The sequence below is a fragment of the Paenibacillus spongiae genome, from assembly GCF_024734895.1.
GTDB lineage: Bacteria > Bacillota > Bacilli > Paenibacillales > Paenibacillaceae > Paenibacillus_Z > Paenibacillus_Z spongiae.
In genome coordinates this window covers 4767739-4998424 of sequence record NZ_CP091430.1, presented here as the reverse complement: position 1 = coordinate 4998424, position 230686 = coordinate 4767739, and the positions used below count along the sequence as shown (strand labels likewise).

General features: G+C 51.1%; 237 protein-coding genes, 2 tRNA genes, 1 pseudogene and 1 other annotated feature (2 of these 241 running past the window's edge). Of the genes and pseudogenes, 204 read left to right on the top strand and 36 right to left on the bottom strand.

Annotated elements, in window-relative coordinates; all coding sequences use genetic code 11:
• On the top strand, positions 1-1906 hold the 3' portion of the coding sequence (locus L1F29_RS22770) for an alpha-L-rhamnosidase C-terminal domain-containing protein (RefSeq protein WP_258384329.1). 248 nt of this gene lie to the left of the window's left edge; only the last 1906 of its 2154 coding nucleotides appear in the window; its start codon lies off the left edge, out of view; the stop codon is at positions 1904-1906.
• Between the two features lie 29 nt (positions 1907-1935).
• On the opposite strand, the gene L1F29_RS22765 is transcribed toward L1F29_RS22770, so the two are convergent.
• A complete protein-coding gene (locus L1F29_RS22765) occupies positions 1936-2976 on the bottom strand; it encodes a LacI family DNA-binding transcriptional regulator (RefSeq protein WP_258384328.1) in 1041 nt (346 codons plus the stop codon).
• A 249-nt stretch (positions 2977-3225) separates the two neighbouring features.
• On the opposite strand from L1F29_RS22765, the gene L1F29_RS22760 reads away from it, so the two are divergent.
• The 5 genes from L1F29_RS22760 to L1F29_RS22740 all read left to right on the top strand — a co-directional run bounded on the left by L1F29_RS22760 (position 3226) and on the right by L1F29_RS22740 (position 10816).
• Positions 3226-4140 carry an NHL repeat-containing protein gene (locus L1F29_RS22760; protein WP_258384327.1) on the top strand — a complete coding sequence of 305 codons (915 nt, stop codon included), beginning with the start codon at positions 3226-3228 and terminating at the stop codon, positions 4138-4140.
• 263 nt (positions 4141-4403) lie between these two features.
• Positions 4404-4847, top strand: coding sequence for a MarR family winged helix-turn-helix transcriptional regulator (locus tag L1F29_RS22755; RefSeq protein WP_373876427.1), 444 nt, complete (start codon positions 4404-4406; stop codon positions 4845-4847).
• Positions 4848-4871: 24 nt separating this feature from the next.
• Positions 4872-6632, top strand: coding sequence for an ABC transporter ATP-binding protein (locus L1F29_RS22750; protein WP_258384326.1), 1761 nt, complete (start codon positions 4872-4874; stop codon positions 6630-6632).
• A gap of 40 nt (positions 6633-6672) precedes the next feature.
• A complete protein-coding gene (locus tag L1F29_RS22745; protein ID WP_258389777.1) occupies positions 6673-8478 on the top strand; it encodes an ABC transporter ATP-binding protein in 1806 nt (601 codons plus the stop codon).
• An 82-nt stretch (positions 8479-8560) separates the two neighbouring features.
• The gene (locus tag L1F29_RS22740; RefSeq protein WP_258384325.1) at positions 8561-10816 is read left to right on the top strand and encodes a poly(ethylene terephthalate) hydrolase family protein; all 2256 of its coding nucleotides are present in this window, start codon (positions 8561-8563) and stop codon (positions 10814-10816) included.
• 185 nt (positions 10817-11001) lie between these two features.
• Here L1F29_RS22740 and L1F29_RS22735 read toward each other — a convergent pair whose 3' ends face one another.
• Positions 11002-12027 (bottom strand): LacI family DNA-binding transcriptional regulator, encoded by a 1026-nt coding sequence (locus tag L1F29_RS22735; RefSeq protein ID WP_258384324.1) that lies wholly within the window; start codon positions 12025-12027, stop codon positions 11002-11004.
• 129 nt (positions 12028-12156) lie between these two features.
• Between L1F29_RS22735 and L1F29_RS22730 the strand changes: the two genes are divergently transcribed.
• From L1F29_RS22730 to L1F29_RS22700, 7 genes are all read left to right on the top strand, one after another.
• A complete protein-coding gene (locus L1F29_RS22730) occupies positions 12157-12486 on the top strand; it encodes a UxaA family hydrolase (protein ID WP_258384323.1) in 330 nt (109 codons plus the stop codon).
• On the top strand, positions 12486-13652 hold the full coding sequence (locus L1F29_RS22725) for a UxaA family hydrolase (protein ID WP_258384322.1): 1167 nt from the start codon (positions 12486-12488) through the stop codon (positions 13650-13652). Before L1F29_RS22730 ends, L1F29_RS22725 begins: the two co-directional genes overlap by 1 nt.
• 29 nt (positions 13653-13681) lie before the next feature.
• Complete coding sequence (locus tag L1F29_RS22720) at positions 13682-14476, top strand: SDR family NAD(P)-dependent oxidoreductase (RefSeq protein WP_258384321.1); 795 nt, start codon at positions 13682-13684, stop codon at positions 14474-14476.
• Positions 14477-14642: 166 nt separating this feature from the next.
• On the top strand, positions 14643-14882 hold the full coding sequence (locus L1F29_RS22715) for a hypothetical protein (protein WP_258384320.1): 240 nt from the start codon (positions 14643-14645) through the stop codon (positions 14880-14882).
• Between the two features lie 152 nt (positions 14883-15034).
• Positions 15035-15427 (top strand): phage holin family protein, encoded by a 393-nt coding sequence (locus L1F29_RS22710; protein WP_258389776.1) that lies wholly within the window; start codon positions 15035-15037, stop codon positions 15425-15427.
• A gap of 72 nt (positions 15428-15499) precedes the next feature.
• The gene (locus tag L1F29_RS22705; protein ID WP_258384319.1) at positions 15500-15874 is read left to right on the top strand and encodes a YhjD family protein; all 375 of its coding nucleotides are present in this window, start codon (positions 15500-15502) and stop codon (positions 15872-15874) included.
• Positions 15875-16002: 128 nt separating this feature from the next.
• Entirely contained in the window at positions 16003-16386 is a 384-nt protein-coding gene (locus L1F29_RS22700) for a cytochrome C oxidase subunit II (RefSeq protein ID WP_258384318.1), read from the top strand.
• Between the two features lie 88 nt (positions 16387-16474).
• Here L1F29_RS22700 and L1F29_RS22695 read toward each other — a convergent pair whose 3' ends face one another.
• The gene (locus L1F29_RS22695; RefSeq protein ID WP_258384317.1) at positions 16475-16729 is read right to left on the bottom strand and encodes a hypothetical protein; all 255 of its coding nucleotides are present in this window, start codon (positions 16727-16729) and stop codon (positions 16475-16477) included.
• Between the two features lie 149 nt (positions 16730-16878).
• Between L1F29_RS22695 and L1F29_RS22690 the strand changes: the two genes are divergently transcribed.
• The 5 genes from L1F29_RS22690 to L1F29_RS22670 all read left to right on the top strand — a co-directional run bounded on the left by L1F29_RS22690 (position 16879) and on the right by L1F29_RS22670 (position 19705).
• Entirely contained in the window at positions 16879-17166 is a 288-nt protein-coding gene (locus L1F29_RS22690) for a Dabb family protein (protein WP_258384316.1), read from the top strand.
• Positions 17167-17310: 144 nt separating this feature from the next.
• Positions 17311-17748 (top strand): DUF86 domain-containing protein, encoded by a 438-nt coding sequence (locus L1F29_RS22685; protein ID WP_258384315.1) that lies wholly within the window; start codon positions 17311-17313, stop codon positions 17746-17748.
• Between the two features lie 109 nt (positions 17749-17857).
• Positions 17858-18520 (top strand): helix-turn-helix transcriptional regulator, encoded by a 663-nt coding sequence (locus L1F29_RS22680; protein ID WP_258384314.1) that lies wholly within the window; start codon positions 17858-17860, stop codon positions 18518-18520.
• A gap of 188 nt (positions 18521-18708) precedes the next feature.
• Positions 18709-19191, top strand: coding sequence for a DUF948 domain-containing protein (locus L1F29_RS22675; protein ID WP_258384313.1), 483 nt, complete (start codon positions 18709-18711; stop codon positions 19189-19191).
• A gap of 109 nt (positions 19192-19300) precedes the next feature.
• Positions 19301-19705, top strand: coding sequence for a YtxH domain-containing protein (locus L1F29_RS22670; RefSeq protein ID WP_258384312.1), 405 nt, complete (start codon positions 19301-19303; stop codon positions 19703-19705).
• A gap of 94 nt (positions 19706-19799) precedes the next feature.
• Here the strand turns inward: L1F29_RS22670 and L1F29_RS22665 are convergent, their stop codons facing one another.
• Both L1F29_RS22665 and L1F29_RS22660 read right to left on the bottom strand, forming a co-directional pair.
• Positions 19800-20270 carry a MarR family winged helix-turn-helix transcriptional regulator gene (locus L1F29_RS22665; protein WP_258384311.1) on the bottom strand — a complete coding sequence of 157 codons (471 nt, stop codon included), beginning with the start codon at positions 20268-20270 and terminating at the stop codon, positions 19800-19802.
• Positions 20271-20285: 15 nt separating this feature from the next.
• Positions 20286-21170, bottom strand: a complete 885-nt coding sequence (locus L1F29_RS22660; protein ID WP_258384310.1) for an AraC family transcriptional regulator — start codon at positions 21168-21170, stop codon at positions 20286-20288.
• Between the two features lie 191 nt (positions 21171-21361).
• Between L1F29_RS22660 and L1F29_RS22655 the strand changes: the two genes are divergently transcribed.
• The 6 genes from L1F29_RS22655 (at position 21362) to L1F29_RS22630 (ending at position 26956) form a co-directional block, all read left to right on the top strand.
• Positions 21362-22663, top strand: a complete 1302-nt coding sequence (locus L1F29_RS22655; RefSeq protein ID WP_258384309.1) for an alpha-glucosidase/alpha-galactosidase — start codon at positions 21362-21364, stop codon at positions 22661-22663.
• A gap of 204 nt (positions 22664-22867) precedes the next feature.
• Positions 22868-23905: a copper amine oxidase N-terminal domain-containing protein gene (locus L1F29_RS22650; RefSeq protein WP_258384308.1), complete on the top strand. Its 1038-nt coding sequence runs from the start codon at positions 22868-22870 to the stop codon at positions 23903-23905.
• Positions 23906-24099: 194 nt separating this feature from the next.
• Entirely contained in the window at positions 24100-24909 is an 810-nt protein-coding gene (gene racE / locus L1F29_RS22645; RefSeq protein WP_309252330.1) for a glutamate racemase, read from the top strand.
• 123 nt (positions 24910-25032) lie between these two features.
• On the top strand, positions 25033-26244 hold the full coding sequence (locus L1F29_RS22640; protein ID WP_258384306.1) for a M14 family metallopeptidase: 1212 nt from the start codon (positions 25033-25035) through the stop codon (positions 26242-26244).
• 72 nt (positions 26245-26316) lie between these two features.
• Positions 26317-26556 carry a hypothetical protein gene (locus tag L1F29_RS22635; protein WP_258384305.1) on the top strand — a complete coding sequence of 80 codons (240 nt, stop codon included), beginning with the start codon at positions 26317-26319 and terminating at the stop codon, positions 26554-26556.
• Positions 26557-26653: 97 nt separating this feature from the next.
• The gene (locus tag L1F29_RS22630; protein ID WP_258384304.1) at positions 26654-26956 is read left to right on the top strand and encodes an iron-sulfur cluster assembly accessory protein; all 303 of its coding nucleotides are present in this window, start codon (positions 26654-26656) and stop codon (positions 26954-26956) included.
• 146 nt (positions 26957-27102) lie between these two features.
• Here L1F29_RS22630 and L1F29_RS22625 read toward each other — a convergent pair whose 3' ends face one another.
• Together L1F29_RS22625 and L1F29_RS22620 are read right to left on the bottom strand one after the other, a co-directional pair.
• Positions 27103-29073, bottom strand: a complete 1971-nt coding sequence (locus L1F29_RS22625; protein WP_258384303.1) for an LTA synthase family protein — start codon at positions 29071-29073, stop codon at positions 27103-27105.
• A 95-nt stretch (positions 29074-29168) separates the two neighbouring features.
• A complete protein-coding gene (locus L1F29_RS22620; protein WP_258384302.1) occupies positions 29169-30311 on the bottom strand; it encodes a THUMP domain-containing class I SAM-dependent RNA methyltransferase in 1143 nt (380 codons plus the stop codon).
• A gap of 115 nt (positions 30312-30426) precedes the next feature.
• On the opposite strand from L1F29_RS22620, the gene L1F29_RS22615 reads away from it, so the two are divergent.
• Positions 30427-31056, top strand: a complete 630-nt coding sequence (locus tag L1F29_RS22615) for an O-methyltransferase (protein ID WP_258384301.1) — start codon at positions 30427-30429, stop codon at positions 31054-31056.
• Between the two features lie 30 nt (positions 31057-31086).
• Here the strand turns inward: L1F29_RS22615 and L1F29_RS22610 are convergent, their stop codons facing one another.
• The 4 genes from L1F29_RS22610 to L1F29_RS22595 all read right to left on the bottom strand — a co-directional run bounded on the left by L1F29_RS22610 (position 31087) and on the right by L1F29_RS22595 (position 35106).
• Positions 31087-32298, bottom strand: a complete 1212-nt coding sequence (locus L1F29_RS22610) for an MFS transporter (protein ID WP_258384300.1) — start codon at positions 32296-32298, stop codon at positions 31087-31089.
• A 164-nt stretch (positions 32299-32462) separates the two neighbouring features.
• On the bottom strand, positions 32463-33188 hold the full coding sequence (gene tatC / locus L1F29_RS22605; RefSeq protein ID WP_258384299.1) for a twin-arginine translocase subunit TatC: 726 nt from the start codon (positions 33186-33188) through the stop codon (positions 32463-32465).
• A gap of 1 nt (position 33189) precedes the next feature.
• Positions 33190-33405 (bottom strand): twin-arginine translocase TatA/TatE family subunit, encoded by a 216-nt coding sequence (tatA, locus tag L1F29_RS22600; RefSeq protein WP_258384298.1) that lies wholly within the window; start codon positions 33403-33405, stop codon positions 33190-33192.
• A 27-nt stretch (positions 33406-33432) separates the two neighbouring features.
• Positions 33433-35106 carry a PhoX family protein gene (locus L1F29_RS22595; protein WP_258389775.1) on the bottom strand — a complete coding sequence of 558 codons (1674 nt, stop codon included), beginning with the start codon at positions 35104-35106 and terminating at the stop codon, positions 33433-33435.
• A gap of 247 nt (positions 35107-35353) precedes the next feature.
• Here L1F29_RS22595 and hemE point away from each other — a divergent pair, with 247 nt between their 5' ends.
• The 3 genes from hemE (at position 35354) to hemG (ending at position 38921) form a co-directional block, all read left to right on the top strand.
• Positions 35354-36424: a uroporphyrinogen decarboxylase gene (hemE, locus tag L1F29_RS22590; protein WP_258384297.1), complete on the top strand. Its 1071-nt coding sequence runs from the start codon at positions 35354-35356 to the stop codon at positions 36422-36424.
• On the top strand, positions 36417-37340 hold the full coding sequence (hemH, locus tag L1F29_RS22585; protein WP_258384296.1) for a ferrochelatase: 924 nt from the start codon (positions 36417-36419) through the stop codon (positions 37338-37340). Before hemE ends, hemH begins: the two co-directional genes overlap by 8 nt.
• An 87-nt stretch (positions 37341-37427) precedes the next feature.
• A complete protein-coding gene (gene hemG, locus L1F29_RS22580; protein ID WP_258384295.1) occupies positions 37428-38921 on the top strand; it encodes a protoporphyrinogen oxidase in 1494 nt (497 codons plus the stop codon).
• A gap of 335 nt (positions 38922-39256) precedes the next feature.
• On the opposite strand, the gene L1F29_RS22575 is transcribed toward hemG, so the two are convergent.
• Complete coding sequence (locus L1F29_RS22575; RefSeq protein ID WP_258384294.1) at positions 39257-39796, bottom strand: phosphatidylglycerophosphatase A family protein; 540 nt, start codon at positions 39794-39796, stop codon at positions 39257-39259.
• Between the two features lie 128 nt (positions 39797-39924).
• Between L1F29_RS22575 and L1F29_RS22570 the strand changes: the two genes are divergently transcribed.
• The 3 genes from L1F29_RS22570 (at position 39925) to rdgB (ending at position 42626) form a co-directional block, all read left to right on the top strand.
• Positions 39925-40989, top strand: a complete 1065-nt coding sequence (locus L1F29_RS22570; RefSeq protein ID WP_258384293.1) for a GerMN domain-containing protein — start codon at positions 39925-39927, stop codon at positions 40987-40989.
• Positions 40990-41244: 255 nt separating this feature from the next.
• Positions 41245-41991 carry a ribonuclease PH gene (gene rph, locus L1F29_RS22565; protein ID WP_258384292.1) on the top strand — a complete coding sequence of 249 codons (747 nt, stop codon included), beginning with the start codon at positions 41245-41247 and terminating at the stop codon, positions 41989-41991.
• Entirely contained in the window at positions 41988-42626 is a 639-nt protein-coding gene (gene rdgB, locus L1F29_RS22560; protein WP_258384291.1) for an RdgB/HAM1 family non-canonical purine NTP pyrophosphatase, read from the top strand. The genes rph and rdgB overlap by 4 nt, the downstream gene beginning before the upstream one ends.
• Before the next feature lie 572 nt (positions 42627-43198).
• On the opposite strand, the gene asnB is transcribed toward rdgB, so the two are convergent.
• Positions 43199-45043 carry an asparagine synthase (glutamine-hydrolyzing) gene (asnB, locus tag L1F29_RS22555; protein ID WP_258384290.1) on the bottom strand — a complete coding sequence of 615 codons (1845 nt, stop codon included), beginning with the start codon at positions 45041-45043 and terminating at the stop codon, positions 43199-43201.
• 155 nt (positions 45044-45198) lie between these two features.
• Between asnB and L1F29_RS22550 the strand changes: the two genes are divergently transcribed.
• Together L1F29_RS22550 and L1F29_RS22545 are read left to right on the top strand one after the other, a co-directional pair.
• Positions 45199-45582 carry a hypothetical protein gene (locus tag L1F29_RS22550; protein WP_258384289.1) on the top strand — a complete coding sequence of 128 codons (384 nt, stop codon included), beginning with the start codon at positions 45199-45201 and terminating at the stop codon, positions 45580-45582.
• A gap of 22 nt (positions 45583-45604) precedes the next feature.
• The gene (locus tag L1F29_RS22545; protein WP_258384288.1) at positions 45605-45730 is read left to right on the top strand and encodes a hypothetical protein; all 126 of its coding nucleotides are present in this window, start codon (positions 45605-45607) and stop codon (positions 45728-45730) included.
• Positions 45731-45944: 214 nt separating this feature from the next.
• Here L1F29_RS22545 and L1F29_RS22540 read toward each other — a convergent pair whose 3' ends face one another.
• Positions 45945-46823 carry an SDR family oxidoreductase gene (locus L1F29_RS22540; protein ID WP_258389774.1) on the bottom strand — a complete coding sequence of 293 codons (879 nt, stop codon included), beginning with the start codon at positions 46821-46823 and terminating at the stop codon, positions 45945-45947.
• Between the two features lie 563 nt (positions 46824-47386).
• On the opposite strand from L1F29_RS22540, the gene L1F29_RS22535 reads away from it, so the two are divergent.
• The gene (locus L1F29_RS22535; RefSeq protein WP_258384287.1) at positions 47387-48790 is read left to right on the top strand and encodes an extracellular solute-binding protein; all 1404 of its coding nucleotides are present in this window, start codon (positions 47387-47389) and stop codon (positions 48788-48790) included.
• A gap of 175 nt (positions 48791-48965) precedes the next feature.
• On the opposite strand, the gene L1F29_RS22530 is transcribed toward L1F29_RS22535, so the two are convergent.
• The 3 genes from L1F29_RS22530 to L1F29_RS22520 form a co-directional block, all read right to left on the bottom strand.
• Positions 48966-49781, bottom strand: a complete 816-nt coding sequence (locus L1F29_RS22530; protein ID WP_258384286.1) for a phytanoyl-CoA dioxygenase family protein — start codon at positions 49779-49781, stop codon at positions 48966-48968.
• A 253-nt stretch (positions 49782-50034) separates the two neighbouring features.
• Entirely contained in the window at positions 50035-50403 is a 369-nt protein-coding gene (locus tag L1F29_RS22525) for a hypothetical protein (protein WP_258384285.1), read from the bottom strand.
• Positions 50404-50920: 517 nt separating this feature from the next.
• A tRNA-Arg gene (locus tag L1F29_RS22520) sits at positions 50921-50997 on the bottom strand.
• 170 nt (positions 50998-51167) lie between these two features.
• Between L1F29_RS22520 and L1F29_RS22515 the strand changes: the two genes are divergently transcribed.
• The 3 genes from L1F29_RS22515 to L1F29_RS22505 all read left to right on the top strand — a co-directional run bounded on the left by L1F29_RS22515 (position 51168) and on the right by L1F29_RS22505 (position 55594).
• Positions 51168-54332: an efflux RND transporter permease subunit gene (locus tag L1F29_RS22515; protein ID WP_258384284.1), complete on the top strand. Its 3165-nt coding sequence runs from the start codon at positions 51168-51170 to the stop codon at positions 54330-54332.
• Between the two features lie 20 nt (positions 54333-54352).
• Positions 54353-55240, top strand: coding sequence for a TetR/AcrR family transcriptional regulator (locus L1F29_RS22510; RefSeq protein ID WP_258384283.1), 888 nt, complete (start codon positions 54353-54355; stop codon positions 55238-55240).
• A gap of 204 nt (positions 55241-55444) precedes the next feature.
• Positions 55445-55594 (top strand): hypothetical protein, encoded by a 150-nt coding sequence (locus tag L1F29_RS22505; RefSeq protein ID WP_258384282.1) that lies wholly within the window; start codon positions 55445-55447, stop codon positions 55592-55594.
• A gap of 21 nt (positions 55595-55615) precedes the next feature.
• On the opposite strand, the gene L1F29_RS22500 is transcribed toward L1F29_RS22505, so the two are convergent.
• The 3 genes from L1F29_RS22500 to L1F29_RS22490 form a co-directional block, all read right to left on the bottom strand.
• Positions 55616-56899 (bottom strand): tyrosine-type recombinase/integrase, encoded by a 1284-nt coding sequence (locus L1F29_RS22500; RefSeq protein ID WP_258384281.1) that lies wholly within the window; start codon positions 56897-56899, stop codon positions 55616-55618.
• Complete coding sequence (locus L1F29_RS22495) at positions 56899-57909, bottom strand: ImmA/IrrE family metallo-endopeptidase (RefSeq protein ID WP_258384280.1); 1011 nt, start codon at positions 57907-57909, stop codon at positions 56899-56901. The genes L1F29_RS22500 and L1F29_RS22495 overlap by 1 nt, the downstream gene beginning before the upstream one ends.
• Before the next feature lie 73 nt (positions 57910-57982).
• Positions 57983-58366 (bottom strand): helix-turn-helix domain-containing protein, encoded by a 384-nt coding sequence (locus L1F29_RS22490; protein WP_258384279.1) that lies wholly within the window; start codon positions 58364-58366, stop codon positions 57983-57985.
• A 169-nt stretch (positions 58367-58535) separates the two neighbouring features.
• Here L1F29_RS22490 and L1F29_RS22485 point away from each other — a divergent pair, with 169 nt between their 5' ends.
• The 9 genes from L1F29_RS22485 to L1F29_RS22445 all read left to right on the top strand — a co-directional run bounded on the left by L1F29_RS22485 (position 58536) and on the right by L1F29_RS22445 (position 63528).
• The gene (locus L1F29_RS22485) at positions 58536-58793 is read left to right on the top strand and encodes a helix-turn-helix domain-containing protein (protein ID WP_258384278.1); all 258 of its coding nucleotides are present in this window, start codon (positions 58536-58538) and stop codon (positions 58791-58793) included.
• A 22-nt stretch (positions 58794-58815) separates the two neighbouring features.
• Positions 58816-59148: a helix-turn-helix domain-containing protein gene (locus L1F29_RS22480; RefSeq protein WP_258384277.1), complete on the top strand. Its 333-nt coding sequence runs from the start codon at positions 58816-58818 to the stop codon at positions 59146-59148.
• 361 nt (positions 59149-59509) lie between these two features.
• Positions 59510-59761, top strand: a complete 252-nt coding sequence (locus tag L1F29_RS22475; protein ID WP_258384276.1) for a helix-turn-helix domain-containing protein — start codon at positions 59510-59512, stop codon at positions 59759-59761.
• A gap of 20 nt (positions 59762-59781) precedes the next feature.
• Positions 59782-60045, top strand: coding sequence for a hypothetical protein (locus tag L1F29_RS22470; protein ID WP_258384275.1), 264 nt, complete (start codon positions 59782-59784; stop codon positions 60043-60045).
• Positions 60046-60191: 146 nt separating this feature from the next.
• Positions 60192-60932, top strand: coding sequence for a DnaD domain protein (locus tag L1F29_RS22465; RefSeq protein ID WP_258384274.1), 741 nt, complete (start codon positions 60192-60194; stop codon positions 60930-60932).
• Positions 60919-61278 (top strand): replicative helicase loader/inhibitor, encoded by a 360-nt coding sequence (locus tag L1F29_RS22460; RefSeq protein WP_258384273.1) that lies wholly within the window; start codon positions 60919-60921, stop codon positions 61276-61278. Before L1F29_RS22465 ends, L1F29_RS22460 begins: the two co-directional genes overlap by 14 nt.
• Before the next feature lie 7 nt (positions 61279-61285).
• Positions 61286-62602 carry a replicative DNA helicase gene (dnaB, locus tag L1F29_RS22455; RefSeq protein ID WP_258389773.1) on the top strand — a complete coding sequence of 439 codons (1317 nt, stop codon included), beginning with the start codon at positions 61286-61288 and terminating at the stop codon, positions 62600-62602.
• A gap of 19 nt (positions 62603-62621) precedes the next feature.
• Positions 62622-62897, top strand: coding sequence for a hypothetical protein (locus L1F29_RS22450; RefSeq protein WP_258384272.1), 276 nt, complete (start codon positions 62622-62624; stop codon positions 62895-62897).
• Between the two features lie 250 nt (positions 62898-63147).
• On the top strand, positions 63148-63528 hold the full coding sequence (locus L1F29_RS22445; RefSeq protein ID WP_258384271.1) for a hypothetical protein: 381 nt from the start codon (positions 63148-63150) through the stop codon (positions 63526-63528).
• A gap of 236 nt (positions 63529-63764) precedes the next feature.
• Here L1F29_RS22445 and L1F29_RS22440 read toward each other — a convergent pair whose 3' ends face one another.
• Positions 63765-65807, bottom strand: a complete 2043-nt coding sequence (locus tag L1F29_RS22440) for a S9 family peptidase (protein WP_258384270.1) — start codon at positions 65805-65807, stop codon at positions 63765-63767.
• A 265-nt stretch (positions 65808-66072) separates the two neighbouring features.
• A complete protein-coding gene (locus tag L1F29_RS22435; protein ID WP_258384269.1) occupies positions 66073-66555 on the bottom strand; it encodes a YozF family protein in 483 nt (160 codons plus the stop codon).
• Between the two features lie 615 nt (positions 66556-67170).
• Here L1F29_RS22435 and L1F29_RS22430 point away from each other — a divergent pair.
• The 33 genes and pseudogenes from L1F29_RS22430 (at position 67171) to L1F29_RS22285 (ending at position 89667) form a co-directional block, all read left to right on the top strand.
• A complete protein-coding gene (locus L1F29_RS22430) occupies positions 67171-67719 on the top strand; it encodes a site-specific integrase (protein WP_258384268.1) in 549 nt (182 codons plus the stop codon).
• Between the two features lie 129 nt (positions 67720-67848).
• Positions 67849-67935: pseudogene (locus L1F29_RS34675) on the top strand (hypothetical protein); the annotation flags it as partial.
• Positions 67936-67942: 7 nt separating this feature from the next.
• On the top strand, positions 67943-68080 hold the full coding sequence (locus tag L1F29_RS34240) for a hypothetical protein (protein ID WP_309252329.1): 138 nt from the start codon (positions 67943-67945) through the stop codon (positions 68078-68080).
• Entirely contained in the window at positions 68077-68241 is a 165-nt protein-coding gene (locus L1F29_RS34235; protein WP_309252328.1) for an HNH endonuclease signature motif containing protein, read from the top strand. The genes L1F29_RS34240 and L1F29_RS34235 overlap by 4 nt, the downstream gene beginning before the upstream one ends.
• The gene (locus L1F29_RS22420) at positions 68231-69523 is read left to right on the top strand and encodes a DNA modification methylase (protein ID WP_258384267.1); all 1293 of its coding nucleotides are present in this window, start codon (positions 68231-68233) and stop codon (positions 69521-69523) included. The genes L1F29_RS34235 and L1F29_RS22420 overlap by 11 nt, the downstream gene beginning before the upstream one ends.
• Before the next feature lie 130 nt (positions 69524-69653).
• Positions 69654-69890 carry a hypothetical protein gene (locus L1F29_RS22415; RefSeq protein ID WP_258384266.1) on the top strand — a complete coding sequence of 79 codons (237 nt, stop codon included), beginning with the start codon at positions 69654-69656 and terminating at the stop codon, positions 69888-69890.
• Positions 69891-70007: 117 nt separating this feature from the next.
• Positions 70008-70493 (top strand): phage terminase small subunit P27 family, encoded by a 486-nt coding sequence (locus L1F29_RS22410; protein WP_258384265.1) that lies wholly within the window; start codon positions 70008-70010, stop codon positions 70491-70493.
• Positions 70474-72264 carry a terminase large subunit gene (locus L1F29_RS22405; RefSeq protein ID WP_258384264.1) on the top strand — a complete coding sequence of 597 codons (1791 nt, stop codon included), beginning with the start codon at positions 70474-70476 and terminating at the stop codon, positions 72262-72264. The genes L1F29_RS22410 and L1F29_RS22405 overlap by 20 nt, the downstream gene beginning before the upstream one ends.
• A 20-nt stretch (positions 72265-72284) precedes the next feature.
• A complete protein-coding gene (locus tag L1F29_RS22400) occupies positions 72285-73568 on the top strand; it encodes a phage portal protein (protein WP_258384263.1) in 1284 nt (427 codons plus the stop codon).
• Entirely contained in the window at positions 73561-74169 is a 609-nt protein-coding gene (locus tag L1F29_RS22395) for an HK97 family phage prohead protease (protein WP_258384262.1), read from the top strand. Before L1F29_RS22400 ends, L1F29_RS22395 begins: the two co-directional genes overlap by 8 nt.
• A gap of 44 nt (positions 74170-74213) precedes the next feature.
• Positions 74214-75377, top strand: a complete 1164-nt coding sequence (locus tag L1F29_RS22390; RefSeq protein WP_258384261.1) for a phage major capsid protein — start codon at positions 74214-74216, stop codon at positions 75375-75377.
• A 24-nt stretch (positions 75378-75401) separates the two neighbouring features.
• The gene (locus tag L1F29_RS22385; protein ID WP_258384260.1) at positions 75402-75950 is read left to right on the top strand and encodes a head-tail connector protein; all 549 of its coding nucleotides are present in this window, start codon (positions 75402-75404) and stop codon (positions 75948-75950) included.
• A 1-nt stretch (position 75951) separates the two neighbouring features.
• Complete coding sequence (locus tag L1F29_RS22380) at positions 75952-76425, top strand: hypothetical protein (RefSeq protein ID WP_258384259.1); 474 nt, start codon at positions 75952-75954, stop codon at positions 76423-76425.
• 5 nt (positions 76426-76430) lie between these two features.
• The gene (locus L1F29_RS22375; RefSeq protein WP_258384258.1) at positions 76431-76778 is read left to right on the top strand and encodes a hypothetical protein; all 348 of its coding nucleotides are present in this window, start codon (positions 76431-76433) and stop codon (positions 76776-76778) included.
• Positions 76765-77256 (top strand): phage neck terminator protein, encoded by a 492-nt coding sequence (locus tag L1F29_RS22370; RefSeq protein ID WP_258384257.1) that lies wholly within the window; start codon positions 76765-76767, stop codon positions 77254-77256. The genes L1F29_RS22375 and L1F29_RS22370 overlap by 14 nt, the downstream gene beginning before the upstream one ends.
• Positions 77249-78244, top strand: a complete 996-nt coding sequence (locus tag L1F29_RS22365; RefSeq protein ID WP_258384256.1) for a DUF3383 domain-containing protein — start codon at positions 77249-77251, stop codon at positions 78242-78244. The genes L1F29_RS22370 and L1F29_RS22365 overlap by 8 nt, the downstream gene beginning before the upstream one ends.
• Before the next feature lie 12 nt (positions 78245-78256).
• The gene (locus L1F29_RS22360) at positions 78257-78655 is read left to right on the top strand and encodes a phage structural protein (RefSeq protein ID WP_258384255.1); all 399 of its coding nucleotides are present in this window, start codon (positions 78257-78259) and stop codon (positions 78653-78655) included.
• 24 nt (positions 78656-78679) lie between these two features.
• Positions 78680-78994, top strand: a complete 315-nt coding sequence (locus L1F29_RS22355) for a hypothetical protein (protein ID WP_258384254.1) — start codon at positions 78680-78682, stop codon at positions 78992-78994.
• Positions 78969-79157, top strand: a complete 189-nt coding sequence (locus tag L1F29_RS22350; protein WP_258384253.1) for a hypothetical protein — start codon at positions 78969-78971, stop codon at positions 79155-79157. The genes L1F29_RS22355 and L1F29_RS22350 overlap by 26 nt, the downstream gene beginning before the upstream one ends.
• Before the next feature lie 44 nt (positions 79158-79201).
• Entirely contained in the window at positions 79202-81532 is a 2331-nt protein-coding gene (locus tag L1F29_RS22345; protein WP_258384252.1) for a phage tail tape measure protein, read from the top strand.
• Positions 81532-82056: a phage baseplate protein gene (locus L1F29_RS22340; RefSeq protein ID WP_258384251.1), complete on the top strand. Its 525-nt coding sequence runs from the start codon at positions 81532-81534 to the stop codon at positions 82054-82056. Before L1F29_RS22345 ends, L1F29_RS22340 begins: the two co-directional genes overlap by 1 nt.
• Positions 82053-82379 (top strand): phage baseplate plug family protein, encoded by a 327-nt coding sequence (locus L1F29_RS22335; protein WP_258384250.1) that lies wholly within the window; start codon positions 82053-82055, stop codon positions 82377-82379. Before L1F29_RS22340 ends, L1F29_RS22335 begins: the two co-directional genes overlap by 4 nt.
• On the top strand, positions 82369-83166 hold the full coding sequence (locus L1F29_RS22330) for a phage protein (protein WP_258384249.1): 798 nt from the start codon (positions 82369-82371) through the stop codon (positions 83164-83166). The genes L1F29_RS22335 and L1F29_RS22330 overlap by 11 nt, the downstream gene beginning before the upstream one ends.
• On the top strand, positions 83163-83552 hold the full coding sequence (locus tag L1F29_RS22325) for a Gp138 family membrane-puncturing spike protein (RefSeq protein ID WP_258384248.1): 390 nt from the start codon (positions 83163-83165) through the stop codon (positions 83550-83552). The genes L1F29_RS22330 and L1F29_RS22325 overlap by 4 nt, the downstream gene beginning before the upstream one ends.
• A 15-nt stretch (positions 83553-83567) precedes the next feature.
• On the top strand, positions 83568-83930 hold the full coding sequence (locus tag L1F29_RS22320) for a contractile injection system sheath initiator (protein WP_258384247.1): 363 nt from the start codon (positions 83568-83570) through the stop codon (positions 83928-83930).
• Positions 83917-85095 (top strand): baseplate J/gp47 family protein, encoded by a 1179-nt coding sequence (locus L1F29_RS22315; RefSeq protein WP_258384246.1) that lies wholly within the window; start codon positions 83917-83919, stop codon positions 85093-85095. The genes L1F29_RS22320 and L1F29_RS22315 overlap by 14 nt, the downstream gene beginning before the upstream one ends.
• The gene (locus L1F29_RS22310) at positions 85092-85736 is read left to right on the top strand and encodes a hypothetical protein (RefSeq protein ID WP_258384245.1); all 645 of its coding nucleotides are present in this window, start codon (positions 85092-85094) and stop codon (positions 85734-85736) included. Before L1F29_RS22315 ends, L1F29_RS22310 begins: the two co-directional genes overlap by 4 nt.
• A 14-nt stretch (positions 85737-85750) precedes the next feature.
• Positions 85751-87952 carry a hypothetical protein gene (locus L1F29_RS22305; protein WP_258384244.1) on the top strand — a complete coding sequence of 734 codons (2202 nt, stop codon included), beginning with the start codon at positions 85751-85753 and terminating at the stop codon, positions 87950-87952.
• Between the two features lie 12 nt (positions 87953-87964).
• Positions 87965-88282, top strand: a complete 318-nt coding sequence (locus L1F29_RS22300) for a hypothetical protein (protein ID WP_258384243.1) — start codon at positions 87965-87967, stop codon at positions 88280-88282.
• Entirely contained in the window at positions 88254-88397 is a 144-nt protein-coding gene (locus L1F29_RS34500) for an XkdX family protein (RefSeq protein ID WP_373876425.1), read from the top strand. The genes L1F29_RS22300 and L1F29_RS34500 overlap by 29 nt, the downstream gene beginning before the upstream one ends.
• Positions 88398-88427: 30 nt before the next feature.
• A complete protein-coding gene (locus L1F29_RS22295) occupies positions 88428-88724 on the top strand; it encodes a hypothetical protein (protein ID WP_258384242.1) in 297 nt (98 codons plus the stop codon).
• 6 nt (positions 88725-88730) lie between these two features.
• The gene (locus tag L1F29_RS22290; RefSeq protein WP_258384241.1) at positions 88731-89012 is read left to right on the top strand and encodes a phage holin family protein; all 282 of its coding nucleotides are present in this window, start codon (positions 88731-88733) and stop codon (positions 89010-89012) included.
• On the top strand, positions 88996-89667 hold the full coding sequence (locus L1F29_RS22285; RefSeq protein ID WP_258384240.1) for a peptidoglycan recognition protein family protein: 672 nt from the start codon (positions 88996-88998) through the stop codon (positions 89665-89667). The genes L1F29_RS22290 and L1F29_RS22285 overlap by 17 nt, the downstream gene beginning before the upstream one ends.
• Before the next feature lie 39 nt (positions 89668-89706).
• Here the strand turns inward: L1F29_RS22285 and L1F29_RS22280 are convergent, their stop codons facing one another.
• Entirely contained in the window at positions 89707-90045 is a 339-nt protein-coding gene (locus L1F29_RS22280; RefSeq protein ID WP_507765393.1) for a YhjD family protein, read from the bottom strand.
• 215 nt (positions 90046-90260) lie between these two features.
• Here L1F29_RS22280 and L1F29_RS22275 point away from each other — a divergent pair, with 215 nt between their 5' ends.
• From L1F29_RS22275 to L1F29_RS22250, 6 genes are all read left to right on the top strand, one after another.
• Positions 90261-90446, top strand: coding sequence for a hypothetical protein (locus L1F29_RS22275; protein ID WP_258384238.1), 186 nt, complete (start codon positions 90261-90263; stop codon positions 90444-90446).
• 68 nt (positions 90447-90514) lie between these two features.
• Entirely contained in the window at positions 90515-90988 is a 474-nt protein-coding gene (locus L1F29_RS22270) for a hypothetical protein (RefSeq protein WP_258384237.1), read from the top strand.
• Between the two features lie 173 nt (positions 90989-91161).
• Entirely contained in the window at positions 91162-91590 is a 429-nt protein-coding gene (locus tag L1F29_RS22265; protein WP_258384236.1) for a hypothetical protein, read from the top strand.
• Between the two features lie 175 nt (positions 91591-91765).
• Positions 91766-93010, top strand: a complete 1245-nt coding sequence (locus L1F29_RS22260) for a hypothetical protein (protein WP_258384235.1) — start codon at positions 91766-91768, stop codon at positions 93008-93010.
• The gene (locus L1F29_RS22255) at positions 93003-93548 is read left to right on the top strand and encodes a hypothetical protein (protein ID WP_258384234.1); all 546 of its coding nucleotides are present in this window, start codon (positions 93003-93005) and stop codon (positions 93546-93548) included. Before L1F29_RS22260 ends, L1F29_RS22255 begins: the two co-directional genes overlap by 8 nt.
• Entirely contained in the window at positions 93536-95449 is a 1914-nt protein-coding gene (locus L1F29_RS22250) for a hypothetical protein (RefSeq protein ID WP_258384233.1), read from the top strand. Before L1F29_RS22255 ends, L1F29_RS22250 begins: the two co-directional genes overlap by 13 nt.
• Before the next feature lie 459 nt (positions 95450-95908).
• Here L1F29_RS22250 and L1F29_RS22245 read toward each other — a convergent pair.
• Positions 95909-95982, bottom strand: a tRNA-Gly gene (locus L1F29_RS22245).
• Between the two features lie 193 nt (positions 95983-96175).
• Between L1F29_RS22245 and L1F29_RS22240 the strand changes: the two genes are divergently transcribed.
• From L1F29_RS22240 to yajC, 55 genes are all read left to right on the top strand, one after another.
• Entirely contained in the window at positions 96176-97078 is a 903-nt protein-coding gene (locus tag L1F29_RS22240; protein WP_258384232.1) for a hypothetical protein, read from the top strand.
• Positions 97079-97172: 94 nt separating this feature from the next.
• Positions 97173-98474, top strand: a complete 1302-nt coding sequence (gene tig / locus L1F29_RS22235) for a trigger factor (RefSeq protein WP_258384231.1) — start codon at positions 97173-97175, stop codon at positions 98472-98474.
• Between the two features lie 397 nt (positions 98475-98871).
• Complete coding sequence (clpP, locus tag L1F29_RS22230; protein WP_258384230.1) at positions 98872-99459, top strand: ATP-dependent Clp endopeptidase proteolytic subunit ClpP; 588 nt, start codon at positions 98872-98874, stop codon at positions 99457-99459.
• Positions 99460-99483: 24 nt separating this feature from the next.
• On the top strand, positions 99484-100740 hold the full coding sequence (gene clpX / locus L1F29_RS22225) for an ATP-dependent protease ATP-binding subunit ClpX (RefSeq protein ID WP_258384229.1): 1257 nt from the start codon (positions 99484-99486) through the stop codon (positions 100738-100740).
• 96 nt (positions 100741-100836) lie between these two features.
• The gene (ispG, locus tag L1F29_RS22220; protein WP_258384228.1) at positions 100837-101952 is read left to right on the top strand and encodes a flavodoxin-dependent (E)-4-hydroxy-3-methylbut-2-enyl-diphosphate synthase; all 1116 of its coding nucleotides are present in this window, start codon (positions 100837-100839) and stop codon (positions 101950-101952) included.
• Between the two features lie 119 nt (positions 101953-102071).
• On the top strand, positions 102072-103778 hold the full coding sequence (lonB, locus tag L1F29_RS22215; RefSeq protein ID WP_258384227.1) for an ATP-dependent protease LonB: 1707 nt from the start codon (positions 102072-102074) through the stop codon (positions 103776-103778).
• An 82-nt stretch (positions 103779-103860) separates the two neighbouring features.
• Positions 103861-106203, top strand: a complete 2343-nt coding sequence (lon, locus tag L1F29_RS22210) for an endopeptidase La (protein WP_258384226.1) — start codon at positions 103861-103863, stop codon at positions 106201-106203.
• A gap of 69 nt (positions 106204-106272) precedes the next feature.
• Entirely contained in the window at positions 106273-106875 is a 603-nt protein-coding gene (gene yihA / locus L1F29_RS22205) for a ribosome biogenesis GTP-binding protein YihA/YsxC (protein ID WP_258384225.1), read from the top strand.
• A gap of 209 nt (positions 106876-107084) precedes the next feature.
• A complete protein-coding gene (locus L1F29_RS22200; RefSeq protein WP_258384224.1) occupies positions 107085-107675 on the top strand; it encodes a non-ribosomal peptide synthetase module in 591 nt (196 codons plus the stop codon).
• Positions 107676-108010: 335 nt separating this feature from the next.
• Positions 108011-108409 carry an adenosylmethionine decarboxylase gene (speD, locus tag L1F29_RS22195; protein ID WP_258384223.1) on the top strand — a complete coding sequence of 133 codons (399 nt, stop codon included), beginning with the start codon at positions 108011-108013 and terminating at the stop codon, positions 108407-108409.
• Positions 108410-108586: 177 nt separating this feature from the next.
• A complete protein-coding gene (gene hemA / locus L1F29_RS22190; protein ID WP_258384222.1) occupies positions 108587-109993 on the top strand; it encodes a glutamyl-tRNA reductase in 1407 nt (468 codons plus the stop codon).
• Positions 109994-110064: 71 nt separating this feature from the next.
• Positions 110065-110883, top strand: coding sequence for a cytochrome C assembly family protein (locus L1F29_RS22185; RefSeq protein WP_258384221.1), 819 nt, complete (start codon positions 110065-110067; stop codon positions 110881-110883).
• 57 nt (positions 110884-110940) lie between these two features.
• Entirely contained in the window at positions 110941-111606 is a 666-nt protein-coding gene (locus L1F29_RS22180) for a precorrin-2 dehydrogenase/sirohydrochlorin ferrochelatase family protein (RefSeq protein ID WP_258384220.1), read from the top strand.
• Position 111607: 1 nt separating this feature from the next.
• Positions 111608-112570, top strand: a complete 963-nt coding sequence (gene hemC, locus L1F29_RS22175; RefSeq protein ID WP_258384219.1) for a hydroxymethylbilane synthase — start codon at positions 111608-111610, stop codon at positions 112568-112570.
• A gap of 9 nt (positions 112571-112579) precedes the next feature.
• Positions 112580-114121, top strand: coding sequence for a uroporphyrinogen-III C-methyltransferase (gene cobA, locus L1F29_RS22170; protein WP_258389771.1), 1542 nt, complete (start codon positions 112580-112582; stop codon positions 114119-114121).
• A 147-nt stretch (positions 114122-114268) separates the two neighbouring features.
• Positions 114269-115264: a porphobilinogen synthase gene (gene hemB, locus L1F29_RS22165; RefSeq protein ID WP_258384218.1), complete on the top strand. Its 996-nt coding sequence runs from the start codon at positions 114269-114271 to the stop codon at positions 115262-115264.
• A gap of 44 nt (positions 115265-115308) precedes the next feature.
• Positions 115309-116610, top strand: coding sequence for a glutamate-1-semialdehyde 2,1-aminomutase (gene hemL, locus L1F29_RS22160; RefSeq protein WP_258384217.1), 1302 nt, complete (start codon positions 115309-115311; stop codon positions 116608-116610).
• 15 nt (positions 116611-116625) lie between these two features.
• A complete protein-coding gene (locus tag L1F29_RS22155) occupies positions 116626-117606 on the top strand; it encodes an RluA family pseudouridine synthase (protein WP_258384216.1) in 981 nt (326 codons plus the stop codon).
• Positions 117607-117701: 95 nt separating this feature from the next.
• Positions 117702-119093 carry a LysM peptidoglycan-binding domain-containing protein gene (locus L1F29_RS22150; RefSeq protein ID WP_258384215.1) on the top strand — a complete coding sequence of 464 codons (1392 nt, stop codon included), beginning with the start codon at positions 117702-117704 and terminating at the stop codon, positions 119091-119093.
• Positions 119094-119246: 153 nt separating this feature from the next.
• Positions 119247-119494, top strand: a binding site (T-box leader).
• 114 nt (positions 119495-119608) lie between these two features.
• Positions 119609-122272, top strand: coding sequence for a valine--tRNA ligase (locus L1F29_RS22145; protein WP_258384214.1), 2664 nt, complete (start codon positions 119609-119611; stop codon positions 122270-122272).
• Positions 122273-122321: 49 nt separating this feature from the next.
• Complete coding sequence (locus tag L1F29_RS22140) at positions 122322-123698, top strand: bifunctional folylpolyglutamate synthase/dihydrofolate synthase (protein WP_258389770.1); 1377 nt, start codon at positions 122322-122324, stop codon at positions 123696-123698.
• A gap of 7 nt (positions 123699-123705) precedes the next feature.
• Entirely contained in the window at positions 123706-125106 is a 1401-nt protein-coding gene (murC, locus tag L1F29_RS22135; RefSeq protein WP_258384213.1) for a UDP-N-acetylmuramate--L-alanine ligase, read from the top strand.
• 272 nt (positions 125107-125378) lie between these two features.
• Entirely contained in the window at positions 125379-126827 is a 1449-nt protein-coding gene (locus tag L1F29_RS22130; RefSeq protein ID WP_258384212.1) for an SPOR domain-containing protein, read from the top strand.
• Between the two features lie 57 nt (positions 126828-126884).
• Entirely contained in the window at positions 126885-127130 is a 246-nt protein-coding gene (locus L1F29_RS22125) for a DUF4321 domain-containing protein (RefSeq protein WP_373876424.1), read from the top strand.
• 94 nt (positions 127131-127224) lie between these two features.
• A complete protein-coding gene (locus L1F29_RS22120; protein WP_258384211.1) occupies positions 127225-127854 on the top strand; it encodes a Maf family protein in 630 nt (209 codons plus the stop codon).
• 36 nt (positions 127855-127890) lie between these two features.
• The gene (gene radC, locus L1F29_RS22115; RefSeq protein WP_258384210.1) at positions 127891-128580 is read left to right on the top strand and encodes a RadC family protein; all 690 of its coding nucleotides are present in this window, start codon (positions 127891-127893) and stop codon (positions 128578-128580) included.
• A 44-nt stretch (positions 128581-128624) separates the two neighbouring features.
• On the top strand, positions 128625-129656 hold the full coding sequence (locus L1F29_RS22110; RefSeq protein WP_258384209.1) for a rod shape-determining protein: 1032 nt from the start codon (positions 128625-128627) through the stop codon (positions 129654-129656).
• 90 nt (positions 129657-129746) lie between these two features.
• The gene (gene mreC, locus L1F29_RS22105; protein WP_258384208.1) at positions 129747-130583 is read left to right on the top strand and encodes a rod shape-determining protein MreC; all 837 of its coding nucleotides are present in this window, start codon (positions 129747-129749) and stop codon (positions 130581-130583) included.
• Positions 130580-131104: a rod shape-determining protein MreD gene (mreD, locus tag L1F29_RS22100; protein WP_258384207.1), complete on the top strand. Its 525-nt coding sequence runs from the start codon at positions 130580-130582 to the stop codon at positions 131102-131104. Before mreC ends, mreD begins: the two co-directional genes overlap by 4 nt.
• A 63-nt stretch (positions 131105-131167) precedes the next feature.
• Positions 131168-131836: a septum site-determining protein MinC gene (locus L1F29_RS22095; RefSeq protein WP_258384206.1), complete on the top strand. Its 669-nt coding sequence runs from the start codon at positions 131168-131170 to the stop codon at positions 131834-131836.
• 47 nt (positions 131837-131883) lie between these two features.
• A complete protein-coding gene (gene minD, locus L1F29_RS22090; RefSeq protein ID WP_258384205.1) occupies positions 131884-132675 on the top strand; it encodes a septum site-determining protein MinD in 792 nt (263 codons plus the stop codon).
• Between the two features lie 7 nt (positions 132676-132682).
• Positions 132683-133855: an FtsW/RodA/SpoVE family cell cycle protein gene (locus L1F29_RS22085; protein ID WP_258384204.1), complete on the top strand. Its 1173-nt coding sequence runs from the start codon at positions 132683-132685 to the stop codon at positions 133853-133855.
• Between the two features lie 184 nt (positions 133856-134039).
• Positions 134040-134999: a M23 family metallopeptidase gene (locus L1F29_RS22080; protein ID WP_258384203.1), complete on the top strand. Its 960-nt coding sequence runs from the start codon at positions 134040-134042 to the stop codon at positions 134997-134999.
• A complete protein-coding gene (locus L1F29_RS22075; RefSeq protein WP_258384202.1) occupies positions 134992-135876 on the top strand; it encodes a site-2 protease family protein in 885 nt (294 codons plus the stop codon). The genes L1F29_RS22080 and L1F29_RS22075 overlap by 8 nt, the downstream gene beginning before the upstream one ends.
• Before the next feature lie 48 nt (positions 135877-135924).
• Entirely contained in the window at positions 135925-137169 is a 1245-nt protein-coding gene (locus L1F29_RS22070) for an Rne/Rng family ribonuclease (protein ID WP_258384201.1), read from the top strand.
• Positions 137170-137648: 479 nt separating this feature from the next.
• The gene (gene rplU, locus L1F29_RS22065; protein WP_258384200.1) at positions 137649-137960 is read left to right on the top strand and encodes a 50S ribosomal protein L21; all 312 of its coding nucleotides are present in this window, start codon (positions 137649-137651) and stop codon (positions 137958-137960) included.
• A gap of 9 nt (positions 137961-137969) precedes the next feature.
• Positions 137970-138308 (top strand): ribosomal-processing cysteine protease Prp, encoded by a 339-nt coding sequence (locus L1F29_RS22060; RefSeq protein ID WP_258384199.1) that lies wholly within the window; start codon positions 137970-137972, stop codon positions 138306-138308.
• A gap of 14 nt (positions 138309-138322) precedes the next feature.
• Complete coding sequence (gene rpmA, locus L1F29_RS22055; RefSeq protein WP_258384198.1) at positions 138323-138634, top strand: 50S ribosomal protein L27; 312 nt, start codon at positions 138323-138325, stop codon at positions 138632-138634.
• A gap of 172 nt (positions 138635-138806) precedes the next feature.
• A complete protein-coding gene (locus L1F29_RS22050; protein ID WP_258384197.1) occupies positions 138807-139544 on the top strand; it encodes a Spo0B domain-containing protein in 738 nt (245 codons plus the stop codon).
• A gap of 13 nt (positions 139545-139557) precedes the next feature.
• Complete coding sequence (obgE, locus tag L1F29_RS22045) at positions 139558-140880, top strand: GTPase ObgE (protein WP_258384196.1); 1323 nt, start codon at positions 139558-139560, stop codon at positions 140878-140880.
• Positions 140881-141046: 166 nt separating this feature from the next.
• Positions 141047-141484, top strand: coding sequence for an ACT domain-containing protein (locus L1F29_RS22040; protein WP_258384195.1), 438 nt, complete (start codon positions 141047-141049; stop codon positions 141482-141484).
• Between the two features lie 24 nt (positions 141485-141508).
• On the top strand, positions 141509-142795 hold the full coding sequence (locus L1F29_RS22035; protein WP_258384194.1) for a homoserine dehydrogenase: 1287 nt from the start codon (positions 141509-141511) through the stop codon (positions 142793-142795).
• Positions 142796-142838: 43 nt separating this feature from the next.
• Positions 142839-143906, top strand: a complete 1068-nt coding sequence (thrC, locus tag L1F29_RS22030; RefSeq protein WP_258384193.1) for a threonine synthase — start codon at positions 142839-142841, stop codon at positions 143904-143906.
• Entirely contained in the window at positions 143906-144886 is a 981-nt protein-coding gene (gene thrB, locus L1F29_RS22025; RefSeq protein WP_258384192.1) for a homoserine kinase, read from the top strand. The genes thrC and thrB overlap by 1 nt, the downstream gene beginning before the upstream one ends.
• Entirely contained in the window at positions 144883-145749 is an 867-nt protein-coding gene (pheA, locus tag L1F29_RS22020; RefSeq protein ID WP_258384191.1) for a prephenate dehydratase, read from the top strand. Before thrB ends, pheA begins: the two co-directional genes overlap by 4 nt.
• 183 nt (positions 145750-145932) lie before the next feature.
• Positions 145933-147762, top strand: a complete 1830-nt coding sequence (locus L1F29_RS22015; RefSeq protein ID WP_258384190.1) for a LysM peptidoglycan-binding domain-containing protein — start codon at positions 145933-145935, stop codon at positions 147760-147762.
• 181 nt (positions 147763-147943) lie between these two features.
• Positions 147944-148636 (top strand): BofC C-terminal domain-containing protein, encoded by a 693-nt coding sequence (locus tag L1F29_RS22010; protein WP_258384189.1) that lies wholly within the window; start codon positions 147944-147946, stop codon positions 148634-148636.
• Positions 148637-148797: 161 nt separating this feature from the next.
• A complete protein-coding gene (ruvC, locus tag L1F29_RS22005) occupies positions 148798-149301 on the top strand; it encodes a crossover junction endodeoxyribonuclease RuvC (protein ID WP_258384188.1) in 504 nt (167 codons plus the stop codon).
• On the top strand, positions 149298-149936 hold the full coding sequence (ruvA, locus tag L1F29_RS22000; RefSeq protein ID WP_258384187.1) for a Holliday junction branch migration protein RuvA: 639 nt from the start codon (positions 149298-149300) through the stop codon (positions 149934-149936). Before ruvC ends, ruvA begins: the two co-directional genes overlap by 4 nt.
• 20 nt (positions 149937-149956) lie before the next feature.
• Positions 149957-150994, top strand: a complete 1038-nt coding sequence (ruvB, locus tag L1F29_RS21995) for a Holliday junction branch migration DNA helicase RuvB (RefSeq protein WP_258384186.1) — start codon at positions 149957-149959, stop codon at positions 150992-150994.
• The gene (locus L1F29_RS21990) at positions 150994-151431 is read left to right on the top strand and encodes a thiol-disulfide oxidoreductase DCC family protein (protein WP_258384185.1); all 438 of its coding nucleotides are present in this window, start codon (positions 150994-150996) and stop codon (positions 151429-151431) included. The genes ruvB and L1F29_RS21990 overlap by 1 nt, the downstream gene beginning before the upstream one ends.
• Positions 151431-153557, top strand: coding sequence for a SpoIID/LytB domain-containing protein (locus L1F29_RS21985; protein ID WP_258384184.1), 2127 nt, complete (start codon positions 151431-151433; stop codon positions 153555-153557). The genes L1F29_RS21990 and L1F29_RS21985 overlap by 1 nt, the downstream gene beginning before the upstream one ends.
• Before the next feature lie 9 nt (positions 153558-153566).
• Entirely contained in the window at positions 153567-154613 is a 1047-nt protein-coding gene (gene queA / locus L1F29_RS21980; protein ID WP_258384183.1) for a tRNA preQ1(34) S-adenosylmethionine ribosyltransferase-isomerase QueA, read from the top strand.
• An 18-nt stretch (positions 154614-154631) separates the two neighbouring features.
• Positions 154632-155765, top strand: a complete 1134-nt coding sequence (gene tgt / locus L1F29_RS21975; protein ID WP_258384182.1) for a tRNA guanosine(34) transglycosylase Tgt — start codon at positions 154632-154634, stop codon at positions 155763-155765.
• Between the two features lie 15 nt (positions 155766-155780).
• Positions 155781-156134 carry a preprotein translocase subunit YajC gene (yajC, locus tag L1F29_RS21970; protein ID WP_258384181.1) on the top strand — a complete coding sequence of 118 codons (354 nt, stop codon included), beginning with the start codon at positions 155781-155783 and terminating at the stop codon, positions 156132-156134.
• 177 nt (positions 156135-156311) lie between these two features.
• On the opposite strand, the gene L1F29_RS21965 is transcribed toward yajC, so the two are convergent.
• From L1F29_RS21965 to L1F29_RS21955, 3 genes are all read right to left on the bottom strand, one after another.
• Positions 156312-157280, bottom strand: coding sequence for a helix-turn-helix transcriptional regulator (locus L1F29_RS21965; protein ID WP_258384180.1), 969 nt, complete (start codon positions 157278-157280; stop codon positions 156312-156314).
• A 134-nt stretch (positions 157281-157414) separates the two neighbouring features.
• Positions 157415-158275, bottom strand: coding sequence for a phosphatase PAP2 family protein (locus L1F29_RS21960; RefSeq protein WP_258384179.1), 861 nt, complete (start codon positions 158273-158275; stop codon positions 157415-157417).
• A gap of 118 nt (positions 158276-158393) precedes the next feature.
• The gene (locus L1F29_RS21955; protein WP_258384178.1) at positions 158394-158792 is read right to left on the bottom strand and encodes a TIGR04086 family membrane protein; all 399 of its coding nucleotides are present in this window, start codon (positions 158790-158792) and stop codon (positions 158394-158396) included.
• 548 nt (positions 158793-159340) lie between these two features.
• Between L1F29_RS21955 and L1F29_RS21950 the strand changes: the two genes are divergently transcribed.
• Entirely contained in the window at positions 159341-160093 is a 753-nt protein-coding gene (locus L1F29_RS21950; protein ID WP_258384177.1) for a YetF domain-containing protein, read from the top strand.
• Between the two features lie 42 nt (positions 160094-160135).
• Here L1F29_RS21950 and spoVB read toward each other — a convergent pair whose 3' ends face one another.
• Complete coding sequence (spoVB, locus tag L1F29_RS21945; protein ID WP_258384176.1) at positions 160136-161740, bottom strand: stage V sporulation protein B; 1605 nt, start codon at positions 161738-161740, stop codon at positions 160136-160138.
• Between the two features lie 206 nt (positions 161741-161946).
• On the opposite strand from spoVB, the gene L1F29_RS21940 reads away from it, so the two are divergent.
• From L1F29_RS21940 to L1F29_RS21885, 12 genes are all read left to right on the top strand, one after another.
• The gene (locus tag L1F29_RS21940; RefSeq protein ID WP_373876423.1) at positions 161947-162186 is read left to right on the top strand and encodes a post-transcriptional regulator; all 240 of its coding nucleotides are present in this window, start codon (positions 161947-161949) and stop codon (positions 162184-162186) included.
• 87 nt (positions 162187-162273) lie between these two features.
• Positions 162274-163506: a protein translocase subunit SecD gene (gene secD / locus L1F29_RS21935; protein WP_258384174.1), complete on the top strand. Its 1233-nt coding sequence runs from the start codon at positions 162274-162276 to the stop codon at positions 163504-163506.
• Positions 163496-164413, top strand: coding sequence for a protein translocase subunit SecF (gene secF / locus L1F29_RS21930; protein WP_258384173.1), 918 nt, complete (start codon positions 163496-163498; stop codon positions 164411-164413). Before secD ends, secF begins: the two co-directional genes overlap by 11 nt.
• A gap of 86 nt (positions 164414-164499) precedes the next feature.
• Positions 164500-165408 (top strand): cation diffusion facilitator family transporter, encoded by a 909-nt coding sequence (locus tag L1F29_RS21925; protein ID WP_258384172.1) that lies wholly within the window; start codon positions 164500-164502, stop codon positions 165406-165408.
• 140 nt (positions 165409-165548) lie between these two features.
• Positions 165549-168023 carry a single-stranded-DNA-specific exonuclease RecJ gene (gene recJ, locus L1F29_RS21920; protein WP_258384171.1) on the top strand — a complete coding sequence of 825 codons (2475 nt, stop codon included), beginning with the start codon at positions 165549-165551 and terminating at the stop codon, positions 168021-168023.
• A complete protein-coding gene (locus L1F29_RS21915; RefSeq protein ID WP_258384170.1) occupies positions 168020-168532 on the top strand; it encodes an adenine phosphoribosyltransferase in 513 nt (170 codons plus the stop codon). The genes recJ and L1F29_RS21915 overlap by 4 nt, the downstream gene beginning before the upstream one ends.
• A gap of 197 nt (positions 168533-168729) precedes the next feature.
• On the top strand, positions 168730-170913 hold the full coding sequence (locus tag L1F29_RS21910; RefSeq protein ID WP_258384169.1) for a RelA/SpoT family protein: 2184 nt from the start codon (positions 168730-168732) through the stop codon (positions 170911-170913).
• Between the two features lie 29 nt (positions 170914-170942).
• On the top strand, positions 170943-171386 hold the full coding sequence (gene dtd / locus L1F29_RS21905) for a D-aminoacyl-tRNA deacylase (protein WP_258384168.1): 444 nt from the start codon (positions 170943-170945) through the stop codon (positions 171384-171386).
• Positions 171387-171523: 137 nt separating this feature from the next.
• Positions 171524-171694: a hypothetical protein gene (locus L1F29_RS21900; RefSeq protein ID WP_258384167.1), complete on the top strand. Its 171-nt coding sequence runs from the start codon at positions 171524-171526 to the stop codon at positions 171692-171694.
• 666 nt (positions 171695-172360) lie between these two features.
• Positions 172361-173608 carry a histidine--tRNA ligase gene (gene hisS / locus L1F29_RS21895; protein WP_258384166.1) on the top strand — a complete coding sequence of 416 codons (1248 nt, stop codon included), beginning with the start codon at positions 172361-172363 and terminating at the stop codon, positions 173606-173608.
• 38 nt (positions 173609-173646) lie between these two features.
• Positions 173647-175458, top strand: coding sequence for an aspartate--tRNA ligase (gene aspS, locus L1F29_RS21890; RefSeq protein WP_258384165.1), 1812 nt, complete (start codon positions 173647-173649; stop codon positions 175456-175458).
• Between the two features lie 168 nt (positions 175459-175626).
• Positions 175627-176379, top strand: coding sequence for a tRNA threonylcarbamoyladenosine dehydratase (locus L1F29_RS21885; RefSeq protein ID WP_258384164.1), 753 nt, complete (start codon positions 175627-175629; stop codon positions 176377-176379).
• Between the two features lie 131 nt (positions 176380-176510).
• On the opposite strand, the gene L1F29_RS21880 is transcribed toward L1F29_RS21885, so the two are convergent.
• Positions 176511-177296 carry an HAD-IIB family hydrolase gene (locus L1F29_RS21880; RefSeq protein WP_258384163.1) on the bottom strand — a complete coding sequence of 262 codons (786 nt, stop codon included), beginning with the start codon at positions 177294-177296 and terminating at the stop codon, positions 176511-176513.
• Between the two features lie 79 nt (positions 177297-177375).
• Between L1F29_RS21880 and L1F29_RS21875 the strand changes: the two genes are divergently transcribed.
• The 3 genes from L1F29_RS21875 (at position 177376) to L1F29_RS21865 (ending at position 181145) form a co-directional block, all read left to right on the top strand.
• Complete coding sequence (locus L1F29_RS21875; RefSeq protein WP_258384162.1) at positions 177376-178065, top strand: Crp/Fnr family transcriptional regulator; 690 nt, start codon at positions 177376-177378, stop codon at positions 178063-178065.
• A gap of 172 nt (positions 178066-178237) precedes the next feature.
• The gene (locus L1F29_RS21870; RefSeq protein WP_258384161.1) at positions 178238-179548 is read left to right on the top strand and encodes a replication-associated recombination protein A; all 1311 of its coding nucleotides are present in this window, start codon (positions 178238-178240) and stop codon (positions 179546-179548) included.
• 244 nt (positions 179549-179792) lie between these two features.
• Complete coding sequence (locus L1F29_RS21865) at positions 179793-181145, top strand: hemolysin family protein (protein WP_258384160.1); 1353 nt, start codon at positions 179793-179795, stop codon at positions 181143-181145.
• Positions 181146-181273: 128 nt separating this feature from the next.
• Here the strand turns inward: L1F29_RS21865 and mnmA are convergent, their stop codons facing one another.
• Positions 181274-182380 (bottom strand): tRNA 2-thiouridine(34) synthase MnmA, encoded by a 1107-nt coding sequence (gene mnmA / locus L1F29_RS21860; RefSeq protein ID WP_258384159.1) that lies wholly within the window; start codon positions 182378-182380, stop codon positions 181274-181276.
• Between the two features lie 275 nt (positions 182381-182655).
• On the opposite strand from mnmA, the gene cymR reads away from it, so the two are divergent.
• The 12 genes from cymR (at position 182656) to L1F29_RS21800 (ending at position 194525) form a co-directional block, all read left to right on the top strand.
• A complete protein-coding gene (gene cymR / locus L1F29_RS21855) occupies positions 182656-183075 on the top strand; it encodes a cysteine metabolism transcriptional regulator CymR (protein WP_258384158.1) in 420 nt (139 codons plus the stop codon).
• 14 nt (positions 183076-183089) lie between these two features.
• Positions 183090-184238, top strand: coding sequence for a cysteine desulfurase family protein (locus L1F29_RS21850; RefSeq protein WP_258384157.1), 1149 nt, complete (start codon positions 183090-183092; stop codon positions 184236-184238).
• Between the two features lie 24 nt (positions 184239-184262).
• The gene (locus L1F29_RS21845) at positions 184263-184814 is read left to right on the top strand and encodes a PRC-barrel domain-containing protein (RefSeq protein WP_258384156.1); all 552 of its coding nucleotides are present in this window, start codon (positions 184263-184265) and stop codon (positions 184812-184814) included.
• A complete protein-coding gene (locus L1F29_RS21840) occupies positions 184811-185005 on the top strand; it encodes a YrzR-like zinc ribbon domain (protein ID WP_204818876.1) in 195 nt (64 codons plus the stop codon). The genes L1F29_RS21845 and L1F29_RS21840 overlap by 4 nt, the downstream gene beginning before the upstream one ends.
• Before the next feature lie 205 nt (positions 185006-185210).
• The gene (locus L1F29_RS21835) at positions 185211-186281 is read left to right on the top strand and encodes an AI-2E family transporter (RefSeq protein ID WP_258384155.1); all 1071 of its coding nucleotides are present in this window, start codon (positions 185211-185213) and stop codon (positions 186279-186281) included.
• A gap of 405 nt (positions 186282-186686) precedes the next feature.
• Positions 186687-189323: an alanine--tRNA ligase gene (gene alaS, locus L1F29_RS21830; RefSeq protein ID WP_258384154.1), complete on the top strand. Its 2637-nt coding sequence runs from the start codon at positions 186687-186689 to the stop codon at positions 189321-189323.
• Positions 189324-189372: 49 nt separating this feature from the next.
• Entirely contained in the window at positions 189373-189636 is a 264-nt protein-coding gene (locus L1F29_RS21825) for an IreB family regulatory phosphoprotein (RefSeq protein WP_258384153.1), read from the top strand.
• A 34-nt stretch (positions 189637-189670) separates the two neighbouring features.
• On the top strand, positions 189671-190087 hold the full coding sequence (gene ruvX / locus L1F29_RS21820; protein ID WP_258389768.1) for a Holliday junction resolvase RuvX: 417 nt from the start codon (positions 189671-189673) through the stop codon (positions 190085-190087).
• Positions 190088-190095: 8 nt separating this feature from the next.
• On the top strand, positions 190096-190398 hold the full coding sequence (locus L1F29_RS21815; protein WP_258384152.1) for a DUF1292 domain-containing protein: 303 nt from the start codon (positions 190096-190098) through the stop codon (positions 190396-190398).
• A 29-nt stretch (positions 190399-190427) separates the two neighbouring features.
• Positions 190428-190727, top strand: coding sequence for a DUF1292 domain-containing protein (locus L1F29_RS21810; RefSeq protein WP_258384151.1), 300 nt, complete (start codon positions 190428-190430; stop codon positions 190725-190727).
• Between the two features lie 140 nt (positions 190728-190867).
• Complete coding sequence (gene mltG / locus L1F29_RS21805; protein ID WP_258384150.1) at positions 190868-191995, top strand: endolytic transglycosylase MltG; 1128 nt, start codon at positions 190868-190870, stop codon at positions 191993-191995.
• A 409-nt stretch (positions 191996-192404) separates the two neighbouring features.
• Positions 192405-194525 carry a methyl-accepting chemotaxis protein gene (locus tag L1F29_RS21800; RefSeq protein ID WP_258384149.1) on the top strand — a complete coding sequence of 707 codons (2121 nt, stop codon included), beginning with the start codon at positions 192405-192407 and terminating at the stop codon, positions 194523-194525.
• A gap of 133 nt (positions 194526-194658) precedes the next feature.
• Here the strand turns inward: L1F29_RS21800 and L1F29_RS21795 are convergent, their stop codons facing one another.
• Both L1F29_RS21795 and L1F29_RS21790 read right to left on the bottom strand, forming a co-directional pair.
• Positions 194659-195339 carry a zinc metallopeptidase gene (locus tag L1F29_RS21795; protein WP_258384148.1) on the bottom strand — a complete coding sequence of 227 codons (681 nt, stop codon included), beginning with the start codon at positions 195337-195339 and terminating at the stop codon, positions 194659-194661.
• Positions 195340-195378: 39 nt separating this feature from the next.
• Positions 195379-195819: a MerR family transcriptional regulator gene (locus L1F29_RS21790; RefSeq protein ID WP_258384147.1), complete on the bottom strand. Its 441-nt coding sequence runs from the start codon at positions 195817-195819 to the stop codon at positions 195379-195381.
• A 388-nt stretch (positions 195820-196207) separates the two neighbouring features.
• On the opposite strand from L1F29_RS21790, the gene L1F29_RS21785 reads away from it, so the two are divergent.
• From L1F29_RS21785 to L1F29_RS21775, 3 genes are read left to right on the top strand one after another with little or no spacing between them, the layout of a single operon-like run.
• Positions 196208-197572: an ammonium transporter gene (locus L1F29_RS21785; RefSeq protein WP_258384146.1), complete on the top strand. Its 1365-nt coding sequence runs from the start codon at positions 196208-196210 to the stop codon at positions 197570-197572.
• Between the two features lie 51 nt (positions 197573-197623).
• The gene (locus L1F29_RS21780) at positions 197624-198676 is read left to right on the top strand and encodes a DUF294 nucleotidyltransferase-like domain-containing protein (RefSeq protein WP_258384145.1); all 1053 of its coding nucleotides are present in this window, start codon (positions 197624-197626) and stop codon (positions 198674-198676) included.
• A gap of 38 nt (positions 198677-198714) precedes the next feature.
• Positions 198715-199452 (top strand): exonuclease domain-containing protein, encoded by a 738-nt coding sequence (locus L1F29_RS21775; protein ID WP_258384144.1) that lies wholly within the window; start codon positions 198715-198717, stop codon positions 199450-199452.
• Here L1F29_RS21775 and L1F29_RS21770 read toward each other — a convergent pair.
• Positions 199426-199905, bottom strand: coding sequence for a M67 family metallopeptidase (locus L1F29_RS21770; protein ID WP_258384143.1), 480 nt, complete (start codon positions 199903-199905; stop codon positions 199426-199428). The genes L1F29_RS21775 and L1F29_RS21770 overlap by 27 nt on opposite strands.
• 77 nt (positions 199906-199982) lie before the next feature.
• Positions 199983-201278: an MFS transporter gene (locus L1F29_RS21765; RefSeq protein ID WP_258384142.1), complete on the bottom strand. Its 1296-nt coding sequence runs from the start codon at positions 201276-201278 to the stop codon at positions 199983-199985.
• A 148-nt stretch (positions 201279-201426) separates the two neighbouring features.
• Here L1F29_RS21765 and L1F29_RS21760 point away from each other — a divergent pair, with 148 nt between their 5' ends.
• A complete protein-coding gene (locus L1F29_RS21760) occupies positions 201427-201969 on the top strand; it encodes a TlpA family protein disulfide reductase (protein WP_258384141.1) in 543 nt (180 codons plus the stop codon).
• Between the two features lie 86 nt (positions 201970-202055).
• Here L1F29_RS21760 and cimA read toward each other — a convergent pair whose 3' ends face one another.
• A complete protein-coding gene (gene cimA, locus L1F29_RS21755; protein ID WP_258384140.1) occupies positions 202056-203666 on the bottom strand; it encodes a citramalate synthase in 1611 nt (536 codons plus the stop codon).
• Positions 203667-203844: 178 nt separating this feature from the next.
• Here cimA and L1F29_RS21750 point away from each other — a divergent pair, with 178 nt between their 5' ends.
• The 3 genes from L1F29_RS21750 (at position 203845) to L1F29_RS21745 (ending at position 206883) form a co-directional block, all read left to right on the top strand.
• On the top strand, positions 203845-205128 hold the full coding sequence (locus L1F29_RS21750; protein ID WP_258384139.1) for a DNA polymerase IV: 1284 nt from the start codon (positions 203845-203847) through the stop codon (positions 205126-205128).
• Complete coding sequence (locus tag L1F29_RS34495) at positions 205097-205333, top strand: stalk domain-containing protein (RefSeq protein ID WP_373876422.1); 237 nt, start codon at positions 205097-205099, stop codon at positions 205331-205333. Before L1F29_RS21750 ends, L1F29_RS34495 begins: the two co-directional genes overlap by 32 nt.
• A 161-nt stretch (positions 205334-205494) precedes the next feature.
• Positions 205495-206883: a L,D-transpeptidase gene (locus tag L1F29_RS21745; protein WP_258384138.1), complete on the top strand. Its 1389-nt coding sequence runs from the start codon at positions 205495-205497 to the stop codon at positions 206881-206883.
• 9 nt (positions 206884-206892) lie between these two features.
• Here L1F29_RS21745 and L1F29_RS21740 read toward each other — a convergent pair whose 3' ends face one another.
• Positions 206893-207033, bottom strand: coding sequence for a hypothetical protein (locus L1F29_RS21740; RefSeq protein ID WP_258384137.1), 141 nt, complete (start codon positions 207031-207033; stop codon positions 206893-206895).
• A 197-nt stretch (positions 207034-207230) separates the two neighbouring features.
• On the opposite strand from L1F29_RS21740, the gene L1F29_RS21735 reads away from it, so the two are divergent.
• The 29 genes from L1F29_RS21735 to L1F29_RS21610 all read left to right on the top strand — a co-directional run.
• Positions 207231-208328, top strand: coding sequence for a quinone-dependent dihydroorotate dehydrogenase (locus L1F29_RS21735; RefSeq protein ID WP_258384136.1), 1098 nt, complete (start codon positions 207231-207233; stop codon positions 208326-208328).
• Between the two features lie 18 nt (positions 208329-208346).
• Complete coding sequence (gene yjbM, locus L1F29_RS21730; protein WP_258384135.1) at positions 208347-209150, top strand: GTP diphosphokinase; 804 nt, start codon at positions 208347-208349, stop codon at positions 209148-209150.
• A complete protein-coding gene (locus L1F29_RS21725) occupies positions 209150-209647 on the top strand; it encodes a DUF309 domain-containing protein (RefSeq protein WP_258384134.1) in 498 nt (165 codons plus the stop codon). The genes yjbM and L1F29_RS21725 overlap by 1 nt, the downstream gene beginning before the upstream one ends.
• A gap of 223 nt (positions 209648-209870) precedes the next feature.
• Complete coding sequence (locus L1F29_RS34230; RefSeq protein WP_309252422.1) at positions 209871-209993, top strand: hypothetical protein; 123 nt, start codon at positions 209871-209873, stop codon at positions 209991-209993.
• On the top strand, positions 209990-210343 hold the full coding sequence (locus L1F29_RS34225; protein ID WP_309252327.1) for an RsmB/NOP family class I SAM-dependent RNA methyltransferase: 354 nt from the start codon (positions 209990-209992) through the stop codon (positions 210341-210343). The genes L1F29_RS34230 and L1F29_RS34225 overlap by 4 nt, the downstream gene beginning before the upstream one ends.
• Positions 210313-210714 carry an RsmF rRNA methyltransferase first C-terminal domain-containing protein gene (locus tag L1F29_RS34220; protein ID WP_309252326.1) on the top strand — a complete coding sequence of 134 codons (402 nt, stop codon included), beginning with the start codon at positions 210313-210315 and terminating at the stop codon, positions 210712-210714. Before L1F29_RS34225 ends, L1F29_RS34220 begins: the two co-directional genes overlap by 31 nt.
• A 2-nt stretch (positions 210715-210716) precedes the next feature.
• Entirely contained in the window at positions 210717-211496 is a 780-nt protein-coding gene (locus tag L1F29_RS21715) for a pseudouridine synthase (protein ID WP_258384133.1), read from the top strand.
• 91 nt (positions 211497-211587) lie between these two features.
• Positions 211588-212385, top strand: coding sequence for a Cof-type HAD-IIB family hydrolase (locus L1F29_RS21710; protein ID WP_309252325.1), 798 nt, complete (start codon positions 211588-211590; stop codon positions 212383-212385).
• A gap of 618 nt (positions 212386-213003) precedes the next feature.
• Complete coding sequence (locus L1F29_RS21705) at positions 213004-213570, top strand: HAD-IA family hydrolase (protein WP_258384132.1); 567 nt, start codon at positions 213004-213006, stop codon at positions 213568-213570.
• A 173-nt stretch (positions 213571-213743) separates the two neighbouring features.
• Positions 213744-214103: an NUDIX hydrolase gene (locus L1F29_RS21700; protein WP_258384131.1), complete on the top strand. Its 360-nt coding sequence runs from the start codon at positions 213744-213746 to the stop codon at positions 214101-214103.
• A 197-nt stretch (positions 214104-214300) separates the two neighbouring features.
• Entirely contained in the window at positions 214301-214915 is a 615-nt protein-coding gene (locus L1F29_RS21695; protein WP_258384130.1) for a hypothetical protein, read from the top strand.
• Between the two features lie 128 nt (positions 214916-215043).
• On the top strand, positions 215044-215793 hold the full coding sequence (locus tag L1F29_RS21690) for a metallophosphoesterase family protein (protein ID WP_258384129.1): 750 nt from the start codon (positions 215044-215046) through the stop codon (positions 215791-215793).
• A 147-nt stretch (positions 215794-215940) separates the two neighbouring features.
• Positions 215941-216384 carry an arginase family protein gene (locus L1F29_RS21685; RefSeq protein WP_258384128.1) on the top strand — a complete coding sequence of 148 codons (444 nt, stop codon included), beginning with the start codon at positions 215941-215943 and terminating at the stop codon, positions 216382-216384.
• A 17-nt stretch (positions 216385-216401) separates the two neighbouring features.
• Entirely contained in the window at positions 216402-216848 is a 447-nt protein-coding gene (locus tag L1F29_RS21680) for a GNAT family N-acetyltransferase (protein ID WP_258384127.1), read from the top strand.
• Between the two features lie 153 nt (positions 216849-217001).
• Complete coding sequence (locus L1F29_RS34490) at positions 217002-217085, top strand: putative holin-like toxin (RefSeq protein ID WP_373876558.1); 84 nt, start codon at positions 217002-217004, stop codon at positions 217083-217085.
• 410 nt (positions 217086-217495) lie between these two features.
• Positions 217496-218020 (top strand): hypothetical protein, encoded by a 525-nt coding sequence (locus L1F29_RS21675; protein WP_258384126.1) that lies wholly within the window; start codon positions 217496-217498, stop codon positions 218018-218020.
• A complete protein-coding gene (locus tag L1F29_RS21670; protein WP_258384125.1) occupies positions 218017-218673 on the top strand; it encodes a phosphate starvation-inducible protein PhoH in 657 nt (218 codons plus the stop codon). The genes L1F29_RS21675 and L1F29_RS21670 overlap by 4 nt, the downstream gene beginning before the upstream one ends.
• Complete coding sequence (locus L1F29_RS21665; RefSeq protein WP_258384124.1) at positions 218670-219275, top strand: hypothetical protein; 606 nt, start codon at positions 218670-218672, stop codon at positions 219273-219275. The genes L1F29_RS21670 and L1F29_RS21665 overlap by 4 nt, the downstream gene beginning before the upstream one ends.
• A gap of 41 nt (positions 219276-219316) precedes the next feature.
• Complete coding sequence (locus L1F29_RS21660; protein WP_258384123.1) at positions 219317-220960, top strand: ABC transporter substrate-binding protein; 1644 nt, start codon at positions 219317-219319, stop codon at positions 220958-220960.
• Positions 220947-221945: an ABC transporter permease gene (locus L1F29_RS21655; RefSeq protein ID WP_258384122.1), complete on the top strand. Its 999-nt coding sequence runs from the start codon at positions 220947-220949 to the stop codon at positions 221943-221945. Before L1F29_RS21660 ends, L1F29_RS21655 begins: the two co-directional genes overlap by 14 nt.
• Positions 221942-223597 (top strand): ATP-binding cassette domain-containing protein, encoded by a 1656-nt coding sequence (locus L1F29_RS21650; RefSeq protein ID WP_258384121.1) that lies wholly within the window; start codon positions 221942-221944, stop codon positions 223595-223597. The genes L1F29_RS21655 and L1F29_RS21650 overlap by 4 nt, the downstream gene beginning before the upstream one ends.
• Before the next feature lie 26 nt (positions 223598-223623).
• Positions 223624-224379 (top strand): ABC transporter ATP-binding protein, encoded by a 756-nt coding sequence (locus L1F29_RS21645; RefSeq protein WP_258384120.1) that lies wholly within the window; start codon positions 223624-223626, stop codon positions 224377-224379.
• A gap of 320 nt (positions 224380-224699) precedes the next feature.
• A complete protein-coding gene (locus L1F29_RS21640) occupies positions 224700-226193 on the top strand; it encodes an exo-alpha-sialidase (protein ID WP_258384119.1) in 1494 nt (497 codons plus the stop codon).
• A gap of 25 nt (positions 226194-226218) precedes the next feature.
• Positions 226219-226863 (top strand): adenylate kinase, encoded by a 645-nt coding sequence (locus tag L1F29_RS21635; RefSeq protein WP_258384118.1) that lies wholly within the window; start codon positions 226219-226221, stop codon positions 226861-226863.
• A gap of 15 nt (positions 226864-226878) precedes the next feature.
• Positions 226879-227406, top strand: a complete 528-nt coding sequence (locus L1F29_RS21630) for a GNAT family N-acetyltransferase (RefSeq protein ID WP_258384117.1) — start codon at positions 226879-226881, stop codon at positions 227404-227406.
• A 22-nt stretch (positions 227407-227428) separates the two neighbouring features.
• Positions 227429-227950: a GNAT family N-acetyltransferase gene (locus tag L1F29_RS21625; RefSeq protein WP_258384116.1), complete on the top strand. Its 522-nt coding sequence runs from the start codon at positions 227429-227431 to the stop codon at positions 227948-227950.
• 1046 nt (positions 227951-228996) lie between these two features.
• Complete coding sequence (locus L1F29_RS21620) at positions 228997-229494, top strand: GyrI-like domain-containing protein (protein ID WP_258384115.1); 498 nt, start codon at positions 228997-228999, stop codon at positions 229492-229494.
• Between the two features lie 380 nt (positions 229495-229874).
• The gene (locus L1F29_RS21615) at positions 229875-230585 is read left to right on the top strand and encodes a class I SAM-dependent methyltransferase (protein WP_258384114.1); all 711 of its coding nucleotides are present in this window, start codon (positions 229875-229877) and stop codon (positions 230583-230585) included.
• A 42-nt stretch (positions 230586-230627) separates the two neighbouring features.
• On the top strand, positions 230628-230686 hold the 5' portion of the coding sequence (locus tag L1F29_RS21610; RefSeq protein ID WP_258384113.1) for an NUDIX hydrolase. The gene runs 424 nt beyond the window's last position; the window shows 59 of its 483 coding nt (coding positions 1-59); the start codon lies at positions 230628-230630; its stop codon lies beyond the right edge, outside the window.

Sequence of the window (230686 nt, the reverse complement as noted above, 5' to 3'; positions counted from 1 at the left end):
GGCTGGAACGCATACCCTGACTTTCGATATTGTTACTACGCGTCAGGTTCCCATCGTTGCAGTAAACGCCTATTTAGCCGGAAGAACCGTAGGTTTCGCCGCTTATATCGAAGGCGAAGATTTCTGGCTGTCGAGCGACGAATCGTGGGTCTGCGGAGACGGTACTGCTGCGGTCGTTGTCAGCCGTCTTGGAGAAGAGCCCTTCGGCGACCTGGAGAACGGCCCGGAATGGTTTGTTGCCGGCGGTTTTGGCGACATTGTTGCGAAGCCGATCGGAAACGTGCGGATCGATCAAAGCACCAATGCGGAAGCGACGGTAGTGAATCCCGGTGTCGTCAGGCTGACCGGGAAGGCGGCGGAATTGGAGCCGCTCGTGCAGCCACGGCGCAACGATCTGAACCTGTTCTACCATTTGCGCAAGCAATATGAATGGAAAGAAGTGCGCACCCAGCAGAAGGCGCGGGAATGGTCGGCCGCTTCCGTCGTACGACTTGCATTGCCGCGTGAAGAGAATGCGCGGATGAAGGTGGTCAATAACGGGGATGCCGCGATTCACTTGCTCTGGAACGGTGCGGAGTCGGTTTATGAAATGGATGCCTACGACGGCTGCATTTCGGAATGGTTTACGCTTGAAGCCGGCGCTTCGTTCATTACGCTTCCGCAAGGCTATCGTTTTATTCAATTGACGGTATTTGCCGAGCAAGCCGCAAACTTCGATCTGCTCATCAGCTTTGATGCGGTGGGCGTTGATTTGAACCGGGTCGGTAACGTTGACAGCGACCTTCCGCTTATGGACCAGATTTACGATGTATCCGCGCATACGAGTCTAATCTGTCATCAGATCGGCTTGTGGGACGGTGTCAAGCGCGATCGTTTGAACTGGACCTTCGATTATTATCTTGCGGCCAAATCCGGTTATTTCATATGGGATGACTATGCCGTGCTGAAACGTGCGGTCAGCGAGGTCGGCGAAGGCACCCAGCGCGGTTATTGGATGAATGGTATACCGGAGTACACCATGTGGTGGATCTGTACGCTGTGGGATTATTACTACCATACAGGAGACCGCGGATTCATTTTGGAAATGAAAGAGCCGCTTAAGCGGCACGTGGCGTGGATCAAGGAGAACATCGATCCCGATACGGGATCGATGCGCGATCTGGAAGGCGCGCTCATCGAATGGGTTCCGATTTCCAAGGAGGATGCCGAGTTAGGTGTTCACGCCGTATTGCGCCAAACGGCCAACAGGCTGCAGATGCTTGCGGGTGAGATTCCGGAGCTTGAGCTTGATGTAAGAGAGCTGTGGACCGCTCCGGAAATCGCAGCGGAACGATTCCTGGAATCGGGCGTCCTGGCGCTGGCGCTGCACGGCATTGAAAGCGGCTATGTCGGTGAAGAGGATGCGCGCCAGTTTCTTCTCCGTTATGAGCTGAAGGATCCCTTCACGCCATTGTCGGCCTTCCAGCTGGCTGAAGCGTACTCGGCATTCGAGATGAAGGACAAGGCTTGGGATGTCATCGCCGCGGTCTGGGGCAAGATGCTCGATTGCGACTCAACGACGTTCTGGGAAGGGGTCAAGCTGGAGCTTCCGGACGACTTCCACGATGCTCTGACGACGTACAAAGCCTATGATTCTTACCGGATGAGCTTGTGCCATGCATGGTCCAGCACGCCGATCAAGTGGATCAGTGAAAATATTCTCGGCGTAAGAATTGCAGAACCGGGCTGCCGCTCCATCGTGTTCGAGCCATACGCGCCGCAGGGTGCGAGCCGATGCAGCGGATCGGTGAACACGCCATATGGCCCTATACAGGTAGAATGGAAGAAGCGGGAGGACGGTTCGCTTGAAGCGTCGATTGAAGCTCCGGAACAAATCAAAGTGGTTCGCATGGAGATGGCGCGGTAGCTATAAAGCTGACCTGCGGGCACTTCTAGCTATTCCTCCTGATCATTCCAGGCGCCGCATGTTTTCCGAATATGAAGCTCGAACGGGATGACGACGTTCTGCGGCTGCGACTCTCTGCTGCGCGATATGTTTTTGAGAAGCAAACGGGTACCTTCCTTGCCGATCTTGTAGACATCGGTCGACAGGGAAGTAATCCCGTGCTTCACGGCCAGCTCCGAATTCTCGAAGCTTACGATCGCTACATCATCCGGAACCATTAATTGGTTCTCGGCACAATAAGCAAGTATACCGACTGCCTGAACGTCTCGGCCCGAGATAATCGCAGTCGGTTTTTCTTTTAGACCGCAGAAGCTTGCGGCGGCCTGATAGCCGCTGTTCTCGTTATCGTCGCCGATGTATACATACGCCTCATCGAATTTAATATTTGCCGCTTCAAGCGCTTCTTTGTAACCGTCGAAGCGGTCGGAGCAAACCAAATATTTGAGCGGTCCCGGACTTATGAACGCAATCCGCTTATGCCCGAGCTTGATCAGATGCGTTGTATTATGGAAAGCGGCTTCGAAGTTGTCCACGTCTACCCGGTGTACCGGCTGCTCCATATTCCCTTTGCCTAACAGGACGAAAGGGAAATGAAGTTTGTTCAAGTTCTTGACGAGCTGTTCGTCATTCTCGGGATTATACAGCAGGATGCCGTCCGTCATTTTTCTTTTTGCCATTTGAAGTGCTTTCATTTCTTCATCGGCCGCTTTCTCATGCTCCCAGGCCAGAAGAAGGTTATAATTGCGCTCATGCAGAACTTCGCCGATTCCTTGCAGCAGATCGGAGAACAGGCTGTTGCCGGCGAAATGAAACATATCCTTCCCGGGCTGCGGTACGAATAAGGCGATGTTGTTCGTTTTTCGCGTAACAAGGCTGCGGGCGGATGCGCTCGGCTGATATTGAAGCCGCTCGACGATCTCCAGGATGCGGCGCTTCGTTTCGGGTGCAACCGGAGCTGTTCCGTTTAAGGCAAACGAAACGGTCGATACCGATACGTTGGCTTCTCGCGCGATATCTTTAATGGTGACCATGAAGACACGTCCTAACTGGGAAATTAATGTTCTTAATCATCGCTTATTATATCAAACGGCCTGATGGAGATAAAGCGGTGTGTCTTCAGCACAAATGAGGATCGCGCTATGCGAAAAGCGGCGCCGGGAAGCAGCTGGCAGTTCAGGATTTTTTTCTGGCTGGAGAGAAGGACAAGGGCGATATATCGCGAAATAGAATAGGAATGCCGTTATGCCAAATATAAGCGGCAAATATGGGAGGGAAATGACTTGCTGACAGGTACAAGCGCTTATTCATTCGAAGTCATTGAGAATTGGGCACAATGGCCCGATTCCGTTAAAGTCGGGTACACACATGGTATTGAGACGGATGCAGCTGGGCGTGTGTATGTCTTTCATACAGGTACGCCGTCGGTTGTCATCTTCGACAATCAAGGACATTATATCAATTCATGGGGCGAACAGTTCGAAGGCGGCGCTCACGGGTTTTATTTGCACCGCGTCGGGGACCAGGAGCATCTGTACGTCACAGATACGAGAGGCGTTGTAGCTAAATATACGCTGGACGGTCAAGAACTGCTGAAGATCGGTACGCCGGATCTTCCGAATATTTACGATGATTCCCGCCGTTTCGTACCGACGGATGTGGCGGTAGGGCCGAATGGCGACATTTACATTGCCGATGGCTATGGCCAGTCCTACATACACCGTTATACGCCGGAAGGCGCATATGTGGGGTCATGGGGCGGAGATGGCGTAGAGCCCGGCAAGATGCGCTGCCCGCACGGGATATCGGTGAACCTGCGCGGCGCGGAGCCGGAGCTGTATGTGGCGGACCGCGGCAATAACCGGATCCAAGTGTTCACGCTGGACGGGGAGCACAAACGTTTTATTACCCATGATATGGATATGCCGTGCAGCTTCTATTTCGATGGAAGCGACATGTACTTCCCGGATCTGCACAGCCGGATTACGATCTTCGACGGTCAAGACCGCTTAATCGCGCATCTGGGCGAGGACCAGCAGGCGTATAAGCAGCAAGGCTGGCCGAACCTGCCGAAAGCGTACTACCGCCCGGATCGGTTCAGCTCGCCTCACGGCGTATGTGCCGATGGAAAAGGTAATGTGTTTGTAGCCGAATGGATCGAGGATGGCCGCGTAACGAAGCTAGTTCGATCGAAATAATACGGAATTGGAGCTCTGAAACGGTCATGGATCGTTTCAGAGCTTTTTATTTTGAACGGTGAAAGACCTTTCAGAACAATCGTGAAGCTATAAACCGACGAATAATGCATAGCCCGCTCCGCAGGCAGAATTTATCAGCTGTTCAGTTATTGTCTGGCGATGCTGCTGCTGACACGCCATCTTTTATATTGACAAAGATTTACTCTTCCACTAATGTAAAATCCATAGATTTAGTTAGCCGACTAATTAAAGGTGGTGTCCTTGTGGAAGGTAAGTATAGGGATGGCTTGATTCATATGATGGGTCATATCATGAAGCTTCACCGCCATAATGTCCATATCGTGATTCAAGACGATGTTTATCCCGGCCAGCCGCCTCTGCTGACAAGGCTTCTGGAGCATGACGGGTTAAGTCAGAAGGAGCTCGCCATGAAGATGAATGTCAAGCCGGCCACGCTGACCGTCATGATTAACCGGATGGCCAAGAATGGCTTGGTTGAGCGGCGTTCCGATCCTGCGGACCAGCGCGTATCCAGGGTATATTTGACCGAAAGCGGAAGGAAAGCGGCTGTCGATGTGAAGGAAGCCGTAGAGCGGCTGGAGGAGCGGAGCTTCTCCCGATTCTCCGAGGAAGAGAAGGCAGTTTTCCGGCATATGCTGCAGCGGATCCATGAGGAGCAAGAAGCGTTCCGGCGAGAAAACAGTTGATTCGAAAGTGGAGTGATCATATCCGTGTGGAAATTGCGTTCGTATCTTAAACCTTACCGATGGGCAGCGATATTGGCGCCGCTATTGATGGTCATGGAGGTTTGTATGGACCTTCTCCAGCCTAAGCTGATGGCAGGCATTGTGAACGAAGGCATCATGAATAACAACCTAGGCTACATCTGGGACTCGGGGCTCACGATGATTCTGGTCGCCTTGATCGGGCTCATCGGAGGGGTCGGCTGCACCTATTTCTCCAGTATCGCCTCGCAGCGCTTCGGCGCAGACCTGCGTAACGGCTTATATCAGAAAGTGCAGACGTTCTCATTCGATAATTTGGACAAATTGACGACGGGCTCACTCGTCACGCGGCTGACCGGCGATGTCGTGCAGATGCAGAACCTGGTTCAGATGCTGCTTCGTATGATGGTCCGCGATCCTTCGTTGGCGATCGGAAGCATTGTGATGGCCATCATCATCAGTCCCCGCCTGGCGCTTGTTCTGATTGCGGTTATTCCGATTCTCATTCTGATTATCGTACTCGTCAGCCGGATGGTCATCCCGTTATTCAACCGGATGCAGGGCAAGCTGGACGGGCTGAATACGGTTATGCGGGAGAACTTGTCCGGTATCCGTGTTGTGAAGGCGTTCGTAAGAGCGGCCTTCGAACGGGAGCGATTCGGCAGAGCGAACCGCGATTACTTGGACATCGCGTTGAAAGCGTCCCGTACAGTGGCAATCAGCATGCCGCTAATGATGCTCGTTCTGAATGCCAGCATTGTCGTCGTGCTCTGGTACGGTGGTGCGCAGACCTGGGAATCCGCTCTTCCGATCGGCAATCTGATTGCGTTCCTCAGTTATTTAACCCAACTGCTCTTCTCCCTCCTATCGGTGGGGATGATGCTGATCCAGTTTTCGCGGGCCAAGGCATCGGCAGACCGGATCAATGAGGTGCTCGAAACGGTACCGGGCATGTCGCAGCCAAGCGAAGGGGGAACTGCCGCCATCACAAGCGGGAAGATCGAATTCGATCGGGTATCGTTCGGCTACGGTCTGGAATCCTGCGGCACTTCCTTGGACAACGAGCACGTGCCGGTGCTTAAAGAGATCAGCTTCACGATTCATCCGGGTCAGACCGTAGGTATTCTAGGGGCGACGGGTTCCGGCAAGAGCTCAATGGTCGGTCTTATCCCGCGATTGTATGATCCGACCGAGGGCCGGGTTTCGATCGACGGCACCGATGTCAAAGAGATAGACGCCGTTCATTTGCGCCGTGAGGTCGGAATGGTACTCCAGCAGGCGATCTTGTTCAGCGGGACGATCCGGGACAATATCCGTTTCGGCCAGCCGGATGCTGCGGAAGCCGAGGTTGTGTCTGCGGCCAAAGCGGCAGCCGCGCATGATTTCATCGTCAAGCTTCCGGACGGGTACGATACCGAACTGGGACAGCGGGGCGTCAATCTCTCCGGCGGGCAGAAGCAGCGCATATCGATCGCGCGGGCACTTCTCCTTCGCCCGCGTATCCTTATCCTCGACGACAGTACCAGCGCGGTTGATCCTGCAACGGAAGCGCGCATCCAGCAGTCGCTGAAGGAGCTCATGGCGGAAAGCACCTGTGTCATCATCGCGCAGCGCATCTCTTCCGTAACGGATGCCGACAACATCATCGTTCTCGAGGATGGGGTCATAGCGGCTGCAGGAACACATGAGGAGCTTATTCGTACGAGTCCGGTATATCAGGACATTCACCGCTCTCAGCAGCGCAAGGAGGTGGCGAAACATGGCTGAGCATAAACCTAACGTACCGCATGATGGAGAAGGGAAGAAGATGGAACCGGCGCCGGTTCCGCCGTTGTTCGGCCCGGGACGGGGGAGAGGGACGGCGCCTAAAGTCAGAGCGAAGAACACGGCTGCTGCATTGAAGCGGATCTGGGGCTACTTGAGTCTTCAGAAGAAAGGCCTCGTTGCCGTATTCCTCCTAGTTGCGCTGGGAGCGGGCCTGACATTGACCGGACCTTATCTGATCGGCAAGGCGGTAGACGACTTTATTCTGAAGAAGGATGCCGGCGGTCTGGCCGGCCTATGCGTACTACTATTGGCGGTATATGTAACAGGAAGCGTCGTATCGTATTTGCAGACTTATGTCATGTCAGGGGTTGCTCAGCGTACGGTATGGGAAATGCGGCGGGATCTGTTTGCACATCTGCAAGAGCTGCCGCTCCGGTTCTTCGATCGAACGACGCACGGCGAATTGATGAGCCGGACGACGAACGATATCGATAACGTCTCGGTCACGCTCAATCAGAGCCTGATGCAGCTTATTAACAGCACCTTCATGCTTGTCGGCTCGCTTACATTAATGCTGCTGCTCAACATGTGGCTGACGCTAGTCGCGCTGGTGACGATTCCGCTGGTCATGCTCCTGGCGAAGCAAATCGCCAAACGGACCAAAACCTACTTTAGAGAGCAGCAGCAGTATCTGGGGGAATTGAACGGCTATATTGAGGAGACGATTTCCGGTCAGAAGGTTGTCAAGATGTATAACCGGGAAGCGAAGTCCGCGGAGCGCTTTCAAGCCGTCAATAACAAGCTTGCGCAAGCGGGAACGAAGGCGCAGGTCTTATCGGGCACGATGGGTCCCCTCATGAACATGATGAACCACTTCAGCTTTATTGTGTTGGCTGTAGCGGGCGGATGGCTGGCTTACCGCGGTTATACGACGGTGGGCGTCATCGTCAGCTTTCTTAATTATTCACGCCAGTTCAGCGGACCGGTCAACGAGCTTGCCAACCAGTACAACTTGATTCAGTCCGGCATTGCCGGTGCGGAGCGGGTATTCGAAACGATCGACACGGAGACGGAATTCGCGGGCAATGGAAGGAAGCGGCTGACGGAGACGGCCGCAGGAGAGGTCGTTTTTCAAAATGTTACATTCGGTTACGGCGATGCTCCGATTCTGTCCGACATCTCCTTCACGGCTAAGACGGGCGATATGATTGCTCTTGTCGGACCGACAGGCGCTGGGAAAACAACGATTATCAATCTGCTTACCCGCTTCTATGAAATCGGGGACGGGAGCATTACGATAGACGGGCAGGACATCCGCTCGCTGGATAAACAAAGTCTGCGGAGACAGCTCGGGATCGTGCTGCAGGATGCCTATCTATTCACCGATACGATTCGTGAAAATATCCGTTACGGCAAGCTTGATGCCACCGACGAGCAGATTCGCGCAGCCGCCAAGCTGGCGAATGCGGATGGATTTATAAGCAAGCTGCCGGGCGGCTACGATACGCTCATGTCTTCGGAAGGGGGCAATCTCAGTCATGGCCAGCGGCAGCTCGTTACGATCGCCAGAGCGATTCTTGCCGACCCGGCGATCTTGATCCTGGATGAAGCGACGAGCAGCGTGGATACCCGAACCGAGATGCACATTCAAGAAGCAATGAAGACGCTCATGAAAGGGCGCACCAGCTTCGTGATTGCCCATCGTCTGAGCACGATCCGCGATGCCGATCAAATCCTGGTCATCAATGAAGGCCGCATCATGGAAAGAGGCACTCACGATCAGCTCATGGAGGCGCATGGATTTTACCGCAATCTCGTTGCCAAACAATTTCAGAGTGCCGGCTAGCTCATATCGTCGTATAATCAAGAGAAGCTGTTACGACAGATTTTAATGCCGTTATTCTTGGAGAAAGTTTGGAGAGACATTCATGAATATAAATGTGAGGGTTAATGTTCGCAGCGGCTTACACCGCTTCTGGGACTGGCTGATCGGCCGGACGCTGACGACGCTGGACGGAGATACGCCCTTCTGGCGCAATTCGGTGATCGGCATCTGGGCCGTGTACGCCGCATCGCTTGTCGTTACTGCGCTTGGCATGCCGACCGGGCTGGGCATCATGTTCGATACCTTTACGGCTGGGCTGCTCGGCACAATCGCCATGCTGATCGGAGGAGGAGCCGCCGCTTTTATTTTATCGCTGATGTACGTACCGGTTCCGCGTTTCTTTGCAGGCAGTTTCATCTATTCCGGACTTATTCTATATACGATTCTATATTATGCCGACATGGGATTGTACGTATCTGTGATTCTTGCCGTGATTCTGACGCTCTCGGGTGCATTGCTCGGTCTGATCCTGGCCGCATTTCTACATCCGCGCTGGAGTGCGACGACCAAGCTATCCGCGCTGACGACGGCGGCCGTTCTGCTCCTGGCGTTCGTTATCTTTACGGACAAGGGCAAGGACGATACGGCGATTCCGGCTCTTGCGACGTCCGATACCGCATCTGCTCCGGTCGTTCCGCTGGCGCTGGATAACCCGGCTGCTCCCGGGGCATACGACGTACAGGACTTTACCTATGGGAGCGGGAATGATCGCCACCGCGATGAGTTTGCGCGGGACGCGGATTTGATTTCGGACAGTGTCGACGCTTCCGCCTACATCACCAGGTGGTCTTGGATCCGCTCGTTATTCTGGGGCTTCGACGAGAAAGAGCTTCCGGTTAACGGGCGCGTATGGATGCCGGAGGGCGATGGTCCGTTCCCGCTCGTGCTCATCGTACACGGCAATCACCTTATGGAGCAATTCTCCGATACCGGATATGCCTATCTCGGGGAACTGCTTGCCAGCCGGGGGTTCATCACCGTTTCCGTAGACGAGAATTTTCTCAATTATTCGGTATGGGGCGGAATTCCGAATCAGGACATGAAGGTCCGCGCATGGATGATGCTGAAGCATGTGCAGCAGCTGGCGGATTACAACGAGCAAGAAGAAACGCCGCTATATAACCGCATCGATCTGGACCGGGTGGCCATGATCGGCCATTCCCGCGGAGGACAGGCAGCCGCCATGGCCGCCGACAGCAACAGATGGTTCGCATCGGACGAAACGCTGGAAGGATTGGACGATGTCGGCATACAAGCAGTAGTCGCCATCGCTCCAACGGATAAGCAGGTCGACAAAACATCGGCGGTACTCAAGGACACGTATTATTTGACCATTCAAGGTGCGATGGACGGAGATGTCAACAATTTCTATGGCGACCGTCAATATATGCGGACCTCGTTTCGTTCCGACTCGGACCGGTTCAAAGCGTCCTTGTACATTGGCGAGGCGAATCATAGCCTGTTCAATACGAGCTGGGGCTCGATGGACGACAGTCTGCCGGGCGGGCTGCTGCTCAACCGGGAGATGATGGACCCTGAGGATCAGCGGGAGGCGGCCAAGGTTTACGTTTCCGCTTTTCTGGAGGCGGCATTGAACGGTAATAAGGCCTATGTGGAGTTGTTTCAGGACTACCGAAAGGGCAGTGACTGGCTGCCGGAAGCGACTTACGTGAACCGGTTCGAGAGCGGCCGCTTCACGGATCTGGCCCGTTTCGATGAGGATCGGGATAAAACCGCCGTATCGGGCAAAAGCAAGGTTGAGGCCAAGGGTGTCCAATGGACGGAATCGGATGCGCTTGACCGGGAACGCCAGAGTAAGGGGACGCGTGGCGTCACGCTGGAGTGGGACGAGGGGCAGAGCGGTTCTTACACCATCGCCTTGTCGGATATCTTTCGGAACCGGCTTGCAAGGCACGAGCGGACCGTGTTCAGTTTCTCGCTGGCAAACCTGGAGCGGGATATATGGCAAGAGGGGGCTGAGTTCGTTCCGCATCCGGACGTGGAGGTCGAGCTCGAGACGCTCGATGGATCGCGCGTAACGCTTCCGCTGACGGAGTTTATGCCGGTCGGATCTCCTCCCAGCACCGAGTTTACGATTGCATCGTGGATGGAAAGGCGGATCAAGGACGGGAAGTATAAAGAATCGACCGAGCCTGTGTTTCAAACCTACCGGCTGCCGTTGGAACGTTTCGAGCAGGCCGGATTTTCGCTGCAGGCGAGCGAGCTGGCTGCGGTCACGTTCCATTTGCAGGGCGGACCCGGAAAGATCATGCTGGACGACATCGGCTTTACCGATTAACTATCCTTATCTAATATGGCATCGAATGGTCTTGCTGAGAGCGATGAAACGCTCTGATGCAAGACCATTCCTATATTCCCATTATGGAACGGGGCAAACAAAACACCATTAGCCTTACAGATCCAGTACAGAGACCGGATTCGTAAACGGTTAACGGTGTTTGCGGCTGAATATCTTGCGTATTGCTACTCATGTTTGAACGAGAAACGGGCCTCTTTGCTCGACTTTCGTACATGCAGCTCAGACGGCAGCATTATTTTGCGCCAGCCTGCTGGTGCCTTGTCCTGGATGCGGTCGACAAGCATCTGAATGCCCATATAGCCGAAATCGTAGGCAGGCTGTGCAACGACGGTCATGAACGGGTCGACGACGAAGCCCGCCTCGAGCTCATCGAAGCAGACGACCGACAGATCCTCCGGAACCCGATAGCCCTTGTTCAGAAGAGCCCGAATGGCGCCGAGCGCAAGGAAGTTGTTCGCAGCGAACAGCGCGGTAGGAGGCTCCGGCATCTGCATTAATCGCTCCATGAGCGAATCCGTAACGCCCATGCGGTAATTCGCTTCGGTCAAGTAGTCGGGACGGAGCGGCAGATGATGCAGCTTGTGCGCTTCCTCATAGCCTTCTCTTCTTAACCGCGCGGTCGAGACCGTGGACGCTCCGTTGAGCAGCGCTATGCGGCGGTGGCCAAGCGAGATCAGATGTTCGGTAAGCCGTTTGGCTCCGTCCTTGCTGTCTCCCAGAACCATATCGCATTCGATTCCGGGCACTTCCCGGTCGAGCAGCACGATCGGCAAATCTTGCTTCTTCAGCTTCTGCAGATTCGGCAGGGAATCGTCGCCGGCCGGAGCAAATAATACCCCGTCCACTCTTGCGGACAGGACGGTTTCGATATACTCCTTCTCCTTGTCGATGCTTTCGTCGCTGTTAGCCAGCAGCAGACGGTAACCCAGCTGTCTGGCGGCGTCTTCGGCTCCGCGCGCAAGCGAGGTGTAGAAGGGGTTCGTAATATCGGCAATGAGCAGCGAAAGGATACGCGTCTCCTGTTTGACAAGACTTCGGGCCATAGAATTCGGCACGTAGTTCATCTCTTGCATAATGCTTAATACCCGTTTGCGTGTGTCGGCGCTGATCCGTCCTGTGTTATTGATAACTCTTGAAACCGTCATCGCCGAGCAGCCGGCTTTCTTGGCTATATCATATATGGTCACCATGGGATTTCTCAAACTCCGGTCTGTTTAAGGATATTTCTTGCCTTATCATCATAGCGCAAACTTGACTTGACAGCAATGCGGTCAGCTGTTAGTTTAGAGTTATCGATAACCCTAAGAGGTGATAGTTAATTGGCACATGTCATTGAAACAGGCGCCGACGCGCTGGTTGTAGACCCGAAGGACGACGTTGCTACCGCATTGCGTGATTTAACTGCCGGAGAGACGATCCAATACCGTTCCGGCCATGATGTTGCTAGTGTACATGTATTGAATGATATTCCGTTTGGGCATAAGCTGGCCATCCGCCCGATGGAAGCTGGAACCCATGTCCGCAAGTACGGGGAAGTCATCGGTCAATCCACGATGGCGATTCAATTGGGCGAGCATGTGCACGTTCATAATGTGGAAGGCATTCGAGGCCGCGGCGACCAAGCCGTTCAGGGGAAGGTGACGAACTGATGAACGAGATTCGCATTCAAGGCTATTTACGCCCCAACGGAGATTATGGCATTCGCAATCATCTGCTCATTATTCCGACCGTCATATGCGCGAATCAGGTATGTACACGCATTACGCAGCTCGTACCGGATACCGTTGCGATCCCGCATCAGCACGGCTGCAGCCAAATCGGAGCGGACAAGGACCGGACATTCGCCACGCTGGCGGGAACGGGCAAGAATCCGAATGTCGGCGCGGTATTAATTATTAGCCTCGGCTGCGAAGTCGTAGATCCATATGCGCTCGCTGACGACATCCGCACGACAGGCAAGCGTGTCGAGGTGATCGACATACAAGAAACGGGCGGATCTGTGAAAGCGATTCAACGAGGCGTGGAGCTCGCCCGCGGGATGCGCAATGAGCTTAATCTGCTTGCGCCAGAGACGATTCCGGCTGCCAAGCTGCGCATCGGCGTGAAGTGCGGCGGCTCGGACGCTACCTCCGGCATGGCGTCGAACCCCGCTCTCGGCGTGGCGTCCGACCTGCTGATCGAGCAGGGCGGGACGGTCGTGATCAGCGAGACGACGGAGATTATCGGCGCGGAGCATGTCTTGGCGCAGCGCTGCGCGACACCGGAGGTTGCCGAGCAGCTCTATGCTTTCGTCAACCGGTTCGAACGGGAAGTGGAACGGATGGGGGCGGATATGCGCGGCGGCAATCCAAGCCCTGGCAACATAGCGGGCGGCCTTACGACAATCGAGGAAAAGTCGCTTGGCTGTATTAGCAAATGCGGCACATCGCCGATGATGGGTGCATTCGAATACGCAGATCCGATTCCGGGCCAGGGCCTTTATTTCATGGATTCGCCCGGGAATGACATTGAATGCGTATCGGGTATGGCGGCAAGCGGCGTCCACCTGGTCTGCTTCACGACAGGACGCGGCACGCCGACTGGCGCCGCAGTCGTGCCGGTAGTGAAGATTACGGGCAACAAATTAATGTTCGCGCGCATGTCAGACAACATGGATGTGGACGTCAGCCAGATTCTGGACGGCACCTCGGGCGTCGAACAGGCTGGCGAGCGTATTTGGGATGAAATCGTAGAAGTCGCCAGCGGTAAGCTGACCAAAGCGGAAATTCTCGGACATCAGGAGTTCAGCATTAACCGAATCGGACCGAGCTTGTAATCGGCGAGGGATTAAAGGAGATCGAATCAATGGGCAGACTACAAAATAAAATCGCACTCGTTACCGGGGGCAGCAGAGGCATCGGCGAAGCGATCGTCATCCGTGTCGCTGAAGAAGGGGCGGACATAGCGATTAATTATACATCCGATTCCAGCCGCGTGAAGGCGGAAGCGGTCGCCGAGAAAGTGAAAGCGCTTGGCAAGCGCGCAATCGTCGTGCAGGCGGATGTCGGCAGCAAGGAACAAGTGCTGCGGATGTTTGACGAGGTGGAGAGCCAGCTTGGACATGTCGATATCCTTGTGAACAATGCCGGCATCGCTCCATTCGAATCCTTCATGAAAATTACGGAGGAGACATGGGACCGCACGTACAATACGAACGTGAAATCGATTTTCCTCTGCTCGCAGCGGGCTGCGGCATCCATGAGAGAACGCCGCTCCGGCAAAATCGTCAACGTGCTCTCCACGGCAAGCCTTGTTGTGACGAGCCCGGTCATTCCGCACTACCAGTCCTCGAAAGCGGCCGCCCATATGTTGACAAAAGGGATGGCGATCGAGCTGGGACCATTCAACATTAATGTCAACGCGGTCGGACCAAGCACGGTAGATACGGATATGTGTACCGATTACCTTGGCGACGACGAAATCCGCCGCAAGGAAATTGAAGCCAATCCGATGAAGCGGCTGGGCACGGCGCGGCAAATTGGAGATGCGGTCGTCTTCCTGGCTTCCGAAGAAGCGATGCAGGTAAACGGACATCTCTTGATGGTAGACGGAGGCTTGACTGTGAAAGCGGCTCAGCCTCAAGACGAATTGGAACGGTAATGAGTTGTCTCAAATGTATTTGAACAGATGCCGGCTTCCGGATGTATTTATATCGGAGCTGGCTTTTTTTTGTATTTTCTGGCGACCGCAGCTAAAGCCGCAGAGAGGTTCACAGCAATCGAGCCTGCTCTATAACATCAGGGACCAAATGAGAAGGGTCAGCTCGATGGAACCGCTGAACATGCAGCGGTTCGTAGCGCATTGTAACGAGCAGGCGAAGACCGTGCTCCTGCCGTCTGTCAGAACGACGACAAGAACGTGGAAACAGAACGGAGAGCCGCAGCTGACGGAAGAGATTGACGGCTTGTTCGCCTTCAAGCTGAAGGAGCAGAGTACATTCATCCCAGTCGACAACGTCGAAGGTATGCGATGGCTCAATCCCGTTTTTAAACGGATATCGTGCTGAAGCACTTCGGCGGGTTTATTCTCAATAATTTATTACCCGTTAGCCGTGCAGTCTGACAGTGTTTGTGCGTTTCTCCCGGTACAACCGAACGGACAACCTGTCGCCTCTTCGAATAAGATATTCTATCTTACATGAGGAGGGTTGTCGCCGTGATGCATTTTATTACTTGCTCGGCAGCTGCAGTAATAGGCTCGATTCTCGCATTTTCATTCGGAATCTGGCCGGAATCGTTAACACTGCTTCTAGCTGCAATGGGAATCGATTACGTGACGGGCGTTATCGCAGCCATTAGGGAGAAGAAGGGACTGAGCAGCGAAGTCGGCTCATGGGGACTGGCGAAGAAAGGGCTTATGCTGCTTGTCATTATCCTCGCGCATCGGATCGACATGCTGTTAGTGTCCGATGATATGGTGATGGGAGCCTCGATCTACTTTTACCTGGCCAACGAGCTGATTTCCATTACCGAAAATTTGGGCCGCAGCGGCGTTCCGCTGCCGGACCGCCTTCGCGAATTCATAGAGGTGCTTAAAAAAAAGAAATCGTGACCATGAGAGGTTGCAACGGCCATCCTCATCCGTTATAATGAGAACAAATGTTCTTATTTTGGAGGGTTGTATATGGCCGTGGATATGAATACCCAGCCGCCTGTACAGATTGGTAAAGAGCTGGAGCTTGTGAAACGGTACGTCCTGCTTGGGATGACAATGCGGATTCTGAATCATGATATTCGAGTTGTCGGAGCATCTCCCACTAAGCTTCCGCGTCTATACGAATCGATGCTCAGAGGGCTTCAGGACCGGGTTCTGCTGGAGCTTGCCGCGCTTCGCAAGCAGTTCCGCGAAAGCGGTATCCGCATATACGACGAGACGGCCGGGACGGACGGATTAACGGCCCGTTATCTGTGCCGGGGCTATGAACACTCATTCTCCCTGATTTGGAGCTACGTCCGTTCGGAAGCGGAACGGATGCTCAAATCGCATTTGAAAGGTTGAAACGTTCATCAATTTGTCAAATAAACAAAAAAAGTTCACAGGTTTGACTAGTTTAAGGTTGAGATAATCGGACCATCTTAGGTAATATAGGAAGTAGACATTTTGATGACAAAGGGGAGCAAGCAGTAATGTACAAGTGGATTATGTTCGTCGTGTTTGCAGCGGCTTCGATTTTGGGCATTTATTTGGTGACGAACGAACTTCCTGGGAAACCGGTTGATGAAGCGGCATCATTGCCACCAGGCGTAACGCTGCTTAAAGTGGAAGCCAACGCGGATTTCACATTCGGAGAGAAAGAATATAGGGTGAAGAAGGGCGACAAGGTTAAGCTGAAGCTTGTGAATAAGAGCGGCGTGCACGGTCTGGCCATCCCGGATCTGGGCATCGATCTTAAAGACGACAAGATGGAGCAAGAAGTAACCTTTGATGAAGCCGGTACTTTCGAAATGCACTGTTCCGTTGGCTGCGGTGTCGGTCACGGGGATATGAAATCCGTTATTATCGTGGAATAAACAAGGAAGGAGCCTGATTGAAGGGCTCCTTTTTTGACTTAGCCGCCATTTTCATGATAGCCGGGCACATGGAGCTATTCTTGACGCTTTAGTAAGAACGTCTCCGCTGACGGCTTTTGGCAATCATCCGATCGCAGATGTACCCGATTAACGCCCACGAGGCGACGGTAAGAACGTACATCAGCAGCACATTCACTTGATGTACGTCGATGAAGAACTCCACGAACCATGCCGGGACGCTTAACATGAAGAACACCATATTGTGCGGGTCGAATCCCGAATAATTATAAAGGCACAGAGCCAGTCCGAAGAGCGTGGCGACGATCGTTACCGGATAGCGCATTTGTTTGCGATTCCCCTTTACTGAAGATTGCCGAGTAACAGCAGCTTAGGTTATTATGTGACAAAAGGACGTTCATCATGCGGACGCATGGAAGTATGTCCGCTGGACGAGCCATACTTATGAAAACCAAAAAGGAGCGACGAACTGACATGATTACACACATCGTAATGTTCAAACTGAAAGACAACAGTCCTGAGAAGGTAGCCCAAACGGTACAGGTGCTCCGGAATATGGAAGGCAAGATTGACGAACTTATTTCCATCGAGGTCGGAACCGACATTCTGCACTCGGAACGCTCATACGATATAGCGCTCGTAACCAAATTCGAATCGATGGAGGCGCTATCAGCCTATCAAGTGCATCCGGAACATCAAAAAGTAATCGAGCATATGTCGCAGGTGCGCGAAGCGTCTGTCAGCGTTGATTACGAGAGCTAGGCGGTAGCGACTCATGCGTGATGTCTATGAAATGCTGTTTTATTTGCTCGTTATTATCATCAGTTGTATTGTAATGACCATGTGGCTTAAGCGCAAAGCCAAGAAAAAGAAGTCTTAGTATATAAGAGGCAGGTGTCTTAGCGAGTGTACTATGTAAATCGCGAACAAATATCGATTCGGCTGGCGGTCATTCCAGACATCGCCGAGGCGTTAACCACGCTTGCCAAGTCTTGGAACGGCAGCTTGCTGCAGGGCTTGTCTCAGGAACGGGCGCTGCACTTGGCGGTTGAAACGGTCACCGATGTCGGGAGCTACCTTATTGACGGATTTATTATGAGGGATGCGAGCAGTTATGAAGATATCATCGAGATCATCGCCGGCGAGAACGTATTTCCCGAACCGTTAAAGGTGACGCTGCTGGAGCTCGTTCGGCTGCGCCGTCCTCTGGTGCAGGATTATTACGAATGGACACGTGAAGCGCTGCATCCGCTGACGCAGGTGCTGCCTGAGACGCTGTCCGCCTTCAAGTCCGCAGTAGAAGCCTATTTGCTGCAGGAGTTGGGCGAGGAGCGGCCATCATAGGCGGCTTTCGCGGACAGGTACCGCCATTTGTCGATTTACGAACCCTTCAAAATAGGATACAATTGTCCTATTAATAAGCCATGCAAAGAGGCGCAAGGTGGTGATGGGTTTGAAACGATTAGGTGAAACGTTCACGAGCGAACCGTTTGTTCGGCAGGAAGGATCGACGAGACACACGATACTGCTGCTGCTGAAGACAAAGGGCCAGATGAATGCCGGCGAGCTGGCGAAAGAGCTGCAAATAACCGAAATGGCCGTCCGCAGACATCTGAATACGCTGGAACGCGACCTACTCATTCGACCCACTGTCGTTCGGCAGGCAATGGGAAGACCGACGCATATGTACGGTTTAACAGACCAGGCGGAACGAATGTTTCCACAGAACTATAAGGTGCTTACCCTTGATTTCCTGCATCAATTGTCCGCTGATGCCGATACGGCTGAGCTCGTCGATCATCTGTTCACGGGTCGCAAACAAAAGCTGCTGGAGCGGTATGCGTCCAGGATGGAAGGGAAGAATCTGGGCGAGAAAGTGGAGGAGCTGGCCGCTATTCAGAATGACGGCGGCTATATGGTTAAGCTGGAGGCCCATGAAGATACGTTCGTTCTACATGAATATAACTGTCCGATCGCCCAAGTTGCGATGCATTACCAGCAAGCTTGCCGCTGCGAATTAGCGTTGTTCGAAGAGCTGCTGGACGCGAAGGTCGAACGAACCGAATGTTTGGCCAAGGGCGGAGGAAAGTGCAGCTACGTAATCCAAGATATCTGAATCATACCAATAAGATAAGGCTGACCGTAAAGCGGAGTAATTCGCTATATGGTCAGCCTTTTCTATCGAATAGGGGCCGCCGGAAAATTTAAATCGGCATCGGTTGTGTCAGGTCAAGCCCATGCTGCTTATAATGTCAATACGAATTGGGCATTCGTCTAGAGGACATTCGGAAGGGGGAACAGGGGATGATAACAATTTGGCTTCAGGCGGCGTTTGTCGCGGCATTCGTCATGCTGGTTGGCGGCGTGCTGCTGTGGTTAAGAGCGGCTGACCGCAAGCTTGCCCGATTAATGGAGTCAGCGGAAGCGCTCCAGCAAAGCACCGGGGAGATGACTGCACAGGTATGCAGTCTCGTGGGGCCGGCGGCTGATACGATTCGGACTGTGCAGCGGCAGCTGGAAGGAACGGCACGGCTATTCGATGCTGCCAGAAGCATAGGTGAATCGGCCGAACAAGTGTCGGCAACCGTAAACCGGTTGTCCGCCGCGTTATCCGAACACGCGATCAATCACACGGAGCATGGCGGTAAATACCGGAAACAGATCGCAGAGGCGCTGGATATCGCTGAAGTCGGCTATGCGGCCTGGCAATTTTGGCAATCGAAGCGAAAAGAAACCCGTTCCTCTGCATGTTCCAAGTATGACGAAGGGCACGATACTACAGAATGACAACCAGACTCCTGCGCGAGACCGGCCTGGATCGATGAAGGCGACGAGGAACCAATAACTGCTCCGCGCAAGATGAGTCTAATTAATGGTTGCAGATAAGGAGAGATCGATGATGGCAAACCGAAATTCAACGAAAAGCTTCTTGTTTGGCGCATTGGCAGGAGGAATTATCGGCTCTGTGACCGCACTTCTGCTTGCGCCAAAACCTGGCCGCGAGCTTCGGCAGGATATTGCTGACGGTGCGCAACAGGTCGGTGAGACGACTGTGAGGATTGCAGGACAGGTGGGAGAGACGACGAGCCGGATTGTGAAGCAGGTCGGCAGCGGCGCATCTCAAGCTGCCGTGAAAGCGAAGGATGCGGCAGGCAGCATAATCGGCACGGTGCGCAGCTGGCGCGGCGGAGCGGACGAGGAAGATTCGCAAACACTGGTCAGCTTGAATGCCATCGAAGAAACAGTCGAACTGTCCGAGGATAACCAGAAGGAAGAGACGGAGCTGCAGCTAACGACTTAATTGGAACTGGCAAGTAAGGCGATGCTATCAGGAGGCATTGCCTTTTTCTCTTTCTTCCGGATCATCACAAAAAATGGCATACCGCTGACGAGGATTAATCGTTCAGCTTGGACGCCGCTTGCGCGATACGTTCGAATGAGCCGATGAAGGCTTCGCGGTCCTCGATATCCGACTCATGGAAGAGCCGGGATAGAATCGAATGGTATTGCTGACGGACCTTGAAGATCGCATGCTTCCCGCTTTCCGTTAATTGCAACTGGATGACTCTCCGGTCATTCGCGTCAGGATTTCGTTCCACGAACCCATTCTGGACAAGCCGTTCAATCATGACCGTGATCGCACTCGGCTTCACTTCCATCCGTTCAGCAAGCTGAGAGGTTGTAGCGTGCCCCTTTTCCATAATCAGCTTCAGGATGTAGCATTGCGGTCCTGTTAATCCCTCCTCGAGCTGCTGTGTGATCACGCCATTGAGCTTGCGGTTGATCAGAGAGAACGCGCGTTGAAACCGCTCCGAGTAGGCAATATTCATAAGTTCCTCGTTATCCTCTGCATAATGTTCAGTCATTTAGTTAAACACCTCTTAAGAATGATTATGGGCCGGGCAAAGCATCTGTTGATTCAGACGGTATTCTGTTGGAGATACGCCGAAGCATTTACGAAACTGCTTCGAGAAATAGGAAGGGTCCGCATACCCGATAGACGATGCAATATGATCGATCGATAGATGGCTGCTTCCCGTGAGCAGATCGACGGCCCGTTCCATTCGAATCTTCAGCAGAAACTTCATCGGCGACAGCCCGGTTGCCTGTTTAAACATTCTTGACAGATGCATGCGGTGATATCCTAATGTACGGGACAAATCTTCAATGGAAACCGGCTGGGCGTACTGCAGGGATAGCAATCGAATGGCCTGCTGAATTTGCCGCTCGATGTCGGGTACGGTCTCAAGTGTATCGAAGGCCAGCTTCTCCGTATTATCGGAACCGAATTCCTTCAGCAGAAGCCGAAGCAATCCGCTGGCCTCAAGGTCGGATAGCTCCGGATAATCGGAGCCCTGAAACGCTCGCTCCAGATCCCTGTACAGGCGGGTGACGGTCCGCAGATTGCGTACGCAGACGACCGGCTCGGACGGTGTAATTCCTATTCTGCCCAGAAGCGGCTGAGCCAATGGACCTTTGAATGCTACCCACCTGTAGGACCAGGGTGATGTACGATCCGCTGCATAGGTAAAGAGCACTTCAGGGAAGATGATGAACGTATCTCCCTGCTTGCAGTCATAACGCTTGCCTTCAATTTCAAAGGTGCCGTATCCGGACATGACGGTATGCACCAGGTAGTAGTCGTGTACGGCCGGTCCGATTTGATGGGAGGGGAGAGGCTTCGCTTGCCCGCTGAACAGTACGGACAGCTCCCCTTGTGCAGGTAATGTGTTGACACCGATTTTGAAGTAGACATGATCCAGCATGGCGCAATAATCCTCCACCAAATGAATAATAGATTAGGTAAGACGATCGACAGGTTATCTTAAGCCTATCCGATAAAACTACAAATGTACATATGCAACTCACTTTTTCGCCTAGTCGCCTTCCCTTCTCTTCCCTTATATTTAGGTCATGTTAACCGCTTACTTGCGGTGCAATGACGAGGAGGATGAAGATGTCCAAGATTACGTTCATCGGTGCAGGAAGTTCCGTTTTTGCGAAAAATGTCTTAGGTGACTGCATGCTGACCCCTGCGCTGCAAGGGTTCGAAATCGCGCTTTACGATATTAATCCCGAGCGCCTGAAAGAATCGGAAACGATGCTCAGAAACATTCATAGAACGAGCGAAAGCTCTTGCGTGATAAAAGCTTATAGCGACCGCAAGGAAGCGCTTCGCGGCGCCAAATATATCATTAACGCCATCCAAGTCGGCGGCTATGATCCTTGTACGATTACAGACTTTGAAATTCCGAAGAAATACGGTCTTCGCCAAACGATTGCCGATACGGTCGGCATCGGAGGGTTGTTCCGGAATTTGCGCACCATTCCGGTTATGCTGGATTTCGCCAGCGATATCCGTGAAGTCTGTCCGGATGCGCTATTCCTCAATTATACGAACCCGATGGCCGTGCTGACGAACGTGATGAACACCTACGGCGGCGTAGAAACCGTAGGCCTGTGCCATAGCGTTCAAGTGTGCGTACAAGGTCTGTTCGACAACCTGGGCATGGATAGAACAGGCGTCAAATCCAAGATCGCAGGCATTAACCATATGGCTTGGCTGCTCGAAGTTTCCAAGGACGGGGTGGACCTCTATCCGGAGATCAAGCGCCGCGCCAAGGAGAAACAGAAGGAACAACATTGGGATATGGTCCGCCTCGAGATGATGCTCAAATTCGGCTATTATATTACGGAATCTTCCGAGCATAATGCGGAGTACCACCCCTACTTCATTAAACGCAACTATCCGGAGCTTATCGAACGGTTTAACATTCCGCTGGACGAGTATCCGCGGCGCTGTGTGAACCAGATTGCCGACTGGAACAACCGCAGGGAAGCGCTCATTAACAACGCGGAGCTTACCCACGAGCGTACGCATGAGTATGCTTCCTATATTCTGGAGGCCATTGAGACGAACGTACCGTTCAAAATCGGCGGCAATGTCATGAACACCGGCGGACTCATTTCGAACCTGCCTCGCGAGGCTTGCGTCGAGGTGCCATGTCTTGTTGACCGTTCCGGCGTGAACCCTACGTATGTTGGCGCGCTTCCGCCGCAGCTGGCTGCGTTGAACCGGACGAATATCAATACGCAGCTCTTGACGATTGAAGCGGCGATCACGCGCAAGCGCGAGCATATTTATCATGCTGCAATGCTGGATCCGCACACGGCTGCAGAGCTGTCGATGGACGACATCGTAGCGATGTGCGACGATTTGATCGAAGCGCATGGCGACTGGCTGCCAAAGTATAACTAAATCGTTCGAAGTAGACAAGCTGTTACGGTCAAGAGGACCGGCAGCTTGTTTTTTTTCGAGCTACAAAGTTAATAGATAATGAGGCGAAAACCACCGGGTGCAACCTTAAAGCTATTTGAGTCGTCTAGTCTATATAATCGGAACGAAGTAAGGAAGCGGAATGGGGAAGAATCATTGCAGTGACCATTATCTGGAGGAGAGCATATGAAAAAGAACAGCCGGGTCGCAATTACAGCATTTGCCGCAGCAATGATGGTAACGGGAGCGGCCAGCTTCGCATATGCAGGCGGTCAACCAAGCAAGCAAGTCGCAAACGTACAGTTAGGGAAACCATCGTTTGACCATATTCTTTCTGTGAATGGAATGCAGCTGGCCGATGCTGGCTATTTGAATAAAGACGCGAAGACCGTCATGCTTCCGCTGCGTGCGCTGGCGACGGCATTGGGCTATAACGTTACGTGGAACGCGAAGACGGGATCCGTAGAGCTCGTTAACGGCCCGCAGTGGACAAGCTTGAAGCCCGGCGTGGACCGTTATTCGTTCGCCAAGAAGCATATCGAGCTGGGCATCGCCCCGGAGGCCAGGACCAACGGCAAGGTTTATGTGCCGGATACGTTCGCATCGCTTGTATTACATGCAGTGGTAGACCGCAAAGACAATCAGGTTACGATTACAACCCCGGAAGAGGAGGAGTCGATGACGACGGAAGGGATCGTCACCGGCATTCAGATCAAGGACGGCAAAGGTCAAATCCATATCAACGGAACTGCTGCGAAGGGTTTGATCCTGAATATCGGCGAGAAGTCCAAGATCTCGGACGTGAACGGCAAAGAGGTGAAGTGGAGCGATCTGCTGCTGGGCATGCGTGTCCAAGCTGTACACACTTCGGAAGCTACCGACAGCTTGCCGCCTCAGGCGCTGCTGTACGAACTGAAGGTGAAGACGCGTACAGAAGCAGCTCAGATGCTGGCGACAGCAGGCAGGATCGAGGCAGTGTCGACATCGAAAGAAGGCGTGCTATCGATCGTTGTGAAGGGCGAGGCGCTTAGTGAAGATTCGCAGCGTGAAGTGAACCTTCGGATCGGGAGGGATGCTGTCATCGAGACGATAAACGGCGATAAAGCGGACGCCGCGATGCTGGTGAAAGGGGCGCGCGTTATCGGATTCCATGGTCCTGAATTGACGAAGAGCTTGCCGCCAATCGGTCTTGCATGGAAAATCGTCATCCAACCGGATGCATAGACATTGCAATAATGTGCAATAGTACGGCCCATCAAAGATTATGGGAGCCGAACCTCGTTAGAGGTACCGGCTCTTTTCCGTTCATACGACAATCGGTGAATCTTTGACGTTGATACAGGTACATTTCAATGCGAGTCATCATATTCTATTGAAGTTTGAAGTTCTGACAAAACGTTCTAGAAAGCGGTGTGTGTGTGCAACAACCGATAGCAGTACTGGATTCCGGCGTAGGCGGCCTGACCGTCGTGAAGGAGGTTTTGCGCCAGCTTCCGCGAGAGAAGGTTATTTACTTCGGCGATACGGCCAGAACTCCATATGGACCGAGGCCAGCGGAAGAAGTCGTTCGTTTCACACGGGAAATCGTCGATTATTTGATTCAATACCGTCCTAAAATGGTCGTTATCGCGTGCAATACAGCAACAGCGGTTGCGCTGGAAGATATTTGCTCCCTCGTGGATGTGCCGGTCGTTGGGGTCATTCAACCTGGCGCGAGAGCGGCAATCGGCCGGACCCAGACGGGAGTTATCGGTGTAATCGGAACCGAAGGCACCATTCGAAGCGGTGCATACGAGCAAGTATTGAAGGAGCTTTCACCGCATATAAAAGTGATAAGCGAAGCCTGTCCGGCGTTCGTGCCCCTGGTCGAGAAGGGGAATTTCCGCTCCGCGGAAACGCTGCAGACGGTTCACAGGGAGCTCGACCATCTAAGAGGTTATCAAATTGACACGCTTATTCTGGGCTGCACGCACTATCCATTCCTATCGGACACGATATCCGAAGTCATGGGCCATAATGTGGCGTTGATCAGCTCGGCAGACGAAACGGCTAGGGAGATCAGCGCGATTCTCCATGACAAGAACAAGCTGGCGCTTAATGAAGACCTTCCTGTCCATCAGTTTCTGTGCAGCGGAGATCCGCGTATATTCAAGCGCATTGCAGAGCAGTGGCTCGGCGAGCAGATCGAGCTGACGCCGGTTGTCTGGCAGGTCCCGCAAATCGGATAAAGACGAACCATACAGAGCGCCAGGCTCCCTGCCGGGAGTAAGCGCTCTTTATTGTGTTTGTCCCTTGTCATGCAGCTTGAATGGCGCGCATACCTTGTGACTATATAGCTAAGGAGGTCGGCCATGCATCCTTATATGGTTCAGAGCGGTGACACGCTGCTGCGCATTGCCAGGCGGTTCGATATAAACGTTCATGCCCTGCTTGCCGCAAATCCGGCTCTTTCATCGATGACGCCGATGGTGCCCGGCATTCTTCTTGCCATTCCGTATGGAACAGAGTCGATCTATTGCATTCAACCGGGAGATACCATTATCGGTCTTGCGGACCGGTTCGGCTGCACGATTCAAGCGCTATCGGCGGCTAATCCCCACCTTGACCTGAAGCGGCTCGTGCCCGGCCAGCTGTTGAACATCCATGGGAGGGCAAGGAAGCGCATTATAGACGCAAGAGCCGAATACGGCCACAGAGAGCTTCAGAGGGATATCGCCCTGCTGGAGCGCGAATATCCGTTCATTCACGTCAGAGCAATAGGGGAGAGTGTGCTGGGTAAGCCGATCATGGCCATTAAACTGGGTGAGGGACCGATCAAGGTACATATGAACGCAGCCATGCACGCGAATGAATGGATTACGGCACCGTTGTTGATGACGTTCGTGGAGGATGCAGCATCGGCATGCCATAAAGGCGATAAGCTTTGCGAATTGGATATCCGTGCCTTGCTCAAGAAGGTAACGGTCTGGTTTGTTCCGATTGTCAATCCGGATGGCGTTGAACTTGCACAAGAGGGGCTTCATCCAGGGCATCCGAACTATTCGGAGTTACTCCGCTGGAATCGCGGATCGACACGATTTACGAAGTGGAAGGCCAATGCCCGCGGTGTCGACTTGAACGATCAATTCCCCGCTTTCTGGGATCAAGAGGTAGAACGCCGCGACGTGCACGGACCCGGACCGCGGGATTACCCCGGGCATGCGCCGCTTAGCGAGCCCGAGGCAAGAGCACTCGCAGATTTCACCCGCGATGAGTGCTTCGATCTCGCGGTTGCCCTGCATACGCAAGGGCAGGAAATCTATTGGAATTACCGCGGCTACGAGCCGGAAGGAGCGGTGAACATCGTCAAGCTGCTGGCTCAGGCGAGCGGCTACAGGCCCGTTAAACTGAAAGGCAGCGATGCAGGCTATAAGGACTGGTTTATTTATGAATTCCGCAAGCCGGGCTTTACGGTTGAGATCGGCAATGGGGTCAACCCGCTGCCGCTCGATTCTTTTTACGATTTGTACGACGAGGTCCGTCCGCTTCTGCTTACGGCAATGGAAGCGGCAGGGCAAGTCTGAGAGTCATCGAAGGCCTATGTGATGCGAAGCCTCCCTGTATGATATAATAAGAGCAACAAAGGAGGCTTCCTCATGCGGAAATTACTATCACTGAAGCATTGGCGTCACGTGTTTGTCCGGATCTTCCGGCTTCTTGCCGCTAAGGAAGTGCGGCTGGTGGACAAGCTTGTCTACGTCGTTCCCGTATTGCTGTATTGGGTGCTTCCCGATGTGCTGCCGTTTCTCCCCATCGACGATATTGCGGTTACTATGCTTGCCGCGGAATGGTACACGAGGTACATGGAACGCAAATATGGCGGACAATCTCGATAATTCTCACATGATTATAAGTTGAACATTGCGCCGCCTTTCTTTACAATAAGAAGCATCGATGAAAGCATATTGATAAAGACTTAAGGGAGATGGACATATGAATTGCAGAATATCACGTAACGCTGCAAAGATGCTGCAAACGGAGCTGGACAAGCCCGAGAATGAAGGCAAATACTTGCGGGTATACATTACGCATTCGCACGGAGACCACGCCCACTATGGATTAGGCATCGATGATGCCGGCGAGAAGGACGAATTGGTCGAAACCGATAAGGGCATTAAAGTACTGCTGGAGAAAGGCGTGGATCTGCTCGACGGTGTGCGGATCGATTACTTCTATGTGCCGGAAGAAGGCTTCGCCATTACGAATCCTGCCAAGGGCAATCACGGCGATCATTAATAGGACAGGCCGTGCAGACACGATTTCAGACAGATATAGAGAAAACCCGCCGGAGCTTCGGCGGGTTTTCTCTATATGCAAATCCGGTTGACAGGCGGCCATTTGCAGCCCAGCCTCTAGACTCTGAAGCGGCTGCCCGTCGTCCTCTAAGGCTTTTGCTGTTTCCTGAACTCCCGGATCAAGTCATACTTAATGACGAGATCGGACATATTGATTTCGGTTCGGGCTTCCTCGCCTCCGCCTGTACAAGCGTTCAAATCCAGTTTCTCGCCCGTGTCCGCACTTAGACATTGGCTGTTGGCTTCGATTCCGTCAGGAGAAGGCTTATACCATACGCTGCCATCCGTGTAAGAGCCGTTCCGGAAGACGACCTTCTTGCCTTCCAGAGGCTTCTCGATAATGAGCGGCGTTCCGATCATGTACTTATCCGCGGTGCTAATTCCGAGCAGGTGCAGGATCGTCGGCGCGATGTCTAATTGACCGCCTACCTCCTTACGGATACCGGCATTCGCGCTGTCCGGCAGGTGAACGACGAATGGAATTTGTTTTAATATTTGCTGCCTGTCCATATCGGTGAGCGGCTTGCCCAGAAATTTCTCGAACGGCTCCCAATCATTAATCGAGTTATCATGATCCCCGTAGAAGAGGAAGATGGAGTTATCCCACAGCCCTTCCTTCTTAAGCCGTTCGATCATAAGCCCCAGAGCGCTGTCGACATAGTGAACGGACTGCAAATAATCGCCGAATATCGTGCCCTGCATATCGCCGACGTTAAGCTTCTGATAGCTTGCCGGCAGCGAATAAGGGTGATGGCTCGATAAGGAGATCAAGAACGAATAGAACGGCTGCTTCTCCTTGGTCATCGCGTCAACGGACTGCTGGAAGAATGATTCATCCCCAAGCGACCAGCCAAGCGGTTCGTCCATCTGGAAATCTTTCTTGTTGTAGAAGTAGTCGTACTGCATGTTGGCATACATATTGTTACGGTTCCAGAACCCGCCCTCGTACGCATGGAATACCGCTGCCGCATACCCCTCGTCCTTAAGCGTGGCAGGCAGGCTGTCGAATTGATTATGCGCGTTGGTAATAAAGACCGAGCCTGACTGCAGAGGCTGCAGCGATATGTTGGCCGCCAAATCGGCATCCGAGGTGCGACCCTGCGACGTTTGATGATAGAACCGATTGAAATAGACGCTCTCGCCGATCAGCTTGTTCATATTCGGCGTGACTTCTTGTCCGTTAATTTTCTGCCCGATAACGAAGTTCTGGAAGGCTTCAAGCTGAATGAGAATGACGTTGCTTCCCTTGTACTTGCCGAACAGCTTGTCGGATTCGAGCTGCTTCCGGACGCTGCCGCGTTCTTCGAACCAATTCTTCGCGGCCGCCGCTTCCTCGGCAGGCGCTTCGCCGCTTTGGAACCAATGCTGATTCGCATACCGGTAAACATCATAGCCGTGAAAGCCGAGCACGCCGGTAACATTATAGAGCGACATATTCCACCAGTTGCCGACGAACAAGCCCGACGCCCATGTCTTCTTCGCGATGTTGACCGGTACGAATACGAGTGCGATCCCGGCCGCGAAGACGATCAAGCTGAGAGAGAGGCGGGTTATGACCTTCCGCCATCGGTTGCGCGGGACGAAGGAAAGCGTCGAGCGGACCGGTTTCTTGAACCGGAACAGCACATAGAACGCTAGCGGAATTAGGATCAACCAGTCCACGAAAAACCAGATATCCACCGGCTTCATCAGAGAGCCGATGCTTTCGCCGAGCGAGCCGACTTGGCCGGCTTGCGTTAAGACCGGTACCGTAATTAAATCCTGAAAGTAACGATAATAAACCAAATCTGCATAGATGACGAAGGTGAGGATCAGATCCAGCAGGATAAGCGCGATAATCCGGCCCCGTTTCGGAAGCCATATCGTCCAGAAGGATACAAGCGCCAATGTGCCGATGGCGATAATAAAGTCGTCTACACCCATCTTCATGTACGGAACGTTAACGTAACGGTCGAACATGTACAGTTTAATCAGCATGACGACAAAGAACAGCGGCAACTCGATTGAACTCAGCCGTTTAAATACGCCCCGGGGGGCGTTTTGCAACGGTCCAGCCATATGAAGTCAATTCCTTTCTCTGTTTACAAAAAGTAAATAAACGTCTTATCCCATTATAGTCTACTCCATGATCAATTCAAGTTTCTGCGGACGAATCATCCGCGTGAAAATGGAGGCAATGGTCCGAAATATTGGTAGTAGGCGCATTCGATCCGTCCATTGAACAGCTTGCGTTTCTTATCCGCTGAACGGCCGAAATATTGCTCGAGCGACTTGGACGGGCTCAGTGCGAAGAATGACCATGTCGGCAGGAACAAGGCGGCATACCCGAGCTGGCGCAGCGCCTTCTCCGCTTCGGTCTCGTCGCCCAGACGGGTCCCATAGGGAGGATTCGTAATGATACAGCCGTAATCGCCCTCCGGTTTTACCTTGGCTACAGGCAAAACGCTAAGCTTGATATCGCGGGCGAATCCGGCTTTCTTCACGGCGGCTTCCGCTACCTCAATAGCGCTCGGGTCGATATCGGAGCCTGCGATCGCAAGCGGGATATCGTCCTTGACCGCGTCGAACGCTTCCTCGCGTGCTGCTTCCCACAGCTCGGCAGGAATGACCGGCCATCCTTCGCTGTTGAACGTACGTCGGAGCCCAGGAGCGATATTCCAGCCGATCATGGCGGCTTCGATCGGGATGGTTCCCGAACCGCAGAACGGATCGTACAGCGGGCGCTCAGGCCGCCAGCGACTTAGCAGAATCATGGCGGCCGCCATCGTTTCCTTAAGCGGAGCCTCGGTCACAAGCTTGCGGTAGCCGCGCTTATGCAGTCCCGGGCCTGTCGTATCGAGCGTTATTAATGCGATGTCGTCGCGAAGCCACACTTCAATGACGTATCGCTGCCCATCCTCCGGGAACCACTCCGTCCCGTAGGCGCTCTTCATCTTCTCGACAACGGCTTTCTTGACGATGCTCTGACAAGCGGGAACGCTTGTAAGCTGGGATTTATGCGATCTGCCCTCAACCGGGAATTCGCCGTCTTCCGGAATCCATTCCGGCCACTCGATCGCCTTGGTGCCTTCGAATAATTCATCGAAGGTGGTCGCCGGGAACTCACCCATCTTGATCAGAACGCGGTCCGAGGTGCGGAGCCATAAATTCGCGCGGCAAATATCCGCCAGCCCTCCCGTGAACGTCACCCGCCCGTTCTCCACTTTGGTTTCCGTATAGCCAAGGTCCTTCAATTCTCGCGCCACGACGGCTTCAAGACCCATAGGGGCTGTGGCGATTAGTTGCAAATTATTCATGAATATCACTCCGCTTCCGCTATCTCCGGTTGTATCCGGTCCCTTAAAATCATACAATCAAGTATAGGACAAACGCCGGATGAATTACAATCCGTCAAGAATGGGAGGGGCATGGATGTCAGCAGAACAGTACATCGAAGGCTTGTTAGGGGAGGATGTGGATTTAGCGCGCGTCATGGAGACGATCCGCAGTCATGGGATGCCGGAGATATCGATTGCGCCCGGTTACGGGAAGCTGTTAACGATGCTGGTTCGCATGTCGCGGGCGGAGAACGTTCTGGAAATAGGGGCGTTAGGGGGCTACAGCGGAATCTGTCTGGCCAGGGGCCTCGCGGAAGGCGGGCGTCTAACGTCGCTGGAGCTGGTTCAGGAATTCGCGGTTGTGGCCAGGGACAACCTGGAGGCCGCCGGGTTCGGTTCGATCGTCGACTACAAGATCGGAGACGCCAAGGAAAGCTTGGCGAAGCTGGCGGAAGAGGGACGCACCTTCGACTTCTTCTTTATCGACGCCGATAAGGAAAGCTACCCGGTTTATCTGGATTGGGCGCTCCGCCTGGCCAAGCCGGGGGCTATCATAGTCGGGGACAATGCGCTTCTGCACGGCCGGATTTATGATCCGGATAAGAACGGCCCTTCGGTGCTCGCGATGCGTCAATTCAATGAGCGGATGATCCACGAAGAGAGGCTGCTCGGCACGCTTCTTCCAGCTTACGATGGACTGGCGGTTGCCATGGTGAAATCATAAGGCCGACTCAACAAAACAATCGCGTGCCCGTCAACTGCGGGACACGCGATTGTTTCGTTTGGCGAGTGTTTGCCATACCCAGATGGCGTTAAGGATGAACAAGCCGGACGATACGAGAAATACGCCTTCGATGCCGATCCAGCCGGAGATGAAGCCGCCGACCACCGGCCCGATCATATTGCCGAGACTTAGCGTACTGCTGTTGAAGCTGTATGCTCGTCCTTCCATTCCATCGGGCGTGTGCTTGCGGATAAGCGAGTTCACGGATGGGATCAAGCCGCCCAGAAACATTCCTTGTATGAACCGGTAGACAAGCAGCTGCCACACGCTGTCCGCCATCGCTTGCGGGATGAACATGACGGCCGCCCCGACCAGTGAGATGCCAAGGATTCGTTCTTGTCCGACCCGGTCGCTGAGCCGGCCGAGGAGCGGGGCGGCTACCAGATTGGATAAGCCCGCCGCAGATCCGACGAAGCCGGCCCAGAATGCGAGATCGACCGTCGTTCCAAGCAGCTCCTGCACATAGAGCGGCATGAGCGGCATCGGTCCGATCATAGCGAATTGAATCATGAAGGAAACGGCGAATAATGACATGAGCTGGGGGATTCGCCCGAGCCGGCGGAACCCCTCGATCACGGATACATTGGGCTTTTGCGCCGCTTGCGTTCGGTCGAAGGATTCCTTCACGACGAACAAGGCCAGCAATGAAGCGAGAAACAGCAGCGTGCCCGTGATATAAAATATAGGCCGGTAGCCGACCTGATCGGCCAGCAGCCCGCCCATGAACGGTCCCAATATGGTGCCCGCTATCCCTCCGGATTGAAGGGTTCCCATTGCAAAGCCCATGCGGTTCTTCGGGGTTGTCGCGGATATCAGCGAGACGGATGCCGGGTTGAAGCCGGATATGGTGCCGTTCACCATCCGCAGCAGCAGCAGATGCCAAGGCGATGTGGCAAAGCCCATCAGAACCATAACGATGGCCATGCCGAAGCCCGAACGGAGCAGCATCATTTTTCGTCCGTACCGGTCAGACAGCTTCCCCCACAACGGCTGAAACACGAATGCCGTAATGAAGTTGCCCGCGAAGATAAAACCGGCCCAGGTAGCAATTTCGTGAGGGTCGGTAAGCCCGAGTTCGGATTGCAAATAAAGCGAAAGAAACGGAATGATCATCGTCATCCCGGCCATAACGAGAAATTGTCCGAACCAAAGCACCATGAGGTTTTTTTTCCATTGTACCAACGTTGTCCTGCCTCCTTGCGCTCATTGCTCGTTCAATAACCAGTAGAACCAGTATAGCACAACGAAACATGAAGTCCGAACGAGGCGGGCACAGATCGGTAAAGAAGGGAAGCCGGCCCGCTGGAGCGGACCGGCTGAATATTGCGAGGAAGGCTTGCATTTTCTTAGACGTCCGTCTGTAATTGCAGCTGTTTACGATAGACGATCTTGGATATCGTAATGCTGATTTCATACAGCAGGAAGAGAGGGACGATAACGATAATATCGGAGAGAATATCCGGCGGCGTAATCGTAATGGCAATGATGGCCAGAATGAAGTAGGCAAGCTTGCGCGCTTTGGCCAGGCGCTTAGGATTCAGAATCCCGAGCTTGGTCAGAAACATCACGATGGCGGGCATTTCGAACAGAAAGCCGAACGGTACCGTCATATGAATCATGAACGTGAAATATTTCTGAGCCGTATACATCGTGGCAAAATCCTCGCCTGCCATCTTCTCCATGAAGCCGAGCACCATCGGGAACAATATGAAATACCCGAAAGCGATGCCGATCATAAATAACAGACTGATCGCCGGTATGAAGACGAGCGTGGAACGTCTCGCTTGTTCGGGAAGGGCGGGCCTCACGAACTTCCACAATTGATAGGCGGCAATCGGCAATGTAATTGCGATACCGACGACGCCAGCAATCATCAGATAGACCCACATGACGTCTGAGGGACCAAGCACGACGAGCTTTTGGTCGACATCTCTCGCAAGCCAATGATAGATATCGCGAACATAGATGAAAGCTGCAGCCGTCGCTACGATGAACGTGATCAGCGTCCGGATCAGCCGGCTGCGCATTTCCTCCAGATGGCCGATCACGTTCTGCTCGTTCGGATTCTTCATCTTATTTGTTTGCTGCTGCGGAGACAGGCGCTTCTGCGTCGTCTTTCTTCGAATCGCCGTCTTCGCCGTTCACGAGACCGCGTGTCGCGCCTTTGAATTCGCTTAATGTCCGGCCGAATGCGCGCCCAAGCTCAGGAAGCTTGGAAGGTCCAAAAATAATGAGGGCAATGATAAGAATCAAGACAAGTCCGCCTATACCGATATTTCCGAATGGCATTGGTTAATCTCCCTTCTCGTGTTTGCTTTATAGTTTAAAACCGCTGATGGCAACGACAGCCGGGCGCGGCATCGTATCGCCCTTCCGGTGCGGCCATTTGCTTGTCGGCTTTTTCAGATCGGACGTCTCTTCACCCGGGTGCTGAACAGCCATAAACAAGGTACGCTCGTCCGGCGTGAACCAAGGGCCGGTCATTTCGGCTTCAATCGGGGCGGATGCGAATTGCAGCGCCTCGCCTTTGTTCGAGCCATGCGTCGGGATGACGAACACGCCATTGTTCTGGAATGTCGTATAGACGCCTTTGCCCAGCTTGGAGGAAGAGATGTCGGTTACGGTCCACAGGTTGCCGTTGCTGTCGAATGTCAGGTTGTCCGGCGCGCTGAATCCGCTTTGACGTCCGCCTGCAGCGAATATTTCGAAATCGAATTCCGTCGCGCCGAGGTCGCTGCCTTTTTCGAAGAAGCGGGTAATATGGCCGTGAATGTTGCCGTGCTTATCATTGTTCGTATGGGCAATGAAGATCGTGTTGTCGAACGGGCTGATCTCCAGATCTTCCGGACGGTCCGTAGGTGTTGCGCCCAGCAAATTAGCGACTTCCGGCGTGTTGACAAGCACATCGGCCTGTTCCTTATATTTGGCAAGCAGTTCTTCCTTCGTAGCCTTGACAGAAGAAGGAATCTTGAACTTCTCGTCCTTCAGCGCCTTCGTTACGGCTTCGATGGTAAGGGCAATCCATTTGCCGCTCTTCATGTCGGCGGCGTACAGCGTTCCTTCCTTCAACAGGTCGCTGTTGCTTCTCCCGGCGGATGGGTTATATTTGCCTTTGCTTACAAACTTATAGACGCATGCATCCGTCGTATCGTCGCCCATGTAAACGACAACCCGTCCATCCTTGGCCAAACCGACGGCAGCGTTCTCGTGATGGAAGCGTCCAAGTGCCGTATGCTTGCGTACCGCAAAGCTAGGATCGAAAGGATCGACTTCAACGACCCAGCCGTAATGCGTCGCATCCAGACCGGCGTCGGCGCTTGTTCCTTCATAGTTTTCTTCGCAGGAAAGCACGGTGTTCCACAGCGTCATTCCGCCGGAGCAGTTCGCGAACGTGCCTTGAACCTTCGTAGCATTGTTGACAGCCTTGGAACCGCGTGCCGGCCCTGTGAGCTCAAAAGGGGTCAAGCCGGTTACGCGGCGGCCGTATTTCGAGGTCGGATCAAGCTTCCATACGCCATTGGCGTCGCGGTACACTTCAATGATCGATCCGCCTTGGACGTACAGCATTTGTTTGATTTGCTCCGCTGTGTATTTACCGCCTTTTTTCTCCCCGTGGACGAACACTTCGCTGGAGTACTCGTGGTTGACCCACAGAAGGCCGCGTTCATTCGATCCGTTGATCGGGAAGTATAGCGTGAAGTCGTTGTTGAAGCCGAAAGTATCGCCTGCGGGGTTGATGATGTCGTTATAAGCGGCGACTACGTCGTATTTGAAGCCCTTCGGCAGGATAAGCTCGTCAGCCGATGAAGGCTCGATCGGTTCGAAGTAGCCGGATACTTTATTCGTCTTGAATCCGAACAGATGGTTAGCGGCGGATTCCGCCGAAGCCTTGCCGTTCAGAACCCCAAGTCCGCTCGATGCGACGGCCAGCGCAGCCGCACCAGATCCCAAATAAGATAAGAAAGTACGGCGATCCATATTATTATCCATGCCCACGTTCAAACAACTCCTCTAAAGGTCATTTGCTTTACCTGTCCTATTTTCAGGGGCATGTATTAATCGTGTGTTAACGGTTTAATAATGTTTTGTAAACAGGAACGTTTTGTATGCAGCCATGGTTTGCGGCCAGCCATTTGTCATATGTTTGTCAATGAAAGTCGATCTGTGGCGGTTGTTACGTCTTTGTAAAAAGGGCATAATGGAAACGAAGGGAAAATGATAGAAATGGGGAAGGTCAATGAGCTATAACGACCGTTTCATCCGGGCTTGTCGGAAGGAATCCGTCGATCGCGTGCCCGTCTGGTATATGCGACAAGCGGGACGCTATGATCCCGATTACCGTAAGATAAAGGAAAAATACTCGCTCCTCGAAATTTGCCGCCAGCCGGAGCTGGCTGCTGAAGTTACGCTTATGCCGGTCAAGAAGCTCGGCGTCGATGCAGCAATTCTATACTCGGATATTATGAATCCGGTCGCTTCGATCGGCATCGATTTCGATATCGTGCCGAATGTTGGACCCGTTATCGACAATCCGATCCGCTCCGCCGCAGACATTCAGCGGCTTAAGCCGATCGATGTGGAAGGCGATCTCTCCCACGTGCTGGAGACGATACGCATTCTGGACCGCGAGCTGGAGGTTCCCTTGATTACGTTTGCCGGGGCTCCGTTCACGATCGCAAGCTATCTCATCGAAGGACGCCCGTCCAAGTCGTACATACGGACTAAGACGCTGATGTATAGCGAACCGGCGATTTGGCATCAATTGATGGATAAGCTCGGCGATATGGTTATTGCCTACTTGCGCGCTCATATGGCCGCCGGAGGCAAGGCGTTCCAGCTGTTCGACAGCTGGGTAGGCGCTCTATCGCCTAACGATTTCAAGATGTACGTGCTGCCAACCATTGAACGGATCTTCGATGAGCTGTCGGATCTGCCGCAGCCCAAAATTTATTTCCCGGGCGTGGCGTCAGGGGAGCTTCTTCCTCTGCTTGGAAACGTGAAGGCGGACGTAATCGGACTCGATTGGCGGGTTTCGGTAACTGAAGGCCGCCGCCGTCTGCAAGACGCTTATGCGGTCCAGGGGAATCTGGATCCGTATGTGCTGACCGCTCCGATGGAAACGATCGAATCGTACGCCCGCGACATTATCGATCAAGGCATCGAGAAGCCAGGATATATTTTCAACCTTGGACACGGGCTGTTCCCGGAAGCGTCTCTCGATAAATTGCGGGCGTTGACCGAATTCATACACGGTTATTCCGAAGAAGCCATTGCCCGCTTAGGACGGAAGGAGTCACAGCATGTCTAACAATCGGATCGGCGTGCTCGTGATGTCTTACGGGACACCGGAAAGTATGGAGGGCATAGAGGCTTATTACACGCACATCCGGCGCGGACATGCTCCGACTGCGGAGCAGCTGGCGGAATTGACCGCACGATACGAAGCCGTGGTCGGCGGCGTGTTCCCGCTCCGCGAGAATACGAATCGGCAGGTATCGGGTCTTCAAGCCGCATTGGATGCGCTGGCACCTGGACGTTATGCCTGTTATCAAGGGCTGAAGCATGCTTCGCCCTACATCGAGGATGGCGTTGCTAAGATGGCGGAGGACGGAATCAAGCGCGCTGTTACCATTGTGCTCGCACCGCATTATTCCACGATGAGCGTCGGCGGATATAATAAACGGGCCAAGGATAAGGCGGATGAGGTCGGAATCGAAATGGTATCCGTGGAAAGTTACCATCTTCATCCGAAGCTGATCGAAGCGCTTGTAGATCGGGTTGTATCCGCGCTCGCCAAATTTGACCGGAAGCAGCCGATTAAGGCGCTGTTCAGCGCTCACAGTCTGCCGGTCCGAATCCGGGAATCGAATGATCCCTACGAGAAACAGCTGCTGGAAACATCGTCGGCGATCGCGCAGCGGGCGGGCGTGACGGATTGGGAATTTACTTGGCAAAGCGCGGGAAGAACCCGGGAGCCTTGGCTTGGTCCGGATATTCTCGAGACGCTGCAGGAGACGGCCGATAAGGAGTACAAGCAGGTGCTCTCCGTACCCATCGGCTTCGTGTCGGATCATCTGGAGGTCCTGTACGACCTCGATATCGAAGCGAAGACAGCGGCAGGCGGGCTTGGCATGAAGTTCGAACGTATCGAAATGCTGAACACGGATCCATTCTACATGCAGACCCTTGCGGAATCGGTGGAAGCCAAGGATCCATGGCGTTAGATGATCACTTACATACACGCTGCGAGCAATTGGACGCGATTATTGCCGGCAGATTGCCTCGTTAAAATTTTGTAGGAGATGAAGCTTATGCGGAGAATCGGACAACCTGATCGGATCGTCGTGATTGGCGGCGGGATCAGCGGACTGAGCTCCGCTTTTTATTTTCTTCGGGAAGCAGCGGCGAGGGGGAGGAAGCCGGAGCTGACCATCGTCGATCCGGCTGAACGGTTCGGAGGCAAAATCAGCACCTTGCATCGCGACGGCTTCGTTATCGAACGCGGGCCGGATTCCTTCTTGGCGAGCAAGAAACCGGTCATCGATCTCGCGTTCGAGCTTGGCATCGATCAGGAGCTCATCGGGACGAATCCGGCCGCCGAGAAGACGTATATCATGCATCGCGGCAAGCTTCATCCGATGCCTCCCGGCCTGATGCTCGGCATTCCGACGGAGATTGCTCCGTTCGTGAAGACAGGCATCCTGACTTGGGGAGCCAAGCTTCGTGCGTTGATGGATCTGGTGCTGCCTGCCAAGAAAACGGACGACGACGAGTCGCTGGGCAGCTTTCTGTCGCGGCGGCTCGGCCCGGAAGTGATGGAACGGATCGCGGAGCCGCTGCTTGGCGGTATTTATGCTGGAGACCTGCACAAGTTGAGCTTGCAGGCCGCGTTCCCGCAATTCGGGGAATCGGAGCGTAAATACGGCAGTCTTATCAGAGGCATGAAAGCCAGCCGCGGCAAGACGCCGGCTGCAGCAGTGGACGCGGATAAGCTGCCAGCGTCTGCGCGTACCGCTTTCTTAACGTTCAAGGGCGGGCTTGCGACGATGGTGAATGCGCTTGACCGGTCGCTCATCGGCGTCGAACGGAGGATGGAGACGAAGGCGGTTCGCATCGAACCTGCGGATGGCTTTTTTCCCGGTGTGAATATTGACACCGCCCGGGAAGCTGAGCGTGGATATCCATATAGAGTGGTACTCAGCAACGGTGAAACGATTGAAGCGGACGGAATCGTGCTGGCAATGCCTGCTTATGATGCCGCAGATCTGTTGGAGCCCCATATTGATGCGGCTGCGCTGAGAGCTGTTCGTTATGTGTCGGTCGCCAACGTAACAATGGCTTTCAAGAAAGAGACGTTCGGTCTTGAGTCTGACGGATCGGAGTTCGTTATCCCCCGCTCGGAGGGTACGTCCATTACAGCATGCACATGGATTTCAGCCAAGTGGCCGCACGCTAGCCCAGCGGATCAATGTCTGCTTCGGTGCAATACTGGTCGCGCAGGAGACGAAGCGGATGTGGATTTGCCCGATGACCAGCTCGCAGCAGCGGTCAAACACGACATTCGCGAACTGATGGGCATCACCGCCGAGCCGATTTTCACGGTGATCACAAGGCTGCACCGTTCCATGCCGCAATATCCGGTTTGCCATCTCCAGCAAATCGGCGCCATGCGCGGCGAGCTTGCCGCCAAGCTGCCGGGCGTATGGGCAACCGGCGCGGCATTCGACGGCTTCGATTTGCCCGACTGCATCCGGCAGGGCAAGGAGGCGGCAATACGTACCATAGAGGCGTTGGAGCGCCGGTAGAGATGAGGACTTCTTGACGAGTTGACAACGACGTCGAGAGGTCCTTTCTATATCTGCGGGCACCTGGCAGCTGCCGGATTCCGCTAAAGCTCCGGGGCGGTGAATATTCAGCTCTTAGGCAAGTTTTGGTTGTGGCATAATGGCTGAGCTGTTGACGTCCCGGTCGATGTTTCTGCCAGCTGCGGCAGCAGAGCATCCGCCCTCGAGGAGCAGAGTCCAGCAACGTCTGTAACGCCGAAAAAGAGCGTTACATGTGACGCACAGCTGCCCAACCGCGTCTCATCAAAAAAGACCGTCCACAAGAGCATGCTGCTCCAATGGACGGTCTTCTGTCGTTAATCGAGCGGCGGGGTGGTGCTGCCTTCGCGCTCGGCTTGCTTGCGGTGGGCGATGCGGCTGCTGGCTGCGGCAGCTATAGCGCCGACGATGTCATCCAGAAACGTGTGGCAGGGGACATCATTCTTGTCGTTGAGTTTCTTCAGTATGCCTGGTTTAAGCTTATCGATATAGCCGAAATTGGTGAAACCAATACTGCCGTATACGTTCACGATCGATAAGGCTAATATTTCATCGCAGCCGTATAGCCCCTCGTCGTTCTCGATCATTTCCTGCAGCGGAGTCATCAGCTTGCCTTCCTCTGCGAGCAGGTCCAGTTGGATGCCGGTGAGAATGGCATTTTGCACCTCGCGTTTACTCAGGACGGCATCGACGTTGTTCTCGCATTCCTGAAGATCCAGTTCCGGAAAGTAATCCTTCTGGAGAAAAAGCACAAGCTCCGCAATCTGCATCTTGCTGACGCCGCGGTTCGTGAGCCACTCTTCGGTTGCGGCCGCAACCTTCTGGCTGTTCAAGCTGTACATATTGGATTTCGTCATCGGATGCACCTCTTGTCTAGAAATGTGGGACAAAGCTGGTCTAATTCGTATTCCGGGCTCGTATACATAGTACTACAAAAGAGGACTTGTACCAAATGCATCCATTCGAAAAGGGAGGAAAAACCGACATGACTCACTACCGCCTGTTTCGCCGGGCTGCGCTCGCCGGAGCGCTGGCGCTGCCCATTCTGACGACCGGCTGCGGGCTATTCTCGCAGGAAGCAAGCAATCAAATCGATCCGCCTCAAAATGCTGCTCAGAACAACGCCAGCCAAGGTGAAGGCAATGTAACCGGACAAACCGACACGCAAGGACAGCAGACGCAGATGACTGTGTATCTGAAGGATTCGAATAATCTGCTCGCCCCGGTTACTGTGCTTGCTGCGCTCGGTAATGAGGAGAAGGCCGGTCAGAAGGCGCTTGAATTGATGGTCGACGGCGGCGCGCTGGCGAGCGAGCTGCCTGAAGGGTTCCAGGCGGTACTGCCGAAAGGGACTCAAGTAAAGGACTTTAAGATCGTACCGGATCAAAAGCTGGCCATCGTCGATTTCTCCAAATCGTTCGGTGATTACAGCGCTTCCGAGGAGCGCAGGATCGTTGAAGCCGTGACATGGACGCTGACCGGAATGGAAGGCATACAGAAGGTTCAGATTTGGCTGGAAGGCGAGGAGCTGACTGAAATGCCGGTGGAAGGGATGCCGCTCGACCAGCCTATGACCAGGACTGTGGGCATCAATCTGGAAGCCGCCGAAGGGCTCAACTACAGTCAGTCGACTGCCGTCACCTTGTATTTCTCCGCTGTTACGCCAGACGACGAACCCTATTATGTTCCGGTCACCCGTCTGATTAACCGGACGAATAATAAGGCGAAGGCCGCCATCGATCAGCTTATTGCCGGCCCGCTCAGCAATGGCACCCGGTTGAATGCGGTCATCACGCCGGATGTGGTCGTCAAGGACATCACGAAGAAGAATGATATCGTCACCATTGATCTGGAGGACAGCGCCTATAAGGAAGGCGTCCAACAGCCGGCCGAGATGCTGGAAGCTGTCGTGCTGGCGCTGACTGAGAATACAGGCTTCGGCAAAGTCCAAATTAAAATCAACGGCAAGACCGATGTCGTGGATACGAATAACCAGTCCTACAGCCAGCCGGTTAGCCGTCCTGACCATATGAACGCCTTTAAATCTTAATCCGCCTATAAAGCAACGCGCAGGAAAGAGCTCAGACCGTCCTTGACGGCTTGAGCTCTTTCTTTATGCGGCGGGATAGAGGTTCCAACCAGCTTCAACCGCTGAGCCAACGCGGATTTCTGCGGAATTATCCTCTAAAGAGGGGATGAGCGGATTGCGATCAGGTGCAATTCATGCTTGTCTTTGGTAAAATGGTACGGAATGGCTTAGTGCCGTACGACTACGGGGTAAGAAGAAATTGGAGGATTACGGAACATGAGAACAGATGGACGACAATGGAACGAGCTTCGGCCGGTCACCATTGAGATGAACACGAATAAATATGCGGAAGGCTCCGTAATCATAGAATTTGGCGATACGAAAGTGATCTGCACGGCTTCTGTGGAAGAAAGAGTGCCTCCCTTCATGAAAGGGCAGGGCAAAGGCTGGATTACGGCGGAATATTCCATGCTCCCTCGCGCGACGCAGACGCGTAATCAGCGCGAATCAGCGAAGGGGAAGCTAACCGGCCGCACGATGGAAATCCAGCGCTTGATCGGCAGGGCGCTCCGTTCGGTCGTCGACCTGCAAGCGCTCGGCGAACGGACCATCACGATTGATTGCGACGTGATTCAGGCGGATGGCGGCACGCGCACGACATCCATTACCGGTGCATTCCTTGCACTGGCTCTGGCAGTACATAAGCTGAACCAGAACCATCCATTCACCAAATATCCGCTCACGGACTATCTGGCCTCGGTCAGTGTCGGGGTCATCCAGGAGAAGACGCTCCTTGATCTGAACTACGAAGAGGATTCCAAGGCAAAGGTGGACATGAACGTGGTCATGACCGGAGCCGGGAAATTCGTTGAGGTTCAAGGAACGGGCGAGGAGTCGCCCTTCTCCCGCCAAGAGCTTGATTCCCTACTGGCCGCGGCTGAGGACGGCATTGGCCAGCTCGTTGCCAAGCAGCGGGAAGCGCTCGGCGCAATTGGCAGCCGGATTGGAACGGCAAACGTATGAAGAACGGCGGAACGGTCGTCGTTGCTACGAAGAACGCCGGCAAAGTGCGGGAATTTGCGCTTGCGTTCGGTAAGCTGGGCATGAATGTTGTCAGCATGTTCGATTATCCGGAATTGCCCGATGTGGTCGAGGACGGCGCTACCTTTGCCGAGAATGCGCGCAAGAAGGCGAAGACGGTAGCGGAGGCGTTGAAGCTGCCTGTGCTTGCGGACGATTCCGGCCTCGCCGTAGCCAAACTTAACGGTGAGCCCGGCATCTATTCGGCCAGATATTCCGGCGCTGGCGCCAATGATGCTAGCAATAATGCCAAGCTGCTTGCCGAGCTTGCGAAGCTTGCCGGATTTGAATCCGGTAAGCAGGAGCCGCTTCCGGACGGATCCAAGCTTCTAAGCGATGCCCGGTTTGTGTGCGCGCTTGCGCTGTACGATCCGCAGACGGAATCATTCATCGAATCGGAGGGCTATGTCGCAGGTCAAATCATAGACCGTACGAGAGGCGTGAACGGCTTCGGCTATGATCCGCTATTCTGGCTGCCGGCTTTCGGCAGAACGATGGCCGAGCTGACGCCGGAGGAGAAGCATGCCATCAGCCACCGGGGGCAGGCGCTTGAAGCGCTCTTACAACAGCTAACCTAACAGATAACTTTCATATTCCATGTTGGGTGGCTCCATGCAAGCATTGATGCCGGGTTTGTTTATTACACACGGCGCGCCTACGCTTGCTGCCGAACGAAACCGTTACACGGACAAGCGTGGGGATGCCGGAGCAGTAGCCCGAGCCTTCGGCCATTATTGTCTTCTCTAGGCATTGGGACCATCGCGGTGAGCAGTTGATTGACGGAGGATAGCGAGATAGCGCAGGATCTGCATATTGCGGATCATCCGTTCAGCTTGAGTCGATGCCTTGGGCGCAGCAGTTCGACGAATGGTTTTCCGGGCAGCTGCTGACGAGGAACAATAAAAACCTGTTCGCCTATGCGGAGTAAGCTCCCCATGCGATGGATGCGTTACCGCCAGGCGGCGGCAGCACTAGACACCACTGGTTTATGCGATGGGAGCAGGGGATTGAAGGCAGGCAGACGGAGCGGATTTATCAAGGCTACCAATTAAGCTTGAGATTATGGCAATTTTTATAATTTGATACCAGAGCTAATACTAACGGCCCGCAGTGCAACTGCGGGCCGCTTTTATTTAGCAGCAGCTTCATTTTAGCGAACCGAAACCTTATATTCACGCAGCCACATATCCGTCTGAAGCAAGTAGGCGAACAGCTGCGGGCCGGACATTAGCTGGCCAAACCAGGGGAGATTGGTGCTGGCGGATTCGGACTCGGCGATTTCCCGGATTCGTTTGACATTGATAAGCGGCAGTAACGGCGAGGTGCCTTCATGAATTAAGTCCAAAACCTGAGTGCGTACGGCATCCAGATAATTCGGGTTGTGCGTTTTCGGGTATGGGCTTTTCTTGCGGTACAGCACATCGTGCGGGAGGACGCCTTCAAGCGAACGGCGGAGAATCCCTTTCTCCCGGTCGCCGGCCGTTTTAATTTCCCATGGGATATTGAAGACATAATCGACTAGCCGGTGATCGCAATAAGGGACGCGAACCTCAAGCCCGACAGCCATGCTCATTCGATCTTTGCGGTCAAGCAGCGTGGGCATGAAACGGGTAATATTCAAATATGACATGACCCGCATCCGTGCGGCTGTTTCGTCTTCCCCTTTCAAGCGAGGCACCTCGCCGATGGCTTCGCTATAGCGGTCGGCGATATATTCGAGCGGACGTATCCATGCAGCAACGTCTTGGGAGAGCAGGTCGGCCCGCATTCCGCTGGCAAGCGACCACGGGAACGTGTTGGAATTTAATGATTCCTCCCGGTGAAACCAAGGATAGCCTCCGAAGATTTCGTCAGCTGCTTCGCCGGATATGGCGACGGTCGCTTCCTTCTTGATTTCCCGGCAGAAGAGCAGCAGCGAAGCGTCGACATCGGCCATTCCCGGCAAATCGCGCGCGAGCATTGCTTCACGTAAGGCTTTGACCAATTCGGGGGTGTCGAAATGTACGGGGTGGTGCACCGTGCCCAAATACGTATTCATACGGTCAATCCATGGCGCATCGGCATTCGGTTGAAAGTCGTGCGCCTTGAAATGTTTGTCGTTATCGACATAATCGACGGAGAACGTATGGACCGCGCCTTGGCCGGTCTGTTCATAATAACGGACGGCGAGCGTCGTCAAGGCGCTGGAATCGAGTCCGCCGGACAGCAGGGTACATAATGGTACGTCGGATACGAGCTGCCGCTCCACAGTATCCTTCAGCAGCTCGCCGACCGTGTGCGCGGTTGCTTCGACGTCTTCGGTATGCGGACGGCTTTCCAGGCGCCAATAGTGGGTAATGGAAACGCCCGAACGGGTCACGGTCGCGCATTGTCCCGGCAGAAGCTCGCTGATGTCCCGATATACGCCATGTCCTGGTGTGCGGGCGGGGCCCAGAATGAAGATTTCAGCTAACCCTTCGGGACCTACCTCGGGTTTTACGGAAGGATGCGCCAGCAGCGACTTCGGCTCCGAACCGAAAATAAACCGGCCAAGCTGCTTCGCGATGAAGAGCGGCTTCACGCCGAGCCGGTCGCGTGCCAGAAATAATTTTTGTTCGAGCGTATCCCAGATGGCAAAGGCAAAGATGCCGTTGAACTTCTCCACGCAGGATGGTCCCCATTCCATGTAAGCGACAAGCAGCACTTCGGTATCGCAGGTAGTCGTGAAGCTTCGGCCTCTTCCTTCCAATTCTCGTTTCAGCTCCGGCGCATTATACAGCTCGCCGTTATATACGATAACGAAAGTATCGTCACCGGATACGCGGACCATCGGCTGCGCGCCGTTCGCAGGATCGATGACAGACAAGCGTCTATGCCCCAGAGCGCAATTCGGGGATATCCACGTACCGGAGGCGTCCGGTCCGCGGTTCGATAATGTCTCCGTCATTCTTTCCAACGTGGCAGCATGTTTTGTTAGATCGTCGGTCCAATCAATCCAGCCCGTGAATCCACACATGGTTCTCATTCCTCTCTATGCAGGGCTTATAGCAGCGGTGCGACGTCGAAAACAGCGATACTATGATGGTTATGCGGCGAAAAAGGATAAAATGTCTGTCCCTGTGGGGATGCTACTTTGGAGGCAAACGTTAGGCTAAGGAGATGAATCTGGCTATGCAGGAGCATGAAGATACCAGACAATCGGAGGAACGGCATGACCGGGAGGCGTTCTATGAACGCAAGCATTACTATGTATCCGTTCAAGCGGGCTCCATACTCGAAGACCCTGAAGCAGCGGCTTTTGAACTGGAGATAGTTGCTAACGAGGAGGAATTGAACCGGCTGCAGGAGCTATTCGAGGAGCTGTCGAGCGAGGACGAGGCGGAAATGGCTCATTTCACCTCACACCCGTTTGGCAGCGCACCGGTGGAACGGATGAATTCGGCTTATGATGGCTTTATCGAGGGCATCTATAAGCAGCTGTATGAACTTGGAACACCGGAGACGAAGCGGCATATTAAGACGATGGGGTTATTTCCGGAGGGCACGCTTTCTTGATTCGAAGGGAGGTGACAGCTGAATGGAACGGATGAAGGACAATAAAAGCATGAAGTATGCGAAGAACCAGAATTATGCCGATGAAGTGATTGAGAAGAATGCCAAGAAGCCTGCGCAAAACAACGCAAGCACCAGCGTAGATAAATAACCGCGAACAAAACGCGCAGCTTCTATACCGCCTTTCTGTATTCTTTCGTGCGCGAACGCGGCGCGATCGAATGCGGGGAGGCGGTTTTTGCGGTGGGCGATCAATCTGATCTGATCCGGAGGCTTCAATAATAGGATTATAGTAATCGCGGCATAGAAAAAAGCGGCGGTGCAGGATTCCTGCTCCGCCGCATTATCTTACTTAGCCCTGCCGGTTACCCGTTCACGATTTCTCCGCCATTCACATGCATGACTTGTCCACTCATATAAGACGAGTCTTCACATGCCAGGTAGACGTAGGCAGGAGCCATTTCATCCGGCTGCCCGCATCGGCCGAGCGGCGTATCCGAGCCGAATTTGGCCACCTGCTGCGCGTCGAAGGTGGAGGGGATGAGCGGCGTCCACACGGGGCCGGGCGCCACCGCATTGACGCGGATGCCCCTCGGGTTCAAATTCATGGACAGCGAGCGGGTGAATGCGACCATCGCGCCCTTCGTCGCTGAGTAATCGAGCAGAGTCGGACTGCCCCTGTAGGCGGTCACGGATGTGGTATTAATAATAGTAGCGCCTTTGTGGAGATGCGGACTCGCCGCTTGAGTTAAGTAGAACATACCGAACACGTTCGTCTTGAACGTCCGTTCCAGTTGTTCCGGCGTAATTTGTTCAATGGTATCCTGCGGATGCTGCTCGGCGGCATTATTGACGACTATGTCGATCTTGCCGAACTGCCGGATCGTGTCATCGACGGACTTCTTGCAGAACAAGGGGTCGCCGATATCGCCCGCTAACAGCAGGCATCGGATGCCGAACGCTTCCACAAGCCGTTTAGTCTCCTGCGCATCGTTATTCTCGTTTAAATATACAATGGCCAAATCGGCCCCTTCTTTGGCGTACGCTACGGCAACGGCCCGGCCGATGCCGCTGTCCCCTCCGGTAATGATGGCAACCTTGCCTTTGAGCTTGCCGGCCGGGAGGTAGGCGGGAGAGTCGAATTGAGGTCTGGGATTCATCTCCGCTTCGATTCCCGGCATCTGATTCTGATGCTGCGGCGGGAATGAGGTCGGCCGCTGCGGCGCCTGCTGAGTCTGCGGCATGTTATTCTGCTGTTGTGTCAAGGTAAACACTCCTTTCAAAGGGATAGCATTCCTTATGCGTCGCTGTTTTACACATGCGCTGCGGTCTATTATCCGATAAAACTTACGGCAATCAGCAGGGGGGAGTCTCGGCAGGAGCATATAGGCTTGAACGAAGACATATAACCGGAATAACCCGCATAGGTATAGAACGGGAGACGTGAAGGTTTGACCCTGCGGGAGGAGAGGCCAATCGAAGGAGCATTACACGGTGTATGGAGGGAATGAAATGGGAGCTGAGCTGCTCATTCAACTACTCATCCTCGTCGTAATGATCATCGAGCTGGCAGGAAAGTCCGACAAGTCATAACGGAGTAATGGAGTACAGAGAAAACCGGAAGGTACCGCCGATATAAGCGGCCCTTCCGGTTTTTCTTGTTGTTTTGGCGCTCCGCCTGAGGACCGAAGATTCACAACGAATTCATAATGAACGAACTAAAATATATCCAAGCATTGACGGAAGGGGGTAAGACAGCAGCGAGAGTGCTTTTTAAATGAAAATATGTTCATTGGAGGAATGAATGATGAAACGCTATCGTAAAAGGTTCAACCTGCTCAGTGCCGCATGTGCGGTTATGCTCATGGTTGCAGTCTTAACGGCTTGCAGCGGGGGAAACGGCCAGACAAACGGCGATCCGGGGACTTCTAAGGAAACCGACACCAAGGAGACAGGAAACAATTCAGGCACGAATGAAGCGACAGAACAACAGTCTAATCAATCGGACAAGTCCATGCAGGGCGAGGTAAACGTGATTTCGGGATGGGGAGGCGGCATAACCGACAAATTCAATAAAATGATGGTTGAATTCAACAAAGTGTATCCCAATATTAAGGTGAACTACATGGAACAGGGCACTGGCGAGCTGGCTGCCTTAATATCCGCCGGCAATACCCCGGACATCATTATCGCCGATGGCGGTCGTTTTCCGCGCGACTGGGTCAAGGATAACCTGATCGAGGATCTGACACCTTATATCGAGTCGGATCCGGACGTTAATCCCGACATGTTTTACGAACCGGCGTATAAAAGAGGTACCGATCCCGATGGGAAAGTATGGCAGCTGCCGTTCCTGGTCGATCCGAATTTTCCTATTCTCTATAACCGCGAGGTGCTGGAGCAATACGGAAATACTGAAATTCCGGAAATGCATTCCCTTCAGGAGCTTGGAGATTTTCTGAAAAGCTATTGGATCGTCGAGAACGGCGAACAGGTCATGACCACTTTCTCGCCGTTTGAAGTTTACGGCAACTTCAACAGCCTGTTGACGTTCGCCTATTTAAACGGCGCGGATTCATCAAGCTTTTACAATCAGGCGGCCAACACGGTTACGTTCAACGATCCGAAGATTGTCGAAGCGCTCGAATGGATGATACAGTTCAAACGAGAAAATATCGATGATGAACGGATGAATAAATTAAACGCATCACTGCCGGAGAATACAGCCCGCTTTGCTGCGGGAAAGTCGCTTCTTCAGCCAAACGTTATCGTACATGTGCAGGAGAATTTACAGCTGAATCCGGATCTGCAGCTTACGCCGATGCCGGCGGAGTCCTTGTGGATCGGCGGACATGGTCTTTCATTGACGACGCTCGGCAAGAAAGAAAACAAAGACGCAGCCTGGACGCTGTTGAAGTGGATCAGCTCAAGCAAGGATGGAGCCGAAGCGAATTTGAAAATCTTCGGGAATATTTCAGGAATCAAGGATAACCCTTATTTTCTGGAGCAAACCGCAACCGACCCCGTCATGAAAATCGCCTATGACGTGCTTCAACAGGCCGCTAAGCTTCCTCCGTTCATTCCGGTGCAATACGAAGGCGAATTCGACCAGAAGTTTGGCGAGGTGGCGGCAGGTACGCTCGAGCCAAAAGCTTTTTTGGATCATATGACGAAATTTACGCAAGCGCTGTTGGATGAACTGAAGAAGTAATGGTGTATCCGGCCAACTTTGTACATCGATAGGGTCGATAGCTTTATCTTTGCGTGAGATCCATAAGGTCGCCAGAAGTTACTGGTCGACCTCCTTTTTGTGTGCGTTGTGCAATGCCTGTATGCCTCTTCTAGCGATCCGTCATAAAACAATGCCGCATTACATCTGGCCACGATTAAACGCAGCCCGGGTACTGGCGTCCTCTAACGAGCAGATGCGGATTTCGCGCGCCGGCCGAGTTCGGCTGCTTCGCTTTCGCGCTCGCATAATGCAGCACATACGCCCGTCTTTGCCGGTTCGCCGTCAAGTTATCTCCCGAACGATGCAGCATTGTGCCAGGAAAGAAGACGGCAGAACCCTTCTTCAGCCGACAAGCGATTTCGGCCTTCCCCCTCGCAGCATGTACTTCCTGAAAATATTTTCGCTGGCGCTCGTCGGCCGGCACTTCGTGCGGAAGAATGGGCTCGCGATGGCTACCTGGGATGACATGAAGGCAGCCGTTTTGTTCGTCTACGTCGTCGAGCGCAATCCATACGCCCGTCAGCGTGTTCGGTTCCGTTTTGATATAGTACGAATCCTGATGGTACGGCTGGCCGACTCCGAGGTTATGCGGCTTGTCGATATACATGCTTTGCAGGCATTTGATATCGGCTCCGAGGAGATCGTTCAGGGTATTGGCAATGCTGTCATGCATCGCATAGTAACGGAAAATCGCGTCGGTCATATGCATCTGGTGACCAAGTTTGAATAAATAGGCCGGATCGGGCTTTTCGTTTGATACGAGCCCTTTATTGACCGCTTCAGGTTCCATATAGATGCCGTTCATTTCTCCCAGCGGAATTTTGCCGGTAATCATGTCAACGGCGTTCGCGTTAAGCTCATCGCATTCGTCGGCCGTAAGTATCTGCTCGACGATTAAATATCCCTGCTCTCTGTACTGATCGATCTGGGAGTCCGTCAATTTAACCGATCCTTTGGAACTAATAGCCATAGGTACCGCCTCCATGTTTGCTGGAATGTAATGTCCATGATCCAATTATCAAGGAAACGGGGGAAAGCGACAATGGAGGAAACCGCAGAGGAAGTGGACGGATTTGATCCGCTAAATCGTAAAAAAGGAAATTATATCGTACCGAGGGAGCTTAATAAGAAGGCGGCATAAATAAGCTCCCGCCGCGAGAGGGCGAGAGCATAGGTAAGATTATGAAGGGCTGGAGCATCGCATTCGCCGTGAGTGGCTATATTTAAAGAGCGCCGCACTCGCGAGCGATCTCCATTGCCCTTTCGCCGTTTTCTTCTTGGACGATCGCAGTCAGAATGATATCTACGCCAGAGACCATGTTGCCCGGTCCTCCGGAACTATAACCGCTCGCACTTGGGCTTGTAGCAGCCAAAATACCTGAATCCCTATCAAAATTTCCGCCTAGCGTCAAAGAACCAAGACTCGGTATATCTCCTGTAAGCGGATTGTTAGGATTGTAACCTTCACCAGGGTAACCATCGAATCGGTCAATTCCTGACTCGATCACCTCAAATTCGTTTTTCATTTTCTCAAGAGCCTTGTTAGCTTGATCTGGAGAGTTGAAATATACAATTATCGGTTTTTCTGGCATTAACGATTCTCCTTTGCAGTCGTTCTATATACAATAATAGTTTGCACGAATTTATTAATCCATATCCACGATATTAGCTAACGATACTTATCGGGTAGCTGCACGGCGTTCACCGTTTGAAGAGCGTTACGATCAGGGAGATGAAGCTGAGTGCCAGCGCGGCAATGTTCAGATTCTGAGCTTCATATCCTCAGCCCTTTCGTGTTACTCAGAATGGATTGAATACGTAAAAGAGCAGGCGGGTTAGCCCCGCCTGCTCTTTTCTTTGCATTATGGCTTGAATCTTGTTCATTGAATGAGGATGATACATGGAACCTCAATCCATTTTATGCGTATTTCAAAGGTGAAGTTGATTCATTAGTCTAATCGTGTGTAAAAAAAGTATAAAAAAATTCAAAACATATCGTTTCCAGCTGCTTGCTGAACATTTGGCGAAATTAAAAAATCCCCGAAACCCAATGATATCAAGGCTTCCGAGATTTATTGTTCTCATCATATTGAACTGATCGTGACCTAATGGCGTCCCAGGAGGGATTCGAACCCCCGACCGTACGCTTAGAAGGCGTATGCTCTATCCAACTGAGCTACTGGGACACGACAAACGTTATTATAGCATGGTATATTTTATGAATGCAAGAGTTTTTTTATTTATTTTTTCAACGATTGACCGGCGGTTTATTTGACTTTTGAACATTGGTCAAATAAAATCTTATTATACTCGAATATTGGTCAAATCTAGTTAAAAAGAGATAGGGAGTGGAAGAGTGAAAGGTATTATTCGGTTTTCTTTGAATAACAAGTTTGCGATTTGGATCATGACGCTCATCGTAATAGCCGGAGGTCTTTATTCCGGTCTTAACATGAAGCAAGAAACGATTCCAAACATTAACGTGCCGGTTCTGATGGTAAACACCGTATTTGTCGGTGCAGCACCAGAAGAAGTCGCGGATAATGTCTCCATACCGCTGGAAACGCGAATCACGAACTTAAACGGGGTTACAGCGGTCAGCTCGACTTCGAGCGAGAATGTCTCCTCGATTATCGTTGAGTATGACTATTCGAAGGATTTGAAGGAAGCGGAGACTGAGCTTCGCGAAGTTTTGGATGGCTATCAGAAGCCTGAAGGAGCACAGAATCCGCAAATATCTAAATTCAGCATGAACGATTTTCCAGTCATCTCACTCAGTGTCTCGGCCAAGGATATGTCGCTTGAGGAAGTTACCAAGCTTGTCGAGAACGAATTTAAGCCGGAACTTGAAGGTATTGACGGCATAGGATCGGTCGCGATTTCAGGTCAGAATGTGAAAGAAGTCTCGCTAACCTTCAAGAAAGACAAGATGGCGGAGCTTGGCCTCTCGGAAGAAACGGTCAAAGGCATTGTACAAGCCTCCGCCATCAAAGCGCCGCTGGGTCTGTTTGAACTCGACAGCTCAGAGAAGACGATTGTAGTGGATGGAAATGTAACGACGCTTGAACAGCTGAATAATGTGGCTATTCCTGTCATTCCTTCATCGCCTGGCGGTGCTGGAGCAGCTGGCGGAGCAGGCGGCGCCGGTATGCAGGCGCCTCAAGCGCCGCAAGCACCGGCTGCGGGCGCAGGAGCTGGTACCGGAGCAGGAGCAGGTGCAATGGGGATTCCGACGGTCAAGCTTTCCGATATTGCCGATGTGAAGCTGATCGATAAGGCGGAGTCGATTTCGCGTACGAACGGTATGCTGTCGATCGGTATCAATGCTACCAAGGCTTCCGATGCCAATACCGTTGAAGTGGTCAATGGAGTCAAAGATGCGGCCGATAAGTTCATGAGCGATCATGAAGGCGTAAGTACGGTCGTCCTGTTGGACCAAGGCAAGCCAATCGAAGACTCGGTTAGTACAATGGTCGATAAAGCGCTGTTCGGCGCATTGTTTGCCGTAATCGTCATTCTGTTCTTCTTGCGCAATTTCCGAACGACGATTATTTCGGTCGTGTCCATTCCGCTCTCTCTCGTTATCGCACTGCTTATATTGAAGCAGATGGATATTACGCTCAATATTATGACTCTTGGAGCGATGACCGTAGCAATCGGGCGGGTTGTGGACGACTCCATTGTCGTCATTGAGAACAACTATAGACGGATGGCAATGCGCTCCGAGAAATTAAGAGGCAAGGAACTCATTATCGATGCGACTCGGGAGATGTTCATTCCCATTCTGTCTTCGACATTAGTAACCATTGCCGTATTCCTCCCGCTTGGTACCGTCAGCGGACCGATCGGCGAAATGTTCATGCCTTTCGCGCTTACGATGGTATTCGCGCTTCTGGCGTCGCTTCTGGTTGCCATTACAGTCGTGCCGATGATGACGCATATGATGTTCCGCAAAGGGCTTAAAGCAACCCAGACGCATGACGAGAAGCCGGGAAGACTGGGCATTTTCTACCGCAAAGTATTAAACTGGTCGTTGAATCATAAGCTGATCACATTCGCATCGGCGGTCATCATTCTAATCGGCAGCTGCTTCTTGACACCGCTTGTCGGCGTCAGCTTCCTGCCGGAAGAAGAAGAGAAGTACGCGATGGTCACTTACGCGCCAGGCCCAGGCAAACTGATATCGGATGTGGAACAAACCGCGCTTGAAGCGGAGAAGCTTATTATGAAGCGTGAAGGGATGACAAACCTCCAATATTCGGTCGGCGGCGAAAACCCGATGAGCTTCGGTCCAAACAAGAGTGCATTGTTCTATATCCAGTACGAGAATGACATGAAGAACTTTTCCGCTGAGAAGGACAAGCTTGTCGAGGAGCTTACGAAGCTGGAGCCGACAGGCAAATGGAGCCAAATGGACATGAGCGGCGGAATGGGCGGAAGCAAGCTGAGCCTGTTCGTATACGGAGACAGCTACGATGACATTAAACCGGTTGTCGCCGACATTCAAAGCTTGATGGAGAAGAACGCCTCGCTCGAGAAAGTCGATACCTCGCTTTCCAAAACGTATGAACAGTATACGCTGGTTGCCGATCAAGAGAAGCTTAGCAAGCTAGGCTTGACTGCCGGTCAGGTCGCGATGAAGCTTAGCCCGGTTCGCGAGCGTCCGGTTCTCACCGAGGTCGAAGTGGATGGCAAGCAGTATAAAGTATATGTCGAAGTCGATCAAAAGCAGTACAAAACCATTGCGGACATCGAGAATGAGACGATTACATCGCCGCTTGGCGTTTCGGTCGCGCTTAAAGATGTTGTGAAGGTTGAGAAGGGTACCTCGGCCAATACGGTAACCCGTAAAGACGGCAAGCTTTATGTCGAGGTTTCCGCTAACGTCAAGGATAAGAACGTAGGCAAGGTCTCGGCCGATTTGCAGGCAGCAGTCGATAAACTTGAGAAGCCGGCAACGGTCAAGGTTGATTTCGGCGGCGTAACCGAGCAAATCAATGAAACATTCACGCAGCTTGGACTTGCTATGGCAGCTGCGGTTGCGATCGTCTACCTGCTGCTCGTAATTACGTTTGGCGGAGCAATAACGCCGTTTGCCATTCTGTTCTCCTTGCCGTTCACGATTATCGGGGCGCTGGTAGGGCTGTATCTGGCCGGCGAGACGATCAGCGCAACGGCAATGATGGGCATGCTCATGTTGATCGGTATCGTTGTCACGAATGCGATCGTACTGCTTGACCGCGTATTGAACATGGAGAAGGCCGGTATGAGCACCAGAGAAGCGCTTATTGAAGCGGCTGGAACGCGTCTTAGACCGATTCTTATGACGGCACTTGCAACGATCGGCGCACTGCTTCCGCTTGTTCTCGGTTTCGAAGGCGGCAGCGGCGGATTGATTTCAAAAGGACTTGGCGTAACGGTAATCGGCGGGCTGGCAAGTTCGACTCTGCTGACCTTGCTCATCGTACCGATCGTATACGAATTCTTGGTCAAATTCCGCAGAAAAACCGCTGACGAATAAGAAGAAGGCGGTGAATACGCTTGGAAGGAAAAAAACAGCAAATCATTCAAGCCGCAATCAAGTGCTTTTCAGAAAAAGGCTTTCGGGGCACTTCGATTCAGGATATAGCGGACTCGATCGGGATTGCGAAAGGATCGCTATACTTTTATTTCAAGTCCAAAGATGATCTTCTCTTGTCGATCATCAAATATTGGTTGAAAAACATTAATGACGATTTTCAAGAGCTTATAGAACGGGACGATCTGTCATCGGATGATTTGCTCCGCGAGCATGTCATTTTGAGCTATCGCATCTATGACAAACACAGCAGCTTCTTCTCGATCATGATGCAGGAGAGATTTGAAGTAAATGCCGAGCTGCATGAATTGATCGTAGGCGCACGCAGGCAGGGGCTCTATTACACCTATCAGCTCATCGTGCGGGTATACGGAGAGTCTGTAAGGCCGTATGCCTGCGATGCGGCGGTAATCTTTCAAGCCATCATGGACGGCTACTTGAGCCTTGTCGTCATGGGCATCCAAACCTTCGACAACGAGAAGCTGGCCAGTTATGTGCGGGATCGGACCCATGTGCTGATCACTCAGCTGATTCAATCGAAAGCGGATATCGTCCTGGGTGACGAAACGCTGGAACAATGGAGCGCGTCCGTCTTGGCCGGTCAAGGCGGGAAGACGGGGATCCTTCTGGAAATCGACGCCTTGAAGAAGACAGCGGATCAAGCCGGTCTGCAAGAAGATGATCTGGAGGAGATTCAATCGACGCTGGAGGTGCTCGCTGCCGAATTCGATAAAGCGGAGCCTCAACCTGTCGTGATCAAAGGCATGGTGGCTTTGCTGAAGTCTGTACCTTCGGCGAAGATTAAGAAGCAGGTGCTGCACCTGGAGAGTCAAATATTGGAGCTGCTATAAGCATAACGCCCGCTGTCCACGTTTATCGTGGGGCGGGCGTTTTTTTGTACGGATCATATACGGTTAACATTAATAGCATCTGCACGGATATGATCCTCGACAATCTTTTTTGTTCATTCGAGGCAGGTGGTGGTTAAAAAGATATTTTATGCGGTAAAGTAGAAATGAATCATTCATGCTGCAGTTGAAGCCAAGCGGATTGGAATGACAACAAAAAAAGCCTCGATCATCGAGGCTTCTGCAGGCTTTATGGTTATGGGAATTTCAGGAAATCATTATGGAGCGGGTGAAGGGAATCGAACCCTCGCCTCAAGCTTGGGAATTTTGATTAATATGGTTTTGCTATATGGTTAAACAGGGGAAAGGCCCGTAGAATCAAGCCTTTTTCCTTTTGCCTGGAGGTCTAAGAAGTGTGTTATTGGGGTCGATTGTAGAATCTTGGCCCCAATTAGGCCCCAATGGCCCCAAGTTCGTTGGATTGAATTTTTCTAAACGATCAGCAACCCCGCGGCTAGCTTTCTTCGTTACGTGTGCATAGAAGTCGGCCGTTGTTTCGTGTCTGGCATGCCGCAGCCGCTCTTGTATCAATTTCAGATCAACGCCATCTTCAAGGAGAAGTGTCGCAGCTGTATGGCGAAGGTCATGTAATCGGACCGGCCTCAGATTATTGTTCTTCAGAAACTTTCTCCAGGTTCCAGTCGGCGTATCATGGTAATATGGGCGACCATATCCAGAGTGAAATACGTAGGACTTATTTCCACCTTGCCAATCTTCATCTTCAATCATCTCGCGCTCTTCATCCCACTCGGCTTGATATTGCCGTAACATGCCCATATACCAATAAGGCATTGTAACCCATTCCTCTGTATCTTCTTTCGTTCCTTTGACCGCTGCTTCGCCTCCCTCTGTCCATGATATGCTTTGACGTATCATGAGCGCATTACGTTCAAAGTCAACATCTGGCCACTCGAGTGCTAGGAGCTCACCGCGGCGGAATCCACCCATCATGGCACCGAGGAAATAAAGCATCCACAGTTTGGGCAGATTAAGTAATGCTTGGATTGCAAGTATTGCTTCTTCTTCGCCGTACACATCCTTTTTCTTCTTCATAACTTTTGGAGGTGATACAGCATCGACGGGATTCTCTGGAATGACTCGCCATTCTTTGGCCGAATTCATGACAGCATGAAGTACCTTGAAAATAAATAATTGCGAACTTTCGGAAAGAGGGCTGTTCTTTCCATCGAGACGCGCCTCAGGCGTGCTTAGATAATCTTTGAAAGAGACAACATGCATGGGTTTGATTTTATCAATCATCATGTGTCCAAATCGCGGAACTATATGCGTTTCTAACCGTGATATGTAATTAACCAGTGTTCGTGGTGAGTATTCTTTCTTCGCATGCTTATCAAGCCACAACTCGACGAATCTAACAAACTGCATCTTCTCCGGCGCTATGTATTCGCCTGCTTCAACCTCAATCCTAAATTTTGCAAGTTCAAGATCGAGATAATCTTCGAGACGCCGCGCCGATCGGAGGATCGAAGGGTCATCCACTGTAATGGTTTTTCGCCGGCGAATACGTTCACCATTAGCATCCGTTCCTGCCTCCACAGTAAGCCTCCATGAATTCTTACCTCGCTTTTCTTTCGTAGCCATCAAAACCACTCCTCTTGTAGTTTGCTTCTTTGGATCGTGGATCCAATGTCGCTAAAAAGCATCTCTTCCAGGTCCTTGATCTTGATTGAAAGGCGTTCAATATCAGTATGGGTATGTCCAAGTTTCACAAAATCGATAGTATTCTCCATGTACTCTTTCAATAAGGGCATGTTAATACCAATACAGCCAGTTTTGTCGTCATCCATAACCACATAAACTTGTTTCGGAACAACGATGACGATCTGATCCGAAGACAGTTCGTCATAGACGGAATCTTCGAATGGAGCCTTGATTTCGATAAAGAGAGTCTTTTCCCAATTAACTGAGCCAGTATCTAAAATTATGTATTGAGGCATATCTCGCCTATAAAAGCCGTCGTACTTATACAGGATGGATAGCGGTTGGTCGTATTCCTGATAATTCGATGATTGATTATCGAGGTCATCGATTTCAGTTCGATAGGAGAGTGATCTATAACTCGAAAACAAGACGCTCATATTTCGATCGTAAGACGCTTGTGATATGCGTCGGTATATCTGTTCGATTCGACTATTCACGAACGTTAGAGGCAGCCTGAAAGCCTCAGAGAGACGTTTTATATATAAAGAGTCATTAGAAAATCCTTCGAACTCATAAAGCATATACCAAGGCATGCTTGCGTAGAGTTGAAAACTCGCCGCTTGTGCTTCTTGGAGATCCCGAAGAGCTTGGCTCATATGCTGACTATCCTGACGGCCTGCGTGACGAAGAGGGTGACACAACTCATGGAAAAATGCTTTTCGAAGCTTCTTCTCTGTCTGGAAGCTGTTTAGAAAAATCAAGGCATATTCACCATCTAACCATTCAGTAAATGTTGGTCCATCGTATGTTCGGACATGTATGCCAAATATAGTTGCTATTCGATCAATATCCATATCTGTTGAAGATAAGATGCCATTCATACGATACTGCTTAGCGATCCACAGCTCAATTTCATTTGGCTTATAAAGGTCTAAAGTAAAACTGCTCATGTTGAACATTCTCCTTAAATACAAACATATGTTCTGTTTTATGGTTAAAAATAATAGCCCAATGGAAGGGCCACTATTTTTTATTATCTTGCTGGTTTCTTACTTTTCGTAGGGCCTCAACAGCAGCCCTTGCTGCTGCTCGGGCAACTTCAAGTTCTTCCTCAGTATAGTTGTCCGCTCCTCCGAAAAAAGCCCTACCGAAACCTGCTTCATCCTTTTCAATCTTTTTTTGATCTTCACTTTGCGTAACGAGTAACTCATCGGATCTTCCGAGCAATCGGTCGACAGAGGTACTAAACAGGGTGGCCAATTTATCAAGAGTTTCTGCATTTGGCTCATATATATCAGCTTCCCATTTAGAAACCGTTGTATGATCAACATCAAGTTTTGTGGAAAGGTCTTTCTGAGTAAGTTTTGCATCTCGTCTGAGCTTCTTAATTCTTTTTCCTAGGGACAAGATAAGCGCTCCCTTAAATAATTTGATAATACATCAAACTCAGAATACCATTGCAATCTTTAACGGGAAAGTAATTTGAGTAAATAGCAAATTTGTGTTGACAAGTTGATATTACATCAAATAATATAGTCGTAAGTTGATTAAACATCAAGTTTGGGTGGTGAGAAAAATGCTTGTTAATTATGAAAAGCTTAGAAAAATGCGGATTGATAAAAAAATTCCACTCCATGAAATGGCACAAGCCCTCGGCCTCCGAACCCCAGGTGGATATTCTCGAATTGAGACAGGTGAGAACGAATTAAAGGCAAAACATCTACCTGCAATTGCAGAGAAATTCGGAGTTAACCTAAATGAGTTGAATGATGTTATTTTTTTTCAAGCAAAATTTGAGCAAAGCTCAAAATTATTACAAATTGATTCTGCTTAATAACAGAAAGGAGTTATTTCAAATGCAAAGCACCCAGGACCAATCCGAACTAATCCGTGCAATCGTGTTAGAGGAATTAGCAAAACGACCAGCCATCAAGCGTGCGACAGTTGATGCAAAGGAAGCTGCTGAATACCTCGGTATCAGCCATGATACCTTGATGAATGATGTCCGAGCCGGGAAGGTTCCTCATATTAAGCTTCGCGGAAGGTATGTTTTCCGGCTGTCGACACTGGATGAATTTATGGACGAATTGGAACGGTCTAGTCTCCGGGAAAATTTAGATCAAATTAAAGAAACGGTTGAGGTCTTTAAACCGACGGAATTAAGGCATCGTGTTTGGCGAGCAAAATAAGAACTCGTCAGGCAGATTAATTCCCAAATGTCGGCATAGCGAACAGATATTAATTTGTTGCTTCATCCATAACCCTCCAAGGAGCTGATCAAAATGAATAACTATCAAGAGCTGGTGCTTGTACCCTTCGACGAAGATGGGACACATCTCGAACCCGATTACGATACTGCTGAATGGGTTGTCGAATTTAATGACATTCCAAATCCATAAAAATAGATCCCGACACTGTATTCGCATGATGTCGGGACGAGCTCAATAACGTTGGGGAACGGTATGACTTTATTTTATAACATCGGATTCTCCCTGAAATTCCAATTTGGACTTATTCCAATTCGGAATAATGAAGGGGGTGAACGTCACTATGACCGCTGGAATGCTATTAAAAACTGTTCGTGAGAAAGCCGGGATCAGCCAAGAGAAACTGGCTCGGCTTCTCCATCGAACTCAGTCATGTATAAGCAAAATCGAGCAAGACAAAAAAACACTTGATGTCACAACGTTTGTGAACTGGACGAAGATCACGAACGCGTCAGAAGCAGGAATTGCTTTTTTGTATGGGATTGACCCAGCAACCATTATGCAATCAGTATTACAAGTCACTGGTGCAGCTTAATAAAACGTGAGGTGAGAAACATGGAACTTACATATGATTTTCGTGCAGCTCGGCAGCGGATCATGGATTTGACGGATCATTATCGACGCTTGAAGCACACTCAGCAGCCAGTAGGAAATTGGGATCGGATTTTATGGATGGAAATCGAAGCTATCGAAACGGAAATCGCAGAGGCAAAAAGAAAAATGACCGCCGGCCAGGGCGATCATTTCGAGGTAAAGCTAAATATTCAACTAACTCCAGTATATATGTCAGAGCAAGTATGCGCAAGATCGGAGGCTTAAAGCAAGCGACAAAGGATTTGCCTTTGTCGTCGGCAGCTCGAACAGATCGGGCTCCCGAGGATGCAGGTAAGTAATTGCATCATGCACTTTGACAGCTACATAGTTTCAAAGTGAAGAAATAATGAACGGCGTCGAGGCGGTGAAGTATGAATTATTTGCGCGAGATGAACGCCTTCTTCGATTGGCTCGAAACAAATCCGTTGGAAGCATCCACACAAACTTTGTGGTTTCACCTTATGGCGACTGCAAATAAGAGTGGATGGCCAGAGTGGTTTACAGTAGCTAATCCCCTGTTACAGGCAAAAGTAGGCGTCACCGAGAACACCCTGACGAAGCACCGTAACTATTTGGTCCAGAAAGGTAGGATCGAATACATAAGCCAGGGCAAGAAAAAAGCCGGAAAGTATCGCCTTATTCCTCTTACCTCAAAAAATGAGGTAAACCGTGAGGAAAAGTATGAGGCAAAGTATGAGGCAAACCATGAGGTAAAAGGTTCAGCATTATTTAAACTAAACGAAACTAAACCAGATAGTGGTGAACCGTCTGAAATTGTGGACCTGAATTTCATGAAGGCGATTAGAGCTCTCGAAAATCTGTTTCCAGGCAGAATCAGTTCAACCGTTGCACAGGAGTTGTCCGGCTTCATGGATGAGGGCATTGAGGTTAGCGTTATTACCCATGCTGTTGATCTCACGAGACAGAAACGCAAGGATATCCGCTATCTATGGGGTATCCTCCAGAATTGCTTAGATCGAGGGATAAGGACACTTACGGCTTTTAAAGAGGCCGAAAGCCAGAAGTTCAACCGAACTGGATCTAGCAATCAAAAGGATCGTGCAGCCTATTTTGAACAGAAAGCGAGGGAAGCCGAGCTTGAAGAAGTCTGAAGTTTATACGCTATTCGCTTACATCAATCGCTATTATTCAAACTTCGGAGGCGACGACGAGAAGGTCGCTTCATGGGCTAAACTGCTGGCAGACATACCGTTTGATATGGCTAGGGATAACCTTGAACAGTATGCGGCATTGACGCCAACGTGGCCGCCTACGATAGCTGATTTGCGAAAAGGGAAAGATCACAGTACCGTATATCATGATCATCTTCGGGCGGATGCAAATCAATTTATCGGCGATCTTAATCATTACCAGCGAACTGCTGTACCGCCGTCCGAGAGTGTAAAAGAAAGGGTGAGGCAGTTTGCAGAACGAAACGCCGCTCGTAGAAATCAATGAGAGCTGGATGCCGCGAAGCATTGAATCGGAGCAGGCAGCGCTAGGATCTGCAATCTTATCGGCTGAAGCGTTGGACAAGCTCCGTGAAACGTTAAGAGGGGATGAGTTTTATTTCGAGCCTCATGCCAGGCTATTCCGTGTAATGGTTCAAATGAGGGATGAAGGTAAGCCGATTGATATCGTTACCCTAACGTCAACGCTGCAAGACCGTGAGGAACTGGACAAGGTCGGCGGTATTAGCTATATGACGAAACTCGGCAATTCTGTACCGACTGCGACGAATGCTTCTCATTATGCCGGGATTGTACTTGACCGCTATTTGCAGCGAGCAGCAATTCTTGAATACAAGGAAAGGCTTATCGAGGCCATGCGTTCAGGTGATGCAAGGTCTATTGTTGCCGGTATGCATGAAACGGGTGCAGGACTGGCCGATCGAGCGGCTGCAGAGCAAACGTTTAAGCGAGTCGGGGATGTTTGCATAAGTAACTTCGAAGAATTAGAGCAGCGGTATCATAATCGTTCCGAGAATGGCGTAACCGGGATACCCTCGGGATTTACTGACCTGGACAAAATGACATCCGGCTTCCAACGAAATGACCTTATTATCGTTGCCGCTCGGCCTTCCGTGGGAAAAACGGCATTTGCTCTTAATATTGCTCAAAACGTTGGCGTAAGGGCCGGTCAGACCGTTGCTATCTTCAGTCTCGAAATGTCAGCCTCACAGCTTGTTAACCGAATGATTTCCGCTGAAGGAAACATAGATGCTAGCCGTATCCGTACCGGTTACATGGAGGGAGGCGATTGGGAAAACGTTACGATGGCGATCGGCAACCTGAATGATGCCAACATATTCATTGACGACACTCCGGCGCTTACTGTCTCTGAGATCCGGAGCAAGTGCCGTGCATTAAAGAAACAAGATGCAGGACTTGGACTTATTCTAATCGATTACCTTCAGTTAATTTCCAGCCGGGAACGCAAAGAGAACAGGCAACAGGAAGTTTCGGAGATATCTCGTACCTTGAAGCAGATCGCTCGGGAGCTTGAAGTTCCGGTAATCGCACTGTCCCAGCTTAGCCGAGGCGTTGAGCAGCGACAGGATAAGCGCCCGATGATGTCCGACCTTCGGGAATCTGGTTCGATCGAGCAGGACGCCGATATCGTTGCATTCCTTTATCGAGATGATTACTACGATAAGGAATCCGAGAAGAAGAACATTATCGAAATCATTATCGCTAAGCAGCGGAATGGTCCAGTGGGAACAGTTGAATTGGCATTCCTCAAGAACTTCAATAAATTCGTTTCACTGGATCGAAGTCATTAAGCCGGTTAGGAGGGAGCGCTTGACACAGTTTGAGAAGAATCATGCATTTATACAAAAAGTCATTAAAAACTGTTCTGTTGAAATCGAGATTGTCGCGCTGACTGAAGACAAACGCTTTGCCGGTATGCATGGTGGCGTATTGAAGGCATTCGTCGTTTCACAATACTGCAATGCTGCTTATACGTGGTGCAGTTCGGCAGGCAGCATAATGGACCGAGGGGTTATCTCGAATCTGTCGGAAGCCTATCGATTCGTCGAAGAAGTGATCGGTGGCCAGCTTGAAATGCAATTCTAGATCAATAGTGACGAAACATAATGAATACGGAAGTACATTAAATCATAGAAAGGAGTGTGATTGTACTGGTAGGCCGGTCGAAGACAGAATTCTTATTGTCGATCTTGATAGCATATCTGTTTGGACTAATTACTGGACATTTGTTCTGGTCATAGAAAAACCCCCGAGGTCGTTGGGGAACGGTATCCGGGGGCACAGTCAAAAACATTCTTCCTCATCCAACTATAACACATAGAGAGGAACGAGGGGAATGTTGGCAATGGCTCTTGATGAACAATTGGAATTGTTTCCAAAAGCAACGAGGCAGGATATTGAAAAAGCTAAGGCGATGCTTTCCCGATATCGTCGAATGAAAATGATTTTAGACGATTTCGAACGGAACCCTCCAGAGACAGTCAAACAAATAGAAGCACAGGAAAGCACGACGCGATATACGCGAATTATAGAACGCGCAGTTAATCAAATTGTTGACTACGACGTAAAGAGTGTTATCGAGTACCGATTTCTAAGAGGAAATTCGCGAGCCGCTACTATTCTTCGCTTCTCTGGCTGGGATTATTGTGACAAGACGATTGACCGTAAAATTCTTGACGGAATTGAATCGGTTGCGAATTCGCTTCTTTATCTCTGAAGATGTTGTTTTTAAAGTCCTAGAATGATCAATATAAATACAGTGGTAGTCTGGGACAAGAAATAAAGTCTTAGACTGCCTCTTACCAAAATTAAGCTATCGTTCTCCGTAAGTTCAATAAATTTCTGAAATCCTTTTACAATTACTTCAACAAAAAAGGATCAAACCGATACTGCGATCTGATCCTTTGAGCTATCGAGTCTCTTTAGTTGAACCTAGGTGTCTAATCATCAACATCAATTAATTGCAAACCATTCTGGTAACGGCATTCCTTTTAGACAATGCTCAAACCATACTAAAACTCTATTTAAATAGTCTCTTTGATACTTTTGATTCCATCCGCTACCATGATCGGCTTTAGTATAACATACTAAATAAGTTTCAATTCCGAGACCCTCTAAACCCAAGAATAGGGTCTTTGCATCGCTATTCCAACGTGGACCGTCCCATTGCCTCTCGTTCCCTGTTTCAATCAACAAGACAGGTGTTTGAAGCGACCCGATATTCTCTAGTGACGATAGTTCTTTATATATTTCAGGTTTGAGCCACATATCCTTTGGATTAGCTTCCCCTAATCGGTTGGGCCGTAAGGCATGAAAAGGAACTCCATAATTACGATCCCAGTGCAGAAAGTCGTGGATGCCACAAATCCCAATCGCTCCCTTAAAACGGTCAGTCTGTGAGACGATCCATGTCGAAAGTCCACCGCCATAACTGAATCCATAAACTCCAATTGCATCGGGATCAGCAATTCCTTGTTCTATCAAATAATCCACACCCGTCATTACATCCTTGAAAGGATTTCTCATAATTTGCTGGTTCCCAAGTTCCTTTTCAAATTCTAAGCCGTATCCGCTGCTCCCCCTAAAATTCGGCATGAACACGGCGTATCCTTGATTGGCGAGGAAAAAAGCCGCACTTTGTCCTCCCGCGCAGTTCAATTCTTTAAAATCCGCAATAATTTTTCCCTCGGGTCCGCCGTGTAAATACACAAGAGTAGGAATTTGATTTCCTGGTTCATATGCAACGGGAAGTACAAGAAGCGACTCAATGCTCCAGCCGTCACTCTCATATTTAATAACCTTCACTTCAGGAATTGGGTAAGTAATGACCTTATCGCTGAAGTGACTTAATTTCTCCTTATTTCCTGTTTCAGATAATTTCCAAATTTCCATAGGTTCGCTTGGACCGCTGTATGGGAAAATTAGGGAGTTTTCTTGGTGCAAACATTTTACCCCGGCAGTGTGCCCATATGAATATACAACCCTTGCATCATCTGTCAACTGCTTCAGTTCTCCTGTGGAAGTTTCTATTGAGAACATATAATTGGATAATCCTCTTTGCGCTGTAAGAAATACATGAGATGCATCGAAACTAAAATCATGGAGTTTTACTTCATATCCTGGAGTTTCTACTTTGCAAAGTTGCTGAAACTTACCGTCATCCAGAAAATTGATCTCAACCGATGAATGCAACACTGAAGCGATATATAAGGTCCGACCTTTCATTTTGACTAGGTCTGCATCTCCCGAATACAAAAGTTTTTGTTCAGATCCAGAAACGAAAACTTCCTTCAGTTCATTATTTTCTTTGACTACTATCGTACCTCCGACATCCCATCCGACTATGTCAATTTCTCCATCCGAATGATGGATCAACTTTCTGTTTTCCCCAGTAATCGTGTCGATAATATACAGCTCGGATCGATATAGAGAAGAAATGTAATCAAAGTATCCCTTATTATCCTGTTTCCTTGTTTTATGAACAATGATATCCGTTGAGGGTTTCTTCTTGCTGTAATCATAATTCAGAGAATGTCTGTCGCCATTTGGCATAAGCGTGTACGCAATCCACTTCCCGTCAGGAGACCAGCAAAGCTTTGTAAATTGAAAAGGATTTTGTGCAGGGGAATGAGTATTAGAAATTTGTCTTTTCCCTGAACCATCTTGATTCATTACCCAAATTTCCGCTTTTCCAGAAATACAAGAAAGATAAGCGATCATGCTTCCATCAGGAGACCAGCGTGGAGCATGGGCATCTTCATCAGAGGACAGAATTTCAGTGTAATCGCCGTTAACAAGATTTAGGAGCCAGGTTGAACGATTACGCCTCCCATAAACATATTCTTCATAAGGCATATCATAATTTCCGAAAACGATCAGAGCTTCACGGTCATCTGGAGAAAGTGACAATTCTTCATAATCAAAGTAGTTAGCGGCTATTACATCGTTTTTTAGCTGTTCACTGATTAATGTATCGTCAGTTACCTTGTTCACCATTATTTACCTCCCATTACATTTTCCATCAACAGGAACATATATTCTCCACCAGTAAAGTATTTCCTCTTTTCAATGAAATTTTTTGAGAAAGGATTGTAACTAATGAGTGCTCACCACACTTGCCCGTCGGAGCTTGTTAGTTGCGCTAAACTGCCCGTTAGTTGAGAAAAAGACAGCCGATCGCCCGGCTACCTTTCTAATTGTTTATTAAGTTCTCATGCCCTTTAGTGGGGAAATTAGGTATCTTTAAAACCAGGAAAATCTTTTAGTTCTGATTAACTGCGAAGGTAAAGGTTTGCTTATACTTTCTTCCCTCTATAGTTTGCCCTTTAATTGCTTTTGGGTTATCCTGCCATGATATAACTATCTCAATATTATTTGCTCTTATAGATACAGGGAGGTTGGAATGCGAAAATGCTTCTACACCTGAAGCAACTTTTCCAATAGCGGTTGAAAATAATCCGAATTTTGTAGGAGATTCCGGATCGTTTCTATAGCCCTCAATAATTACATTGTGAAGTGTTTCTCCAGTATTTTTTATTACTACGCTATACATATTAGCAATACCAGGCTTAGGTTTTGCCATACCCTGTTTGTTAAAAATGGGGTCATCAATCTGAACCGACCATTGTTCAGTTTTTTTAATATATGGATCTGGAATTTTTCGTGATTGAGCTTCTACATTGTTTACTGAACTAACTGATAAGCACAGTATCATGAGAAAAAAACAAGTTATTTTCTGATTCATCTATATCCTCCAGTTCGTTTTCTAAATGTAACCTTAGTATGGAGTGAAAATCGGAATTTATTACAATAAAGTAAATTTAAATGCATATTCATCTATTAAGAAAACTTGCCATCAGCTTAGTGCCACATCATCAGATTATTTTGTTGGGGAATTGTCCAATTCATGTCTCAGTGCGGTCCAATACCTGTCTACATCCGAGGGGTACAGTAGATTCATGGAGCTAACAAGCTCGGGTGAATCCTACTGTACCCTTATCAATCGTAGGACTCGGTCATGCGGTGGGTCATTCGACCTTAGGCACTAGTTGCCAAGCGTGTGAAGATGAGGCGGGGTTCAAAACCCCTTTATTATTTTGCAAGTGGACATGACTTTTTCGTGTCTACTTGCAAAGTAGATAATTTTTTGGGCCGACCATTCGGCTCTTTTTTTATGGAAAGGAGGCAGTGGCCGGATGCGATATTATCGTCGTAAAGCTCAGGATATCGAACAAATTAAGCGGCAGCAGCCGGCCAAGTGCCGCGGCTGCATATGGGGTCGGTGGGAAGCGCCGAAGCAATTTTGTCCAAAAGATAGATGCGTCAAGGAAGAGTGGTTACCTCGAGATGGGGTGATTGTTTGAACACTGTACAGCCAATCCGAGATCAAGAAGTTTTGGCCGACATTAAGAACCATTTAAAACAAACGAATTCAAGAAACTATATTATGTTCCTCATCGGTATCAATACAGGTTTTCGAATAAGCGATATTTTACGGTTAAGGGTACGGGATGTATTAGGGTCCCACATCTCAATTCGCGAGAAGAAAACGCGAAAAGAGAAGCGAGCGCTGATAACGGATGAATTAAAGAGAGCGCTGCAGGAGTTCGTTAAAGGCAAGTCGCCGCATGAGTATCTTATTAAAAGTCGCGAAGGTGTCAATCGTCCGATTAGCCGAGAGATGGCGTACAAAATCATGCGAGACATCGGAGACGAATTCGGATTGTCTGAAATGGGATGCCATACATTGCGGAAGACGTTTGGGTATATTTTTTACAATGTCACAACAAACAAGGACATTGGCCTGTTGATGAATTATTTAAATCACGCCTCCCCGCAGATCACATTACGTTATATTGGCATGGCTCAGGACACGCTGGATACGGCCCTTAAACGTCATCGCGCATAGTCAGTTACACATATGAAGGATAGGTGTAATTCATTTGCATATACCGGTTCTACCCCAGTATTTACAGGGCATTCAAAAGCAGGGTGAGTTTAACACAATGTACGTTATGTGAAATTCAAATCGCACTTTATGTTAACTATTAAGCAGGTGATTTATTTGCAGCTACTTCCCAAAAAGCCATGTAGTAAGGTCGGATGCAGTGAGCTGACAAGGAGTCGGTATTGTGAGGAACATGCCAAGCTTGAGTGGCAGAGATCTGACCGAGAACGTGGATCAGCAGCACAGCGCGGCTATGGTCATCGTTGGCGGCTGGCGCGTGAAAGCTACTTGCGTGAGCATCCACTATGCATTTATTGCATGAAAGAGGTCCGGGTTAACGCTGCGACAGTAATTGACCATATCAAACCGCATAAGGGAAATAAAGTATTGTTCTGGGATAGAAACAACTGGCAACCATTGTGCAAATCACATCATGATAAAAAAACAGCGAGATATGACGGGGGATTTGGAAATGAAAATTGAAAAAATACGTCATGGTGATTTAAAGCCTAATGAATGGAACCCGAACACAATGGAGGATCATATTTTTCATTCTCTTGTGGAAAGCATTCGGAGGTACGGCGTACTGCAGCCTATTTTAGTCCGCAGTGACTTAACAATCATCAAAGGCGAAAAACGTTGGAAGGCCGCGCAAATAGCAGGAATAGAAGAAATGATATGTGTTATTGTTCAATCATCTGAAGAAGAAGCTAAACTGCTAAATATCAGCCTTTCCCACCTTCGGGGGAAGACAGATGAGGAATTACTTGCCTCCCTTGTAACAGAGTTATCACTGCATTTTCATATCGATGATCTATCTAATCATACGGGTTATTCTGTTGATGAGCTAAATAGGATTATTGAGGAATTACCCAACGATATATCAGTTCCCGTGTTGGTCGAGGATGATGGTTTTGATGTTAACAAGGCTCTGGATACCATCCGTGAACCAATTACTAAAAGGGGTGATGTCTGGGCGCTTGGGAGGCACATTCTGATGTGCGGGGACTCAACCTCAATAAATGATGTTCAGCGCCTTTTAGGCAGTAATAAGGCAAGTCTTGTTGTTACTGACCCACCTTACAACGTAGCTTTCGAAAGCGATTCAGCTCGATTGCAGGAGGACGGACGAGGCAGCATTATGAATGATAACATGACAGCCAATGAATTTGACAACTTCCTGTGTATGGTCTTTTCTAATTACGCATCCATAATGGACCCTAAGGCAGCAATATATGTTTTTCACGCATCCTCGTACCAAAGGGCTTTTGAAAACGCGATGAATGCTTTTGGTATACGCGTTAGAACGCAGTGTGTATGGGTTAAGAACGCGTCATCATTTGGTTTTGCTCAGTATAAATTCAAGCATGAGCCTGTGTTTTATGGACACCTGAAAGGAAAATCACCAGCTTGGTACGGTGATCGAAAACAAACAACCATTTGGCGGGCAGGACTTCCGATAGAAGATCCATCACCTGAAACTGTGTGGGAAGTATCGCGCGGTGATGTTAACAAATATGTACACCCGACTCAGAAGCCGCTTGATTTGCTTGCAATACCGATTGGTAACAGCAGCAAAGGAGGGGATATAGTGGTTGATTTGTTTGGTGGCAGTGGTTCTACACTAATGACCTGTGAGCAGATGGGGAGGACTTGTTTCACTATGGAACTTGACCCTATATTCTGCGATGTCATATTAAAACGCTTTAGAGAGTCAACAGGAACAGAACCTAATCTTCTTTCAAGTGATGAGCTCGTAGTATAAAAAAGGAGAGCGCACCAACGCTCTCCCCCGCCCAGGTCTCCCTGGCTAAGATAGTGGATAGCCGTGGCCACGGTTGTTACTGAGCCACTATCTCTATATCCATAATACAGGATAGCCAGAGGTGACCACAATGAAAAAAACTAACGAGATAATCAATGAACTCGATAGAACTAAAACAAAGTATCGATCGATTGTTCAGGCTGGCATTGCAAAGTGGATTAAAGACTTTCAAGAAGGACGGATAAAGATAGCTACAGTCGATGATTTAAAGAAGTTGATCGAAATGGATATTCAAATATTAAAGGACGACATAACTACAAGTAAAAGCCTAGAAGAGCAAGAATTAAGAAAGTCTCGTAGAATGTGAAATCATGAGGGGCCCCCCGGGGGTCGGAAAAATAAAAGCGGCCCCATGTAGACCGCGTGCCCCTCAAATGCAAAAAAAAGTCCCCGTGGTGAAATTGGGTACGGAAGGAGGTTGGAAATGGGAAACCCAGTCGTAAATTTTAATCATATGCGCATCGGTAAAAAAGGCGGCGGTAAGAACTGGACAAAGCAAGAAGTGGAATCCAGGGCGGAAGCTGCTAAAAAGTTTGAACGAAAAAAACGGTTAAAACTCAAAATACCAGATTGGTTGGATGATTCAGCTCGGAAAATCTGGAGAAAAACCGTAAAAGATATGGAAGAGTTCGGCGTGTTGGATAAAGTGGATGAAGATGTGCTTGGCATCTATTGTGATGCAGTGTCAAAGGTGCAAGAAGCTAACCGGCTTATTGATGAACATGGTTACACCGAGATTAACCGGTCCGGGGTAAAGGTCCCGAATGCATACGTCCAAATGTCGCAGCGCTATGCGGGCATAGCCCTTTCTTATTCCAATAAACTAGGACTTAATGCTGAATCAAGGGCAAGGTTGGCTAAGCGTCAAGCTGATGGTGAGGTGGATGAGAATGAAGACCTCTTCAATTAATTTTGAAGGTGTCCATCCGACCAACCAGTACGCGGCTGAAATTGTTTTAGGCATGCGTCTGAGCTGCGAAATGGAGCAGCTTGCGTGTCAACGTCATCTGGACGATCTGCATCGCCAGGCTACGCCAGATTTCCCCTATGTTTTCGATGAGAGTCGTGCCAATCGCGTCTTTGACTGGTTTGAACGCTGCTGCCGTCATGTGCGCGGACCGTTTAGCGGAGAGCTGATCGAGTTATTGCCATTCCAAAAGTTTGACCTGGGTTGCGTCTATGGTTGGGTCCACATGGAATCGGGTAAGCGGCGGTTCCGCAAAGCGTTCCATATGAGAGCACGCGGGAATGTAAAATCAACCGAGATGAGCGGGCTGGCGCTCTATGGCATGATGGGCGACTGTATTTATCCGCCTGGGGATCCATCCAATAAACGGTATGAGGACAGCCCGGAGGTCGAATGTGCTGCCGTCGATAAACAGCAGGCAAAGCGTGTATGGTTGGACGCGGCGAAGATGGGCGAGAATAGTCCAGACATCGGACGGCGGTTGAATATCAAAAAAACCTATGTCGAGCACAAGACGCGCGGAGGTTGGCTCCGGCCACTATCCAAGGATACGAAGAACAAGGACTCCGGAGCGCCATGCCTAGTCATTATTGACGAGTATCATGCTCATCCAACGTCTGAAATCCTTGATGTCTCTTATTCGGGTTTTGGCAAACGGCTGCAATCGCTCATGCAAATTATCAGCACGGCCGGGAAAGATGCGGAGAACAGTCCGTGCAAACGGGAATATGATGTGCTCTGTAAAATGATGCGCGGTGATATTCCGATGAACGAGACGTATTTTTGCATGATACGTGAACTGGAGAAGGACGACGACCCACATGACGAATCGCTATGGCCAAAACCGAATCCAATTTTACAGGAAGACAATGAATATGCCGAAGAGCTGCGGAAGCAAATTCGCGCAGAGCATGATGAGGCGTATAATTCCGGCGATCCAGCCAAGATTCGTGAGTTTTTGACCAAGCGTGTCAACCGCTGGCAATCTGATTCAGAAAATAAATACATGTCCGGGATCATGGATCAATGGAAAGCGCTCGCTGTTTCGCGGGACGCTTTTTTCGATTTGGTGCACGGCTTTGAAGTCTGGAATGGCCTGGATTTGTCCAAGACTACAGACTTAACGGGGCTGGGCTACGTGTTCAGGCTGCCGGATGGCCGCTACGCCGTTACCGCTCACGGGTTTATGCCCGAAGAGAGAGCAACACAGCATGAACACAGTGACAGGGTGCCTTATAAGCAGTGGGCCGGTGAAGGTTGGTGCACACTGACGCCGGGCGCGGTCGTTGATTACAGCTATATCAAGGCTCACATGCAAAAAATGGAGCAGGATGAATTTTGGTTTCCCAAAGAGGTCTGCTATGACCCGTATAACGCGACTCACTTCACACAGCAGCTTGAGGCTGAAGGGTATGAGCGTGTGGAGATCCGGCAGGGTGTGCAGACACTTTCCGAACCAACTAAGTATTTCAGGGAGCTAGTACTTAAAGGATTGATTGTCCATGACGGCAGTCCGCTGCTTACCTGGTGCTTATCCAATGCGATCGAAGTCGTTGACAACAACGGAAATATTAAACTGTCAAAGAAACACAAGGACGATAGCCAGCGCATTGATTTGATTGCTGCCGTAATTAACGCGATGGTCAGGGCGATGGTAGGCGATGGCAGGATTGATCTGAACGCGCACATCATGAACGAAGACTTCTCTTTTTAGGGAGGGGGTGAACAAAAAGGATGAAACTGAACATCTTCCAGCAGTGGCGTTCATGGCGCGAATGGCGCTCGGACAACGACTCGTTATTGAATCCAAAGCAATGGCTGCTTGATCTGTTCGGAGCATCGACCACAGCGAGCGGAGAGCGCATTACAAGCGACAAGGCGCTGCTAAATAGCAACGTTTACACTTGTGCTTCCATATTAGGCGGCGACATCGGCAAACTGCCCATACAAGTCTTCAAGCGGAAAGGGAACGGCATTGAAAAAGACAGTGCGCATCCGGTTTCCCGGCTGCTGGGTGTACGAGCCAATCCCTATATGAGTGCATATACGTTTAAAGAATTGATGCAGGTGCATGTTACGGTCTGGGGAAACGGGTATGCAAACATTGAATGGGAATTAAACGGCATCAACAATGGCCAGCCCAAAGCGCTCTGGCCGCTCGATCCGTCAAAGACAGATGTTCAGGTGGACATCGTGACCGGGGAAGTATGGTACGTGACAACTCTCCCAAGCGGTGAGGTCCGGAAGATCCGGCACACGGATGTTCTTCACTTTAAAGGAATCAGCAAGAATGGATTAAAAGGCATTACGCCGATTTCGGTCATTCGGGAAGAACTAGGCGTGCAGCAGGCGCAGCGTAAATTTATTGGTGCATTTTACGCCAATGGGACAGCAACGCGGGGGATCCTTAAAATACCCAATGGGACATTGGATAAACCAGCGAAGGATAAGGCGCGGGACGAGTGGCAGAAAGCAAACTCCGGGCTAAACAATGCGCATCGAATCGCAATATTGGATGCGGGCATGGAATATCAGAACCTGGGCATGCCGTTGAATGATGCGCAGTTCATCGAAACGAGCAAATTCGGAATCGCGGAAGTCGCTAAGATTTACAAGGTACCGGGATACAAGCTTGGTTTAACCGATGTGAAATTTTCAAACATGGAAAACCAATCGCTCGAATATGTGAAGAGCACGCTGCAGCCGATCATTACAAACTGGGAGCAGGAATGCGACTATAAGCTATTTACCGAACTCGAACGCAGACGCCTGTACACCAAATTTAACGTGGCCGGAGAGCTTCGCGGCGATAGTACAAGCCGCGCAGCTTACTATAAGGAAATGATCGCCATGGGTGCTTATACAATCAACGAGGTGCGGGAGTTGGAGGAAAGGGACAACATCGGAGAGATGGGCGACCGGCATTTTGTCAGCTTAAACTATATCAGCTTGGATAAAATGGACCAATACCAAGCACTTAAAGCAGGTTTAGGCGATAAAACGAAGGGAGGTGAGTGATCTGAGCGAAAAGGAAATCCGGTATCTGCATGCTGAATCGATTGAGGTAAGAAGCGGGGAAGGCGAAGGGGAATCGCTTGGAATTGCAGGCTATGTCGTAAAGTTTAACCAGCGAAGTCAGTTGATTTGGGGTGAATTTTACGAGCGTGTAGCAAAAGGGGCGTTCCTGCGAAGCTTGCAAGAGAATACGATTAAGGCACTCTGGAATCATCGGAGCGATTTTGTATTGGGTTCTACGAAAAATAGCACGCTTCGACTCTATGAGGATAACAGCGGGCTGCGGTTTGAAATTGATTTGCCTAACAATAGTTGGGGAAAAGATGCCTATGAGTCTGTGCAGCGCGGCGATGTAGACGGTATGAGTTTTGGATTCAGAGTTCGGCAAGATGCCTGGCAGTACTTGAAAGATGAAGACGTCTATGAACGCACCTTGTTGGATGTAAATTTGTTTGAAGTTTCTCCAACACCGTTTCCCGCCTATCCAGATAGCGAAGCAAGTCAGCGCAGCTTGGAAGGATTGGGAATTACAACGAAAGAGCAGCGCAAAGCTGAAAAGGAAAGATTATTAATCGAACTCGACCTGTTGGCCATCGAAGGCTAACAAGTCGTTTTTTTATGCAAAATAAACTATTGGAGGTTCCAACCATGGATGAAAAAGAACGCGAATTACGCCAGCAGCTGGCTAAGAAATTGGAAGAGGCTCGCAGCCTTGCTGGTGAGGGGAAACTTGATGAAGCAAGAACAGCCAAGGAAGCTGCTCAAACGCTTCGTAATCAAATTGATCTGCTTGCTGAAATCCGGGCAACCGATACGCCAGGGCAGACGACACCGGCTGAGCCAGAGCAGCGGGAAGACAAGCAAGACAAATCTGCTCAATATCGGAGCGCCTTTTTAAAGGAGCTGCGCAACAAGACGCTGAACGCAGAAGAGCGGGCATTAATTGATGAAGCGATTGAAGAAGTACGTGCCGGCATGCAAGGCGGCGTGGGTGAAGACGGCGGGTTGATCGTCCCGCAGGACATCAGCACCATGATCCTTGAGAAGAAACGACAATTTGTTTCGCTTGAACCGTATGTCACGGTGGAACCTGTTTCGACACGATCCGGGTCCCGCGTAATCGAGAAAAATGCGGACATTACACCATTCACCGATATAACGGAACTGACGGATCTGGATGAGATGGACAACCCCAAATTTGCATCCATTAGCTACGCCATTAAGGACCGGGGCGGCATTTTGCCGATTAGCAACACATTACTGGCGGATACCGATCAGAATTTGATGAATTATATCTCGACTTGGATCGCTAAAAAATCCACCGTAACCCGGAATAAGTTGATTTTGGCATTGCTGGATACAAAGACGAAGGTGCCTATCGACGGACTGGACGATATCAAGCAAGTGCTGAATGTGGAGCTTGATCCAGCTATCAGCCTTGGCGCTATTATCTTGACTAATCAGGACGGATTTAACTTTTTGGACCAGCAAAAGGATACGGAAGGAAAGGCTTTGCTCCAGCCGAATCCTACGCAGCCGACACAAAAACTGCTTTATGGCAAACCGGTTGTGGTCATCAGCAATAAATGGTTGCCAAGCACCGGAACAACGGAGAAAAAGGCTCCCCTTATCATCGGTGATCTGAAAGAAGCCATTGTATTGTTTGACCGTCAGCAGTATTCCATCGCTTCTACAAATGTCGGCGGAAAATCGTTTGCGCGTAACTCCACAGATGTTCGTGCGATTCAGCGCGAGGACGTTCGAGAGTTTGACATGGAAGCTGTTGTTTACGGTGAGTTAACGATCGTGTAATTTTGAAGGTCCTGGAGTGATGACATGCTGACCAATCTTGAGCGTCTAAAAAGGGTCTTACCAAAAGAGCTGTATGATCCGAGTCAAGACGATAGGCTAGAGCTGGATATTGCGGCAGCTTCAGCTGCCATTGAGAACTATTGCAAGCGAAGTTTTAAAAAGCAGCTTTACACGGAGCGGGTCAGCGGTTATGAAACGTCCAAATATATCAACTTGCGTAATTATCCGGTCCATAGCATAACCGAATTCTCAAACGCTTGGGAATATGAGATCCTGGACGACGGCAGGATTTACTGTGCCAACGGCTGGCCGACTGGTGAGCATAACATCAAAGTGAGTTATATCGGCGGGTATGTACTGCCGGGCGATGCAACGAATGAAGAGCCGCGCACGTTGCCGGAGCCATTAGAGCTGGCTTGTCTGCTATATGTCCAGATGCTTCAACGAGATCCTGGCATAAAGTCGGAGCGGGTAGGCAACATCAATGTAACTTATATTGATGATGATCTAGGAGGGCGATTACCTGCGCCCGTTGTTGCACTGATTTCGCCTTATGTGGGCAGGTGGGTGTGAAATGGCAAGGAAAAGGACGCGAAATCGGAAGGCAAATGTAGAGGTTACGCAAGACATGGATCCTATGGACTTGATTAACCGATTGCTGCCATTGAAGCAGAAAGAGGTCCTTATCGGCATGCAAGGTGATAAAGATCTTGCAACCATTGCTGGTGTACATGAATACGGCAGCGTCAAACTCAAAATACCGGCGCGGTCGTTTATTGGCAGTGGCAAAAAGAAAGCGCAAGTGGCCATAGGAAAACTCGTTCGCAAAGCAGTAACTGAAATAGCTCTTGGCCAGCGAGCGGGTCCGTCCTTATTTGAGAAAATTGGCGAACTTGGGTTAGATCGGATGAAGAAAAACTTTGACAGGATCAAACAGCCAGGGTTATCCCCGGTCTATGCCCGCCGTAAAGCAAGCAAAAAACTGTTGATAGCCGATCAGGAGCTAAGAAATGCTTTGTCATTTACCATCGTAAGCAAAGGGAGATGATAGGCTTGCGCTTCAGGTTTCAGCGCATTTTGCGTAAGTACGAGGTCCCGTATACGCTTATTCGTCATGGCAAGGGTCATTATGATTCTGTTGGTGTATATCATCCGCCCGAGGCTATCCGCACCGCTTTACGTGGCTCGGTACAGCCCTTGGGCGACCGGCTGATGCAGATAGAAGGCGGGCGTTACCATGAGGATGACCGCATGCTGATTACAGTCTATCCGCATAAAGACGGAGATATCATCGAGCATCAAGGCCGACAGTACACCATTGACATGGATCATAACTGGACGGCCTATAGTGATGTGAGCGAGTACAGAATGAAACGAGTGAGCACACATGATCCAGTTTGAGTTGATCCGTGAGGTAATGATTGAAGGGCTATCCGAACATCTTGGTGTGCCGGTCATTGAGATTGACGGAAAAGGCGAAGTACCGCCGTATCCGTTTATGACCTACAGCTTCACAGATGAGGGCAGCATCGTAGGGCATATGGCGAGCAAGGTAGTGGGTGACCGGATCATTTATTTCGGTACCGTTCCGCTTAGTGTCTCGTTTCAAAGTTATGCTCTTAGCCGATTGGAAAGCGTCAATCAGGCCAACCGCGCACGTGACTGGTTTTTGACTGACGGCCACTGGCTCTTAAAAGATGCTGCAGGCGTGGTGGTGGTTGAGGTCGGCCAGACTCAAAACAATGATTTACAGATTGGTGACGAATGGGAACGCCGTAATGGGTTTGAGATTGATTGTCGGACGACGAATATTATCGACCAGGAACTGCAGTCCATCGATGAAGTTAATTTAAAAGGAGTGGACCCGATTAATGGCTAAAGATGTAACGGTCATTATTGATATGGCTCGGCCAACACCAAGACTTGGATTTGGCAAGCCTTTAATTTTGGGGGCGAGCACAACAGGAGCTGCCTATAAAACCTATGCCGATCTGGAAGGCGTCAAGACGGATTATGCGGAGACAACGGAGGAATACAAGGCGGCATTTGCACTGCTTAACCAGGGGGATGATTCTCCGGCAGAAATCGCGATTATGTGCCGTCGAACGGAGCAGTCACTCTCGGAGGCCTTGACCGAGGCATTCACGAAGGATTGGTATTTTTTAATTTCAACTACGTCAGACATTGATGATGTTGGTGAGATCGCAGCGGCCGTGGAGCAGGATAACAGCCGGGAATTTTTCATACGGTCATCTGATTTGGTGGATGTCGGGGTTCTCCGTGGGGCTGGATATAGCCGGACAACGGTGATTTATCATACGAATATCGCGAATTACCCGGAAGCTGCTTGGATTGGTCGTGCTGGATCGGCACCGGTCGGCAGTGTGACTTGGAAGTTTAAACCGTTGAACGGTATCGCGCCGCTGGAAATCTCGAATACCGAATTACTCGCAATTCATACTACAGGCGCTAATACGTATGTCACCAAGGCTGGAGATAACGTGACCAGTGAGGGCAAAACGCTGTCGGGCGAGTACATCGATATCATCCATGCAAAGGATTATGTCAAATTTTCGATTGAGTTTGGCGTCCAGAAGCTTCTCAATTCATCGCCGAAGGTTCCTTATGATGATACAGGCATCGCACAAATCGAAAGTGTTGTGCAGACGGTGCTGCAGCGGTCATTTAACCAGGGCATTATTGCAGCAGATGCAGATGGTTTACCGTTATTGGGGACGACGTTCAAGCCCCGCGCCGAGGTTGATCCAGCAGATCGAGCAGCCCGGAAGTATAATGACGGAGAATTTTGGTTTGAGCTGGCCGGTGCAATTCACGAAACGAAAATTCGCGGCCAAATCAGGCTGTAAGGAGGCTATCTGATGTCACAAGCAACAACATTCGATGCGAAAGCGGTCACGGTCACGGTGGGAGGCGTATACTTGACCGGCTTTGCTGATAGTATGGTCGAAATCGAGAAGGACGAAGACAACTGGGAGGTTAAAGTCGGTGCTCAAGGCGATACCGTGCGTACGAAGGTGAATAATCCACTCGGTACGATTTCCGTTACGCTGCTGCAGACCAGTCCGCAAGTAGCCTATTTGGATCGGCTGGCTAATACAGGCGAGCTTGTACCGATCTCCGTGATCAATGCCGGCCCGCCAAAAGAGTCTGTAACCGTAACGGAGGCTTTCATCAAAAAACCGGCCCCCCGGGCTTATGGCAATGAAGCGGAAGACAGGGAATACGAATTCCAGTGCATGGACATTCGATTCGATTAAAAAAACGAAAAGGACTGATATATAGTGGCAACTTTCAAACAAAAAACGATTCAAACTAAAAACGGCAAGAGCTATATCGCTCAACATCCGGGCGTTCGTACCGTGACCAAGATTAATGATCGCGTTAAAAACAAACATGGTATTCCATCTGAAGAGAAGGTATGCGACGAGATGTTTAAGCTTGTCATCGTGGAGCCGAAGGTCACGATCGAAAGCTTTGATTCGTATGTCGAAATGATGGAATTGGCCAATAAAGCCTACTATTTTGTTACTGGGGTAGACGATCCAGAAGAACAAAAGGAAGATGACGCTGATGACGATCAGCAAACGAGAAGCTAAGGACCGGGCGCAACGAAATTGGCCGGTATGGCGATTGCTGCTCAGTGATATGTCGATTACGTACAGTGATCTTGATCTTATGGACGATGACGACATTGCAGAGGCTAATGCTGCCCTGGACATCTACATCGACCAGCAAAAAAAGAAGGAAAAACAAAAATAGGCGCCCTTTTGGGCGTCTTTCTTGCTGCTGAGGGGGTGGCATGAGTGGCAGGCGGGGTTATTAGCAACCTTATGTATGCCGTGGGATTTAAGGTTGACACACGCGGTCTTGATGCGGCGGACAGTGAAATTACGACGTTAACAAAAAGTGTGGTCGGCCTCGGACTAGCAGCGACAACAGCAGCAGTTGGCATTGGAACGGCAGCTCTTTCAGCTGCGAATCACTTCGAAAAATCAATGGCTGATGTCCAAAGCGCTACCGGGGCGACTGCAGAGCAGATGGAGGCCACTAAGGAGGTCGCCCAAAATCTGTATGCTCAGAATTTCGGAGCAGATTGGCAGGACTTGGGGAGTGCAATCTCTACCGTTCAGCAAGTGACCAGCCAAACGGGAACTGAGCTGGAGGAGACAACGCGAAGCGCTATATTATTACGTGATCAATTTGGGTTTGAAGTGCCCGAGTCTATTAAGTCGGTTGACACCATGATGCGTCAGTTTGGGATAACCTCAGAGCAGGCGTATGATCTCCTTGCCCAAGGAGCCCAGAAGGGACTTGATAAATCGGGTGAGTTGATGGACTCAGCAAATGAGTATGCCAACCAATTCAAATCCCTTGGATTTACGGCAGAGGAAATGTTCGATGTTTTTGCCGCTGGATCGTCTGAGGGTGTTTTTCAGCTGGATAAGGTTGGTGATGCTGTAAAAGAGTTTAACATCCGGGCCAAAGACGGAAGTAAATCGAGTGTCGAGGCGTTTGAGATGCTTGGACTAAACGCTGATGCCATGATGCAAACCTTTGCTAGCGGCGGGCCTGCAGCCAAGGCCGCATTTAGTCAAATCCTTCAAATGATCACTGATGTCGAAGATCCAGTATTGAAAAATCAGATTGGCGTTGCCTTAATGGGGACTCAGTTCGAGGACCTTGAAGCGACCGTTGTTGCAAGCATGGGAAAAGCGACGAGTCAATTTGAATCGACAGGCGCCACTCTTGCGGAACTGAACAAAATCAAATTCGACAAGCCCGGCGAAGCTTTTGCAATGTTTAGACGTCAAATCGAGGTTGGTTTACTGATCCCGATCGGCGAAAAGTTGCTTCCTTATTTGACCCAGTTTGCTCAGTGGATATCTAACCACAAACCGCAAATTGTAGCTCTTGGGCAATCAATCGGGGATACAATCGGCAGTGCATTAACGCTGATTGCAGAAAAGGCGCGGGAGGTTTACGACTTCATTGCCTCTAACTGGGATGCGATCACCAATACCGTTCTGGCTATAGGTGCTGCGGTTGTTGGCCTTAGGACTGCTTTTGCAGCAATGACGATCATAGGAACGGTAACCAAACTCTATAAGGCATATCGGGCAGGGACGCTGCTTGCAACCGCAGCGCAGATAGGACTCAATGTTGCCATGCTGGCTAACCCGATGACTTGGATCGCAGTCGGGATCGCCGCTGTAATCGCCGGAATCGTGCTACTAATCCGTAACTGGGATACCGTAAAAGCAGTGATGGGAAGGTTTTGGAATTGGACCAAGGATGTATTTGGCCAAATCGGCGCATGGTTTAGTCAGCGATTTAGTGAGGCAGCTGCAGGCATTAAATCTGCTTGGTCATCCATTGTTTCCTGGTTTGCGGGAATATGGGAGGGCATTAAGGCTGTTTTTATGATGGTTGTGTCCTTTTATGCAACTATCTTTCGTGCAGCCGGATCAGCAATTAAGACAGCTTTCGGTGTCATTGTATCCTGGTTTAGCGTTATCTGGGAAAATATCAAATCGGTGTTTGCTGCGGTAGGAACATGGTTTGGCGAAATCTTTACGTTAGCTGTATCGGCAATAAAGACAGCCTTCGGCGGCATAAAAGATTGGTTTAGCGGCTTGTGGGATAATATCAAAGGCGGCTTTACCGGGTTCATCAATGTCATCATCAGCGGCATCAACAAATTAATCGATGGTCTTAACAAGATTAACATCAAAATGCCGGAGTGGGCAGGCGGCCAAGAGTTTGGGATTAGTATCCCGAACATTCCGATGCTCGCGACAGGCGGGATTGCGACGGGTCCAACACTTGCGATGATCGGTGAGGGCGCGGAAAGTGAGGCCGTGTTACCACTATCCAAGCTTGAAGCATTACTCAATAGACCGCGTTATCCCGAGCAGTCACCGGCAGCACCTGCTGCGGCTGCGCCTGCGAGATATAGCGGCACTGCGGGTCAGAGTCCCGTAATCATCAATATTCAGGTAGATGCAAGCGGCAGCGGCGGCGGTGATTCGGCGGCAATTAAAAATGCTCAAATCATTGCGGCCGAAGTCAAACGTCAAGTACAAGCGATCTTTGAGAGCGCTGGCCGTATTCTTAATGTTCAGGGGGTGGAGTAATGGCAACATTAGATGGGCATTACTTGCTGGCCGAAACTGAAACCCCTAACTTTGCGGTCGACATTACAGAGCAGCCGGTCGAAAAAGGTATCAACATAACGGACCATGTTCAGCGAAAAGCCAGGACGGTAGGTATTAGCGGGTTTGTTGTGGGTCCTGATGCCGGGAAAGTGCTTTCTTATCTACGAAATTCTTCGGATACCGGACGTATCATCAAATACGTGGGACGGACTGCTATTACCGGGTTAATCAAAGACCTAACGACTTCGCATACGTACTCGGTTGCCGATGGTTATAGTATTTCCTTTACGATAATCGAGGTAAGAATCGCATCGCCCTCACCAGCGGCCAAGTTGCCCGCGCCAATTCGATCACAATCGGCGCCGATCATCAATTCAGGAACCAAGAAGAGTAAGTCTAAGAAAGGCAAGGGGGAGAAGAAAGAAAAGAAAGGCAAAAAAGAAAAAAAAGAAAAGGAAAAAACGCAGAAAGTCAAATTTAAGTCGGGGAGTAAGTGGGCATGAATTATGTGGATATTGAAAAAGAACTGATCCCCTACCGCTTTGATATTGAAATTGCCGAAGAAACCTTCTCCTTCGAAGTGAATTACAACGCCGAGCATGATTTTTTTACTATTGATCTATCATTAGACGGTGAAGTATTAGCGGCTGGTGTCAAGCTTGTATATGGTGTGCCGTTGTTTGGGGACATTCAAGATCATCGTTTCCCGGCTTATCCGCTCTTGCCGCTGGATCTGGCTGGTGATAGTCAATCGGTAAACTGGGAAACACTTTCCGTCCGCGTTTTTTTGTACATCATTGATGAGGAGGCGATCGATGATGGCTAATTTTGGGCGTGTTGTCGAGGTCATGGTCGCTGGCATGACCTTTTCGATGGACAATTTTGCAATTGAAGGCACGGTTCCATTCGATTCGGACCCGTTACCAAATGAGTCTGAGATCAAAATATGGAATCTGACTGCTGCAACCGTAAATAAAATCAAGCGCAATGATACACTGGTGGTCAACGCCGGGTACAAAGGTGATGTGGGGGTTATCCTTCATGGGTTTGTATCGTCTGTCCAAACAGTCCGGGAAGGTGTAGACAGGATCACAAGGATTAAGGTTATCGATAGCGAGGATCTTAGCGAACGGACGTTTAAAGATGTCAGCTATAAAGAGGGGACGCTTGCCAGCTATATCATTCGGGCTATGGCGGGGCAAATCGGTCTGCCCATTGCACAGTTTGAGCTGGTGCAGGATTACCGTTACATGGATGGATATACGGCCAGTGGTGAGGTCACGGAGATTATCAGCAAGGTGGCCGAGGACTGTAAGACCAGCGTATACATCAATAAAGGTAAATTGTATGTGCGCAATCTCAAGCGTGGCCGCGGAGAGGACCATCTATTTAAGTTAAATGAGTCGACCGGCTTGATCGGTGTTCCGGAATACCAGGACGATGAAGACAGCAAGGGTTATCAGATCACTTCACAGCTGCAATATCGAATCACGACTGCATCCGTCATTGATCTGTCCAGCGAAGACTTTACCGGTCGGCTATATGTACGCAGTGGATCGCATACGTTTAGCCGTACCGGCGATTTTGTAACGTCCGTGGAGGCGATCTTATGAGGGCAGCTGATCCGGCTGGTACTCTTGCACGTCTGCTGGCTGGAATGTCCGGCAAACAATCCGGTGGGATAAACGTTGGCACGATATGCCGCGTGCTAGCCTTCGATAAGGACACATGTAAAGCGACCGTTCAGCCGCTGATACGCAGCGGGCAGGATGATCCGGCACCAATCCAAAATGTGATAGCGCTTGGGCAGCGGCTTGCCGTAAATGGCGTGGAGCAGAGTTATAAACCTGTACTGTATCGTGATGATGTGGTTTTTGTCGTGTTTGCTGATCAGGAAATTAAAAACGGCCTGACTGGTCGAGTGTCCAGCCCCGACAGCTCGCGCAAACATGATAAAAACGATGGCGTGATAATCGGGATATTCCCCGGATCACTTTGAAAGGGGGAGTGAGACATGCAGTCGTTATTGTTAATAGATGGTGATCTGGTGTTTGAAGCTGGTGATCTGGTGATGATCGAGGGTCCGGCAGAGCAAGCGCAATGCGTTCGCATAACGCTTGGCACCAATAAAGGCGAGTGGTTTTTAGATCCGGATCTAGGTATTGATTTTAAATTGTTCCTGGGTAAGAATCTGAACCGGGAAGAGATGATTGAAGAGCTTCGCGAAGGACTCCATCAATTGGATTTTATCTCAACCGTCGAGGACATTGAGATTAACCAAGACCACACCACTCGACGACAACTCATTTCATTTACGGCAACGACTATAAATGGTGAGACATTGACCGAAGAGGTGATCGTCGATGGCACTAACTAGGTCAGGATTCAAGCGAGAGCGTTTCGAGGATGTTTTTGCCCGTATGGAGGACAAGGCGCGTGAAGTATTTGGCGATACAGTCAATACTAACGCTCGTTCCGTTCTGGGAATCATCCTTAGGATCGTGGCCTGGATACTGGCCATGTTATGGCAGGATACCGAGGACGTTTATAACAGCGGATACGTCAACACGTCAGAAGGCGTTAACCTTGATCGGTTGGGGCCATATGTTGGTATCAGCCGGATTGGAGATCAATACGCTGTCGGAGCTGTTGTTTTGACAGGCACGCCGGGCTATATCGTACAAGCTGGGTTTAGGGTTGCAGCGGGAGACAGGTATTTCGAGACCGATGCAGACGCTATTATAAGCGCTGATGGCTCCGTAAAGACGACGATTACAGCTGTAGAGCCGGGCCAAGCGGGCAATGTGGCAGCGGGCAAGATCGTCGATATCGTTAATCCCAATGCGGATGTGATAGCAGCTACAAACCCCGAGGCAACCAGCGGCGGACGCGAAAAAGAAATAGATACGGAATTCCGAGAACGTTTCACACTATCCGTATCCGGGGGAGGTGCGGGTACAGTGGATAGTATCCGGGGTGCGTTGCTGTCTGTACCTGGTGTGAGGGCCGCTGTCGTGATAGAAAATACCGCCAATGCTACAGATAACGCCGGTCGTCCTCCGAAATCGTTTGAATCGTATGTACTGGGCGGGCATCCGAAGGATATTGGAGCGGCAATCTTCAGCAAAAAATCAGCGGGAATCGAATCATATGGTACAGAAAGTGTAACCGTAACGGACCTGGCGGGCTATCCGCACACGGTCCGTTTTTCGTATGCGCTGACGGTTTCCGTATCGCTCCAGGTAACGATTAAGAAGACCAGCAGCTATCCTATTGACGGTTCCAAATTAACAAAGACGGCACTTGTCAAATACATTGGGGGCGAAGATGCGGACGGTCAACTATATGCCGGTCTTACGATGGGTGCATCTGTCGTTCATGCCAGGCTTCTTGCAGCTGCGCTCACGGTCGAGGGAGTTGATGATGTACAGATTGAATTGTCTACGGACGGCGGCGCTACCTGGTCTGAGGATAACGTGTTGATCGTGCAGCAGAATGTCGCCCAAACATCTGCAGCACAGATCGAGGTGGTTGAGGCATGACCATGATCAAAGCGTTATTGTCCCGTTTAACAGATGTATACCGTAAGGACATAAGCAGTAACATCGGTAAGCTAATGATCATATTTGCCGTTGAGCTGGAGCGCATGAAAGAGACGCAGCAGCGTATGAAAGAATGGCGCGACATCGACAAGGCTGAAGGGACAACACTGGACCGCATCGGGACTAATGTCGTGCAGCCGCGTGGCGTGGCCACAGATGAAGTGTATCGCGTGTTGATAAAATCGAAGATTGCCCGAAATCTTAGCAAGGGCGACATAAACACGATAATTAAAGTGCTAGCTACTGCATTGAATGCTGATCCGAGTGAGATCAGAATCGAGGAAATGTATAACGACCTGGTGAATCCTGAGCCAGCTGCGATCTCGCTCATTCAACTGCCGATCGCACGTATAAATGCAGTTGGCATGTCACCTGTTCAATTTGCACGTATTGTTCAGCGGACCGTTGCTGCAGGAGTTCGAGTTGGAGCCATCGAGATGGCCGGAACGTTTGCCTTCTCTTCCATTCTTGATGCTAGTGAAACGGATCCCAATGCTGGCTTTGCTAACATGGAGGGAACGGTTGGCGGGACATTAGGTGCAGTTTATGTTCCCGGAAACGATCAGGATTTACCGATTTAAAGGAGGGAATATCATTGCCATTTAATGAACAGTTGCCAGAATGGAACTCGCAAGGCGTCGAGCCACCACAATCTAAAAAAAATGAGGGGTGGTTGCCCTCTGAAAAACCCCCTGCTGATTACTGGAACTGGCAGATGAACCGAGCTTATAACGCCTTAAAGGAGCTACAAGAAAAGGCAGCGGAAAAAGTTATGGTTGAGGCTATGCAGGTTTATAAGCTGACCCAGGATAATGGTATTGCACATGTCTACGGAGGGAATCTTGACGGATTAATTGCCACAGGCATTTATTACATCCCCCATTCGTTATCACCCAAACCAGCAGGCTTCCAAACCGGATTATGCGAGGTTTATCAAATTGATGCGAATAGTCGTATTCAGTGGTTGATTGATGGGAATACCATGCGGCCCTTGGTGCGTTACTACAACGGTAACACAGGTACTTGGACGTCATGGACTGAGCAGGAAACAACCACGGGCGTTCAGTCAAAAATAAATGCAGCGATTACCGGCCTCAATTTTACGGCTGAGAATATCCTTGATAAGCTCAAGACGATTGATGGTCATGGTAGTGGTCTTGACGCCGATCTATTAGATGGCATGCAACCAGCAGTGGTAGTAACACCGAATACAATTATACAGCGGGACCCCGACGGAAGGGCGAAAGTAGCGGCGCCAGCAACCGCGGATGACATCGCACGAAAAGCTGAAACTGATGCAGCGTTATCTGCAGCACAAGCGGCTCAGACGAAAGCAGATGCTGCCCTTCCTGCGGCATCATATACGGCTGCAGACGTGCTGGGGAAACTTAAATCGGTTGACGGCAATGGAAGCGGATTAGACGCCGATCTATTAGATGGCATGCAACCAGCAAAAGCAGGAACGCCGAATACAATTATGCAGCGTGATGCAGACGGTCGCGCAAAGGCGGCAGCCCCGGTTGCAGCGGACGATATCGCTCGCCGAGCAGAGATTGAGGCCCCCCCGTTTGTAACGACGACAGGGACAGGAACGGCCTACCTTGCGGACTTTACCCCGCCTTATTCTACACTTACGGCTGGGACACGAATCACGATTAAAGCACACCTTACAAATACGGGCAGTGCAACGATCAACGTCAATGGGCTTGGTGCAAAGCTTATTATGAGGTCTAATGGTTCCGCGTTGTCCACCGGGAACTTAAAACAAAACGTGGTCTATACGCTTGTATATGACGGATCATTGGCTTTTACTTTACAGGGTGAAGGGGGTGATTACAACATAGGAGACACTATAGCGAGCACAAACTTAAGAAAGAAAAATGAGTCTGCCGTAGAGGAGTGGAGTAGTACGGAGGTCAGCAATGGGCAAGGCATAGCCGTAGACTCAACAGGAAATATGTATAGTGCTCATAGGGTCGCCGCAGGCACAAAAGTAATCCGAAAACTTGATCCATCAGGTTCAGAAATATGGAGCAAAACGGATGTCGACAACGGAAAAGCTGTAGCCGTAGATTCATCAGGGAACGTGTACTGTGCTCATGATGTCGATACAGGCGGTGCAAAATACATCCGCAAACTTAACGCGTCAGGAAGCGAAGTATGGAGCAAAACAGATATCCGTGGTGGCATGGGCATAACTGTAGATGCATCGGGTAACGTCTACTGCGCTCACGACGATATCGTTACCCAAAGCAAAGCTATCCGCAAACTTGATGCGTCAGGTGCTGAATTATGGAGCAAATCAGATATCACAAGAGGATTTAGTATAACTGTAGATGCGTCAGGAAATGTTTACTGCGCTCATGATGGAGCTATCCGCAAGCTTAACCCGTCGGGAGGCGAAGTGTGGAGAAAGACAGATGTTAGCGGTGGACGGGGTATAGCCATAGACGTGTCAGGTAACGTCTACTGTACTCACTCTCTCACTGTAGGCAATAAAACCATCCGAAAACTTGATCCATCAGGTACGGAAATATGGAGCAATTCCGAAGTCGCTAACGGGAGTAGGGTTGCCGTAGATGCAGAAGGAAATGCATATTGCACTTATTATACTTCTGGAAAGACCGTCCGCAAACTTAACTCATCGGGAACGGAAGTATGGAGCAAAACGGATGTCAGTAATGGGTGGGGTATAACCGTAGATGCGTCGGGTAACGTCTATTGCGCTCATAGCATTTCTTCAGGTAAAACCGTCCGCAAACTTAACCAAGCCATAAACTATGAAATCATTAGCTAATTGGAGGTAGTCATGTCAAAACTATTGAAAGGTAAGCTCATAAGTGCCGAAAAAATGCTAGTAGAAACGATTTACAATTTAGAAGTCCAAGAAAATGCTGGTCTCGATACTACCAACGGGGTAGTCGTGGGCGAAGAGGCAAGTTTCCCAACTCCGAAGGTAGGTAAAGGTTTTTTATGGTATGTCAATCCGATAACTGGTGAGCAATGGTTTGAAGAATATGATCGCCCACTGACACCAGAAGAACAGCTTATGAAGGAACTTGAAGCCCAGCGTGCTGTGACCGATCAATTACTGCTCGATGCTTTGGGAGGTGGTTCGATTGTTTGAAACACTTCAAAGACTGCGGAATGAAGGTCGTTTGACGGATCAGCAGGTACAGAACGCAGTTATTAAAGGATGGATTACAACCGAACAAGCAAATCAAATTAACGGCCTCGCATAGCGCGGGGCTATTATTTTTTGGGGGTGGGTCATGGAAGCAACAGCTATCATTTCGGTCATTGCTGCTATCTCCGGCATTATACTCGGCTGGCTAGGGCGTTCACGTACGGTTCGGCAAGATACAATCCAGGAGGCTGGGCGAGACGCGAAACTGCAAACGGACATGGAGTATATCAAACGCGGTATCGATGATGTCCGGATTGAGCAACGAAACCAAGGGACGCGGTTTGATGATCTGGCCGAACGCGTTACAAGATCTGAAGAATCTGTCAAGCAAGCACATAAGCGCCTTGATCGTCTTGAATCCAATAAAAACTCAGGAGAGTGATTTGAAATGGAATGGAACGCAATTATGGAATTGATTGATACGAAGCTATTGGGTGTTGTTTCGGCCTGCTGGGTGCTGGGACTCTCGATTAAGCGGATTCCGCGCATCCCGGACTGGACCATCGTGTTCATCTTGACTGTCGGTGCGATTGTTGCAGTTATTTTCATGTCCGGTCCATCGGTGGAAGCAGTGCTGCAAGGCATCTTGTGCGCCGCGGTGGCTGTCTATGGCAATCAACTCGTCAAGCAGAGCCGGGAGGGAGCTGGTCGCGATGATCTATACCGTTGATCATATCCCGCACGGTACGCCATGCAGGCGCCGCCAGGGAGTCAAGATCAACCCGACGACCATTACGATCCACAACACGGGTAATCCGACCAGTACGGCACGTAACGAGCGTGGATGGCTGACCAATCCGGGAAATCCCCGAGAAGCTTCATATCATATCGTCGTGGACGAGCGGGAAGCCATTGAGTGCATACCTCTCGACGAAAAGACGCTGCATGCGGGCACCGCGGCGGGCAACGGCTCATCGATTGGTATCGAAATCTGCGAGAGCGGCGACTATGCCAAGGCGCTCGACAACGCTGCGCAGCTCGTCGCCGATATGCTGAAGCAGCGCGGCTGGGGAGTGAACCAGATGCGCCGGCATTTCGACTGGTCCGGTAAGATCTGCCCGCGGCGGATGTACGACGGCGGCCGCTGGACCGGCTGGACGGCTTTCGTTAACCTGGTCGGGTATAAAATGCGTCAGCTGCCGAAGAAGGGGGAGGAAATGTTGGAGATATCCAAGTACCAACGTGATACGCTTGTTCAGTCGCTTCAAAGCCTGCACGATCGCAAGACTTTCAATGATCCGTCTTGGATTGAGAAGGCTAAGGACGGGACACTGACTCTGTCGGAGTTGACCTGGCTGAATACCATTTTGCTCGCGAATAAATAAAACATGCCCCGCTAGCCTTGGCTGGCGGGTTGATTGAACTTATCGTTTAGTGAGGGTTTTTTTATCGTTTGTGTTCCATCCTCTTGCTATCTCCGAAATGTACTTTCCAAATCTTTTACTGATCTCCGCCTTTACTAACTCCCGCAATAGCATAAAGGAATCCTCATAGCCTCGTACCCAAAATTTAAATTGTATCTGACCCTCGAATTGATCAGCTTCTTCTACTTTGATTTCATGCTCTCTAAGATATTTACGAACGGCAACCAGGTCCTGATGAATCCGATCAGCCAGCAGCCCGCAGGATGCTTCGAACAAAAGCTTGAGAGATACTGTATCGCTCATAAGCTTTCTTCTATTTGTCTCGACTATATCCAACATATACGGTAAAAAGATGTAATCACGCACAGCCTCTATTTCCTCACGAGTCGGTATGTTACGCCTCACTAGAATAACCCCACTTTTTTAAGAACATGTGTTCGTATATTATATGCTTATGTTGGCCAAAAGTCATTAGAAGCATACTTCCAAATAAGTAGGATTTTATTGAGTCGCGCCGAATATGATCAGGAATAGACAATCAGGGGGAGCACTTGATGAAGGAGTTAACGACCGCCGCGCATCTCATGGCTGCAATGGCTGAGGACAAAAACATCATAATCTATTATAAGGATGGATCAATCGCTGATTATGGGGGACCGATCGAGGTAATAACGGAAAATGCCGTAAAGGTAAACGGTATGTACTACCTGAATGCTGCCTGCCGTTATTACTTACAATAGAGAGGATTCCATTAAGCAGTGATTGGCTAAGCAGAATATGGTTAAATTATTGGAAGGGTGGGGATTTAATGAGACCAGAGACATTGTTATTATCTTCTATATTTTGTTTATTTATTATTTTAGCAGGATGCTCCAAAATTGAAACCGACGGTAAAGAAGTGAAAAAATTAGAATCGGACTATTCAATCGTCAAAGATAAAATATATCATGTGCTTGTTGATGAATACCTAAAAACCAAGGACCAAAATAATTCATCCATAAGTGTACTTTTTAGAGAGTATCAAGTTTATGACGGCAATAAAGATAATGTTTATCAAAGTATTGTTAGTGTGAGTTTGCCAAATGAAATAGAAACCATTATTCAGGCAAAGGTAGATTTACAAACATATGACTCTGAATGGTTAAAACTAAAACCACTAACGATTATTAGTGAGAAAGTATTAAGTCAATGGAAAAGTGAAGAGTATCAAGGAGAAAGTGAGTATTGGACTGGTTCACCAAAGGAATTAACTTTAGAAAAGATTATCAACGGTAGTAATTAAATTGACTTCCTTGTTCAACTAACGGGTACGATAGTTAAACTAATCAAGGAGTAGTTTGCCAGCGGCAGGCTGCTCCTTGTTCATTAAAGTAACGGGCAGATTTGCACAAAAATAATACTTCCCTGTTTTAGTGGGCACACTATTCTAAAACTCGTTGAAGGGATGTTTTCAGTGTGCCAGTCTTATCACTTTTATTTGTTCTTATGTCTGTAACAAACTATGGTATGATCACTGGCGAGAATGCTTCATTTTTTACCAACTACCATACACAAAAGTATTACGACATGCGATTGTTTAGCTTATCAGCAGATGAAATAAAGTCAGCTGAGGCTAGCTGGGGAGCTAGATACCGTAGGAAACTCGAAATAAATGAGATTTATTCACTCATTACAATGCTACAAAGAGTGAATAAGGAAGATATAAACCCATACAACGGGCCTTCCCCAAAAGGCGGTCCATTTCAAGTTACATTATTGTTAAAGTCAAATGAACAATTCGATTTAACTTGGAATGGCGAATATATCCTTTTCCGAGAGAATCAGATTTTTCAGCCTGAATTTCGTGAATTTAAAAAACAAATCCTGAAATCAACGTTGAAGTAACGGGGGACGGTAACTCAATAAAACAGCAGAAGGATCCGCCGCGGCAGATCCTTTTCACGTCCTCCTCGTCGATTGGGCGGGCAGGATAATTTAATAAAATCCAGAATAGAAGCAGGCAAATGGAATATTCTGTCGAAATGAAAGGGGAGACAGTTTAATCCAAAGGATGTAGATTATGACCGATCAGACTATTAATCGAGAATCTGGAGACAAAACAAAAGGGTTCCGATTACAACGACTTCGTGCCGTCCAATTAATATTAAAGAAAATGAAGGAATCAGATAAAGTCGCAATATATGCCGCAACAGAGTATCTAGATGACGTCTATACAAAAACCGTTGAGGTTGATGGCAAAATAAGTGAATACTCGGAGGGGGATAAGGATTACGCATCTAAAAAATCCTTTTCATTCAATACCGATGAGGTGAGAAATTCTCTAGTCATTTTTTTGGACAGCTGGTTTTCTAATAAATTGAGTACTCACTTACATTTTGGTTTTTACACGAATATTCAGCATGGGAAAGAATACAATACAAAGGCTTTACAAGAAATGGGGGTTGAACTTCCAGAGAAGCCGATTTTAAAGCTTCTTATGGAACGTGACTACTCAGATCACAATTTGCTTTCAGCTATAAAGACAATCCTGTTAGCAGAGTATAGGAGCCAATACGAAGAAAAAGATGAATCTGGGTATTTGGAAAGTATTGAACGGTGGAATGATACCTACTGGATTGATTTCCTTAATAGAATTGATTGGCAATTTGGACAAGAAGATGACGCAGAGCTAGAAGAAACCGTTTTAAGTGAAATTAGAGAATCAAAGTTTTACAACTCAAAATTAGATGGAAGAGAAGGATATGTTTTAGGTGCATTGCTACAAGAGTTCGAACGAAAAGAAAACATAAAGGACTTTTTGGCTCGCTTGGTAAGTGATTCTGATGTAAAAGTAAAGTTTTTGGAAGTAGCCACTCATAACTACAAAAGTAATGACCCAATATATGAGGAATGGGAAAAGCTCCCGCCTCCCACAGATAAGCGTAATATCGATGCTAAAATAGTTGCTGTATGCCAGAATTACAACAAGAGGAAGTTGGGCATTTTTGCAAGAAAGATTGGAGCTGTCAAAGTAGAACTTTCTAGAATTGACAGTAAAGATAGAGGCTCGTATCAATTTAGGATTTTTGAAGCTTGTGAAAGTCTTATGTTTGATTTATTAGAAGCGCATAAAGGAAAAGAAATAACACCAGAGGTAATAGACAATTGGTTAGTTCAGTTAGAAGAGTGTGCTGAGGCTCATTTGGCTGACAAGTCTAAAGATTTCACTTACGTATTTAGTAACAGAGATACTCTAAAAAACGCTATTCTAGAGTTGTTTGATTCCTGCTTTTTAGCGTTTGACGAAGGTGGAGAAAATGTCTAATAAGCAAAACTTAGATGTGAAAAAACGTATAATGTTTAGCAAAGAGGATGACTACTACTTCATTACATATAACATTCTAGTCTTTTTAGACACTCTAGGATGTATTAGTGAAAACAGGCGATTCGTTGATTATACAAAATTAACTTATATCATTCCCTTTATCTCCAACCATTTACTTCTTGACATCGTTGTTAGATTTAACAACTCAAATCACTTACCGAATAGCGAAGAAATTGAATTGCTTAGAGAAACGTACTATAGTAGCAGACTTAAATTGAAATTAGTAACTTCAATCCTGTTTGCATTGGAACATAATGAATACATAGAGTTGCAAAAGAATGAAACTCGTCATTCGATTGATATTTGGATTCGGAAGGACAAGATTCCGGAGTCTTTTTTTGATACCTCACTTTATAAAATCGAAATTGAACATACACAAAAGGTGAGAGAAATCTCACCAAGAATAAGAACATTGACAGTTAGCAAGCTTCTGGAGCAATTTTTTGGCAACAAGGGGGTGACGGTATGGCAAGTTTAATGATTAGTCGAGTACTTTATTCAGGGGAGAACTATGAGTATAGGTCCCCCGAATTAAAGCAGGGTCTGAATATAATTGAGGGTAAAAATGGTTCGGGTAAAACCACTTTTAGTGACCTGATTAGTTATGGGTTAGGGGTTTATGTAAGACAGTATGACTGTAATGAAAGTGAAATCCATAAAGAGATATGCGGTGATAAAGATAATTTCGTCATATTGGAAATCAGTATCAATGATTCAAAATATGTACTTAAAAGATACTTTAATAACAATACGATCTTTGTTACTGATTCAAGTGGGAATGTTGAATCCTATGCGATTTATAGAGGTGAAGCAAATCCAGTAATTTTTTCTGACTGGTTCCTATCAAAATTACACATTGAAGTAGTTGAGATTTATCAAGGCTCACGGAAATTTAAAATCAACTTCCCCGATCTGTATCGACTTATACATTATGACCAAGATACTGTGCCGAGAAAGATTTATAAAGAGCATCGGACGGATAATAATTTTATTGCCGACTCTTTGCAAATCCGTAAAGTTATTTTTGAATTGCTTATAGGTCATCAGTTTTCAGAATATCACTCCTTAGTTGGTGAGTTAAAAAAGTTAGAGCGCGAGCGTGATACCGCAAAATCTGTTTTCAACAACTATGAAAAAATGGTTAGAGATATGGGGTATGATATATCTCACTTAACCACAGAAGCATTAGAGAAAGAATTAATGTCAGCAAATATAAACCTCGAAAAGTTGCAAATTTACCGTGAGTCTAGGAAAAAGTTAAAAATCGACTCCAGGCAATTTAACCATCAACTAACACAACTTCGGACTGATCTCGTACAGATTGAAAGAGAGTACGTTATGCTCCAACAAAGAAAGCAGAACGTTTTAACTGAGCATAGAAGCTTGGTGGATTTAAAAGAGGATCTCATTCGAGAAGTCACTCATTTAAAGAAGATAATTTCTGCACATGAGGAACTAAATCTATTCTCCCCTAATACATGTCCTTGTTGCTTACTGAGGGTAGATAGGAAAGAAAACCATTGCATTTGTGGCTCCGAAATTGATGAAAGCCAATACGAAAAATTCTTTTATAGCTCTGAAGAATATCTTGATATTTTAAAATCCAAACAAAAGTCAGTTGATACAATAGATGTCGCTTTAGAATCTTGCGAAGAAGAGCTAAATGATATTGATAAGGCTATTTTTGTATTGGAAATAAAGAAAGAAAAATTAACATCGCATTTAAATGACATAGAGAAAGATGTAGCCGTTTTATCTAATGACTCAGAACTAAATCGCATAAATGATGAAATTTTACAAGAGAAGTCGAAAATACAGGACTTAGAACAAAAGAATGTTGTATTAAAAAAATATGAATCACTTGAAGAGCAATTTAATACTAAGAATGAGGAGTACGGCAGAAAATTCAGGAGAGCTCTGATGTTGGAGGGGATCCTGAAAGACATAATAGAAAAACAACTGAAACAATTTAATGAAATATATAACAGTTTGATGACTGATACGGCGGACGACATTAATAAGGCAGTAATTGATGAGAATTATATGCCCATTATCAATGATGGTGAATACAAACAGGCAAGCACCAATGTTCCGAAACGGTTCATGTATTTTTTAACGTTACTTAGAATGTCTATTGAAAGTGACATTCCCTTTCCAAGATTCTTATTGATCGATACTCCTGAGAATCTTGGAATTGATAATGAAAACTTGGACAGAGTTTTACAAAAAATAATTCCCGACCCAGCAGTTGAAACAAAACCTGATTTTCAAGTTATACTAACAACAGGTATCAATAAATATCCTCCTGCATTTAAGGAGTATGTAAGGGATACCTTAACGGATGAAGATAGGTTGTTAAAGAGGCGAGCGAAGGAATAACGACTTTAAGTGACCTAGTGGCTCGTAGAGGCATTTGAACGCTCGTCTGAGGGAGGAAATACTAAGTACATAATAAATCTAAAAGCCTCCAGATAACTTAAACAAAATCATATTGGCGCTGGAGCTTGATGGTATCTAAAAATTGATTGAATATGAAAAAGAGCAGGGGGTTAGCCCCGCCTGCTTTTTTTTTTTTCATATTAGTTGCCCACTTGTTAACGTTAAATGAGGATGACACATGGAATCACCATCCTCTTATTCAAAACATGGGATCGGGGAGAGACAGGGGGCCAGGTATTGAAACAGAGTTTTTCATAAAGGTTATGTATTATGAAGTAATAATTTATCCATTAGGGCTTTTGGCCCCAATCCGGCCCCAAATGGTTAAATTAACTCCAAATGAGTTAATAATAAAAAAAGAAAAAGCCTTAATTATCAAGGCTTATTTTGATTTTTTTATGGAGCGGGTGAAGGGAATCGAACCCTCGCCTCAAGCTTGGGAAGCTGGCGTTCTACCATTGAACTACACCCGCACTAAGATTATGAGTAGAATTATGATAGCATAGCGTCTCATGGAAATCAACAATAGACAGTGTTATAATCGTTAACGAAATAGATCGCCGGGGACAAGGCCCGGCATCTCAACATTTGCAGCACCTGATACAAGGCGGTGATTCCATTACGACTTCAAGAACGTCGCAAGGCGACAACAAAGAGAATGTTTATTTGTTTCCAACCATGCTGGATCAATACCAGATTCAGCTGACCCGCATGCTCGAAGCGGAGCAGTATGGAGAAGCCAAGAGATTGCTTCACTTCCTGCTTAAGTGCCAGGGCGAGGATCAGCGCCATTATGAGGAATGGGGCAATCTTCTGTCTTGGCTGGACATGGCTTTTCCCGATTCGAATGGAGGAAGCTCGCAGAGCGGCGCCATGATGGATTCGCAAGAGGATGATGAGGACGAGGACTCCATCCGGCAGCAGGTGCTGACGCCTGTTAAGCAGGACGACGCGTATGTCGAGCAGATTTTGTATATCATACAGCATCATCCCGTTGTGGATCAGCAGGTCCTTGCGTTGGAACGGGCCGTTCATCTGGATCATCCTGACGTCGATACGACCTTGGTGTCCTGGTTAACGGGCAGCGAGCTGCACCCGGCACTCCAATTCAAAGCGCTCCAGTGCTTGCGGAAGCGCGAAGTAACCGGCCGGATCCAAATCCAGCGGCTTGGTGAAACGGTCGATCTGGAAATCGAAGAAACGCCGCTCTCGATGGATGATTTCCCGGACGTCGTAAATCTCGTTGCCGAGAGGGTAGAGTCCGTAACGGAAGTGTTGGATTCGACTCTTCCTCATTTTGCCAAGGAATTGTGGAAGGAATGCCTGCAGTGTTTATATGGCACGACGATCTACAATATGATGGTCAGGGACGAAGAAGATACGGTCGATTGCTTCGCAGCGGCGCTGCATCAGACGCTGGAGCTGTCATTATACGGCAGATCGGATGACGACCAGCTGCGCGATACATACGGAATTACGGACGCCCTGCGCTTCCGGTACGAACAAGCATGCCGGGCTTTGCGGCTCGTAGCGCAATTTCATGGTGAAGATAGCGGTGGCGAGCCTTGATATTCCGGCTGAACTTGATTATAATGTAATGGTTTATGAATCGTGAAACTTATGCGCATGAATGCGTGATTTTATTTGGAGGGGAAAGCATAACATGAAAGCAACATGGGAAAAAATAGACACAAATCTTGTCGCCATCGATGTAGAGATCGAAGAGGGACAAGTTACGGAAGCGCTGGACAAGGCGTTTAAGAAAGTCGTTCAGAAAGTAAACGTACCTGGATTCCGTAAAGGCAAAGTGCCTCGCGCTATGTTCGAGAAGCGTTTCGGCATCGAAAGCCTTTATCAGGATGCCATTGATATTCTGCTTCCGGAAGCTTATTCTTTCGCTCTGAAAGAAACAGGAATCGAGCCAGTCGACCGTCCGGACATCGATATCGAACAATTCGGTAAAGGCCAAACGTTCAAATTCAAAGCAAAAGTAACGGTTAAGCCGGAAGTGAAGCTTGGCGATTATAAAGGACTTGAGATCCCTTCCGCCGACGTTAGCGTAAGCGAAGAAGAAGTTACTGCGGAATTGAACCGTCTGCAGCAGCGTCATGCTGAGCTGGTCGTTATTGATGAAGGCGCTGCAGAGCAAGGCGACATGACGGTTATCGACTTTGACGGATACATCGATGGCGAGCCGTTCGAAGGCGGCAAGAGCGAGCGTTATTCCCTTGAACTCGGATCGGGTTCGTTCATCCCGGGCTTTGAGGATCAAGTAATCGGAATGGCGACAGGCGACTTCAAGGATATCAATGTATCGTTCCCAGAGAACTACCACTCCGACGAGCTGGCTGGCAAAGCGGCTACGTTCAAGGTGAAGCTGCATGAAATCAAACGTAAGAACCTGCCTGCACTTGACGATGAATTCGCCAAAGACGTTAGCGAGTTCGATACGCTGGACGAGTTCAAAGAAGATCTCGTGAAGAAGCTTACGGAGCGCAAGGAGAAAGAAAACGAGCAAGCCCGCGAGGTTGCGGTTGTAGAGAAAGCGGCTGAATCAGCTGACATCGACGTTCCGGCAGCTATGATCGATGCCGAAGTAGATTATCTCGTCCGCGATTTCGAGAACCGTCTGCGTTCGCAAGGGATGAACCTGGATCTGTACTACCAGTTCTCCGGACAAGACGAGGCTGCGCTGCGCGGCCAAATGAAAATCGACGCTGAGAAGCGCGTTCGCAACAATCTGGTTCTGGAGCAAATTTCCAAGAACGAAGGCATTGAAGCAGGCGAGCAGGAATTGAATGAAGAGCTTGAAAAACTGTCCGCTATGTACAACCGTCCTGCTGAAGAACTCCGCGAGATTTTCTCCGGCAACGGAAACCTGGAGAACCTGAAGGCGGATCTTATTATCCGCAAAACGATCAAGTTCCTCCTCGATAACAGCAAAGTCGCTACGGAAGTGGCGTAAGGAGACTGCAGCCGTCCCTCGGACGGCTCATTCTTTCAATGGGCAGGCACGTATTAGCGTGCCTGTTTTCACTCAGCTAGGGATTGAATTCTGGCGGGTACATAAGCAAGAACCGATTAAATGGGCTGAGCCCAATACATATCATTGCGGCACCGCCGTATACTGTAATATTCAGTGTTGAGAGCACACCGACACTGAAGCTTCGTGAACCGTTTAGCAGTGAAAAATGACATTGCTCCCGGAACATGATAAAATGACTTTGAAACCAAAACGTTCCTTGCGCGCCGGTTTGGAGTCAGCCCAATAAGGGTCATACTTAACGTGTAAAGCTTATGCTCAGGCAGTGAGGCGTTTATGATTCATTTTCAGTCACATCACATTAAAGGAGGTTGGTCGCATGAATCTGGTACCAATTGTCGTTGAGCAAACGAATCGAGGAGAACGTTCTTACGACATTTACTCCCGTCTCTTGAAGGATCGGATTATTTTTCTAGGAAGTGCGATCGACGATGATGTTGCGAATTCCATCATTGCGCAGCTGCTATTCCTGGCGGCAGACGATCCGGAGAAGGATATCCACTTGTACATTAACTCGCCAGGCGGTTCAGTTACCGCTGGCATGGGTATTTATGATACAATGCAGTTCATTAAGCCTGACGTATCTACGATCTGCGTCGGCTTGGCTGCAAGCATGGGGTCATTGCTGCTCACAGCAGGCGCGAAAGGCAAGCGTCTCGCGCTTCCGAACAGCGAGGTTATGATTCACCAGCCCCTCGGCGGTGTTCGAGGCCAAGCGTCCGATATTAAGATACATGCCGATTGGATTCTCAAAACGAAACAAAAGCTGAACCAGATTCTCGTCGATCGTACGGGTCAGCCGTATGACAAAATCGACCGCGATACAGACCGTGATTTCTTCATGAGCGCGGAAGAGGCGCTGAATTACGGGCTTATCGATAAGGTCGTAACTTCTACGCTTCTGTAATCAACGAAATGAAGGGGTGATCCCATGTTTAAATTCAATGACGAAAAAGGCCAGTTGAAATGCTCGTTCTGCGGTAAGTCGCAGGATCAGGTCCGCAAGCTGGTTGCCGGTCCCGGCGTCTATATATGCGATGAATGTATTGAGCTGTGCACGGAAATCGTTGAGGAAGAGCTCGGACACGAGGAAGAACTTGATCTCAAGGACATTCCGAAGCCGAAGGATATCCGCAACATTCTTGATCAATATGTAATTGGCCAGGAGCAAGCGAAGAAATCGCTCTCCGTAGCGGTATACAATCATTACAAGCGTATCAATTCGCAAAACAAAATAGAGGATGTCGAGCTTCAAAAGAGCAACATCCTGCTTCTCGGCCCTACGGGCTCCGGCAAGACGCTTCTCGCGCAAACAATGGCTAAGATTCTGAACGTGCCGTTTGCGATCGCAGACGCGACTTCCTTGACCGAAGCGGGTTACGTCGGCGAGGACGTTGAGAATATTTTGCTGAAGCTGATTCAAGCTGCAGATTACGATGTGGAGAAAGCGGAACGCGGCATTATCTACATCGATGAAATCGATAAAGTTGCACGCAAATCGGAGAATCCTTCGATTACGCGGGACGTATCCGGCGAAGGCGTGCAGCAGGCGCTGCTGAAGATCCTGGAAGGTACGGTTGCTTCGGTTCCTCCGCAGGGCGGACGCAAGCATCCGCATCAAGAGTTTATCCAAATCGACACGACGAGCATCCTCTTTATTTGCGGCGGCGCGTTCGACGGCTTGGAACAGCTCATTAAACGCCGTATCGGCAAGAAAGTGATCGGCTTTAATGCCGGGGGCGATGGCCAGAAGGACTTGAAAGCCGGCGAATACCTGTCCATGGTGCTTCCGGAGGACTTGCTCAAATTCGGATTGATTCCGGAGTTTGTCGGCCGTCTGCCGGTCATCTCGACGTTGGAGCCGCTTGACGAGCCGGCACTGGTACGGATTTTGTCCGAACCGAAGAATGCGCTTGTTAAGCAGTACCAGAAGCTCCTGGAGATGGATAACGTGAAGCTGGACTTCGAGCCTGCTGCGCTGGATGCCATAGCCAAGGAAGCGATCAAACGGAATACCGGCGCTCGCGGTCTCCGTGCAATCATCGAAGGCATTATGCTGGACGTGATGTACGAGGTGCCATCACGCGACGATGTTGCCAACTGCATGATAACGGAGAAGGTTGTTCAGGATAAGATTATGCCTGAGTTGACGTCGAAGAAGGGCAAGAAAAAAGAAGAAAGCGCCTGATCCACTATATACAGTCAACGCATCCACCTCTGCCAAGCGGCTCATAAGGCCGCTTATAAAGAGGTGGACTTTGACGTTCATGGGAGAGGTTACCTGATGTATTTACGAAAAGATACCGTACCGGTTAAAGTAGGCGTCCACACGATCGGTGGAAGCGATGAAGTCATCATTCAGAGCATGTGTACGACCAAGACAGCGGATGTGGAAGCAACCGTTGCAGAAATTTTACGGTTGGAAGAGGCAGGCTGCCAGATCGTCCGGGTGACGGTCAATAACAAGGAAGCTGCCGCTGCGATTAAGGAAATCAAGAAGCGGATTCATATCCCGCTTGTTGCGGACATCCACTTTGATTACCGTCTTGCACTTCTCGCGATCGAGAACGGCATCGACAAGGTCCGGATCAATCCGGGGAACATCGGCAAACGGGACAAGATCGAGATGGTCGTCCGTGCCTGTAAGGAACGCGGCATTCCAATCCGAATCGGCGTAAATGCGGGATCGCTTGAGAATCATCTGCTTGAGAAATACGGCTACCCGACGCCGGAAGCGATGGTGGAGAGCGCGTTATTTCATATCGGGATTCTGGAAGAGCTGGATTTCCACGATATTATCGTGTCGCTCAAAGCGTCGGACGTACCGATGGCAATAGCCGCCTACCGGATGGCTGCGGAGCGCATCCGCTACCCGCTGCATCTTGGCATTACCGAAGCCGGCACGCTTCACTCCGGCACGATCAAGAGCTCGGCGGGTATCGGAGCATTGCTTGCAATGGGAATCGGCAACACGCTGCGTATCAGCCTTAGCGCGGATCCGGTAGAGGAAGTGAAGGTGGCCCGCGAGCTTCTGAAGAGCTTCGGCTTGATTACGAACGCCGCAACGCTCGTATCATGCCCGACATGCGGCCGTCTGGATATCGATCTGTTCTCCATCGCCAACGAGGTAGAGGAGTACATCAGCAGCATTAAAGTGCCGATAAAAGTATCGGTATTGGGTTGTGCGGTCAACGGTCCCGGGGAAGCGCGCGAGGCGGATATCGGCATCGCCGGGGCGCGCGGCGAAGGCCTGCTGTTCCGTTATGGGGAAATGATCCGCAAAGTACCTGAAGCGGATCTGCTGAGCGAGCTGAAGAAGGAAATTGACGAAATTGTACGCGTCTTCGAGGAGACGGGTGAGATTCCGGGACGCAAGGCGCATCACGATTCAACCAAATAACGAGCGATTCGCGCAAATTTGCGAGCTCATAGCGATTATTCCATCCGGCAAGGGGCAATACTGACAAGTATGAGTCCCGGTAATGCCGGATGTTTTTTTTGGAGAGGAGTAAATACGCTATGAGCTTAAGTTTAATTCTTATGCTGATTCAAGTGTTCTTTGCCATCGTGATCGGACTGTATTTTTGGAACCTGCTCAGAAGTCAGAAGACGAATCGTACCGCAGTGGATAAAGAGTCCCGCAAGGAAATGGATAAATTGCGCAAGCTGCGCTCCATTTCGCTGACGAAGCCGCTGTCGGAGAAGACGCGTCCGCAAACGATGAATGACATCGTTGGCCAGAAGGACGGCCTGCGGGCTCTCAAAGCGGCTCTCTGCAGCGCGAATCCGCAGCATGTGATCATCTATGGGCCGCCCGGCGTCGGGAAGACTGCAGCGGCGCGGGTCGTCTTGGAGGAAGCGAAGAAGAATCCGGCGTCGCCGTTTCAGCAGGAAGCGAAGTTCACTGAAATAGACGCCACGACGGCCCGGTTTGACGAGCGCGGTATTGCCGACCCGTTGATCGGCTCGGTCCACGACCCCATCTACCAGGGTGCCGGCGCTATGGGTGTGGCGGGTATTCCGCAGCCGAAGCCGGGTGCGGTCACAAAGGCGCATGGAGGCATGCTGTTTATTGACGAGATCGGCGAACTGCACCCGATACAGATGAATAAATTACTGAAGGTGCTGGAGGACCGGAAAGTGTTTCTGGAGAGCGCCTATTACAACTCCGAGGATACGAATATTCCGATGTTCATCCATGACATCTTTCAGAATGGCTTGCCTGCCGATTTCCGTCTAGTCGGAGCAACGACGCGTTCGCCGCAAGAGCTGCCGCCTGCACTGCGGTCGCGCTGCATGGAGATTTATTTCCGGCCGCTGCTAGCGGAGGAAATTGGACAAATTGCCGTGAATGCGCTCAAGAAACTCGGCCTTCCTCCCAATCAGGAAGCGATTGAAGTCGTTCAGCGCTATGCGACGAACGGCCGCGAAGCGGTGAATGTCATCCAGCTTGCTGCGGGCCTAGCCCTGTCGGAGAGAAGAGATGGCATTACGGCGGCGGATATCGAATGGGTGGTAAACAGCAGCCAAATTCCGCCCCGTCCCGATCGCAAGGTGCCTGCTGCGCCGCAGGTTGGCTTCGTCAACGGCTTGGCTGTCTATGGGCCCAATATGGGCACTCTGCTTGAAATCGAGGTCAGCGCGATACCGGCCCGCTCAGGTAAAGGGCGCTTCACGATAACGGGTGTTGTCGATGAAGAGGAACTTGGCGGCGGAGGAAGCCGCACGCTTCGCCGCAAGAGCATGGCCAAGGGATCGGTCGAGAACGTCCTGACCGTCCTGCGCCGCATCGGATTTCAACCGGAAAACTTTGATTTGCACATTAACTTTCCAGGAGGTACGCCGATCGATGGACCGTCTGCCGGTATCGCGATGGCTACGGCAATCGCATCGGCCATCAAAGGCGAGCCGATCGACAACAAGCTGGCGATGACAGGCGAGGTCGGGATTCATGGCGACGTTAAGCCGGTTGGCGGCGTGCTGGCCAAGGTGGAAGCCGCATTCCAGGCCGGCGCAACCCGGGTTATCATCCCGCGCGAGAACTGGCAGGTCATATTCGCGGATCTGCAAGGTCTGGAGGTCATTCCGGCGGATCATATCCATGATGTGCTGAAGCATGCGTTTCCGCAGGAAGAACAGCGTACAGCGCCTATGCAGCAGGCTCCGGCCACGGATGTATTCATCGCTACTGGACTGCCTTATTTGCAGGCGGATTCAGTTGAGTGATAATATGGTATAGAATAAGGTGGAAAATGCTTCAGCGAGTTTTCTGCTTATAGAAAACTTCAGCGATAATGGAGGTGCTGGTATGGGACCTGCTAAATGGAAAGGTCGTCGGCTGCCCCTACTGCCGCTCAGGGGGCTCCTTGTATATCCCAGCATGGTGCTTCATCTTGACGTGGGTAGGGAAAAGTCTGTTCGCGCATTAGACCGCGCGATGATTGACGATCATATGATCTTGCTTTGCTCGCAATCCGAGATCAATATTGAAGAGCCGTCACAGGAAGATATTTACCGTGTGGGAACCATCGCGCGCGTCAGGCAGATGCTCAAGCTGCCGAACGGCACGATCCGCGTGCTTGTTGAAGGCGTTGTAAGGGCGGAAATTGTCGATTATTTGCCCAATGACGATTTCTACGAGGTAACGGTGAAGGAAAGACCGGAAGAGGAGTCGACGGATCCCGAAATCGACGCGCTCATGCGGACGGTGCTGAATCAGTTCGAGCATTACATTAACTTATCGAAGAAAGTGACGCCCGAGACGCATGCGGCCGTTTCTGACATCGACGAGCCGGGCCGGCTGGCCGATGTCATTAGCAGTCATTTATCCTTAAAGATCAAAGACAAACAGGATATTCTGGAGACGATCGACGTCCGCCAGCGGCTGGAGAAGCTGCTGGACATCTTGAACAATGAACGCGAAGTGCTTGAGCTCGAACGCAAAATCAGCCAGCGCGTCAAGAAGCAGATGGAAAAGACGCAGAAGGAATATTATTTGCGTGAGCAGATGAAGGCGATCCAGAAAGAGCTTGGCGAGAAGGAAGGCCGTGCGGGCGAGGTGGAGGAGCTGCGCACACAGATGGCCGAAGCCGATCTGCCGGAGAAAGTGAAGGAGAAGGTCGAGAAGGAAATCGACCGTCTGGAGAAGATGCCGTCTACTTCTGCCGAGGGCGGCGTCATCCGCAATTATATCGATTGGCTGCTCTCGCTTCCGTGGAGCAAAGTAACGGAGGATGACCTCGATATCGCCAAAGCCGAGGCGATTCTCAACGAAGACCATTACGGTCTCGAGAAGCCGAAGGAACGTGTGCTGGAGTATCTAGCGGTTCAGAAGCTCGTGAAGAAGCTGAAGGGACCGATCCTCTGTCTCGTCGGACCTCCGGGTGTCGGCAAAACTTCGATGGCACGGTCGATCGCCAAGTCGCTTGGACGGCAATTCGTGCGGATATCCCTTGGCGGGGTTCGCGATGAGGCCGAGATCCGGGGTCACCGCCGCACATACGTCGGAGCCATGCCGGGACGGGTCGTACAAGGGATGAAGACGGCGGGAACCTCCAATCCGGTCTTCCTGCTCGACGAGATCGACAAGATGGCGATGGATTTCCGCGGAGATCCGGCTTCAGCGCTGCTGGAAGTTCTCGATCCGGAGCAGAACAACACCTTCAGCGACCATTTTATTGAACTGCCCTTTGACCTGTCGAAGGTGATGTTTATTACGACGGCCAACGCGATTCATAATATTCCGCGTCCACTGCTCGACCGTATGGAAGTGCTCTATATTCCCGGTTATACGGAGCTTGAGAAGATGCAAATCGCCGAGCGGTATTTGCTGCCGAAGCAGATTGGCGAGCATGGACTGAAGAAAGAGCAGATCGAGATCACGGAAAGTGCGCTAATGCTTGTTATACGCGAATATACAAGGGAATCCGGCGTCCGCAATCTGGAGCAGCAAGTCGCGTCTCTATGCCGCAAAGCGGCGAAGACGATCGTTTCGGATCCGGAGCTCACCGCGATTCAGGTCGACCCCGACAAAGTTAAGGAATGGCTGGGGCCTCCGAAATTCCGCTACGGGTTAGCCGAGGTTGAGAACCAGATCGGCGCCGTTACCGGACTGGCTTGGACGGAGGTCGGCGGCGATACGCTCGTCATCGAGGTAACCGTGCTGCCGGGAAGCGGAAAGCTGACCTTGACGGGCAAGCTCGGAGATGTCATGAAGGAGTCCGCTCAGGCGGCATTCAGCTATACGCGCTCCAGAGCCAAGGAGCTTCATATCGAACCGGACTTCCATGAGAAGAACGATATTCACATTCATATCCCGGAAGGCGCTATACCGAAGGACGGACCTTCCGCGGGGATCACCATGGCGACAGCGTTGATCTCGGCTCTGACCGGACGTTACGTTTCCAAGGAGGTCGCGATGACAGGTGAAATCACGCTCCGGGGACGGGTTCTGCCGATCGGCGGACTCAAGGAGAAATCCCTTGCCGCGCATCGTGCCGGCATTCGTAAAGTGCTGATACCGAAGGAAAACGAGCGCGATCTGCGCGATATTCCGGACAGCGTCCGGGGCGATATGGTGTTTATCCCGGTCAGCCATATGGATGAAGTATTAGAGCATGCGCTGGAGCATGCACCAGTGGAAACGCACTAGAATTCGCCTTCTTGTTTCATGATTGAGGCAAGAAGTTGAGGAATGAAGAAAGCGGGTTAACGAGAGACAATGAATATTACACAGGCCGAATTCGTCATCAGCGCGGTTAAGCCGCATCAATATCCCGTGGACGCCTTGCCGGAGATTGCTCTGGCAGGGCGTTCCAATGTCGGAAAATCGTCGCTTATCAATCGGATGCTTATGCGCAAAGCGCTCGCCCGCACAAGCTCGCAGCCGGGCAAGACCCAGCAGCTGAACTATTACCGGATTAACGAAAAATTGTATTTTGTCGATTTTCCCGGTTATGGCTATGCGAAGGTGTCCAAGACGCAGCGCGAGGAATGGGGGAACATGATCGAGTCGTTCCTGCGGGACCGGGAGCCGCTCAAGATGGTTCTGCACATTATCGATGTGCGGCATCCTCCGACCAAGGATGACTGTCTGATGTACAACTGGCTGAAGCATTTTCAAATTCCGGTTTGTATCGTCGTAACGAAAGCGGATAAGATTCCGCGCAGCAAATGGGAGAAGCATATGAAGATCGTCAAGGAGACGCTCGAGGCGGATCCGGCAGACAACATGGTGCTGGTCTCTTCGGAAACGGGCCTGGGACGGGAACAGCTTTGGGACGTTATTATGAAAGCGATTGAGGATCCGGCAGAAAGTCAGTGATGTTTCCTTCGAAAAGTGAGGATAACGGATAATATGGCGGACTCATCGTTAAATCCCCGTGATTTTTCAGAAATATGCGTAAATATCAAGAACAGGCGGCAGGAATAAACAGCTCTTATCAAGTATAATATACGTAAGCAAGAAACAATCGGTTGACGGTTCGTCTTAAGCGGCGGAACGTGCAAGTTTATAGAATTGAGGAGATTTTTATGGCTCAGCGGATAGCCACGGAATATGTGAAAGCTTCTCTGCAATTAACGGCTGAAGAGATGGCGGGATTTGTCCGGTTTTTTGAAGAGCAGCATGTGAAACAGCAGGTGCGGGTGCTCGATAACGGCAATCACGAAATGGTTCTCGAAGACGACGCAGGGCGGGAAGAAGTCCGCTTCATTTTTGAGCGTCAACAGGATCGGTATGTATGTACGCTTTCCTGCCGCTTGATCAATCCGAAGTTAACGAATGCTATGCGCAAGGCGGTTTCCACTTTTCATGGGGATGCGATTGTAAACCGTATTTATCCGAGCTACACGATGATCTATCAGTATGAGCAAGGCGCGGTTCATAAGATTACGGAGCAAGCGAAGGGCGTCATGAGGGTCGTCTTTGAATACAAAGACACGCTCGGTATGCTGGAAGCCCAGTTCCAAAGCAATATGATCGAGCAGTCCATCGATAATCTGCAGAGCACGATTAACGAGCTGCTTGATTTGCGCAATCAATGCTCCGACCGCACTCAGATCGATTTGATCGATGAGAAATTAAAGCATTATACACATCAGCTGTTTGTTCTGGAGGCTTAGCCGCAAGCGTTTCAACAGCATGTTCAAAGAGCCGCAGATTAGCGGCTTTTTTTATTTTTATCCATCATTTGACCCGCTCACAGGACAACTTCCTTCTACATACGCTTATTACTGTAGCTGCCCTGAATGATGATTTACTCATGTTTTAAAAAAAAGGGTTGCATTTCTGTGTGATAGATGTTATTTTTATTCTCGTTGAAATGAATATTAGGAACCAGGATTCACTCAGGACATGGTAATGTTGCGAGAGATTATTCCCTCGGGCAGTGAATGACGTAGGTCCTAGCGGATGAAATTTTTCAAACATTTTATTCCTAGGAAGGGGGAACCGGAAGATGGAATACTCAACTTTCGGAAGACACGTTGCTGTTGATACTTGGGGTGTAGACTTCGAGCTGCTCAACAATGCAGAATTTTTACAAGCCCACATGGTGGAGGCTGCCGAAGCATGCGGCGCTACCGTACTCTCTGTTCAGTCTAAACAATTCGAGCCGCAAGGAGCAACTGTGCTCGTGCTGTTGTCTGAAAGTCATCTCTCGATCCACACGTATCCTGAAAAAGGATTTGCTGCGCTCGATTGCTATACCTGCGGCGAAACAGTGGATCCGCAGCTTGCGATCGACTATATGCTTTCCGTGCTGAAGCCAACAACGACACATGGAAAGAAACTCATTCGCGGAATGGGCGAATTGAAAGTCGTCGAACCCGAAATGAAGCTGCCGCAATTCGTCTAACACTAACAACAAAGATTGTAAGGCCATGGTAGATTCCGTGGCCTTTTTTAATGCCCGCCGAAGCATCTACATTACATAGGTTTTCAAAAATTTTTCATAATTGCGGGGGTAGAGCTTGTCGAATTGTGCTATACTAATGGATGATGAAAACACTTATGAAAGGGCAGGTGAACGCGCATGCACATTGTCGTTGTGGGGCTTAATTACAGAACGGCACCTGTTGAAGTCCGCGAACGTTTTACGATTGCGGAACGGGACTTGCAGGAAGCTCTCCTGCAGCTGAAGCAGTCGAAGAGCATCATGGAATGTGTCATTGTAGCGACCTGCAATCGTACGGAATTGTATGCGGTGGTTGACCGTCATCAACTGTGCGGTCATTACATTCGCAATTTTATGGAGCAGTGGTTCAAACTGCCAAGACAGCAGTTTACCAATCATTTATACATGTATGAGGACGAGCAGGCGATCGATCATCTATTCCGGGTCGCTTCCGGACTGGATTCGATGGTGATCGGCGAAACTCAAATTTTGGGCCAAGTACGGAACGCTTTCCTGCTTTCACAGGAGTACAAGACGACAGGCACGCTCTTCAACATGGTATTTAAGCAAGCTGTGACGGTGGCCAAGCGTGCTCACTCCGAGACATCGATCGGTGAGACGGCCGTATCAGTCAGCTATGCTGCGGTAGAACTGGGCAAACGTATATTCGGCCACTTCGGCGGCAAGACAGTCATGATCCTCGGCGCCGGCAAGATGAGTGAGCTTACAGCCAAGCATCTGTACGCCAACGGCATAGAGCGGGTTATTGTAGTCAATCGGACTTATGACCGTGCTGTAGAACTGGCTGATAAATTCAATGGAATCCCTTATTCGATGTCAGATGCTATCGACAGGCTGCATGAAGCTGATATTCTAATCAGCTCGACGGGATCGGAAGGTTATGTCTTAAACCGTCAGCAAGTTGCCGTTGCGATGGCCAAGCGGAAGTCCCGTCCGTTATACATGATCGATATTGCAGTGCCCCGGGATCTGGATCCTGCGATTGCATCGGTAGAGAATGTCTTCTTGTACGACATCGATGACCTGGAAGGCATCGTCGAGAGCAATCTTGAACTGCGCCGCCGGGAAACGGCCAAGATCGATTTGATGATTGCAGCCGAGCTGGAAGTCTACCGGCAGTGGTACAAGACCCTTGGTGTTGTTCCCCTTATCCAAGCGCTTCAGGAAAAGGCCGTTTCGATTCATGAGGAAACCATGACAAGCCTGACGAAGAAACTGCCTAATCTGGACGATCGCGAGATGAAGGTTATTCGCAAGCTGACGAAAAGCATCGTCAATCAGATGATGCAGGATCCGATTCTGCGCATCAAAGAAATGGCTGGCGAGAAGCATGGCGATGAAGCCATGGATATGTTCGTCAAATTGTTTGCGCTTGAAGAGACGGTTGCCCAGGGGAAAGATAAGCTTCGATCAGCTTCGCCGGAACCGCACGCTGTTATCTCATCACAGCGCGTACAAAGGACTTCAGCAAGCATGAAGGTCCCTGCAGTCGCTTCAGCGATTGCGGCTGCCGTTACGCACTAGGCCAAGGTCGCAGGACGCCCGGTTTGCTTGGCTTGTGGACGATACTGACACCGTAAAGTGTGGAGGCACACATGGTTACGCAAAATTCTCTATATGACGCGATGCTTATTATTTACGCCCTGAGCCTCCTGTTTTATTTCTCCGATTTCGTTGACCGAAACCGGAGAGCGAAACAGATGGGGACAGGGCTCCTTATTTTCGTGTGGGTTCTACAGACTGGCTTTCTATTTCACCGCATTTGGTCTCATTTGGATATGACGACGTTCTCATTATTCGAGAATCTGCTGTTCTTCTCATGGCTCCTTATTACGTTATCGCTAGTTATCAGCCGTTTTTATCGAATCGAGCTTTTCGTATTCATTGTAAATATCGTAGGCTTCGCTGTGCTGGCAATCAATATGTTCGATATTGGGTCGGGCGTATCGCTTGCGCGATGGGAAATCGTAAGGAAGCTGCTGTACGTACATATAAGCCTGATGATTTGCGCCTATGCCGCTCTGACGATCAATGCCATATTCTCAGGAATGTATGTCTTTCTTCACGCAAGGCTGAAAGGGAAGCAGTGGACCCAAACCATGAGAAGGCTGCCGAGTCTTGAGGCGATAGACCGATATATGTGCCGGTGGGCCCTCATCGGGATCCCGCTTCTGGCGATGTCGCTCGCGATTGCGGTTGCGTCCATTCTGATCGAAGCCCGTTACAGCCTTCTGCTTGACTTGAAAGTGCTATTCTCTCTGCTGGCATTAGGTCTCTATATCGGAACCCTTCTGCAGAGGCATTGGTTCGGGGGACCCAGCTGGAAGACAGCCAGGTGGAATCTGCTCAGCTTCGGTGTCATGCTGCTGAACCTGTTTATGAACCAGTCCTCCTCCTTCCACAGCTGGTCATGAGGCAGCTAAAGCGTATCAGCCGATATTTGATATAAGAGCCGGAGGGAGCCTAATAGAATGGCCGGTTATTATCCGTTAATGCTGGATTTGAGAGGGAAGACTTGCATCGTGGTCGGCGGAGGCCCGGTTGCGGAACGCAAAATTAGGAGCCTGCTGGATGCCGATGCCGAAGATGTCCGTGTTATTAGCCCTACCGTGACGAAAGGGATTGCAGAATTGGCCCGCAGCGGGTCTATCCAACTGAGGCTAGGGGAATACCTAGAACAAGACATTGATGGCGCACGATTGGTATTTGCAGCGACTGGCGATCCGGATTTGAATCGCTGCGTCGCGGCTGCAGCGGTTGTCAGGGGGGCGCTGACGAATGTTGCCGATGATTCGGCTTACGGGGATTTCGTGACCCCGTCAGTCATCAGGCGCGGCGATTTGGTGATGGCCGTAACGACAGGCGGCGCAAGTCCTGCGCTTGCAAGCGGCATCGGGCGTGATTTCATGGCGAGATACGGGCCTGATTATGCCGGGAAGGTCGAGCGTTTACGGGAGCTGCGGGAGCATGTCCGGCTTCGCCTCGCCGATCCGGATGAACGGCGTGACCTGCTGCGCCTGGCGGCGGAGGAAGCTTTGGCGGGATCATTGGATGAGCTTACGGGTAGCTCGGATGCGGACCGTATGGATGAATGGATAAGGCGGCTGCGCGCGGCGGCCGACAGGAGGCAGACATAGGATGGAACAGACGAAGAAGCGCACCATTGTCGTAGGTACGAGACAGAGTGCTCTGGCGCTTACGCAAACAGGACAAGTTATCGATCAACTAAAGGCACTATGCAGCGAGCATAATCTGCCTTATGATTTTGAAATACGCAAGATCGTTACCAAGGGAGACCGGATACTGGACGTCATGCTGTCGAAGGTAGGCGGCAAAGGTCTTTTCGTCAAGGAAATCGAAGAGGCGCTGCTGAACAAAGAGATTGATTTGGCCGTACACAGCATGAAGGACATGCCTTATTCGCTTCCGGACGGCTTGATGAACGGCGCGACTCCCAAACGGGTCGACCCGCGGGATTGCCTGATTACGAAAGAGGGCGTGACGTTCGACCAGCTGCCGCAAGGCGCTTTGGTCGGAACGAGCAGTCTGCGGCGCTCATGTCAGCTGAAGCATGTCCGGCCGGATCTGAGGATGGAGTCCATCCGCGGTAACATCGATACCCGTATCCGTAAGCTGGAATCCGAAGGGTTCGACGCTGTCGTCCTGGCCTCGGCCGGACTTTACCGCATGGGCTGGGAGGAGCGTATCTCCTCTTATGTACCAGTGGATATATGCGTACCTGCGGTTGGCCAAGGTGCTCTAGGGATCGAGTGCCGGGTTGATGACAGCGGGGTTCGCGAACTGCTGCAATGGATTAACGATCCGGAGACGGCATTCACGGTCGAAGCGGAACGCAGCTTTCTGGGGGCGCTTAACGGCGGGTGTCAAATCCCGATCGGCGCACATGCAATCCTGCTGGATGAGAAATCATCCGATGGCTCGCCTTTACTATCTTTAACAGGTATAGTAGGCTCGCCGGACGGTTCGGTTCTCCTGAAGGAAACCCGGATAGGAACCGATCCCAAGCAGGTAGGTATCGAAGCGGCAGAGGCGCTCAAGGCGAGAGGAGCAGACCGCATATTAGCGGAAGTTGGGGGATGAACGATGGACATGGGGAAAGGGATAGTCTATCTCGTAGGAGCAGGTCCCGGCGATCCGAAGCTGATCACGATACGCGGACTCGAATGCATTCGAGCATGCGACGTGATCGTTTATGACCGTCTGGCCAGCCCGCGATTGCTCCGTGAGCTTAAGCCCGGCGCGGAGAAAGTGTACGTAGGCAAGCTGCCCGACCGGCACACGATGAAGCAAGAGGATATTAACCGGCTTCTCGTCGATTTGGCGCTGCAAGGTAAGGTTGTAACCCGCTTGAAGGGCGGGGATCCGACAATCTTCGGCCGCGTCGGTGAAGAGGCGGAGCTGCTTTATGACAATGGCGTCGAGTTTGAAATCGTTCCTGGCATTACATCCGCGATCGCAGTTCCCGCATACGCCGGCATACCTGTCACGCATCGCGATTTGGCTTCCTCGCTGTCGATTATTACCGGACATGAAAGTCCGGAGAAGCTGGACCGGTCCATTCACTGGGATAAGGTAACGAATGCCACAGGCACCCTTATCTTTCTCATGGGCGTATCCAAGATCGGCTATATTTCGGAGCAGCTGATCAAGCATGGGAAACCGCCGGAAACTCCGGTAGCCTTGATCCGCTGGGGAACGCGCGTTGAACAAGAGACGCTGGTAGGCACGCTGGAAACGATCGAAGGCATCGTCAAGGCTGCCAATTTTCAACCGCCGGCGGTCATCGTTGTCGGCGAGGTCGTCAAGCAGCGCCGGAAGCTGCAATGGGCGGAGCGCAGACCGTTGTTCGGGACCCGGGTGCTGGTTACACGCGCGAGAGCGCAGAGCAGCGAGCTCGCCGATCAGATCGAAGCGCTCGGGGGAGAGGCCTGTGAATTTCCCGTCATTGAGATGCGGGAGCCCGAAGACAGCGCCAAGCTGGAAGCGGCTCTGACCGATGCGGAAAGCTATGACTGGCTTATGTTTACGAGCGTGAACGGAGTCGAGTATTTCTTCAAGTGGCTGAAACGGTTCGGGATCGATATCCGCCGGTTTCATCGAGCGCGTATTGCGGCTGTCGGTCCGAAGACGGCCGAAGCTTTGGAGAATCGTTCATTGACGATCGACGTTCTGCCGGTCATATTTCAGGCAGAGGGTCTGCTTGACAGCCTGACGGATGCGCTTGTGCCCGGGCAACGGGTCCTGCTGCCAAGGGGCGACCTTGGCCGGGATATTCTGCCCCGCGAGCTTGCCGGCAAAGGCCTTGACCCTGTCGAGATTGACGTGTATGAGACTGTCATTGCCGATAATCAGGACGAGGATACATTGGAGCTGCTTAGGGAAGGGAAGATCGATATCATCACCTTCGCCAGCTCGTCGTCCGTTACGAACCTATTCATCGTCCTGCGCCGGATGGGCATCGAAGATCCGGCTGCATTGCTGAAGGGCTCGGCGATTGCCTGCATCGGGCCGGTCACGGCCGAGACGGCCATGAATGCCGGGCTTGAGGTCAGCATACAGCCGAACGACTCGACGCTGGATGCGCTTGTCGCAGCAGTAGCAGCCTATCGGCTTGAAGCAAGATTGAAATAGCCGATGTTTCCGAAGCAAGTTTTGTTGCGATGACCCTTCAGGAAGCCTGGCTCCACGAAACTAAGCTTATGCTTCCGAAGTAAGTTTTTTTCTCTCGCTCCTTCGGAAGCGAAAATCAAAAAAAACTTTTTAGGAGGCGCAAATACAATGAGTTACCCGATTACCCGTTTACGCCGGCTGCGACGTACTTCCGCACTTCGCAATCTAGTACGGGAGACGACGCTTACGACGAATGACTTCATATATCCGATATTTGTCACACATGGAACCGGCATTAAAGAAGAGATTCCTTCCATGCCGGGCGTTCATCACTTCTCGATCGATCTTCTGAAGGAAGAGATCGACGCTGTTCTTGCAGCCGGCATTCAGTCGGTTCTGCTGTTCGGCGTGCCCGATCGCAAGGATGCAACCGGATCCTCCGCATACGATCCGAACGGTATCGTACAGGAAGCGACTCGCGCAGTTAAATCATGGGCGCCGGAGCTTGTTGTAATTGCAGACACATGCCTCTGTCAGTTTACCGACCATGGCCATTGCGGTGTCGTTCATCAAAATATGGCGACTGGCATCGCCGAGGTTTCAAACGACGCTTCGCTTGAACTGCTTGTCCGTACGGCTGTGTCGCAAGCGGAAGCCGGAGCCGATATTATCGCGCCATCCAACATGATGGACGGCTTCGTGCATGCCATTCGCGAAGGACTCGATGCAGCGGGTTTTGAAGATATTCCGATCTTATCCTATTCGGTAAAATATTCCTCCGCGTACTACGGTCCCTTCCGTGATGCCGCGCATTCTGCGCCGCAATTCGGCGACCGCAAGACGTACCAGATGGATCCCGCCAATGTGCGTGAAGCGCTGCGGGAAGCCGAAGCTGACGTAATCGAAGGCGCGGATATGCTGATGGTGAAGCCGGCGTTAGCCTATCTGGACGTTCTCCGTATGCTGAAGGAGCACTTCGATCTGCCGGTTGCGGCATACAACGTGAGCGCGGAGTATTCGATGGTCAAAGCCGCGGCAGAGAGCGGCTGGATCGACGAGAAGTCGATTGTGCTGGAGACGCTTCTGGGCATGAAGCGTGCAGGCGCCGATATGATCATTACGTACCATGCTTTAGACGCCGCCCGCTGGTTAAAGGGCGAATAATCCTTCATTCGATCACGATAAACGATTAGGCAGGTGTATCGGCAATGAGCGAAAAAGTTCAACAACGGCAGGATGCGCGTTCCAAAGAGGCATTCGCCAAAGCAAAGACCGTCATTCCAGGCGGCGTCAATTCTCCTGTCCGTGCCTTCCGTTCGGTAGGACTGACTCCGGTATATGTAGATCGCGGGGAAGGTTACCGCATCTATGATATCGATGGCAACAGCTATATCGATTATGTAGGCTCTTGGGGCCCGCTTATCATGGGACATGCTCATCCGAAGGTCGTGGAAGCCATCGTCCGCACGGCGGAGAAAGGGACGAGCTTCGGTGCTCCAACAGAGCTGGAAACGATGATGGCCGAGCTTGTCTGCGAGCGTGTTCCTTCGGTAGAGATCGTCCGCATGGTGAACTCCGGCACGGAAGCGACGATGAGCGCGCTTCGCCTCGCGCGCGGCTATACGAATCGTTCCAAGATCGTGAAGTTCGAAGGCTCTTATCACGGCCATGCGGACAGTCTGCTTATTAAAGCCGGTTCCGGTGTCGCGACGCTCGGTCTTCCGGACAGCCCCGGCGTTCCGGAAAGCACGGCGTCGCACACGATTACGGTACCTTATAACGATCTGGAAGCCGTCAAAGCCGTGTTCGAGAAATTCGGGGAGCAAATCGCATGCGTGATTGTCGAACCTGTGGCTGGCAATATGGGCGTCGTGCCTCCGCTGCCCGGCTTTCTGCAAGGGCTTCGCGATGTAACTTCGGCATACGGCAGCCTGCTCATCTTCGACGAGGTCATGACGGGTTTCCGCGTTCATTATCATTGTGCTCAGGGATTATATGGCATTACGCCGGATTTGACCTGCATGGGGAAAGTGATCGGCGGCGGTCTTCCTGTCGGCGCTTACGGCGGCAAGCGTGAAATTATGGAACGAATCGCGCCAAGCGGCCCGATTTATCAAGCCGGAACGCTGTCAGGCAACCCGTTGGCGATGGCGGCCGGCTATACGACGCTCAGTCTGTTGACGCAGGAGACGTACGAAAGGCTGGAGCAGCTGTCGGTCAGGCTGCAGCTTGGATTCGAAGCCAATGCGGCGAAGCATGGCATTCCCAGCACGATTAACCGCGTAGGCTCGATGGTGTGCCCCTTCTTTACCGACACGCATGTCATCAATTACGATACGGCCAAAACCTCCGATTTGAATCGGTTCAAAGCTTATTTCGCCAGCATGCTCGATCTTGGCGTAAGTGTTGCACCGTCTCAATTCGAAGGCATGTTCGTGTCCGCCTTACATGATGAAGAGGCGATTGACGCTACCATTGCGGCGCACGACGAAGCGCTCCGCCGTCTTTAGCTGGGAGCGATAGCAATGACTGTGAATCGATCTGAATTCTCCCGCAATGGGCAATGGCTGGAGCTTCCGCTGGAAGCTTTGAACCGTTTCGAGCCTGACGCCATTGCGGAGGTTCTTCAGCCGCTCGGAGCTGGCAGCCATCCGCATGAAGTGCGGCAGCGGCTGCTGGCTCTTGGCGTATTCCCGGCCAAATGGATCAACCGTCTGTTCTCCGTAGGGGGAATTCGTCTAGAGCGCGGGATCGTCGGTCTGCTTACATTCGTGCCTGTCGACATCAAGACCGATCCGATCTATCAGCTTGCCAAGCATATAGGAGATCCTGCTGCGCTTGATCGCGTCTCTGTTCTATACGAGGATGACTGGTGCCTTGTGCTCGATAAACCGGCCGGTATGCCTGTCCATCCGAATGCTCCAGGCCAGCGGGGGACGCTCGATGAAGCTGCAGCCCGCCGCTGCATGCACATCGGTGATGCGCTGCCTGTGAAGCATATCCATCGACTCGATGACGATACGGCAGGTCCGGTTCTCTATGCGAAGAATGATCTGGCGCAGCATGTGCTGGACGAGGCGATGAGAGAGAAACGGATTGATAGACATTACGAAGCGATCGTTCACGGCAAGCTTGCACGGAGCCGCGGCACGATTAACGAGCCGATCGGCAAGGATCGCCATCACGGATCGCGAAGACGAGTTTCCCCTTCCGGGGACCAAGCCGTAACGCATTATGAGACACTCGCCTCCTATAAGCATGCGTCACTGCTGCGGCTGCAGCTTGAAACGGGCAGAACGCATCAGATCCGGGTGCACTTGAGCCATATAGGACATCCGCTTGTGGGTGATAAGCTATACGGGGGCCGTACCGAGTTGTTGGCTCATCAAGCGCTCAGGGGAGAACGGCTTCTATTCCCCCATCCATTAACGGATAATAAGGTCTCGGTCAAATCGGCGGAACCCGAATGGTTCCGCAACTTGCGTCAAAAGCTAAGCGCTCTGTGAAAATCGTAGTCATGCCCGCCTATTCCTTGCCATATAGATAAATAGGGAAGATAGCTATAACCAAGCTATGAGAAGGGGAAAGGAGGATGACAAACGTGTCGAATTACACGAGCGGTTTACGATTTGACGTGTATGAACGCGTTCACTTGCCCGAAGATGTGGCGGGAATCGATGAGCTGGAGGAAATCGAGCTCGTTCCCCGCATCCAAATCGTACAACAGGGCGAGCAGGTGCTGTTAAAAGGACATCTGCTGCTATCTGGCCTTTATCGCACGCAGAATGAGCGGTCCGAAAGCCAATCGCTTGAGCATTGGATTCCCGTTGAGATTACGTTACCCCTCAATCGGGTGAACCGGCTGGACGACATATCGGTAGAAATCGATAATTTCGATGTGGATCTGCTTTCGGCAAGAACGCTCAATATAACCGGCGTTCTGTCACTTCTGGGCATCGAAGTGGAGCAGCCGCGCGAAACGGAGAGCTGGAGGGAGGAGCCGTTCACGGTTGTTCACCGGCGTGAGCCCGGGGAAGCGGAGCACCTGTCGGCAGAGCTGGAGGAGGAACAGGACGAATCACCTCATGAAGCGGTTGCCGGAGCGGAAGGGTACGTTATCGATCCGTCTCAATCATTTCAAGAAACGTTCGCCCGGGAATACGCCCAGCAAGTGGATGCCCAGCGTGCGGCGGATGAGCTGGAAGAACGGCAAGCGGAGGAGCGGCGTCTGGAAGAGCAGCGGGAGCTGGAGGCTGCCTATATGCTAGAGCTCGCGGAGCAGGAGCGCCGCGAAGCCTATCTCATTGAGACGGCCGAAAGGGAGCGTGCACAGGCGGCACAGCGGGAACGCGAAGCTGCGGAGCTACTTGAGCGGGAATCCGCAGCCTACGAAACGATGCTCCGAGAAGCCGCCGAACAGAAATCCTCTTCTCCTGAGCCGGCAGGGGTTCAAGCCGGACAGATGCAGGAACGCAATTATGAAATCGACCAGCTCGTTAATGTCATCGAAGCGTCAGGCCAGGAAAGTTCGGATGCCAATTTCGATTCGGCTTTCCAAGAGGCCGAACAGCAAGCTTATGGTGATATAAGTCCGATTGAGGCCGAACCGGCTCGCAAGGAGATGCAGGTCGTTCTGGGAAGCAAGCCGGCTTCAGACGAAACGGCTCAGCCGGCAGCCGGCGTAGGGTTCCGTTCCTTGCTGCAATCGAGCAAGCGGGAGCAGGAAGCCCGGGCTGTCGCCGAGGAGTCCGCGCAGCGTGCGGCCGAAGAGGCGAAGCGGTCCACCGGCGATGAGATCGAGTGGAAGACGCTGTTCCTGAGCCGCACCTCTGACGACAATTCCTTCCGCAAGGTACGGATTTGCATCGTTCAGCGGGAGGAGACGCTGGAGCATATTGCGATCCGGTACCACTTGCAGCCTAGGGAGCTTGCGCTGTACAACCGTTTAACCGACCAGAATATAGCGGAAGGCCAAGTCTTATATATTCCTTAAGTGAACATTCCAGCACCCTTGAAGATGAACGGGTATTCATCTTCAAGGGTTTTTGCCGTCTTATGGCTTAATATAGGCTCTATACAAGGCTATTTGGGTTGACTATAATAAATCATTACGTGTATGATAATTAAGATACGGTAATACTTTCTTCTAAAGACGTTGATGGGGAAGAGTGGCAGTGATGCCTTCAGAGAGCGGAACCGATAGGCTGCGAGGTTCTGCAGGACGAAACTGCGACAGGTCGCCCCGGAGTTGCCGGAATGAAGCGAGTCTCTTTCTTACCCTCGTTAGTTCCCGCCGGTCCGCAGCCGTTATCTGCTTGAGGTGTCGTATGAGCGATGAACAGCGCCATGCGAAACAAAGGTGGTACCGCGGAAGCTTAACCTTTCGTCCTTTGCAACAAGGGCGAAAGGTTTATTTTTTTGTCTTTACACGATAACAGAAGCTCATCCGGAAGAGGCGTTTCTTATCGCCGACTGCCGGTTTGCGACATTCATTGGAGGTAGGTAGCCATGTCTGACAAACAAACCACAACCACGGCCATGCCGACGACTTACGATCCGAAGGCGTCGGAAGCGAAATGGTACGAATATTGGATGAGAGGAGACTATTTCGAGGCTGGCAAACGTCCGGACGCGGAAACCTTCACGATCGTTATTCCGCCGCCGAACGTAACGGGGATGCTGCATATCGGGCATGCGCTCGATTTCACGCTTCAGGATATTATGATCCGGGCCAAGCGGATGCAGGGCTACGATACGTTATGGCTGCCGGGGAGCGACCATGCGGGCATTGCAACACAGACGAAGGTGGAACAGAAGCTGCGAGAAGAAGGTCTGTCTCGTTACGATCTGGGACGCGAGAAATTTCTGGAGAAAGTATGGGAATGGAAGGATCTCTACGCGCAAACGATTCATGATCAATGGGCTAAGATGGGCTTCTCTCTCGATTACTCCCGCGAGCGCTTCACGCTGGACGAAGGTCTGTCCAAGGCGGTTCGCGAGGTATTCGTCAAGCTCTATGACAAGGGCCTGATCTATCGCGGCAAGAAAATTATCAACTGGGATCCGGCCGCCCGTACGGCTTTGTCTGATATCGAGGTTGAATACAAAGAGGTAAACGGCCATCTCTATCACCTTCAGTACCCGCTCAAGGACGGAAGCGGCTCGCTGACGGTAGCGACGACCCGTCCGGAAACGATGCTCGGCGATACCGCCGTTGCCGTTCATCCGGAAGACGAACGTTATAAGCACTTGATCGGAAAGTCGCTCATCCTGCCGATTCTCGGAAGGGAAATTCCGATTATCGGCGACGAGTACGTCGAGAAAGAGTTCGGCTCCGGCGCGGTCAAGATTACGCCGGCACACGATCCGAACGACTTTGAGGTCGGAGCCCGCCATAACCTGCCGCAAATCGTCGTGATGGATGAAAGCGGCGTAATGAACGAGGAAGCCGGACCGTACAAGGGCCTTGACCGGGCGGAATGCCGCAAGGCGATCGTAGCTGACCTGCAGGAGCAGGGCGTCTGCATTCGTATTGAAGATCACGTGCATCAGGTCGGTCATAGCGAGCGCACCGGCGCCGTGGTTGAGCCTTATCTGTCGACCCAGTGGTTCGTTTCCATGAAGCCGCTGGCGGATCGGGCGATTGAAGCCCAGCGCTCGGGCGGAGGCGTTCAATTCGTCCCTGACCGGTTCGAGAAAATTTACCTCAACTGGATCGAGAATGTGCGTGATTGGTGTATATCCCGCCAGCTATGGTGGGGCCATCGTATCCCGGCTTGGTATTGCGACGGATGCGGCGCCATGCATGTCGCACACGAGGACGTAACGTCCTGCGACAAATGCGGAAGCGGCTCGCTGCGTCAGGACGAGGACGTTCTCGATACGTGGTTCAGCTCCGCGCTATGGCCGTTCTCGACACTCGGCTGGCCGGAAGAAACGAATGATCTGAAGCGGTTCTATCCGACCGATGTCCTTGTGACCGGATACGACATCATCTACTTCTGGGTAGCCCGGATGATCTTTACGGCGCTTGAGTTCACGGATCAGATTCCGTTCAAGGATGTGCTCATGCACGGTCTTGTCCGCGACGAGAATGGACAGAAGATGTCCAAATCGCTCGGCAACGGCGTAGACCCTCTTGATGTGATCGAGAAATACGGAGCCGATGCGATGCGCTTCATGCTGTCGACGAGCAGCACGCCAGGCCAGGATTTGCGGTTCCGCTGGGAACGGGTCGAGCAGGCGCGCAATTTCGCCAACAAGATATGGAACGCTTCCCGCTTCGCGCTGATGAATCTGGAAGGCGTGACAGCGGCCGATATTGATATTACGGGCAAGCTGGGCACGGCAGACCGTTGGATTCTCCACCGGCTGAACGAGACGACCCGTGAAGTAACCCGTCTCATCGACAGCTATGAATTCGGCGAAACAGGCCGGTCCTTGACCAATTTTATCTGGGACGATCTATGCGACTGGTATATTGAGTTTGCCAAGCTTAACCTCTATGGCGAGGATGCCGAAGCGAAGCGTGCGACTCAATCGGTATTGGCGTACGTCCTTGATCGCACGCAGCGGCTGATTCATCCGTTCATGCCTTTCATCAGCGAAGAGATCTGGCAGCATCTGCCGCACGAGGGCGAGTCGATTACATTGGCCTCGTGGCCGGTGTATGATGAGGCGCTGGAAGCGCCGGACGCTGTAAGCGAGATGGAGCTGCTTATGGACACGATTCGCGCCGTCCGCAACATCCGCGCAGAAGTCAATGTTCCGATGAGCAAGAAGGTTGAACTGCTGATCAAGCCTTCAAGCGAAGCTGCGTCGGCGATCCTCAGCCGCAACGAGGAGTTCGTGAGCCGCTTCTGCGGGACGTCCAAGCTTGCGGTAAGCCTGGAGCTAGCGGCGCCGGACAAAGCGATGACAGCCGTTGTAACGGGGGCGGAGCTGTATTTGCCGCTTGCGGGCTTGATCGATATCTCGCAGGAAATCATCCGTCTCGAGAAAGAAATCAGCCATCTGACTTCCGAAGTGGAACGCGTAGAGAAGAAGCTCGCCAATGCCGGCTTCGTTGCGAAAGCGCCGGAGAAAGTCATTGAAGAGGAACGGGCCAAGATGGCTGACTATGCCGACAAACGGGCGAAGGTGCAAGCAAGATTGGCGGAGCTTCGCGCATAAGCGAAGCTCGGCAGTCTGCTCTAAGATAGAAGGAAGAAGGAAGATGGCCATGACAGATCAGCTGGAGAAGGAATCGGCGCAGCCGTTAGCTTCCTACGAGGAAGCAAGAGCATGGATCGAAGGACTTGTCCCGTTCGGTATCCGCCCGGGCATGGAACGAATTCAACTGTTGATGGAAGCCTTCGGGAATCCGCATCGCCGGTTGAAATTCATCCATGTCGCAGGCACGAACGGCAAGGGCTCGGTCTGCACTTATTTGACTAACGTGCTGCTGCAATGCGGATACGATGTAGGTACCTACACGTCTCCTTTTATTACCAAATTCACCAACCGGTTTCAATATAACGCGGAGGATATACCGGAGGAGACGCTGCTTCGGCTTGCCAATCGGCTGAAGCCTCACGTCGAGGCCATCGCGGCTTCGGAGCTTGGATCCCCATCCATGTTCGAGGTTTCCACGGCTTTAGCAATTTTGTATTATGCGACAGAATCGTATCCGGATTACGTCGTATGGGAAACGGGCCTTGGCGGCAGACTCGATGTGACGAATATCGTGACGCCGGTCGTCTCCATTATTACCAATGTCGGACACGACCATATGGATATTCTCGGCAGCACGATCGAAGACGTTGCGCGCGAGAAAGCCGGTATCATTAAACCCGGTGTGCCTGTCATAAGCGCCGTCAGCCAGCCGGGTCCGGCCCAAATCATCATCGATACGGCCAAGGCGAACAAGAGCGCGTTATACCTGCTGGGAGAGCAGTTCACGGAAACCTCGCTTGCTTCGCGAGAGGACGAGCAATCCTTCCGGTTCGATGGGCCGTTCCGGTCGATCGAACCGCTAACGATTACAATGAACGGCGCTCATCAGCGCATGAATGCCGCAGTTGCGGTTATGGCGCTGGAAGTGCTGCGCCAATACTATGCGCTTATCGTGGATGATAATAATCTCCTTCAGGGACTGCGACAGGCGTCCTGGCCGGGACGTCTGGAGATGGTCAAGCACTCGCCGCGCATTCTCCTCGACGGTGCACATAATCCGGAAGGGGCAGAGACGCTTGCGGCTGCCCTTCGGGATACGTACCGGTACGAGCGTCTCCATCTCATGATGGGTATGCTGGCAAATAAGAATCATCATGACACGTTGCGGCATATACTACCTCTAGTGGATACGCTTGTCGTGACCGCACCTGATTTTCGTAAGGCGATGCCCGCAGCAGAGCTGGCGGAACTCGTGCAATCCATGAAAGAAGAGAGCGGCCATTCCTTCGAACTCATCGTTGAGCCGAATTGGAAGCAGGCGCTTGAGCGCCTTCAGTCATTGTCCGGCGAAGCCGATTTGGCTGTCGTAACGGGCACGCTCTATTTGATTGCCGACGTCCGCTCCAAGCTGCTCCATATTACGGAATCTGAAAAAGGATGGTGAACCGTCTTTGAATACGGCAGAACACGTTCATTTCATCGGAATCGGCGGTTACGGCATGAGCGCCATCGCGCGTGTAATGCTGGAAATGGGCTATAAAGTTTCGGGCTCTGACGTTGTGCTGCAGGAGCTTACGGAGAAGCTGGCGGCTAAAGGCGCGCGCATATTTATCGGCCACGAACCTGAGCATGTGCGGGGTGCGGATCTAGTTGTCTATTCGACGGCCTTATCCCGCGACAACGTGGAGCGCAGGGCTGCGGAAGAGCTTAACATTCCGATTCTGCATCGGGCGCAAATGTTGGCCAGGCTGATGAATACTGGCAAAGGCGTAGCCGTAGCCGGCGCTCACGGCAAGACGACGACGTCGTCCATGATTGCGCTGGTCATGGAAACCTGCAAGCTCGATCCGACCTATATCATCGGCGGTGAAATCGTGAACGTCGGCACCAATGCGAAGGCGGGGAAAGGCGAATACGTGGTAGCGGAAGCGGATGAGAGCGACGGCTCCTTCCTGCAGTATCACCCAAGCATTGCGATTGTGACCAATATCGAACCGGATCATCTTGAAAACTACGATGGCGATTTCGGTAAATTGAAAGCCGCCTATACGCAGTTTTTGAGTCAAGTGAAGCCAAGCGGCAGCGCGATCGTCTGCGCGGATGACGAAACGATCCGGGAGCTGCTGCCGCAGCTCGAATCGGATCCGATGGGCAGCGGATCGCTCATTACGTATGCGATTGATCGGGAAGCGGCCTATACAGCTCGCAATATTGTACTAGGCGACCGCAAGGTCTCCTTCGAGATGACCCATCATGGTGACGTTCTCGGAACTATCGATCTGTCGGTACCTGGACGGCACAATGTATATAATGCGATGGCAACGGTCATTACATGTCTCGAGGCGGGTGTTTCATTCGAAGCAATCGCTGCGGCAATCGTCGAGTTTCGCGGCGCCAAGCGCCGTTTCCAGGTGCTGGGCGAAGTAAGCGATATACTCGTCATCGACGATTACGCTCACCATCCTACCGAAATTCAAGCAACGATCAGTGCGGCGAAAGCGACGGGAAAACGTATTATTGCGATTTTTCAGCCGCAGCGCTATACGCGAACCTATTTCCTTCTGGAACAATTCAGCAGGGCGTTCACGGAAGCGGACGAGGTTATTATTACCGACATCTACTCTCCGGCCGGAGAACAGCAGATCGAAGGCGTCCATTCCAAGAAGCTCGTCGAGATGATCGTGAAGAATAGCAATGCGAATACGGCATATATCCCGACCAAGGAGGAAGTTCAACAGCTTCTTGCGGCACGGGTGAAGCCGGGAGATCTCGTTATTACGATGGGAGCCGGCGATATATGGAAGGCGGCCGATGGTCTGGCCAAGACTTTGCGTGCTCAATACGGTTCCTGATCGATAACCGGTTCCGCCGTCCTTTATAAGGCGGGTGAGCCGGTTATCTTTTTTTTTGCCGATATCGATCCGATCACGAATCATTCTGTGCTGCGGCTTGTGCTCACTCATTTGTTCATGTGGCCCTCGTATTTTTAAAACAAAGATAGCCCGACCGTCGTCTTAAATATTGACGCACTATCGCAGCGGTTTAAGAGCGGGGGATTCTTGTTCTAATTCTCTCATTTCGTTCATAGTCTACTAGAAGAGAATGTGGACAAGGAGAGATTGACATGAATTCTAAAGCTCGCATTACGTATCGCTTCGACAAGGACAATGGAACGCGCGTTGTTGAACGGAAGCCGGAGCCTTCTGCCCCCCCTGTCAAATCGAATGTTGTGCCGTTCTTTCAAGAGGAGTTGAAATTCACGTCGGATATCGGAACGTGGAACAGCCCGTTTCAGGATGATGCCCATGCATTGGAACAGCTGATTCGGGATAGCGACCGAGATAAGCGGGATGCTTCCAAGCTGGAGAGCAGCCGAATGGTTGATACGCGTTCCGACAGCTCGAACAAGGTTGAAACACCGCTCAATACCATGAAGATAGAGCCGCATGCATCCATTGAGCCCCCCGTGACGGAGGAGGGTCCGCAGGACCCGAATTCGATCCCTCTCGGCGACGCCTTCGAAGGTTATGCGCCGGGTACGGACTTATATCGGTCCGTCACGACGAAAGCTCTGGTTAGCGATGGCCCGATCATAGGACCGGAACTGGAACTCGGCAAGCCGGGTAAAGCGACGGCTGTATTTCGCAGGGAATCCTCTTACAGGACCTCCAGGGGGCCATCGTGGTATAAAGTGTTCGCGTCGGTTACGGGAGCGGTTGCCACAGGAGCCATCTTCGGTTATCTGGTCCTGGCCTTGTTTAACGGCGGGGGAACAGCCAATGACTCGATTATTCCGACAGAGCCGGCTGGCTCTAATGCCGTCGTTGACGCTAATGGTACGGTGACAGGCGGTCCGGATGACGAGAGCGCGGTTGCAGGCGGCAAAACTGATATGTCCCCGGCAGGCGGGACGGAGAAGAACGGCACGAATGATTCGAATTCCGGAGCAGCGTCGAACAGCGTTGCGGTCCAAGTCCCGACAACCGAGTATTATATGCTTCAATACGGTGTATTCAGCAATAAGGAAGGGATGGACAGCGCAATAGCCGAGTTAAAGGAGAAAGGTCTTGCGGCCGCTTCCTTGATGACGGAGGAAGACTTTCGAGTCTATATCGGAATGGCAGCCGATCAAAGCAGCGCCCTTATGCTCAGCCAGCTGCTGTCGGACCGGGAAGTGTATATGAAACAAGTGGATGTCCCGGTGCTGGTCAAATTCCCTTTCGCAGGCGAAGCGGACACGGTGCAATCTTTCTTCAACCGGACGAAGGAGCTCATCGGGGCTCTGAATACATTCACTACGGCTAAGCTCGGCCAAGAGGAGCAGGCTGCAGCCGATTGGAAAGATGCGCATCAGAAGTGGACGCGTGAACGCGCCGGCATGGAAGCGGGAATCAAGGACCTAGCGGGGAAGGAAGCGTTCCGCAAGCTCAGCCAAGCGCTTAATAATGCCGTCGTTGCCGCTAGCGAATATGAGAATAAAGCCTCCGCAGCCCATTTGTGGTCGATTCAATCGTCTCTGATGGAAGCCGTCTTTATAGAGAAGACATGGTTTGCATCGATCGGTGGATTGTAAAGCGTACCCACGGCGCGTATAATGTAGAGGGTGTCAAATAATGGCGAGGGACGTTGGATGATGAAGAAAAATTTTGGGATATTGCTGCTTTTCATCCTCATCGGCATGCTGGCTGGAGCATTGGTATCGCGTTGGCTGCAACCGGTTCCCGGACTTGCGTTTCTAACGCAAACCTCGAAGCTCGCCTGGTCGCCTGCAGCCGATCTGCTCGTGCTCAGTTATGATCTCACGATTCGAATCGAGATAAGCCTGCTGAGCATTATTGGACTAATCATCGCGATATGGCTATATCGTAAAATGTAGGGAATTCGCTTATCGAACTGCAACCGTTAGATCCGATATGAACCGGAGCTCGGTTGTCAGTATGTATCCCTTTCCTCAAGGAGTGCTTGCAACAATGGATACTTCAGCCCCAACTCTTTCACCAGACATTCGCCAGCTTGTGCTGGCTTCATCTTCTCCGCGCCGGCGGGAACTGGTCGTATTGCTCGACCTCTCCCTGCCGGTTCTCATTTTGTCGACGGATGCGGACGAAACGACGCCTTCAGAATGGTCCCCGTCGTATATTGTCGAGCAGCTGGCGCTTCGGAAAGCGCGAGCCGCAGTCGGTTGCCTGGAAGGCGAGCATGCGAAGAATTCGGTCGTCGTCGGCGCCGATACGATCGTCGTGCTTGACGGAGAGGTCATGGGCAAGCCCAAAGATACGGAAGAAGCCGTCCGGATGCTTGGCCGCTTGCAAGGGCGGGAGCATCAGGTTTTTACCGGCGTCGCTTGTATCCGGACGGACGATGGCAGTGAGATCGTAAGCCATCGCATGACCCGCGTGAAGATGAAATCGATGGATACGATTCGGATCGAGCGTTATGTTGCGAGCGGAGAACCGATGGATAAAGCGGGAAGCTATGCGATTCAAGGGCTTGGCGCAGTCATGGTCGACTCGATCGAGGGATGTTACTTCAACGTCGTGGGACTTCCGGTCTCTCTGTTAGCGGAGATGCTGGAGACTTGCGGCGTCGACGTGTTATAGAGAATCACTACACTTGTAATAAGGGCGGGGAAGGACATGGAAGCGCGCCAATACGTGCTGCGGGATGTCCCTGACGAAGAACGACCTAGAGAGCGCTTGATGACGGTTGGGGCAGAGGCACTAAGTCATGCGGAATTGATCGCGATTTTGCTAAGAACGGGTACGAAGAGCGAGTCGGCTGTCCTGCTGGCTTCGCGGATCTTGAAGGAAAGCGGCAGCCTGCTCGGCTTGGTCGATATGAGCATGGAAGAATTAACCTCCATTCGAGGCGTCGGTCCGGTTAAGGCCGTACAACTTCGCGCCGGCATCGAACTGGGACGCCGGCTGGCGAGGAGCCGTCATGGAGAAATGCCTGCGATCCGCAAGCCTGCCGATGCGGCGGAGCTCATGATGGAAGAGCTGCGCTATTTGAAGAAAGAACACTTTGTCTGTCTATTTTTGAATACCAAGAATCAAGTCATTGCGAAAGAAACATTGTCCGTCGGAACATTGAACGCTTCGCTCGTTCATCCCCGCGAAGTATTTCGCGCGGCCATCAAGTGCAGCAGCGCTTCGATCATATGCTTACATAATCATCCGAGCGGGGATCCAACCCCGAGCCCGGAAGACATTGCATTGACCAAGCGATTGCAGGAAGCGGGCGAGCTTGTCGGCATCGATGTGCTCGATCATCTGGTAATCGGTGACAATCGCTTTATCAGTTTGAAGGAGCAGGGTCTGATGTAATATAATAAATAGGATTGTCTTTCAAATGGAAAGGAAGAATGAATATGTTTGGTGGTTCTAAAGATTTGGGAATTGACCTCGGAACGGCGAATACGCTCGTTTATTTGAGAGGCAAGGGCATTGTCTGCAGGGAACCGTCCGTGGTTGCGCTGCGTACCGATACAAAAACGATCGAGGCGGTAGGGGAATCGGCGAAGAAAATGATCGGCCGTACGCCTGGCAACATCCGCGCCGTTCGCCCTATGAAAGACGGCGTCATCGCCGATTTCGAGACAACGACGACGATGATCCGTTATTTTATCCGGCAAGCCCAGAAGAGCCGGGGGCTGTTTAACCGCCATCCGAATGTGATGGTTTGCGTTCCTTCCGGCATTACGGCCGTTGAGCAGCGCGCCGTGAAGGATGCGACAGAGCAAGCCGGAGCGAAGGAAGCGTTCACGATCGAAGAGCCGTTCGCGGCGGCGATCGGGGCCGATTTGCCGGTATGGGAGCCGACAGGCAGCATGGTAGTCGATATCGGCGGAGGAACCACGGAAGTAGCGGTTATTTCGCTGGGCGGCATCGTAACGAGCCGGTCGATCCGCATCGCGGGCGATGAAATGGACGAAGCCGTTACGCAATATATTAAGCGCATGTACAACCTGATGATCGGCGAGAGAACGGCGGAACAATTGAAGATGGAGATCGGTACGGCGCTGGCGCTGGAAGTGCCGGAAAAAACCGAGATCCGCGGCCGCGACCTTGTCACCGGCCTGCCCAAGACGCTCGCGATCACATCCGATGAAATCACGGAAGCGCTGATGGATACGGTGAACTCGATCGTCGAGGCTGTGAAGGTGACGCTGGAGAAATGTCCGCCGGAGCTGTCTGCCGATATTATGGACCGCGGCATCGTGCTGACGGGCGGAGGGGCGCTGCTGCGCAATTTGGACAAGCTGTTGGCCCGCGAAACCGGCATGCCGGTAATTGTCGCGGAGAATCCGCTCGATTGCGTTGCGATCGGAACCGGACGGGCGCTCGACAATATTGATTTGTTCAAAACGCGGGGAGGCCCTGTTTCCCGTTCCAAGCGCTAGTCTCCGAAATGGGGAAACGGACGGATGATTGGAATGGGCGGGTGAAGATACGTGTTTAATTGGATGCGAAACAGACGGATGTTCGTTCTGATGATTATCGTAGTCTTGTTTGTGGCAGTAATGGGGTTTTCGATCGGTGACAGGAAGAAGCTGACCTGGCCGGAAAACTTTATTCTCGATGCTACTGGAGTCGTGCAGCAATGGTTCTACAAGCCCGCTGGATATATAGCGGGCTTGTTTGAAGATTTGACCAACCTGCGCGGAATCTACAAAGAGAACGAGGAGCTCCGCAAGATGGCTGCGGCATATGCGCGGGACAAGAATAAATATAATATTTCCGAGCAAGAGAATCAGAGGTTGAAAGAGAAGCTTAACTTTACCGAGAAGCAAAAAAACTTGAATAAAAACCGTTATTTGATTGCTCAGGTTATCGCAGTGAGCAACGATCCCTACAATCAGACCATTCGCATCAATCTCGGGTCTACGGATGGAATCCGCCAGAACATGGTCGTGGTCACGGAAGATGGGCTCGTCGGCCATATAAGCCGGGTAACGCCGTTCTCGTCCAATGTGATGCCGCTAACGGAGCTAGATGACAAATCGCCGGATTCGAAGCAGTATGCCGCGACGGTGCTCGGCAAGGAAGCGCAGTCGTTCGGGATGGTGGACAATTTCAATGCCGAAACCGGAAGGCTGTCGATGTCCAGAATCGCCGAGAACGACACACTGGCCAAGGGCGATGTCATCATAACATCGGGTCAAGGCAACGTATTTCCGCAAGGCATGGTTATCGGTACGGTGGAAGACGTGCAGGTCGGAGACATCGGCCTGACGCGGACGGCGACGATCAAGCCGGCGGCCGACTTCAACCACTTGAAGGAAGTGTTCGTCGTCGAAGTGCCGAGCATGGAGGAGACCGCGGAATGAGTATGCAGCGAATTATTCCCGTCATGCTGCTCTTCTTCTTCTTGGAGGGCACGGTCTTCTATTGGCTGCTCCCTGGCGATTGGGTTTCGCGCGTCGTACCGCATTTCACGCTAGCATTCGTACTATTCGCTTCGTTATATCGCGGCCGTCATACGGCCGTGTTTCTCGGTTTTTCCTTCGGATTGCTTCAAGATATCGTCTTCTATGGCAACCTGATCGGCGTGCATTCTTTTGCAATGGGGCTTATCGGCTATTTGACCGGGTTTCTCATGGAACGCAAAAGAAGCACGCTGCTCATGGCACTTACTATTATTACGCTATCCACGCTTGTATACGAGACGGTCATCTATTTTGTATATAGGGTGTTCCGTCTTACGCATCAAACATTCGAATGGGCGCTGATCGATCATATTATTCCGAGTCTCTTTCTGCAGATCGGATTTGTGCTCGTGATGTACGTACCGGTCCGGCGCTGGTTCGAAGGCATCTCGAAAAAGAAGGGCGACGAAGAAGAAGAATAGAGCGGATAAGCAGGAATCGGTACGTATCGGAAAGAATCGTATACGTACAGGGGAGGGACGAGCGTGACCGAGAGGCAGCATATTACGATAAAAGGCGTCAAGGAAGGTCTCGTGTTTCTGCTTGACGATGCCTGCGAATTTTCCGCGCTGCTTGAAGAACTGCACTACAAATTGGAAAAGTCGCATCAACAGCTGCTGACGGGTCCGATCGTTCACGTTCAAGTCAAGCTGGGTTCCCGGCAGCTCTCCGAGGATGAACATGAGCAAATAAGGGCAATCATCCGGGCGCAGGGGAATCTGCTCGTACAATCGATCGAGAGCGACGCTCCTGCACTGCCGGAGGAAGAGCCAGGAAATAACATCAAATTGCTGACGGGCATCGTACGTTCGGGCCAGACGATCGAGCATGATGGGAATTTGCTGTTGATGGGGGACTTGAATCCCGGAGGATCCTTGCTCTGCACGGGCGATATCTATGTGCTGGGCGCTCTTCGCGGGCTAGCCCATGCGGGGATAGAAGGACGAACGGATGTGGTCATTGCAGCATCGCTGCTGCGCCCGACACAGCTTCGCATCGCTGACATTATCAGCAGACCGCCTGACGAATGGATGACCGGGGATGCATCGATGGAATTCGCTTATTTGAACGATGGCGTTATGAAGATTGACAAGATGACGCAATTGAACCGTTTACGTAAAGAACCGTTACTATTTAAAGCATATTCCGTATAGACGAACGGTGATGGGCCAGATTGAATTAGCATTGGAGAGTGTCTGTCATGGGTGAGGCGATTGTAGTAACATCGGGTAAAGGCGGGGTTGGAAAAACGACGACTTCGGCCAATTTAGGCACGGCGCTTGCGCTGATGGGAAAAAAGGTGTGCATGGTGGATACCGACATCGGATTGCGCAATCTGGATGTCGTGATGGGGCTTGAGAATCGGATCATCTATGATTTGATCGACGTTGCGGAAGGCCGCTGCCGGCTCAACCAAGCGCTTGTGAAGGATAAACGGTTCGAGGAGCTGTACATGCTCCCTGCCGCCCAAACGAAGGATAAGCAGGATGTATCCCCGGATCAAGTGAAAGATATTATCGTTGAGCTCAAAAAGGAGTTCGATTATGTCGTGATTGACTGCCCGGCCGGCATCGAGCAAGGCTTCCGCAATGCGGTTGCAGGAGCGGAACGGGCGATCATCGTAACGACGCCGGAGAATGCGGCGGTCCGGGATGCGGACCGGGTAATCGGATTGCTGGAGCAAGCGAACGTACCCGCCCGATTGATCATTAATCGCATTCGAGCCAGCATGGTTAAGTCCGGCGAAATGCTTGATATCGATGAGATCTGCCAGGTGCTTGCGATCGATCTGCTGGGCATTGTTCCGGATGACGAGAAAGTGATCAAGGCGGCCAATTCCGGTGAACCCACCGTTATGGATCCGACTTCCCGTGCTGCAATCGCCTACCGGAATATCGCCAGACGCATGCTCGGCGACATGGTGCCGCTGATGCCATTGGAGGAGAAATCGGGCGTTCTGAAGCGGTTCCGAAAGTTTCTTGGGATAGGATGATTTAATCGTGTTAGGTAAACTGAAGAAAATCGACTGGAGTATCATTCTTATCCTCCTTGTCCTGATGGTGATCAGCACCTTGCTTGTTCGAAGTGCGACATTCGGCTATCCGGGGTACGATAATTATGACACGAAGACACTGATCTTCTATGGAATCGGATTTGTTTTGGCGATATTGACAACGTTTGTTGACTATCGGTTTCTGCTAAAAGGCTGGTACGTCCTCTATGGAATCGGGATCGTTCTGCTTGTCGTCGTTTATTTGACAGCGGAAGAGATCAACGGCGCGCGCGCTTGGTTCGAGCTTCCCGGAGGGCTGCAGTTTCAGCCGGCCGAGATGGAAAAGATAATTCTCATTATTACAATCGCATTCCTGATGGGCCGCCGCCAAGGAGACCCGCTGCGTATCCGGCAGGACTTGCTTGTCGTCGCCGCATTTTCCTTCATACCGTTCATGCTCGTCATGATCCAACCGGATCTCGGGAATGCCATCATCTATTTGGTCATTGTGCTAGGCATGCTGTGGATCGGCAACGTCAGGTATACGCATGTTCTAATCGGGCTTGCGATCGTAATAGGAGGACTGATGCTGTCCGTCTTTCTATTCAATCAATACAACCAGCAAATCCATGATTACCTGGATAGTAAAAATAAGGTTCACTGGTACGAGAGAATCAACGGCTTCATTAATCCGGAAGAAGCGTCGGACAAAGAAGTGTATCAGGCGAATAAAGCGAAGATTGCGATTGGCTCCGGCGGATTAACCGGTGACGGATATATGCAGGGGGACTCCAAGAATAGGAAGTTTATCCCATATCCGTATTCGGACGCCATATTCGTCGTCATCGGTGAGGAATTCGGCTTTCAAGGCGCTGCCGTCGTGCTGCTGCTATATTTCCTTCTCATCTATCGGATGATTATAATCTCCTTTCATTGTTATGATATACGAGGTTCTTTCATCATCATTGGCATTGTATCGATGTATGTGTTTCAAATCTTTCAGAATATCGGAATGATGATCGGACTCATGCCGATTACGGGAATTACACTGCCTTTCATCAGCTATGGCGGGACATCCTTGCTGCTCAACATGCTTTCTATAGGCATTGTCTTCAGCGTGAAGGCGCATCAGGAAAAATACGAGATCGAACATTTAGCCGTTCAGCGGACCGCCCGCTGAAACGGCTTTTTTTGTCGTGCTCAAACAAGCAGCTCAGAGCCGCGGTCCAACATAAACAAGCTCCCTCTCACATATACATAAATCGAACAAGCCGATGCTTGTCTGCTTGAATAAGCTCATAATGCCGCAAAGGCGCTGCTTAGGCAAAGGGACAGGCATGCCGATAGGTATGGAGGGATGGACATTGGATACAAGAAACGGAGTACGGCAGCGCCGTCAGGAACGGATACGCCAAATCTTGGAGCAGCAGCAGACGCTGACTCTGCCGAAGGCTGCAGCAGAACAAGATCGTTCCTACCAGGCTCCGGTCCATGGGGTGCAGCCGTCAAGCATTCCGGGCCATAAGCCGGCAGGTATGCCGCCGGTAAGCGGCTCAATGGAGCGGGACCCGGAGCGGGATTGGAAGGAAAGGGCAAATCCATGGGAGAATGCCGGCTGGAACATGACGGCAAAGCTTCATCCTGCTGGCGGCAAAGCTTCGGATAGAGGCGGCGGAAGAGAAGGGAGAGGCGGGAAGGGCGGAAGCCCGTTCATCCGGGGGATATATATACAGACGGTCATATCCGCGATTCTCTTTGTTATCGTTTTCGCCATGTACAAGTTAGAGCATCCGATTGCCAAGAAAGGGCAGCAGATCGTTACGGCAGCACTTACCGACACAATGGATTTCCAAGCCGCCGCGGAGTGGTATGAAGCGACATTTGCAGGTGCGCCTTCGTTTATTCCGATATTCGGCAGTCATGCGCCGAAGCAAGCTGAGGTAGTCGAAGGCGGGATTGAGCTTCCGACGATGGCCCCGCTCAAGAATGGGACGGTTGTGAGGACGTTCGCGGAGACGCTTAGCGGCGTCGATCTCGCCGGTGAATCCAATGATGAGGTGGTTGCTTCGGAGACCGGGCGCGTATTGCTTGTAACCGAGGACGAGAAAACCGGGAAGACGATTGTCATTCAGCATGCGAATCAGCGCGAGACGGTATACGGCATGCTTGGGGAGACACAGGTTGTGCTCAGCGACTGGGTTGAAGCAGGCCATCCGATTGGAAAGCTGAAGGCCGCATCCGAGGGAGAGACAAGCTTGTTATTCTTTGCGGTGAAGGAGAAAGGCCGGTTCGTCAATCCCGCTGACGTCTTCCCGCTTGATTAGGTGGCGCGGAATCCTATGGTCTATCCATCCCCTCTTCGTGCTCGTCATGCTCGCTTCCGTCATGACGGGCTATTTTGTGGAGCTGCTCACCTTATTTGGCATCGTGCTCGTACATGAACTGGGTCATGTCATCGTTGCCCGCGGATATGGATGGACCATCCGTGAAGTGAAGCTGCTTCCCTTCGGAGGCGTTGCGGAGGTCGAGGATTCGGGCGGCTTGCCGGCGAAGGAGGAGGCAGCAGTGGTTCTGGCCGGACCGCTGCAGAATGTATGGATGGGGGCGGCCGCCTGGGGATTGGGACAATTGGGGTGGTGGAATAATGAATGGGCATCGTACGTCGTTCAAGCGAATATCATGATCGGCGTATTTAATTTGCTGCCGATCCTGCCGCTTGACGGGGGGAAGATGTTGCAGGTTCTTCTTAGCCGTTGGCTCACCTATCATCAAATGCTGCTGTGGGGAGCCCGGATCAGCTTGCTGTTGAGTGCGGGGATGGTTCTATACGCCTTCTTGCCTATAATCAAGGCGGGAGGGACCGGCATTCAGCTTAATTTGCTTGCGGTGGGCATATTTCTGTTTATGACCAATTGGACCTATAACCGCAACATCCCGTACCTGTTTCTCCGTTTCCTGACGAGCCGGGCAGCGGCCTCGACCCGGCACATTGTAAGAGGCGTATGGGCGCAGCCGATCGTAGTTTCGAAACGGCATACCGTAACGGCGGCGCTGCGGCTCTTCAAGAGAGATCAGTATCACCTCATCGTCGTCATGGAAGAGCGCGGGCGAATCGTTGCCGTGCTTCCCGAGCAGCGGCTCGTCAACGGTTTTTTGGAAGATGGAAAGCCGGACCGTGCAGTTTGCGACCTTTTCATGTAAAATAGACCTGAACAGCTAACTAGGCTGGGATAGGTGGTCGTATATGGGATGAAGCAAATGTTGGTACATAGTCAAAGCGATATGCTGCAAACGGCGATCCTGCAGGAAGGCCGTCTTGTGGAGTTTGATATGGAGAAAACAGAGGCTGCAGGACAGCTTGTCGGCAGCTTGTACAAAGGGAAGGTTATTAATGTGCTGCCTGGCATGCAGGCCGCATTTGTCGATATCGGATTGATGAAGAATGCATTCCTCTATATTGACGATGTGCTGCACCCGCACCTGGAGCGGCAGCCCAAGGAAAAGCCGCTGATTACGGAGCTGCTCACGCCCGGGCAGGAGCTGATCGTCCAGGTGGTGAAGGAGCCTCTGGGCGGCAAAGGTGCCCGAGTTACAACGCATTACTCCTTGCCGGGGCGCTACTTGGTCTATATGCCGCAAGCGGATTATGTCGGTGTGTCCAAGAAGGTGAACGGCGACCAGGAGCGCGGCCGGCTGCGTTTCGTTGGCGATTCGATCCGGCAGGAGGGGGAAGGCGTCATCCTGCGGACGGCGGCGGAGGGCGAGAGTGTGCAAGCGCTGCAAGGGGATGTCGATTTTTTGCGCGGGCTGTGGGCAGGCATCGAGGAACGTTCCCGGCGCATGTCGGCTCCGGCCGAGCTCCATCGTGAAGCGGGTCTATCGCGCCGGATCGTCAGAGACTTTCTAACCGCCGAGACCGACGAGGTGTGGATCGACGACCGCAGCCGCTTTCTGGAAACCGAAACGCTCATACGCCAGATGGCGCCCTCGATGCTGAAGCGGCTGAAGTTTTATGAGCAGCGCGATCCGATGTTTGCCCGCTATCGAATTAACGTACAGCTAAGCGAGGCCTTCGATCGCCGTTTCAGGCTCGATTGCGGGGGCGACCTGGTTTGGGACATGACGGAAGCGCTGACGGTCATCGATGTCAACACGGGGAAATTTGTCGGCACAAGCGATCTGGAGGATACGGTATTCCGCACCAATATGGAAGCGGCCGAACAAATCGCCAGGCTGCTCAGGCTCCGGGATGTTGGCGGCATCATTCTTGTTGATTTCATCGATATGGAGCTGGATCAGCACCGCGACCAAATTTTGCAGCGGCTGGAGACGCTCGTGCGCCAGGACCGGACCAAGTGCCAAGTGGTAGGCTGGACGCGGCTGGGCTTACTGGAGATGACGCGCAAGAAGGCACGCAATCATGCCATGAACCAGCCATACGAAACCTGCTTGGGCTGCAAGGGCCGGGGGAAGATTCAAACCTTGGGCAAGTGATAGGACCCGAGCAGCCCGTGCATATAAGTGCTCCTGCCGGTATCGCCGCGCGGGAAGTTGAATGGCGGCTGCGACATCTGTGCCGTAATTCTGAATAACCGCTTTTCCTCCGATCGATTGTATCATCCCACCTCAATGCATTATTCCCTTGGAATTTGTTTATACAGCCGGATGTGACTCATTTCTCTTTGTATGAAGTACCCGTTCATCTGTAACAGGGGATCGATTCATCCTGAGCGGCGTTCGGACAAGCTGACGCTGGAGTTGGCGCGGACGAATGGCAGCGAATGAGCGTTAAGAAAACTTTTTGGATAGGCTGTTGCTCTTGAGCATCCTTTTATGATAGAATGTTATGGTGCATGTGAAAGACTACTCTTTTTCATTTGCCCATTACCGCACAGAACAGGTAACGAAGCTTGAATGGCGCTGCTGTTCGACACCTGCATCAGGCGAGTCTTCGATAATAAGGAGGTGCAACTATGTTCGCAATCATTGAAACCGGTGGCAAGCAATACAAAGTCCAAGAAGGCGATGTCCTGTACATCGAAAAATTGGAAGCAACGGAAGGCGATAGCGTAACGTTTGATCGCGTTCTTGCTGTTTCCAAAGGTGACGGTCTCGTAACCGGCACTCCGGTCGTTTCCGGCGCAACCGTATCGGCTAAAGTCGAGAAACACGGCAAAGGTCAAAAAATTATCGTCTACAAATATAAGGCGAAGAAGAACTACCGCCGCAAGCAAGGCCATCGTCAGCCGTACACGAAAGTAACAATCGGCAAGATCCAAGCGTAAGGATCGGCTATGATTACCGTTACGATCGAACGAAATACGGATGACAGACATATCGCGGCATTCGCCGTAGAAGGCCATGCCAAGTACGCCAAGCCCGGTAAGGATATCGTATGTGCGGGCGTCTCTGCCGTTACGGTGGGGACGGTTAACGCCATCGAGCAATTAGCGGGTCTCGAGCTTCCGGCTTCCATGAAGAACGGCTGGCTGCAATCGGAAATTCCTGTACTGGAGGACGCCTTGGTTAACGAGAAGGTTCAATTGCTATTGGAATCGATGATTGTCATGGTCGAAACGATTGCCGGCTCCTACGGGAAGTTCGTCGAGGTTAGGGAACAAAACCGGTCATAAAGGAGGGAACAACAATGTTGAAACTGAATCTTCAGCTATTCGCTTCGAAGAAAGGTGTCGGTTCCACACGGAACGGTCGCGACAGCCAAGCGAAACGTCTTGGCGCGAAGCGTGCGGACGGACAAACGGTATCGGCTGGCAGCATTCTTTACCGTCAACGCGGAACGAAGATCCATCCAGGCAACAATGTCGGGATCGGTAAAGACGACACGCTATTCGCTAAAGTAGAGGGCGTTGTCAAGTTTGAACGTTGGGGACGCGACCGCAAGAAAGTTAGCGTTTATCCAATTGAAGCTGCTCCGGTAGCCGCAGCAGTGGAAGTTTAATCGTCATCAATGCCCCGGTCTGCTTTGCAGGCCGGGGCATTTTTTGCTTCATAAAACAAATAAGTGCCCACCTGCACCCGTATGAGCGCCGAATGTTATTAACGTGATCTTTCGTCATTGTCGTGCTATACTATTTGAGGTTAGGAAAGAATAGGAAGGTAGGATTGTGGGCATGAATCGCATAAGAAATTTGAAGCACTATGCGGCCGCATCCGTACTGCTTCCTGCCGCTGGCGTATTGGTATGGCGCTCGGAGTTATGGCTTCTTGCCGTGTTTGTGGGCTGGGTTGCCGCAGCAGCGGCGATATGGATTTGGTGCGAGAGGCAAGAGCAATCGAATCGGACAACCAGAATGGCGCATGCCATGCAGACCGCAGCGATCCGAACGCTTAATCATCACCGCCACGACTGGATGAATGATCTCCAGGTATTGTATGGCTACATTCGAATGGGCAAGACGGATAAGGCTGTGCAGTGCGTGGAACAGATAAGAGAAAGAATGGCGACGGAAAGTAAGATCGCCAAGCTCGGCGTGCCATCGCTTGTGACTTATATCCAATCGTTCCGGACCTTGACGAACTCTCTTCTGCTGGATGTGGATATTGAGGGCGAGTTGAATCTGTCGGAGCTGCCGCTTGACGGAGAACGCGTATCCAATGCGATTGTGGATATGATTAATGTATATCGGTTTGCAGTTAAACCTGGCTTGGGTGAAGCGGCCAAGCTGATCGTCGAATTTGATTTAGACGAGAAGAGGCTCTACGTGACCTTCTTGTTCGATGGCGAAATCGGCGATATGGAAGAGTGGCATCAGAAGTGGAAGAAGCAAGTGAAGGATACGCCGCTGAAGCCGCTGGAAGCGCAGCAGCTGCCGGAGCGGCTGGAGCTTCAGGCGGAGCTCGGAAATTGAACGGAGGAACATCATGTTTGTCGACAAAGCGAGAATATTTGTAAAAGGCGGCAACGGCGGTGACGGGATCGTCTCGTACCGCCGTGAGAAATATGTCCCGGAGGGCGGACCGGCCGGCGGGGATGGCGGTAAAGGAGCGGACGTTATTTTCCGTGTCGATGAGGGACTTCGCACGCTCATGGATTTCCGCTACCAAAGGCACTTCAAGGGGCAGCGCGGCGAGCGGGGCAAGGTCAAGAGTATGCACGGGGCAAATGCGGAGCAGATGATCGTCCGCATTCCGCCAGGAACCATTATCATCGACGAGGAATCCGAAGAAATCGTCGCCGATATGACGCGGAACGGCCAAGAAGTGGTCGTGGCGCGAGGCGGTCGAGGCGGACGCGGCAATGCGCGCTTTGCCACAGCCAGCAATCCGGCACCGGGATTTTCGGAGAATGGCGAAGAAGGCCAGGAGCGCTGGATTATTCTGGAGCTGAAGGTCATGGCCGATGTCGGGCTGGTAGGTTTTCCGAGTGTAGGAAAATCGACTCTGCTGTCGATCGTGTCCGCCGCTACGCCAAAGATCGGCGCTTATCATTTCACGACAATAACGCCGAATCTCGGCGTTGTGGACGTGGGCGACGGCCGCAGCTTCGTAATGGCGGATCTTCCGGGTCTAATCGAAGGGGCTCATGAAGGCGTAGGGTTGGGGCATGATTTTCTGAGGCACGTTGAGCGGACGCGCGTCATTCTTCACGTCGTCGATATGTCCGGCTCTGAAGGGCGCGATCCATTCGAGGACTGGGTGAAGATCAACGATGAACTCCGGCTCTATAACCCAATTCTCGCGCAGCGGCCGCAGATTATCGTTGCCAACAAGATGGATATGCCGGAAGCGGAGGAACAGCTGGCGCTGTTCCGGGAGCAGCTGGCTGAATTCGATACCGATATCGAATACGACATCATGCCGATGTCTTCCCTTACCAAGCTAGGCGTCAAGGAGCTGCTCTATCGGGCTGCAGATCTGCTGGAGACCGTTCCTGAGATGCCGATGATCGAAGAAGTGAAGGATGTTGCCGAGCGCAAGGTGTATACGCTCAAGAAGCAGGAAGACCAGTCGTTCAAGATCCGGCGGGAAAATGAGTCGTACGTGGTCGAAAGCGAAGCGATCGAGAAGTTTATCAAGCGTGTAAACCTAAATTCCTATGACGCGGTTATGCGATTCGCTCGCACAATGCGTAAGATGGGCCTGGATGACGCTCTTCGTAAGGCGGGGGCGAAGGATGGCGATCTCATACTGATCGGTGATTTCTCCTTCGAATTCTTCGAAGGCAGCGACTACTTGTACGAGTAAACATCCGACCTGGACGTTATGAAGGGCTGTCCCGCTGCTAGTCGAAAGACTGGCTATGCGCGGTCAGTCCTTTCTTTATTCAACGTTTTGCCTATTGCCGTTCGATGCATTATTCGATATAATGTCCACTATACGAGAACAAATGTCTTTTATAGGAGGACGGTCGGTGGGAGAACGATACTTTGTCGTCCGCGAGGACATTTTACCTGAAGCGATCGTCAAGACGATCCAGGTCAAAGATATGCTCCAGCGCGGCGAAGCGTCTACAGTCCATGAAGCGGCAGAACGTGTGGGACTTAGCCGCAGTGCCTTCTATAAATATAAAGACGGCGTCTACACGCTTAACCAGCTGCAGCGTGAACGGATCGTTACGATCTCGATGGATCTGGAGCATCGCTCAGGCGTATTGTCCAAGGTGCTTGGCTTGCTGGCCGGTTCGGAGGGCAATGTGCTTACGATTAACCAGACGATCCCGCTGCAAGGCTTGGCGAATGTTGTCATTTCCATGGATACGTCGGGGATGAATGACGGATTGTCCGAGCTTGTCGAAGCGATACGTAGACAAGAAGGCGTACGCAAAGCTTCGGTCATCGGACAAGGTTAGAACGAAGAGATGGGGGAGACACATATGAAACCGGTAAAAGTAGGATTGCTCGGACTTGGCACGGTCGGTACGGGTGTAGTTCGTATCGTAGAAGGACATCAGGTTGATTTGGAGAGCCAGGTCGGTTCGCCGATCGTCATCGAGAAGGTGCTCGTACAGAACAAGAGTAAAGCGCGGAGCATTAACATCGATCAGGATAAGCTGACCGAGGATCCTTGGGAAATCATCCATAACCCGGATATCGACGTCGTCGTAGAAGTGATGGGCGGCATCGAACAGACGAAAGATTACATTCTCGAGGCCCTGGCACGCGGTAAGCATGTGGTAACGGCCAACAAGGATCTCATGGCGCTTCATGGACCGGAAATTCTCGCTAAGGCTCAGGAGCAGCAATGCGACGTTTTATACGAGGCGAGCGTAGCAGGCGGAATTCCGATCATCCGGACGCTGATCGAGGGCTTCTCTTCCGATCGGATAACGAAAATAATGGGCATCGTGAACGGTACGACAAACTATATTCTGACGAAGATGAGTCAAGAAGGCGCTGCTTACGCCGAAGTGCTGAAGGAAGCTCAGGAACTGGGGTATGCAGAGGCGGATCCGACCTCCGACGTGGAAGGACTGGATGCGGCACGCAAGATGACGATTCTCGGGACGCTCGGCTTCCGGGCCAACGTTGCGCTCGAAGATGTCGATGTACGGGGGATTTCATCGGTTAGCCGTGAAGACATCGCTTACGGCAAGCGGCTCGGCTATGAAGTGAAGCTGCTTGGCATCGCGGAGCGGCAAGACGACTTCATTAGCGTCAGCGTGCAGCCGACTATGGTAAGAAACACGCATCCGATCGCAGGCGTCAATGGCGTATTCAATGCGGTTTACGTATACGGGGAAGCCGTTGGAGAGACGATGTTCTACGGTGCAGGAGCAGGCGAGCTGCCTACCGCAACGTCCATCGTGGCCGATCTGGTGGCCGTCGTGAAGAATTTGAAGCTTGGCGTCAATGGCAAACAGGTCATGATGACGTACAAAGAGAAGAAGCTCAAGACCGATGAGCAAATCTCTTCGAAATATTTCATGCTGCTGCATGTTGATGATCGTGCGGGTGTTCTCGCGCGTATTACGCAGGCATTCGCGGACTTCGAGGTCAGTTTGGAATCCGTCGTTCAGCAGCCGAACCCGTCGCTTCCTGAAGCGGAAATTATAATCATTACCCATGATGCGAGCAAAGCATCGGTGAACAAGGTGCTTGCGGCGTTTAATGATATGGAAGTCGTGAAGTGCGTGAAGAGCGTATACCGCGTCGAAGGTTAACGAATAACCCTCAAACCCAATAATAAAGGAGTCTTAACAGTTCATGAGATATATGGGATTGCTACAAACGTTCAAAGAGAATTTGCCGGTTACAGACAACACGCCGCTGCTGACGCTGCAAGAAGGCAATACGCCGCTCGTTCGGGCGGATAATTTGTCGAAGGAGCTCGGGCTGGATCTCTATTTCAAATACGAGGGCTTGAACCCGACCGGTTCATTCAAGGACCGCGGCATGGTTATGGCGGTAGCCAAGGCGATGGAGGAAGGCAGCAAGACGATTATGTGCGCATCCACAGGCAATACGTCGGCTGCTGCGGCGGCTTATGCGGCACGCGGCGGATTGAACTGCATCGTGATTATTCCGAACAATAACATTGCACTTGGCAAACTGGCTCAAGCGATCATATACGGCGCCAAAGTCATCGCGATCGAAGGCAACTTCGACCGCGCGCTGGAGATCGTCCGCGAAATTACGGCGAAGCATCCGATCACGCTTGTCAATTCCGTCAACCCTTACCGGATCGAAGGACAGAAGACGGCCGCATTCGAAGTGAGCGAGCAGCTCGGCAAGGCGCCGGACTATCTTGCGATCCCGGTCGGCAATGCTGGCAATATTTCCGCTTATTGGAAGGGCTTTAAGGAGTATCATGCAGCAGGCAAAATCGCCTCGCTGCCGAAGATGGTCGGCTTCGAGGCGGAAGGCGCTATGGCCATTGTGAAGGGCGAGCCGATCGCGGAGCCGGAAACGGTGGCAACGGCCATTCGGATCGGCAACCCGGCCAGCTGGAAAACGGCCGTTGCTGCCGCTGAAGAATCCGGCGGTCAAATCAATTTCGTGACCGACGATGAGATCCTTCACGCCTATAAGACGATCGCATCGCGCGAAGGTATCTTTGCAGAGCCGGCTTCGGCGGCATCTATCGCAGGCGTTATGAAGCTGAAGCGCGAGGGTGTGTTCAAAGGCGGAGAGACGGTCGTATGCGTATTGACCGGCCATGGTCTGAAGGACCCTAACATCGCGATTAAAAGCGTCAACGCGGAGCCGCTTGTCGTTGCGGATACCGAAGAAGCGGTCATGGAGGCAATCCGTAAGCTGGAAGGTGAAGCCTAATGACGAGTCGCCGGGTAATCGTAAAGGTGCCGGCCAGTACGGCTAATCTCGGACCGGGATTCGATACGCTCGGCATGGCGCTATCCCTTTATGCATGGGTTGAACTCGCAGTTTCCGAGCATGGAGGAACGGTCATTCATCTGTATGGAGACAATTTGGACGGCGTCCCCCGGGACAAGTCTAATCTGATCTACAAGGTGGCGCAGCTCGTATTCAACGAAGCAGGCGTATCCGTACCGGAGCTGCAAATATCGATGTACAGCGACATTCCGTTGACAAGAGGGCTCGGCAGCAGCGCGTCGGCTATCGTTTGTGCGCTGGTGGCGGCGAACGCGCTCATCGGCAGCCCGCTGACTGAGGACCGCCTCTTTCAGCTGGCAACGAAGCTGGAGGGGCATCCGGACAACGTGGGGGCGTCCTTGTTCGGTGGCATCGTAGTTTCCGCATGGGATGGCAGCCGTGCCGAGAAGGTGCGGCTGGAGCCGCATCCGGATCTGGAAACGCTCGTTGCCATACCGGCCTTTCAATTGTCGACGGAGAAAGCGCGCCATGCGCTGCCGAAGGAAATTGCGATGAGAGATGCCGTCTTTAATATCGGATGCAGCTCGCTGCTCGTAGCGGCTTTTGCAAGCGGCCGGCTCGACCTGATCGGGCATGCGATGCGTGACCGTCTTCATCAGCCATACCGTGCGGCATTCATTCCAGGCATGACGGAAATTTTGGAGAAGGCGACAGAGCATGGCGCATTAGGGATCGCATTAAGCGGAGCCGGACCGACATTGCTGGCTCTCATCGAGGCTGGCAGTCCCCGCAAGCGTGAGCTTGAACAATTTCTGCTGGCTACGCTGCGCAAGGAAGGAATCGAAGCACAGACATTATGGCTGAAGCCATGCGTAAGCGGGACGGAGGTCATAACGCTGGGCCGCGATGAAGCTGAACCGGTTTTTATGGACCGCATTAAAGGAGAAGTCAGGGCATGATCAAAGTAGCATTGCTGCCGCAAGGTTCGGTCTCGGATGAGGCGGCGCGTTATTTGTTCGCGGGAACCGAAGTGGAAATGAGTTATCATAAGCTTATTGCCGATGTGTTTTTATCGACTGCCAACGGTCATTCCGATTACAGCGTCATTCCGATCGAAAATACGATCGAGGGTTCTGTAAGCCTGCATATGGACTGGATTGTACATGAGGTTGATCTGCCGATTCAGGCGGAATGGATCTATCCGTCCGTACAAAATCTAATCGGCCGGCTTGAGGAGCTGTCAGGCGGCGGGCAGACCGTCGATAACAGCCGCATCGTGAAGGTGCTCAGCCATCCCGTCGCCATGGCGCAGTGCCTGCAATATATCCGCGAGAAGCTGCCTCATGCCGATCTTGAGCATGTGAGCAGTACAGCGGAAGCCGTACGAATTGTGCGCGATCACCCAAACAGCGGCTGGGCAGCAATCGGCACGACAATTGCCGCGGCAAACAACGGACTGGATGTATTAGACAAAGGCGTAACGGACCACGATAACAACTATACACGCTTCCTGCTCGTTGGCGAGAAGCCGTTCACGGACCGTACGTCGGAGAAACAAAAGACCAGTATTCTTGTCACGCTGCCGGAGGATTATCCGGGCGCGCTGCATCAGCTGCTCTCGGTATTCTCATGGCGCCGCATCAACTTATCGCGCATCGAATCGCGTCCAACGAAGAAGAAGCTGGGCAACTACTACTTCATCATTGATATCGAAATGTCGCTGGATTCCGTCCTGCTGCCGGCTGCCTTTGCGGAGATCGAGGCGCTGGGATGCCAGATCCGCATATTAGGCAGCTATCCGAGCTTTACATATGAAGGATAACGAAAGGTTTCATTAACCTGGATACTAAGAATATTGAGGCTCAGAGCCGGCGGCTGCCGGAGGGGCCTCAATTTTTTTTTGCCTCATGGGGGACACTCGCCCACTATCTGCATAGGATGTAGGGATTGATAACGGGCGAATGCCTGTTATGCATGTAAGAACGTGTCAGGAGGTTAGTGGCGAGTGAAAATTCATATTGTCAAAAAAGGCGAATCGCTGTACTTGATCGCACAGAAGTACGATGTCTCGCTGGAAGAGTTGCTGAAGCTTAACCCAAACATCACAAACCCGGACGTGATTAATGTCGGAGAGAAGGTGAAGATCCCATCGAAGGCTGCCGATATGAACATTCTGCACCAGCATGTGGTCGTTCAAGGCGATACGCTCTGGAAGCTATCCAAGGCTTGGGGCATACCGCTTAGCGAAATGATCAAAGCGAACCCGCAGCTTAAGAACCCTAATGTGCTGCTGACAGGCGAAGTGGTCAACATTCCGAAGCCAGGCACGTCAAGCAATGTTATGGGTATGAGCGAACCCCTTCAGGATGGCGGAACGCATCATCCGCTGCATCCGAAGACTGTGATGCAGGGCGTTCAAGGATTGATGGGCAAGATTCCAACAGCCAAAATACCTACAGGGGTGCTTGGCGGCAAGAAACCGACAGCCCCAATCGAGTCCAACGTTCCTATTACGGAGACTGCTCCGACGCCAGCACCGTCACCGATGCCAGAACAGACGCCAGCACAGACGCCGGTGCCTGCACCGACAGCTGCGGCTTTGAATGTAAAGCCGAATGTCGCTCCGGAAGTTACCGCTAATGTAACGCCGAATATCACTCCTAATATATCTCCGAATGTGATGCCGAACGTCGCTCCCGCACCAATGCCGATGCAGATGGCGGCAGCGGAAAAGCCGGTGGAGAAGAAGTCTTACCCTGTACATGTGCAATATGAGCAGCATATCGATTTGTTTCAACAATACGGAGTACCGGCGACTGAAGTGATGTCCTTGTATGATATGCCCAAAATGCCGGAGGCTGTCTCTCCCATGCAGACGGGTCATCACCCTGGTTATGGCCACGGCCATGTGTCTCCGGCAGCTGACGGTTATGGCTGGCATCAGTCTCTCGTCAGCCCGGCTTCGCACGGAATGCCGGACTGGTGTCCTCCTGAGAATGTGGGAGCTTCTACGCTTCCATGGGGCGCTCCGTCTCCTGTACCTCACGCCTACGGCCATCATGTCATGCCCTACCCGGAGACCGGATTGAGTCCATTTGGAATGGTGGAAAATTGCGGGCCATACGGATTGTCGCCCGCCAGCGAGGGTCCGTACGGTTACGGATTCGGTCCACATGCGGTATCGCCGGCCAATGAAGGCTGGCATGGCGGGTACGGACATGGAGCGGTGTCGCCGGCAAGCGAAGGACCGCACGGATATGGATACGATCATATGGGTATATCGCCTGCTGAAGAAGGCCCGCACGGATACGGATTCGGTCCAAGTGCAGTATCACCGGCAAATGTAGGTCCGCATGGATACGGTTACGATCATGGTGCAGTATCGCCGGCGAATGAGGGACCACATGGTTACGGGTACGGACACGGAGCGGTGTTGCCTGCAGGAGAAGGTCCACATGGATACGGATATGATCATATGGGAGTATCGCCATTAAGTGAAGGCCCGCATGGCTATGGTCACGGCGGATTCGGCGTTGGTCCGATGGGAGTATCCCCTGCACCGAATGCTCCATGGAGTATGCCGTCATTCAGTTACGGCGGAGGCGGTCAGATGCTCCCGGCTCAAACGGCGGACGTGTCGGAGAAGCCATGCAAATGCGGATGCAAAGACAAACGCACCGATGAGGAAGCCGCGGAACCGGAAGCGAAACTCAAGCTTTCCCATAACGAAAAGAAGACTGCAGCCCGCAAGCCTGCCAAGAAAGCGGTCGTACGCGCTGCCCGCACCGCCCCCCCGAAGCGCCGCAGCGAAAGTCTTCCTTGGATTAACCGGTAATTTACAGAACGGAACCCGCAGAGTAATCGTGTATAACAATAACGAAGATGGACTCTCTCCTATGGCCGATCATGGCCGGAGAGTCTTTTTTTTGATTAAGGATATCAACCGGTCATATTCATGCATATTTGTCCAGAAGTGGAGAAAGACTAACCGAAAAAGGGGAATGGGGAGTTCCGCCATGAAGGAATTCAGCCTCTGGAAACAATTGAAAAAACGACTGAAGCGGGGGAGAAGGTCGGTCCTCACGCTGGGCAGTTTGCTGGCGATGTTCACTCTTCTATTGCCGAATCCGGCAGGGGCGGCCGTTCATACGCTAATGCCATACACGGATCTGTTAGAAGCGCACGTCTTGTCTGGGAAAGTCAACATGGAACCGGTCAAAGCCGATGGAGCAAGCCGGAGCATCATCGCGAAGCTGGCATCGCTAGAGGGTCCTTTCATAGTCAAACTGCATCGTACCTATCTGTGCGGGGAAGAGTGGAGCGCACTCGGCAGCATGGATGCCAAGCAGGTCATTCGCATGCTTAGCGAGCATCCTGAATGGATGGCCACATTAGACAGGAACGGGACCGTCATGATGGAACAGAAGATCGACGACTTGTCCGATGAGTGCAAGAAAAGCGCCTATTTCAGCGTGGATAAGTCCGGCAATCTGTCATTGTTCGACGGTCCGCCCAAAAAAGAAAAGGTCATGCGCACCTTTTTTCAGCTGGATGTGGAGTACATGGAAAGCAGCCTGTCGAAGGATCAACTGGAGCAGCTCAACAACGGCATTCGCGTCAGCGATAAGGATGAATACAATAGCGTGCTGTCTACCTTCAGCGACTATGCGCTCGATAAGAGCGAGAGAGTTATGAAGCCGACCTACTAGGGCAGCAACGAGAAAAGGATGGCAATGCGCCGTCCTTTTTTTGTTGCTGCCCGGATGCAATGAGCCGGGGCAAAACGCGTGTTCTCATTCCCGGAATCATTTGCTATAATAAGAGGAAGTCTTTATTATTCATTTGCCTTTGGCGTAAGGAGAGAATCAGGTTGCGCGTATTAGGCATAGATCCGGGCATTGCGATCGCCGGATTCGGATTCATCGATAAGATCGGGAGCAAGCTGATCCCCGTACAGTATGGCTGTATTGAAACGGAAGCGCACACGCCGCAAGAGACGAGGCTGAAGCAGGTCTATGATTCGGCTTGCGCGCTGATGGACAAATATAAGCCGGACACCGTTGCCGTGGAGAAGTTATTTTTCAATAAGAACGTTACGACCGCGTTCTCGGTCGGACAGGCGCGCGGCGTTATTATTTTAGCGGCTGCACAACGGGGATTATCCGTTACGGAGTATACGCCGCTGCAAGTTAAGCAAGCTGTAGTCGGCTACGGAAAAGCGGAGAAGCGTCAAGTACAGGAGATGGTCCGCATGTTTCTGAAGCTATCGGCCATACCGAAGCCGGACGATGTAGCGGATGCGCTGGCCGTCGCGATCTGCCACGCCCATTCGTCCGTACTTACTCAAAAAATTAGCGAGGTGACCCGCCGATGATCGATTACGTTAAGGGCCGGGTCGTGCATTGGGATACCGAATATGTTGTTGTCGATGTGCGTGATATTGGCTATCGTGTATTCACGCCTAATCCGTACGGCTTCGCCAAGAGCGATGACGTTGTCACGATCTATACGCATCATCATGTCCGCGAGGATGCTACATATTTGTTTGGTTTCGCAACAAGAGAAGAGCAATCGATGTTCCGCAAGCTGCTTGAGGTATCCGGCATCGGACCGCGTGTTGCGCTGGGCATCCTGGCCGGCGGAAGACCGGAGACGGTAGCAGCCGCGATCAAACAGGAGAACATCGGATTTTTGACCAAGCTTCCGGGAATCGGGAAGAAAACGGCTCAGCGGATGATCCTTGACCTTAAGGATAAGATTGATGCCGTACAAGCCAGTATTGGTGCGGCTGCCGCGGGACTTGCGACCATGGACGATCTCTTCCCGGAACCGGAACCAAGCGCCGAAGGCGGCAAGGTCTGGCAGGAAGCGCGGGAAGCGCTCATGGCGCTGGGATATACGTCGGCGGAGCTCGACCGGGCTTGGCATGCGCTGCAAAATACGGTTAAACCGGACGAAACGGTTGATTCGCTCATGAAAAGGGCGCTTCAGCAGTTGTTTAAAGGTTGAGTGGAAAGGGGGAAACGCCAATGGAAGACCGGATTATTTCCGCCAACCTCATGATGGAAGATTCCGCGGTGGAGCTTAGCTTGCGGCCCCGTTATTTATCGGAATATATCGGCCAGACCAAAGCGAAGGAAAATTTGAAGGTATTCATCGAAGCGGCCAAGCTCCGCAAGGAAGCGCTGGATCATGTGCTGCTCTACGGGCCTCCGGGCCTTGGCAAGACGACTCTATCGAACATTATCGCCAATGAACTGGGCGTCAATTTGCGGACGACCAGCGGACCGGCTATTGAACGACCGGGGGATCTGGCTGCGCTGCTGACGAATTTGCAGGAAGGCGACGTGCTCTTCATCGATGAAATTCACCGGCTTCACCGGACCGTTGAAGAGGTGTTATATCCGGCCATGGAGGATTTTGCGCTGGATATTATGATCGGAAAAGGCCCGAGCGCCAGGTCGGTCCGGCTGGAGCTGCCGCCGTTTACGCTGATTGGCGCAACCACCCGCGCCGGATTGCTTTCGGCGCCGCTGCGCGACAGATTCGGCGTTGTCAGCCGTCTCGAATTTTATTCGGTCGATGAGCTCGCTTTTATCATATCGCGCACTTCGGAAATCCTGGACGTCGGCATTGTTGGAGAAGCGGCCCAAGAGATTGCGATGCGTTCCAGGGGGACGCCGCGTATTGCCAACCGGCTGCTCAAGCGGGTTCGCGACTTTGCGCAGGTGCGCGGAGACGGAATCATTACGCATGAGCTTGCGCGCAATGCGATGGAATTGATACAAGTCGATCCGCTTGGCCTTGACCGGATCGATCATAAGATGCTTACCGCGATGATAACCAATTACCGCGGCGGACCAGTCGGGCTGGATACGATCGCAGCGACGATCGGCGAAGAAAGCCAGACCATCGAGGACGTTTATGAGCCTTATTTGATGCAGATCGGTTTTCTGCAGCGAACGCCCAGAGGCCGGGTTGTAGCGCCGCAAGCCTATCGTCACCTCGGTTTGCCGTTGCCGGAGCAGTTCGGAGGCGCAGCAGGTCAAACCGAGGATATGAACTGATGGAAAAGATCTATGTGCTGTATGATCGACAGTGCAAACTATGCTTAGCGAGCGTCAAGCGGCTTAAGGAGCTTCATACATCTGCGGAGCTGAGATTCGTTTCCGTCCAATCCTATCTGGACGGAACGGGCGAAGAAATCCCTGATTTCGGCTCTGTCGATAGGGAGAAGCTCCTCGCTAAGCTTCATGTCGTGGACGAAGCAGGCCGCGCCTATGCGGGTGCGGATGGCGTCGTTCGGATTATTCGGACGGCCAGGGGATTATCCTGGCTGGCTGTATTATATAAAATTCCTGGAATGAGCCGGCTGGCTGATGCGTTGTATCGTTATGTTGCGAATCGGCGTTACGATTGGTTTGGCAAGACCGATGAAGGCTGTGAGAACGGGGTATGCAGCCTGCCTGCTCATCATCAAGAAGATGGGGGGAAGAACGGCTAATGAAACTCGTGCAATTAAACGGCGGAAGCCGCGATCGGCGAAACCGTTCGAAGCCGGTCGCGTTCATGCTGCTGCTAGTTTCGCTTCTCATGCTCGTATCCGTCTGGACCGTCAGCCCCTCGCGCGGGGCTGTTCCGAGTCTGGAGACCATTAGAGTGGCTCTATTTATCGAACACGCGAGGTACAAGCTGAATACGGCATCGGCTACGATGACCTCCGCAGGAGCGCTGGCAATCGGCATCAGACAGCCTTCCGGCGTTAAGCCCCTACTGCAAACAAAAGCGGGAGAAACCGTCCGCTTCACCTTGGACGACTATAAAGTCAAGATAACGGAGACAACGGAGTTCGCCACCGCCCTTGCAATCGTCAAGCGGTTGAAAGCAGCGGGAGGAGCCGGTTTTTTAACCGCAGTACCCAAAAACAATGCGACAGTCTATCAAGTTATGGAAGGCTCGTACCGCAGCGCCGCGGAAGCCAAGACAGCTTCCGAGCGTTGGAGCAAGGATAGCGGAATTATCGGAGTGGCGGGCAAAATGAATGTCGAGACGATGGGGCCTCTGCATCTTGAATCCGGGATATACTCCTCGCAAGCCGAAGCGGACAAAGCCGCGAGTGCCTTCCGGGCATTAGGGGTTGATGCTTTCACGGCTTTAAAGCAGGCGGGAACCGGGGGCGGACAATATACGGTGCTTGTCGGAGCTGCCGTCGACCAAGCCGGATTGAATGACGTGAAGGCGAAGGCGGCAAGCGGGGGGACGCTGAAAGCTGCGGATGCCAACGCTTCGTACGTTATCATTCGCGACGACTATTCCGTATCGGAATCGGCCAACTCGCCGATGGCCTTGTACTCGGTGCCCTTAACGGGTACGAAGCTGTGGGTTTCGACGGAAGCCGCAACCGGCATCAAGCTGGCTGAACGGTATAACCGCTCGTATCGCGGCCAATTTGAACTCAGCGGGTTGAGCGGCAAGCTGGCGGTCGTCAATGAACTGCCGTTCGAGCAATATTTATACGCTGTCGTAGGTGGCGAGATGCCGGCATCTTGGCCTGCTGAAGCACTGAAAGCGCAAGCCGTGGCTGCAAGAACATATGCGCTCTATCAAGGCTTCGGCTTTCAAATCGCTCATGTCGTCGACACGACATTAAGCCAAGTATATGGCGGGATCGGATCCGAGAAGCCGGCCACAATCAAGGCGGTTGACGAAACGCGCGGCGAAGTCGCCATGTATAACGGCAAAGTAATCGAAGCTTTATTCTCTTCGAGCGCAGGCGGCGCAAGTGCCGATGCCACTGAAATATGGGGTAATGAGGTCCCGTATTTGAAATCGGTCACCAGTCAGGATCAAGCCTCGGAGAAAGGGCTGCCGTATTGGTACAGAGTCGTTCTGCCTAGCGGGGAAACAGGTTACATACGCGAAGATTTGGTAGAAGCGACGAATGATGCTACAGCAGCGGGAAGCAAGATCATGCGGGTCAAGGGTGACGGCGTTATGGTGAGGCCGATTCCGCTTGTTCAAGATAATGTGCCCGCTGTCGGTAAAGTAGGAAGCAGCACCCCGGTCGTCGTTTTGGAACGGGTCATCCAATCCAATGAGAATTCTTGGGTGCGAGGACCATTCACACCGGATACGCTGCTAGCTTCCATCAAGAAAGTGTCTCCGTCGGTTCAAGGGCCGATACGCACGCTGGAAGCGGGGAATACAGGACCGTCCGGACGAATAACGGAGCTGCTGGTGAACGGTGCCAATGTAACTGTGAAAAATCCCGATTCGTTTCGTTCGGCTCTTGGCGGCCTTCCCAGCACGAAGCTCGAAATCGACGAAACGGCCCGGATGACGATAGCTGCATCCGGCGACCGCATCTCTGAACGGAAAGACGGCGCGTTAACTGTCATCGGAGCAGACGGAAAGCCTGAGCAGCTGGGCGCAGGCAGCATCTTTATCCTGAACGGGCATGGGGAAGTACGCGCCGCAACGAAGGAGCCTACCTTCCGTTTTGTCGGAAGCGGGTACGGACATGGCGTAGGCCTGTCCCAGTACGGCGCGCGCGGTTTGGCAGAATCAGGGTATGACTACAAGTACATTTTGCAATACTACTATAAAGACATAACGATCGTTAAGGAATGAGAATGAGCAATGAATGTAGATGATTTTGATTTTGAATTGCCGGAGAAATTAATCGCTCAGACGCCATTGCTGGAGCGAACGGCTTCAAGGCTCCTTTCTCTGGATAAGCACTCCGGTACGATCGGTCACCATCGATTCACGGACCTTGCGGATATGCTGCACCCGGGAGATACCTTGATATTGAACGATACGCGCGTTCTTCCTGCGCGATTGCTCGGCGTGAAGGCGGACACGGGAGCCAAGGCGGAGCTGCTGCTGCTCAAGCAGCTCGAAGGCGACTGCTGGGAGACGCTGGCGAAGCCTGCCAAGCGTCTTAAACTAGGCGCTGAGCTGGCTTTCGGCGATGATGGGACAGGCAAGCCGCTGCTTCGTGCAATCGTGCGAGGCGAAGGGGATATGGGCTCGCGTGAAGTGGAGTTCCGCTATGAGGGCATATTTCAAGAGCTGCTTGACCGTCTGGGCGAGATGCCGCTGCCGCCCTATATCAAGGAGCGGTTGGATGACCGGGAACGTTATCAGACGGTATATGCGAAGCATGAAGGCTCGGCAGCCGCTCCTACGGCGGGACTTCACTTTACAGAGCCGTTTCTAGAACAGTTGAGGGCGAAAGGGATCGATATCGCCTATGTAACGCTCCACGTTGGTCTGGGGACGTTTCGTCCCATGTCCGTGGAGCGCGTAGAAGACCATACGATGCATGCCGAGTATTATGAATTAAGTGACGCGACGGCTTTGCTATTGAAACAAACGAAGGCAAGAGGCGGACGAGTCGTTGCCGTGGGCACGACCTCGGCACGTACGCTGGAAACGGCTGCGTCCCGTTTTCCTACCGGGGACATCCAAGCCTGCAGCGGCTGGACGGATATTTTTCTCTTCCCGGGCTATTCCTTCAAGCTGGTCGATGCGCTCCTTACGAATTTCCACCTGCCGAAGTCGACGCTGGTCATGCTGGTAAGCGCGCTTGCAGGCAGGGATAACGTCTTGAAGGCATATCGAGAAGCCGTGGAGAAGGAATACCGGTTTTTCAGTTTTGGCGATGCAATGTTTATCTACTAAGGATTGGACGAATGTATAATGGCGATCAAATATGAATTACTAAAGGTTTGCAAGCAATCGGGTGCTAGACTGGGCCGCATTCACACCCCTCATGGAATTATCGATACCCCGACCTTCATGCCGGTCGGTACGCAGGCGACGGTCAAGACGATGAGTCCGGAAGAACTGAAACAGATGGATGCTCACATCATATTGAGCAATACCTATCATCTGTTCGTACGCCCCGGTCACGAGATCGTTCGCCAGGCGGGCGGTCTTCACAAGTTTATGAATTGGGACCGCCCGATCTTGACCGATAGCGGCGGATTTCAAGTGTTCAGCTTGAGTCAAATGAGGAAGATCAAGGAAGAGGGCGTTGAATTTCGCTCCCATCTTAATGGAGACAAGCTGTTCATCTCGCCGGAGAAGGCGATGGAAATTCAGAACGCGCTTGGCCCTGATATTATGATGGCATTCGATGAGTGCGCGCCATATCCGGCGGAGTACGATTACGTCAAACAGTCGCTCGAACGTACGACAAGATGGGCCGAACGCTGCTTGAAAGCGCACGCCAGACCGCATGATCAAGCGCTGTTCGCCATCGTTCAGGGCGGGATGTATGACGATTTGCGCCGTCAGAGCGCGACCGAGTTGACTTCCATGGATTTCCCGGGGTATGCTATTGGTGGATTGAGTGTCGGGGAACCGAAAGATATCATGTACAGGGTGCTCGAGACCACGGTGCCGCTTCTTCCGAAAGACAAGCCCCGCTATTTGATGGGGGTAGGTTCGCCGGATGCGCTGCTTGACGGCTCCATACGCGGTATTGACATGTTCGATTGCGTACTGCCGACCCGCATTGCTCGCAATGGTACGACGATGACGAGTTCCGGACGGCTGGTCATTCGTAATGCGAAATTCACGGACGACTTCGGTCCGCTGGATCCGGAATGCTCCTGCTATACATGTACGAATTACTCGCGTGCTTATATCCGTCATCTGATTAAAGCGGATGAAACCTTCGGTCTGCGGTTGACGACGTATCACAATTTGCATTTCTTGTTACAGCTTATGCGGGACGTGCGTCAAGCGATTATGGAGGATCGGCTGCTTGATTTCCGTGATGCCTTCTTTGCGAAATACGGTTTGTTTGACAATGAAAAAGGATTTTGAAAGGGGTGAAATCAAATGTGGGTAGCAGCTGATAGTGGCTTAGGCGGTTTGGGAGCGCTTGGATCGATCCTGCCGTTCGTGCTGATGTTCGCGGTTTTCTATTTTTTACTTATTCGTCCGCAGCAGAAAAAACAGAAGCATCGCAGCGCAATGCTGAACCAGCTGAAGAAGGGCGACAAAGTCGTCACGATCGGCGGGATGCATGGCACAATCTTGGAGATTACGGACGATGTGGTCGTGCTTCGCGTCAATGATGCAACGAAGATCACATTTGACCGCAGCGCGGTTAATAACGTGACGTCAAGTTCGGCAGCGCCAGCGGCGCCGGCTGAGAAGAAAGAAGATAAGCCGGAAGATGTAAAGGGCTAATCTCTTGACTTCGCCGAGTGTTATACATATACGGTTTCAATTGCATAGGATACGGCATTCCAAGCTCGAGTCATGCTTGCTTGGTCATATCGTCTTCTGCAATGATGCCGTTAGCTTGTAACTGTTGTAGTAAGGCCGGGATTCGGGGAACAGCCTCCGATATCCCGGCCTTGTTGTTTAATGCTTATACTGTTCAACCAGCTGCATTCCACGTTGAAGCATGGCTTCCCTGAGCTCCGGGGGCCCAAGCGCTTCTACATCCAAGGTGAAAGCAAATAATACTTCGCATGCGGCTTCCAAAGAATCGAATACCACATCCGCTTCTATAGCATTCACTGTGGAACCGGTAGAGGGCTCAATATCTCGTACGGCTTGCACATGCGTGTACCGCGTCCGTCTAAGCTTGGCAAGCTGATCTTCACCCATCCGGAGCCGTGTATGATACCGCGGCAGCTGCTCATAGAAAGCTCTGGTCGAGGCTTGCCACCAGGCTGCTAAATCAAAATCCGCCGGACGGTTGAAAGGCTCCCCGATGACCCTCGCTTCAATGACACGGGACACACGGTATATTCTCGTGTCCGCTTCTACGTTTGCTATCAGGTACCAGATATTCCCTTTGGCTACGATGCCAAGCGGTTCAATCGTACGCTTAGCCACCTGATCCCCTTTATTGTAGCTTATTTCAATAATCTGATCATTCCATGCCGCTTCCTGGATAAGGGGCAGCCAAGGTGTCGAATCATGGCTGTTGTTCCAGCTGAGACCGTCGATATGAAGCCGTTCACGAACGCGTTTCATATCGGTCAGGTGTTCGGCAGGCGAAGCGGTCACTAATTTAATAAGCGCAGACTCCAGTTTATGCCTCAAATCGGTATCGGAGGGCAATCGAACGGATGCGGCTAGCAGCAGGGCCTGCAGCTCATCTCGCGTTAATCCCGTCAAATCCGTTCGATATCCCTCCATCAACCGCCAGCCGCCCGATGATCCGCGATCGGAGGCAACCGGCACACCGGCCGAACTGAGCGCCACCATATCGCGGTGAATCGTCCGTTCAGATACTTCGAGCCGCTCGGCCAACACCTTTGCGGTCAACATACCGGATTCTTGAAGCATAAGCAGAATGGACAGCAGCCGGTCACCTCGCATAAGCACGCTCCTTTATGTTCATACATAACAATCCATTTCTCCATTATAGCTTGCCAACAGGACATGTAGTGTCATATATAAATAAAAAACCGCCATACCGTCTTGTGACGGCATAGCGGGTGCACAGCGATGGATTATTTGGCATCTTCTTGAGCATAAGTGAGCTTGCCGAGACGGCGCTGTCTGCCGCGGCTGCGAAGGAACGTCCCTGCTGCACTGATGCGCATGCCGACAGTTGAAGCGAACAGGCCAAGAAGCATACCGCCAAGCATGTCAGTGAGCCAATGAATCCCCAAGTAGAAGATCGCGAAAATGACGGCAGCCGCGCATATGCTGCAAAACCAAGCCCAGCGCTTGTTTCCCGATCTAATGGCCAGAACGGCCAATGTCACCGAAATTGACGTATGCAGACTAGGGAAGCAGTTGTTGAGACCGGACAGTGCTCGATATTCGGTTTCGAAGGTAGGGAATACGTCCAGCATGAGGAATCGTACGCTGGAGTCATGCGCCCAGACTTCATTAACCGGCAAGAAGAAGTAGAATGGAATCGCAACGAGATAATTAATCATGATTGCATAACATGTCGCGTAGTACATTCGTTTTGTTTTGTCCTGATAGGTATAAATCCCGATGGATGCAATGAGCATCGCTTGAAAAACGACGACATAGATAAATGCCAATACAAAGGTAACAATCTCGTTCTCGAAGGTTTGCTGCAGATTGCTGACAAAACCGCCCTCGATGGATTGGACGAACGATGTAAAGTCCACGGTATAATTCGTCATGTTATTCTCTATCATCAGTTCGACTTTATTCAAGAACAGGATCGCTATCAAAGCGACGAAATGAAATAGATAGGTTCTCGAGGTTGCGAGCTCCTTAAGAAAAAGACCGCCAATCCGAAAGGGATTCGCTAAAGCTCCATACCAGAGCAGTAGAATGACGACAAGTGTCGTATAGATTGCAACGGTCGTCATATTATCAAACAAAATCATGGTGTGTCTTTCCCCCCAAAAAAAGTAGCAGAACCGGTCGTCAATGTACTCGATCTAGTATAGCACATTATAATGGGGAGTTCATAATCGACCAACGGTAACCTAGAATCGTTTGATATTATCGTTTCATATTAACGCCAATCATTCCGCCGAAGGTGCCACATGCGGCAGTTTCAGCCAGCATCGTAAGCGTTCTTACGTTTATCCCGGCGTTGGAGGCGAGGAAGCCGATAAGCAGGATGAGAAGTCCATAGGCGATGCCAAGAAATCCTCCATAATACCAGCCCCGCTTACTAGAGCGTTTGCCAGCCACGAAGCCGCCGGCGAATGCAGCAAGCGCATGTACGATCAAGCTGTAAGTCGGCAGCTGATGCTCCTGCATGTTCCCCCACCGGAGCAGGGCAGACAAGATGAGCGCACCGAGCGCAAGCCAAATGGCTGCATACATAATGCCGGCGAGCATCGGGGAAGCGACATGCACCTTGGGCGGTGTTTTCAATGAATTCATCGTTTTCATTTTTTGTTCCTCCTTAAAGTTTTGTGAAGCATAAGCCTCACTGATATCCTTCGTAACAAAACTAGCATAAGCATAAGTTTTGTGAAGCATAAGCCTCACTGATATCCTTCGTAACAAAACTACTTCGGAAGCATAAGCATAAGTTTTGTGAAGCATAAGCCTCACTGATATCCTTCGTAACAAAACTACTTCGGAAGCATAAGCATAAGTTTTGTGAAGCTAAGCCTCATATTCGTTTGGTTAACCCGTCAACTCGTCCGTAGTCATGATTAGTACACCATATGGTCAAGCAAGCATTATTAGTACAAGGAGTTAGATATGACGATGTCTTATTCTCGCAAAGTGAGCATCGTCCACATTTAATAGCCTCTGGTATCTGAAAATGATCACCGCCGGATGGATTTGCTGCCATATATTCGAAATGCCGGATCTGTATGACGATGATGGTCTCCGGTGACAATAGCTGTACGTCAGACAAGGCAAAAGCAAAGCAGTGTGGATAGCCGGCAATTATGCCTGGGACAATAAAACGAAAGGAGCGGTTCCGCTTGGATCTGTGGGATCACGTTATCCGAACGCTTTCGATTTATGTCATCGTGTTCCTGGTTATTCGATTAATGGGAAAAAGGGAGGTTGGAAAGCTGTCGGTATTCGACCTCGTTATTTCCGTTATGGTGGCGGAGATTGCGGTCATCGTCATTGAAGATACCGATCGGCCTTTCGTTAGCGGTGTAATCCCAATGGTCGTTCTTCTGATCGTACAGGTTGGGCTGGCCTTGATCGCTCTGCGAAGCCGCACCTTGAGGCATCTGTTCGACGGGAAACCGACGGTTCTGATCGACAGGGGCGCAATTAGCCGCGAGGCGATGCGCAAGCAGCGTTATAATTTGGACGATCTCATGCAGCAGCTTCGCGAGAATAAAGTGGCATCCGTATCGGAAGTCGAATTCGCCATACTGGAGACAACGGGCAAGCTCTCGGTCATCGAGAAGAAGGACGGGAACTGCCGGCAGGACGATTCCGAACCGGGAAACGACGGACAGTCCGGGCAAATCTCTTCAGTCGGCAGCAGCGGGCAGCTGAAGTTCCCGAAGAATTACCGCTTTGAGACGCTGCCTGTACCGCTCATTATGGATGGCAAGCTAATGAACGACAATTTAGTATCGCTCGGGAAAGACCGGTTCTGGCTGAATAATCATTTGAAAGAAAACGGTGTTTCGGATTTGAAGCAGGTGTTTCTTTGTACGGTGGATCAGCGTGGAAAACTGTATATCAATAAGCAGCAAGTACCGCGGATGTAACCTTGGCACGAGCGAGGGTGTAGTCCGCGGTCTTCTTGTTGATTAAACGGTTTTGCCGAACCAACGTCCGATGAACGGAATACGGGCAAGATCGTAACGGTTTATGATGCCGAGCATGATCATGAGCAAGAGGTAGACGATAATGCCGGCCAAGCATGCGATCGCCAGATTAAGCCAAAGTGCAGGCAAAGCATAACGGTTCATCACCCATAGTGCGGCCGCACCCATAATTACCATGGCAGCCCCGACTTTAATAAAATCGAGTGCTTGCATCCGGAAGCCGACAAAGCGGTAGACGCTGATCCCATGCAGGACGGTGACCAGCACGATGTTGACATTAATCGCGATAAGTGCTCCATAGATTCCGAGCTCCGGCTCCGCTGCCAGCCTAATAATAAGGAGCAGCTTGACCACGGCTCCGATAAACGTGTTGAAAAGTGCCGTTCCCGGCTTGTTGAGCGCTTGCAGTGATGCCTGCAGCGGCGCCTGCAAATAGATAAAGATTCCGATGGGGGCCATCCACAATAGCATTGGCGCAATATCGGCGTGATTATACAGGATGCGGCAGATGGGCTCAGCGAATAGGGTCATCACGACGACGAATGGTGCACCGGTAACAAGGGCCAGCCGCATCGATTGGTGCAGCCTCTTATGAATTAAAGCCCGGTTGCCTTGCGCAGCAGCCTCCGATAAAGATGGCACCAGAGAAACGGCCAGCGAATAGGTAAGGGCGGTTGGCAGCAGCAGGATCGGGATGATCATGCCCTGCAGGGAGCCGTATTGAGCCGTTGCGAGCCCCGTTGCAACTCCGGCGGCGGCAAGCGCGCGCGCTGTCAATATGGATTCCAGCAGGTAGGAGATGGAACCGATCATCTTGCTTGCTGTAACGGGAACGGACAAACCGATAAGACGGCGGAGGACCGGCTGCCGTTCTGGTTGTTTCTTGCCTGCTTGCTTAGTTGCGATAGCGGGGGGCGTTTGTTCAACGGGAATTCCGGCCGAACCGGTTTCATGCCGCTTACTCCGCTTGTACTGCCATAGAAGAATAGCGAGTCCGGCTATCTCTCCGGCAACGACGCCAAGCATAGCGCCCGCGGCAGCCCAGGCCAGTCCGTACGGCAGCAGCCATACAGCGAGCAATAGCTGAAAAGCGATTCGAAAGAGGGTTTCCACCGTTTGCGATACGGCCGTCGGCACCATGTTCTGTTTACCTTGAAAGTATCCGCGGTAGACGGACGAGATGCCGACAATGATAAGCATGGGACTCATGCTTAAGAAGGTCTGATATACCCTGGGATCGGTCATCAGCGTTCTGGTTATCCAAGGACCCAGCCATAGAAATAACGCAGTGAAGATCACGGAAATCGTAACGGTAAACCCCATGGCGGCCCGGAAGATATGCTTGACCCGTTTCTGATCGCCATTCGTTTCGGCTTCCGCGATCCACTTGGCGACGGCAAGCGGAATTCCGCCTGTAATGAGCGTTAAGAGGACAATCAGGAAAGGGTAGCCAAGCTGATAAAGTCCGACGCCCTCCGCTCCGATGATGCGGGGCAATGCGATGCGCGGCACGAAGCCGAGGATCCGGTTAACGACGCCGGCCGCAAGCAGAATAAGCGCTCCCTTAATAAACGATTGCTTCGTCAAGGCGGGTTCCCTCTCTTTTTTAATTCAGAATAAGGATAAAAGAAGCTATTGATAGACAAGTCCATGCTCAAGCATATGCACGGCATGTCCGGTTCCATGTCTGTTACATGCTGGGAAAACGTTAATTTATTGCGTCTTCGGCAGGAATCGCTGCCTGTTGTAACGAATGGTTAACGGGCAGAGGGTTTCATGAAGGGGGAATGACGATGACGGAAGAAGAATGGCTCCAAACCATCGAAACACTGTGCGAGAGCAAAGTGGAGGAATTCAAGCTGGTCGGTTACGAGCATGTAACCGCGAAGGAAGTTTGGGAATGTGTCAGCGAGAAGTATGCAAAAACAGGCGTACCTGCCATGCATGAGGTGGTAAACGATATTTTATCGCTCAAAGTGATGAAGTTTATGAATTTCATGACGATAAGCGCGTATCGGGGAACCCATTTTTGACCAATGGGCTCTTTTTTTTGACTCGAATTTTGTACCCAAGTATAATAGCAATATTGAGATCAGATCATAAGGGGGATAAAGCGCGTTATGAACGGGAAGAGAATAATAGCCTTCCTTGCGATCGTAGTCATCATGTTCGGTGCCATCGCATGGACAAGCCCTTCACTTGTGAAGGACATCCGCTTAGGATTGGATCTGAAGGGCGGCTTCGAGGTATTGTACGAAGCGCAGCCGATTGAAGGCGGCGAGAAGGTAACGCCGGCCTCGCTGAAGGAAACGGCCAAGAGCCTTGAAGCCCGGGCTGACAAGTTCGGCATCGCCGAGCCGGAAATTACGACAGAAGGGAGCAATCGCATCCGCATTAAGCTCGCTGGCGTGACCAACGAGGATGAAGTGCGGGCGATGCTCAAGAAACCGATTAATCTGACGTTCCGTGGTCCAGACGGCAAAATCGAGCTTCAGGGCAACGATTTCACGCAGAATGGAGCCAAAGTGGAATTTGACCAGCTGGGCAAGCCGATGGTTACCATCAAGCTGAAGGATGCGAAGAAATTTGAAGATGTAACAACACGGCTGACAGGTCAAACACTCGGTATTTATTTGGATGAGGAAATGCTCTCCAACCCGTCGGTCAATTATCCGATCAGCGGCGGCAGCGCGCAGATTAGCGGCGAATACACGATGGAAGAAGCGACCAAGCTCGCAGATACGATCAATATGGGAGCCCTTCCGCTTAAGCTGACGGAGAAGTATACGCAAAGCGTAGGCGCCACGCTGGGACAGGAGTCCCTCAAAAAAACCGTGGAAGCGGGAGTGATCGGGACGATCATCATTCTGGTCTTTCTCATTATTCTGTTCCGCATTCCGGGTGTCGTGGCCGCGATTACGGTCATCTCCTATACATGGCTGCTCGTTGTCGTATTTAACCTGATGAATGCGACGTTGACGCTGCCGGGTATTGCCGCATTCGTGCTCGGGATCGGTATGGCGGTCGACGCCAATATCATCATGTACGAACGGATCAAGGAAGAAATACGCAGCGGCAAGAGTTTGCTCTCGTCACTCAAGACGGGCTCGAAGAACTCGTTCCGTACCATTATGGATGCGAACATTACGAACATTATTTCCAGCATCGTTCTTTACTATATCGGGAACGGAGCTATTCGCGGATTTGCGCTGACGATGATTTTCAGTATTCTGGTCAGTATTCTGACGAACGTCTTCCTGTCGCGCCTCCTCATTTATTTGCTCATCCAGAGCAAGCTGTTCACCAAACCTAGCTATTACGGCGTGAAGGAGGACGAAATCCGTGCACTTTAATGCAAAGGTACATTTCGATTTTGTTAAACACCGGAAGAAGTTTTATGCATTCTCGATTGCATTGACGCTAATCGGTATATTGTCCCTGTTCATCTTCAATTTAAATTATGGCGTGGATTTCAAAGCCGGTACCAATATGGATTTGGCGATCGGCAAGCCAATTACGCAAGCGGAAGCCATTGACGTGCTGAAGCAAGCGGGCTATGAAGATATGACGCCAACCATTGGCGGTGCAGGGAACGAGCGGGTAACCGCACGGTTCGACGAAGTGCTCAATCAAGACGAAATCAGAAAGATTCAGGATGCGTTCAAAGCTAAATTCGGGGATCAGGTCGATGCGGAAGTAAACATCGTTTCCCCTGATATGGCGCGTGAGATGGGAGCCAAGACGATCTACGCCGTCATTATCGCGAGCGCCGCTATTATGCTTTATGTCACGATTCGCTTCGAGTGGCGGTTTGCGCTTGCTGCGAATATAGCCATTCTATACGATGCGTTCGTTGTCGTCGCGATTTTCTCGATCTTCCAGCTTCAGGTGGATCTGCCGTTCATCGCAGCGGTATTGACCACGATCGGATACTCGATCAACGATAAAATCGTTATTTTTGACCGGATCCGTGAAAATCTGCGCTTCAGCAAGATTAAGAACAAAGAGCAGCTGGCCGACATGGTCAATAATAGTATTTGGCAGACGATGGCACGTAATATTTATACGGTATTGGCCGTACTCGTCGTTGCAATCTCTTTGTTCATATTCGGCAGTGAGTCCATTAAGCTGTTTGCCCTTGCCAAAATCATCGGTCTGACAAGCGGTGCATATTCGTCGATCTGCATTGCCAGCCCGCTGTGGTATCAGTTCAAAGGTGATCCGAAGCCGAAGGCGGCTAAAACCCAAGCATCCGCATAAGACTGAAGCTAGAGGCTGCAGAGCGGGTTCCCTACGGTTTACACTCATAGGGTGGTCAGGCGGAAAACTTGAAGGAGGATTTCTGAATGTCTGCGAATGATCGGTATGCGAAAGCGGAAGCGGCCGCATGGATGGGTCTTCTGGGCAATGTCGGGATCGCGGCGATAAAAGGCGGCGTCGGCTTGATGGGGAGCAAGGCTCTCCTGGCCGACGCCTGCCGGTCAGCCTCCGATGCGGCGTCCTCGTTCGTGTCGTTGACGAGTCTTCGCCGATGTCGTCAATTCGGTGCGATGGATGCGCCGGTTCCGGCCGCGCGCGGAAGAACGGAGGGCACATCGGGTGTTATTGCCTCGATCCTGCTTATGATTATTGGACTGGAAATCGGGATTTCGGCAATCAAATCGATTGCGGACGGAGTGGAAGAAGGACCGGGCTGGCCCGCAGTCACCACAGTTATCATCGCTTTTCTAGTAAAAGAACTTATCTTTCCTGTGAAAGAGCGCCGGTCCGATTTATACGCCTCCTTGGCAGCGTTCGTCGGTACAGGGGCCGCGGCGCTTGGCAGCCCGCTTGGACTGCCGGTACTCTATTACTTCGACCCTGCAGCATCGTTGATCATCGTCGTCATCATCTTCACGAACGGATATCGGATTGCTTCGGCATCGGTTCTCAAGAGCAGATACTTTGAGGAAGAGCCCCAAGATATTAATGAGTTCAAAGCAGCCGTTCAACGGATCGAAGGCGTGGTAACCGTTGAAGAACTGCGTGCCAGGGAGCATGGCCATTATGTCGTTGCCGATGTCGTGATAAGCGTTAATCCGCGGATTACGGTATTAGAAGGCAATGAAATAGCCAAACGGGTGAAATATTTTCTTATGAGGCGGTTCGGTCATGTCACGGACGTCACCGTGTATGTGGAGCCGTACGATCCGGGATATCCGTATAAATCGAATCACGATCCGAATCAGGAGCAAATGCCGACGCTGCTGCAATAGCAGCGCGCGGCATTTGTTTTGTGAAAATATAAGGAACCGACAGGTTTCCGTGATTTTTTGCTAATATTGCTGAGGGAAGAAACTCGGTTCGCCGTCATTGACGGCGTTTGCCGTGTCTTCTTGAGAAAGGGGGATGCCGTTTGATTCATGCCAAAACACAATGGATCATAGCTTCGCTCGACCCGGAAGGGGAGCAGCAGGCAGCGGTATTAGCCAAGAGGCTGAAGCTGCCGCTTCTGGTGGCAAAGCTGCTTGTCCAGCGGGGATTCAATCAGACCGCCGATGCAGAAGCCTTCTTGTATGGCCGTATTGATCGCTTACATAATCCGTTTCAACTGAAAGGCATGAAGGAAGCCGTCGAACGGATTTTACAAGCAAAGGAACAAGGGCAGCGGGTTCGCATCTATGGCGATTACGATGCCGATGGCGTTTCTTCGACGACATTGATGATTTGCCTCTTCCGAAGGCTGGAGATGGATTTCGATTATTATATCCCCCATCGTACTCTGGAGGGTTATGGATTGAATGAGAAGGCGATCGATCTCGCCTCCGAAGCGGACGTAAAGCTCATTGTCACGGTGGATACCGGTATTAGCGCCGTATCTCAAATCGCTTACGCACGGTCTGTCGGCATTGATGTCATCGTCACCGATCACCATGAGCCGCCCGCCGTTCTGCCGGAGGCGCTTGCGCTTATTAATCCGAAGCAGCATGATTGCCCTTACCCGTTCAAAGGGCTGGCAGGCGTCGGTGTTGCATTCAAGCTGGCGCAGGCGATTCTTGGCGAGCCTCCAGTCGAATGGACGGACATCGTCGCTCTTGGAACGATTGCCGACTTGATGCCTCTTCAGGATGAGAACCGGATTCTCGTTCGGCTTGGCCTGCAGCAGCTTAGGCAATCGGACAAATACGGCTTCCGTGCGCTGGCGGAGGTAGCCGGGATCGATCTGCCGGCCATTACGTCTACGAACATTGCATTCGGCATGGCCCCCCGGATAAATGCAGCGGGGCGGCTCGATCATGCGGATGGCGCGATCCGGCTGCTGACGTCCATTCATGAGGAAGAGGCGATGGCTTCGGCTATCGCGCTCGATACATTGAATCGGGAGCGGCAGCAGGTTGTGGACAACATCGTGAAGGAAGCCGAAACCATATGGATGGGGAAGTGCGAAACCGCTGCCCGCATGGGGCTTCCGGAGCCTTCGGTCGTCGTCTTGGCCGGCGAAGGCTGGAATGCAGGGGTTGTAGGTATTGTAGCCTCCAAGTTTATTGAGAAGCTGTACAAGCCTACGCTCGTTCTCGGAATAGATGCCGAGACGGGGATGTGCAAAGGCTCCGCCCGCTCGATTGAGGGCTATGATCTGCATGCGGCGCTAACCGAATGCCACGAGCTGCTGGATCACTACGGGGGGCATCAGGCTGCGGCAGGCATGAGCCTCCGAAGAGAAAATCTTGAAGCATTCGAGCAGCGTCTTGGACAGCTGGCGGATGAATGGCTGAAGCCGGAGGATTGGCTGCCGAAGACGACCGTCGACCTGGCTTGCGGAATCGACGACGCCTCTCTGAAAATCATTGAGCAGCTATCGCTTCTAGAGCCGTTCGGTGCCGGCAATCCGGCGCCGAAGCTGCTGCTTCGCGATACGGTCGTTGCGGACCGCCGCGTGATGGGCAAGGAAGGCAAACACCTGAAGCTGTCGCTGAGCGCGCAAGGGAAGCTCCTCGATGCGATCGGCTTCGGATATGGTCCGATCTTAAGCCGGATAAGCGATGGAACGGAGATACAGCTCGTCGGCGAGCTGTCATTAAATGAATGGAACGGTCAGCGTAAAGCGCAGTTTATGATTCAGGACATTCAAGTGGAGCATGTTCAGCTTGTCGACCGCCGCGGCGATGCTTCATCCTTGCAAAGCTTGCATAAGCTGCTCTCGGAGGACTCCTTCCACAAGGCAGTCATCGTTGTACCGCATGTGGCTTGGCGCGATGCCCTGCGTCACGAATCCTCGGTACCGTCCGGGATGACAGTCCGTACTTACGAAGAATTCGATTCGGCTGAAGGATGGGAATGGGAGTCCCTGCTGCTGCTGGGGAGGCCTCCTTCTGCCGACAAGCTTAGCGCCATTATTCGACGGTGCCATGCGCTTGAAAGAGTATATGCCGTATATAATCAGGCTTCTTGGCCTTCGATGCAAAAGCCGGGCGCTTCCGGTGCAGCCAAGGACAGCTTGCGTTCAGCGGAACCGACATTGACTGCGGATTTTCCCGGCCGAGAGCAATTTGCGCAATTGTACCAGACACTTCGTCGCGTAAGCCCATTGGCGATGCAGGGCAGCGACGAACGTCTGGCCACGATGATGGGCTGGCCGGCAAATAAGATCGCGTTCATGCTGAACGTATTCGCCGAGCTGGAGTTTACGACGACAGACGGGGGCTCGCTCAGCCTAGCCGCATCGCCTCAGAAGCGAGAGCTGACTCATTCCGCTTCATACCGCAGCGGAATGAGGGCGGCAGAAGCGGAACGCATTCTATTCGCGGAATCTGAATCATTCGCGCAATGGATTAGGGAACAACAACAATTATCGATATCTCATGTAGAAGAAGGAGCTGCCGTTTCATGAATTTCAAAGACTATATCCGGGTTATTCCGGACTTTCCACAGCCGGGGATCCGTTTCAAGGATATTACGACGCTAATCAATAACGGGGAGGTATACCGCGCGGCGATTGAGGCTATCCGCAGCGAGGTGGCTGACATGAAGATCGATCTGATCGCAGGTCCGGAGGCGCGTGGATTTATTATCGGCGCACCGCTCGCCGTATCGCTCGGGGTAGGCTTCGTGCCGATCCGCAAGAGCGGCAAGCTGCCCGGGGAAGTTGTAGAAGCCAGCTATGCGCTGGAATATGGCAAGGATAAGCTTGCCGTGCATAAGGATGCCATCAAACCGGGGCAGCGTGTTCTGATCGCGGACGATTTGCTCGCTACCGGAGGTACGATTGCAACGACGATCGACCTGATCCGCCAGCTCGGCGGCGAAGTAGTCGGATCTGCGTTCTTAATCGAGCTGGGTTATTTAGACGGACGCAGCAAGCTGGAAGGGATCGACGTTTTCTCGTTAATCAAGTATTAAGATAAATAGCATATCGAGGCGGCAATAATCGGCTATATTACCGATGGTTGCCGTTTTTTTTATTTTGGAGGAGGTCGTTGATACAACGCTGATTTTGCACGATTGCGTTCCCTTGGCGCCAGCTGGTCCGGAATAGTTGACGCCACGGCGTCCAAGGAGGCATAATAGTAGAAATAGCAGTCGGAAAGGGACGTTTCATGGGCATTGAGCAGTTACTCGAAAAGGCATCTACCTACCTGAAGGAACAAGACATCAGTCTCATCAAAGAGGCCTATGCGTTTGCGGAGCATGCCCATCATGGACAGGTCCGCAAGTCGGGCGAGCCCTATATTCTGCATCCCGTCGCGGTAGCGGAAGTGCTCGTCAATATGCAGATGGACGTGTTGTCAATTATTGCGGCTCTGCTGCATGACGTTGTCGAGGATACGACAGTACCGCTTGTCGAGGTTCGCTCGCGCTTCGGTGAGACGGTTGCCATGCTGGTGGACGGACTGACCAAGCTTGAGAAGATCCAGTTCCGATCCAAGGAAGAGCAGCAGAACGAAAACTATCGCAAGATGTTTGTCGCTATGGCGCAGGACATACGCGTCATTCTCATAAAGCTGGCGGACAGGCTGCACAATATGCGGACCTTGAAATACCAATCCGAGGAAGCGCAGCGCAGAATTGCGTACGAAACGTTAGAAATTTTTTGCCCGATCGCGCACCGGTTAGGGATATCGGCCATCAAATGGGAGATGGAAGATATTGCGATCCGCTATTTGAATCCGCAGCAGTACTACCGGATTGCGAACCTGATGAAGAAGAAACGCGCCGAACGCGAACAATATATTGCGGATGTCATCAAGAAAATAACCGAGAAGCTGGAAGAAATGGGAATCCAGGGCGATATTTCGGGACGTCCGAAGCATATCTACAGCATTTACAAGAAAATGACCGCACGGAATAAACAGTTCAATGAAATTTATGACCTGCTTGCCATTCGGATCATTGTCGACAATATTAAAGACTGCTATGCAACGCTCGGCATCATTCACACGCTGTGGAAGCCCATGCCGGGAAGGTTCAAAGATTATATCGCCATGCCGAAGGCGAACATGTATCAATCGCTCCACACGACCGTCATAGGTCCGACAGGCGAACCGACCGAAGTGCAGATTCGAACGTGGGACATGCATCGTACGAGCGAATACGGGATTGCTGCGCATTGGGCTTATAAAGAAGGCGCCGTCATCCCCGGCGATAATTTCGAAGACAAGATGACGCTATTCCGCGAGATTATCGAGCTTCAGCACGAGGCTCGCGACGCATCGGAGTTTGTCGAATCGCTGAAGATGGATTTCTTCTCCGATCTCGTATTCGTGTTCTCCCCCAAAGGGGAAGTATTCGAGCTGCCTGCCGGCTCGGTACCGCTCGATTATGCTTACCGGGTGCATACCGAGATTGGCAACCGGACGATCGGGGCCAAGGTGAACGGCCGTATCGTGCCGCTTGACCACAAGCTTAAGACAGGCGATATCGTCGAGATCTTGACTTCCAAGCATTCATACGGACCCAGTCAGGACTGGATTAAGGTTGCCCAGTCCTCGCATGCTCGCAGCAAAATCAAACAATGGTTCAAAAAAGAAAAGCGCGAGGAGAACGTTGCCAAGGGGCACGAAGCTCTCGAGCGCGAGCTGAGGCGAATTGGGCTGGAGCCTGCCGTCTGGCTGGTCGATGACAAGCTGCAGGAAGCGGCGACTAAATTCACGTTTAACGATATCGAGGACATGCTGTCCGCGATCGGATTCGGGGGCATTACGGCAGCCCAAATCGTGAACAAGATGACCGAGAAGATGCGCAGAGAGGCTGAAGAGGCGAACCAGATTGAATTGACCAAAGAAATGAAAGAGGTCAAGTCTACGCCTGCGAACCGGAAGCCTCGTCCTTCGCATGGGGTTACGGTCAAGGGTGTGGATAACCTGCTGGTCCGTTTCGCACGCTGCTGCAATCCGGTTCCCGGCGACGAGATTATCGGCTACATTACCCGCGGCCGGGGCGTGTCGGTTCACAGGCTGGACTGTCAGAACATTCCTGCCGCTGACGAAGGAGACGAAGCCGCGCGCGTCATCGACGTGGAGTGGGAGGAATCGGTAGAGGCCAATTACAGCGTCGATATCGAGATCACCGGGCATAACCGGGACAACTTGCTGCATGAGGTGCTTCAGGCTGTATCGGAGAGCAAGACAAATATTTCGGCCGTATCGGGACGATCGGATAAGAACAAATTAGCGACCATACACATGACCATTTTGATCCGCAATATCGATCATTTGCAATCCGTGGTCGAGAAGGTCAAGCGAGTCAAGGATGTGTATACGGTTCAACGGATCATGCAATAACGTATGGATGTCAGGAGTGTTACGCGATAATGAAGGTCGTAGTTCAACGCAGCAAAGCCGCTTCAGTCACAATAAACGGTGACATTGTCGGTGCAATCGAACATGGGTTAGTGCTGCTTGTCGGCATCACCCATGAGGATACGAAGGCCGATGTAAAGTGGATGGCCGACAAGATCGCAGGCTTGCGGATTTTCGAAGATGAGAACGAGAAGATGAACCTGTCGATCCAGGAGACCGGCGGCGAGATTCTATCCGTATCGCAGTTCACGCTGTACGGCGACTGCCGAAATGGCAGGAGGCCCAATTTCATGGCTGCGGCAAGACCGGAGCAAGCGGAAGCGCTGTATGAAGCTTTCAATGAAGCGCTTCGCAATACCGGTCTTCGCGTGGCGACCGGACGTTTCGGCGCCATGATGGATGTTCAGCTCGTCAACTGGGGTCCGGTAACGCTGATCATCGACAGTAAGTCATAAGGTAAGCAACCGCCTCCTCTTACAGCAAGTTTTTTGTGCATGAGGGAGTTAGATTGTGAACAGCAGGCAACAATAAGCCATAATCCTTATTGATCCGCCAGATTTAAGGCGGCATATGGTGAAAGGAGCTGCCTGTCATGCATCAATCGCGCAAAGAGCAAGGATTGGAGCGGGCTGCAAGACAACTGATACAATCGGACAGACGCGAAGCGATGATCTTCGCGGAGATGGATGCGAGCCTGGATGTTTCTTCGGAGCTGGGGGTTAGCGGATTATCCATCCGGCGCGAGAAGCCTGGCAGCCGGTAGAACGACGCAGCGGGAACGGATGCCGTTAACGCTGCGCTCTGCATGGCGAATGTTGTTGTAAGAACTGACACAGAAAACGCTTTATTTTTTGTAATCATAATGTAATGTGTTTTCAATCTATCCTTAACACGGTTCGCCTATACTAATAGTCGACCCCCTTTTTTGAATATATATATTATTTGGACCTACAATATCGATTGTAGGTTTTTTTCTGCCCCTTGACAGCAAACATTCCCATCGTTACAATGATTGTTATATTGTGTCGATCCTGTGATGGGACCGCGTCGCTCAATTCCACCTACTCAGAGAGGGATTCCTTGGCTGTAAGAATCCTTAGCGTGCTTGAACGAACAGACTTCCCGGAGGACAACCTGCGAACAGAAGCGGATGCATATTTGTTGCGCCGCGCTTATTAGTTGGTTTGCGTAGTCGGGCGTTAACCGAATGAAGCGAATCCTGAAGGCGCGTTGTTTGTTCGTGCGTCGTTCACCGGTTCGGAATGTGGGTGGTACCACGGTAGCTACGTCAATCGCGCAGCTCTCGTCCCTTTTTGCCTAAATTTAGGCAGGGGCGGGAGCTTTTTTTGATGGCCGGTATTTAGACCGGAAGTAAGCTAGTGTCGTCCATGCGGACAATGACCAAATCATTTTTGAAGGAGGGGTTAGGATGGGCTTTCAGAAGCCGCCGGGCACGCAGGATTTCCTGCCTAGCTCGGTAGAGAGATGGCAATTCGTCGAGAGCAAAGCAAGAGACATCTGCCGGCGATTTAACTTTCGGGAAATCAGGACGCCTATTTTTGAATCAACCGAGCTGTTTCAACGCGGGGTAGGCGAAACGACGGACATCGTCGAGAAAGAAATGTATACCTTCATGGACAGAGGGGACCGCAGTATCACGCTGCGCCCGGAAGGAACGGCCGGCGTCGTCCGCGCGTTCGTCGAGAACAAGCTGTATGGCGAGCCTGATCTGTCCAAATTGTATTATATCGGCCCGATGTTTCGTTATGAACGTCAGCAAGCTGGCCGTTACCGGCAGTTTCACCAATTCGGCGTCGAAGCGCTCGGCTCGGTCGATCCGGCTCTCGATGCGGAAGTAATCGCTTTGGGATACACCTTTTATACGGAGGTAGGGCTAAAGGGAGTGCGGGTTGAAATCAATTCCGTCGGGACGCCGTCCGTCCGCGCCGCTTTCCGTGAACGGCTGCTCGCCTTTCTGACGCCTAAACGGGAGCTGCTGTGCAAGGATTGCCAATCCCGCATGGAGCGGAATCCGCTGCGGGTGCTCGATTGTAAAGTGGATCAGAAGCACTTTGAAGAGGCACCCTCGATTCTGGACAGCCTGGACGAAGAGTGCCAAACACACTTCGATGCGCTTCAGCAGCACTTGACAGGGATGAATATCCCCTACTCGATCAATCCGCGCCTTGTCCGCGGACTCGATTACTACACGCATACCGCGTTCGAGTACAAAGCGGAAGGGATCGGCGCAATCGATACGGTCGGCGGCGGCGGACGCTACAACGGCCTCGTCGCGGATATCGGGGGACCGGATCAGCCAGGCGTCGGACTTGGCCTCGGGCTGGAGCGGACCGTTATGCTGCTTGAAAGTCAAGAGACGGAGCTGCCGGACTTGAATGTCCTTGACGTGTATTTGGTGGCGCTTGGCGAAGCAGCCGAGAAAGAAGTGTCGAAGCTGCTTCAGACGCTTCGCATGCACGGGATTTCCGCCGAGCGTGATTACCAGGGCCGCAAGATGAAGGCGCAGATGAAATCGGCAGACCGCCTGAAAGCGAGATATACCGCGATTCTCGGGGATGATGAGCTTGTCCGCGGCGAAATCGCCTTGAAAGAGATGGCGACGGGAGAACAGCGTACCGTGCGTCTTGACCAGCTCGCCGCCGAAATCCAGCCGTAAAGATTGTATCCAATTGATAAATAGAGGAGTCGAATGACATGATGTTAAAAACGCATGCTTGCGGTCAATTAACCAAGAAGGATGTCGGCCAAACCGTAATACTGAACGGTTGGGTTCAACGCCGCCGCGATCTGGGCGGAGTTTTGTTTATCGATTTGCGCGACCGTACCGGTATCGTCCAAATCGTCTTTAACCCTGATTTCTCGGGAGACGCTTTGGCAATCGCGGATCGCGCTCGTAACGAATTCGTTCTGGCTGTCCGCGGACAAGTGGTGGAACGCGATGCAGATACGGTGAACGCCAACATCGCGACAGGCGAAATCGAAGTCCGCATTACGGAGATCGAAATTATGAATGGCGCGAAGACGCCTCCGTTCCCGATTGAAGATGGCGTCGAGGTCGACGAGTCCATTCGTCTGAAGTACCGTTATCTCGACCTTCGCCGTCCGGAAATGCAGAAGACGCTGCTGCTTCGTTCGAAAGCGGCTAAAGTATTCCGCGATTATCTCGACGAGCAAGGATTCATCGACGTCGAAACGCCGATTCTGACCAAGAGCACGCCGGAGGGAGCACGCGATTATTTGGTGCCAAGCCGCGTTCATCCGGGCGAGTTCTTCGCATTGCCGCAATCGCCGCAGATTTTCAAGCAGCTTCTCATGGTCAGCGGATTGGAGCGTTATTATCAAATTGCACGCTGCTTCCGCGACGAGGATCTTCGTTCCGACCGTCAGCCGGAATTTACGCAGGTGGACATCGAGACATCGTTCCTCTCCCAGGATCAGCTTCTCGAGCTGATGGAAGGGCTTGTCGTCAAGCTGTTCCGTGAAACGGTCGGCGTGGAGATTGAAACGCCGCTGCAGCGTATTACGTACGCGGACGCGATGAACAAATACGGCTCAGACAAGCCGGATCTTCGCTTTGGCTTGGAGATGGAGGACATTACCGATATCGTCTCCGGCAGCGATGTGAAGGTATTCGCTTCGGTTGCGGCAGGCGGCGGCGTCGTGAAGGCGCTCAATGCCAAGGGCTGCGCGAATTGGAGCCGCAAGGAGCTTGATGATCTGCAGCCATTCGCAGCTCGATATGGCGGCAAAGGATTGGCATGGGTAACGGTGAAGGAAGGCGAATGGCGCGGACCGATCGTGAAATTCTTCAAGCCGGAAGAAATCGAAGCCTTGACGGCGCGTCTTGGCGTTGAGGAAGGCGACCTGCTGCTGTTCTCCGCCGACAAGAAGAAAGTCGTCGCCGATGTGCTGGGCAACCTGCGCCTGATGATCGGCAAGCAGCTCGGCCTGATTGACGAGTCGAAATTCAAGTTTGCTTGGGTTGTCGATTTTCCTCTGCTTGGTTGGGATGAAGATGCGAAGCGTTATGTTGCGGAGCACCACCCGTTCACCCGTCCGAACGAAGACGATCTCCATTTCTTCGAGACGGATCCGGGTCAAATCCGCGCACAGGCTTACGACCTTGTTCTGAACGGTTACGAGGTTGGCGGCGGTTCGATGCGTATTTTCAAGCGCGATGTTCAAGAGCAAATGTTCAAAGCGCTTGGCTTCTCGACAGAAGAAGCTTATGAGAAATTCGGCTTCCTGCTCGACGCATTCGATTACGGCACTCCTCCGCATGGCGGCATCGCATTCGGCTTCGACCGCTTGGTCATGCTGCTTGCCGGCCGCACGAACCTGCGCGAGACGATCGCATTCCCGAAAACGGCGAGCGCGACCGATCTGCTCTGCGACGCGCCTTCCGAGGTGGATTTGTCCCAGCTTCAGCAGCTTCACATCCGCACGCTGCAGAAGCCTGCTAAACAGGCAGAAGCAGCGGCTGCGGCAGGTAATGCGCAAAACTAATCAAACACTCGAGAAGAAGCGCAGGACGCCGTCATTGGCGGCGAAATGCGTTCTTCCCTCAAGCAGGCGCGTTCTAAGGCGGATCCTCAGGGATCTGCAGTGAGGGACGCGCCTTCTGAATGAAGTTTCAGCATAAATACGTTCCGCAAAGAGGAGGCTTCTTACCCTATGCTGCACCAATTTTCCCGAACGGAACTGGCGATCGGACCCGAAGGGCTGGAGCGGATGAAGCAGAGCACCGTGGCGGTGCTTGGTATCGGCGGCGTCGGCTCCATCGCTGCCGAAGCGCTTGCACGGACAGGCGTTGGCCGGCTCATTCTGATCGATAAAGATGTCGTTGATATTACGAATGTGAACCGTCAAATTCATGCGCTTACCACAACGGTCGGCCAGCCGAAGGCGGATCTGATGCGCGACCGCATCAAGCTGATCAATCCCGATTGCGATGCGATTTCGCTCCGTATGTTCTATACGGAAGAGACGTACGAGAAGCTGTTTGAATATCCGATCGATTACGTCGTGGATGCATCAGATACCATATCGTATAAAATCCATCTCATTAAGCAATGCTTGGAGCGTAAAATTCCGATCATCTCAAGCATGGGCGCAGCGAATAAGATGGATCCGACCAAATTTCAGGTCGCCGATATATCCAAAACCTCGATGGACCCGATTGCCCGTGTCGTCCGCCAGAAGCTGCGCAAGGAAGGCATTAAGAAAGGGGTCAAGGTCGTCTTCTCGACAGAGGAGCCTCAGAAACCCCGTGAGGATGTCACACAGCGCATCGTGCCCGAGAATGCGCCGGAGATTCGCAAAGCCCAGCAGCCGCCGGCAAGCAATGCATTCGTGCCACCGGTCGCCGGTCTGATCATGGTGAGTGTCGTCGTTCGGGATTTGCTTCAGAGTATCCAGGATCAGTAAGTCGAGCTGTCTATAACAAAACCGTTGATATGCGGCATCAGCTGCGTATCAACGGTTTTTTTGTGCAAGCATCTTATTTATTCAGATCGCTTTTAATGCTGGCGCTTTACCGAACTTTCTTCCTGGTTCGACTATACTGAAATACTTGCCGATACGTTATCTTTATCCAATTCCTCAACGACTTCAAGGATTTTATGAATGACTTGTTCTTCGTCGCTTTTGACGCTCTCAAGGGTAAGCTGCATGAGATCTGAATGGGTTCCGACGCAAATGGAACGCTTGGCATGTCTGAACATGGGCACATCATTCGCATCATTGCCGAACGCGATATATTCATATGGTTTTATCCCAAGCGCCTTGAGGCCCGTCCATTTGTCAACGCCTACCGGACTGATGTCGATAATAGCCTCGGTTCCGTGCATATATGTGACAACCGGTAAGTTGCCAAGCTCCTCTGCCATTAGCTGTGCGTTAAGACTCCGCAGGATGACCACTTTCACAATCTCATTCAATTCTTCCAGCCGGATGTTTCTCGCTCTTTGCTCCGGATCTACATTGCGGCGTATCGGATGGTCATTATTGCCCGAGAAGGCATAGTCCCAAGCGCTGTCAATTAAATAATCGGCTTCGTATGTTTTGATTAACCGAATGATTTCCTCAGCTATAGGCTGCTCGAAATGAACCGTCGAGATATTCAGACCGTCAGCTTTGATAAAAGCGCCATTCCCGCCAACCATCGGAGCATGGCGCATGTGTGCAGGCAGCACGGGCAGCAGATCACGGATCGGTCTGGCGGAAGCGAAGACGATTTCATGACCGTTTTCCTTAACAGAGTCCAAGACCCGTACCATCGGATCACTAAGCGGCTTACCTTTGAAGCATATGGTCCCGTCCAAATCGTAAACAAAAATCATCATGAAGCCCCCCCTCGTTTTTTCTTAGCATAACAGCTTCTTGTATAATAAAAAGGACAGATGTCCCAAAAAGGAGTAAATGATGAAATCGATTGTTGAGCATAGTCGTATACAGCCATACATCTCGCAGTTTAATCTCGATGAAATCTTCGCCGAATCGGAAGCGATCACCCTTCAACTCCGCACCTATGAAAGGAACGAGCTCGTGCTTAAGGAAGGCGATGAGCTGGACGGCCTTTATTTCCAGGTGGAAGGACAGACCAGAGTATCCTCCAGTGTAAGCACCGGAAAATCACTGCTTCTGCGCTATTGCCATCCGTTATCGGTCTTTGGGGATATCGAGCTGATACAGAAAGTAGTTATTCAGTCGCAGGTCGAAGCCGTTCAACCTGCGAGCTTTCTATTTATCGATCATCGCACCGTTGAAAGCGTGCTTATGCAGGACAGCAAATTTTTGAACATGCTGTTAAAGCATCTGTCTTATAAGCTCCAAACGTGTACGACGGCGTCAAGAATTAACTTGCTCGCTTCTGTAGAGGAGCGGCTCGCGAGCTATTTATTAACGATACGGCTTCAAAATGAGTTCGGCAAAGAACTTCAGACTTCGCACATACCGGAGATCGCTTCCTTGATCGGGACGACTCCGCGGCATCTGAACCGGGTGATCCGGAAGCTGTCCGAACGGAAAATAATCAGCAAAGCGAAGAAACATTTACACGTCAACGACTGGGAGCGATTGGATGAGCTTTCCAGCGGATTGAGGTATGAGTAAACGGAGTGAAATACTCTAGGAGAAGTGCCTGATTAGCCGGCTAAATTGTGATGGAAGGCTTCCTGACTTGGATAGAGGGGTGCTTGGCTGGCGAACATTTGTGCCGGTATGATATGATGACTATATTCATAGATGTTTTCATTCGAAAAATATAAAAGGTCGTGTGGAATAAATGGATCTTTTCTCCTATCAAGACGAAGAAAAGCAGCCCCGTGCAAAGCTGCTGGCGGATCGGATGAGGCCGGTCACTATACAAGAGTATATCGGCCAATCGCATATCGTCGGTCCCGGGAAGCTGCTAAGAAGAGCGATTGAGGCGGATCAAGTATCGTCAATCTTGCTATATGGCCCTCCAGGCTGCGGAAAGACGACGCTCGCTCATATCATCTCCCAAAGGACGCAGGGCGAGTTCGTCAAGCTTAACGCTGTTGACGCGACGGTCAAGGATGTCCGCGAGGTAATCGACCAGGCGCGGTTGAATAAATCGATGTACGGCCGGAAGACGATTCTGTTTCTCGATGAGGTTCATCGGTTCAACAGCTCCCGTCAGGATGCGCTGCTACCGGCGGTTGAGCAGGGAACGATTATTTTCATCGGCGCAACGACGGAGAACCCGTTCCATTACGTTAACGGGGCGCTGCTGTCGCGCTCAACGCTGTTCGAGCTCCATTCGCTAACCCGCGAGGATGCGCTTGAAGCCATGAGAAGAGCGATCGCGGACAAGGAGCGGGGACTCGGCTTCATGGAGCTGCAGGTGGATGATGCGGCATTGGGGCATATCGCCAATATGGCTGGCGGCGATATTCGCCGCGCATTGAATGCCATTGAGCTGGCGGCCGTGACGACGCCGTCGCAGCCGGACGGCTCCGTTCATGTAACGCTTGAGGTGGCCGAGGAGTCCATCCGCAAACCGACCATCCGGGCTGACGAATCTACGCAATACGATGTATTATCGGCTTTTCACAAGAGTGTCAGAGGCTCCAGCGATGCGGCGTTATTCTGGTTTCTATATGCGGTCGAAAGCTTGGGAATGGATCCGATGACGTTCGTTCGCCGCTTGATCGTCGCATGCAGCGAGGATATCGGGCTGGCTAATCCGCAGGCGATGGTACAGGCGGTCACCGCTATGGATGCCTACCATAAGATCGGATGGCCGGAAGCGAAATACAATATTTCGCAGGCGATCTTATTCGCGGTCGAAAGCCCGAAATCGAATGCGACAGCCGTTGCGATCGGGAATGTGATGGACACGATCGGCAGGGTGGGGGCGGTTGAAGTTCCTCATCATCTCCGCGATACTCATTATAGCGGCGCGGAGCGTCTGGGGCATGTCGGATATCAATATCCGCACGATTACCCGGGTCACTATGTAAAGCAAGCTTACCTGCCGGAAAGATTGGCGAAGAAAACATTTTATCATGCGACAAATCAAGGGATGGAAGAAAAAATAAAATTGAACCAAACGCGCCGAAATGGTAAATAACAGCCAGCTTCAGCTTTAAAAGCGAGCACGAGCCAGCAAAAGGTGCATAAAGGCCGACCTTTCTAGAATAAACATAAAATATAACCGAAAAACGGCGATCCTGCTGAAAAACCGAAGTTTGACGCGGACGACCAGATTCGACTACTCTTATATTATAAAGTTTCTTTATAATTTTCTTATCTGGAGGAGGTGCACCTGTCACCGAACAAGTCGTTACTGTCGGCGTTTGGTTGGCAGGGAATCGTTGTTAAGTGACCCGTTACCCATAATCTTGAATGGTTTACTGATTTTGTTCCTTGTGTTTCTGAACGGTTTTTTCGTCGCCGCCGAATTTGCCATGGTGAAAGTAAGAAGCAGCCGAATCGATACGCTCGTTCTGGAAGGGAACCGACGCGCGCGCTTTGCCGCCAACCTGACCAACCATCTGGACGCGTACTTATCCGCGTGTCAGCTTGGCATCACGCTCGCCTCGCTCGGTCTTGGCTGGATCGGTGAGCCTGCGATCGCGAAAGCGATTGAACCTTTGCTTCTAAAGCTGAGCTTCAGCGAAACTCTGATTCATACGGTCGCATTCATTATCGCCTTCTCCATTATTACATTGCTTCATATTGTACTGGGGGAATTGGCACCGAAAACAGTTGCGATACGCAAATCGGAATCGGTTACATTATGGACGGCCATACCGCTCATTATGTTCTACAAAATCATGTATCCGTTCATTTGGTTTCTGAACGGCACCGCCAACAGGTTGTTAAAATTAATAGGTGTTGAACCGGCTTCCGAGCATGATTCGGCACATACGGAGGAAGAAATTCGTATCCTCATGAAAGAAAGCCACGAATCGGGGCTAATCGATAATACGGAATTGACATTGGTCGACAATATATTTAATTTCACGGAGACGAATGCCCGGGAGATCATGATTCCCCGAACCGAGATGAACTGCCTGTATACGAATCTTTCGTTCGAAGAGAATCAGACGATCGCGCTGAATGAAATGCATACCCGCTATCCGATCTGCGAAGGAGACAAGGACAATATAATCGGCTTCGTTCACATTAAGGATATGATGAAGGTGACCGAGGCGCAGGGCGTCCGGGATATCCGCGCGATGATCAGACCGATCACGACGGTTCCGGAGTCCATGCAGATCAGTACGCTGCTCAAGCTTATGCAGAAGAAGAAGACGCAAATCGCCATCTTGATCGATGAATACGGCGGTACTTCCGGACTTGTAACGTTAGAAGACATCATGGAAGAGATTGTCGGCGAAATTCAAGACGAATTCGATGAAGAGCGTCCGGATGTTGAACGCCGGGACGAGACGACTCATTCCGTTAACGGGATGATGCTGATCGAAGAGGTGAACAGCTACTTCGGGCTTGAGATCGAGACGGACGACTACGATACGATCGGCGGTTGGCTGTATTCGCAAATCGAAATTCCGCCATCGCAGAATCAGCGGGTTGCACATCCCGACGGCTTCGAATTTATTATTGAGGAAACGGATCATCTGCGGATCTCCCGAATATTAATTCGCAAACTGGACCATCAGCCGGTGGAACCCGAACCGGAGATTCACGCGGAAACAGGATAGGCCGTATAAATACCAATTCTTCTACAAGCACACCAAGTCGGTGTGCTTGTTTTATTGTGTGGCTCAGCCAACCAAAAACAAGCTTCCTGCCAATAAGGCCGGAAGCTTGTTTGGTGTTAATCGCGTTCTTAAGTGAAATCAACGGCATCGATCGTTCCGCCGCCCAAGCAATCTTCTTCTGCATAGAAGACGACGGCTTGGCCGTGCGTAATGGCTTTCTGAGGCGTGTCGAAGATGACATCGACGGTCGTTCCGTCCTCGCGGAAAGCGATGGTTACGCCTTGATCGGGCTGACGGTACCGGAATTTGGCTGTGCAGCGCAGCGTTCCCTGCGGTTTGACGGGCGAAATCCAATTGACGCCCGTAGCGGTTAGCCCTTTGGAGTACAAGCTGGGATGCTGATCGCCCTGCACGACATACAGCACATTCTCCTTCAAGTCTTTGGAGGCGACGAACCATGGCTCGCCTGTACCCGAGCCGCCGATACCGAGCCCTTGCCGCTGACCGAGCGTATAGTACATGAGCCCGTCATGGCGTCCCTTCGTCTCTCCGGTTGCGATATCAATCATAGGACCAGGCTGCGCGGGCAAATAACCGCTTAGGAAGGTCTTGAAATTACGCTCCCCAATGAAGCAGACGCCGGTGCTGTCTTTCTTCTTCGCTGTCGCCAGACCGGCTTCGTCGGCGAGCCTGCGCACTTCCGGCTTGGGCAAATGCCCGATCGGGAACATCGCCTTGCCGAGCTGGTCTTGATTAAGCGCATGAAGGAAATAGGTCTGGTCCTTATTGCTGTCGACGCCGCGCAGCAGCTTCGTCGTTCCGTCAGCCATACGCTCGACACGGGCATAGTGCCCGGTCGCCAGGTAATCCGCCCCTAGATCCAGCGCCTTCTTGAGGAAATCCCCAAATTTAATTTCCCGGTTGCACATGACGTCCGGATTCGGCGTTCTGCCCCGGCGGTATTCGTCCAGGAAGTAGGCGAATACCTTGTCGTAATACGCTTGCTCGAAATTAACCGTATAGTAGGGGATGCCGATCTGATCGCAGACGCGTCGAACGTCCTCTGCGTCATCTTCCGCCGTACACCGGCCGAATTCATCGGTATCATCCCAGTTCTTCATGAAAATGCCGATCACGTCATAGCCCTGCTGCTTCAATAATAGAGCCGTGACGGAGGAATCGACGCCGCCGGACATGCCGACGACGATACGGGTTGAAGCGTTTGTCGTGCCCATTAGCCTATACACCACCTTGTATCATAACGGAATCGCAAATCTGGCAGGCCGTTAAGGATGGCCCGGAAACCTCGCGTATCCGCAAGTTTCTTTATTGTAGCATAGATAGAACAACTTTTTCATGAAGATGTCAAGCTTTTTTAACCAAACGACGCTTGAATATGTTAACATGTAAGTGATATGGGAATACCATGATTAATGAGTTGACTGCCTGAGGGCATAACTTCAACCTTGTTATAATCAAATGTATGCTTTTCAGAGAAGAGGTGCTTTAGTTGAAGATATCGACCAAAGGGCGATATGGATTAACGATAATGATGGAGCTGTCCACCAAGTTCGGCGAAGGTCCGACTTCGCTCAAGAGCATTGCCGAACGCAATGGACTATCGGAGCATTACTTGGAGCAATTGATCGCACCGCTGCGCAACACGGGGCTTGTTAAGAGTGTCCGAGGCGCTTATGGCGGTTATATTCTATCTCGCGAGCCGGAAACCATTACAGCCGGCGACGTGATCCGGATTCTGGAAGGGCCGATTTCGCCAGTAGATTTCACCGAGGAAGACGATCCTGCCAAGCGTGATTTGTGGCTGCGTATTCGCGATAGCATCGCGCAGGTATTGGACTCTACGACGCTGGCAGATTTAATTTCGTATAAGGACGAAGGCAAGCCCGACTCCTACATGTTCTACATTTAAAGGGCGGAATAGAGATGGTACGTTATTATTTCGACCATGCCGCATCAACCCCGATACATCCCGAAGTGGCACAGACGATGCTGGAAGTATACACCACCGTATCCGGTAATGCTTCCAGCCTGCACAGTTACGGCCGCTCGGCTCGCCAATTATTGAATCAGTCGCGCGATTCGATCGCCAATCGGATCGGCTGCATGTCCTCAGAGCTTATCTTTACCTCCGGAGGAACGGAAAGCGATAATACCGCACTTGTTGGCACAGCCAAAGCAATGAGCAAGCGGGGGAAGACCCATATCATAACATCAGCCGCCGAGCATCACGCGGTATTGCATACTTGCACAGCTTTAATGAATGAAGGCTTTCGATTGACTGTACTGCCCGTCGACGAATACGGAATCGTATCGCCTGGCGATGTAGAAGCGGCCATAGAACCGGACACCGGTCTGATCAGCATTATGTATGCCAACAATGAGACCGGTACGATTCAGCCGATTGCCGAGATTGGAGAAATCGCCCACCGGCACGGGATCCTCTTTCATGTCGATGCCGTTCAGGCATTGGGATCCATTCCAATCGATTTGAAACAATTGCCGGTCGATCTGATGAGCTTCTCCGCGCATAAGCTGAATGGCCCGCAAGGCGTTGGTGCTTTGTATGTTTCCCGCCAGATACCGTTCGAGCCGCTGCTTCACGGCGGCTCCCAAGAACGGAAGAGGCGTGCAGGCACCGAGAATCTTGCGGGTATTGCCGGCTTTGCCAAAGCGATTGAAATTTCTGAGAATTCGATGACGGAGAAGAAACTTTTTTTGGACAAGCTTCGTCTAAAGTGGGTAGAACAAATGAACAGGCTGATGGGTGCCGGACGGATTGTCGTAAACGGCCATCCGAAGATGCAGCTTCCGCACATCGTGAATATGAGCTTTATCGGAATCGATACGGAGACGATGCTCATGAATTTGGATGTGGAAGGCATAGCCGCATCAAGCGGTTCAGCTTGTACAGCCGGTTCGCTTGAGCCTTCTCATGTACTGATTGCGATGGGGATTTCGCAAGAACGGTTGAACTCGGCTGTTAGATTTAGCTTCGGTTTGGGGAATACTTTGGAGGATATCGATCAAGCGGCCAAAAAAGTTGAAACGATTCTAGGCCGTATTCGTAAATAATGCCTAGGAGGCTTCCTCGGAACCGTGATTAAACTTCAGCATTTGATCGGCCTTCCCGTACTGGAAGTTGATGCCGGCAAGCAGGTCGGACATGTGAAGGATGCTTGGTTCGACGAGCATTGGCAGCTGGGAGGCATCGTCCTCGATGCTGGCAGACGGTTTTTGTCCTCGATGAAAACGGTGCTCTGGAACGATGTCCTGATATGCGGGGAAGATGCGATTTTAATTATGAATGAAGCCTCTGTCCGTAAAGCAGAACCCGCAGAAATTCAGCGTTCCTTCCACACGGGGCCTGTCCGCCTTAAAGATTTGCCTGTGATTACGATCGACGGCGAGCAATTAGGCCGCGTATCGGATGTTTATTTTAATGAAATACAGGGTACACAAATAGTAGGTTACGAGCTTACAGACGGATTCATAGCGGATGTGATGGAAGGGCGCAAATGGCTGCCTGTCCCAACCGACCCCGATACCGTCATGCTCGGAGAAAACGCGATTATCGTTCCGGCCGGCAGTGAATGGCTTACGGAGCCGGTCGCCGCTTCTGATTCGGATATAGGGAGAAATGAACCATGAGATGCCCCAATTGCAACTCGAAGGATATCGGCAAAATTGGTTCCCATCAATTTTATTGCTGGGGATGCTTCATTGAACTAACCGTGAACGGTGATAAGATGTCTGTCTTTCAAGTCGAGGAAGACGGGACATTAAGCTCGCTCGACGATTTGTTTTTTGAAGAAGAAGCGCCTCAAGTTCACGCCAACTAATGTGAACGAGGCAGATTCAATCAGGAGGCGGCCCAGAGGGGCCGCCTTTTTGGTTTCTAGGAAGCCTTGCATGCATGGCGGGCGTGGGCACACTTTTCCGCCTCTTAGGGGATGATTCGGACAACTTGTACATATACTGTTACAAAAATGATCCGGCGACCGAGGGCTGCGCCTGGAACGGTAGGTGTAAGAGGAGGCGGGGGAGATGGAACGGTTCACGAATAACCGTTTGTTTATGTTGCTCGTCTATATCATACTCGGGCTGATTGCTCTTTATTTACTGCTTCTCATCAAGCCCATCATTATACAGGTTTACGGGTTTCTGAAAGCAGTACTGGCTCCATTCTTGATCGCTATGATAATCTCCTATGTATTGAATCCGATCGTCAGTTTGTTAGGGGAACGGAAGGTGCCCAGGACAATGGCCGTCCTGCTTATCTATGCCGTATTCTGCGCTTCGCTTACCGTTATCCTGCTCAATGTGATTCCGATGTTTATGGAGCAGCTGGAGGAGCTGAACCACCATATGCCGGACTTAACGATGCGGGCGCAGAGCCTGGTCAACGATTTGAACAACTCCTCATTCCTGCCCGAGAGCATTCGCAGCGGCATCGACAGGTCATTGATGAAATTGGAGAAGCAAGCGTCCGAGGCAATTTTCGATTTTGTCAACAATATCGGGGCGATGCTGAACGTTGTATTCATCGCGTTCATCATACCCTTCCTGGCGTTCTATATTTTGAAGGATTTCAATGTGTTCGAGCGTACGGTTCTTACGTATGTGCCAAGACCGCACCGCAAGCATGCCGTTCGCCTGCTCAAAGATATCGACAATGCGCTGGGGAGTTACATTCGCGGGCAATTTCTGGTATGTGTCATTGTGGGGGGGCTTGCCTATATCGGCTATTTTTTTATCGGCATGCCATATCCCATCCTGCTGGCCGGCGTAGTGGCCATAACGAATATCATTCCGTATCTGGGGCCTTTCTTCGGGGCCGCGCCGGCATTGATCATGGCCTCCACCATCTCGCTGAAAATGATGCTGCTTGTCGTTGTCGTCAATACGCTCTGTCAAATTCTCGAAGGCAACGTTATTTCCCCGCAGGTGGTCGGACGTACGCTGCATATGCATCCGCTCTCGATTATATTTGCGCTGCTTGTCGGCGGCGAGATTGCGGGTATTGTCGGCATGATCCTGGCGGTACCGATCTTCGCGGCCTTGAAGGTGATCATCCAGCATATGTTCGCATATTATGTCAGGCGAAAGACCATTTGACAGTGGCCATGGCAAGCCGATATACTATGAATAATATAGAACTGCGATATCTCTAAATCGTCGATGAAACATAAAGTACGCTATAGCCCGTCAAACAGAGATGGAATTACTTCGCGCGCGCCGCGAACGGCTGGAATAATTCCAATGACGAAGGATAGCGGAAAGCTGGTTTCGGAGTGTGAATAAACTTCACCGGTTGGACCCGTTAACGTCTTTCTTGAGGAGATTGCCGCATATCGTCAGCCGATTGATGGGTTATGCTGACGCTTGGGCAATAACTAGGGTGGTACCGCGAATCGATTCGTCCCTGTATATGCAGGGGCGTTTTTTGTTTTTCTAATTCAGAATGAATGAAAGGAAAATCTTTCGTTAATTCCGTATCGAAACCAATGGAGGCGTTTAACTATGAAGGCAAGTGAAATCCGTTCCAAATGGCTCGCGTTCTTCGAAAGCAAAGGACATCATGTTGAACCGAGCGCATCACTCGTACCGCACAATGATCCGTCCCTGCTGTGGATCAATGCCGGCATGGCTCCGCTGAAGTCTTATTTCGACGGAAGAGTAATTCCGGACAATCCGCGGATCGTCAATTCCCAGAAGTGCATCCGCACGAATGATATCGAGAATGTCGGCAAAACGCGCCGTCACCACACGTTCTTTGAAATGCTAGGCAACTTCTCGATCGGCGATTACTTCAAGGAAGAAACGATTTCTTGGGCATGGGAGTTTCTTACAAGTCCGCAATGGATCGGCTTCGATCCGGAGCGTCTGTCCGTAACGGTATACCCGGAGGACGAGGAAGCCTACCGCTATTGGAATGAAGTCATCGGATTGCCTGCCGAGCGAATCTACAAGCTCGATGAGAACTTCTGGGATATCGGCGAAGGCCCGTGCGGACCGTGTACAGAGATCTTCTATGACCGGGGCGACAAGTATGGCGATCTGTCCGATCCCGAATGCTGGCCGGGCGGCGAGAACGAGCGGTTTCTGGAAGTATGGAATCTCGTGTTCTCGCAATTCAATCATAATAAAGACGGCAGCTATACGCCGCTTCCGAATAAAAATATCGATACAGGCGCAGGACTGGAGCGGTTCGCATCGATCCTGCAGGATGTGCCGTCCAACTTCGATACCGACCTGTTCCGTCCGATCATTGACCGGACCTGCGAGATTGCCGGCGTTCGCTATCAAGAGAACCCGGACCACGACGTTGCTTTGAAAGTCATTGCCGACCATATCCGAACGGTTGCATTCGCAGTTGGAGACGGCGTTCTGCCTTCGAACGAAGGACGGGGCTACGTCATCCGCAGGCTGCTCCGCCGCGCAGTCCGTTATGGCAAGACGCTTGGCGTGGACCGTCCGTTCCTCAATGAACTGGTACAGGTCGTAGGCAGCATTATGGGGGTTTACTATTCCGAGGTTGTCGACAAGCGCGAGTTTATCGAGAAGGTTATCCTTTCGGAAGAGGAGCGTTTCCATGAGACGCTGTCCGACGGGCTATCGTTGTTGTCCGAGCTGGTAAAGGCCGCCGAGACTGCGGGCATTCGCGAAATTAACGGGCAGGATGCATTCAAGCTGTATGACACGTACGGCTTCCCGTTCGACTTAACGGAAGACTATGCGACCGAGCAGGGAATGACCGTTGACCGTGCAGGCTTCGATGCCGCTATGGAAGAGCAGCGCGAACGTGCGCGCGCCGCTCGGCAGGATACGGGCAGCATGAATGTACAAGGCGGGGCGCTGTCCGAGCTGACGGAGAATTCGGAGTTTATCGGTTATCAAGAACTCGTCAATGAAGATGCCAAGGTATTGGCGATCGTCAATGGGTCCGACTTGGTGGAGTCTGCAGAAGCAGGCAGCCGCGTTCTAGTGATGCTTGACCGGACGCCATTCTACGCGGAGAGCGGCGGACAAATCGGCGACCGCGGTACGATCTCGGGCAATGGATTCACCTTAACGGTCGAGGATGTTACGAAAGCGCCGCATGGCCAGCCGGTCCATCATGCTGTCGTATCCAGCGGAATCGTCCGTACCGGGGACAGCGTGCGCGCTGCGGTTCTTGCCGAGACGCGCGAAGCGATTATTAAGAACCACACCGCAACGCATCTGCTCCACCGCGCATTGAAAGATGTCCTTGGGGAGCATGTCAACCAGGCGGGCTCACTGGTCGAGCCGGACCGTCTGCGGTTTGACTTCTCGCACTTTGGCAGCATTACGCCGGAAGAGCTCGCTGACATCGAACGCCGCGTGAACGAGCAAATTTGGCTCGGTACGCCGCTTCAGATCGATTACAAGTCGCTGGCCGAAGCGAAAGAGATGGGGGCGATGGCGCTCTTCGGAGAGAAGTATGGCGATGTGGTGCGCGTCGTCCGTATCGGCGAGTACAGCTTGGAGCTGTGCGGCGGCTGCCATGTAGCCAATACGGCTCAAATCGGATTATTCAAGCTGATCGGCGAGAGCGGAATCGGTTCGGGTGTTCGCCGTATCGAAGCTGTAACAGGGCGGGGCGCTTACGAGTATGTGGAGAGCCAGCTGGATCTGCTTAAGCAGGCTGCGGGCATGCTGAAGTCGAACACAGCCGATGTGCCGAAACGGATCGAGGCCTTGTTCGCCCAGACCAAGGAGCTGAGCCGAGAGAACGATTCCTTGCAAAGCAAGTTGAGCCGGATCGAGGCGGGCTCGCTGGAAACGAAGGCGAAGACTGCAGGCGGCGTTACGGTATTGGCAGCACGTGTTAGCGCGCCGACTATGGATGCGCTGCGCGGCATTGTCGACGAGCTGAAGACGAAGCTCCCTGAAGCGGTCATCATCCTTGGCGCGCCTGCTGAGGATAAAGTGAATTTGGTTGCGTCTGTGTCACAGGCGCTTGTGAAGCAAGGCTTTAATGCAGGCAAAATCGTCAAGGAAGCAGCGGCGGTTTGCGGCGGAGGCGGTGGCGGACGCCCCGATATGGCGCAAGCGGGCGGTAAAGATCCGTCAAAATTGGATGAAGCGCTGAGAATTGCGGAAGAACTGGTTCTAACCCAGGCAAATGTGATATGATAAGAATATTAATGGGCTGTTAAGCGGCTTGGAAAGTGAGGTGCTGGCGATGAGTTCCATGGACAAGACGATGAAATTCGACGTAAAGGCGGAAGGGCTTGAAACTTCTTCGAAAGAGATTATTCTCTCGGTATACGACGCATTGCAGGAGAAGGACTACAATCCGATCAACCAGATCGTCGGTTATTTGCTGTCCGGAGACCCCGCATACATTCCGCGGCATAACAATGCCAGAAGTTTAATTCGCAGAAAAGAGCGTGACGAGCTGATTGAAGAGCTCGTTCGGTCCTATTTGAGTCAGCACCGCCAATAATTGAAGCAGTAAAGAAATGGGGCCGAAAACACGTATGCGCGTCATGGGGCTGGACTACGGCGACCGCAGAATCGGCGTTGCCGTCAGTGATGCCTTCGGCTGGACGGCACAAGGTGTCGGCATCGTCGAGAAGCGGCGCGATGGCAGCGAGATGGAAACCTTCGCAAAGCTGTTACAAGAACATGAAGTAAGCGAGATCGTGGTCGGATTACCGAAGAACATGAATGGTACCATCGGTCCGCGTGGCGAAATTTGCATCGCATTCGCACAAGATTTGCAGCAAAAGCTAAATGTACCCGTTCACCTTTGGGATGAACGACTGACAACGGTAGCCGCAGAGCGTACCTTGCTGGAGGCAGATGTCAGCCGTAAGAAGCGAAAGCAGGTCGTGGACAAAATGGCGGCAACGCTCATTTTGCAAAATTATCTCGATTCTAAAACGAAAAGGTGAGGGTAACGATGACAAAGGACGACATGCAATACGAAGAGCCGGAAATCATCTATATTCCGGATGAGGACGGCAATGAGGAAGAGTTCGAGGTAGTCATGAAGTTTGAGGTAGACGGTTCCGATCAGAAATATATGATGGTCGTTCCGCTTTCGGAATCCGAGGACGATGAAGCCGATGAGGTCTATGCTTTCCGTTATGAAGAGGACGGAGACGACCTGAAGCTTTATACGATCGAAGACGAGGAAGAATGGAATATGGTCGAAGAGACGTTCAATACGCTTCTCGGCGAAATTGACGAGGAGAAAGACTGATTACTGCGGAAATGAAAGGGGCGCCTTGCGTGTCTACAGTGCAGCGAATTACCGTCTTGCAGGATGTATTCGGCCAAGAGGTCGAATTAATCGGAGAAGATGGCGGCACGGAACCATTTCAAATCGTCGCTGAGTTTCAGCTTGGAGAACGGGCCTACGCAGGACTGCAATCCGCACGTATGCGCAAGGAAGATGAGGTGGCTTTCTTCCGTATCGTGACCTCGGACCAATCCGAGCCGGAGCTTGAATCCATCGAAGATGAAGATGAATGGGAATCAGTCGCGGAAGCTTACGACGATCTGCTGTTTATAAGCGACGAAAGACCTTAAACGGCACGGTTTCATGAATAGTAAGAAGGAGGGCGGTGCAAACCGCCCTTTTTTCAGCGTTATAACCTGTTTGAGTTTAACAGAAATACTGTTGCTGCTTGATGAGCATGGCATATGTTGGTTGAAACGGAGGATTGGCGTTGAATTATAAAGAGAGGCAGCCGGGTGAAGGGAAGCCGGTCAAGAAGAAGCGCAATGCAGCACCGAGTCGAGCGGTCATTACACTATGGGTCATCGTCTCGATCCTTTCCGTCATGGTACTCATCGTAGGCGGTGCTGCATTCTATATTTGGAACGGCTTACGACCGACATCTGCGGGTGAAGTCAAGCAAGTGGAGCTGAAGCAAGGGATGTCGCCGTTCAAGTTTGCCGAAGTTCTCGAGAATGAAGGTATCATTCGCGATTCATTCCTGTTCAAATACTATTTGCGCCTGAAGGATGAAGGACCGCGCTTCCAGGCCGGTGTCTATGAATTGAAACCGGGCATGGATAAGACAGCTATTATAAATAAGCTGAACGCCGGCGAAACGTTGAAGGAAGAAACGATACGCTTCACCATTCCGGAAGGATATACGGTGGAACAGATTGCCGATACACTTAGCAAAGCGGGCATCGTTGACCGCGATTCCTTCCTGAAGCTGGCGAACTCGGATAAGACGTGGGGCGATGCGGAAGCGGTCCGGTCGATTCCGAAGAATAACAAACAAATCAAGCATCGTCTGGAAGGCTACATGTTCCCGGAAACGTATGAATTAGAGAAGGGCAGCACGCCGGAAATGATTATCGAGCGGATGCTGAAGGAGCTGGACCGCAAGCTGAACACGCTTCCTGAGAACTGGGATGATACGCTTGCCGATCTGAACATCGATTTTCATCAGCTCATGACGATCGCCTCGTTGGTGGAACGCGAGGTTGTTGTGGACGAAGAACGGCCGATCGTTGCCGGCATCATCTACAACCGTTTGGCGAAGAAGATGCCGCTGCAAATCGACGCGACCGTTCAATACTCGTTGGACAAGCCCAAGGAGCGTTTGTTTGAGAAAGACCTGCTCGTGGACAGCCCCTACAATACGTATCAAATCAAGGGTCTCCCGCCAGGGCCGATTGCTTCGCCGAGCATGAAATCGATTGAAGCGGCTCTCTTTCCGGAGAAGACGGATTATCTGTATTATGTGACCAAGAAAGACGGCAGCAACAAGCATCTGTTCGCCCGTACACTAAAGGAGCATAATAAAAATATTCGCAATAGCAAAGAATCCTCGCAATAGAGGCATTCAACATGAGACAAGCCTGGATCCTGAAACGGTTCCGGGCTTGTTTTGTTTTTTTTTTGCGAGGCACGAAATAGGCTTGACTGAGAAGTCAAACCCGCTTGCCGCTTCCAAGGGGTTCTCCGGACCTATCCGATATATCGGTCTAATGGCCTGAAGGAGGTTTTTTTTCTGGAACTAATTCTGCATTTGTTCTAACTTTATTGTCTTAAACCGCCGATATACGAGATAGGCGATGAAATGGCATTTGTGTACAAAGACTCATAGAAAATAGGAGGCTTCGTAATTTTGAATGGCTGAAATGGATTTGACGGGGGATCGGGGCTGCATATCGCCGCAATCAAGCTGTAATAGGATGTAAGATCAACATAATATATAAGATTAAAATACCAGGTGGTGTTCCGCGATGAAATCGAAAGAAAAGAAAAAAGTCAAATCGAAAGCAGAAAGCATGAAAAGTGTAAGCGCGTTCTACAAGTCGACACGCAATGGGATTAACATAAGCAGTCCCATGAAATCCGTCGGAGTGAAGCTGTTCTTCATTATTTTCTCCGCCATATTGCTGTGTGTGCTTGTTGTAGGTTTATCTTCCTATTCGACGTCGAAATCGATTATTAAGAAAAAGGTTTCGGAATTCAGTACAGTCGCTCTTGGGCAATCGACCGGAAAGCTTGATCTGATGTTTCAGAATTATGAAGACCTGTCCATGCAGATGATGCTGGATAAATCCTTACAGGCTCAGATGCAGGTCGTCATGAACTCAACGGATGAATATACCAAATTCGAAGCTGTACGCAAAATTACGGACAGCCTTATGATGTACATAATGGGTAACCAGACGGTAGCCAGCGTCAATCTGATTCCTCTCCAGGAGGGGAAGCCTACGATCGCGAATGGAACGTCGATCGAGAATGCGCAACAAACCGATTGGTTCAAGCAAGTCGTAGAGCAGGATGGCCGGGTCCTGTGGATCCCTGTTCAGCCCAAAGGATTGAGTAACTCGGGTGCTCCAACATTCGCGCTTTCGCGTCTTATTAAGAACACCTCGACCAACGAAGGCAACTTTGTCCTTGCCTTGGAAATTCATTTGAAGCAGTTAACAAGCCAGCTCGAGGACCTTAATATCGGCGAAGGCAGCAAAATCACGATCATCGATTCGGATAATAAAATTGTTTACGATACAGATCTGGAGCATGTAGGCAAACCTGCCGAGGTAACCCTTCCGAAATTCGATAAGAAGAAGACGAAGGACGCTTTCGAAGCCACCGACAATGCTGGCGAGGACGTACTAGCCATCTATAATAACTTCGATTCGATGAATTGGCGCTTGTTGGGGGCGGTTCCGGTTCACGAGCTGGTGAAGGATGCGGGCAGAATTCAAGGCATGACGTGGATCATAGCCGGTCTTGCAGCGCTTCTGGCTATCGGTATCGGGATCTTCGTCATTCGCATGGTGGCAATACCGCTCGTTAAGCTTCGCAACCTGATGAATGAAGGGGAACAAGGCAACCTGTCGGTACGCTCCGACTTCAAGGGCAAAGACGAGATCGGCCAGTTATCGCAAAGCTTCAATCAAATGATGACTCAGATTACGGAGCTTGTGAATCAAACGAACCAGTCCGCCCAGGATGTGCTTAATACGGCAGGCGATCTGGCGGATGCTTCGAAGAAAACCGCGATATCCGCGAAGGAAATCGCCGTTGCGACGGAAGAGATCGCTAACGGCGCAACAAGTCTGGCGGTTGAAGCGGAGAAGGGAAGCGATTTGACCGGCGATATGGGGCAGCAGATGAATCAAGTAATGAGCGCCAATGGTCAAATGGGTTCGGCAGCGATGGAAGTGGAGATGGCAAGTCAGCAGGGTACGTCCTACATGAATATTCTTATTGAGAAGACGGGACTAACCGAAGAAATGATCCGCTCCATGGTCGAGAAGGTCGACCGTCTGAAAGAAAGCACCCGATCCATCCGCAAAATTCTGGATATGCTGAACAATATTTCGAAGCAGACGAATATACTTTCTCTCAATGCAACGATTGAGGCGGCTCGTGCGGGCACGGCTGGCAAGGGCTTCATGGTAGTCGCCGATGAAATTCGGAAACTAGCCGATCAATCCAGGCAGTCGATTGATATCGTCGGCCAAATTACGGAGACCATTCAAAAAGAGATCGACGAAACCGTCCAAGTATTGTCGAATGCTTACCCGATCTTCCAGGAGCAGATCGGTTCAGTGAAAGAAGCGAACCAAATTTTCTTGACGGTTCAAAGCCAGATGGGCGAGTTCGTGCAGCGTCTGCAATCCGTTACGGAGTCCATTACGGTCCTGGAGCATTCCCAAGTCGTATTGTCTGAAGCGATGGGCAACGTAAGCGCAGTTGCGGAAGAATCGTCTGCAACCTCGGAAGAAGTCGCGTCGCTGAGCAATGAACAAACGAATATCAGTGAAGGACTGGTCAAGCTTTCGGATAAGCTGGAGACGGTATCGAAGGAATTGAAAGAATCGTTGTCGAGGTTCAGAACCTCATAGGTGGCATAAACAAGGGGGCTGTACGAGCCGAGAGTCGAACATGACTTGAGGCGCCGTTCAGCCCCCTTTAAATAAGGGGAATAAGAAAGAGGCGGATTCCTAAGAATCCGCCTCTTCAATAGGGTTGGAACGGTTAATCCCGGTTCTGCGTGAAGATCATAATATACTTGACGAGCTCCAGCAGGGAGATCAATGCGGCTGCGACGTAAGTAAGCGCGGCAGCATTGAGCACCTTGGCGACCCCGCGTTCTTCCTCATTGGCGATAAAGCCCTCTGCAACCATAATGTCACGTGCGCGATTACTTGCATTGAATTCGACCGGCAGGGTAACCAATTGAAACGCGACTGCCGCGGAGAAGAAGATAATCCCTAGTCCGATCAGCCCTGTAAAGTTAAACAGGAAGCCGGCGATCAACAGGAAAGGAGCGAAACCGGAAGCGAAATTAACGACCGGGAACATCCTGTGGCGCAGCGCTAACATCGGATAATGCACGCTGTGCTGGATTGCATGGCCAACCTCATGACAAGCGACGGAGATGGCCGAGATCGAGCTTTCGTAGTACACGCTCTCGGAGAGCCTTACCGTACGATGAATCGGATCGTAGTGGTCGCTGAGCGTACCAGGCACCGGCTCGACGGGCACATCGTGCAGACCGTTATTATCTAGCATGCGTCTTGCGGCCTGATAGCCGGTTAATCCGCTTGCGACCGGTACGTCGGACCATCGGTTGAAGGTACCCCGCACCCGGAATTGAGCCCAGATCGAGAGGCCGAAGGCGATGATAATCAAGAAGTCCATCGGGTGAAAAAACATGGTCGTTCCCTCCATTAATAGTTGCAGTTTGTAAGTGACTTACATGAGTCCGCCCTTGTTGAGCAGGAGCATTAAAGCTTCAACGCAGGCTGCGGTTTGGGGTACAAGCCGCTTGAACATCATCTTGGCTTGCTTGGGCTTTAGTTGGCTGAGAACAGGCTCAAGCTCTTTGACTTCGCGCTGAAGTCGTTCCAAGTGGAGCTCAAGGTCCGTCAGCTTACTGGACACATGCTCTTCCGAAGAAATCTTCTCCCATTCTTCAAGGCTTGTTCTGATTTCTTCAAGCGAGTATTTGTCCTTCTTCATTTGTACAATACGTTGCAAACGCAGCAAGGTTTCGTCGCTGTATAAGCGGTAATTTTTGGCTGAGCGGCTGTCAGGCGCAATCAGGCCGATTGAGGTATAAAAGTCGATGGTGCGCGGGCTGACCTCAGCTAGCTTCGATAGCTCGCCGATACGGTATAATTTTTTTTCTGCCAACCTCTTTCACCCTCTCTCCATATCTAAAAAAACAGTGCGGTTTTTTCTCTATATATATGATAACTAATAACGAAGCATACAGTCAAACGTTATGCTTTTAATTTTTATTCCGGCAATAAACCTGACATGGATTGTTCTGATTAGGCTGCGAAATGAATAAGATATGGGGGGCGGATTGGATAAAACACGATCAATAATCTGACATGACATCGGTTTTTAAAGTATAATAGTGCAAAAACTTAACAATAGAGTCCATTCCATTATTCAATGTTAGATATTTTTGTAAAAAACCCTTCATTTCAACTTGTCAAAGGAAGAACTACTGAATATAATGACATTAAGTCTTTCGTATAATGTAATGAAACATAACATTAAGGGAGTGGTCTCAATGGTCAGAAAGCTTGTGCTATCCTGTATTGTATTATCATTGATATTTCCGGCAATGTCATTCGCGGATCCATCTGCAACAACGCTTGACATGGGGTTAAACGCATTATGGATTCTGGTCTCCTTCATATTGGTGTTGCTTATGCAAGGCGGATTTATTCTTCTCGAAGCCGGATCCACCCGAATGAAGAATGCAGGGCATGTGGCAGGAAAGACCATTTTCACTGTGGGTCTAGGTTCCTTGGTTTATTGGGCCGTCGGATACGGCATTACGTTCGGCGGCGAAAATGCGGAGGCCGCTATGAATAAGGTCATTGGCTGGGGCAGCTTCTTCTTTGAACCGGCGATGACCGCATTGGAAGGCGAGAGCTACCCTTCGACGATTTACTTCCTGTTCCAGCTTGCTTTCGCCATGATCGCGCTCAGCATCGCATGGGGCGGGTTCGCGGAACGAGCGAAGCTATCCTCTTACCTGGTATTTACATTATTGTTCACCTCGGTCATTTACCCGGTTATCGCACACTGGATTTGGGGCGGCGGCTGGCTCGCGGAAGACGGCGCGCAGGATTACGCCGGTTCTACGGTGGTTCACTTGACGGGTGCTCTGGCAGCATTCGCAGCGACCGTTCTGCTCAAGCCTCGTATCGGTAAATTTAACAAAGACGGCTCCGCTAACGAAATTCTGGGTCATAACCAAGTATTCAGCGCCCTGTCGGTACTGCTGCTGTGGGTAGGCTGGTTTGGTTTCAATGCAGGGAGCGCAGTAAGCGTCGGCGATGGATTCTTCGGTTATGTTGCTTTCAATACCCAGCTGGGCGCTGCAGCGGGCGCTGTCGCGGCCCTTCTGATCTCGTGGCTTGTATCCGGGAAAGCGGACATTACGGCAACGCTGAACGGCGGTCTTGCCGGCCTGGTAGCAATCACGGCCTCCTGTGCCTTCGTCGATCCATGGGCTGCGGTCGTAATCGGTCTTGTTGCAGGCGTCCTGGTATTCTATTGTGTCAAATTTTTCGAAAAAATGAAAATCGACGATCCGATCTATGCATTATCGGTTCACGGCGCAGCCGGGATCTGGGGGACGCTTGCCAACGGCATCTTCGCCACGCAAGTGCTGGCGGATAAAGTAGGCGTCGGGCAAGGCGGCCTTATCGATACGGGCAGCTGGCATCAGCTGTGGGTGCAATTCGAATCTGTCGTCGTGTGCGGGGCATACGTGCTTGCGGCTTCCTTCCTTATTCTAGGCGTCATGAAGGCCGTTATGGGCTTCAGGGTAACGGAAGAACAAGAAATTATCGGTCTTGACCTGTCCGAGCACGGTACATTCGGCTACCCGGAGCAAATGAAAAAAGCCCAACAAAACCTCTAATTCCATGATAAAATCATAACTAGATTTTCTAGGGGACGGAGGGGAGGGCGCATGAGCGATCCGGTCTACACGCACCTGCTGGCACTGATCGGCACCGCCGGTGATCTGAAGACGCTGCGCGGCTTGCGGGATCAAATCCAGAGACAAATGGAAGCTCGGCTCACCGAACGCCCTGTCGAACAATTATATTTCAATCTGAATGGAATGCATGATGCGCTGATCGGGCGTGTCATCGTTCTTGCAGAAGCGGAGATGGCACGGTCGGGGAACGGTCCCCCACCCGTGCCATATGCATATCTATTGTTCGGCAGCGGAGGCAGGGAAGAGCAGACTTTATCGAGCGACCAGGATAGCGGACTACTCTATGGAGACCCGAAGGATGAGTCGGAGAAAGAAGCGGTATCGGCCTATTTCGAATCTTTCGCCGTTATTGTTGTCGACCTGATAAAGCAGTTGGGCTATCCGCCCTGCGATGGGGGCGTTATGAGTACGAATTCGGAGTGGAGGCTGTCCCTGTCAGAGTGGAAGGCGAAGTTAAACGGCTGGTTCGAGGATCCCGATTGGGAGCGCGTTCGTTATTTATTGATTGTGGCCGACGGACGCTGCGTCTATGGCGATCCGATGCTGATGAGATCGTTCCAGGATTTTTTTTTCTCCGATATGCTTCAGAATCCTGTTATCGTCAAGCATATGCGCAGCAATACGATGCGGCATAAAGTGCTGATCGGGGTGTTCGGCCAGCTGTTGAGAGAGGAATATGGACAAGATGCCGGCAGCCTGGACATTAAATACGGCGCCTATATTCCGATGGTGAATGCCGTTAGGATGATGGCCTTGCAATCGGGTATTCGAGAGTCGTCGACACTGGAGCGGATTAGCGGCTTGGTTCGCAATGAAAAGCTGTCAGCCGGTGAAGGGGCAGAGATTGCCGAAGCCTTCCGATTGTTCTTGAGGCTTCGTCTCATGACAACTGAGCGTTCGGTTGACGGCTTGCTGTCGAACAACGGCAAGCTGGCCGGCGGCAGGATGAGCAAAGAGCTGATCGATGAGCTGAAGAGCGGCTTGCGGATTGGAAAAAGACTGGAGCGGCGCGTGAATAAATAATCCACATGAACCTTTAAGGCAAGGCGGAGGGGAAGACCATGAAGCAGCAAAGAGGCGTCGGTCGGATGTGGCATCTATACAAGATGGGCGGTATAACGCCGGCTGTTGCATCGATGCTAGGAGCGCAGAACGCTCAGCAGATGGCGTTTATCCGGTCCATGTCGAAGGAACAGCGCAAGCAACCCGTCATGGATCAACCGCTGCGCGAGATGGAGGTCGTCGTGTTCGATCTGGAGACGACAGGCTTCTATCCGCTGAATGGCGATGAAATTCTGTCGGTAGGCGCGGTTGTGTTGAAGGGGGAAGAGCTTCAAGAAAGCCGCAGCTTCTATAGTCTTGTAAATCCGAAACGGCGCGTGCCCAAGCATATTACCGACTTGACCGGAATTACGAATGAAATGGCGGAGAATGGATCGGAGCTGATGCAGGTGCTCCATGACTTCATGGAATTTATCGACAGGCGTATGCTGATCGCACACGCCAGCGGCCATGACAAGCAGTTTCTTAACGCTGCGCTATGGCGCACATCGAAGATCAACTTGACTCATCGTGTCCTCGATACGATGATGGTCGCCAAGTGGCTGGATCCCAATCGTGATAATGGATATGGCTTGGACGAGCTGCTGACGGGTGCCGGCATCGAGATTACGAAGCGCCATCATGCGCTGGAGGACTCAATCATGACGGCGAAGCTCTGGCTGCATTATTTGAAGAAGATAATGGAGCGTAACATTGTGACCCTGGGCGATCTATACGCTTACCTGAGCAAACATTAGCGGGACAAACGAATTGCCGCTTACTTGGTAAGCCTGAATATGGGGCTGATCCGGGTCTGCCAGCGATACGATCCAATAAGTCATTGCGGTGGAATACCGGATGCCGGCTATATCGGCAGAGGACGGTACAGGCGGTGCTAAAGGATGGGAATGATAAAAACCGACAAGCGTTTGTCGGTTTTTCAGCATGGAGAAATAAGCGCCGATCCATTCCCGTGGCTCGAACGAGAAGACATGCGCTTTCTCTTGTGCCGCGTTGCGAATGGGATAGACGGTATCGATCCGGACAGCGCCATGAGAGAGGGAGTCGGAATGGCTGCTTGCCAATACCCCGCATGCTTCATCCGGCAGGGCGTCTGTACAGATTCGAATAAGCTTGCGATATGCAGGTTCATCGATCTCGGCACGAAGAAGAAGCAGGTGATTAGCATTATTCTGATCATTATCCAGCATTCGGTGAATCCCGCCTTCGCCGTCGTTTTATCACTACATCAACTATATACGACGGCGAAGGAGCGGGGCAAGCCAGATCAGCCCGTGTCCCCGGCTTTCTTCGGCGGATGCACGAACAGGGCGACAAGCGCGAGCGCTGCGAAAGAAAGTCCGGCTACGACAAAGTAGAGCAGCATATCGGAACGACCCGCGAGCCAACCGAACAGAGGCGGGCCGAAAGCGACGCCGAAAAAACGCAGGCTGCTGTACAGCGATGTAATCATGCCGCGATGCGCGCGGTCGACTGCACCGGTGATGAGTGTATTCAAGCAAGGCAGCAGCAGGCCTGTACCCACGCTGCTCAAGGTGACAAATCCGATGAGCGCGTACAAATTTCGGTAGAGGAGTGCCGCGGCTACGAGGGAGGCGCCCATCAAGGCCAGTCCAATGACCATAAGGCGGCGCATCAAGACGCCGTTGTTCTTAATATGTCGGCCCGTCATGTATGCTGTAACGACCAAGCCCAATAACGGGATGGCGAGAACGCCTCCCTTGGCTACGCCGTCAATGTTATAAGGCGCCTTCTCCAAGACGTCGGACAGTCGGAACAAGACGCCGAAGAGAATGAACAATCCAAGGGAGCCGGCCAAAAATGAAGAGATCAGCCATCGGCCTTTCTCCCGAAACAGCTTGACGATATCGGCGACATATTGCTTAACGGACGTGTTCTGCTTCTCCTTCTCCGGTTCTTTGATTAGAAACACCATCGCGAAGAAGGAACCGGCACAGAAGACGGGAAAAGCAAACAAAGGCGCGTACCAGACAATCAAGGCAAGCAGTGATCCGATAATCGGGCTAATTACCTTGCCGGCGCCGTTCGACGCCTCGATCAGACCGAGTGCTTCGCTCTCGGCGCCGTCCTTATACTTGTCGCCGACCAAAGCCATTGCAATCGGCGACGTACCGGCGGCACCGATACCTTGGAGGGCGCGCGATGCGATCAGAAGGCTATAGGAGTTCATAAGTGCGCCTATACCCGCCGCGATTCCGGCAATTCCGTACAAAGCGAGGGAAGGCAGTATGACCGCCTTCCGCGAGAAGCGGTCCGACAAATATCCGGAAATGGGGATCACGATTCCCGCTGCGACCGAGAACAGGGTGATTACCATGCTCGCCTGAAACCCGGAGATGCCCATCCTGCGCTCCATTTCCGGCAGAATGGGCACAAGCATGGAATTGCCCAGCACGAGGACAAGCGGTACGCTTGCGAGCGCGATGTATTCACGCCATTTTGCGCCGCCCCCTGCTTTCTTCTTGCTTGATTGATCATTCGTGCTTTGCGTCCGGAGCTTGGCGGGCCCCGCCATTCCGAAGCCTTTTTTCGTTTTTTCCATTGTCGTTGAGCTCCCATGTCGGTATTGACGTATAGAAGTAATGTGCCCTCCGGCTTGAGCTTCCATTCTCCGGATGGTAACATGGGGAGGAATGATATGCATTTAATCACAAGAACCATGAGAATAATGGACGGAAAGAAGGCACGACGTGAAACGCACACTCGTATTGTTGGGGGTCATCCTTGTATTGGCATTGGCGGCGGTCTATCAGAATAAAGGGAAGTCTGACGAAGCAATAACGGCATCCACCGAGATGAAGCCGAAGCCGGGCTTTGTCGCCCCGACGCTCAATCTCCCGGACTTGGACGACCAGAAGGTCCCCGTTGCCGGTAAACGGGATCAGCTGCTGCTTATAAACTTCTGGGCATCCTGGTGCGGCCCTTGCGAGCTCGAAGCACCGGATCTGCAGGAGCTGTCGGAGGAATATAAAGCAGACATGGTGCTGTTAGGCATCAACGCGACAAGCTATGATAAAGAACGGCAGGCAAGGGAGTTCGTCGAGGAGTACAAATTCACGTTCCCGATTCTGATGGATCGTGACGGCAAGGCAACGGATCTGTACAAGATAACGACCTTTCCGACAAGCTTGCTCGTCGACCGCGACGGCATCGTGCGCGAGAGGGTCGTAGGCGTTATTTCGAAGAAGGAATGGCAGAGTAAGATTGAGAAGTGGATTAAGGTCCAGAAGTGATCGTCCATTAAACATTGTCACAACAATAACGCCACGCTGCTAGCATAAGCGCTAGTGTGCGTGGCGTTATTGTTATGCGAGACGATTCAATGATTAACAAGTCCTAGCCGTTCGCGCGGCTCATCTTGCGAGAAAACCGGTGTCATGCCCAGCAGCGCATAGCGGATACTGTCGACAAGCGCTTCCCAGCTTGCTTCGATGACGTTGCTCGATACGCCGACCGTGCTCCAGGTGTTATTGAAGTCTGTCGACTCAATGAGAACGCGGACTTTGCCGGCTGTGGCATCCTTCTCGTCAATGACGCGGACTTTATAGTCGGATAGATGGATGTCGTTGATTTTTGGATAGAATTGTACAAGAGCCTTCCGCAGGGCATTGTCCAGCGCATTGACAGGACCGTTGCCCTCAGCGGCCGTATAGACGGATTGTCCGTCGACATTCACTTTCACGATCGCCTCGGAATTCATATGGCCGTTATGCTTCTCTACTAACATCTTAAAGGACTCGAGCTTGAAAATATCTTTCACATTCCCGAAGGCATCCCTTAGAAGCAGCTCTAGCGATGCATCTGCTCCTTCGAATTGATAGCCTTGATGCTCAAGCTCCTTGATCCGTTCCATGATCGCCTTCGTTTTCTCGTTGTTGGCGTTAATATCGAGCCCAAGCTCCTGCGCCTTGGAGATGATGTTGCTCTGGCCGGCAAGCTCGGAAACGAGAATCCGCTGCTTGTTCCCGACAAGCTCGGGGCGAATATGCTCGTATGTCTTGGAGTCCTTCATGATGGCCGATACGTGAATGCCGCCCTTATGGGCGAATGCGGCGTTGCCCACGTATGGTTGTCCGACCGGCATATGGACATTGGCGATTTCGCTGATATAGCGGGCCGTGCCGGTGAGGGCTTGCAGCTGTTCGTCGCTGACGCAGCGGTAATCCATCTTTAATTGAAGCGTCGGAAGAATCGAGCATAGATTAGCATTGCCGCAGCGCTCCCCGTAGCCGTTGATCGTGCCCTGCACCTGTCTTACGCCGGCTCCGACAGCCGCGAGGGTGTTGGCAACCGCAAGCTCGCAGTCATTATGCGTATGAATGCCCAGCGGTGCGGTAAGCTCGGCGCGTACGCGGGATATGATCTCATGAATTTCAGTCGGGAGCGTCCCGCCGTTCGTATCGCAGAGCACGATCCAATCCGCGCCGGCTTCCTGCGCTTGACGAAGCACAGCAAGGGCGTATTCGGGATTATGCTTATAGCCATCGAAGAAATGCTCCGCGTCGAAGATGGCTTCAACGCCGCTGCGTTTCAGGAATGCGAACGAATCGTAGATCATCGACAGATTCTCTTCGAGCGTCGTCTGAAGAGCGGTATGGACATGGAAGTCCCATGACTTCCCGACCAGCGTCGCGGCCGGAACGCCGGATTCCACGATTCGAAGAAGACTGGAGTCCTGCTCCGCGGTACTGTTCTTTCTTCTTGTGCTGCCGAACGCCGTGATCTTGGCATTGAGCTTCAGCCCTTTGACACGCTGAAAAAATTCGATGTCCTTGCTGTTGCTGCCTGGATTGCCGCCTTCAATATAATGTACGCCAAGAGCGTCGAGCTTCTGGGCGATTTTTAGCTTATCGTCGGCCGAGAGGCTGATTCCTTCGCCCTGCGTCCCATCCCGTAGCGTCGTGTCAAAAATAGAAATTATGTTCGTCATAGCTTGGACACCCCTCTTATACAGTACCTAACGGAAATCATAATTTCATTATTATAACACCAAATACGGGAAGCGTAAACGAAGTCGCGTTACGCCATACGGCTGGGAAAGCAGCGTCCCGTGGTGGGCTTGGTTGACTGTAATATACAGCGATTGTATGCTCAAAAGGGTGAGGTTTATGAGTAAGCAGACAAACAAATCCAAAGGACGGGTTATCATTCATCTGGATATGAATGCATTCTATTGTTCTGTCCATGAGGCGGAGGAGCCGGAAGCATATCGGGGAAAACCGACGGCTGTTGCGGGCAGCGTCGAGCTTCGGAAGGGGATTATCGTTACATCGTCGTATGCAGCTCGCCAAAAAGGTGTTAAAACCGGCATGACCGTACGTCAAGGAATGCGCATCTGCCCGGAGCTCATTCTGATCCGTCCGGATTTCGAGCTGTACCGGAAATATTCGCGCGGGTTCATGTCCGTGGCCCGTCAGTATACCCCCCAGGTGGAGGCCACCTCGATCGATGAATGCTACCTGGACATTACAGGATCCTCGGCCTTCGGGGAACCGCTGGAAATTGCGCATACGATTCAGCAGCGGATCCAGAATGAATGGAATCTTCCATGCTCCATAGGCGTTGCGCCGAACAAGCTTCTTGCGAAGATGGCCTCGGATATGCAGAAGCCCAGCGGGTTCACCGTGCTTCGCATCCGGGATGTGCCGCGGTTGTTATGGAATAAACCATGCGATACGTTATTCGGCATCGGGTCGAAAACGGCCGATAAGCTGAGACGGCTCAATATCCGCACGATCGGGGAGCTTGCGGCGGCTGAAGAGGCAATGCTGACCAAGCACTTTGGCGTAGCGGGATCCTGGATGAAGGCCGCCGCGCACGGCATCGATCATTCTCCGGTTCAGTCTAACCGCGAGCGCAATAAATCAATCGGACATACGACAACGCTCCCCCAGGATGTGACCGAACGAGCCGAAGCGCATCGCATCTTATTGAATTTATCGGATCAGACGGCCAGACGGATGCGCAGGCAGAAGCTGGTCACCCGTGTCGTGCAGATCGTCATACGCAAGCCGGACATGTCGACGATCAACCGTTCGATCACGCTGGATGTGCCGACGGATGCGACAAGCGATATTCATCATGAAGCGGTTAAGCTGTTCGATAAGTATTGGAAGGAGGGCGAGCCGGTCCGGCTGCTGGGCATTACGCTGCAGGGCTTGACGCTGCGCGACGAAACGGCCGTACAGCTTGACCTATTCAGCTACGAGGAGCAGCCGCGCAAGGATGCGCTGACGAAGACGATGGATAAATTACGGGACAAGTACGGCGAGAACGCCGTACTGACTGCAGGGATGCTCGGCGACGATCCGTCCGCGCTTATCCGCAATAAACGGCTGCGCGGGACTTCTCTGCAAACGGATGAGCATATGCTGCATGACGATGAACAATAGTTGGGTACAGCCCCATTCTTGGCGTTGCCAATTAAATGAAGATAAGGCTCCGTACGTGAAACAGGAGCGGCTATTCCTGCAAGTACGTTTCTTCTCGGAAGAGATCGGATTGGATGTACAGTGGCTTTCCGGTATTCGGGCCGTACTGCTGCGCGATAAAATCATTACATCAGTTGAGCGAAGCTCAACAAGTGGAGCGGGATGAATAGTCGAAGAAGCAAATAGCCAGCCATCGATTTCAGAGCATTCTGCTATTGAAGCTTTAGTCTTATAAAAATATTTTAAAAAATGGCCGTTCGACGCGAAATCGGGCGGCCATTTGCCGATATAGTACATATTACTAAGGCTGCATTACGGAGGTTCAGGATGGAAGAACGAAGCGACAATATGAATTATTTGAAGCAATATGTACAGAACCATCCGGACAACCGGATGGCATGGTACTTGCTCGGCAAGCAGTATATGCTGGAAGGGAAGGAAGCCAAAGCCAATTACTGTTTCCTTCAATCCGGCAGCATATACGAGGCTTATGAACGGAAGCAGCACCCGATGGCGCAGCCGCCGGAGCAAATGATCCAGGCGTGGAACCGCAAGAGGCGGATTCGCTTGATGCTATACCGTTCGATCGGCATTGCGGTATTGCTGTTGCTGTTCTTAATGGCGCTTCCTGTCAAAGCACCTTCCAATCTTCCCGGCGAAGACAACATGGAAGCGGCATTAAGCGGCGGTCAGGATCAGCAGGAAGAGAAGGAGCAGGTGAAGGTTGTCTTCGTGAAACCGGCGGTAATCCGGCCGATGGGCAACTCGCTTGAGCTTCTGCTGGAAGAGGGAACGAAGCCTCCCCGTTACGGATTGTCCGTTATGCTGGAGCAGCGGGGCAGCTGGCGTTATTGGACCGGTGATACTCGAATTCTGCTGTCTACCCGCAAGCAGGGCGCAGGCGAGGCTTACCAGGTCCAGATGCATGATGCTGCCGTATGCGAATGTACACCGTCGGATGCGACCGAGGCATTCGAGAAGTGGAACAGCTGGAGCCAGACACAGGAGGAGAGGTGGACGCTTTCAAGCGCGATTACCCATTACCGGGAACTCTATGACAAGTGGCCAACCGCGATCGAGGATATGGTACGACCCTATCCGAATAATGTGATTGCCGGAGAGACGGCCGGCATGCGCAAGCTGTTCCCTGATCTGTTGAAATCCTTGAAGGCGTTAGCGGAAGGCAGCGGTCCTGATTCATCTTCAGAGAAGGGCCAGATGAATCAGGCGGGCAAGGGGGCGATGTCTAATGGGGGTGCGGATCATTTGCCTCGAGCACCGCTATCGATCGTTGTAGATGCAGATGCGTACCGGCTTGCGGTGGTGAGCGGCGATGTGGTCGTTCGCAGCTATCCGGTTGGACTAGGCGGGGACAAGACCCCATCAGGCAGCTTCTATATTAGCGAGAAGGTGAAGAATCCGAATGGGAAGGATAATGGAGAGTTCGGGAGCCGCGGCATGACGTTATCGAATACGCTGTATGCGATTCACGGAACGAATGAGCCTGACAGCATCGGCAAGGATGAATCGCTCGGTTGTATCCGCATGAGAAAAGAGGATGTCGAGGAACTGTATGACCTGGTGCCGCTCGGGACCAAGGTGAATATTAAAAGCGGCGTTCTTCCCGATGAACCGCAGCCGGCCGACAAACGCTTCCGCTTGCAGCCGACGCAGGACGAGACGAACCCCGCTGTTGTATACCGTTGGTTATCATAGTGAATGTAATTATTTATCGAGTATGAGGAGCAGTGTCATTACAATAACAACGAGTACGAAGGATGCTCCGATCCAAATCAATGCTTTCTTATTTACGGTTTCTTTCGGTTTCGTCTTCATCATTGGCGGTTTTTTCTTCGTTTGGCTCATGCCGATCAACCTCTCTATCTCATATAATCGAACATATACTATCATTGTATCCGTTTACGGGATAGGCCGCAATATGGTTTCACCTTGCAACCGCCTGAGGAATGCGAAGGAGCGCGGCAATCCCGGGCTCTTTCTTTTTGTTACGGAAAAAGATAAAATGTGTCGTAGAGCTAAATAGAAGAACGGAGTGAAGTACGTTGTTGTATTCCAAATTGGCCAAGCCATTCTTATTTCGAATCGACCCGGAGAAAGCCCACCACTTGGTCATTGACGGACTGCATACAGCTGAGAGGATGCCCGGCATTCCCGGCTTGATGCGGTCTATGTTCGGTGTAGAAGAAAGTCCCGAGCTGGCTGTCGATTTATTCGGACTGCGATTCCCGCATCCCATCGGACTAGCGGCCGGTCTGGATAAGAACGCCAAGTCGGTCGGCATGTTTGCCAACATCGGGTTCGGCTTTGCCGAGGTCGGCACGGTAACGCCCAAAGGGCAGGCGGGCAACGAGCAACCGCGCCTGTTCAGACTTCCGTCTGACGAAGCGCTCGTCAATCGGATGGGCTTCAATAATGAAGGCGCCGAGGCGATGGCCAAGCGGCTGTCCCAAGGCAAGAAGCATCCGATTCCAATCGCCGTCAATATTGGGAAGAATAAGACGACCCCGAACGATCAAGCCCATGAGGATTACCGGGCATGCTTGAAGATCCTGTATCCTTACGGAGACTTCTTTGTCGTGAATATCAGCTCTCCGAATACGCCGGACCTGCGGGCTCTGCAGCATGGAGACGAGCTGCAGCTTCTGCTGACCACGGTCATGGAGGAAATGGGCGTTCAGGCAAGAAAGCATGGAGGCCCGATTAAGCCGGTACTAGTGAAGATTGCCCCGGATATGACAAGCGAGCAGTTGGGATATACCGTAGATACCATCGCGACGAGCGGCGCAGCAGGCATCATCGCTTCGAACACGACGATTAGCCGTGAAGGTCTGCGACACCCGAATGCCAAGGAGACGGGGGGACTTAGCGGGAAGCCGCTCACTGCGCGGTCGACCGAGGTTATTCGCGAGGTATACCGGCAGACCGGGGGCAAGCTGCCCATTATCGGTTCCGGCGGTATCTTTACCGCGGACGATGCATACGATAAAATTCGCGCCGGCGCAAGTTTAATTGAAATTTATACGGCGCTCATTTACTGCGGACCGGAGCTGCTCCGCGTTCTGGCACGCGGTTTGAAAGAACGGCTAAGAAGAGACGGATTTGCAACCATCGTGGAAGCGGTAGGCGCTGATCACCGTTAACGGACAGGAGGCGGCTGAATGGACGGTAGAGACTGGACTTTATTTTTACAGCCTTATGAACAAACGGTTGAAGAATTGAAAGTGAAATTCAAGACGCTTCGAACAGAGCTGAGGACCAGAGATGCCTATACCCCTGTAGAGTTCGTCACCGGACGGGTGAAGCGGGTATCGAGCATTCTGGATAAGGCCAAACGGCTGAATGTGCCGATGGAGAAAATCGAAACGGGAATCGAAGATATTGCAGGCATTCGCATCATGTGTCAATTCGTAGACGATATCCACCAAGTAGCGGGTCTGATCCGTTCACGCAAGGATTTAACGCTTGTATACGAGAAGGATTACATTACGAACTTCAAGGAAAGCGGTTATCGGAGCTATCACATGATCGTCGAATATCCGGTTCAGACGGGCCTCGGACAGAAGAATGTGCTGGCGGAAATTCAAATTCGCACGCTGGCGATGAATTTCTGGGCGACAATCGAGCATTCGCTGAACTATAAATATAAAGAAAGCCTTCCCGAGGATGTCAGATTGCGCTTGAAGAAAGCGGCGGAAGCGGCTTCTCAGCTCGATGAAGAAATGTCCAACATCAGGCATGAAATTCTCGATGCGCAAGTCGATTTCGAGAAGAAATCGAACATCGTATCGAGTGTATTGAGCAACATACAAGAGCTGTATTTCTTCCGCCGCGTACGGGAAGCGGTACAATTCCAGCTGCGGTTCAACGAGCTGTGGGAGCTGGAGGATACTTACGGAATAAGGAAGCTTGCCGATGACCTCAGCAAATCGCTCGACCGCGCGAAGAAGGGCAGTGATGGCTGATGCAGGCGGCAGGGCACGAATCAGAGCAGCATGGAACAGCTTCAGAGTATGATGAGAAATTCGTACACTTCATCGTGTTGTTTAACAAGGACGAAGATTACTTTGAATGCCATGAGGTCATGGAGGAGCTGTGGCTCGAGGAAGGCCGCAACCGGATGTATCAAGGCTTGCTGCAGGCAGCCGTAGCTCTCTACCACTGGCGCAACGGCAACTATTCGGGTGCGGTCAAGCTGTTCAACCATACGGAGAGCAAGCTTTCCCAGTATCCTGATGTTGCCTTGGGGCTTAATCTGCGTCAGCTGCGGGATGATGCCGTCCGCTGCCTCGCGCCGCTGGTGTCATGGGTTGAAGGGGGAGGCGAGCAGGCAGAAGGCCAGCCTCCGCCATTCGCGCCGTTCCGGCTTCATGTAGTGGACGAACGATTATTGGAAATGGTGGAGGCGATGGCGCAAATTCCGCTTGAACAGCGTCTTCGCATTGAAGAGAGCGACGGATAGTAATAAGAAGCTGACAATGGGGCGGATGCTTAGTCAGCTTCTTTTCTTTTTCTGCAGGTGAGCAATATACAGGCCAGTGGCCAGGTCAGTTGATTTCCTGCGGAGGGATAAGATATTATTGTTCAATCGATCGGCTTTATTATAAAATAAGACGAAAAGTACGATTAAATCGAATTGCTGAGGACGGCATCAGTTATACAGGAGGTATCAATACGTGGGCATCATGCTGCCTCAATTATTTGCGGATAAAATGAAGAAGCTTCTGCTCGATCAAGAGTACGAGGCCTTCATGGCTTCCTACGAAAGGCCGCGCAAGTACGGCTTGCGCGTGAATGGGCTTAATTGAAAGCGGAGGCCTTCGCCGCGCTCTCATCGATGGGAGCGCGGCTGACACCAGTTCCTTGGGCCGAGAGCGCCTATTATTATGAAGAAATAGACCGGCCCGGCAAGCATCGGCATTATTATGCCGGACTGTATTACATTCAAGAGCCGAGCGCAATGGTTCCTGTCGAGCTGCTTGGCGTACAGCCTGGAGACCGCGTGCTTGACTTGTGCGCGGCGCCCGGCGGCAAGTCTACCCAGCTGGCGGCGAAGCTGCAGGGCCAGGGCGTTCTTGTCGCGAATGATAATGCCCGGGAGCGAACGAAGGAAGGTATTGGCCCGGCGTGCCGCCGCTGGACGGGCTGCGCGTGGTGAGGGCGGGCTGGTTCCCTGGCGAAGCCGGCCCGCAGCGGTTCGAGCCGTCGCAAGCGCTCGCGATGGGGCTGTGCGCGGAGGAAGCCTTGCTGTCGCTGCGCTTCCGCTCGGAGGACGATGAGACGCTGCGGTATTTGAAAGGCGAGACGCTTCATATCGACGCTTCATGCTTAGTTCGGTCGGCGGATGCATTATCTTCTGGTGAAGCCGGTAACGGACAAGACAGGAAGGCTGACCGCAGCGCCTCGAATGGAACTTCAGTTAAGGGATATGTCCTTGTATGCGAGGATGGCTATCCTATTGGATGGGGTAAATATAGCGGTGACGGGATGCTCAAGAACGAGCTTGCTGCCGGATGGAGGTGGATATAAACATGGCAAAAAGAATGCGGCTGGACAAGCTGCTTGCTAATATGGGGTTCGGAACAAGAAGCGAAGTAAGAAGAGCTGTCAAGCAAGGCTTGGTCACGGTGGATAGCATACGTGCCAAAGATAGCGGACAGACGCTCGATCCGGAGACGGCTGTTGTTGTCTATAATGGAGAAAAAGTCGTATATCGCGATGTTATCTATCTCATGCTCAATAAACCGCAGGGCGTTATATCCGCTACGGAGGATACACGCGACCGGACGGTCATCGATTTGTTGGAGCCGAGCGACCGCGTGCTGGAGCCGTTCCCAGTTGGCAGGCTGGATAAGGATACCGAGGGGCTCCTATTGATAACGAACGACGGTCAGCTTGCGCATGAGCTGCTATCGCCTCGCAAGCATGTGCCCAAAATCTACGAAGCGGACGTACTCGGCGATGTTGGCGAAGAAGATATCCAAGCATTCGAGGCTGGCGTGACATTGGATGACGGCTATAAGACGCTGCCGGCCAGATTGGTCATTGGAGAGAAACGGACAGAAGAGCCGTCTGCCGTAATATCCCGGATCTCATTAACGATTCATGAGGGGAAATTCCATCAAGTAAAGCGGATGTTTGAAGCCGTGGGGAAGAAGGTTGTCTACCTTCGCCGTGTTGCAATGGGTCCGCTGAAGATCGACCCGGAGCTTCCGCTCGGTTCGTACCGGCCATTAACCGAACAGGAGCTAGATGAACTGATGGCGATACGTGATGAGAAACAGGCTGCGAAGACAGGGAAGCAAGATTAGGATCAAGATGTTCAATACATCTGCGTTTACAATAATATTCTGACTTTCAGATAGATGGTAGTTGGACTGATGGAAAGCGGGGAAGAACAGCATGGGATTGAATTATGACATCATTGCATTGGATGTAGATGGAACGCTTCTGACGGATGCGCATGTGCTGACTGCCGAAACGCGCGATGCCGTGCGCGAAGCGGCGCGGCTTGGCGCTGAGATCGTGCTATGTACGGGCAGGGGGCCGATGAATACAATCCCTGTTCTTGAAGAGCTGGGTTTGTCCGGTACGATCATTACCCATAATGGAGCAGCTACAATCGATGCTGCGAGCAGGAATGTCTTGCATCAATTTGATATGGACAACGCCGAGCTGGAGAAGTTCATAAACTTCTGCCGGGAAGGCAATCATCACTTTGATGTGAATACAGCCTTTGATCTAATGGTATTAGGTGAGATTCCTCCCAACGTGGCGGCCATGTACAGCGGATATAAAATTACTCCGATGCTCCGGGATAATGCCTTGCCGCTTCCTTCGGGTCTCGTGAAATTTACCGTGTTCGGCGAGAAGGAAGCGATGGATTCGGTTGAATTGGCCTGGGACGGTTGGACGCATGGACTGCAGCATATCCGCAGCGGAGACTTCTTCATCGATGTACAGCATCCCCAGGTAAGCAAGGGTGATGCGCTCAAGCAGCTGGCAATGCTGCGCGGCGTAGAGCCACAGCGGGTGATGGCGATCGGGAACTACTTCAACGACGTGGGGATGCTCACGTTCGCGGGTCTGGGTATTGCAGTAGCAAACTCGCCTGATGGCGTGAAGTCGGCAGCGAATGCATTAACGCTGTCGAACGAAGAGAATGGCGTAGCACATGCGCTTCACACTTATGCCTGGTGAAAATGTAAATAACGGAATGCAAAGCCGCCGAAGGAAACCCTCGGCGGCTTTGCATTAACTTTTATAGATGCTCAGTACATACTCTCCGGGAAACGATGACCGGCAGAATAGTATACGAGCTGCCGTTATTCCGTCATGGCCTCCTACACCGGATATGCAAATTCCTCCCAGACTTGCTTTCCGGCGCCGTGCTGTTTACCTTTGCTGCCAGGTCTTTGGCACTCGGTATACGGTAGTATATGTTTCTCGGGGCGTTGTGACAGGGACATATATCTCGGTGGACCTATAATTGGGCAATCATCCGGCCTGCAATTGCAGTCATTCGTGACGCCTGTACGTGAGCGATCTGCCGGGGAAGGCCATTTGGCGCTGTTGAATGATGATTGATTGGCCGCCGCTTCATCAATATGGTATGTGGATGACTGCCTCCTTTTGATAGCAATATGAATGGATGCACAAGGAAGATGAAGGAAGTGTGTCGAAATTAAGGATAAAGTCTTGAAGAGATATGTATATTCAGTTCGTATGACCATTGATTAAGGGCTGCAGGATAGCTGCTGCATGAAACTGTCAGTGAATATCGGAGACGAGAAATCAGAGAATAGCAGGTGACCGGCATTGCATATCTTATGGGATTTCGATGGTACCTTATTTGATACGTATCCAGCCTATACCAAAATTTTGAAAGACGTGTTAGAGGTAGAGATCGAGGACAACGACATCTTTTCTAATCTGAAAATATCATTTACCCACGCGGTACGGCACTTTAAGCTCTCCGAACGTCAGATCCAAGAAATATTTAGACGGGAGTCCGAATTAGTACCCGAGCAAACCCCGCCATTTCCTGATGTTGAGCTCATTCTGCAGACCGCCGGAAAAAACGTCATCATGACGCATAAAGCCCGCTCAGAAGTTGTGGAAATTTTGAATTATTATGGGTGGGGAAACTATTTTGCCGATATCGTCGCAGGAGACGATGGTTTCCCGAAGAAGCCGGATCCGGCTTCGTACATACATTTGCATAATCGGCATCGGGTCGATCTGATTATCGGTGACCGGGAAATTGATATTTTGCCAGGGAAAGCGCTTGGCATACAAACCTGCCTCTTCCAGAATGACGCACCGGGTGCGGATTATTACCTGTGGGCATATAAAGAATTCGATCAGCACATTCGTTTGAAATAACCTTTGCAGCGTACAATCAGAACGGCAATAGATATCTCGGCCCACCTGTAGACAAACAAGAAGGGCTAGAAGAGTTGGATGTTACGCTCTCCAATACCCTTTTGAAGTAGCTGTATACCAGACGTTAAATAGACTTGGTCTCATATAGGAAGAATGATGGAGGCAAACCATGTATGTTAACGTTTATTACCGAAGTACCGACTGATCGACCTGTAAGCGGCGTTCATTGCGTTCCTGTATTGAGCGACGGAAATCTGGTTCTGGTCTGGGATAAAGAGGAGCAGGTGCTGACAACAATTGGTGGCCGATTAGAAGAAAACGAATCGCTGTTCGATGGATTGAACCGTGAGGCGATGGAAGAAGCGGGAATCGAATTAATGGAGGAAAGAATGCCCTTTGCCAGCTGGTATTGGGAGGAATACGATACCTATCGAATCTATTTTCTAACCCGAGTAAAGAGATTCATCGAAATGCCGAAGGACTTCGAAAAGACAGGCTATGTAATTACAAATTTTGAACTGCCATTGCAATGATCCAAAAAATTGAAGGCAGACAAGAACGGATCGAAATCATTAGAAGAGCAGGTGTCTTGTCTCTTCCTGGGGGATGAGATTATTCAGAAGACGGCATATTGGCAAACGCCGCTATTAAATTCGACCGGAAGATCACAACGATATCGATCTCATACTCATGGGCAGATTTGTTTAACTAGGGGGCGCAATTACTAGAGATGGGAACAAAATTTGGAAACCTGCATATACGAACGTCGAATATTGATGATGTGATAACTGCACTTACAGAGCTTGCTGCAGATAGAAAAAGCATCTCTCGCGAGTCTAGCAAAACAGTTCAGGAGCTCGATGGATTTGAAGCACTTCTGCAGCAAGCGCAGATGTCACGTCATCTATTTTATCTCAATGTTCGCAATGGCTGGGTTAGCGTATTGAATGACTGGTTTAGTTGGGGTGAGGTGGAAGAATTCGGTGAAGCTTTATCAAGCTATGTATCAGATCCGATTTTGACTTGTTCTTGCTTCGATGAAGACATACTCGAAATCAATGTTTACCGGAATGGCGAATCATTAACAGGACATACATGGTATTCAGGCTCCTTGGAAGAGGATTACGGTATGGAGATGAAGGAAGCGGATATATCCGTTCTAACTGAGCTTCTTGGACATGATCACTTCGCATCGATCCAGCATGCACTGAATACCGAGGGTATCGAACAAGCTGTCGCTATGTTTGAAGCCATAACAGGCGTTCAACTTTGGTTATCCTCCGATTGGTTTGATGATATAGGAGAGGAAATTCAAAGTAAGTATACAACGATTGATTTGAATTGATAATACTCCATTGTGAGGTTATCGAAGCTCAAGTTTGGGATGATGATGTTACAAGCAGATTTATGAAGTGATGCAACCTGGCTTAGCCAACTATAGTGACAAACAGGAGTGACAAACAGGAGGTCCTGATGAGATTAGCTGTTATATCGGATACGCACGGGAATGCCACGGCATTGGAAGCGGTCATCCATGACCTGAGCGATCAGAGCCCGGACGCCATAGTATGCCTCGGGGATATCGTGATGCGCGGACCGCAGCCGAGTGAATGTATTCATATGGTAAAGTCATTGAAACCGTTGGCGGTTATTCGCGGAAATTACGATGATAAGTTTACGAGATTCCCGGAGCCAGGATGGGTCCCGGCCACTTATAAGCAGGAGCTCGTCTTGCGGGCGTATGAATATGATTGTGAACGAATCGGCAAGGAGGATCAGGCGTGGCTAGCCAATCTTCCTGTGGAGTTATCCTGCGAGTTTGAAGAAGTTCCTACGGAAATGTATCATGCAGGACCGAACACGCTCGTCAATATCGTATATCCTTGGGCCACACTAGATGAGCTGGATACGCTGTATAAACATGAGAATACCAAGCTGGTCTTATATGGCCATGTACACCATGCTTATGTAAGACAAGGCAAAGGAAGGCTGCACGTCAACTGCGGCAGTATCGGTTTGCCGTTCGATGGCGATAACCGGGCTAGCTATGCCATTGTAGATTTTAAGAAGCGTGATATAGCGGTTCAATTAAGAAGGATTACCTATGATATCGAGTCGGCGCTTGCAATAGCAAAAGCCCGCAGCATGCCTGACATTGAAGCTTTTGAATATGCGCTGCGTTATGCTCGTTATCCATATGATGCGTTGAAGCAGCTCACATAGCCTTTCGGGAAGTGGAATCCCGCTTGAATGCCTTGAGCCTGCAGAGGGGCTGGCGATGTACCCGTCGGCAGGGAAATTCAAGAGCTGCTAGAACAGAATGAGACCGTTGAAGCGGTAAAATGGTATGGAGATCTGTTATATGACCTGGTGATAAATGCCTTCTTCTCCAAGCGTACGCCTCTCATTCTAGGAGGGGATCACTCTATTTCGATCGCAACGATATCAGCGGCGGCCGGCTACGTAAAAGAAGAGCTTCAATCCGACAAGTTAGGCGTAATTTGGGTGGACGCCCATGCCGATTTGAGCGACTGGGATCACGGGAAGCTTCACGGCAAAATCGCAGTGATTCTGCTTGGTTTGGGCTCGCATGAGGATCTTATTAACATGGGCGGCTTCTCTCCGAAGCTGCTTCCCCAACATCTGATCTATATCGGCTTGAGCGACTTAATGCCGAATGAATACCGGATCTCGCAGTCGCCCAAGTTTATCGGAGCTGATTTTGTTGAATTTAGCCCTGAAGATGTCATTTTGCATAATACGAACGAATTAACGATTAAACTAATCGACGCGGCTATGGGATATCGAATGTGAAGACGAGGTGATTCGAAATGGAAGATTTCGTGCTGAAGCAAGCAGGAATGGACAATATCCATGCACTTACAGAAATGAATCAGGAATTGATCATTGATGAGCAAAGCGAAAATCCAATGAATTACACGGAGTTATATAATAGAATGACGGAATTCTTGAACAATGATTGGACAGCCATGCTGCTCCTATACAAGGGCGAGATGATCGGATATGGATTGTATCAAGAACGCAGGAAAATATTCGATCCATCCAAAGCGGAGATTTACTTAAGACAATACTTTATTAAGAGGCCGTTTAGGGGATTAGGATTGGGGAGAGAAGGGATCCGCAAATTAAGAGCCGAAGTCTTCCCGAATGCGGCGGTCTTAATCATCGATGTGCTGGAACTAAATCAAGCAGGCCGTAGATTCTGGGAAAGCGTTGGTTTCAGACCGTATTACACGAATATGAAGCTGCAAAATTAAGCCATCCGCATGATCTTCCCGCTGGGATCATGAAGTTCGAATGCAATTATTTGTAATCGCTTACAAACAAATGTTCTTTTATTGTATTTATTAGGCATATTATATATTACAGCAGACCGGCTTTGTAGGGGTGGCAGGACGGGAGGTGAGAGCATGAGCGTAAATGATGCGTTAGCCCTAATGATATCGTTCGCCACCTTGGTCGTTGCGATGCTTGCTTTCCATAATAAGAAATAGACCCTCTGGTGAAAGAAAAGGTCTACTTCTTACCATTCGAACAATACCCTTTAAAGTTGGCTGTTGTACCGGGAGTCGGCTGCCACCGGCTCCTTTTTGGTACACAAAAATATAGTATTCGGCACGGATTCGAATTATGCGTTTCGTGCAACGTTTTAGAGACGCCCCCGACTACAATAAAAAGTGTCCGGAAAGGATCGGCGGCTAGCTTCATCGGCGACAATGGTGCGGCGGTAACGGATTTCTCGGTTATGACGGCAGACAAGCTGATCAGCATGTCCATTTCCCATCTAGGCTCGGACACAAAGTTGTCAAAAGAGCAGTCAAAACTAACATCTAATTGATATTGATAATTATTATCAGTTATAGTATGATCTATCACAGAACAAAACAACAGGGAGTGTACATTGATGACAACCATCCAAGTCAGAGATCGAAATGAAGTTTTGACCTTGCAATTTTCCGAGCTTCGCAATTATCACGGCAATTTGGCCCCTATGGCTATTGCAGTAGGGTTTCGTGTCCTGCAGGCGGCTTTTCAAGAACTATACGGCAATGAAGCGCCAGACAGAAAGAGCCTTTCCATTCGCTCGGGACATGGCGGTCCTGGGTTTCGCGATGCCTTCGAATTCGTGACCAGAGCTGTTACTAGAGGCGCATATGCGGTGGATGTTGACTATCCGGTTGCGCAATACGATCCATACCGCCCGCAATCCTATGCGTATGTTATTTCGGACGATAAAGGCGCTGCAGTCGAAGTCGCTTTGAAGGAAAACTTCTTGCCGGCAAAGTTTTACGACTATCTGAAAAAAGGCAGAGAAGAAACGATGACTTCTGAGGAATACGAGGATAACGAGCAGTTGAAAAGCATTCTGTGCGATCGCGCTCTTGCCCTTCCTCAAGATGAACTGCTCGAGGTTAAACGATTGTCATGAGCCGACGACTAACACCGCAATCAGCTGATTTTCTGCTGCTGGATTCCGGGGCGGCCTTTAGCGGAACTTCTGTACATAACGGACATGCCGATCCAAGTACCAAGATGCTCGATCAATACGATCTGCCCGGCTATGATTTGGAGAATGCCAATCATAAAATTCTCGTCATGGATGAGTTTATTGATCAAGAGCTTATGATGGAGCAGAAGGACAAGATCAAAGCATTCCTTGACCGAGGCAACATTTTATTCTTCGCCGGTCATCTGTTCAGAGATTGGATTCCGGGTGCATCGATGTTTGTTCCGAAAACCGTTACGAGCTATCTCGATTATGTTGTGACGATTCAGGAGCATCCCATATTCGATGGTGTGACATCGGAAGATATTACGTACACTCGTGGCGTTGCGGGGTTTTTCTGCAGAGGCCATCACCCCATTCCGGAAGGAGCGGAAGTACTGCTGGAGCTGACAGGCGGCATTCCGATCACGTACATTGACCGGACCAGCACGAATGGAACGATCCTGCTGCACGCAGGACGTAATCTGCTTAAAAGCCGCGATACCGGCAATTCATCGGGCAGAATCGGGGAGCAGCTCTATAAGTGGTTATATGAAGAGCATGAGGCGATTCGAATGAGAGGGGTGCAAGCATGAGGAAGATTGCCGTCCTATATTCCGGAAGCGCCCACCAGCATCGTTCTTTTACAGATCCCAAATTTGCAGCCTATATTACGGAACTGATCTATTTGCCGAGAATAACCGAGCATGATTTGCATGCTTATGATGTGCTTATTGTTCCTTCTCAGCTGCATCAAGGACAAGTTACGGCCAATATGGAGCGATTCAATGATTTTCTGGCTCAAGGCAAGACAATCGTCGCTCTTGGCGCTCAACATCAAAGCTGGTTTCCGGCCCATAACTGGGAATCCCGTACGGTCAATTTCTGGTGGTGGAGAGAGAAGGATGCGAGAAGCGGTCTTGTACTCCAGCAGCCGGAGCATGATTTGTTCCGCTACATCACGCTCGAGGATGCGACGTGGCATTATCACGGTGTGTTCTTTCCAACCGGAGAGGTGGAAACGCTCATTAAGATCGAGAATGACGGCGCTATTTTATATATCGATAAGGTAACTACGCCGGGTACATTAATTATGACAACGCTCGATCCGGAATATCATTACGGTTCGTATTTTATGCCGGCTACGGAACGTTTTCTTAACGGATTTATTCCATGGTTGGCCGAAGGAACATTATAGTAAATAACAGGTCATATCGTCAGCATGAGGAGTGAAAGTAGATGCGTAAAAGGATTAAACCAAGTATTGTAATCTCGTTACTGTGTTTAGTGATGGTGGCGACTGCTTGTTCAGGCGGGAGCAGCGCGGGCGATGAGAAGGATCGCTCTTCCAATGATACGGCTAAGCAGACTGAGAAACCGGCTGAAGGAACGGCAAAGACGGTTGATATGGTGAGAATAGCGGGAAGCGACGTCGGTTACCCGTCCCCGTTCGCCTTCAGTCCGTCCGGCCCATTCGGTTATTTAAGAAACTCCCTGATGTTCGATACGTTAACGTGGAAGGATGATACAGGTGTCATTCCATGGCTGGCGAAATCGTGGGAAATTTCCGCAGACGGCCGGACCTACACGTTCAAGCTGGAGGAAGGCGTCAAATGGCATGACGGGGAAGCATTTACGGCGGATGACGTTGTATTCAGCTTTAACTACTACAAGACCTATCCGTTTAACTGGAACGGGGATATCGGTCAAATCAAATCAGTGGAGAAAATCGACGATTCGACCGTAGCGTTTCATTTGAACAATCCATTTGCGCCGATGCTGAGCGATCTGGTCGGTATTGTGCCGATTATTCCTCAGCATATTTGGGAGACGGTTACGAATCCGATCGAATACCGGGATGAGAAGGCGCTGGTCGGGACAGGTCCATATCAGCTGGCGGAATATGATGCGGTTGCAGGTCAATATCTGTTCAAAGCCAATGAGAACTTCTTCAAAGGTCAGGTTATCGTCAAGGAGCTTGCCTTCGTCTCGGCGGCAGACAAATTGCTAGCCCTGCAAAATGGCGAAATCGACGCCACCTACACAACGAACTATGGCGATGTGCAGACGTTGGCGGATGCCGGTTATAAATCGATTAAGAGCGAGCCGGCCGGCAGTATCGTAAGGCTTTCCTTTAATCTGGAGCATCCTCAATTAAGCGATAAACGATTGCGCCAAGCACTTGCTTACGCTATGGATCGTGCGGAAATTTCCCGGAAAGTTTCAGGTGCGGAGCCAATGGTGGGCAATGCCGGGGTCGTGCCTACGGATTCGCCATGGTACAACAAGAATGTGAAGCAGTACGAGTACAACCCTCAGGAAAGCGAACGTATTCTGGATGAGCTGGGTTATGTGAAGAATGACAGAGGGATTCGCGACGGATTGAAGCTCAGCTTGATGACCTCATCCAACAAGCAGGATTCCATTATGATTCAAGAAATGCTGAAGAAGGTCGGGATCGAGTTGAACCTCGTTCATCTGGATTCGGCTGCCTTCACGGTGGCGCTTGGCGAGAATAAATATGATATGGCGCTCTCCGGTCATGTCGGGGCAAGCGGCGATCCGGATTTCTTGCGCCTGTGGTTCTCGGGTAAGGCAAGCAATATGTGGTCCGCACGCGGCAAGAGCGTCGACCTGGAACAATTCCATGAGATTGCGAAGCTGCAGATGCAAGAAATGGACGAAACGAAGCGTAAAGCATATATCGACCAACTGCAGGATATTTTGGCCGAAGAATTGCCTACGTTAGCCATTTACCATCGTCCGTTCTACCACATTCATAATCCGAAAGTATTCGATAATTGGAAAAACACCTACGGCGGTATAGCAGACGGGATGCCGCTTTGGGAGAATAAGGTGTTCCTGATCGATGTCAAAAAATAAGAAGTACTGGTCCTACCTGCTCGTACTGCTGTTCGTATTATTGTTGAACTTTTGGCTTCCCCGGTTTCTACCGGGGGGGCCAGTTGAATATATTGCGGGCGGCGGGGAAGAGGGCGCTGTTTTTTTGACGGAAGCTCAGAAGGCTGCCATGCTGGAATATTACAATCTGAATGATTCTTTAGGCGAGCAGTTCGTTAAATACGTGAAGGGCATCTTTACCTTAGATTTCGGCATGTCGATCAGCCATAAAGCTCCGGTGGTTGACGTTATTATGGAGCGACTGCCGTGGACTCTGCTTATTGTTGGCCTAGCGACTCTATTCTCGATTGCGATTGGCCTTATGATCGGATTATATTCGGCATGGCGTCATCCCGGCAAAATCGACCGCAGTTTATTCCTTTCTATGCTTAGTCTAAGCTCGATTCCGGAATTTCTGCTCGGTATGATACTGCTCATCACATGTGCCGTTAAGCTGCAATGGTTCCCGCTAAACGGCGCGAAGACGGCATTCCTTCGAGCCGACGGATGGCTGGCTCCGGTGCTGGATATTGTCCAACATGCCGTTCTTCCCGCATTGACGTTGACGATCGGAAGCGTGGCGAGTTTGTATTTGCTTATGCGCAACGAATCGATACGGGTGAAGAAGGAGTCCTTCATTGAGTTTGCGTCCGCGAAGGGGCTCGGGCCAAGAGCGATTGTCGTGAAGCATATTGCCCGCAATGCGGCATTACCGCTTATTACGCTGATCATGATCCGTATGAGCGGATTGCTAGCCGGCTCAATTCTGGTCGAGACGGTATTTGCCTATCCGGGCATCGGGAAGCTGCTTCAAGAGGCGATATTGGGCAGAGATTATCCGCTCTTGCATGGACTGTTTCTGATGATGACGTTATTTGTCCTGCTGCTCAATTTAATCGCCGATCTTATCTATCCCAGGCTTGATCCAAGAATTCGAAATGCCGTGAATCGGGGTGAGGCAGCATGAAGCTGACAGGATCGCAGCGTTTTGGCATTATACTATTTGGCCTATTTGTCCTGATCGCCATCTTCGCACCGATGCTGACACCCTATTCGCCGTCTCAGATCGATAGCGAACGATTGCTGCCGCCGTCGAAGGAGCATTGGCTCGGGACGAACAGTATCGGTCAGGATATATTCAGCCAGCTGGTGTACGGTGCCCGGACGACGATGTTTATCGGACTCATGGTCACGTTGATCAGCACCGCTCTCAGCGTTGGTCTGGGGCTGCTTGCCGGATATTCGAAGCATTTCGATCCGGTTCTGAACGGCATCGCGAACATGATCTTGGTCCTGCCTTCGCTGCTGCTTATTCTAGTAGTTGCATCCTTCACGGGCGGAGGAACGTGGCAGTTGATTCTAACGCTTGGTTTGCTTACTTGGCCGGGCTATATGAAGCTGATTCGCGCATCCGTATTGTCCCTTAAAGAAAGGGAGTTTGTTAAGGCGGCTCAGCTGTACAACGGAGGAACCTGGCATATTCTGTCGAAGCATTTACTCCCCTTTATCGGGCCTCTCGTTCGAACCAAGCTCGTTATCGCCTTTCAGTCAGCCGTTGCGATGGAGGCCAGCCTTTCTTTCCTGGGCATCGGAGATCCAAGTTCCGCTACGTGGGGCAAAATGCTTCAAGAAGCGTTCTCGCGCACGCAGACGTTTATAACGGATGCCTGGCAATGGATGATTGTGCCGCCCGCGTCAGCCATTATGCTCGTGACGGTTGCCCTGGCTTTAATGGGGGAGAGCAGCAAATCAGCAGGACGATATGTTTCCTTGCGGCCGAAGCAAAGCCGACTGATTAATGTCAAGGAGATGAAGGCATCATCGGGTTGTGAGGAGCCGTGCACCGTGGACACGGCCATCGGCTGTCATCTGGCTTCCAACGACATGCCGGCTGCTATTTCCGTGCGGAACTTGACTGTCCGGTATGGCGAGACAACGATTATTCATCCTGTCTCTTTCGATGTCGGGCAAGGTCATATCACAGCGTTAATCGGCGAGTCCGGATCAGGGAAGACGACGATGGCCCGTACGATTTATGGACTGGTTCCGGAAGCAGCCGTAACAGGTGACGTGCTGATCGATGGCCATCCGATCTATCGGGACGGGAAGGCTTGCACGATGCAGCGCTGGGTAGATGCCGCCTACATTTTTCAAGACCCGCGGAGCAGCTTCAACCCGATCATGACGATCGGCGATCAGTTCTATGAGGCGATGCTGCTGCACACGAAGAAGGAAGATAAGCGGAACGCGGCAATTGCAACGTTGAAGGAAGTGCAGCTGGATGAAAGAGTGCTTTCCTGCTACCCGCACGAGCTTAGCGGAGGCATGCTGAGCCGGGCGTTAATCGCGCTGGCATTGGTAAATAAGCCTAAAGTGCTCATCGCCGACGAGCCGACGAGCGCGCTCGATCCGATCGTGAAGCGAGAATTATTCGATTTGCTTTGCCGTAAAGTGCGGGAACATCAAATGACCTTGCTGCTCATTACTCACGACATCGCTGCCGCCGTACATATCGCCGATAACGTCATTGCGCTGGACGGGGGCAAGATGCTGCAGGAAGAGCAGAAGCGGGCCTACATCCAGAAGAGCAGGAATGTGTACAAAGAAATCGCCGTTTAAGGCGAGCGGCCGGGAGTGAATGAATTTTGCTGAGCCTGAATCAAGTTTCCAAGCATTATGACAACAAGAAGCAAAGGCATGGGAAGCCGGTGCGAGCCGTCCATGAAGTAACTTTCGAGCTGCGGCCGAACGAAATATTCGCGCTAATAGGCGAGAGCGGATCGGGTAAATCTACGTTGGCCGAAATGATTGTCGGTCTGCAGAAGCCGACGGCGGGCTCGATCAGTTGGAGCGAACGGCCCTCTTCCGTCCAAATGGTGTTTCAAAACCCGGACCGTTCTATGAATCCTTATTGGAAAATAAAGGATATAATCGCAGAGCCGCTCATTCTAAGCAAGCACAAGAAGAAGGCCGCATTGGAGCAAGCGAGTCGGCTTGCCGAGAAGGTTAAGCTGCCGCGGGATATATTGGATCGCTATCCGACGGAATGCTCCGGCGGACAGAAACAGCGGATCGCGATTGCAAGAGCGCTTACGATGTCGCCTAAGCTGCTCGTAGCCGACGAAATCACTTCTGCGCTGGACCCTTCCATCGAAGCGGAAATCATGCAGCTGCTGCTTTCCTTGAAGCATGCGGAAGGGATGTCCATTCTCTATATCACGCATCGCATCGAGACGATCACAAGCTTCGCAGATCGTGTTGCCGTCATGAGGAACGGGGTGATCGAAGCGTTGGGTATGACGAATGACGTCCTGCTGCACTCCACATCCGCGTATACGCAAGCCTTGATGAATGCTTGCTTGTATGGAGACGATAAGCGAGGCGCCGGCAGCTTGGCGTGAGACGAATGTTGAACGAATTGAACATGGATCCTGTGCAGCGTGTATTTAATCCGTAAGTCTGGTATTACGAGTATTTCGTTGATATACTAAAGTCGCATCGCATCTGTCCTATCCTTTTCTTGTTGTTCCAACAATACGGGATGTACGGATGCTTTTTTTATTTTTAACTCCACGTTTGAACTCCAACTGCTTCTTCTTTTCAATTTAACCTATCGGATACGATCCAAACTATCATTCATTGCTAGATCAAACATCGCTCATTTGCTTCACAATTACACGAAGAATATGAAATATATCTCATATTTCAGGAGGAGTAAGAGATGTCCGGTTACGAAAACAATCGGCCTTGGAGCTTTCCGAGGACCGGCGATCTGTACAAATTTGCGGGGAGCGAAGCCGCGGGAACGGAGCTGCACATAACCCGCCTCGCGCCGGGGGACGGCAGAATTGAGCTGGATTGGCAGTACCAAGGGGACCGGACCGGATCGGGTCATGGCGGCTTGGCTTATCAGATCGCTTATGGACTGCGCGGCGAGAGCGATACATTAGTGATCACGTCTCAAAGCCTTGTACCCGCGGGAACGGTGCTGCACCGTGCATGTATTAATGGTCTTAAGAACGGAGCCGATTATGAGCTGACTGTTACTGCCGTCATTGCTGCCACCGGCGAACCGATTGCAGCAAGCGCAACGAGGTTGTTTCGCGCAGGGCCTATACCGGGAACGGTCATCAACTACATTCATCCGGAAGATTACGCTTACGGCTTCTCCGGCCGCTCGCCGGCCAGTCCATCCATCGCGCGGCTCCCCGACGGCAGGCTGGTCGCTTCCCATGACATCTATTGGGGGGAAGCCGGGCAGAACTTGAGCAAAGTGTTTAGCTCCGACGATAACGGGGAGAGCTGGTGGTTCATCGCCGACCTATACCCGTGCTTCTGGGGCAAGCTGTTCGTGCATCGGGAAGCGCTCTATATGCTGGCGACAAGCACCGAGTATGGCGATTTGTTAATCGGCCGATCCGACGATGGCGGCGAGACCTGGTCAGCCCCGGTACGCTTGATCGCAGGCGGTTCCAGAGAGACGGGCGGGCCGCATAAATCGTCAATGCCGGTCACGGTCCATAACGGGCGCATATGGTCGGCGATCGACTATGGTTCATGGTCGATCCAAGGGCTGCACGCATCGGGTGTCATCTCCGCTCCGGTCGATGCCGATCTGCTGGACGCCGCGAGCTGGACTTCGACGCCATTCCTGCCCTACGACAGCAATTGGACGAATGCGGTTAAGGGAGGCATACGTACGAATCTATTGGAAGGGAACGTCGTCGTAACGCCTGATGGCCGCCTGATCAATTTGCTGCGGTATGAATGCTATGGAGCCTCGCAGGAATACGGCAAAGCGATCTATTTGGAGATTGATCCGGCTGTGCCGGATGCGACGCCCGTATTCGGCAAAGTGATCGATTTTCCGAACAATAATAGTAAGTTCTCCGTCTATTTCGATGCTCCATCCGGTCTCTATTGGTCGCTTGTCAACCGGTATGTTGCTCATGTCGGTCAGCGCAATGTATTGACGCTCGTCTGTTCGAAGGACACGGAACAATGGCAGGTTGTGAAGGATATCATCGACTATGAGCGCAATGGCTGGGTCGAGGACTATAAGATGGTTGGATTCCAGTACGTGGACTGGATCGTTACGGGAGAAGACTTGTTGTTCGTATCGCGGACGGCGATTAACGGGGCGGCTAACTATCATAATGCCAACTATTTGACCTTTCATCGCATCGAGCGTTTTCGTTTTCTAGCGGAACAATGAAGTTATGGATAAAGGAGACGGATAGATGAATATCATCTTGCTGGGATTACCCGGCGCAGGCAAAGGAACGCAAGCCAAAATCATCATTGAACATCATCATATCCCGCATATCTCAACAGGAGAAATATTGCGGCAAGCCGCCGAAGCGCAAACGAAGTTAGGCCTTCTGGCCAAAGGATATATGAGTAAGGGGGAACTGGTTCCCGACGAAATCACGATAGGGATCGCAACGAACCGGCTGCGCGATGCGGATTGCCAGAATGGATTTCTGCTCGACGGCTTCCCCAGGAATGTCGTACAGGCGCAGGCGTTGAATGGTTTTATGATTGCCAATTCCAAGGTTATCGACCATGTGATCTATGTTGAGGTTAGGGAAGAGCTATTATTGGAGAGGTTAACCGGCAGAAGAACCTGTGCAGGATGCGGCGCAACCTACCATGTTGTCTATCAGCCGCCGCGCATACGGAATCAATGCGATCAATGCAGCGGGAAGCTAAAGCAGCGAGATGATGATCGGGAAGCAACGGTTAGAGAACGTTTAAGAATCAACAAGCACCTCACCGTCCAGCTCTTGGATTACTATAAGCCGGAGGGGAGCTTGCGAGTGATTGACGGCTCGAAGGGAATTAAAGAGGTAACCGAAGATTTGATCGGTTTATTCCGAATCTAGGGGGACTTTACGGATATGATTACGTTCAGAGAAATGCATCTTAAGGATGCCGACAGCATTCAACATATAGACCGGTCGGAGCGAATCGAACGAATTTACCGCATGAACAATGGCCAGCTTATCGAGATCGAAGCAGGGCATGAATGCGAGAATTGGAATGCCGGACAGGTGCAGGAGCTCATCCAACGGTTAAAACTCCAATTGGAGAATGGCGGAAAAGCTTACGGCGCATTCGACGGTGAGCTTCTGATCGGATTCGGGGTGCTGGCCTGCCCATTCAGGGGGAAGAACAACGATCAACTGCAAGTGGATCTCATGTATGTTTCAAGGAACTATCGGCGGCAAGGAATAGGCAGCCGAATCATGCAAGCATTGAGTCGAGAAGCCGTGGCCAGAGGGGCCAAATATTTATACATCTCCTCGACGGAATCGGAGTCTGCCGTTCATTTCTATCAACATTGCGGGAGTGAGCTAACGCACGAAGTCGATCCGGAATTGTTCGAGTTAGAGCCTGAAGATATTCATATGATAAAGAAATTATAGAGACGTCGGAGGATGATTCCTAATGACGACAGGAGAAGTTATCATACATGAAATCCATTCATTGGGTCCGGATATACGTCAAGAATTGGCGAAGTTATTAATCCAAGCGGTGGAAGATGGAGCATCGCTGGGATTCTTATCCCCTTTAAGCGATGAGGATGCCATGAACTACTGGGAGCAAGTAATCGCGCCTGGCGTCCTGATATGGATCGCGATGAAAGATCAGCGGATTGTCGGAACAATCCAGTTGCATCTTGCTATGAAGCCCAATTCGTCTCATCGTGCGGAAGTGGCGAAACTAATGGTGCATCCGGGTTCACGCAGAAACGGAATCGCCCGCTTGCTGATGCAATCCATGGAGGCAAGCGCCCGGCTGGAAGGGAGAACGCTATTGATATTGGATACTAGATCAGGCGATCCGTCCAATCTTCTATATCGTTCATTGGGTTATATTGAAGCGGGACGTATTCCCGACTATGCGAGATCATCCAGCGGGGAACTGCACGAAACGGTCCTGTACTATAAACAGATCAAAACTATATAAGTTGAATGAATGAACTTCAATTGTGCCTCGTACGGCACGATCCCTTGCGGACATACCGTCCGCTATTTCGCAGGAAACCCGACTATTATTTGGTGTTGCGGACCCTATGTCCGCTATTCGCCGCAAATACGGGGGATTGGGGCTGTTTCCCAATTAATTGCGGATTGAGGGTCCGTAAGTGCAATACAAAGGGCCGACAAGTCGAAATAGCGGATTCACGGTCCGTAACGATTGATACGCTCACCCCTGCGGGTTGCCGCTGACCGTCATGCCAGTTTGCCGCGGTTCGGCCATGCGAAACTTTCAATTTATATAGAAGTTGAATGAATGAAAGTTTAAGCGAGCAGAGCGGGATGAATCGTTCTGGAGACGTGCAGGCGGGCGCTCCTTTGATTGGATAAGGCATTGGATAAGGTAAAGGTAATGGCTATGGATGTGGAAGTGGATAAGGTGTGGATATGGCTTATTCTTGTATTTTATACAACAATGTGAAGGAAAAAAAACGGGTGATGCGGATATTGTTGTACATTGTACAAGAATTCCATCTACTTATCGGCTAATCCGTGATTTTGTAACGACATTGATGTATTAAATACAACAATTCGCCCCATTTGGGCTGCATGATGAAGTCATGTTGCACATTAAACAACACCTAGATTCCATACAAAAGCTTCGGTCGCACGAATCGAAAAGATAGACTGCCAGGTTATCCGCAGCAGCAGCTGTTCGGTGAAATACGCATGCTTCTTCGGGCTAAGCTCAGGCAACTGCAGCCATCTTTTGGGTATCTGTCTATGCAGCATGTTGTGTCTGGATCAACTTAAATCAATTTGCCATTCATATGATATTTACGATCACTACTCTATGCAGCAAACTGTCGTTGTTGTTCCCGGATTTCTGTAAAGCGTCCAGCGGTCTTCATCATCAGGAATAAAAGGAAAAGGTTTACAGGAGAACGTGTGTACGGTATATTAGTTGGGTGAATGCGGTTGGATTGGTATAAAGTTATCGTCATGCAAACCTATCGGGAGAGGCAGTGAGGAACGTTGAGCAATCCGTTAGGCAAGGGCGCAGCCGGGGAGGTTGAGCTGGTCCAACTGGGTGAATTGAAGATGGTCGGCATTCCGGTCATCGTTTCGTTCAAGGATGGGGATTTCGGCAAAATAGGGCAGACCAAGCAGCTGTTCCTAGCACGTAAAGGAGAAATCAAGCACACCGTGCATTCCGAGTGCTACTGGGCGCCGTGGTATAGCTGCGAAGTGATGTTCACTTACTTTTATTGTCTGGAAGTCAGTGAATTAGCGGATATTCCGGAAGGAATGCTAGGCTTCACGATACCTAAGGGGACGTATACCAAGGTGCGCTACGAAGGCCCGCATCCCGCGGATCCGGATCCTTATGCGGTTCTGGCTGCGTACAGGCAGGAGCATCATATGTCCGCTAAGGCTGATGGAATGGTACTGGAGAAGTATCCGTTCGATAAGGATTCGATACTGCAATGGTTATCCACGGAGGTATACGGTCCTGTTACGCTTCAGAGTTGATTGTTTTGAATATAGTGTAAGCTCTACAGGCCGCTTATGGTTCAGCGGTCTTTTTTTCAACATACTAATTTTAGCAGATCAGAGACTAGGAGATGAGCATGAATGACAAACCACGCTTATAAGATACTAGGGGCTGCATTCATGATAGCCGGTGGATTAATGTATACGGTTGAGCGATGTGTGGCCATGATATCGAACGCACTTGTCGTGTCCGGATTCGCGTCGAACGGAGCCACAGTTCCTAACAAGCCGGAATATCCCGGTTTTTTTGATAACTTCTTTGTCTGGCTCTTCTTATTGGTTGGATTCATCATACTAGCTTACGGCTTTCCTAAGAAAACAACGGGTTAAACCGACTACGGCTATAGGAATGGTGATCGATGAACATGATTTCAAGGGAACAGCACTATTTGCTCGATTCTGTCGTGAAGTGGTTTAATAAACCCGATCAAGTCGACCATTACGTGGATGAAATCCCGCAAGGCCCTACACCAGCCGAGAAGGCACTATTGGAGCAATTACCGCCGCCTTGTTCCGTATTGGATGCCGGATGCGGGGCCGGAAGAATCTCGGTATGGCTGGCGCAGCAAGGGTACAAGGTTACGGGAGTAGACGTTAGTCTAGCATTGATTGAGCAGGCCAGGCTGGCGCTGCCCGATAGGGTTCAGGTTGATTACAGGCATCTTAGCACGTTTCATTACCCTTTCCCGGACAACAGCTTTGACGCAATCATTTGCTTCAAGGTGCTGTGTTATATTCCTACGAAGGAGCTTCGCAACCAGTATTTGGATCATCTATACCGCATGTTGAATCCTGGCGGCACATGCTTGCTCACGCAGTATATTGTCCCCGAGGACTGCATCGGCGACGCGGTTGACGAGGATTACATGAATTCACCGGCGTCCAAATTTCAAATTATAGAGCGCGGCGATTGTTTTCCTTTATCTGAAGGTTACGTGCGCTGGTTTACCGAGTCCGATCTGGAAGAAGAATTAAGAGATTCCCCATTTAGGATCGCGTTCAACCTGAGCGACGAACATCACGGTGGTTCTGGATTCATGAGATTGATTATATTGGAGAAACAGGTATAGCGATGCAAAGCGTACATATCCCAGTAGAGGACGGTGCCCGAGATGTTTCTAGTCAATTCCCGCGCTATTATTGAGCGGATATTCAATGGCAGAGAAGAGAT

Coding starts and splice junctions, on each gene's coding strand:
- L1F29_RS22745 (WP_258389777.1), top strand. CDS start 6,673: ATGGAACCGGCGCCGGTTCCGCCGTTGTTCGGCCCGGGACGGGGGAGA.
- L1F29_RS21650 (WP_258384121.1), top strand. CDS start 221,942: ATGAAGCTGACAGGATCGCAGCGTTTTGGCATTATACTATTTGGCCTA.
- L1F29_RS21850 (WP_258384157.1), top strand. CDS start 183,090: ATGGTACGTTATTATTTCGACCATGCCGCATCAACCCCGATACATCCC.
- minD (WP_258384205.1), top strand. CDS start 131,884: ATGGGTGAGGCGATTGTAGTAACATCGGGTAAAGGCGGGGTTGGAAAA.
- L1F29_RS22200 (WP_258384224.1), top strand. CDS start 107,085: ATGGCTCAGCGGATAGCCACGGAATATGTGAAAGCTTCTCTGCAATTA.
- L1F29_RS22740 (WP_258384325.1), top strand. CDS start 8,561: ATGAATATAAATGTGAGGGTTAATGTTCGCAGCGGCTTACACCGCTTC.
- L1F29_RS21695 (WP_258384130.1), top strand. CDS start 214,301: ATGGGAACAAAATTTGGAAACCTGCATATACGAACGTCGAATATTGAT.
- L1F29_RS21665 (WP_258384124.1), top strand. CDS start 218,670: ATGAGGAAGATTGCCGTCCTATATTCCGGAAGCGCCCACCAGCATCGT.
- L1F29_RS21680 (WP_258384127.1), top strand. CDS start 216,402: ATGGAAGATTTCGTGCTGAAGCAAGCAGGAATGGACAATATCCATGCA.
- L1F29_RS22405 (WP_258384264.1), top strand. CDS start 70,474: ATGAAGACCTCTTCAATTAATTTTGAAGGTGTCCATCCGACCAACCAG.
- cimA (WP_258384140.1), bottom strand. CDS start 203,666: ATGACGAACATAATTTCTATTTTTGACACGACGCTACGGGATGGGACG.
- L1F29_RS22470 (WP_258384275.1), top strand. CDS start 59,782: ATGGAACTTACATATGATTTTCGTGCAGCTCGGCAGCGGATCATGGAT.
- L1F29_RS22315 (WP_258384246.1), top strand. CDS start 83,917: ATGGCACTAACTAGGTCAGGATTCAAGCGAGAGCGTTTCGAGGATGTT.
- L1F29_RS22185 (WP_258384221.1), top strand. CDS start 110,065: ATGGTTACGCAAAATTCTCTATATGACGCGATGCTTATTATTTACGCC.
- L1F29_RS22635 (WP_258384305.1), top strand. CDS start 26,317: ATGCGGAAATTACTATCACTGAAGCATTGGCGTCACGTGTTTGTCCGG.
- L1F29_RS21870 (WP_258384161.1), top strand. CDS start 178,238: ATGGATCTTTTCTCCTATCAAGACGAAGAAAAGCAGCCCCGTGCAAAG.
- L1F29_RS21615 (WP_258384114.1), top strand. CDS start 229,875: ATGAACATGATTTCAAGGGAACAGCACTATTTGCTCGATTCTGTCGTG.
- L1F29_RS21745 (WP_258384138.1), top strand. CDS start 205,495: ATGGAAGAACGAAGCGACAATATGAATTATTTGAAGCAATATGTACAG.
- L1F29_RS21825 (WP_258384153.1), top strand. CDS start 189,373: ATGAGTTCCATGGACAAGACGATGAAATTCGACGTAAAGGCGGAAGGG.
- L1F29_RS22320 (WP_258384247.1), top strand. CDS start 83,568: ATGCAGTCGTTATTGTTAATAGATGGTGATCTGGTGTTTGAAGCTGGT.
- L1F29_RS22695 (WP_258384317.1), bottom strand. CDS start 16,729: ATGCGCTATCCGGTAACGATCGTCGCCACGCTCTTCGGACTGGCTCTG.
- L1F29_RS21670 (WP_258384125.1), top strand. CDS start 218,017: ATGAGCCGACGACTAACACCGCAATCAGCTGATTTTCTGCTGCTGGAT.
- L1F29_RS22380 (WP_258384259.1), top strand. CDS start 75,952: ATGGCAAGGAAAAGGACGCGAAATCGGAAGGCAAATGTAGAGGTTACG.
- L1F29_RS22665 (WP_258384311.1), bottom strand. CDS start 20,270: ATGACTGAACATTATGCAGAGGATAACGAGGAACTTATGAATATTGCC.
- dtd (WP_258384168.1), top strand. CDS start 170,943: ATGAAGGTCGTAGTTCAACGCAGCAAAGCCGCTTCAGTCACAATAAAC.
- L1F29_RS22735 (WP_258384324.1), bottom strand. CDS start 12,027: ATGGTGACCATATATGATATAGCCAAGAAAGCCGGCTGCTCGGCGATG.
- radC (WP_258384210.1), top strand. CDS start 127,891: ATGGAAGCGCGCCAATACGTGCTGCGGGATGTCCCTGACGAAGAACGA.
- L1F29_RS21765 (WP_258384142.1), bottom strand. CDS start 201,278: ATGGAAAAAACGAAAAAAGGCTTCGGAATGGCGGGGCCCGCCAAGCTC.
- L1F29_RS21710 (WP_309252325.1), top strand. CDS start 211,588: ATGGGATTGAATTATGACATCATTGCATTGGATGTAGATGGAACGCTT.
- clpX (WP_258384229.1), top strand. CDS start 99,484: ATGTTTAAATTCAATGACGAAAAAGGCCAGTTGAAATGCTCGTTCTGC.
- clpP (WP_258384230.1), top strand. CDS start 98,872: ATGAATCTGGTACCAATTGTCGTTGAGCAAACGAATCGAGGAGAACGT.
- L1F29_RS21955 (WP_258384178.1), bottom strand. CDS start 158,792: ATGAAAACGATGAATTCATTGAAAACACCGCCCAAGGTGCATGTCGCT.
- thrB (WP_258384192.1), top strand. CDS start 143,906: ATGACGAGTCGCCGGGTAATCGTAAAGGTGCCGGCCAGTACGGCTAAT.
- L1F29_RS21880 (WP_258384163.1), bottom strand. CDS start 177,296: ATGATGATTTTTGTTTACGATTTGGACGGGACCATATGCTTCAAAGGT.
- L1F29_RS22145 (WP_258384214.1), top strand. CDS start 119,609: ATGTCTGACAAACAAACCACAACCACGGCCATGCCGACGACTTACGAT.
- L1F29_RS22675 (WP_258384313.1), top strand. CDS start 18,709: ATGATAACAATTTGGCTTCAGGCGGCGTTTGTCGCGGCATTCGTCATG.
- L1F29_RS22340 (WP_258384251.1), top strand. CDS start 81,532: ATGGCAACATTAGATGGGCATTACTTGCTGGCCGAAACTGAAACCCCT.
- L1F29_RS21990 (WP_258384185.1), top strand. CDS start 150,994: ATGGAAAAGATCTATGTGCTGTATGATCGACAGTGCAAACTATGCTTA.
- L1F29_RS22440 (WP_258384270.1), bottom strand. CDS start 65,807: ATGGTGAACAAGGTAACTGACGATACATTAATCAGTGAACAGCTAAAA.
- L1F29_RS22620 (WP_258384302.1), bottom strand. CDS start 30,311: ATGAATAATTTGCAACTAATCGCCACAGCCCCTATGGGTCTTGAAGCC.
- tgt (WP_258384182.1), top strand. CDS start 154,632: ATGGCGATCAAATATGAATTACTAAAGGTTTGCAAGCAATCGGGTGCT.
- hisS (WP_258384166.1), top strand. CDS start 172,361: ATGGGCTTTCAGAAGCCGCCGGGCACGCAGGATTTCCTGCCTAGCTCG.
- L1F29_RS22525 (WP_258384285.1), bottom strand. CDS start 50,403: ATGCCAGAAAAACCGATAATTGTATATTTCAACTCTCCAGATCAAGCT.
- lon (WP_258384226.1), top strand. CDS start 103,861: ATGGGACCTGCTAAATGGAAAGGTCGTCGGCTGCCCCTACTGCCGCTC.
- L1F29_RS22035 (WP_258384194.1), top strand. CDS start 141,509: ATGAAACCGGTAAAAGTAGGATTGCTCGGACTTGGCACGGTCGGTACG.
- L1F29_RS22280 (WP_507765393.1), bottom strand. CDS start 90,045: ATGTTGGATATAGTCGAGACAAATAGAAGAAAGCTTATGAGCGATACA.
- L1F29_RS21875 (WP_258384162.1), top strand. CDS start 177,376: ATGAAATCGATTGTTGAGCATAGTCGTATACAGCCATACATCTCGCAG.
- L1F29_RS21625 (WP_258384116.1), top strand. CDS start 227,429: ATGACGACAGGAGAAGTTATCATACATGAAATCCATTCATTGGGTCCG.
- L1F29_RS21985 (WP_258384184.1), top strand. CDS start 151,431: ATGAAACTCGTGCAATTAAACGGCGGAAGCCGCGATCGGCGAAACCGT.
- L1F29_RS22260 (WP_258384235.1), top strand. CDS start 91,766: ATGACCGATCAGACTATTAATCGAGAATCTGGAGACAAAACAAAAGGG.
- L1F29_RS34230 (WP_309252422.1), top strand. CDS start 209,871: ATGCTGCCTCAATTATTTGCGGATAAAATGAAGAAGCTTCTGCTCGAT.
- asnB (WP_258384290.1), bottom strand. CDS start 45,043: ATGTGTGGATTCACGGGCTGGATTGATTGGACCGACGATCTAACAAAA.
- mnmA (WP_258384159.1), bottom strand. CDS start 182,380: ATGGGCACGACAAACGCTTCAACCCGTATCGTCGTCGGCATGTCCGGC.
- L1F29_RS22615 (WP_258384301.1), top strand. CDS start 30,427: ATGTCAGCAGAACAGTACATCGAAGGCTTGTTAGGGGAGGATGTGGAT.
- L1F29_RS22285 (WP_258384240.1), top strand. CDS start 88,996: ATGATCTATACCGTTGATCATATCCCGCACGGTACGCCATGCAGGCGC.
- L1F29_RS22710 (WP_258389776.1), top strand. CDS start 15,035: ATGCATTTTATTACTTGCTCGGCAGCTGCAGTAATAGGCTCGATTCTC.
- L1F29_RS21840 (WP_204818876.1), top strand. CDS start 184,811: ATGAGATGCCCCAATTGCAACTCGAAGGATATCGGCAAAATTGGTTCC.
- L1F29_RS22110 (WP_258384209.1), top strand. CDS start 128,625: ATGTTTGGTGGTTCTAAAGATTTGGGAATTGACCTCGGAACGGCGAAT.
- L1F29_RS21965 (WP_258384180.1), bottom strand. CDS start 157,280: ATGCGAGGTGACCGGCTGCTGTCCATTCTGCTTATGCTTCAAGAATCC.
- L1F29_RS22435 (WP_258384269.1), bottom strand. CDS start 66,555: ATGAATCAGAAAATAACTTGTTTTTTTCTCATGATACTGTGCTTATCA.
- L1F29_RS22010 (WP_258384189.1), top strand. CDS start 147,944: ATGAAGGAATTCAGCCTCTGGAAACAATTGAAAAAACGACTGAAGCGG.
- L1F29_RS22290 (WP_258384241.1), top strand. CDS start 88,731: ATGGAATGGAACGCAATTATGGAATTGATTGATACGAAGCTATTGGGT.
- L1F29_RS22505 (WP_258384282.1), top strand. CDS start 55,445: ATGACAACAAAAAAAGCCTCGATCATCGAGGCTTCTGCAGGCTTTATG.
- L1F29_RS21725 (WP_258384134.1), top strand. CDS start 209,150: ATGCAGGCGGCAGGGCACGAATCAGAGCAGCATGGAACAGCTTCAGAG.
- rdgB (WP_258384291.1), top strand. CDS start 41,988: ATGAAGAACGGCGGAACGGTCGTCGTTGCTACGAAGAACGCCGGCAAA.
- yajC (WP_258384181.1), top strand. CDS start 155,781: ATGTGGGTAGCAGCTGATAGTGGCTTAGGCGGTTTGGGAGCGCTTGGA.
- L1F29_RS22390 (WP_258384261.1), top strand. CDS start 74,214: ATGGATGAAAAAGAACGCGAATTACGCCAGCAGCTGGCTAAGAAATTG.
- L1F29_RS22330 (WP_258384249.1), top strand. CDS start 82,369: ATGATGGCTAATTTTGGGCGTGTTGTCGAGGTCATGGTCGCTGGCATG.
- L1F29_RS22550 (WP_258384289.1), top strand. CDS start 45,199: ATGCAGGAGCATGAAGATACCAGACAATCGGAGGAACGGCATGACCGG.
- L1F29_RS34495 (WP_373876422.1), top strand. CDS start 205,097: ATGAGCATATGCTGCATGACGATGAACAATAGTTGGGTACAGCCCCAT.
- ispG (WP_258384228.1), top strand. CDS start 100,837: ATGTATTTACGAAAAGATACCGTACCGGTTAAAGTAGGCGTCCACACG.
- L1F29_RS22310 (WP_258384245.1), top strand. CDS start 85,092: ATGACCATGATCAAAGCGTTATTGTCCCGTTTAACAGATGTATACCGT.
- L1F29_RS22715 (WP_258384320.1), top strand. CDS start 14,643: ATGGAACCGCTGAACATGCAGCGGTTCGTAGCGCATTGTAACGAGCAG.
- mreD (WP_258384207.1), top strand. CDS start 130,580: ATGAGTATGCAGCGAATTATTCCCGTCATGCTGCTCTTCTTCTTCTTG.
- hemL (WP_258384217.1), top strand. CDS start 115,309: ATGAGCGAAAAAGTTCAACAACGGCAGGATGCGCGTTCCAAAGAGGCA.
- L1F29_RS21660 (WP_258384123.1), top strand. CDS start 219,317: ATGCGTAAAAGGATTAAACCAAGTATTGTAATCTCGTTACTGTGTTTA.
- L1F29_RS22385 (WP_258384260.1), top strand. CDS start 75,402: ATGCTGACCAATCTTGAGCGTCTAAAAAGGGTCTTACCAAAAGAGCTG.
- L1F29_RS21780 (WP_258384145.1), top strand. CDS start 197,624: ATGAGCGATCCGGTCTACACGCACCTGCTGGCACTGATCGGCACCGCC.
- ruvB (WP_258384186.1), top strand. CDS start 149,957: ATGGAAGACCGGATTATTTCCGCCAACCTCATGATGGAAGATTCCGCG.
- L1F29_RS22050 (WP_258384197.1), top strand. CDS start 138,807: ATGAATCGCATAAGAAATTTGAAGCACTATGCGGCCGCATCCGTACTG.
- L1F29_RS21900 (WP_258384167.1), top strand. CDS start 171,524: ATGCATCAATCGCGCAAAGAGCAAGGATTGGAGCGGGCTGCAAGACAA.
- L1F29_RS21675 (WP_258384126.1), top strand. CDS start 217,496: ATGACAACCATCCAAGTCAGAGATCGAAATGAAGTTTTGACCTTGCAA.
- L1F29_RS34500 (WP_373876425.1), top strand. CDS start 88,254: ATGCTTTGGGAGGTGGTTCGATTGTTTGAAACACTTCAAAGACTGCGG.
- L1F29_RS22445 (WP_258384271.1), top strand. CDS start 63,148: ATGTTGGCAATGGCTCTTGATGAACAATTGGAATTGTTTCCAAAAGCA.
- L1F29_RS22480 (WP_258384277.1), top strand. CDS start 58,816: ATGCAAAGCACCCAGGACCAATCCGAACTAATCCGTGCAATCGTGTTA.
- L1F29_RS22500 (WP_258384281.1), bottom strand. CDS start 56,899: ATGGCTACGAAAGAAAAGCGAGGTAAGAATTCATGGAGGCTTACTGTG.
- L1F29_RS22570 (WP_258384293.1), top strand. CDS start 39,925: ATGACTCACTACCGCCTGTTTCGCCGGGCTGCGCTCGCCGGAGCGCTG.
- L1F29_RS22720 (WP_258384321.1), top strand. CDS start 13,682: ATGGGCAGACTACAAAATAAAATCGCACTCGTTACCGGGGGCAGCAGA.
- L1F29_RS22400 (WP_258384263.1), top strand. CDS start 72,285: ATGAAACTGAACATCTTCCAGCAGTGGCGTTCATGGCGCGAATGGCGC.
- L1F29_RS22255 (WP_258384234.1), top strand. CDS start 93,003: ATGTCTAATAAGCAAAACTTAGATGTGAAAAAACGTATAATGTTTAGC.
- hemA (WP_258384222.1), top strand. CDS start 108,587: ATGCACATTGTCGTTGTGGGGCTTAATTACAGAACGGCACCTGTTGAA.
- L1F29_RS22575 (WP_258384294.1), bottom strand. CDS start 39,796: ATGACGAAATCCAATATGTACAGCTTGAACAGCCAGAAGGTTGCGGCC.
- aspS (WP_258384165.1), top strand. CDS start 173,647: ATGATGTTAAAAACGCATGCTTGCGGTCAATTAACCAAGAAGGATGTC.
- L1F29_RS22530 (WP_258384286.1), bottom strand. CDS start 49,781: ATGGCTATTAGTTCCAAAGGATCGGTTAAATTGACGGACTCCCAGATC.
- L1F29_RS22125 (WP_373876424.1), top strand. CDS start 126,885: ATGATGAAGAAAAATTTTGGGATATTGCTGCTTTTCATCCTCATCGGC.
- hemC (WP_258384219.1), top strand. CDS start 111,608: ATGGAACAGACGAAGAAGCGCACCATTGTCGTAGGTACGAGACAGAGT.
- L1F29_RS22130 (WP_258384212.1), top strand. CDS start 125,379: ATGAATTCTAAAGCTCGCATTACGTATCGCTTCGACAAGGACAATGGA.
- cobA (WP_258389771.1), top strand. CDS start 112,580: ATGGGGAAAGGGATAGTCTATCTCGTAGGAGCAGGTCCCGGCGATCCG.
- L1F29_RS21770 (WP_258384143.1), bottom strand. CDS start 199,905: ATGCTGGATAATGATCAGAATAATGCTAATCACCTGCTTCTTCTTCGT.
- L1F29_RS22625 (WP_258384303.1), bottom strand. CDS start 29,073: ATGGCTGGACCGTTGCAAAACGCCCCCCGGGGCGTATTTAAACGGCTG.
- lonB (WP_258384227.1), top strand. CDS start 102,072: ATGAGCTTAAGTTTAATTCTTATGCTGATTCAAGTGTTCTTTGCCATC.
- L1F29_RS22495 (WP_258384280.1), bottom strand. CDS start 57,909: ATGAGCAGTTTTACTTTAGACCTTTATAAGCCAAATGAAATTGAGCTG.
- L1F29_RS22325 (WP_258384248.1), top strand. CDS start 83,163: ATGAGGGCAGCTGATCCGGCTGGTACTCTTGCACGTCTGCTGGCTGGA.
- L1F29_RS21635 (WP_258384118.1), top strand. CDS start 226,219: ATGAATATCATCTTGCTGGGATTACCCGGCGCAGGCAAAGGAACGCAA.
- L1F29_RS21785 (WP_258384146.1), top strand. CDS start 196,208: ATGGTCAGAAAGCTTGTGCTATCCTGTATTGTATTATCATTGATATTT.
- L1F29_RS21775 (WP_258384144.1), top strand. CDS start 198,715: ATGAAGCAGCAAAGAGGCGTCGGTCGGATGTGGCATCTATACAAGATG.
- tatA (WP_258384298.1), bottom strand. CDS start 33,405: ATGCCATTCGGAAATATCGGTATAGGCGGACTTGTCTTGATTCTTATC.
- L1F29_RS22765 (WP_258384328.1), bottom strand. CDS start 2,976: ATGGTCACCATTAAAGATATCGCGCGAGAAGCCAACGTATCGGTATCG.
- L1F29_RS21690 (WP_258384129.1), top strand. CDS start 215,044: ATGAGATTAGCTGTTATATCGGATACGCACGGGAATGCCACGGCATTG.
- L1F29_RS21960 (WP_258384179.1), bottom strand. CDS start 158,275: ATGATTTTGTTTGATAATATGACGACCGTTGCAATCTATACGACACTT.
- L1F29_RS22120 (WP_258384211.1), top strand. CDS start 127,225: ATGGATACTTCAGCCCCAACTCTTTCACCAGACATTCGCCAGCTTGTG.
- L1F29_RS21940 (WP_373876423.1), top strand. CDS start 161,947: ATGACGGAAGAAGAATGGCTCCAAACCATCGAAACACTGTGCGAGAGC.
- L1F29_RS22420 (WP_258384267.1), top strand. CDS start 68,231: ATGAAAATTGAAAAAATACGTCATGGTGATTTAAAGCCTAATGAATGG.
- hemH (WP_258384296.1), top strand. CDS start 36,417: ATGTCTAACAATCGGATCGGCGTGCTCGTGATGTCTTACGGGACACCG.
- thrC (WP_258384193.1), top strand. CDS start 142,839: ATGAGATATATGGGATTGCTACAAACGTTCAAAGAGAATTTGCCGGTT.
- L1F29_RS21795 (WP_258384148.1), bottom strand. CDS start 195,339: ATGTTTTTTCACCCGATGGACTTCTTGATTATCATCGCCTTCGGCCTC.
- L1F29_RS21800 (WP_258384149.1), top strand. CDS start 192,405: ATGAAATCGAAAGAAAAGAAAAAAGTCAAATCGAAAGCAGAAAGCATG.
- yihA (WP_258384225.1), top strand. CDS start 106,273: ATGAATATTACACAGGCCGAATTCGTCATCAGCGCGGTTAAGCCGCAT.
- L1F29_RS34490 (WP_373876558.1), top strand. CDS start 217,002: ATGAGCGTAAATGATGCGTTAGCCCTAATGATATCGTTCGCCACCTTG.
- L1F29_RS21885 (WP_258384164.1), top strand. CDS start 175,627: ATGCTGCACCAATTTTCCCGAACGGAACTGGCGATCGGACCCGAAGGG.
- L1F29_RS21655 (WP_258384122.1), top strand. CDS start 220,947: ATGTCAAAAAATAAGAAGTACTGGTCCTACCTGCTCGTACTGCTGTTC.
- tig (WP_258384231.1), top strand. CDS start 97,173: ATGAAAGCAACATGGGAAAAAATAGACACAAATCTTGTCGCCATCGAT.
- L1F29_RS22070 (WP_258384201.1), top strand. CDS start 135,925: ATGAAGCAAATGTTGGTACATAGTCAAAGCGATATGCTGCAAACGGCG.
- L1F29_RS22670 (WP_258384312.1), top strand. CDS start 19,301: ATGATGGCAAACCGAAATTCAACGAAAAGCTTCTTGTTTGGCGCATTG.
- L1F29_RS21925 (WP_258384172.1), top strand. CDS start 164,500: ATGTCTGCGAATGATCGGTATGCGAAAGCGGAAGCGGCCGCATGGATG.
- L1F29_RS21910 (WP_258384169.1), top strand. CDS start 168,730: ATGGGCATTGAGCAGTTACTCGAAAAGGCATCTACCTACCTGAAGGAA.
- L1F29_RS22180 (WP_258384220.1), top strand. CDS start 110,941: ATGGCCGGTTATTATCCGTTAATGCTGGATTTGAGAGGGAAGACTTGC.
- L1F29_RS22475 (WP_258384276.1), top strand. CDS start 59,510: ATGACCGCTGGAATGCTATTAAAAACTGTTCGTGAGAAAGCCGGGATC.
- rph (WP_258384292.1), top strand. CDS start 41,245: ATGAGAACAGATGGACGACAATGGAACGAGCTTCGGCCGGTCACCATT.
- L1F29_RS22365 (WP_258384256.1), top strand. CDS start 77,249: ATGGCTAAAGATGTAACGGTCATTATTGATATGGCTCGGCCAACACCA.
- L1F29_RS21630 (WP_258384117.1), top strand. CDS start 226,879: ATGATTACGTTCAGAGAAATGCATCTTAAGGATGCCGACAGCATTCAA.
- L1F29_RS22465 (WP_258384274.1), top strand. CDS start 60,192: ATGAATTATTTGCGCGAGATGAACGCCTTCTTCGATTGGCTCGAAACA.
- hemE (WP_258384297.1), top strand. CDS start 35,354: ATGAGCTATAACGACCGTTTCATCCGGGCTTGTCGGAAGGAATCCGTC.
- hemB (WP_258384218.1), top strand. CDS start 114,269: ATGAGTTACCCGATTACCCGTTTACGCCGGCTGCGACGTACTTCCGCA.
- L1F29_RS22485 (WP_258384278.1), top strand. CDS start 58,536: ATGCTTGTTAATTATGAAAAGCTTAGAAAAATGCGGATTGATAAAAAA.
- L1F29_RS22725 (WP_258384322.1), top strand. CDS start 12,486: ATGAACGAGATTCGCATTCAAGGCTATTTACGCCCCAACGGAGATTAT.
- alaS (WP_258384154.1), top strand. CDS start 186,687: ATGAAGGCAAGTGAAATCCGTTCCAAATGGCTCGCGTTCTTCGAAAGC.
- L1F29_RS22300 (WP_258384243.1), top strand. CDS start 87,965: ATGTCAAAACTATTGAAAGGTAAGCTCATAAGTGCCGAAAAAATGCTA.
- L1F29_RS21640 (WP_258384119.1), top strand. CDS start 224,700: ATGTCCGGTTACGAAAACAATCGGCCTTGGAGCTTTCCGAGGACCGGC.
- L1F29_RS21815 (WP_258384152.1), top strand. CDS start 190,096: ATGACAAAGGACGACATGCAATACGAAGAGCCGGAAATCATCTATATT.
- pheA (WP_258384191.1), top strand. CDS start 144,883: ATGATCAAAGTAGCATTGCTGCCGCAAGGTTCGGTCTCGGATGAGGCG.
- rplU (WP_258384200.1), top strand. CDS start 137,649: ATGTTCGCAATCATTGAAACCGGTGGCAAGCAATACAAAGTCCAAGAA.
- L1F29_RS21835 (WP_258384155.1), top strand. CDS start 185,211: ATGGAACGGTTCACGAATAACCGTTTGTTTATGTTGCTCGTCTATATC.
- L1F29_RS22650 (WP_258384308.1), top strand. CDS start 22,868: ATGAAAAAGAACAGCCGGGTCGCAATTACAGCATTTGCCGCAGCAATG.
- L1F29_RS22690 (WP_258384316.1), top strand. CDS start 16,879: ATGATTACACACATCGTAATGTTCAAACTGAAAGACAACAGTCCTGAG.
- L1F29_RS22250 (WP_258384233.1), top strand. CDS start 93,536: ATGGCAAGTTTAATGATTAGTCGAGTACTTTATTCAGGGGAGAACTAT.
- dnaB (WP_258389773.1), top strand. CDS start 61,286: ATGCCGCGAAGCATTGAATCGGAGCAGGCAGCGCTAGGATCTGCAATC.
- L1F29_RS22630 (WP_258384304.1), top strand. CDS start 26,654: ATGAATTGCAGAATATCACGTAACGCTGCAAAGATGCTGCAAACGGAG.
- tatC (WP_258384299.1), bottom strand. CDS start 33,188: ATGAAGAATCCGAACGAGCAGAACGTGATCGGCCATCTGGAGGAAATG.
- L1F29_RS22275 (WP_258384238.1), top strand. CDS start 90,261: ATGAAGGAGTTAACGACCGCCGCGCATCTCATGGCTGCAATGGCTGAG.
- speD (WP_258384223.1), top strand. CDS start 108,011: ATGGAATACTCAACTTTCGGAAGACACGTTGCTGTTGATACTTGGGGT.
- L1F29_RS22655 (WP_258384309.1), top strand. CDS start 21,362: ATGTCCAAGATTACGTTCATCGGTGCAGGAAGTTCCGTTTTTGCGAAA.
- L1F29_RS21715 (WP_258384133.1), top strand. CDS start 210,717: ATGGCAAAAAGAATGCGGCTGGACAAGCTGCTTGCTAATATGGGGTTC.
- L1F29_RS22155 (WP_258384216.1), top strand. CDS start 116,626: ATGACTGTGAATCGATCTGAATTCTCCCGCAATGGGCAATGGCTGGAG.
- L1F29_RS22335 (WP_258384250.1), top strand. CDS start 82,053: ATGAATTATGTGGATATTGAAAAAGAACTGATCCCCTACCGCTTTGAT.
- ruvX (WP_258389768.1), top strand. CDS start 189,671: ATGCGCGTCATGGGGCTGGACTACGGCGACCGCAGAATCGGCGTTGCC.
- rpmA (WP_258384198.1), top strand. CDS start 138,323: ATGTTGAAACTGAATCTTCAGCTATTCGCTTCGAAGAAAGGTGTCGGT.
- L1F29_RS22545 (WP_258384288.1), top strand. CDS start 45,605: ATGGAACGGATGAAGGACAATAAAAGCATGAAGTATGCGAAGAACCAG.
- L1F29_RS22270 (WP_258384237.1), top strand. CDS start 90,515: ATGAGACCAGAGACATTGTTATTATCTTCTATATTTTGTTTATTTATT.
- L1F29_RS21700 (WP_258384131.1), top strand. CDS start 213,744: ATGTTAACGTTTATTACCGAAGTACCGACTGATCGACCTGTAAGCGGC.
- L1F29_RS34235 (WP_309252328.1), top strand. CDS start 68,077: ATGAAAGAGGTCCGGGTTAACGCTGCGACAGTAATTGACCATATCAAA.
- secD (WP_258384174.1), top strand. CDS start 162,274: ATGAACGGGAAGAGAATAATAGCCTTCCTTGCGATCGTAGTCATCATG.
- L1F29_RS21915 (WP_258384170.1), top strand. CDS start 168,020: ATGAATTTCAAAGACTATATCCGGGTTATTCCGGACTTTCCACAGCCG.
- L1F29_RS22415 (WP_258384266.1), top strand. CDS start 69,654: ATGAAAAAAACTAACGAGATAATCAATGAACTCGATAGAACTAAAACA.
- mreC (WP_258384208.1), top strand. CDS start 129,747: ATGATTATCGTAGTCTTGTTTGTGGCAGTAATGGGGTTTTCGATCGGT.
- yjbM (WP_258384135.1), top strand. CDS start 208,347: ATGGACGGTAGAGACTGGACTTTATTTTTACAGCCTTATGAACAAACG.
- L1F29_RS22060 (WP_258384199.1), top strand. CDS start 137,970: ATGATTACCGTTACGATCGAACGAAATACGGATGACAGACATATCGCG.
- L1F29_RS22540 (WP_258389774.1), bottom strand. CDS start 46,823: ATGCCGCAGACTCAGCAGGCGCCGCAGCGGCCGACCTCATTCCCGCCG.
- L1F29_RS22640 (WP_258384306.1), top strand. CDS start 25,033: ATGCATCCTTATATGGTTCAGAGCGGTGACACGCTGCTGCGCATTGCC.
- obgE (WP_258384196.1), top strand. CDS start 139,558: ATGTTTGTCGACAAAGCGAGAATATTTGTAAAAGGCGGCAACGGCGGT.
- ruvA (WP_258384187.1), top strand. CDS start 149,298: ATGATCGATTACGTTAAGGGCCGGGTCGTGCATTGGGATACCGAATAT.
- L1F29_RS22595 (WP_258389775.1), bottom strand. CDS start 35,106: ATGGATAATAATATGGATCGCCGTACTTTCTTATCTTATTTGGGATCT.
- queA (WP_258384183.1), top strand. CDS start 153,567: ATGAATGTAGATGATTTTGATTTTGAATTGCCGGAGAAATTAATCGCT.
- L1F29_RS22370 (WP_258384257.1), top strand. CDS start 76,765: ATGATCCAGTTTGAGTTGATCCGTGAGGTAATGATTGAAGGGCTATCC.
- L1F29_RS22700 (WP_258384318.1), top strand. CDS start 16,003: ATGTACAAGTGGATTATGTTCGTCGTGTTTGCAGCGGCTTCGATTTTG.
- L1F29_RS22535 (WP_258384287.1), top strand. CDS start 47,387: ATGAAACGCTATCGTAAAAGGTTCAACCTGCTCAGTGCCGCATGTGCG.
- L1F29_RS21740 (WP_258384137.1), bottom strand. CDS start 207,033: ATGAGCCAAACGAAGAAAAAACCGCCAATGATGAAGACGAAACCGAAA.
- L1F29_RS22410 (WP_258384265.1), top strand. CDS start 70,008: ATGGGAAACCCAGTCGTAAATTTTAATCATATGCGCATCGGTAAAAAA.
- L1F29_RS22360 (WP_258384255.1), top strand. CDS start 78,257: ATGTCACAAGCAACAACATTCGATGCGAAAGCGGTCACGGTCACGGTG.
- L1F29_RS21750 (WP_258384139.1), top strand. CDS start 203,845: ATGAGTAAGCAGACAAACAAATCCAAAGGACGGGTTATCATTCATCTG.
- L1F29_RS22295 (WP_258384242.1), top strand. CDS start 88,428: ATGGAAGCAACAGCTATCATTTCGGTCATTGCTGCTATCTCCGGCATT.
- L1F29_RS22350 (WP_258384253.1), top strand. CDS start 78,969: ATGACGATCAGCAAACGAGAAGCTAAGGACCGGGCGCAACGAAATTGG.
- L1F29_RS22705 (WP_258384319.1), top strand. CDS start 15,500: ATGGCCGTGGATATGAATACCCAGCCGCCTGTACAGATTGGTAAAGAG.
- L1F29_RS22660 (WP_258384310.1), bottom strand. CDS start 21,170: ATGCTGGATCATGTCTACTTCAAAATCGGTGTCAACACATTACCTGCA.
- hemG (WP_258384295.1), top strand. CDS start 37,428: ATGCGGAGAATCGGACAACCTGATCGGATCGTCGTGATTGGCGGCGGG.
- L1F29_RS22140 (WP_258389770.1), top strand. CDS start 122,322: ATGACAGATCAGCTGGAGAAGGAATCGGCGCAGCCGTTAGCTTCCTAC.